The 230,686-nt window shown below is 65.2% G+C and carries 193 protein-coding genes and 6 pseudogenes (1 of these 199 cut by a window edge); 78 read left to right on the top strand and 121 right to left on the bottom strand.

Going from position 1 to position 230,686, the window contains the following annotated elements:
• Positions 1–306: the 5' portion of an isochorismatase family protein gene (locus tag DN412_RS03000; RefSeq protein ID WP_115013153.1), read on the bottom strand. Its footprint begins 258 nt before the window's first position; the window shows 306 of its 564 coding nt (coding positions 1–306); the start codon lies at positions 304–306; the stop codon falls past the left edge of the window.
• A 24-nt stretch (positions 307–330) separates the two neighbouring features.
• On the bottom strand, positions 331–783 hold the full coding sequence (locus tag DN412_RS02995) for a MarR family winged helix-turn-helix transcriptional regulator (protein ID WP_115013152.1): 453 nt from the start codon (positions 781–783) through the stop codon (positions 331–333).
• Between the two features lie 368 nt (positions 784–1,151).
• Here DN412_RS02995 and DN412_RS02990 point away from each other — a divergent pair, with 368 nt between their 5' ends.
• A complete protein-coding gene (locus tag DN412_RS02990; RefSeq protein WP_244222545.1) occupies positions 1,152–1,907 on the top strand; it encodes an IclR family transcriptional regulator in 756 nt (251 codons plus the stop codon).
• A 39-nt stretch (positions 1,908–1,946) separates the two neighbouring features.
• On the opposite strand, the gene DN412_RS02985 is transcribed toward DN412_RS02990, so the two are convergent.
• The 6 genes from DN412_RS02985 to DN412_RS02955 all read right to left on the bottom strand — a co-directional run bounded on the left by DN412_RS02985 (position 1,947) and on the right by DN412_RS02955 (position 7,398).
• On the bottom strand, positions 1,947–2,750 hold the full coding sequence (locus DN412_RS02985; RefSeq protein WP_244222544.1) for an IclR family transcriptional regulator: 804 nt from the start codon (positions 2,748–2,750) through the stop codon (positions 1,947–1,949).
• Positions 2,751–3,095: 345 nt separating this feature from the next.
• Positions 3,096–4,262 carry an acyl-CoA dehydrogenase family protein gene (locus DN412_RS02975; protein WP_115013149.1) on the bottom strand — a complete coding sequence of 389 codons (1,167 nt, stop codon included), beginning with the start codon at positions 4,260–4,262 and terminating at the stop codon, positions 3,096–3,098.
• 24 nt (positions 4,263–4,286) lie between these two features.
• Positions 4,287–4,748 (bottom strand): MaoC family dehydratase, encoded by a 462-nt coding sequence (locus tag DN412_RS02970; RefSeq protein WP_115013148.1) that lies wholly within the window; start codon positions 4,746–4,748, stop codon positions 4,287–4,289.
• A gap of 25 nt (positions 4,749–4,773) precedes the next feature.
• Positions 4,774–5,649, bottom strand: coding sequence for an HpcH/HpaI aldolase/citrate lyase family protein (locus DN412_RS02965; RefSeq protein ID WP_115013147.1), 876 nt, complete (start codon positions 5,647–5,649; stop codon positions 4,774–4,776).
• A 181-nt stretch (positions 5,650–5,830) separates the two neighbouring features.
• Complete coding sequence (locus tag DN412_RS02960) at positions 5,831–6,301, bottom strand: MaoC family dehydratase (RefSeq protein WP_115013146.1); 471 nt, start codon at positions 6,299–6,301, stop codon at positions 5,831–5,833.
• A 161-nt stretch (positions 6,302–6,462) separates the two neighbouring features.
• Positions 6,463–7,398, bottom strand: a complete 936-nt coding sequence (locus tag DN412_RS02955; protein WP_115013145.1) for a LysR family transcriptional regulator — start codon at positions 7,396–7,398, stop codon at positions 6,463–6,465.
• A gap of 386 nt (positions 7,399–7,784) precedes the next feature.
• Here DN412_RS02955 and DN412_RS02950 point away from each other — a divergent pair, with 386 nt between their 5' ends.
• Both DN412_RS02950 and DN412_RS02945 read left to right on the top strand, forming a co-directional pair.
• Positions 7,785–9,197: an MmgE/PrpD family protein gene (locus DN412_RS02950; protein WP_115013144.1), complete on the top strand. Its 1,413-nt coding sequence runs from the start codon at positions 7,785–7,787 to the stop codon at positions 9,195–9,197.
• A gap of 78 nt (positions 9,198–9,275) precedes the next feature.
• On the top strand, positions 9,276–9,977 hold the full coding sequence (locus DN412_RS02945) for a nitroreductase (RefSeq protein ID WP_115013143.1): 702 nt from the start codon (positions 9,276–9,278) through the stop codon (positions 9,975–9,977).
• An 80-nt stretch (positions 9,978–10,057) separates the two neighbouring features.
• Here DN412_RS02945 and DN412_RS02940 read toward each other — a convergent pair whose 3' ends face one another.
• Together DN412_RS02940 and DN412_RS02935 are read right to left on the bottom strand one after the other, a co-directional pair.
• Complete coding sequence (locus DN412_RS02940) at positions 10,058–11,041, bottom strand: Bug family tripartite tricarboxylate transporter substrate binding protein (protein WP_115013142.1); 984 nt, start codon at positions 11,039–11,041, stop codon at positions 10,058–10,060.
• A complete protein-coding gene (locus DN412_RS02935) occupies positions 11,038–12,195 on the bottom strand; it encodes a CaiB/BaiF CoA transferase family protein (protein ID WP_115013141.1) in 1,158 nt (385 codons plus the stop codon). The genes DN412_RS02940 and DN412_RS02935 overlap by 4 nt, the downstream gene beginning before the upstream one ends.
• Positions 12,196–12,643: 448 nt before the next feature.
• Between DN412_RS02935 and DN412_RS02930 the strand changes: the two genes are divergently transcribed.
• Together DN412_RS02930 and DN412_RS02925 are read left to right on the top strand one after the other, a co-directional pair.
• Complete coding sequence (locus tag DN412_RS02930; RefSeq protein WP_115013240.1) at positions 12,644–13,462, top strand: tripartite tricarboxylate transporter substrate binding protein; 819 nt, start codon at positions 12,644–12,646, stop codon at positions 13,460–13,462.
• Between the two features lie 275 nt (positions 13,463–13,737).
• A complete protein-coding gene (locus DN412_RS02925) occupies positions 13,738–14,385 on the top strand; it encodes a TetR/AcrR family transcriptional regulator (RefSeq protein ID WP_115013140.1) in 648 nt (215 codons plus the stop codon).
• A 90-nt stretch (positions 14,386–14,475) separates the two neighbouring features.
• Here the strand turns inward: DN412_RS02925 and DN412_RS02920 are convergent, their stop codons facing one another.
• The 6 genes from DN412_RS02920 to DN412_RS45415 form a co-directional block, all read right to left on the bottom strand.
• The gene (locus tag DN412_RS02920) at positions 14,476–15,441 is read right to left on the bottom strand and encodes a tripartite tricarboxylate transporter substrate binding protein (protein WP_115013139.1); all 966 of its coding nucleotides are present in this window, start codon (positions 15,439–15,441) and stop codon (positions 14,476–14,478) included.
• Positions 15,442–15,538: 97 nt separating this feature from the next.
• A complete protein-coding gene (locus tag DN412_RS02915; RefSeq protein WP_244222543.1) occupies positions 15,539–16,783 on the bottom strand; it encodes a CaiB/BaiF CoA transferase family protein in 1,245 nt (414 codons plus the stop codon).
• A gap of 230 nt (positions 16,784–17,013) precedes the next feature.
• Entirely contained in the window at positions 17,014–18,198 is a 1,185-nt protein-coding gene (locus tag DN412_RS02910) for a CaiB/BaiF CoA transferase family protein (protein ID WP_115013137.1), read from the bottom strand.
• Positions 18,199–18,391: 193 nt separating this feature from the next.
• Positions 18,392–19,222 (bottom strand): enoyl-CoA hydratase/isomerase family protein, encoded by an 831-nt coding sequence (locus tag DN412_RS02905; RefSeq protein WP_115013136.1) that lies wholly within the window; start codon positions 19,220–19,222, stop codon positions 18,392–18,394.
• Between the two features lie 79 nt (positions 19,223–19,301).
• A complete protein-coding gene (locus tag DN412_RS02900) occupies positions 19,302–21,242 on the bottom strand; it encodes an AMP-binding protein (protein WP_115013135.1) in 1,941 nt (646 codons plus the stop codon).
• Positions 21,243–21,537: 295 nt separating this feature from the next.
• Positions 21,538–21,672, bottom strand: coding sequence for a hypothetical protein (locus DN412_RS45415; protein ID WP_279635115.1), 135 nt, complete (start codon positions 21,670–21,672; stop codon positions 21,538–21,540).
• Positions 21,673–21,982: 310 nt separating this feature from the next.
• Between DN412_RS45415 and DN412_RS02895 the strand changes: the two genes are divergently transcribed.
• Both DN412_RS02895 and DN412_RS02890 read left to right on the top strand, forming a co-directional pair.
• Positions 21,983–22,954, top strand: a complete 972-nt coding sequence (locus tag DN412_RS02895) for a Bug family tripartite tricarboxylate transporter substrate binding protein (RefSeq protein WP_208647551.1) — start codon at positions 21,983–21,985, stop codon at positions 22,952–22,954.
• 72 nt (positions 22,955–23,026) lie between these two features.
• The gene (locus tag DN412_RS02890; protein WP_115013134.1) at positions 23,027–24,454 is read left to right on the top strand and encodes an MmgE/PrpD family protein; all 1,428 of its coding nucleotides are present in this window, start codon (positions 23,027–23,029) and stop codon (positions 24,452–24,454) included.
• A 222-nt stretch (positions 24,455–24,676) separates the two neighbouring features.
• Here DN412_RS02890 and DN412_RS42955 read toward each other — a convergent pair whose 3' ends face one another.
• Entirely contained in the window at positions 24,677–24,859 is a 183-nt protein-coding gene (locus DN412_RS42955) for a hypothetical protein (protein ID WP_133303018.1), read from the bottom strand.
• A 151-nt stretch (positions 24,860–25,010) separates the two neighbouring features.
• Here DN412_RS42955 and DN412_RS02885 point away from each other — a divergent pair, with 151 nt between their 5' ends.
• The 3 genes from DN412_RS02885 (at position 25,011) to DN412_RS02875 (ending at position 27,801) form a co-directional block, all read left to right on the top strand.
• Entirely contained in the window at positions 25,011–26,150 is a 1,140-nt protein-coding gene (locus DN412_RS02885; protein ID WP_115013133.1) for a porin, read from the top strand.
• A 275-nt stretch (positions 26,151–26,425) separates the two neighbouring features.
• Positions 26,426–27,271 (top strand): LysR substrate-binding domain-containing protein, encoded by an 846-nt coding sequence (locus DN412_RS02880; protein ID WP_115013132.1) that lies wholly within the window; start codon positions 26,426–26,428, stop codon positions 27,269–27,271.
• An 86-nt stretch (positions 27,272–27,357) separates the two neighbouring features.
• Positions 27,358–27,801 carry a YybH family protein gene (locus DN412_RS02875; RefSeq protein WP_244222541.1) on the top strand — a complete coding sequence of 148 codons (444 nt, stop codon included), beginning with the start codon at positions 27,358–27,360 and terminating at the stop codon, positions 27,799–27,801.
• Positions 27,802–27,910: 109 nt separating this feature from the next.
• On the opposite strand, the gene DN412_RS02870 is transcribed toward DN412_RS02875, so the two are convergent.
• From DN412_RS02870 to DN412_RS02840, 7 genes are all read right to left on the bottom strand, one after another.
• Positions 27,911–28,795: an intradiol ring-cleavage dioxygenase gene (locus DN412_RS02870; protein WP_115013131.1), complete on the bottom strand. Its 885-nt coding sequence runs from the start codon at positions 28,793–28,795 to the stop codon at positions 27,911–27,913.
• A gap of 86 nt (positions 28,796–28,881) precedes the next feature.
• A complete protein-coding gene (locus DN412_RS02865; protein ID WP_115013130.1) occupies positions 28,882–30,636 on the bottom strand; it encodes an FAD-dependent oxidoreductase in 1,755 nt (584 codons plus the stop codon).
• A gap of 310 nt (positions 30,637–30,946) precedes the next feature.
• The gene (locus tag DN412_RS02860; RefSeq protein WP_115013129.1) at positions 30,947–31,735 is read right to left on the bottom strand and encodes an enoyl-CoA hydratase/isomerase family protein; all 789 of its coding nucleotides are present in this window, start codon (positions 31,733–31,735) and stop codon (positions 30,947–30,949) included.
• A gap of 76 nt (positions 31,736–31,811) precedes the next feature.
• A complete protein-coding gene (locus DN412_RS02855; RefSeq protein ID WP_115013128.1) occupies positions 31,812–33,551 on the bottom strand; it encodes a CocE/NonD family hydrolase in 1,740 nt (579 codons plus the stop codon).
• Between the two features lie 308 nt (positions 33,552–33,859).
• On the bottom strand, positions 33,860–34,999 hold the full coding sequence (locus tag DN412_RS02850) for a porin (RefSeq protein ID WP_115013127.1): 1,140 nt from the start codon (positions 34,997–34,999) through the stop codon (positions 33,860–33,862).
• Positions 35,000–35,125: 126 nt separating this feature from the next.
• Complete coding sequence (locus DN412_RS02845) at positions 35,126–36,049, bottom strand: amidohydrolase family protein (RefSeq protein WP_115013126.1); 924 nt, start codon at positions 36,047–36,049, stop codon at positions 35,126–35,128.
• Between the two features lie 75 nt (positions 36,050–36,124).
• On the bottom strand, positions 36,125–37,507 hold the full coding sequence (locus DN412_RS02840) for an MFS transporter (RefSeq protein ID WP_161563960.1): 1,383 nt from the start codon (positions 37,505–37,507) through the stop codon (positions 36,125–36,127).
• Between the two features lie 688 nt (positions 37,508–38,195).
• Here DN412_RS02840 and DN412_RS02835 point away from each other — a divergent pair.
• Together DN412_RS02835 and DN412_RS02830 are read left to right on the top strand one after the other, a co-directional pair.
• Positions 38,196–38,987, top strand: a complete 792-nt coding sequence (locus DN412_RS02835; RefSeq protein WP_161563959.1) for a TetR/AcrR family transcriptional regulator — start codon at positions 38,196–38,198, stop codon at positions 38,985–38,987.
• A gap of 104 nt (positions 38,988–39,091) precedes the next feature.
• A complete protein-coding gene (locus DN412_RS02830) occupies positions 39,092–42,541 on the top strand; it encodes an ATP-binding protein (RefSeq protein WP_115013123.1) in 3,450 nt (1,149 codons plus the stop codon).
• Between the two features lie 48 nt (positions 42,542–42,589).
• On the opposite strand, the gene DN412_RS02825 is transcribed toward DN412_RS02830, so the two are convergent.
• A complete protein-coding gene (locus tag DN412_RS02825; RefSeq protein WP_115013122.1) occupies positions 42,590–43,513 on the bottom strand; it encodes a LysR family transcriptional regulator in 924 nt (307 codons plus the stop codon).
• Between the two features lie 220 nt (positions 43,514–43,733).
• On the opposite strand from DN412_RS02825, the gene DN412_RS02820 reads away from it, so the two are divergent.
• From DN412_RS02820 to DN412_RS02805, 4 genes are all read left to right on the top strand, one after another.
• Positions 43,734–44,588 (top strand): pirin family protein, encoded by an 855-nt coding sequence (locus DN412_RS02820; RefSeq protein WP_115013121.1) that lies wholly within the window; start codon positions 43,734–43,736, stop codon positions 44,586–44,588.
• A gap of 46 nt (positions 44,589–44,634) precedes the next feature.
• Positions 44,635–45,213, top strand: a complete 579-nt coding sequence (locus tag DN412_RS02815; RefSeq protein WP_244222540.1) for an NADPH-dependent FMN reductase — start codon at positions 44,635–44,637, stop codon at positions 45,211–45,213.
• 156 nt (positions 45,214–45,369) lie between these two features.
• Positions 45,370–46,818 carry a DHA2 family efflux MFS transporter permease subunit gene (locus tag DN412_RS02810; RefSeq protein WP_115013120.1) on the top strand — a complete coding sequence of 483 codons (1,449 nt, stop codon included), beginning with the start codon at positions 45,370–45,372 and terminating at the stop codon, positions 46,816–46,818.
• Between the two features lie 285 nt (positions 46,819–47,103).
• Positions 47,104–48,111 carry a LacI family DNA-binding transcriptional regulator gene (locus tag DN412_RS02805; RefSeq protein WP_115013119.1) on the top strand — a complete coding sequence of 336 codons (1,008 nt, stop codon included), beginning with the start codon at positions 47,104–47,106 and terminating at the stop codon, positions 48,109–48,111.
• Positions 48,112–48,296: 185 nt separating this feature from the next.
• Here DN412_RS02805 and DN412_RS02800 read toward each other — a convergent pair whose 3' ends face one another.
• The gene (locus DN412_RS02800) at positions 48,297–49,232 is read right to left on the bottom strand and encodes an ABC transporter substrate-binding protein (protein WP_115013118.1); all 936 of its coding nucleotides are present in this window, start codon (positions 49,230–49,232) and stop codon (positions 48,297–48,299) included.
• 225 nt (positions 49,233–49,457) lie between these two features.
• Here DN412_RS02800 and DN412_RS02795 point away from each other — a divergent pair, with 225 nt between their 5' ends.
• Both DN412_RS02795 and DN412_RS02790 read left to right on the top strand, forming a co-directional pair.
• Complete coding sequence (locus DN412_RS02795) at positions 49,458–50,372, top strand: dioxygenase family protein (protein WP_115013117.1); 915 nt, start codon at positions 49,458–49,460, stop codon at positions 50,370–50,372.
• 20 nt (positions 50,373–50,392) lie between these two features.
• On the top strand, positions 50,393–50,899 hold the full coding sequence (locus DN412_RS02790) for a gamma carbonic anhydrase family protein (protein ID WP_244222539.1): 507 nt from the start codon (positions 50,393–50,395) through the stop codon (positions 50,897–50,899).
• Positions 50,900–50,990: 91 nt separating this feature from the next.
• Here the strand turns inward: DN412_RS02790 and DN412_RS02785 are convergent, their stop codons facing one another.
• From DN412_RS02785 to gudD, 6 genes are all read right to left on the bottom strand, one after another.
• Entirely contained in the window at positions 50,991–52,079 is a 1,089-nt protein-coding gene (locus DN412_RS02785) for a porin (protein WP_115013115.1), read from the bottom strand.
• A gap of 265 nt (positions 52,080–52,344) precedes the next feature.
• On the bottom strand, positions 52,345–53,721 hold the full coding sequence (locus tag DN412_RS02780; protein ID WP_115013114.1) for an MFS transporter: 1,377 nt from the start codon (positions 53,719–53,721) through the stop codon (positions 52,345–52,347).
• A gap of 277 nt (positions 53,722–53,998) precedes the next feature.
• Positions 53,999–54,340: a DoxX family protein gene (locus DN412_RS02775; protein WP_115013113.1), complete on the bottom strand. Its 342-nt coding sequence runs from the start codon at positions 54,338–54,340 to the stop codon at positions 53,999–54,001.
• 31 nt (positions 54,341–54,371) lie between these two features.
• Entirely contained in the window at positions 54,372–55,817 is a 1,446-nt protein-coding gene (locus DN412_RS02770) for an amidohydrolase family protein (protein WP_115013112.1), read from the bottom strand.
• 103 nt (positions 55,818–55,920) lie between these two features.
• Positions 55,921–57,429: an aldehyde dehydrogenase family protein gene (locus DN412_RS02765; RefSeq protein ID WP_244222538.1), complete on the bottom strand. Its 1,509-nt coding sequence runs from the start codon at positions 57,427–57,429 to the stop codon at positions 55,921–55,923.
• Between the two features lie 248 nt (positions 57,430–57,677).
• Positions 57,678–59,036, bottom strand: a complete 1,359-nt coding sequence (gene gudD / locus DN412_RS02760) for a glucarate dehydratase (protein ID WP_115013111.1) — start codon at positions 59,034–59,036, stop codon at positions 57,678–57,680.
• A 368-nt stretch (positions 59,037–59,404) separates the two neighbouring features.
• On the opposite strand from gudD, the gene kdgD reads away from it, so the two are divergent.
• Positions 59,405–60,316 carry a 5-dehydro-4-deoxyglucarate dehydratase gene (gene kdgD / locus DN412_RS02755; RefSeq protein WP_115013110.1) on the top strand — a complete coding sequence of 304 codons (912 nt, stop codon included), beginning with the start codon at positions 59,405–59,407 and terminating at the stop codon, positions 60,314–60,316.
• Positions 60,317–60,382: 66 nt separating this feature from the next.
• Here the strand turns inward: kdgD and DN412_RS02750 are convergent, their stop codons facing one another.
• The 6 genes from DN412_RS02750 to ftrA all read right to left on the bottom strand — a co-directional run bounded on the left by DN412_RS02750 (position 60,383) and on the right by ftrA (position 67,651).
• Positions 60,383–61,780 (bottom strand): efflux transporter outer membrane subunit, encoded by a 1,398-nt coding sequence (locus DN412_RS02750; protein ID WP_115013109.1) that lies wholly within the window; start codon positions 61,778–61,780, stop codon positions 60,383–60,385.
• The gene (locus DN412_RS02745; RefSeq protein ID WP_115013108.1) at positions 61,777–63,066 is read right to left on the bottom strand and encodes an HlyD family secretion protein; all 1,290 of its coding nucleotides are present in this window, start codon (positions 63,064–63,066) and stop codon (positions 61,777–61,779) included. Before DN412_RS02745 ends, DN412_RS02750 begins: the two co-directional genes overlap by 4 nt.
• Positions 63,063–64,727 (bottom strand): MFS transporter, encoded by a 1,665-nt coding sequence (locus DN412_RS02740; protein WP_115013107.1) that lies wholly within the window; start codon positions 64,725–64,727, stop codon positions 63,063–63,065. Before DN412_RS02740 ends, DN412_RS02745 begins: the two co-directional genes overlap by 4 nt.
• Positions 64,728–65,008: 281 nt before the next feature.
• Positions 65,009–65,695: a hypothetical protein gene (locus DN412_RS02735; protein WP_133303017.1), complete on the bottom strand. Its 687-nt coding sequence runs from the start codon at positions 65,693–65,695 to the stop codon at positions 65,009–65,011.
• Between the two features lie 342 nt (positions 65,696–66,037).
• Entirely contained in the window at positions 66,038–66,403 is a 366-nt protein-coding gene (locus tag DN412_RS02730; RefSeq protein ID WP_208647549.1) for a hypothetical protein, read from the bottom strand.
• Between the two features lie 234 nt (positions 66,404–66,637).
• Positions 66,638–67,651: a transcriptional regulator FtrA gene (ftrA, locus tag DN412_RS02725; RefSeq protein WP_115013235.1), complete on the bottom strand. Its 1,014-nt coding sequence runs from the start codon at positions 67,649–67,651 to the stop codon at positions 66,638–66,640.
• A 246-nt stretch (positions 67,652–67,897) separates the two neighbouring features.
• Here ftrA and DN412_RS02720 point away from each other — a divergent pair, with 246 nt between their 5' ends.
• The 7 genes from DN412_RS02720 (at position 67,898) to DN412_RS02690 (ending at position 74,111) form a co-directional block, all read left to right on the top strand.
• A complete protein-coding gene (locus DN412_RS02720) occupies positions 67,898–68,245 on the top strand; it encodes a DUF3088 domain-containing protein (protein WP_115013234.1) in 348 nt (115 codons plus the stop codon).
• A 176-nt stretch (positions 68,246–68,421) separates the two neighbouring features.
• Complete coding sequence (trxB, locus tag DN412_RS02715) at positions 68,422–69,408, top strand: thioredoxin-disulfide reductase (RefSeq protein WP_115013105.1); 987 nt, start codon at positions 68,422–68,424, stop codon at positions 69,406–69,408.
• 5 nt (positions 69,409–69,413) lie between these two features.
• Positions 69,414–70,592, top strand: coding sequence for a cystathionine beta-lyase (metC, locus tag DN412_RS02710; RefSeq protein WP_115013104.1), 1,179 nt, complete (start codon positions 69,414–69,416; stop codon positions 70,590–70,592).
• Positions 70,593–70,638: 46 nt separating this feature from the next.
• A complete protein-coding gene (locus DN412_RS02705; protein ID WP_115013103.1) occupies positions 70,639–71,439 on the top strand; it encodes a transporter substrate-binding domain-containing protein in 801 nt (266 codons plus the stop codon).
• 81 nt (positions 71,440–71,520) lie between these two features.
• Positions 71,521–72,180 carry an amino acid ABC transporter permease gene (locus DN412_RS02700; RefSeq protein ID WP_115013102.1) on the top strand — a complete coding sequence of 220 codons (660 nt, stop codon included), beginning with the start codon at positions 71,521–71,523 and terminating at the stop codon, positions 72,178–72,180.
• A 52-nt stretch (positions 72,181–72,232) separates the two neighbouring features.
• Positions 72,233–72,958, top strand: a complete 726-nt coding sequence (locus tag DN412_RS02695; RefSeq protein WP_115013101.1) for an amino acid ABC transporter ATP-binding protein — start codon at positions 72,233–72,235, stop codon at positions 72,956–72,958.
• A 103-nt stretch (positions 72,959–73,061) separates the two neighbouring features.
• Positions 73,062–74,111, top strand: coding sequence for a D-cysteine desulfhydrase (locus tag DN412_RS02690; RefSeq protein ID WP_115013100.1), 1,050 nt, complete (start codon positions 73,062–73,064; stop codon positions 74,109–74,111).
• A 7-nt stretch (positions 74,112–74,118) separates the two neighbouring features.
• Here the strand turns inward: DN412_RS02690 and DN412_RS02685 are convergent, their stop codons facing one another.
• From DN412_RS02685 to gtdA, 5 genes are all read right to left on the bottom strand, one after another.
• Positions 74,119–75,459 carry an MFS transporter gene (locus DN412_RS02685; RefSeq protein ID WP_115013099.1) on the bottom strand — a complete coding sequence of 447 codons (1,341 nt, stop codon included), beginning with the start codon at positions 75,457–75,459 and terminating at the stop codon, positions 74,119–74,121.
• Positions 75,460–75,568: 109 nt separating this feature from the next.
• Entirely contained in the window at positions 75,569–76,783 is a 1,215-nt protein-coding gene (locus DN412_RS02680) for a 3-hydroxybenzoate 6-monooxygenase (RefSeq protein WP_115013098.1), read from the bottom strand.
• A 27-nt stretch (positions 76,784–76,810) separates the two neighbouring features.
• Complete coding sequence (maiA, locus tag DN412_RS02675) at positions 76,811–77,452, bottom strand: maleylacetoacetate isomerase (RefSeq protein ID WP_115013097.1); 642 nt, start codon at positions 77,450–77,452, stop codon at positions 76,811–76,813.
• Positions 77,453–77,486: 34 nt separating this feature from the next.
• Positions 77,487–78,185 (bottom strand): fumarylacetoacetate hydrolase family protein, encoded by a 699-nt coding sequence (locus DN412_RS02670; protein ID WP_115013096.1) that lies wholly within the window; start codon positions 78,183–78,185, stop codon positions 77,487–77,489.
• A 91-nt stretch (positions 78,186–78,276) separates the two neighbouring features.
• Positions 78,277–79,260 carry a gentisate 1,2-dioxygenase gene (gene gtdA, locus DN412_RS02665; RefSeq protein WP_425267393.1) on the bottom strand — a complete coding sequence of 328 codons (984 nt, stop codon included), beginning with the start codon at positions 79,258–79,260 and terminating at the stop codon, positions 78,277–78,279.
• 207 nt (positions 79,261–79,467) lie between these two features.
• Here gtdA and DN412_RS02660 point away from each other — a divergent pair, with 207 nt between their 5' ends.
• Positions 79,468–80,418: a LysR family transcriptional regulator gene (locus tag DN412_RS02660; protein ID WP_115013094.1), complete on the top strand. Its 951-nt coding sequence runs from the start codon at positions 79,468–79,470 to the stop codon at positions 80,416–80,418.
• A gap of 134 nt (positions 80,419–80,552) precedes the next feature.
• On the opposite strand, the gene DN412_RS02655 is transcribed toward DN412_RS02660, so the two are convergent.
• The gene (locus DN412_RS02655) at positions 80,553–81,719 is read right to left on the bottom strand and encodes an acyl-CoA dehydrogenase family protein (RefSeq protein ID WP_115013233.1); all 1,167 of its coding nucleotides are present in this window, start codon (positions 81,717–81,719) and stop codon (positions 80,553–80,555) included.
• A 274-nt stretch (positions 81,720–81,993) separates the two neighbouring features.
• Here DN412_RS02655 and DN412_RS02650 point away from each other — a divergent pair, with 274 nt between their 5' ends.
• The 4 genes from DN412_RS02650 (at position 81,994) to DN412_RS02635 (ending at position 87,615) form a co-directional block, all read left to right on the top strand.
• Positions 81,994–83,298 carry an acetyl-CoA hydrolase/transferase family protein gene (locus DN412_RS02650; protein ID WP_115013093.1) on the top strand — a complete coding sequence of 435 codons (1,305 nt, stop codon included), beginning with the start codon at positions 81,994–81,996 and terminating at the stop codon, positions 83,296–83,298.
• A gap of 41 nt (positions 83,299–83,339) precedes the next feature.
• Complete coding sequence (locus DN412_RS02645) at positions 83,340–84,548, top strand: acetyl-CoA C-acetyltransferase (RefSeq protein WP_115013092.1); 1,209 nt, start codon at positions 83,340–83,342, stop codon at positions 84,546–84,548.
• Between the two features lie 92 nt (positions 84,549–84,640).
• Positions 84,641–85,939: a CaiB/BaiF CoA transferase family protein gene (locus DN412_RS02640; protein WP_115013091.1), complete on the top strand. Its 1,299-nt coding sequence runs from the start codon at positions 84,641–84,643 to the stop codon at positions 85,937–85,939.
• Positions 85,940–86,082: 143 nt separating this feature from the next.
• Positions 86,083–87,615 carry a class I adenylate-forming enzyme family protein gene (locus DN412_RS02635; RefSeq protein ID WP_115013232.1) on the top strand — a complete coding sequence of 511 codons (1,533 nt, stop codon included), beginning with the start codon at positions 86,083–86,085 and terminating at the stop codon, positions 87,613–87,615.
• A gap of 14 nt (positions 87,616–87,629) precedes the next feature.
• On the opposite strand, the gene DN412_RS02630 is transcribed toward DN412_RS02635, so the two are convergent.
• From DN412_RS02630 to DN412_RS02620, 3 genes are all read right to left on the bottom strand, one after another.
• Positions 87,630–88,532: a LysR family transcriptional regulator gene (locus DN412_RS02630; RefSeq protein ID WP_115013090.1), complete on the bottom strand. Its 903-nt coding sequence runs from the start codon at positions 88,530–88,532 to the stop codon at positions 87,630–87,632.
• Positions 88,533–88,642: 110 nt separating this feature from the next.
• Complete coding sequence (locus DN412_RS02625) at positions 88,643–89,239, bottom strand: AraC family transcriptional regulator (protein WP_115013089.1); 597 nt, start codon at positions 89,237–89,239, stop codon at positions 88,643–88,645.
• A gap of 192 nt (positions 89,240–89,431) precedes the next feature.
• Positions 89,432–90,340, bottom strand: coding sequence for a LysR family transcriptional regulator (locus DN412_RS02620; RefSeq protein ID WP_115013088.1), 909 nt, complete (start codon positions 90,338–90,340; stop codon positions 89,432–89,434).
• 159 nt (positions 90,341–90,499) lie between these two features.
• On the opposite strand from DN412_RS02620, the gene DN412_RS02615 reads away from it, so the two are divergent.
• Both DN412_RS02615 and DN412_RS02610 read left to right on the top strand, forming a co-directional pair.
• Complete coding sequence (locus tag DN412_RS02615; protein ID WP_115013087.1) at positions 90,500–91,681, top strand: M20 aminoacylase family protein; 1,182 nt, start codon at positions 90,500–90,502, stop codon at positions 91,679–91,681.
• A 27-nt stretch (positions 91,682–91,708) separates the two neighbouring features.
• Positions 91,709–92,719, top strand: coding sequence for a Bug family tripartite tricarboxylate transporter substrate binding protein (locus DN412_RS02610; protein WP_115013086.1), 1,011 nt, complete (start codon positions 91,709–91,711; stop codon positions 92,717–92,719).
• A 61-nt stretch (positions 92,720–92,780) separates the two neighbouring features.
• On the opposite strand, the gene DN412_RS02605 is transcribed toward DN412_RS02610, so the two are convergent.
• From DN412_RS02605 to DN412_RS02595, 3 genes are all read right to left on the bottom strand, one after another.
• A complete protein-coding gene (locus DN412_RS02605) occupies positions 92,781–92,978 on the bottom strand; it encodes a hypothetical protein (RefSeq protein WP_115013085.1) in 198 nt (65 codons plus the stop codon).
• Between the two features lie 41 nt (positions 92,979–93,019).
• Complete coding sequence (locus DN412_RS02600) at positions 93,020–95,794, bottom strand: ATP-dependent Clp protease ATP-binding subunit (protein WP_115013084.1); 2,775 nt, start codon at positions 95,792–95,794, stop codon at positions 93,020–93,022.
• 129 nt (positions 95,795–95,923) lie between these two features.
• The gene (locus DN412_RS02595; RefSeq protein ID WP_115013083.1) at positions 95,924–98,197 is read right to left on the bottom strand and encodes an FdhF/YdeP family oxidoreductase; all 2,274 of its coding nucleotides are present in this window, start codon (positions 98,195–98,197) and stop codon (positions 95,924–95,926) included.
• A gap of 564 nt (positions 98,198–98,761) precedes the next feature.
• On the opposite strand from DN412_RS02595, the gene fdnG reads away from it, so the two are divergent.
• From fdnG to fdhE, 4 genes are read left to right on the top strand one after another with little or no spacing between them, the layout of a single operon-like run.
• Positions 98,762–101,851 carry a formate dehydrogenase-N subunit alpha gene (gene fdnG, locus DN412_RS02590; RefSeq protein ID WP_115013082.1) on the top strand — a complete coding sequence of 1,030 codons (3,090 nt, stop codon included), beginning with the start codon at positions 98,762–98,764 and terminating at the stop codon, positions 101,849–101,851.
• Positions 101,848–102,738 (top strand): formate dehydrogenase subunit beta, encoded by an 891-nt coding sequence (fdxH, locus tag DN412_RS02585; RefSeq protein ID WP_115013081.1) that lies wholly within the window; start codon positions 101,848–101,850, stop codon positions 102,736–102,738. Before fdnG ends, fdxH begins: the two co-directional genes overlap by 4 nt.
• Before the next feature lie 13 nt (positions 102,739–102,751).
• Complete coding sequence (locus DN412_RS02580; protein ID WP_115013080.1) at positions 102,752–103,408, top strand: formate dehydrogenase subunit gamma; 657 nt, start codon at positions 102,752–102,754, stop codon at positions 103,406–103,408.
• Complete coding sequence (gene fdhE / locus DN412_RS02575; protein ID WP_115013079.1) at positions 103,405–104,268, top strand: formate dehydrogenase accessory protein FdhE; 864 nt, start codon at positions 103,405–103,407, stop codon at positions 104,266–104,268. The genes DN412_RS02580 and fdhE overlap by 4 nt, the downstream gene beginning before the upstream one ends.
• A 207-nt stretch (positions 104,269–104,475) precedes the next feature.
• On the opposite strand, the gene fba is transcribed toward fdhE, so the two are convergent.
• The 12 genes from fba to DN412_RS02515 all read right to left on the bottom strand — a co-directional run bounded on the left by fba (position 104,476) and on the right by DN412_RS02515 (position 117,159).
• Positions 104,476–105,513, bottom strand: a complete 1,038-nt coding sequence (gene fba / locus DN412_RS02570; RefSeq protein ID WP_115013078.1) for a class II fructose-bisphosphate aldolase — start codon at positions 105,511–105,513, stop codon at positions 104,476–104,478.
• Positions 105,514–105,554: 41 nt separating this feature from the next.
• The gene (locus tag DN412_RS02565; RefSeq protein WP_115013077.1) at positions 105,555–106,796 is read right to left on the bottom strand and encodes a phosphoglycerate kinase; all 1,242 of its coding nucleotides are present in this window, start codon (positions 106,794–106,796) and stop codon (positions 105,555–105,557) included.
• Between the two features lie 9 nt (positions 106,797–106,805).
• A complete protein-coding gene (gap, locus tag DN412_RS02560) occupies positions 106,806–107,816 on the bottom strand; it encodes a type I glyceraldehyde-3-phosphate dehydrogenase (RefSeq protein ID WP_115013076.1) in 1,011 nt (336 codons plus the stop codon).
• Positions 107,817–107,868: 52 nt separating this feature from the next.
• Positions 107,869–108,564 (bottom strand): phosphoglycolate phosphatase, encoded by a 696-nt coding sequence (gene gph / locus DN412_RS02555; RefSeq protein WP_115013075.1) that lies wholly within the window; start codon positions 108,562–108,564, stop codon positions 107,869–107,871.
• Complete coding sequence (tkt, locus tag DN412_RS02550; protein ID WP_115013074.1) at positions 108,564–110,573, bottom strand: transketolase; 2,010 nt, start codon at positions 110,571–110,573, stop codon at positions 108,564–108,566. Before tkt ends, gph begins: the two co-directional genes overlap by 1 nt.
• A gap of 9 nt (positions 110,574–110,582) precedes the next feature.
• Positions 110,583–111,461 (bottom strand): phosphoribulokinase, encoded by an 879-nt coding sequence (locus DN412_RS02545; RefSeq protein ID WP_115013073.1) that lies wholly within the window; start codon positions 111,459–111,461, stop codon positions 110,583–110,585.
• 11 nt (positions 111,462–111,472) lie between these two features.
• Positions 111,473–112,567, bottom strand: coding sequence for a class 1 fructose-bisphosphatase (locus DN412_RS02540; protein ID WP_115013072.1), 1,095 nt, complete (start codon positions 112,565–112,567; stop codon positions 111,473–111,475).
• 54 nt (positions 112,568–112,621) lie between these two features.
• Positions 112,622–113,347 carry a ribulose-phosphate 3-epimerase gene (gene rpe, locus DN412_RS02535; protein WP_115013071.1) on the bottom strand — a complete coding sequence of 242 codons (726 nt, stop codon included), beginning with the start codon at positions 113,345–113,347 and terminating at the stop codon, positions 112,622–112,624.
• Position 113,348: 1 nt separating this feature from the next.
• Entirely contained in the window at positions 113,349–114,113 is a 765-nt protein-coding gene (locus DN412_RS02530) for an HAD family hydrolase (protein ID WP_115013070.1), read from the bottom strand.
• A 3-nt stretch (positions 114,114–114,116) separates the two neighbouring features.
• Entirely contained in the window at positions 114,117–115,070 is a 954-nt protein-coding gene (gene cbbX, locus DN412_RS02525) for a CbbX protein (protein ID WP_115013069.1), read from the bottom strand.
• Between the two features lie 154 nt (positions 115,071–115,224).
• Positions 115,225–115,644, bottom strand: coding sequence for a ribulose bisphosphate carboxylase small subunit (locus DN412_RS02520; protein ID WP_115013068.1), 420 nt, complete (start codon positions 115,642–115,644; stop codon positions 115,225–115,227).
• Positions 115,645–115,698: 54 nt separating this feature from the next.
• Positions 115,699–117,159 carry a form I ribulose bisphosphate carboxylase large subunit gene (locus tag DN412_RS02515; RefSeq protein WP_078200655.1) on the bottom strand — a complete coding sequence of 487 codons (1,461 nt, stop codon included), beginning with the start codon at positions 117,157–117,159 and terminating at the stop codon, positions 115,699–115,701.
• Positions 117,160–117,324: 165 nt separating this feature from the next.
• Here DN412_RS02515 and DN412_RS02510 point away from each other — a divergent pair, with 165 nt between their 5' ends.
• On the top strand, positions 117,325–118,275 hold the full coding sequence (locus DN412_RS02510) for a LysR family transcriptional regulator (protein WP_115013067.1): 951 nt from the start codon (positions 117,325–117,327) through the stop codon (positions 118,273–118,275).
• An 82-nt stretch (positions 118,276–118,357) separates the two neighbouring features.
• Here the strand turns inward: DN412_RS02510 and DN412_RS02505 are convergent, their stop codons facing one another.
• The 4 genes from DN412_RS02505 to DN412_RS02490 form a co-directional block, all read right to left on the bottom strand.
• A complete protein-coding gene (locus DN412_RS02505) occupies positions 118,358–119,068 on the bottom strand; it encodes a glycine-rich domain-containing protein (protein ID WP_244222537.1) in 711 nt (236 codons plus the stop codon).
• Between the two features lie 67 nt (positions 119,069–119,135).
• A complete protein-coding gene (locus DN412_RS02500; RefSeq protein WP_115013065.1) occupies positions 119,136–122,516 on the bottom strand; it encodes a bifunctional diguanylate cyclase/phosphodiesterase in 3,381 nt (1,126 codons plus the stop codon).
• A gap of 273 nt (positions 122,517–122,789) precedes the next feature.
• Positions 122,790–123,944, bottom strand: a complete 1,155-nt coding sequence (locus DN412_RS02495; RefSeq protein WP_115013064.1) for a DSD1 family PLP-dependent enzyme — start codon at positions 123,942–123,944, stop codon at positions 122,790–122,792.
• Entirely contained in the window at positions 123,937–126,969 is a 3,033-nt protein-coding gene (locus DN412_RS02490) for an FAD-binding and (Fe-S)-binding domain-containing protein (protein WP_115013063.1), read from the bottom strand. The genes DN412_RS02495 and DN412_RS02490 overlap by 8 nt, the downstream gene beginning before the upstream one ends.
• Positions 126,970–127,448: 479 nt before the next feature.
• Between DN412_RS02490 and DN412_RS02480 the strand changes: the two genes are divergently transcribed.
• Both DN412_RS02480 and DN412_RS02475 read left to right on the top strand, forming a co-directional pair.
• On the top strand, positions 127,449–128,177 hold the full coding sequence (locus DN412_RS02480; RefSeq protein WP_115013061.1) for a GntR family transcriptional regulator: 729 nt from the start codon (positions 127,449–127,451) through the stop codon (positions 128,175–128,177).
• A 618-nt stretch (positions 128,178–128,795) separates the two neighbouring features.
• The gene (locus DN412_RS02475; RefSeq protein ID WP_115013060.1) at positions 128,796–130,019 is read left to right on the top strand and encodes a polyhydroxyalkanoate depolymerase; all 1,224 of its coding nucleotides are present in this window, start codon (positions 128,796–128,798) and stop codon (positions 130,017–130,019) included.
• Here the strand turns inward: DN412_RS02475 and DN412_RS02470 are convergent.
• From DN412_RS02470 to DN412_RS02455, 4 genes are all read right to left on the bottom strand, one after another.
• Positions 130,001–131,443 carry an aldehyde dehydrogenase family protein gene (locus DN412_RS02470; protein ID WP_115013059.1) on the bottom strand — a complete coding sequence of 481 codons (1,443 nt, stop codon included), beginning with the start codon at positions 131,441–131,443 and terminating at the stop codon, positions 130,001–130,003. The two genes, DN412_RS02475 and DN412_RS02470, sit on opposite strands and share 19 nt — an antisense overlap.
• A gap of 103 nt (positions 131,444–131,546) precedes the next feature.
• Positions 131,547–132,512 carry a PDR/VanB family oxidoreductase gene (locus DN412_RS02465; protein WP_115013058.1) on the bottom strand — a complete coding sequence of 322 codons (966 nt, stop codon included), beginning with the start codon at positions 132,510–132,512 and terminating at the stop codon, positions 131,547–131,549.
• Between the two features lie 35 nt (positions 132,513–132,547).
• A complete protein-coding gene (locus DN412_RS02460; RefSeq protein ID WP_115013057.1) occupies positions 132,548–133,840 on the bottom strand; it encodes a cytochrome P450 in 1,293 nt (430 codons plus the stop codon).
• Between the two features lie 26 nt (positions 133,841–133,866).
• Complete coding sequence (locus DN412_RS02455; protein ID WP_115013056.1) at positions 133,867–134,976, bottom strand: NAD(P)-dependent alcohol dehydrogenase; 1,110 nt, start codon at positions 134,974–134,976, stop codon at positions 133,867–133,869.
• A gap of 239 nt (positions 134,977–135,215) precedes the next feature.
• On the opposite strand from DN412_RS02455, the gene DN412_RS02450 reads away from it, so the two are divergent.
• The gene (locus DN412_RS02450; protein ID WP_115013055.1) at positions 135,216–135,917 is read left to right on the top strand and encodes a TetR/AcrR family transcriptional regulator; all 702 of its coding nucleotides are present in this window, start codon (positions 135,216–135,218) and stop codon (positions 135,915–135,917) included.
• 85 nt (positions 135,918–136,002) lie between these two features.
• On the opposite strand, the pseudogene DN412_RS02445 reads toward DN412_RS02450, so the two are convergent.
• From DN412_RS02445 to DN412_RS02425, 5 genes and pseudogenes are all read right to left on the bottom strand, one after another.
• Positions 136,003–136,942 (bottom strand): annotated as a pseudogene (locus tag DN412_RS02445) (tripartite tricarboxylate transporter substrate binding protein).
• Positions 136,943–136,975: 33 nt separating this feature from the next.
• A complete protein-coding gene (locus DN412_RS02440) occupies positions 136,976–137,866 on the bottom strand; it encodes an amidohydrolase family protein (protein ID WP_115013054.1) in 891 nt (296 codons plus the stop codon).
• On the bottom strand, positions 137,859–139,055 hold the full coding sequence (locus tag DN412_RS02435) for a CaiB/BaiF CoA transferase family protein (protein ID WP_115013053.1): 1,197 nt from the start codon (positions 139,053–139,055) through the stop codon (positions 137,859–137,861). The genes DN412_RS02440 and DN412_RS02435 overlap by 8 nt, the downstream gene beginning before the upstream one ends.
• A gap of 24 nt (positions 139,056–139,079) precedes the next feature.
• Entirely contained in the window at positions 139,080–140,072 is a 993-nt protein-coding gene (locus tag DN412_RS02430) for a tripartite tricarboxylate transporter substrate binding protein (RefSeq protein WP_115013052.1), read from the bottom strand.
• 43 nt (positions 140,073–140,115) lie between these two features.
• Entirely contained in the window at positions 140,116–140,994 is an 879-nt protein-coding gene (locus DN412_RS02425) for an HpcH/HpaI aldolase/citrate lyase family protein (protein WP_115013051.1), read from the bottom strand.
• Between the two features lie 95 nt (positions 140,995–141,089).
• Between DN412_RS02425 and DN412_RS02420 the strand changes: the two genes are divergently transcribed.
• The 4 genes and pseudogenes from DN412_RS02420 to DN412_RS02405 all read left to right on the top strand — a co-directional run bounded on the left by DN412_RS02420 (position 141,090) and on the right by DN412_RS02405 (position 144,707).
• A complete protein-coding gene (locus DN412_RS02420; protein WP_115013050.1) occupies positions 141,090–141,965 on the top strand; it encodes a LysR substrate-binding domain-containing protein in 876 nt (291 codons plus the stop codon).
• 130 nt (positions 141,966–142,095) lie between these two features.
• Positions 142,096–142,623 carry a DUF3455 domain-containing protein gene (locus DN412_RS02415; protein ID WP_244222535.1) on the top strand — a complete coding sequence of 176 codons (528 nt, stop codon included), beginning with the start codon at positions 142,096–142,098 and terminating at the stop codon, positions 142,621–142,623.
• A gap of 205 nt (positions 142,624–142,828) precedes the next feature.
• Positions 142,829–143,824 (top strand): annotated as a pseudogene (locus DN412_RS02410) (TRAP transporter substrate-binding protein).
• Between the two features lie 223 nt (positions 143,825–144,047).
• Positions 144,048–144,707 (top strand): sterol desaturase family protein, encoded by a 660-nt coding sequence (locus DN412_RS02405; protein WP_244222534.1) that lies wholly within the window; start codon positions 144,048–144,050, stop codon positions 144,705–144,707.
• 8 nt (positions 144,708–144,715) lie between these two features.
• Here DN412_RS02405 and DN412_RS02400 read toward each other — a convergent pair whose 3' ends face one another.
• The 8 genes from DN412_RS02400 to DN412_RS02365 form a co-directional block, all read right to left on the bottom strand.
• Positions 144,716–144,979, bottom strand: a complete 264-nt coding sequence (locus DN412_RS02400) for a cupin domain-containing protein (RefSeq protein ID WP_115013048.1) — start codon at positions 144,977–144,979, stop codon at positions 144,716–144,718.
• 310 nt (positions 144,980–145,289) lie between these two features.
• The gene (locus tag DN412_RS02395) at positions 145,290–146,711 is read right to left on the bottom strand and encodes an MFS transporter (RefSeq protein ID WP_115013047.1); all 1,422 of its coding nucleotides are present in this window, start codon (positions 146,709–146,711) and stop codon (positions 145,290–145,292) included.
• Between the two features lie 90 nt (positions 146,712–146,801).
• Complete coding sequence (locus tag DN412_RS02390) at positions 146,802–147,959, bottom strand: FAD-dependent monooxygenase (RefSeq protein WP_115013046.1); 1,158 nt, start codon at positions 147,957–147,959, stop codon at positions 146,802–146,804.
• A 10-nt stretch (positions 147,960–147,969) separates the two neighbouring features.
• A complete protein-coding gene (locus DN412_RS02385; RefSeq protein ID WP_115013045.1) occupies positions 147,970–148,728 on the bottom strand; it encodes a maleate cis-trans isomerase family protein in 759 nt (252 codons plus the stop codon).
• A 35-nt stretch (positions 148,729–148,763) separates the two neighbouring features.
• Positions 148,764–150,476: an AMP-binding protein gene (locus DN412_RS02380; RefSeq protein WP_115013044.1), complete on the bottom strand. Its 1,713-nt coding sequence runs from the start codon at positions 150,474–150,476 to the stop codon at positions 148,764–148,766.
• A gap of 28 nt (positions 150,477–150,504) precedes the next feature.
• Entirely contained in the window at positions 150,505–150,777 is a 273-nt protein-coding gene (locus tag DN412_RS45615) for a hypothetical protein (protein ID WP_115013043.1), read from the bottom strand.
• Entirely contained in the window at positions 150,774–151,430 is a 657-nt protein-coding gene (locus tag DN412_RS02370) for a VOC family protein (RefSeq protein ID WP_115013042.1), read from the bottom strand. Before DN412_RS02370 ends, DN412_RS45615 begins: the two co-directional genes overlap by 4 nt.
• A gap of 33 nt (positions 151,431–151,463) precedes the next feature.
• Complete coding sequence (locus DN412_RS02365) at positions 151,464–152,750, bottom strand: alpha/beta fold hydrolase (protein ID WP_115013041.1); 1,287 nt, start codon at positions 152,748–152,750, stop codon at positions 151,464–151,466.
• A 207-nt stretch (positions 152,751–152,957) separates the two neighbouring features.
• Between DN412_RS02365 and DN412_RS02360 the strand changes: the two genes are divergently transcribed.
• Positions 152,958–153,686 carry a TetR/AcrR family transcriptional regulator gene (locus DN412_RS02360; RefSeq protein WP_115013040.1) on the top strand — a complete coding sequence of 243 codons (729 nt, stop codon included), beginning with the start codon at positions 152,958–152,960 and terminating at the stop codon, positions 153,684–153,686.
• Positions 153,687–153,719: 33 nt separating this feature from the next.
• On the opposite strand, the gene DN412_RS02355 is transcribed toward DN412_RS02360, so the two are convergent.
• Positions 153,720–155,780 carry a sensor histidine kinase gene (locus DN412_RS02355; protein WP_244222533.1) on the bottom strand — a complete coding sequence of 687 codons (2,061 nt, stop codon included), beginning with the start codon at positions 155,778–155,780 and terminating at the stop codon, positions 153,720–153,722.
• Entirely contained in the window at positions 155,777–157,195 is a 1,419-nt protein-coding gene (locus DN412_RS02350; protein ID WP_115013038.1) for a sigma-54-dependent transcriptional regulator, read from the bottom strand. Before DN412_RS02350 ends, DN412_RS02355 begins: the two co-directional genes overlap by 4 nt.
• A 298-nt stretch (positions 157,196–157,493) precedes the next feature.
• Between DN412_RS02350 and DN412_RS02345 the strand changes: the two genes are divergently transcribed.
• The 9 genes from DN412_RS02345 (at position 157,494) to moaA (ending at position 166,390) form a co-directional block, all read left to right on the top strand.
• Complete coding sequence (locus tag DN412_RS02345) at positions 157,494–158,948, top strand: L-lactate MFS transporter (protein ID WP_115013037.1); 1,455 nt, start codon at positions 157,494–157,496, stop codon at positions 158,946–158,948.
• 41 nt (positions 158,949–158,989) lie between these two features.
• Positions 158,990–159,112 (top strand): MFS transporter small subunit, encoded by a 123-nt coding sequence (locus DN412_RS45410; protein WP_272939552.1) that lies wholly within the window; start codon positions 158,990–158,992, stop codon positions 159,110–159,112.
• 302 nt (positions 159,113–159,414) lie between these two features.
• Positions 159,415–160,854 (top strand): cytochrome ubiquinol oxidase subunit I, encoded by a 1,440-nt coding sequence (locus tag DN412_RS02340; protein WP_115013036.1) that lies wholly within the window; start codon positions 159,415–159,417, stop codon positions 160,852–160,854.
• A 13-nt stretch (positions 160,855–160,867) separates the two neighbouring features.
• A complete protein-coding gene (gene cydB / locus DN412_RS02335; RefSeq protein WP_115013035.1) occupies positions 160,868–161,875 on the top strand; it encodes a cytochrome d ubiquinol oxidase subunit II in 1,008 nt (335 codons plus the stop codon).
• Positions 161,875–162,024, top strand: a complete 150-nt coding sequence (locus tag DN412_RS02330) for a DUF2474 family protein (RefSeq protein WP_115013034.1) — start codon at positions 161,875–161,877, stop codon at positions 162,022–162,024. Before cydB ends, DN412_RS02330 begins: the two co-directional genes overlap by 1 nt.
• Before the next feature lie 4 nt (positions 162,025–162,028).
• Positions 162,029–164,122 (top strand): FUSC family protein, encoded by a 2,094-nt coding sequence (locus DN412_RS02325; protein ID WP_115013033.1) that lies wholly within the window; start codon positions 162,029–162,031, stop codon positions 164,120–164,122.
• Positions 164,109–164,321 carry a DUF1656 domain-containing protein gene (locus tag DN412_RS02320; RefSeq protein WP_018313632.1) on the top strand — a complete coding sequence of 71 codons (213 nt, stop codon included), beginning with the start codon at positions 164,109–164,111 and terminating at the stop codon, positions 164,319–164,321. Before DN412_RS02325 ends, DN412_RS02320 begins: the two co-directional genes overlap by 14 nt.
• Positions 164,318–165,142, top strand: a complete 825-nt coding sequence (locus DN412_RS02315) for an HlyD family secretion protein (RefSeq protein WP_115013032.1) — start codon at positions 164,318–164,320, stop codon at positions 165,140–165,142. Before DN412_RS02320 ends, DN412_RS02315 begins: the two co-directional genes overlap by 4 nt.
• A 147-nt stretch (positions 165,143–165,289) precedes the next feature.
• Positions 165,290–166,390, top strand: a complete 1,101-nt coding sequence (moaA, locus tag DN412_RS02310) for a GTP 3',8-cyclase MoaA (RefSeq protein ID WP_115013031.1) — start codon at positions 165,290–165,292, stop codon at positions 166,388–166,390.
• 24 nt (positions 166,391–166,414) lie between these two features.
• Here the strand turns inward: moaA and DN412_RS02305 are convergent, their stop codons facing one another.
• From DN412_RS02305 to DN412_RS02285, 5 genes are all read right to left on the bottom strand, one after another.
• The gene (locus DN412_RS02305; protein ID WP_115013030.1) at positions 166,415–166,681 is read right to left on the bottom strand and encodes a helix-turn-helix domain-containing protein; all 267 of its coding nucleotides are present in this window, start codon (positions 166,679–166,681) and stop codon (positions 166,415–166,417) included.
• A 1-nt stretch (position 166,682) separates the two neighbouring features.
• On the bottom strand, positions 166,683–168,128 hold the full coding sequence (locus DN412_RS02300; RefSeq protein ID WP_115013230.1) for an aminotransferase-like domain-containing protein: 1,446 nt from the start codon (positions 168,126–168,128) through the stop codon (positions 166,683–166,685).
• A 69-nt stretch (positions 168,129–168,197) separates the two neighbouring features.
• Complete coding sequence (locus DN412_RS02295; RefSeq protein WP_115013029.1) at positions 168,198–169,409, bottom strand: molybdopterin molybdotransferase MoeA; 1,212 nt, start codon at positions 169,407–169,409, stop codon at positions 168,198–168,200.
• Positions 169,403–170,248 carry a formate dehydrogenase accessory sulfurtransferase FdhD gene (fdhD, locus tag DN412_RS02290; protein ID WP_115013028.1) on the bottom strand — a complete coding sequence of 282 codons (846 nt, stop codon included), beginning with the start codon at positions 170,246–170,248 and terminating at the stop codon, positions 169,403–169,405. Before fdhD ends, DN412_RS02295 begins: the two co-directional genes overlap by 7 nt.
• A gap of 135 nt (positions 170,249–170,383) precedes the next feature.
• Entirely contained in the window at positions 170,384–172,714 is a 2,331-nt protein-coding gene (locus DN412_RS02285) for an FdhF/YdeP family oxidoreductase (RefSeq protein ID WP_115013027.1), read from the bottom strand.
• A 336-nt stretch (positions 172,715–173,050) separates the two neighbouring features.
• Here DN412_RS02285 and DN412_RS02280 point away from each other — a divergent pair, with 336 nt between their 5' ends.
• Entirely contained in the window at positions 173,051–174,889 is a 1,839-nt protein-coding gene (locus DN412_RS02280) for a two-partner secretion domain-containing protein (protein WP_115013026.1), read from the top strand.
• Here the strand turns inward: DN412_RS02280 and DN412_RS02275 are convergent.
• Complete coding sequence (locus tag DN412_RS02275) at positions 174,865–176,082, bottom strand: acyl-CoA dehydrogenase family protein (RefSeq protein WP_115013025.1); 1,218 nt, start codon at positions 176,080–176,082, stop codon at positions 174,865–174,867. The two genes, DN412_RS02280 and DN412_RS02275, sit on opposite strands and share 25 nt — an antisense overlap.
• Before the next feature lie 85 nt (positions 176,083–176,167).
• On the opposite strand from DN412_RS02275, the gene DN412_RS02270 reads away from it, so the two are divergent.
• Entirely contained in the window at positions 176,168–176,773 is a 606-nt protein-coding gene (locus tag DN412_RS02270; RefSeq protein ID WP_167471061.1) for a uracil-DNA glycosylase family protein, read from the top strand.
• 27 nt (positions 176,774–176,800) lie between these two features.
• On the opposite strand, the gene DN412_RS02265 is transcribed toward DN412_RS02270, so the two are convergent.
• Positions 176,801–177,625 carry an IclR family transcriptional regulator gene (locus DN412_RS02265; protein WP_115013023.1) on the bottom strand — a complete coding sequence of 275 codons (825 nt, stop codon included), beginning with the start codon at positions 177,623–177,625 and terminating at the stop codon, positions 176,801–176,803.
• 130 nt (positions 177,626–177,755) lie between these two features.
• On the opposite strand from DN412_RS02265, the gene DN412_RS02260 reads away from it, so the two are divergent.
• The 3 genes from DN412_RS02260 (at position 177,756) to DN412_RS02250 (ending at position 181,667) form a co-directional block, all read left to right on the top strand.
• Positions 177,756–179,411 carry a GMC family oxidoreductase gene (locus tag DN412_RS02260; protein ID WP_115013022.1) on the top strand — a complete coding sequence of 552 codons (1,656 nt, stop codon included), beginning with the start codon at positions 177,756–177,758 and terminating at the stop codon, positions 179,409–179,411.
• A gap of 127 nt (positions 179,412–179,538) precedes the next feature.
• A complete protein-coding gene (locus DN412_RS02255) occupies positions 179,539–180,867 on the top strand; it encodes an MFS transporter (RefSeq protein ID WP_115013021.1) in 1,329 nt (442 codons plus the stop codon).
• A 77-nt stretch (positions 180,868–180,944) separates the two neighbouring features.
• Positions 180,945–181,667 (top strand): GntR family transcriptional regulator, encoded by a 723-nt coding sequence (locus DN412_RS02250; protein ID WP_115013020.1) that lies wholly within the window; start codon positions 180,945–180,947, stop codon positions 181,665–181,667.
• 13 nt (positions 181,668–181,680) lie between these two features.
• Here the strand turns inward: DN412_RS02250 and DN412_RS02245 are convergent, their stop codons facing one another.
• Complete coding sequence (locus DN412_RS02245) at positions 181,681–182,418, bottom strand: BON domain-containing protein (RefSeq protein ID WP_115013019.1); 738 nt, start codon at positions 182,416–182,418, stop codon at positions 181,681–181,683.
• A gap of 135 nt (positions 182,419–182,553) precedes the next feature.
• The gene (locus tag DN412_RS02240) at positions 182,554–183,222 is read right to left on the bottom strand and encodes an alpha/beta hydrolase (RefSeq protein ID WP_115013018.1); all 669 of its coding nucleotides are present in this window, start codon (positions 183,220–183,222) and stop codon (positions 182,554–182,556) included.
• A gap of 457 nt (positions 183,223–183,679) precedes the next feature.
• Here DN412_RS02240 and DN412_RS02235 point away from each other — a divergent pair, with 457 nt between their 5' ends.
• From DN412_RS02235 to DN412_RS02215, 5 genes are all read left to right on the top strand, one after another.
• Positions 183,680–186,157, top strand: a complete 2,478-nt coding sequence (locus DN412_RS02235) for a DUF3772 domain-containing protein (RefSeq protein ID WP_115013017.1) — start codon at positions 183,680–183,682, stop codon at positions 186,155–186,157.
• Positions 186,158–186,348: 191 nt separating this feature from the next.
• The gene (locus DN412_RS02230; RefSeq protein WP_115013016.1) at positions 186,349–187,482 is read left to right on the top strand and encodes an NAD(P)H-dependent flavin oxidoreductase; all 1,134 of its coding nucleotides are present in this window, start codon (positions 186,349–186,351) and stop codon (positions 187,480–187,482) included.
• 85 nt (positions 187,483–187,567) lie between these two features.
• On the top strand, positions 187,568–187,930 hold the full coding sequence (locus DN412_RS02225) for a mechanosensitive ion channel protein MscS (RefSeq protein WP_115013015.1): 363 nt from the start codon (positions 187,568–187,570) through the stop codon (positions 187,928–187,930).
• Between the two features lie 223 nt (positions 187,931–188,153).
• Positions 188,154–188,336, top strand: coding sequence for a YjfB family protein (locus tag DN412_RS02220; RefSeq protein ID WP_078200724.1), 183 nt, complete (start codon positions 188,154–188,156; stop codon positions 188,334–188,336).
• Positions 188,337–188,689: 353 nt separating this feature from the next.
• A complete protein-coding gene (locus DN412_RS02215) occupies positions 188,690–189,811 on the top strand; it encodes a porin (protein WP_115013014.1) in 1,122 nt (373 codons plus the stop codon).
• Positions 189,812–190,883: 1,072 nt separating this feature from the next.
• On the opposite strand, the gene DN412_RS02210 is transcribed toward DN412_RS02215, so the two are convergent.
• The 3 genes from DN412_RS02210 to DN412_RS02200 form a co-directional block, all read right to left on the bottom strand.
• Positions 190,884–191,729 (bottom strand): ABC transporter permease, encoded by an 846-nt coding sequence (locus DN412_RS02210; protein WP_115013013.1) that lies wholly within the window; start codon positions 191,727–191,729, stop codon positions 190,884–190,886.
• 92 nt (positions 191,730–191,821) lie between these two features.
• The gene (locus DN412_RS02205) at positions 191,822–192,619 is read right to left on the bottom strand and encodes an ABC transporter ATP-binding protein (RefSeq protein ID WP_115013012.1); all 798 of its coding nucleotides are present in this window, start codon (positions 192,617–192,619) and stop codon (positions 191,822–191,824) included.
• Between the two features lie 59 nt (positions 192,620–192,678).
• The gene (locus DN412_RS02200; RefSeq protein WP_244222551.1) at positions 192,679–193,656 is read right to left on the bottom strand and encodes an ABC transporter substrate-binding protein; all 978 of its coding nucleotides are present in this window, start codon (positions 193,654–193,656) and stop codon (positions 192,679–192,681) included.
• A 271-nt stretch (positions 193,657–193,927) separates the two neighbouring features.
• Here DN412_RS02200 and DN412_RS02195 point away from each other — a divergent pair, with 271 nt between their 5' ends.
• Positions 193,928–194,596, top strand: coding sequence for a response regulator (locus DN412_RS02195; RefSeq protein WP_115013010.1), 669 nt, complete (start codon positions 193,928–193,930; stop codon positions 194,594–194,596).
• The gene (locus DN412_RS02190; RefSeq protein ID WP_115013009.1) at positions 194,593–195,975 is read left to right on the top strand and encodes a sensor histidine kinase; all 1,383 of its coding nucleotides are present in this window, start codon (positions 194,593–194,595) and stop codon (positions 195,973–195,975) included. Before DN412_RS02195 ends, DN412_RS02190 begins: the two co-directional genes overlap by 4 nt.
• An 18-nt stretch (positions 195,976–195,993) precedes the next feature.
• Here DN412_RS02190 and DN412_RS02185 read toward each other — a convergent pair whose 3' ends face one another.
• From DN412_RS02185 to DN412_RS02165, 5 genes are all read right to left on the bottom strand, one after another.
• Entirely contained in the window at positions 195,994–196,299 is a 306-nt protein-coding gene (locus DN412_RS02185) for a hypothetical protein (protein WP_115013008.1), read from the bottom strand.
• A gap of 161 nt (positions 196,300–196,460) precedes the next feature.
• Entirely contained in the window at positions 196,461–199,577 is a 3,117-nt protein-coding gene (locus DN412_RS02180; RefSeq protein ID WP_115013007.1) for an efflux RND transporter permease subunit, read from the bottom strand.
• 6 nt (positions 199,578–199,583) lie between these two features.
• Positions 199,584–200,744, bottom strand: coding sequence for an efflux RND transporter periplasmic adaptor subunit (locus DN412_RS02175; RefSeq protein WP_115013006.1), 1,161 nt, complete (start codon positions 200,742–200,744; stop codon positions 199,584–199,586).
• A gap of 2 nt (positions 200,745–200,746) precedes the next feature.
• Positions 200,747–202,195 carry a TolC family protein gene (locus DN412_RS02170; RefSeq protein WP_115013005.1) on the bottom strand — a complete coding sequence of 483 codons (1,449 nt, stop codon included), beginning with the start codon at positions 202,193–202,195 and terminating at the stop codon, positions 200,747–200,749.
• A 217-nt stretch (positions 202,196–202,412) separates the two neighbouring features.
• Complete coding sequence (locus DN412_RS02165) at positions 202,413–202,823, bottom strand: cobalt-zinc-cadmium resistance protein (RefSeq protein WP_115013004.1); 411 nt, start codon at positions 202,821–202,823, stop codon at positions 202,413–202,415.
• A 310-nt stretch (positions 202,824–203,133) separates the two neighbouring features.
• Between DN412_RS02165 and DN412_RS02160 the strand changes: the two genes are divergently transcribed.
• The 4 genes from DN412_RS02160 to DN412_RS02145 all read left to right on the top strand — a co-directional run bounded on the left by DN412_RS02160 (position 203,134) and on the right by DN412_RS02145 (position 204,877).
• The gene (locus tag DN412_RS02160; protein WP_115013003.1) at positions 203,134–203,364 is read left to right on the top strand and encodes an antitoxin of toxin-antitoxin stability system; all 231 of its coding nucleotides are present in this window, start codon (positions 203,134–203,136) and stop codon (positions 203,362–203,364) included.
• Positions 203,357–203,716: a type II toxin-antitoxin system PemK/MazF family toxin gene (locus DN412_RS02155; protein WP_115013229.1), complete on the top strand. Its 360-nt coding sequence runs from the start codon at positions 203,357–203,359 to the stop codon at positions 203,714–203,716. Before DN412_RS02160 ends, DN412_RS02155 begins: the two co-directional genes overlap by 8 nt.
• Before the next feature lie 131 nt (positions 203,717–203,847).
• The gene (locus DN412_RS02150; RefSeq protein WP_161563958.1) at positions 203,848–204,453 is read left to right on the top strand and encodes a nucleotidyltransferase domain-containing protein; all 606 of its coding nucleotides are present in this window, start codon (positions 203,848–203,850) and stop codon (positions 204,451–204,453) included.
• Entirely contained in the window at positions 204,416–204,877 is a 462-nt protein-coding gene (locus DN412_RS02145) for a hypothetical protein (protein WP_115013001.1), read from the top strand. The genes DN412_RS02150 and DN412_RS02145 overlap by 38 nt, the downstream gene beginning before the upstream one ends.
• Before the next feature lie 14 nt (positions 204,878–204,891).
• On the opposite strand, the gene DN412_RS02140 is transcribed toward DN412_RS02145, so the two are convergent.
• The 3 genes from DN412_RS02140 to DN412_RS02130 all read right to left on the bottom strand — a co-directional run bounded on the left by DN412_RS02140 (position 204,892) and on the right by DN412_RS02130 (position 208,429).
• Positions 204,892–206,514, bottom strand: a complete 1,623-nt coding sequence (locus tag DN412_RS02140; RefSeq protein WP_115013000.1) for a rhodanese-related sulfurtransferase — start codon at positions 206,512–206,514, stop codon at positions 204,892–204,894.
• Positions 206,511–207,128 carry a cysteine dioxygenase family protein gene (locus tag DN412_RS02135; protein ID WP_115012999.1) on the bottom strand — a complete coding sequence of 206 codons (618 nt, stop codon included), beginning with the start codon at positions 207,126–207,128 and terminating at the stop codon, positions 206,511–206,513. Before DN412_RS02135 ends, DN412_RS02140 begins: the two co-directional genes overlap by 4 nt.
• A gap of 89 nt (positions 207,129–207,217) precedes the next feature.
• A complete protein-coding gene (locus DN412_RS02130; RefSeq protein ID WP_115012998.1) occupies positions 207,218–208,429 on the bottom strand; it encodes an acyl-CoA dehydrogenase family protein in 1,212 nt (403 codons plus the stop codon).
• Between the two features lie 228 nt (positions 208,430–208,657).
• On the opposite strand from DN412_RS02130, the gene DN412_RS02125 reads away from it, so the two are divergent.
• On the top strand, positions 208,658–209,755 hold the full coding sequence (locus DN412_RS02125; RefSeq protein WP_115012997.1) for an LLM class flavin-dependent oxidoreductase: 1,098 nt from the start codon (positions 208,658–208,660) through the stop codon (positions 209,753–209,755).
• 41 nt (positions 209,756–209,796) lie between these two features.
• A pseudogene (locus DN412_RS02120) lies at positions 209,797–210,138 on the top strand (ABC transporter substrate-binding protein); the annotation flags it as partial.
• Between the two features lie 44 nt (positions 210,139–210,182).
• Here the strand turns inward: DN412_RS02120 and DN412_RS02115 are convergent.
• The gene (locus tag DN412_RS02115) at positions 210,183–211,133 is read right to left on the bottom strand and encodes an RNA-guided endonuclease InsQ/TnpB family protein (RefSeq protein ID WP_425267392.1); all 951 of its coding nucleotides are present in this window, start codon (positions 211,131–211,133) and stop codon (positions 210,183–210,185) included.
• Between the two features lie 77 nt (positions 211,134–211,210).
• Between DN412_RS02115 and DN412_RS02110 the strand changes: the two genes are divergently transcribed.
• Positions 211,211–212,353, top strand: a complete 1,143-nt coding sequence (locus DN412_RS02110; protein WP_115012996.1) for an IS110 family RNA-guided transposase — start codon at positions 211,211–211,213, stop codon at positions 212,351–212,353.
• A 345-nt stretch (positions 212,354–212,698) separates the two neighbouring features.
• Here the strand turns inward: DN412_RS02110 and DN412_RS02105 are convergent.
• Positions 212,699–212,968 (bottom strand): annotated as a pseudogene (locus DN412_RS02105) (helix-turn-helix domain-containing protein); the annotation flags it as partial.
• A 70-nt stretch (positions 212,969–213,038) separates the two neighbouring features.
• Here DN412_RS02105 and tnpA point away from each other — a divergent pair.
• A pseudogene (gene tnpA / locus DN412_RS02100) lies at positions 213,039–213,265 on the top strand (IS200/IS605 family transposase); the annotation flags it as partial.
• Positions 213,266–213,409: 144 nt separating this feature from the next.
• Here the strand turns inward: tnpA and DN412_RS02095 are convergent.
• From DN412_RS02095 to DN412_RS02075, 5 genes are all read right to left on the bottom strand, one after another.
• Complete coding sequence (locus DN412_RS02095) at positions 213,410–215,734, bottom strand: sbcc family protein (RefSeq protein WP_115012995.1); 2,325 nt, start codon at positions 215,732–215,734, stop codon at positions 213,410–213,412.
• Complete coding sequence (locus DN412_RS02090; protein ID WP_115012994.1) at positions 215,722–216,240, bottom strand: hypothetical protein; 519 nt, start codon at positions 216,238–216,240, stop codon at positions 215,722–215,724. Before DN412_RS02090 ends, DN412_RS02095 begins: the two co-directional genes overlap by 13 nt.
• Positions 216,241–216,401: 161 nt before the next feature.
• The gene (locus tag DN412_RS02085) at positions 216,402–217,808 is read right to left on the bottom strand and encodes a metallophosphoesterase family protein (RefSeq protein WP_115012993.1); all 1,407 of its coding nucleotides are present in this window, start codon (positions 217,806–217,808) and stop codon (positions 216,402–216,404) included.
• A 133-nt stretch (positions 217,809–217,941) separates the two neighbouring features.
• Positions 217,942–219,267 (bottom strand): recombination directionality factor, encoded by a 1,326-nt coding sequence (locus tag DN412_RS02080; RefSeq protein ID WP_115012992.1) that lies wholly within the window; start codon positions 219,265–219,267, stop codon positions 217,942–217,944.
• Positions 219,219–219,539: a DUF7696 family protein gene (locus DN412_RS02075; RefSeq protein WP_115013228.1), complete on the bottom strand. Its 321-nt coding sequence runs from the start codon at positions 219,537–219,539 to the stop codon at positions 219,219–219,221. The genes DN412_RS02080 and DN412_RS02075 overlap by 49 nt, the downstream gene beginning before the upstream one ends.
• A gap of 638 nt (positions 219,540–220,177) precedes the next feature.
• Between DN412_RS02075 and DN412_RS02070 the strand changes: the two genes are divergently transcribed.
• Complete coding sequence (locus tag DN412_RS02070; RefSeq protein ID WP_133303014.1) at positions 220,178–220,771, top strand: hypothetical protein; 594 nt, start codon at positions 220,178–220,180, stop codon at positions 220,769–220,771.
• Positions 220,772–221,414: 643 nt separating this feature from the next.
• Positions 221,415–221,822, top strand: a complete 408-nt coding sequence (locus tag DN412_RS02060; protein ID WP_115012989.1) for a bactofilin family protein — start codon at positions 221,415–221,417, stop codon at positions 221,820–221,822.
• 790 nt (positions 221,823–222,612) lie between these two features.
• Here DN412_RS02060 and DN412_RS02055 read toward each other — a convergent pair.
• From DN412_RS02055 to DN412_RS02020, 8 genes are all read right to left on the bottom strand, one after another.
• On the bottom strand, positions 222,613–223,848 hold the full coding sequence (locus DN412_RS02055) for a vWA domain-containing protein (protein ID WP_115012988.1): 1,236 nt from the start codon (positions 223,846–223,848) through the stop codon (positions 222,613–222,615).
• A gap of 7 nt (positions 223,849–223,855) precedes the next feature.
• A complete protein-coding gene (locus DN412_RS02050) occupies positions 223,856–224,773 on the bottom strand; it encodes a hypothetical protein (protein ID WP_115012987.1) in 918 nt (305 codons plus the stop codon).
• Between the two features lie 93 nt (positions 224,774–224,866).
• Positions 224,867–225,892, bottom strand: coding sequence for an ATP-binding protein (locus DN412_RS02045; RefSeq protein ID WP_115012986.1), 1,026 nt, complete (start codon positions 225,890–225,892; stop codon positions 224,867–224,869).
• Between the two features lie 281 nt (positions 225,893–226,173).
• Positions 226,174–227,739 (bottom strand): hypothetical protein, encoded by a 1,566-nt coding sequence (locus DN412_RS02040; protein ID WP_115012985.1) that lies wholly within the window; start codon positions 227,737–227,739, stop codon positions 226,174–226,176.
• A 79-nt stretch (positions 227,740–227,818) separates the two neighbouring features.
• On the bottom strand, positions 227,819–228,013 hold the full coding sequence (locus tag DN412_RS02035; RefSeq protein WP_115012984.1) for a hypothetical protein: 195 nt from the start codon (positions 228,011–228,013) through the stop codon (positions 227,819–227,821).
• A 10-nt stretch (positions 228,014–228,023) separates the two neighbouring features.
• A complete protein-coding gene (locus tag DN412_RS02030; RefSeq protein WP_115012983.1) occupies positions 228,024–228,404 on the bottom strand; it encodes a hypothetical protein in 381 nt (126 codons plus the stop codon).
• A gap of 201 nt (positions 228,405–228,605) precedes the next feature.
• Positions 228,606–228,986: a hypothetical protein gene (locus DN412_RS02025; protein WP_115012982.1), complete on the bottom strand. Its 381-nt coding sequence runs from the start codon at positions 228,984–228,986 to the stop codon at positions 228,606–228,608.
• Between the two features lie 195 nt (positions 228,987–229,181).
• Positions 229,182–229,649, bottom strand: a complete 468-nt coding sequence (locus tag DN412_RS02020; protein ID WP_208647548.1) for an outer membrane lipoprotein — start codon at positions 229,647–229,649, stop codon at positions 229,182–229,184.
• A 387-nt stretch (positions 229,650–230,036) separates the two neighbouring features.
• Here DN412_RS02020 and DN412_RS02015 point away from each other — a divergent pair, with 387 nt between their 5' ends.
• A complete protein-coding gene (locus DN412_RS02015) occupies positions 230,037–230,429 on the top strand; it encodes a hypothetical protein (protein WP_115012981.1) in 393 nt (130 codons plus the stop codon).
• A gap of 142 nt (positions 230,430–230,571) precedes the next feature.
• Here the strand turns inward: DN412_RS02015 and DN412_RS43985 are convergent.
• Positions 230,572–230,686 (bottom strand): annotated as a pseudogene (locus DN412_RS43985) (IS630 family transposase); the annotation flags it as partial.

Genomic DNA, 230,686 nt, shown 5'->3' with positions numbered 1-230,686 from the left:
CGTGAACGCCCCCCAGGTACGCTTGGTGACGAGGTGGTCAGTGGGTTGCGGCCGCAGTTCGGGCACCAGTTGCATGAAATCGGCGGGGTAATCGCCTGTACCGCGCGATTGTTCCGCACGGCCCGGCGCGCCACCAGCCACGTTGACGAGCACGACGGGGAGGCTTCGCTGACGGAATGCATTAACCAGCATGGCCGAGCGCGCCACAATCTCGCGGACCGGGTGCACGGTCGGCAGCGCAACGATGCCTTGCTGCAAATCGATGACGACGAGGGCGGTGTTGGGGTCGAGCGTAGTTAGCGCCATGGCGTTCTCCTGATGGGTTGGACGTTACGGAGCGATCAAGCGCTTGAGAAGCGCCACGCCAGTCGCGAGTTGTTGTTGCTCGGCGGCGGTGAAGCGGCTCTGGATTGCCGGGTAAAGCCAGTCTTCGCGCGCCGCGCGGCTTGCCTTGACTTTCTGGCGGAAGGCCGGTGTGAGCGAAAGGACGGTCTGCCTGCCGTCGTTCGGATCGGGAGCCCCGCTGACGGCACCCGCGGCTTTCAGGACTGCCAGCGTCTCGCCCATGGACTGCGGACGCACGTCAAGGGCGCGAGCGAGCCCGGCGACCGTAGCTGGGCCGTCGCGTTCAAGCAGATGCAGCACCTGGATCTGCGAAGGCGTGAATTCGCCGGCGCGCGCTTCTTCGCGCAGCCTCCGGCGCAGCTTGCCGATCAGGGCGCGCAGGTCTTCGGCCGTGGCGTGCAGCGAAGCGTCACTTGCGGGAGGGTTGCTCTTGTTCATGCGATGCAATATAGAAGGTTACCTTGCAAGGTTACCTTCCTAACTGGCGCGGGTCAAATCAACCGCGAGGCCGGCGATAGTGTTCAGACCGGCATCGGCGATATCTCCCGGACGACCAACGCGCTTGATAGGCTGCAGGGCGAAGCCGTGGGTCGCCGCCTGCGAACACCTGCCGGCCTGGTTCGCGTTCCGGCAATCACCGGGTCGCGAATCGGCATTTGAGCCGCGCGGTTGCCGCCTCTACCATCAGTTCCAGTGGTATGTAAAACGCAGCGCACGCCGGCGCGGACAAGAGATCAGACAAGCACCCTCCCGGAGTGGTGCGCTGAAAGGGTAACCCATTCATGACACCTCCCGCACAGATCACGATGACCCTGGAACGGGGCCTTCATGTGCTTCGTGCCTTCCGTGCCGAGCGTACGCCGCTCACGAACAGCGAGATCGTCAAGCGCACCGGCCTGCCGAAAGCGACGGTGTCGCGCCTGACCACCACCCTGATCGCGCTGGGCTTCCTGCGCCGCGTTGCCGGCAGCACGCAGTTCGAGCTGGCCCCGGCTTCCCTCCACATCGGGGACACCTACCTGGAAACCAACCCGGTCACCGATCGCGCGCATCCCTTTCTGCAGGAACTGGCGGACCAGCTTAATGTGTCGGTCGCCCTTGCCGTGCCCGACCGGCTCGACATGCTATATATCGCACATCGAACCAGTTCGCGCATTGCGACCCTACGCCTCGGCGTGGGCTCGCTGCTGCCGATGGGTTGGACGGCGACTGGCCGCGCATGGCTGTGCGGCTTGCACCCCGATGCCCGGCATGAATACCTGCAAACCCTCAAGCGCGCGGACAGCGCGCGCATCGCCGAACTCGAACGCGGCATCGCTACGGCCTTCCAGGACCTGCAGAGCCTTGGGGTCTGCACTTCCCTGGGCAAGTATCAGCGCAACGCTTACGGGATTGCCCTGCCTGTCACGGTGGGACGTTCGGCCACACTGATGTCGCTGAGCTGCGGCGCGGTTGAGTTGGAGCCGGACATGGCAGCCATCACAGAACGCCTCGCGCCTGTGCTGAAGGCCGCAGCAGCCGACCTCGTCGAACTGCTGCGGGATGTTGATACGCGGATCTGACGGTCAATCCGCGGCGCCTTCCCGGGCGCCACTGCGGTATCAGTGACGCGTGCTCAAGCGCTCCTCCAGGGCATGCGCCGTCGCAGCGAGCCTCGGGCCCAACTCCCGCTCCATTCTGGCGCGATTCATGCCCGCGCTGCGGCCAACGCTGGCCAGCACCACTGACGGATGTCCCGGCACGCTGACAGGTACCGCAACCGAAGCCAGCTCGCGTCCGCAAGGCGACATGCAGAAGCCGTACTGGTGGAGCTGTGACATGCCCTCAGCCATCTGCCTGCGCAGCGAGGGCCAGTCACGGCCGCTCTTGCGCTCGACGTTGCTCTGGAGGTAAAAGCGCTCCCGTTCCGGCAATGCGGCGAGCAGCGCCCAGCCCATCGGGGACGAAGCAATCGGCACGCGGATCCCGGCAGCAAGGTGCGTGTCGAGATAGACGTCCTTGCCAACCTGCGATTCATTGACGATGACATCGAGCCGGTCGCGCGCACCCAGGATGACATGGGTATCGCTGGCGTCGGCAAATTTCCGCATCTCGATGCGGGCGGCGCTTTGCACGCTGTCGCCCGAGACGGCCGCGTAGCCCAGGGTCAATGCGGCCGAGGCAAGCCGGTACTTGCGCCGGCTCTCGTCGTAGCGCACATAGCCGAGTGCTGCCAGGGAATGCAGCATCCGGGACACGGTAGGCGCCGGAATGCCGGTCCCCACGGCAATCTCCTGGTTGCCCATCCACGGATGCTCAGCGCTGAATGCAGCCAGCACGGCCAGGCCGCGGGCCAGCGGCACCACCCGCACGTCACCCTTGTCGGAATCACGGTTCGATTGCATCACGGCTTGAACGGTTGCCATGGCTGTCTCCATTTTTTCCGGCCCGGCCTTCATTGGGCCGAGCCGCTATTCCCGTCACGCCTCAAGCGTAATCAGCTGGCGGCGATGCGCCAAGTTGCGTTCCGCGACGCGGCGATTCGCCAACCGCGATCCGGCACCCCGCGTGCCGGGCGGCTGGCGGCTCGGCGCGCGCCTCAGACCAGGCGCAGGATATCGTCGACCCGGGCGCGCTCGGTGCAGTAGCCATTCACCGGGTGTGCCCTGTCGGCGTAGCCAAAGGAGATGCCGCACACCACCTCCAACTTCCCCAGCCTGCAATGAGGCCGGCTTCAGACGATGCGGCCATCAGGGCAGCACTGCTTGTGGTCAATAAGACTTCGGCAGCCCGAGCTTGCGCTCGGCGATGTTCGACAGGATGAGCTGCGGGGTGACGGGCGCAATGTAGCCGATCCAGGCTTCCCGCATGAATCGCTCCACGTGATACTCCTTCGCGTAGCCGAAGCCGCCATGCGTGAGGATCGAGGTCTGGCAAGCGTTCATGCAGGCCTCGGATGCCAGCAGCTTGGCCGCGTTTGCCTCCGAGCCGCAGGAGATCCCTTTGTCGTAGAGATCGGCAGCGGCGAGCAGCATGTGATTGGCAGCCTCGAGCTCCGCCCAGTTGCGGGCCAGCGGATGCTGGACACCCTGGTTCTTGCCGATCTGACGACCGAAGACGACGCGGTCCTTGGCGTATTGCGTGGCAAGCCTGAGCACCGCGCGGCCGATACCGACCTGCTCGGCGGCGACGAAAACGCGCTCCGCGTTCATGCCGTGGAAGATATACTTCAGCCCCTTGCCTTCTTCACCGATCAGCGAGTCCTTGGAAACCGGCAGATCGTCGATGAACAACTCGTTGGTGTCGACAGCGGCACGGCCAAGCTTGTCGATCTCCCGAATGTCGACATATTTTCGGTCGAGCTTGGTGTAGAACAGGCTCAACCCTTCGCCGTGCTTCTTGACCTCCTCGACCGGCGTGGTGCGCGCGAGAATCAGCATGTGGTCGGCGACCTGCGCGGTCGAAATGAAGACCTTCTTGCCCGAGATCAGGTAGTTGCCATCGGGCTGCTTCTTCGCCACAACCTTGAGCTTGGTGGTATCAAGGCCAGTGTCCGGCTCGGTGACCGCGAAACACGCCTTGTGTTCGCCACGGACAAAGGGCGGCAGCCAGGCCTTCTTCTGTGCATCCGTGCCGAAATGCACGACCGGCTGCAAGCCGAAGATGTTCATGTGGATAGTGGACGCGCCCGCCTGCCCGCCGCACTCGGCCACGGTACGCAGGAAGAGCGCAGCTTCAGTCACGCCAAGGTTCGCGCCGCCGAACTCCTCTGGCATACAGATTCCGAGCCAGCCGCCACTGGCAACGGCCTCGAAGAACTCGTGCGGAAACTCGTGATTCTTGTCCTTGTTCCGCCAGTACTCGAGCGGAAAGTCCACACAGATCTTTTCTGCCGCATCAATAATGGCGAGCTGATCGGCGCTGAGTTGGTAATCCATCGCTTCACTCCTGCAGGTGTCAGATCAGGCCTTGTCGGCAGGGCGCAGCATCATCAGGCCGGTGCGCACGGCAGTGCAGACGATTTCGTCGCGCTGGTTCTTGGCAAGGTGCTTGAAGGTGACGATGCCAGAGTCCGTGCGGCTCTTGGAGATGCGGGTTTCGATGATTTCAGTCTCGACGCGGATGGTGTCGCCGTGGAAGGTGGGCTTGGGAAAAGCAATCTCGCCAAAGCCGAGGTTGCCCAGCGTGGTGCCCAGCGTGGTCTCGTACACCGTGATGCCGGCCACCAGCGCCAGCAGGAACATGCTGTTGACCAGGCGCTGGCCGTAGAACGTATTCTTGCTGTATTCGGCGTCGATGTGCAGCGGTGCGCAGTTGTAGGTCATGGCCGAGAACAGGACGTTGTCGGTCTCGGTTACGGTGCGACGGATGGCGTGTTCGATCACCATGCCGGGCTTGAATTCTTCGAAGTAAAGGCCTGCCATTTGTCTATCTCCTTGGGGGTCGCAATCAGTTGTTGAACGATTGTGCTAGCTCGATGATTTCGCGCGCCGTCTTCACATGGGCGATGTCGATGTGCTCGCCGTCATAAATGCACGAGGCGCGACCCTCTTCCTGGGCCTTTTCCAGCGCGTCGATCATTCCCTGGTAGAACGCCACTTCCTCCTCGGTGGGACTGTAGGTCTTGTTGACGATCTCGACGTTGGAGGGGTGCAGCACCAGCTCGCCGCTCATGCCCAGCTGGCGGTCGTTGGCGGACGAGACCTTGAGCCCTTCCAGGTCATGCACCTGCTGCCATACTCCGCCGATGGGCAGCTTGCCCGCGGCGCGTGCGGCCATGACGATGCGCGACTTCAGGTACAAGGTCTCGCGCCCTTCGAGCGACCACACGGTCTTGAGAGCACGGGCCACGTCGGCGTTTTTGGCCGTGGCGCCGACGATGGCAGGCACGCGCTCGTGCTGGGCGATCTCGTAGGCGTATTGCAGCGAGCGGGCGGTCTCCAGCAGCGGAATCACCCGGGTGTGGCCCACCGGCATGCCGGCGCGGTATTCGGCCTCGGCCAGCATGGACGAGACGGTATGAATGTCCTCGGGGCCGCAGGGCTTGGAGATCACAATGCCCTCGACCACCGGATTGACGATAGCCAGGATGTCTTCGTAGTCGTACAGGTGTGGGCTGCGATTGATGCGCACCCAGATGCGCGGTTTCTGCCCGGCCAGCCAGTCTAGCTTGGACTTGACGATCTCACGCGCCTCGACCTTCTGGGCCGGCGGCACGCTGTCCTCCAAATCCAGGATCAGCGCATCCGCTTTGGCTGCCACCGATTTCTCGATCCAGCCTGGCTTGTTGCCCGGCACGAACATCATGGATCGCATCGGTTTCATGGCACTTATACTCATCCTCGTCTCCTGGTAATCATTACTGCCTTACAACCGTTAGATGAACGGCAAAAAATTTTTGGGAAATCCCGTGACCTTGATGCTAGGTGGGCCAGGTGGTTTTACTCAAGTAGTGACTGGCGAACCACCGATTCGCATTGCGCGAATCGGCGATGCACGGACGGATTCAGCCCGCTGGATGGCGTCTCGGCAACCGTTGCAGGCAGCGAAACTTGGCCACCACCTCGTTGCGCTGGTTATAGGCGCGACGCTCCAGTTCGATCAGGCCGGCGTCGGGGCGCGCGGGGTCGTCGCGCTTGTCCAGCACCTCGCTTTCAACATGGATGGTGTCGCCGATGAAGACGGGACGCGTGAAGCGCACGTCGCTGAAGCCAACGGTGCCTGACACCAGGCCCCGTGCCAGTCCGGCCGCACCGATGCCGCATGCCAGCCCCAGCAGGAGGATGCTGTTGACGGCACGCATGCCATATGGCGCGGCTTCGGCATACGCCTGGTCCACGTGCAATGGCTCCATGCCATAGGTCAGCGTGCTGAACAGGAGGCTATCGGCCTCCGAGATGGTCTTGCGGATGGCATGCCGGCAGGCGCTGCCAATGACAAAATCCTCGAAATAGCGGCCGGTCACGGCGTCGGGCATGGGTGCATTCCCCTGAAAGGTGGGACTTGCATGTGCAATGCCACGACGCAGCGTCCCATTACGCTTCAAGGTAATCAGCAGGCGGCGATGCGCCAAGTTGTGTTCCGCGACGCGACGCTTCGCCAACCGCGATCCGGCATCGGGTGTGCCGGACAGCTGGCTCAGGATGACGCCGGATCAGGCTCCTCGGTCAGCTGGCGGATCAGCGCGCGTGTCGCCGCCGTGATCGCCTTGCCGCGGCGCGTGCCGATCCGCACGCTGCGGGTCGTCCATGGCTCGGGAATCCGCAGCACTGTCGAGCGCGTGCTGGCCTCTAGCGACACCATGCACTCAGGCAGGATGGTCACGCCAAGGCCCGCCTCTACCAGGCTGCGCGCCGCCTCGGGACCATTGATCGTGAACTTGGGATGCACGACCTGGCCGATCTCGCGCGCGGCGCGGTTGACGTCGGACATCAGCGTGGTGTTCGGCTGCATGGCAATGAACGGCTCGCGAATCAGGTCGGCCAAGGCCACCTCGGGCTGCTCGCCAAGCGGGTGGCCATGCGGTACCAGCGCGACCAGGCGGTCGAGGCGATACGGGAGGCTGTCCAGCGGCTCATCGTCGATATCCGGGCTGACGATATACACCGCCATGTCGACATCACCCGCCACCACCGAACGCACCAGGTTGGTATTGGCGTCCTGTTTCAACTCCAGCTCGACCAGCGGGAAGTTGCGGGAGAACTCGCCAATCTCGCGTGCCAGGTACTGGATGATGACGGCACCCGTGGTGCCAACGGTGACGTGGCCACGAACGCCTTCGGAGAATTCGCCGAGTTCCCGGCGCATGTCCTCCAGGTTCTCGAACAGCAGGCGCAGATGGCGCGCCAGGACTTCGCCGGCTGCGCTCGGCGCCACGCCACTGGGATTGCGCTCGAACAGTTGCACACCGGCAATGTCTTCCAGATCCTGGATGCGCTTGGTTGCCGCGGAGGCGGCAATGTTCTCGCGGATGGCGGCCCGCCGGATCTGGCGCTCTTCCACCACGGTCAGGAACAGCCGCAGGGTGAACAGGTCGACCCGCCGGGTCAGGCCATGCACGCTCAGCGTGCTCATGGTGTCTCCTTCAGTGCTGGAACCGGTCTGTCGCCGGGTCTGGCGTCGCGCTCATGCTGCATAGCGTCATTGCGCTACGTGCGCCGCGAATCGCATCGCGAGTATACCGTCATGTCCGGCGGCCCTGCACGGCTGCCATGCAAGGCAGAGACTTCCAGCAGGTCCAGGTCGTGCTCCAGATGACGCTGCCCCTGCCCGGCATCGCCCTGACACCAACCGGCGAATAACCCGCTCACCCCGGGGCGCGGCTTCCGCTCACTGTACGGAACCGGAGTCCGTCTCGGATTGACAGCCCCAATGCTTGCGCGGAATCTGGTCACCATGCCAGTGCATGTCGCCATCGACCGGGCGACGCATCAACGACACTTTTCCCAGGGGACGCACCTGTGACTACCACCCAATCCGATTCCAGTTCGCCGGCCAGCTGCCCACCCCTCGAGCAGGCAGTGGTTCGCCTGATCCAGGACCTGACCTTCGACCAGCTCGATGCGCCGGCGCATGCCGGCGTCAGCCGGCTCATGCGCGACCAGCTCGCGCTGCAGATCGGCACCTCGCAGATGCCCTGGTCGCGCCAGGTGCTGGCATTCGCCACCGCCCAGCAACGCCCCGGACGCAGCCGGGTGGCCGCGAGCACCGCCACCATGAGTGCGGCGGACGCCGCCTTCGTCAACGGCGCTTATGGTCATGGCTTCGAGTACGACGACGCCCACGGCGCCAGCGCCAGCCACCCCGGCAGCTGTGTAATTCCCGCGGCGCTCGCCATCGGCGAGGAACTGGGCTCGACCCTGGAGGAGGTCATCACCGCGATCGTGGCCGGCTACGAGGTCTACACCCGGATCGGCGTGCTGGCGGCGCCGGACCTGCTCAAGCGCGGCTATCACCCGCATGCCGTACTGTCCAGCTTCGGCGCCGCGGCAGTCTCGGCCAAGTTGCGCAGGTTCGATGCGGAAACCACCCTGCACGGGCTCTCCATCGCGCTGAGCCATGCGGCCGGCACCACCGAGTACACCTCCACCGGCGGCTCGGTCAAGCGGGTGCACGCCGGCATCGGGACGCGCAGCGGCATGGTCTCCGCCGACATGGCGCAGGCCGGCATCACCGGGCCGCGCGCCTTCCTGAGCGGCAACAAAGGCTTCTTCCGCACCTTCCTGCAGCGTGGCCCGGGCGATCGGGCCGAGGAGCGGTTCCGCCTCGACCAGCCGTTCGAGATCGGCACGGTCTGGCTCAAGGCGTACTGCGCCTGCTATTGCACCCATGCGTATATCGACGCAATCCGCCCGTTCGCGCCGCGCCGCGCCGACATTTCTGATATCCAGGCCCGCATCCATCCCGCCTTCAACGTCGTCGTCGGCACCGCCAACGCCAATGCGTATGAGCCGAAGAACATCGAGCACGTCCAGTTCAGCCTGCCGACGCAGATAGCATTTGCCGTGCTCGGCATGGGCAATGGCTACAAGGTGCACCGCGACTACCTGGACGGCAAGCTCGACATGGTCCCCGTGAAGGAAGTCGCGCGCGGCATCGGCATTACGGAAGCACCGGAACTCGAGCAGCGCTACCCCGGCAAGTTCGTCGCCGATGTCACGGTCACCTTCCGCGATGGCTCGTCCGAGCATGTCTTCGTGGAGGACCCGATCGGCTCGCTGGCCAACCCCATGTCGGAAGCCGAGCAGGACGCGAAGTTCATGGAGCTGACGGTTGACGTGCTTGGCGAAGACCGGGCGCAGACGCTGCTGGCCACACTCAGGAAGATGGATCCGCGCATCAAGGCCGCGGACCTGATGGCCTTGACGCACTAAGTAATGGCATTAGGCAGGACGCGCGCCGACCCGACCCAGCGTGCCAGGTCGGCCGCTCATGATAGTCAGGAGATAGCAATGCAGCAGCACCCCGTCAGCAGCCCGTCCGGGAGCGACGTCGACACCCTCACAAGACTGATGTCCGAGCGCTTCACGTGCCGCGCATACCTGGACAAACCCGTGCCGGACGCGGTGATCCGAAGCATCGTCAACGTTGCGAAGAAGAGCGCATCCTGGTGCAACGTGCAGCCCTGGCACCTGGTCATCGGCTCGCAGACGACCACGGAACAGTTTCGCAATGCACTGGTCGAGCACGCCGCCGGCTCACCCGAGGTCGATTCGGACCTGCCCTTCCCGGAAGAGTATCGCGGCGTCCACGCCCAACGCAGACAGGAAACGGGTTACCGGCTCTACGAAGCGCTGGGCATCGAGCGCCACGACCGCGAGCGCCGCGCCAGCCAGGGCTTCGAGAATTTCCGGCTGTTCGGGGCGCCGCATGTGGCGATTGTCACGATGGCCGCGGATCTGGGGCCATACGCTGCTGTCGATTGCGGCGGGTTTATCGCATCGTTCCTGCTGGCCGCGCACGCGCACGGTGTTGCCACCACGCCGCAGGGGGCGCTGGCACGGCACGCCAGGTTCGTGCGCTCGCACTTTGGCATCGGCGACGACCGCAAGATGATCTGCGCGATTTCGTTTGGCTACGCGGATCCCATTCATGCGGCGAACAGCTTCAGGACTAGCCGGGCGCCTGACGAAGAGATTTTGCGGCTGCTGTAACTACCGGCGTTTTCGTGATGAAGCAAGCGAGCCGACCCTGGTCGGCTCGTTCTCCTTGTCGGAGACTTATCGGCCGGCTTTCAGCCGGCCTTTGACTTGGCCTCCGTCAGGGCCACCAACTTCTTCCACCGTTCCAGCTCAGCCGGCGCACTGGCGCGAACCGCCGCGGCATCCGCGATATCGACCTCCAAGCCCTGTCCGATGCAGTAAGACTTGAAAGCGGGCGTCGCAGCCGCCGCAGTCATTGCCCTGGACAGCTGCGAGACGATGGCAGGCGGCGTGCCACGTGGAGCCATGACCCAGATCGGCGAGATCAGCTCATAGCCCTTCAGGCCGGCCTCGTCCATCGTCACGACACCCGGAAGCTGGCTCGAACGCTGCAAACTGGTGACTGCCAGCACGCGCAATCGTCCCGCCTTGATCAGAGCCAGCGACGAGGCCACGCCCTCGAAGCCGACGTCGACCTGGCCGCTCGCCGTATCGACCGCGACCTGCGCCGGCCCCTTGTACGGGACGTGGATCATCTCAATGCCGGCCATGCTGCTCATCAGCGCCGCCGCCATGTGCGACGTGGTGCCATTTCCGGAAGACCCGAAGGACACGCTCCCGGGCTTGCGCTTCGCCGCCGCGATGACATCCTGGACCGTGCGGAACCGCGAATTGGCCGCGGTAGTCAGCAGCAGCGCCGACATGCCCAGCCGCGCAACCGGTTCGAAGTCCCTGACCGCATCGTATGGCGTCTTCTCGACCCACTGGTTCGAATAGTGCGCGGCGTACGTGCACAACAGCGTGTAGCCGTCCGGTGCCGCCTTGGCCACGACATCCGTGCCGATGATCCCGCTCGCGCCAAGGCGGTTCTCCACGACAAACGCAGAGCCCATGGCCTTCGTCAGCTCGGCGCTCATATAGCGCGCCACGACATCGCTGCCCGAGCCAGGGCTGACGGGCACGATGATTCGCACCGGGTGGGAGGGATAGGCCTGCGCGAGCACCGATGCCGGGAACGATGCCGGGATGGCCGCTAGCGCCGGCAGCGACTGCAGGAAGGTGCGACGCTTCATCATTGCGATGCTCCGTTTTGGATGCGGCCGGCGGCCGCCAGGTTGTCGAGCTCCTCCCTGGACAGCCATTCGGCTAGTGCCAGGGCGGCATTCTCCGGCGTTGCCGCGGCCGGAGGAACCGGATCGGCGGCGCGCGTACGCGAAAAGCGCGGCGCCGGGCGCGGCTGCATCACGCCATCCACCTCGACAAAGGTGCCGCGCGCCTTCAGGTGCGGATGTTCAAACGCCTCTTCCTGGTCGAGCACGGGCGCAAAGCACACGTCGCTGCCTTCGAGCAGCTCCGTCCACTGCGCACGGGTCCGAGTCTTGAACTGCGCAGCAAACACGCGGCGAGCGGCCGGCCAGTCGGCACGGTCTGCCTGCTTACCCAGCGCGGACGAATCGATCTCCAGTCGTTCGAGCAGCTGCTGGTAGAACTTGGGCTCGATCGGGCCGATCGACACGTATTTACCGTCGGCGCACTCGTAGACATCGTAGAAAGGCGCCCCCGAATCCAGCAGGTTGGTGCCGCGCTCCGATCCGGTCAGGCCCGCCGCGCGCAGCCCGGTATGTACAGTCAGCAGCGACGCCACACCATCGACGATCGCGGCGTCGACCACCTGTCCTTTACCCGAGGAACACGCCTCCAGGATGGCGCTCACGATGCCGAGTGCGGCATAGACCGAGCCGCCGGCATAGTCGCCGACGACATTGAGCGGCACCGTCGGCGGCTGGCCCTCACGCCCGATCGCGTTGAGCAGCCCGGTGATGGCGATGTAATTGATATCGTGCCCCGCGGTCTGGGCCAGCGGGCCATCCTGGCCCCAGCCCGTCAGCCTGCCGTACACCAGCCTGGGATTGCGCGCGAGGCACGCCTCAGGCCCGAGCCCGAGCCGCTCGGTGACCCCCGGGCGGAATCCTTCGATCAGCGCATCTGCCCTGTCGATCAGCGTGCGAACCAGTTCCAGCTCGGCTGGATCCTTCAAGTCGACCTGAATCGACTTTCGGTTGCGCAACACCAGATCAAACTGTAGCGGCCGCGACAGGCCCAGCCCCGAAGGCTCCTTCCGATCGACGCGGATGATCGTCGCGCCGAGGTCTGCAAGCAACATGGCGCAAAAGGGAGCCGGCCCGATGCCCGCCAGCTCCACGATGCGCACTCCAGCAAGTGGTCCCACGATGGTCTCCCGATAACTATGCCCGGTTTCCGCGCGCCACCTGTAATGGGCGCGAGAGCGGTCTATTGCCGGGGGACGATGCACCTGACTCAGGCTCGCCGACGTCCCCCGCGTGTACTTCCGCCACTTACCGATCGTGCGCGCCCTCCCCCCGAAACTCAACTCGCCAGCCCATGCCGTTCCGTGCTTTGAGAAGCGGACCTGCGCCTGCTCTCAAAGCACGGAACGGTACGCCAGCGCCGATTGCCCAGCCCGCCAGCCGCGCCTATCTTCGAGGCATAAGAGAGGAGACATCATGTTCAGCAGAAGGTATTTCCTGAAATCACTGGCGTCACTAGGTGCCATCGCCTGCGCGCCGTCGGTCTTTGCGCAGCAATATCCGTCGCGGCCGATTCGAATTGTCGTGCCGGCCTCCCCAGGCACGGCGGTCGACATTACTGCGCGATTCATGGCCGAGGCACTGGCAAAGAGCCTGAAATCCCCAGTCCTGGTGGACAACCGTGCCGGCGCTGGCGGGCTCATCGGCACGGACGCCGTGGCCAAGGCTCCCGGTGACGGCTACACGCTGCTGTTCGCCAGTGTTCCCCACCTGACCACGCGCTGGTTTACCGACGGGCCGGTCACGTTTGACCCGGTCAAGGACTTCGTGCCGATTGCCAAGGTGAGCAGTTCCGCGCTGGCGATCGTGGTCAAGGCCGACTCGCCTTACAAGACCCTGGGCGACCTGATCGCGGCCATAAAGCGCAAACCGGGCGAGATCACGTATTCGTCCGGGGGGGCGGGCAGCACTTCTCATCTCTGCTCAGTGATGCTGAATGACCTGACGAAGACGCGGGCCAAGCATATCCCTTACAAGGGCAACGGGCCTGCTGTGACGGACGTCATGGCCGGCCAGGTGGACTTCACCTGCCAGGGCGCGCCGAGCGTGGTGCCGATGATCAAGGCGGGCAAGCTGCGCGGCCTCGCCGTCACCAGCGCCGCGCGCTGGGGCGAGATCCCGGACGTCCCGACATCGGCGCAAGCCGGGGTTGCGGGCTACCAGGTCGCGTCGTGGATCGGCGCTCTGGCACCCGTTGCGACGCCGGCCCCCATCGTCGAGCGCCTGTCCGAAGAACTGGTGCGGATCGCCCAATCGCCCGCGTTCAAGGAGTTCTGCGCTCATCAGTCTATGTACGTCGATATCGCCGATCGCCGCCAGTTCCTGGCTGACTTGCCGAAGGAGGATGCGCACTGGAAGCGCATCACGCAACTGTCGAAGGAGTCCTGAGCTCGCCTGGGGATGGGCCGCACGGGTCAGGCCCTTCTTCTGCGCCTCGTGCAGGTCCACCATGAAAATGGACATCCCCGCGCTCTTCTTCACGTTGGCCAGGGGCGTGGTGCAACGGTACACCCGTGCGTCACGCGGGGAGCGACCGTGTTCCAGTCCGGGCGCGCGGACGTACTCCCACAAACGTTAGGTAGATTTTGCGCGCCCGATGAAGTAACTTCCATGGGGAGTATCCTCACCCCCTGCTATGAACCCGGCTCAGGCCCTCATAAATCATGACAAAACGCCAGGCCAACGCCACCGCTGTGGACACCCGCGAGAAGCTGATGCGCCTGGCAGCGCGCGCCTTTGGCACGCAAGGCTATGCCGCCACGACCATGCGCGGGATTGCTGACCAGGCCGGCATCGAAGCGGCCAGCATCTACTATCACTTCTCCTCGAAGGAAGAGCTGCTGGACGCGGTGATGGAACACGGCGCCCAAAGCATCTTTGCGCACACGCAGGCGCGCATCGCGGCGCTCCCACCAGGCGTCGACGCAGAACAGCGCTTCCGCGCCGGCCTGCTCGGCCTCTTCAGCGCGATGATCAAGTACGGCGACTACACCCTGGCGCATGGGCGCCAGCTGGCCGAGTTGCCGGACAAGGTGCGCGAGCGCCATCTCAAGCGACGGGCCCAGCATCAGACGTTCTGGAGCGGCATGCTGGAAGACCTGCGCACCGAAGGACACCTGCGCGATGACATCGACATCGCCCTGTGCCGCGTGTTCGTCCTGAGCACGATTACTTCAGTGCAGACCTGGTTCAACCCGAAGAAGGGTTCGCCCGAAAAGGTGATCGACGAACTCTGCGCGATCCTGTTTGAAGGCGTCCGGCCTAAGCAGGTGCGCAAGCCGGCGCGGCGGGCGCAGGCCGTGGCTTCGTGAGCCAATGCTGCAGCACCTCCCGATGGCGGACCGGGTTCCCCCTCTCCGGCACGCGGGAGAGGGGAGAAAGCCCCCAGCATGCAGGCACAGTCATCCTGCCTTCACCTGAGACAGCGCCACCAGCTTCTTCCAGCGCTCAAGTTCGGCCGGCGCACTGGAGCCGGCTTTGGCAGCGTCCTGGATGTCGACCTCCAGACCCTGGCTGATGCAGAACGCCTTGAAGGCCGGCGCCGCGGCGGCTTTGGTCATGGCGTCGGACAACTGAGTGATGATTGCCTGCGGCGTGCCGCGGCGGGCAAATGCCCAGATCGGGGTGACCAGCTCATAGCCCTTCAGGCCGGCCTCGTCCAGGGTGGGCGCGTCGGGGAAATAGCTCGACCGCTGCTTGCTGGTGACGGCCAGCACCCGCAAGCGCCCCGCCTTCACCAGCGGCAGCGACGTGGCCACGCCGCCGAAGCCGGCATCCAGCTGTCCGCCCGCCACATCGATTGCGACCTGTGCCGGCGCCTTGTATGCAACGTGGTTCATCCGGATCCCGGCCATATTGCTCATTAGCGCCGCCGCCATCTGCGGCGTGGTGCCATTGCCGGGTGAGCCATAGGACAGCCCGTCCGGCTTGCGTTTCGCGGCGGCAATGAGGTCCCGCACCGTATGCAACGGCGAGTTCGCCGCAGTGACCAGCACCATCGCCGAGGTCGCCAGGCGGGCGATCGGCTCGAAGTCGCCGACCGCGTCATACGGCGTCCTCTCCACGAACTGGTTCGAGTAGTGCGCCGCGTAGTTGAACAGGATCGTATAGCCGTCGGCGGGCGCCTTTACTACCAGATCTGTGCCGATGATCCCGCTGGCTCCCATGCGGTTCTCGACGACGAACGACCCGCCCATCGTCTTCGCCAACTCCGCGCTCATGTAGCGCGCCACGACGTCTGTACCGGAGCCCGGGCTCAGAGGCACGATAAAGCGGACCGGGCGGGACGGGTAGGCCTGCGCAAGTGCCGACAGCGGTAGCGTTGCCAGTGCGGGTAGCAACTGCAGGCAAGTACGGCGTGAAATCATTGCGTTATCTCCTGTTGAATCGGGCCGGTGACCGCGGTTTGCACCCCTCTCCCACTTCGCGGGAGAGGGGTGCAAACGATCAGCCGGCGGGGCATGGCTAGACGATCCCCGTTTCGCGCAATGCCTGGATCTCTTTCGGGCTGAGCTTGAGCAGCCTGCCGTAGATCTCCTCGTTGGCACCGCCCAGCGCCATAGCAGGCCGGTCAAACTGCGAAGGCGTCGCCGAGAACCGGATCGGCAGGCCCATGCCGACCGCGTCCACCTGGCCGAACTCGGGATGGGCCAGGTTCATCAGCGCGCCGCTGTCATGCAGCCGCTGGTCGTGCAGCACCTCGTTAGGCTTGCGCACCGGAGCGCAGGGCACACCGCGGTTGTCCAGCAGTTCGCGCACAACCTCGGCCGAGCTGCGCTGCATCGTCCAGCCCGCGATTACCTCGTTGAGTGCCGCGGCATTGCGCATGCGCGGCCCGCGGCCGCTGAAACGGGGGTCCTCGAGCAGTTCGGGCTGGCCGATCGATTCCAGCAGCCCGCGCATCCAGTCCGGCTGGAACGCGACAATCGCCACGTGCCCGTCCAGCGTCGGGTAGACCCCGAACGGCGCGAGTCGGTCGTGGTAATTGCCAGTGCGCGAGGGATAGCCTTCCCGTCCCATGACGTCAAAGTGCTCTTCGGCCACCCACGATGCCAGGCAATCCAGCATCGACACCTGCACGCGCTGGCCCTCGCCGGTGCGGCCCCGGTGAATCAGCGCGGCCAGGATGCCGTTGACGACATACATCGGTGCGACCAGGTCCGCGATCGGCAGGCCGCAGCGCGTCGGCGGGCCATCGGCGTAGCCAGTGACCTCCATCAGGCCGCTGAGCGCCTGGACGATGATGTCCATGCCCTTGAGCCCCGGGAACGCACTCGGCTCGCCCATCGCCTTGACCGACGCATAGACGATGCGCGGATTGCGCTGCTTCACCTGCTCGTAGTCGACGCCGAGCTTGGCGGTGGTGCCCTCGCTGAAGTTCTCGAGCACGACGTCGCATTCCTCGGCCAGCCGCATAAACAGCTCGCGGCCTTGCTCCGATTTCAGGTCCAGCGTGATGCTCTTTTTGTTGCGGGCCCGGTTCAGGACCGTCAGCGATACCTCGCCGTCTTCACGCTGGCCAAAGTGGATGCCGTGGCTACCCACGAACGGCGGGTTGGTCCGTGCGATGTCCCCACCACCGGGCGCTTCCACGCGAATCACCTCCGCGCCCAATCCGCCAAGCAGCAGCGAGCCATACGGCCCGGCAAGCGCCACGGTCAGGTCCAGTACACGGATGCCTTCGAGCGGCCGTGATTGATTTGCTGGCACTCCTGTCTCCTTTCTTGTCGGCCCGCCGTCATGCGGTCGGGCCCTTGTCACTGCCATTACCTTACAACTGTCAGTTACGCGCCGGCGCCGTGCTTTCGCGGCCTGGCCTGGCTCGGGCAGACCCCTTTGCTTTGATTCAATGCTAGTGGAGCAGGCCGGTTACGCTCAAGTAGTCACTGGCGAACCACCAGTTCGCATTGTGCGAACTGCCCGTGGTGCCGGTCGTGCTGTCAGACGATGCCGGCCTTGCGCATGGCTTGCACCTGCGAGCGGTCGTAACCCACCTCTGCCAGCACTTCTTCGGTGTGTTCGCCAACCGTGGGCGGCCGCCGCGCAACATCCGGCGGGGTGCGCGACAGGACTGCCGGCGGCGCCACGATCGGTGCCTTGCGCGGCAATCCGGGGTAGTCGAGCCAGATGTAAGCGCCGGACTCCTGGATCGACGCATCGTCCAGCGCCTCGCGGGGAGAATAGATCGGCGCCGCCGGAATCTTGGCCTTCTCCAGTTCCCGCAGCGCGTCATCGCGGCTGCGGCTGGCGCACCATTTGCCCATCAGGTCGCTCAGGAACTCACCGTGCTCGCCGCGCCGCAAGTCGTCGCTGAAGCGGGGATCGTCCACCAGTTCCGGCGCGCCTATCAGGTTGGCCCAGCGCCGGAACAGCGGCTGCCCGATCACCTGGGCGATGATCCAGCCGTCGGCCACGCGAAAGATATCCGAGGGCCCATAAGAGGGGCTGCGGTTGCCCATCGCCTGCCGGTCGATGGCAAGCGCCGCTTCCTCGATCAACGCCCCGCTGGACAGGTTCAGCGCCGTCTGCAGCAGCGACGCCTCGACGCATTGCCCGCGCCCGCTGTCGCGCCGCTCGTACAGCGCCATCACTGTGCCTAGCGCGCACGACAAGGCGGTCGAGAAATCGACCACCGGCACCATCGCCTTGGTGGGGCTGTCAGGTGTGCCCGACATGTAGACTGCGCCGCTCATCGCCTGCCCCACCCCGTCGAAGCCGACCCGGTGGCCAGCGCCTTCATGCGAGCCGAAGGCCGTCGAAGCGGTCAGGATGATGCGGGGATTGATCGCACTCAGCGTTGCGTAATCCAGCCCCAGGTTCGCGAGCGTTTTCGGCGGCATGTTCGCCACCACCACGTCGGCCCGCTCCACCAGGCGGCGCACCACCTCGCGGCCCTCCTCGCAGTCGATGTTCAGCGTGATCGAACGCTTGTTGCGGTTGCACTGCAGGAACAGCGCCCCCTCCCCTGTGGCAGTGACCGGCACGATGAACCGGTCTTCGCTGCCACCGACCCGGTCGATGCGGATGACGTCGGCACCGTAATCGGCGAGCAGCGCTGCGCAGAACGGGCCGGCAATGAAGCGTCCGAAATCGAGGACGCGGATACCTTCAAGCACCTTGGACATCTTCTTTAGCTTCCATCTCACTGGTTGCCTCGTCTTGTTGAGACGACGGCTGATGGATCGATCCTGACCGCCGGCCCTTCGCCGGTCAATCAAGGCTCCCAAGACGTTCCGTGCATTGAAATTGCCTGGCCGGATCGGCAGGGAAATGCGCCGACAACGAGACCGGATTGCGGCCCGTTGTCGCCCTTCCCGCTCAGGCTGTGGTCGTGCGGGGGAACATGGGCGCCCGCTTCTCGCGGAACGAGGCCACGCCTTCCCTGACCTCGGGTCCGCCGAAGCCAAACATCTCCAGCGCCAGCGAGGCGTCGAAGGTCGGACCGGCCTGGCGCAGCCAGTTGTTCAGCGAATACTTGGTCCAGCGGATCGCCGACGGCGCGCCATTGGCCAGCCGCGTGGCGATCGATACCGCCGTGTCCTGCAGCTCCGCCTCGTCCACGGCGAGCGACACCAGCCCCATCTGCTCCGCCTTCTCGCCGCTCACCGGCTCGCACAGCATCAGGTGGTATTTGGCCTTGGCCATGCCGCACAGCAGCGGCCACACGATCGCGGCGTGGTCGCCAGCAGCGACGCCAAGGCGCGTATGGCCATCCACCAGGAGCGCGGTGCGGGCCGCCACGGAGATATCGGCCAGCAGCGCGGCAACCAGTCCGGCGCCGACCGCAGAGCCGTGGATCGCCGAAACGATCGGCTTGGAGCAGTTGATGATGTTGTAGACCAGGTCTTTCGACTCGCGCCAGACGCGGGCGCGCGCCTCGAAGGAATCGATCATTTCCTCGACCATGTCGAAGTCGCCGCCGGCCGAGAAGGCCTTGCCCGCGCCGCACAGCACCACGGCGCCGACGGTGGGATCGGCGTCGATATCGCGCCAGACGCGGGCGATCTCGTCGTGGCCGCGCGCATCGAGCGCGTTCAGGCGTTCGGGACGGTTCAGCGTGATACGCAGCACGCCTTCACCGGGGCGGTCAAAGGCCAGGCTCGAATAGTCTTCATAAGCCGCGCCCGGCGCGGCATTGCTCTTCGACATGGAACCTCCTGAATAAAAGTGCGGGTGCGTGTGCAGCGAACAAGGAAATACACACGCCCCCGTCAATCAATGCGCGCGCTCAGTGCGCGGCGGCGGCGCGAATCTCTTCGAGGGCCGGCGGGTTGTCCAGCGCCGACAGGTCACCGGCGGGCACGCCGGTGTAGACGCTGCGGATGACGCGCCGCATGATCTTCGAGCTGCGCGTCTTGGGCAGCTGCGCGACCACATGGACCACCGACGGGCGGAACGGGCGCCCCAGCCGGCCGTCGACATGCTTGCCGACGGCTGCCGCCAGCCCCTCGTTCGTCAGCGCCATGGCAGCGGACGGCACCAGGAAGACCACGAGCTTCTGGCCCTTGACCGGGTCTTCCACGCCGATTGCCGCGGCTTCGGCGATCTCGGGCAGCTCCAGCAGCACGTCCTCGATCTCGGCCGGGCCAAGCCGCTTGCCCGCCAGCTTGATGGTGTCGTCGGAACGGCCCATCATGAACCAGGTGCCGTCATCGCGGCGCAGCGCCAGGTCGCCGTGCACCCAGATGCCTGGAATGGTGTTCCAGTAGGTGTCGAGGTAGCGCTCGTCGTCCTGCCAGAACGACTGCGTCATGCCGACAAATGGGCGGCGGATGGCCAGCTCGCCCACGGTATTGGTCAGCGACCTGCCAGCGGCATCGACCACGTCGGCGGCCACCGACGGCGAGCTGGTGTTGAACCCGGCCGGGCTGATCGGCTTGACGATCACGCTGGACAGCAGTGCGCCGGACACCTCGGTGCCGCCTGTGTAGTTGATGACCGGGCTGCGGCCACCGCCGAAGGCCCTCTGGAACCACAGGAAGTGTTCGGGGTCGATAGCCTCCCCGGCCGTGATCAGCAGCCTGACCGTGGACGTATCGCCTTGCGTGGCGACGGCCTCGTTGGCGGCCAGGCCCCGGATCAGCGTCGGCGCCGAGCCGTAGTGCGTGACGCCGTGGCGTTCGACGATGCGCGACATGCGCGACCAGTCCGGGTAATCCGGGGCGCCGTCATAGCAGACCAGCGTGGCGCCGCGCAGCAACGCGCACGACATCACCAGCGTGCCGGCAACCCAGCCCATGTCGGCTGGCCAGCAGAACACATCCTTCGGGCTGACGTTGAAATGCACCGCCGCATCGTGCGCGATCTTCATCGGGAAGCTGCCGTGGGTATGCACTGTGCCCTTGGGCTTGCCGGTAGTGCCCGAGGTATAGATGATCATGAAGGGATCGTCCGGCGACATCCGCTGCGGCGCGGCATCCGGCTGCGCACCTGCCACCTGTTGCCAGTCCACTACCTTGCCGCCGAAGGCAATCGCCTCGCCCGCATGCTTCCAGATCATGGTACCGATGTCCGGCAGGCGCTGCAGCGCTTCTTCGACCAGTATGCGCGTGTCGACCCATTTGCCGCGGCGCGAGAAACCGGTGGTGGCCACCAGCGCGCTGGCCGAGCACGACGACAGGCGCGACACGATCGCGTCGACGCCGAAGCCGCTGAACAGCGGCACCGTCACTGCGCCGATCCAGGCGATCGCCAGCGCGGTCACGGTCGCCTCGACGCCGTTCTCCATCAGCAGGCCGACACGGTCGCCGCGCTTCACGCCAAGGGCCTTCAGGCCCCCGGCGAAAGCGGCCACCTTCCGCGCCAGTTCGGCGTACGTGAGCGTCTCGGTCGCACCGCTCTCCTTCTCGGCCACCACCGCGGCCCGCGACGCCATGACAGGATCATCGGCCCACTGCAGTGCCGACCTGACCCAGTTGAGCTGGCCGCCCGGGAACCACTTCGGGAACGGCTCGCCTCCGGAGGCATCGACGTATCGCTCGTACGGGACGTCCCACACCATGCCGCAGAAATCAATCACCGCCTTCCAGTACTCCTCAGGCTTCTCATTTGAGAAGGCGAGCAGTTCGTCGTAGTCCTTCAGGCCCAGGCGCGTAGCCAGCGCCGACACGTTCGCCGTGGCGATATCGTCTCCCGTAGGGAGCCAGTCATTGTGCAGAGAGTCACTCATCGAAAATCCAGCGTATTGGTTGCACGGTTGCTGCGGCGCGATGTGGTCAAGACAGTTCATGCAGCATCAGGAGGGCCATCGCATAGGTCCAGCGTGCGCGACGCACCGAAGCAAGTCAATCAGCGCAGCGGGGTTGTGCCGTACTTTGGAATGCCGTGGCGCGGTCCGGAGCGCCGCGCCTGTCCGTGTGCATCCGGGAACGGGGGCGCGCCGGCGCGCGCGGGCCCTCCCCACGCCAGGTCCGTGGCCCGGATACCTGCTTCCGGAGTACGGGACGCGGCCCTGGCCCGGCACGCTACGCCTCGCTGCCAACATCGCGCAGCAGCACCATCAACTCCACCGCGGCGGCCTTCAGTTCCGGCACAATGCGCGCCCGGATCGCGTCGACGGATTCATTGCGACTCCGTACGGCTCGCAGAAGGGAACACATCGCCACGACCGATACCCACGAGCACGCGGCGCATAGCGCTGCGCCCCACCTCACGAGCGTTAGGTAGAGTCTGAGGACCGGTTCGGCGGAGTTCCATGGGGGGTTAACCCCTCATATGCGCGCACCGGCCACGCGCCGCGGACGCCACACCACGGCGCCCGTGCCGCCCGGCCTGCCAGGCCCGCTCATTGCACGGAACGCCGGCAAGCCCGGCATTGACCTCGTCTGCCCCGCACTCCGATCATCCGTGGATAGGGGCACTCTGCACGCAGGGCTGCCAACAAAGATATCGAGTCAGGAGACCGCAGCAATGACCCATCCCCTTCACCGCCTGTGCGGCGCGATCATCATGGCGTTGGCCGCAGCCCCGACATTCGCAGCGGACGCCTATCCAGCCAGGCCTGTTCGGATCATCGTGAACTCGGCGCCGGGCGCGCTGCTCGACGTCACGACCCGCGCCGTGGCGCAGCAGATGGCCGAGAACCTCGGCCAACCCGTGGTCGTGGAAAACATGGCGGGGGCTGCCGGGATGCTAGGCATCCGTTATGTGAAGGCCCAGAAGCCGGATGGCTACACCATCCTCGCCACCGCCAACACCCTGGCGCTGGCGCAGGCCACCAAGCTGGAGCCGGGCTATGACCTGGCGCGGGACTTCACCGGCATCGGCATGATGAACAAGGCCCCGCTGATCATGGTGGGATTCTCCGCCCAGCCGGACAAGACCCTGCCACAGTTGATCGCGCATGCCAAAGTCAGCCCGGGCATGCTCTCCTATGCCACCGCAGGCACGGGCACCAGTACCCATATGGCCGCCGCGCTGTTCGTGCACCAGGCTGGCATCAAGATGCTTCACGTGCCCTATAAGGGGAACGCGGGCGCCATGCCGGACGTGCTCGGCGGCCGCGTCAACATGATCTTTGACGGCGCCAACTCGTCGGGCCCATACGTCCAGGACGGCAAGCTGCGCGCGTTCGCGGTTTCGTCACCCAAGCGCCTGCCGGCGTTTCCCGATATTCCGACACTGGCCGAACAAGGCCTGCCCAACTACAGCTTCTATGTCTATATGGGCCTGACGGCGCCGGCCGGTACGCCAACGCCGATCGTCATGCGGCTGGCGAAGGCATTGAAGGCGGCGCAGGCCAGCGAGGTCGTGCGCGAGCGGTTCCGCAAGGACAGCGCCGAAGCCGGCAGCATGTCTCCGGATGAATTCACCGAATTCTTGCGCCAGGATCTGCAGCGCAATATCAAAGTCGTGGCGGACCTGGGCATCCCGAAGGAGTAAGCGGAACGACAAGCCGAGCGCCCCTGCCAGCCCCTGCTGCAGGGGCGCGACACCTGACCTGGAGAGAATGCAATGGCAACAACCATCGTCGAGCAACTGGCCGGCTTTACACAACAAAGCACCTACGACACGCTGCCCCCGGCCGTCGTGGACGAATGCAAGCGCATCGTCCTCGATTCCCTGGGTTGCGCGCTGGCCGCCGTCGACCAGCCCAAGGGCAAGATCGGGATCGACTACGGCGCACTGATGGGCGGCGCCGCGGGCGACGCCACCATCATCGGCACCAACCAGCGGGTGTCGGTCGTCGGCGCGGCCTTTGCCAATGGTGAACTGATCAACGCCCTCGACATGGATGCGGTGGTGCCGCCGGGCCATGTGACGCCCTATGTCCTGCCCGGCGCGCTGGCGGTCGGCGAAGCCATGGGCCGGTCCGGCCAGGACCTGATCACCGCGCTGGCCGTCTCGCACGAGATGTCCTACCGCCTCGGCAAGGCCATGGACTACCTGCGCGACACCAAGGACGGCAAGGTGTCGCCGCCGAAGATCTATGGCTACAGCAGCACCGTCTTCGGCGCGACGGCGGCCATCGTCAAACTCAAGGGCCTGGGCGCCGAGACGACAGCGCATGCGCTGGGGATTGCCGGCAGCATCAGCCCGGTGAATTCGCAGGTTGCCTGGTTCCAGCATGCGCCCAGCTCCACGATCAAGTACCTGCTTGCCGGCGCGCTGACGCAGGCGGCCATGGTCGCCGCCCACATGGCCGAGTTCGGCCACCGCGGCGACCTGCAGATCCTCGATGACCGTGAATACGGTTTCCCGCGTTTTATCGGCACCACGCGTTGGGAACCGGACCGCATCCTCGCAGCACTGGGCACCGACTGGCAGTTCCCCACCGAGCAGGCCTACAAGCCCTACCCGCACTGCCGCATCCTGCATGCCCTGCTGGACAGCCTCAACGAGATTGTCGACCAGAACGAACTGCGGCCGGACGAGATCGACGGCATCAAGGTCTGGGTCGAGGGCTTCGTCGAGCAGCCGGTATGGCTCAACCGAGATATCCGGCATGTGCACGACGCACAGTTCAGCATCGCGCACGGCATCGCGATGGGTGCGCATCGCGTGCCGCCGGGCAAGGCCTGGCAGGATCCGGAACTGGTCTTCGGCGAATCCGTGATGCGCCTGATGGACAAGGTCGACCACGCGGTGCACCCCGACTATGTGGCGCTGCTGACCGGCCACGCGGCCAGCCGGCCGGCGAAGATCGAGGTGTCGGCGCGCGGCCAGACCTTTACCGGCGAGCGGCGCTATCCAAAGGGGAGCCCCTCCCCCGATCCGGCCGGCCATATGAGCACGGATGAGCTGGTGCAGAAGTTCCGCGACAACGCGCGCGATGTCATCCCCGAGGCCAACATCGCTCGCGTCATCGATGCGGTGCGGAACCTGGAGAGCGTGGGGAACATCGCGTCGATCCTGGCTGACGTGCGGCCCGGGAAACGCTAAGGTCCGGCCTCACCTGGCTGCGGGCACCATGCGCAAGGCATGGCGCCCGCGCAGGCCTCGGCGGTTAGCGCGTTCGGGCCGCCGCATCCGCGGTGGCGCGCTGCAGGCCCGGGACAATCGCCCTCAACGACGCCGACACGATGTCAGAGTCGATGCCCACGCCGAACAGGCATCCGCTCCGATCTTGGCCGCATGGGCCGCGGCCTGTTCAAGCCAGTCTGGCTATCGCAGGGCGTCTCGAGCGCCCAGGTCGAAGGTCTGCGCCGCCACGACGCAGGCGCCCGGGATGACATCGGCACCGTAGCCCGCAATTGGCGCGGCGCAGAACGGGCGGGCAATGAGGCGCCCGATACCTGACCACAGGCCCGAGGCGGACCAATCCGCACCGCGTGATCTTCCATGCATCGAAATTTCCCGCCCGCGGCGCGTAGCGGTCTCATTGTTTCGAAGTACGGGACGTTTCGCCCCGCACGATTGACCGCCATCGGAGCGCAATCCAGCATTCCTCGCAGTTGGGGTGATTACCCTTTCTTAAAACCAAAAAAGGAGGAGTCGAATGCCGTCAATCAGCCAAGTCAGGCATCGCAAGAAATGGTTCATCGGAGTTCCTGCCGTACTGGCCGCGGGCCTGGCTCAGGCACAAACCAGCGTCACGCTCTACGGAGTACTCGACACAAACATGGAGTACGTGACCAATATGTCGTCGGTGACTCCAAGCGCGGCCAATGCCTTCGCCGTCGGGCCGGGGCACGACCTGGTGCGGCTCAACTCGGGCGGACTTTCCGGGTCGCGCTGGGGCATGCGGGGTGCGGAAGACCTGGGCAGTGGACTGAAGGCTGTGTTCGTACTGGAGAGCGGCTTTGGCGTCGACGACGGCAAATCGACACAAGGCGGGCGCCTGTTTGGCCGTCAGGCGTTCGTCGGCCTCGATCATGCGCAGGCCGGCAAGGTCACCTTCGGGCGCCAGTACACGAGTCTCTTTGACGGTCTGACGAACTTTTCGCCGATGGCTTATTCACTTCAGTACGAGCCTCTGATCGCCCTGACCGGCGTGAATTTCCGCTCGGACAACGTCGCAAAATACACCGGGCAGTTTGGCGGCCTGGGCGTGCTTGCGCATTGGTCGTTCGGCAACGGCGCGGCCGGGGCGGGTGAAGTCCCAGGACAGTTCCGGCGCGATACCGGCTATGGCGCGGCGCTCAACTACGCGGCCGGCGCGTTCGCGGCAGGGATCGCCTATGACCAGTACAACCCCACCCTGAATGCGACGGGCGGCACCGGGACGTTCAAGAAGGCAGCGGTGGCGGCAAGTTATGCCGTTGGCAATGCCAAGCTCATGGGCGGCTACCGCTGGGGCAGGAACATCAGCGCCACCGACGCCATCTTGCTGCGCGACAACTACTACTGGATTGGCGGCAACTACCAGGCCACTTCCGCGCTCAGTCTGACCCTGGCCTATTACTACGACGACGTGAAGAACCTTGGCGGGGTCAATATCAAGAACCCGTGGCAGGTCACTTTCATGGCGGACTACAGCTTCTCGAAGCGGACCGACGTCTACCTGACAACCGCGTTCTCCAAGAATTCGGGACTGAACTTCGACACTTCGGCGATCAGCTTTGCCAACGGCTATTTCCTGGGGAGCGACAAGACCAATATGTTCGGAGCCGCCATCGGCATCCGTCACAAGTTCTGAGCACACCGCAAGGCCTGCCTTCCAGGGCGTAGGCTACGTGCGCAACAAGGACAATTCCAACCTGGGTCTGTTTGGGTTCGGCGGCACCATCATGTAGCAAGAAGAAGTGAAGAAGTAAAGGGAAACTGGCGCCTGCTCGCGCGTAATAGTGCGACCAGGCGCATTTTTTTGCTCGACATTTCGGGCCACAAACCGTCGCAGGGCTGGAACCTCCAGTGATAATCCTCCACGATTTGCTTATCACTATAAGGAAGGCTTCTTAACGTCGAGATCACATTGACTATGGCCTGACCGACATCGTCAGCGGTCGCTTCGATGCCGGCGTACGGCGCGGCCGGCTGGTGGCAAAAGACATGATCGCAGTGCGGATCGGACCGGACATTCCCATGACCGTGGCCGGTGCACCGTCCTATTTCGCAAGGCATGCGGCACCGAAGCGGCCTCCTGACCTGGTCGCGCACGCCTGTCTCAACCTGCGGCTGCCCACGCATGGCGAGTTTCTGCCCTGGACCTTCATGAAGGCGGGCAAGGAGCATCGCATCAAGGTCGACGGACCGATGGTGTTCAACAGCATCACGCCGATACGCGATGCCGCCGTGGCGGGCGTCGGCCTCGCCTATCTGCCCGAGGCATACGTCACTGAGCAGGTCGCATCGGGGCGGCTCGTCCAGGTGCTGGGCGACTGGCGCAAGACATTCGAGGGCTATCACCTGTACTGCGCCAACCGGCGCCACGCCTCATCAGGGTTCGCGCTGCTGGTCGAGGCGCTGCGGTATAGCAAGCAGCAGGAATCGCCCAACCCACCGGCGAAGGCCGCACACGTCACGATCAGCGCGAACGCGCAGCACCTTGCGGATGCGTTCGGTATCGGTGAAGGCTTAGACAATCGCGCGAAAAAAAGAGCCCCGCGGCGAGCCGTACGGGGCATAAGCTCGCTGAGGCGAGCATGGAGACAACGGCTACCGACTTCTGGCATGCACGCGTTCACTATGCTGTACCTCAGGAAAATTGCCAATCGTACTGCGCGAACTCTCCCGTACTTTGAAACATCTCGGCAAGCTCCCCCGGGGCGCCCACGCCATGGCGTTCCAAGGTACGGAACTCCCTGTCTTTGCGGTTGAGCTGGCGGGCGTCATCGTCGTAGCATTGTCCGCAAAGCCACAAGGAAGGCATGGCCGGGAACGCGCGGGCCGCGCCAGGCAATGACATGGCAACCATGACCGAACACCACGCCACAAGCACCAACGCCGCGCGCGCGCAGGCCGTCCTGCAAGACGTCGAGCGCCGCTGGAACACCGCCGCACTGACATGGAACGCCGACGCGCTGACCGCGCTGTACGCGCCCGAAGCCCTGTTCTTTGGGGGCCGCCCGGGCCACGCGGTGGGCCAGGCGGCGATCCTGGGGTACTTTGCCTCGTACACCGGGACGCTGCGTTCGGCATCGATGTCCCTGGCCGACCAGACCCTGGTCGAGCTTGGCGCGGATACGCTGCTGGCGCAGGGGCATGCAAACTTCCGCTTCGTGCTCGCAGACGGGCGCGAAACCGACGCGGCACTGCGGACGACTTGGGTGCTGGTCAGACGCCTGGGGGTGTGGCAGATTCTGCAGCACCACTTTTCCCCGACACCGGAAGCACCGCCGATCGAATAGCCGGCGCTCCCCTCATCGAGAAGACCCGAACGTCTGCATCAGCGGGTCATATCCCGGTGCGGTATTCAGCGGCCCCACGTGGCCGAAGGCTCCGACCTCGCAGCCCGGTTTACTGGCGCTCCTCTGCCGGATTCAGAACGAAGTCGTAATCAAGCGTAAAGAACGGTGTTGTCACCGTGACACCGTCGGGCGCAACACCAGGCGGGTGCTCGATCCAATCGACAACCAGGGACGAGCGCACACCGAACACTGCATCCGAATCCAGGTATTTATCTCCATTGCGGAACACATGAGTGATCAGCGGCTCGTAACCGGGCGCCTTGATCCAGAAGTGCAGATGCGCTGGCCGCCACGGATGCCGGCCAAGCGCATCAAGCATTCGGCCGACCGGACCATCATGGGGAATCGGGTACGCCTCCGGCAGAATGGAGCGGAAGTGAAAGCGCCCATCTGGCAGCGTGCTCAGGCGGCCACGCGCCTGAAACTCTCCGCCTTGCTCAAGTGGATCGGCATACTGTACGTCGTAGAAGCCGTTCTCGTCGGACTGCCAGACTTCGATCTCCGCATCTGCCAAGGGCTCCCCAAAGAGGCCTCGTACCTGCCCCGAGACAAAGCACGGACGCCCCTTTGCACCGTTGGACATATCATCGCCGTTCTTGTACTCGGGCGCACCTTTGACAAAGAATGGCCCAAGTACCGTGGCTTCGGTACATTCCGCAGGCTTGCGATTGTTCTGCGTCGTCACCAGCATTGAAAGCCCGAGGGTGTCGGACAGGAGCACGAACTCCTGACGTCGTTCGTCGGTAATATGGCCAACGTCGGTGAGGAAGCTGATGGCATGCGCCCACTCCTCCTCGGTAAGCGTTACCTCCCTTGCAAAGGAATGCAAATGCCGGACCAGACTGGTCATCACGGTCAGCAACCTGTCGTCCCTGCACTTTGACATTGCTGCAAGCACCGCGTGCGTAATGGTGTCTTCGTCAATGTTGCGCATCGTCTGCCTTCGATTTCCTTGCTACCGATTACTCAAGGATGCAGCGCAGCGCTGCATCGTCATCCATCACAGTCATACCGACGCCATTATCTAGAAAGCACGCCAAGCATTACCTGGAGCAGATCTGCGACGGGGTCCGCCGGCAAAGCAAAGCTACGCCAGGCGACGTGATGGTCGGGGCGTGTCAACACGCAGCCACTGTCACCGATTTCGCGGGCGCGAGCCCAATCGCCGGTGTGGTCTGCGTACTGCTGGCGCGGGCCAATAATGCGCACGTCTATCTGTACGCCCAGCTTCTTGCCCACCTCGAAGGCAGCCTCCACCCATGCTTCACCTCCCACACCAGTGAGGATGGAAAAACGACCGTGGCCGGTCAGGTCCAGTGTTGAATGCTGCCGACCGCGCGCGTCAAACACCCACGCATGCGGTAGCCGGGCACCCGGGTAGGTTGTCGACTGGTAGTACAGCTCCGGGTCGCGCTCGAAGGCGGGTTCGGTGCTCCCGTCAGTTGCCACCGCGCCTGAACGGTACCGCTGGTTCATCTCCACCCCTTGGGCGTCCAGCTCATATCGCTTGAGCACCAGGGCTTCACGAATTGCCTCACGCTGCTTTTCCGCGGCCTTGGTTGCCTGACTGCGGGCATGCATATTGGACTGCATGACTTCCGCATCCGTCGATTCGGCAATGCCGAGCGCGTTATAGAGCGGCGCAAACTCGGCAATCGACTGGTTTGCGCGCGTGACTATCTGCTTTGCAATCGGGGCGCGCTCCGTCGAATAGCTTTCCAGAAGAGCTTCTCCGGCCTGCCCTTTGATCACTGCCGCAAGTTTCCAGGCAAGATTGAATGCGTCCTGAATCGAAGTATTGGACCCGAGCCCGCCGGACGGCGGGTGCCGGTGGGTGGCATCGCCCATGCAAAACACGCGCCCGTCCTGCATGCGGGTCGCATACATATTGTTCACCGTCCATGTACTGGTGCCCAGCAGTTCGATCTCGAGATCCGGCTTTCCCACCAACTGGCGGGCGATCTCAGTAGCCCTCGCTTGGTCGACGACGGGGGTTGGCTCGTTGATGTCATAACCCCAGACAATCAACCATTCGTGCCAGGGTCTGACCATACGAATCAGTCCCATGCCGATCCCGCCCACTTCGGCGCCCGGCTGCATGATCGGATACAGAACGGCGGGTCGATGCGCGACAAACTCAGACAAATCGGCGCGGAACCAGATATTCATGGACCCTCGCACACCCATCTGTCCTTCGAATGGCAGACCGGCGTTCTTTGCGACCCGCGAGTTCCCCCCATCCGCGCCGACCAGGTACTTTGAACGGACGGTGAATTCCTCTCCGCTCAACTTGTCGAGGCATTGCGTAACCACACCATCGTCGGTCTGCGTATGACTCAGGTATTCTGTACTCATCCGTGCCTGGGTACCGCGAGCGCAAGCCGTCTTGAACAGCAGCGGCTCCATGAACGTCTGCGGAAGATCGTTCATCTTCGCGGGACTCGACAGCCTGCGCTCTGCCCTCGAAAGCGGGTGCGCGCCCCAGCTTGGCACGCGACCGATCTCCTCTCCGACGAGACTCTCACAGAATACCGTTCCGCCCATCAGGTCTTCATCGGTCGCGTGCAGGTAAGCTTCCTGCTCTACGTCCTTGCCAAGATCGCGGAGAACCTCCATCGTGCGCAGGTTTGTGATGTGCGCTCGTGGCGTGTTGGCCAGCCAGCGATAGTTGTTGATGACCATATTCTCGATGCCGTATGTCGAGAGCAGTGCGGCACAGGCGGAGCCAGCCGGGCCCGTTCCAACGATCAGCACATCTGTCTTTACTTCTGGCATACCTCATCTCCTACGATATAAGTGCCGTCGCCATTTCTCATCCTGGGGCGGCTATATACATGCCTCACCGACCATTGCGGGGGGGCGCATTGCTTCTTCCTGGTGACTCGCCGGCCTTGTCAGTGCCCGGCCAACGCCGACCCGCTCCTGATGACTGGTGGGCCCGTGGACTTAAGTTCTTCCGTGAAAAAGAGGCAGCACACAAAAAGGAGCCCACGGTCTCGTGTGCTGCGCCAGACAAAGCGGTAGCGGCAGTTGATCGCTGTGAACGCGATGGGCTGTCACACGTTCCTGCAACCAAAAGCTCCCATTATTTTCCGTGGAAGACCAGATCAGGCGGCACCTGGTCTGCATCGAATGCCTTGGCGGTGCTGGCAAATCCCCGGATCGCATCCTCGGTGTTGTATAAGCCCATGGTCACATCCAGCATCACCGTATCGGCGCCGGCAACACCGCCGCTCGACCAGGCCTTCAGGAGCGTGCGAGTCGCGGCGTAGGAAAGCGTTGGTCCATCCGCCAGCCGGGCAACGAGGTCAGCCGCGACGCGTTCAAGCGAATCAGGTTCTGCCACGTGTGTAGCAATCCCGAGTTCTCCCGCCAGGCTGCCGGGAATGGGTTCGCCCAGCATGGCGAAACGCGATGCCCGGCTACGGCCCACGCGCTCCGCAAGCCGTTGGAGTGCTCCCGCAATCGGCAGCATCGCCGTCGTCACCTCAACGCATTGGAACTGCGCGTCACTTGCCGCGACGATGAAGTCACAGCTCAGCGCAAGTTCAAGGCCGCCACCGAATGCAGCGCCTTGCACGACCGCCACGGTCGGGACGCGCAGCGCCTCGACTGCGCGATAGGACCTGTTGACGTGCGCGACGAAGGTGCGGAACCAGTTCAGGTCCTTTCCGGGCCATTCACGGACCTCGCCGCCCAGGCTGAAGTTCGGCCCTTCGGCGCGAACCACAAGCACCCGGATATCGGCTTCGCTGGCTTCGTGCACGGCTTCCTCGAGGCACTGGGCAAAACGCGTGTCCAGACGGTTGTATGGCGGATTCGCGAGTACGATGTTCCCGACGCTTCCATTGCATTCAAATCGGATGCTCTTCATGACCTGGTCCTTTGGTATGACGTAATGCCAACGCTATTCATTTCTGCGCTAATAAGTTCGATGAACGAAACAGAGCTCAGGAAGCCTGCTTTTCGAGCGGAATCAACGGCAGCAGCAGGTGGGACGGGCGATCCGCGTCCCGGTATATCTTGTGGGTGACCGTGTTGCTGCTGCAGACGTGGTATGGAATGTACTCAACATCCGTCATTGCCCCGGTACCCGTGGGCGCGTCGAGGCTGCAGATCTCGATGCAGATGCGATGCCCGGCCTTGAACTGGTTGGCCGTTGCCAGCACCTGAATCTCATACTTGACGATCTCGCCTGGCGTAACAGGCTTGATCGAGTCCTTCGTCAGCTTGTGGAACGGCTCTCCGGGCGTGGATCGGTCAGGGTCCGTTTCCCGATATGACGCTTTCAGCCATCCACGAGTGAGTTCCCGTTCCGGCAACGTATCTGGTACGGTTCGTTCACCAACGCGTGCAGTGACTACCGATACGTCCGGGCCCACATCCTTCAGCACCACAATCCAGTTCGTGTCGGTCTGATCGATTTCCGCGTAGAGCGTCAGGGAAATCGGGCCGGCAAGCAGAACGTCGTGCGGGAGCGGATCCGTCATGTATCGCAAGCGCTCGACCTTCGAGGTCATCTTGAGCGGCATTTGCGAGAAGACATCGGGCTCTCGCTGCGCATTGCCGACCTCGCGGCCCGGCCGCGGCGCCTCCGCAGTCAGCTTCTCCCAGCTGGAAAGGTAGTACTTGGTCCATTGCGTTTCAGGCAACGGCCAATCGCTGCCGGTACGCCATTCGTTGGCGCCCATGACCCAATATCGGACCGGCGGTTCATCCATGATGGCGGTGTCGATACCCTTGAGCCAGTAGTCGTACCAGCGAATGACCTCGTCGTGGTACTGATGGAATGGTCGCTCCAGGTGCGCTGGCCCGGTGAAGAGCAGCTTTCTTGGCTGTTTGACGTTCTTGAAGTAATTCTGGGCGCCCAGCCAATGCAGCTTGTAGGTGTATGCGTAAGCTCCGGAACCGGTATAAAACGGGATCTTGATCGACTTGAAAGTATCCTCGGCCCGCTCGATCGTTCCCTCCGGCTCCCAGGGGTTCGTCATGATGTGGTACATCACCCATGTCCGCTGCCCCTTCTGCGTCAGGATGTTGTACAGGTTGATATACATCTTGTAGTCGGGATTGGCCATGGCCGCGCGCCAGAGTTCCTCCTGCTCCTCCGGCAGCTTGCCCGGCAGACTGCGCGATTCGTGCACGGTACTGAAGACGTCAAGCAAGTACGGAAAGGTATGAATCACGCCACCGGGATTGAAGTCGCGAAATCCAAACATGCCGCCGTAGGCGCTGCAGGCGTCGTACGGGAAGATGGCCTTGAGCGCGGGGTGCCCCTGCGCCGCGGCACGCCATTGTTCTCCGGCAAAACCTGAGATACCGACCATCCCCACATTGCCATCCGCCCACGGCTGCTGCGTGATCCATTCGATCATGTCGTAATGGTCGGTGTTCTCTTCACCGTAATGTCCTTCGGACTTCGCGGAGCCCCTGGGCTGAGCGATGACATGCACATAGCCATTGGCGATAAAGCGGCGGGTGTCCCCTGCTTCAATCGGCCCGAACCAGAGCGGAGCATGCGCGGGCTGTGGTGGCAGCACATCGGCAATGTCCGGACCCTGAAGATCCTTGTTGTGCAGTGCTGAGGCATACAGCACTGGATACCTGCCATCGCCGTCCGGTCGATAGACGTCGACCGCGAGACGTGTGCCGTCTCGCATGGTTACTGTGACGTCGCGCTCCTCAATCATGTCTCACTCCATCCTGGTTCATATGTTTGCCCGCAACTGACAGCGGAGTCGCTGCCGGACAGCGGCGCCACTTCGTTGCCCGCCGTCGCTTAAACTCACTATATTTCACGACCGTAAAGTTTGCAAGGTAAACTGCGCTCGGGGTCTACCCTCCCCTGGCGGAGCACCTGCGAACCAGCGGCCGCCTATGCCGTTGCCGACTCTGACCTGAACGTCAGAAAGCACCCGGCCGGTCCTCTGAGGACTTAACGGAAGGCAAAAGGAAAAGGCACCGTGAGGTGCCTTTGAACATTGCGGTGGGGAGTCCTTCAGAACTTATGCCGGATACCTACCGCGACGCCGAGCATATTGGTCTTGGTCCCCCCAAGCGGATAGCCGTTGGAGAAGCCAATCGACGCGGTGTCCAGGGCCAGGCCGGCATTCTTGGAGTAAGCCGTAGTCAAATACACGTCTGTCCGCTTGGAAAAATTGTAGTCGGCGATAAACATGAGCTGCCAGGGATTGCCTGGGGGACGCAGCGCGGGCAAGGTCGATGAGTGGAAGGTCTGGTAAAAGTAGTCCGCGGTCAGGCCAAGGGCGGGCGTGACCTGGTAGGCGACGCCGGCCCAGTAGATGTCATCGCGCACCAGCGTCGCCCCGGATGTACTGGACTTGCCCCAGCGGTACCCTGCCTCGATCTTTGCCGGGCCAATGGCATAGCTGACAGCCGCGGCGGCCTTCTTGACCGCGCCGGTGCCAAGGAACGTGGCACCATTGCTGATGCCCGGGTTGACCTGATCATAGGCGAGTGTAGCCCCGAACACGTCGCCCAGATAAGAGATCTGGGCACCATATCCGGAATCGCGGCGGAACTGGCCGGGGGATTCGCCGGAGCCACCGATGCTGGCACCGCTCACGCTGCCAAAGCCCGCGCCGGTGCCGAAGGACCAATGGGCGCCCACCGTAAGGGCTCCGAACGTACCGGTGTACTTCACGGTGTTGTCTTCGCGGAATGCCGGCCCTACCACGGCAATCACCGGCTCATACGTGTTCGCATAAAAAGCAGGCGAGAAGTTGGATAGCGCTTCGTCCAGCGAGGTATATTGACGGCCAAGGGTGAGCTTCCCGTAGGTGACACTCTCCAGGCCGACAAACGCCTGACGGCCGAACAAGCGTCCACCTTGCTGCACTGTGCCGGTGTCCACGCCGATACCGCCTTCCAACACAAACAATGCGCGTAGGCCTCTGCCCAGGTCTTCGACGCCGCGCAGGCCCCAGCGCGAGCCAGACAGGCCGCCACCGTTCACCGCAAACCGGTTGTCCGATCCGCCGCTTGCGTTCTTCATATTGGTGGCGAATTCAATATTGGAATCCACCACGCCATATATCGTAACGCCAGACTGAGCCTGTGCCACACCAACCGCAGTCAGCAGTGCGAACGGCAATGGCAGCTTCCTCAACGTCTTCATTTGCGTCTCCCCAGAACAGATGGCGTTCAAGGCTTTTCGCTCCGCCTTGTTTCCGCCTTGTGGTTGCGCGCCAGCCTTCACCCTGGCGCGCTGCGATCACGGACCCTCCTCCAGGCCCGCTTACAGCTAGCGGCCAAGCAGCCGGGCGGCGTTCTCGCCGTACACCTTTGTCATCTCGATCCCGGGGATCTCGATGCCATCCAATACCGATCCAAAACGCCGGATGGCGCTTGTCGGCGCGAATGGAAAATCCGTTCCAAAGAGGATGCGCTCAGGGTCCGCCACCTGCGCAAGCGAAGCCAGGGCCGGGTTACCAGCGGACAGCGCGGTGTCAAAGTAAAAGGATCTGACTGCCGCGAGCGGGTCACCCACGCGCTCGGCCACCGACGGCATCATGGAAATGGAGAGCGCGAGCCGGGGCACAAGAAAAGGCAACGTCCCTCCCGCGTGCGAGAGAATGAACCGGACGTTCCTGTAGCGGCTGATCGCCCCTGACATGATCAGGCTTGTGGCGGTACGCGTTGTCTCGAAGGGATACTCAAGGACTGACGCCGGAGCGACTGACGGAATGTCGTGCGGCGGCTGATTGGGGTGAATGAAAACAACCGCCCCGCGCCTGTCAAGCTCCTCCAGCAATGGCGTGAAATGGTCGTCGCCAAGGTACTTTCCGTCGTAGTTGGTGAACAGGATAAAACCATCAACCTTCAACTCATCGAGACAGTAGCCAACCTCCTTCAATGCCGCGTCGACGTCTGGAAGCGGCAGGCTCGCAAAGGAGCCGAACCGGCCGTTGAAGCGGGACCGGAGGTCTGCAGCGAGGTCGTTGCATTTCCTCAGCAGCGTGGCCGCGTCTGGAAGGGCCGGCCCGGACGAGATAGACAGGATGCCTTCATCAATCCCGTTCTCATCCATCATTGCGATGGCTGCCTCTTCAGACCAGGTAGGCGCAACACCACCCGGCATCGCCGCATTCAACAAGTCCAGTCCTACGGCGTCCACGTACAGCTTGGGCAGAAAGTGCTGATGCGTGTCGATTTTTCGTTTTGACATTATCTTTGCCTCCAGGGATTAATGGCATTGATCGGTTTGATCAGCATGCAATGCCACCAGGAATCTCGTATGTTTTTATTCGGTCGCAATGGTTGATGCGGGTCCGATATTCTCTGCCAGCATGCTGCCCAATTTCGGTTGTTCAGCGAGGACACGCGCCATGGCAATCATGCTTCCACAAGCCAGCAAGAGCGGTACCGACAAGACGATGCATACCAGCAGATAAGGAAGATTCGAAATGACGATCACGCCGATCAGTGCCGAACCGATAATCGAACCGAGTCTGCCGATCGAGACCGTCCAGCCACCGCCCGCCGCACGAAACGCAGTGGGATAGAAGATTCCCGGTATGGTGTTGACGCAGATCAGCGGGCCTCCGATAGCCAGCCCCGCGAGGAAGACCACGGCCGCATACCAGGGCGCTGTTTCTGACATGCCGAGCGCTACGATCAGCACCGAACCTGCGCCAAACGCGGCTGAGATGACCGCGGCGACGTTAAACCGGCGAACCAGGATGGCGAACAGGATCGCCCCGCCAAGCGCGCCGAACTGGAACATCGAGGACAATTGCGAGGCATCGTGCATCGATAGACCAGCCTGCTTCAAGTGCGTCGGCAGCCAACTTCCGATCAGGAAGAACACCAGGTAGCCCGCGAATTCGGCAAACCACGTGAGGAGAGTTCCGAGTCGATACTCCTTCCCCAGAAGCGCGCGGATTCCAGACCGCTTCCCGCTCGGCGCCGCCAGAAAGAAGCGCATGCCCGAACAATCCACCGACGGGAACATCTTTGCCACGACTCGCCTCACCACTGTGCCGGACTTGTTGCTTGCTACCAGAAAGAGCGGGGACTCAGGAACCTGCCATATCAGCAGGATCACGACGCCAAGGGGCATAACACCACTCAAGAGGAGCATGCCTCTCCAACCCAGTGCACCAATGGCGAAGGAGGTCACAAAGCCAGCAGCAGCGGCGCCGAAGAGAAAGCCGCAATACATTGATGCGAGCATCGCGGAGCGCGAACGGCCTGGACTAAACTCCGCAACGAGAGCCGAGGTCGCAGGCATCGCAGCGCCGATGCCCAGCCCGGTGATGAATCGCCAGGAAATAAGCTGGACGATCGATTGAGACTCGCAGGACGCGATGCCCGCAATGCCAAACCACGCGATCGCCACAATGCTCACTGCCCTGCGTCCAACGCGATCGGCCAGCGTGCCACCAACAATCGAGCCAATCAGCAAGCCAAATAGTCCGAATGCGATCAGCGGCGATAGCGCTGCGCTAGAGAGCTTCCAGCTCTGGCTGATGGCCGGCGCGATGAATCCAATCACAATGGTGTCAAAGCCCTCGATCGCGGTCGCTGCAAAGCAGACCAGAAAGACCGCCCATTGCTTTTTCCCCATCGGCATTCGATCGAGGAATTCACGCATGTCGCGACGAACATCTTCTGTACTTTCCATTGCCTTTCCTTGAAGAGCTGGGGATGGTTGGGGAAACCGACCTGCAGTCAGAGTAGTAATAAATTTACCACTCGTAAAGCTTTGTGTGGGTGGGGCTATCCCTATGGCCTTTTTGCGCACTCGCCGCTGACATGAAAGCCCGACGACCCGCGTCTCGTAAGTGCCATGAAGTCTGTAAGTACTTAACGAAGCCGGACAGCTTTGCGTCAGGAGGTCGGAACGCTGCGCGAGCGGGCGTGGCTGGCGCCTCCTTTGGAAGGAAGCGGCGATGTAGCGGTGTACTCTGGGGCGCGGGAACTGGCCTGCCGCACTCGCGGCCATGCAGGCTCGCATCCAGCCTGGTGTGCCGGAGCCCCGTTCATCGCATCCGTTCCATGCGTGGCGGGGCTGGTGTAGAACCGATCACCGGGCCTGGACGGGGGTTGGCCCGGAGGGGATCATTGTGACGATAGCGATTCGTGCGGCTGGCACCGGTTGTTTCCGCTTGTTGCGGTTGCTGCCTTCCAGCGGTATGCGGGCAGCAACGACGATCCAACCTCAATAACGAGCGCGGTGCGCCGATCTTTATATAATACGTCCGTAAAGCGTACGCGGCCGCGGCCTTCAACCGGCGGCAGCATCGTTTGGGTGTTCGAGTCGAACGCCAGCCACCGGTACGCCGATGGGGAAACTTTACTCAGGAGGACAGATGGCGCGAGATACGGATTCCACGCAGGGCCAGGCCAGGAAGGGCCGGCGACCGCCAGAGCTCCAGCGGGCAGAACAGCAGCGCGCGCAGGACACGCGCTCAGCGATCCTGAATGCAGCACTTTCCGAGTTCGCCGTGAAGGGATTCGAGGCTGCAAGCATCCGCAGAATCGCAGACCGGATCGGATTGCAACATCCGTTGATCACTTACCATTACCGAACCAAAGATATCCTCTGGGAGGCGGTAGCCGAACATGTGTTCGATCGTATCCGCCTGGAGTGGGAGGGATATCTGGCAGATGCCCCACCCGTCAGCGCCGCGGAGCGGGTGAGGCTGTTGTACCGTGCCCTGTTCAAATTTACGGTGGATTTCCCCGAGTTTCATCGCTTCATGCTTCAGGAAATCCTCGAGTACAGTCCGCGGCTTCAATGGCTCGCGGATACGATACTCCGGCCGCTGATCGTCGGGGTGCTGCCGCAAATCCGCGAAGCACAGGGGGAAGGAGTCTTGCCTGACGTAGATCCGGTCATCCTCCACTATCTGATGATCAGCCTGACATCGACACTTTCCACTTTTGGCTCGGAAATGCTGGCGACCAGCAAGCTTTCCGCTTCCGACCCCGCCGTCGTCGACGCCTATTGGAGCACGGTTGAGAAGCTGCTGTTCGGAGGCCAGCCCAGCGCCCTGCGCATGGTCAAGCCAAAGCCGGGTGACACTGAGAAGATACTTTCTCGCCAAACCTCCGAGCCGAACGACAAACGCCCCGTTACCAAGAAGGCAATGCGCAGCTGACCGGGTTCTCGTGGTTCTGGAGGCTGGCGCAAGGCCTGGCTTGCCACGCCGGCCGATCAAGCCTCTAATGATCCAGAACGTGCGAGGACGGTGAGGGGGGCATCATGCGCTGCGCGAATTGTGGCTTCGAGAACCTCGCGCCGGGGAACTTCTGCGAGGCGTGCGGCGCCAGGCTGGTACGAAGGTGCCCCAGTTGCGGCGCAGAGGCCAGCCCCATTGCAAAATTCTGCCGCGCCTGTGGCGGGTCCCTGAACGATTTCACTTCAGGGACGCCTGAAGTGCCTGACGCCAAAGGCCTGGCTCCGGTTCACTACACGCCCCCTCATCTGGCAGCGCGTATCCTGGCTGAGCTGGAGGCGATGGAAGCCAGGGGCGGGACCTTCGGTGAACGCAAGACCATCACTGCGCTGTTCGCCGATATGGCTGGCTCGACGGCGTTGATCCAGGACCTGGATCCCGAGGAGGCGCGTAGCCTGATCGATCCCGTGGTGACACTGATGATGGAGGCCGTGCACCACTATGAAGGCTATGTCGCCAAGTTTCTGGGCGACGGTATCCTGGCACTGTTCGGCGCCCCCATTGCCCACGAGGACCATGCGCTGCGAGCCCTGTACGCGGCGCTGCGCATGCAGGAGGCGATGCGCCGCCACAGTGACCGGGTTCGCCTGGACCGGGGCGTTCCGCTGGAGATCCGGGTCGGCATCCACTCCGGAGAGGTCGTTGTGCGCTCGATCCGCAAGGACGACCTGCACACCGACTACGATCCGGTAGGCCACACTATCCACATTGCGTCAAGGATGGAAGGCATGGCCAGGCCGGCGTCGACCCTGGTGAGTGCGTCGACATACAAGCTGGCAGAGGGGTACTTCGAGTTCAAAGCCCTGGGGACCACACAGGTCAAGGGTGTCCGGGATCCTCTCGAAGTGTATGAGGTACAGGGTCCCGGGGCCTTGCGCACGCGCCTTCAGGTGGCGGCGCACCGCGGACTGGCACGGTTTGTCGGTCGCCAGGATGAGATGCAGACACTGCAGAACGCCCTGGATCTGGCCAAGACGGGACACGGACAAATCGTCGGCGTGCAGGGGGAAGCCGGGGTGGGAAAGTCCCGGCTGTTCCACGAGTTCAAGGCGCGAACACGTCAAGGCTGCCTGTTGCTGGAGACTTTCTCGGTGTCGCACGGCAAGGCCTTCGCCTATCTGCCGTTGATTGAGCTCCTGAAAAGCTATTTCCAGATTGCCTCGGCAGATAGTGACCGCAGTTGCCGCGAAAAGGTCACGGGGCGGCTGCTTACGTTGGAGCGCTCGCTGGAAGACCACCTGCCATACCTGCTCTACCTGTTTGGCATCACTGAGCCCGGTTCGGCACTGTCCGACATGGACACGACGATCCGGCGCAAGCGAACGTTTGATGCGATAGCAAGCCTGCTGATCCGTGAAAGCCTCAATCAGCCACTACAGCTTGTTTTCGAAGACCTTCAATGGTTGGATAGCGAAACCAATGCGTTCCTCAACCACTTCGTCGATTCGGTGCCAGATGCGCGGATCGTCTTGCTGGTCAACTACCGGCCGGAGCATACCCATGACTGGGGCACCAGGCGCGACTACACACAATTGCACCTGGAGCCCCTGGGGCCGGCTGAGGCCCAGGGCCTGCTGACCGCCCTGCTCGGCGATGACCGCAGCCTCGTTTCGCTTAAGCGGCTCATCCTGGAGAAGACCGAAGGCAATCCATTCTTCATGGAAGAAGTCGTCCAGACCCTTTTTGAGGAAGGCACCCTGCTCGGCCAGCCTGGCAGTTACCGCGTCGACGAAGCTCCCGCTCTTTTGCACATCCCGACGACTGTACAGGGGGTGCTCGCCGCCCGCATCGACCGACTCCCCTTCGGGCACAAGGAACTGCTGCAAACACTGGCCGTGGTCGGGAAGGATTTTCCCCTGACGCTGGTTCAGCACATCACCGCACTCGCCGAAGACAAGCTGCGCCCGCTCCTGTCGGACCTGCAAGCGGCGGATTTCATCTACGAGCGCCCCGCCTACCCAGAGATCGAGTATGCATTCAAGCACGCCCTGACCCAGGAAGTCGCTGGCAACTCGCTGCTGACGGAGCGTCGCCGCGCGCTGCACGAACGCACTGCACAAGCCATCGAAACGCTGTTCCAGACTCGCCTGAAGGACTATTGCAGCGAGCTCGCTCACCACTACAGCCACAGCGGCAACATCCCGAAGGCTGTCAACTATCTGCACTGCGCCGGCCAGCAAGCCCTGCAGCGTTCCGCCCTGACGGAAGCGGTCCGCCAGCTCTCGGCAGCCATCGAGCTGCAGAAGCAGTCGCCCGACAGCCCGGAAGGCGCGCGCCAGGAGCTTACGCTGCGGCTGACTCTCGGCCCGGCCCTGGCGGCCGCGCGAGGCCAGGCTTCCCCGGAGGTGGAATCCAACTACAAGCGTGCGCTGGCACTGTGCGAGCTCGAAGGGCAAACCCAATACATCTTCTCCGCGCTATTGGGCCTGTGGACGTTCTATCAGTTGCGCGCACAGTACGAGACCGCGAAATCGCTCGGGAATCGCCTGCTTGGCCTCGCCTCGAAGACCCGCAAGCCTGAGCATTTCGCAGAGGCGCATCGCACTCTGGGCGCCACCGCTTTCCGTCTTGGCATGCTGGACGAAGCTCGCACCCATATGGAGCAAGTGCTGGAACTGCAGCGCCCGGACCAGACACAGTATGACTTTCTGCTGGGTTACGGGCGGGATCCGGCCGTTCACGCCATGGCCGCGCTTGGATGGAACCTGTGGTATCTCGGCAAGCCGGATCTGGCCCTTTCGCATTGCCATAAGGCCGTTGCACTGGCCCGCACGCGCCCTGACGCCTACAACCTTGCCCTCTGCCTGACCTTTGCGGCCGAAGTCCATCAGTGTCGGGGCGAGTTCGAACTGACTCGCGAGTACGCCGAAGCCGCCATCGCAGTCTCGGATGAGCAGGGGCTTCCGTTCTTTCTGGGGTTGGGAGCCGTTCTCCAGGGCTGGGCGCTGGCCCAGGAGGGACGTCATGAGGACGGCATTGCGCGGATGCTCCATGGCCTCCGCGCATGTGAGACGACCGGCGCGGCGCTCGGCAATCCAGGTCTGTTTGCCCAGCTGGCCGATGCGTATGCAAAGGCCGGTCAGATCGTCGCCGGGCTTGACCGGGTGGCCGAGGCGCTGGTGCTGGTCGAAGAAACCGGGGAGCAGGTCGATGAGGCCAGGTTGCACAGGCTCAGGGGCGAATTGCTGCTTCGGCGCGCAGAAGACAAGCCCTCTATGCCAGCGAGCCAGCACGAGGCTGAAGCGTGCTTCCACAAGGCAATTGCGGTGGCCCGTGCGCAGGGTGCCAGATCGCTGGAGCTGCAGGCAACACTGAGCCTGGCGAGGCTGTGGAGCCAGCAAGGCAAGCTGGAGGCAGCGCGCGATACGCTAGCCGATATCCATGGCAGCTTCACCGAGGGCCTCGACCTCGCCGACTGGAAGCAGGCCAAAGCGCTGCTGGAGGATCTCGCCCTGCGAGTCGGACACCAACGCTAACCCGGCTTGAGATCTTACGCTTCGCCCGCCATGGGCAAGGTGACGAGCTTATCGGCTGGCATCGTTCTGCGAGGGGCTTATCATCGCATCGCCCAGTTTTTCCATAAGAAATTCGGCGAAGACTGCCACTGCGGGCGGCACCGGCGGGCGGCTCGTGTACACGAGCTGCAGGCCGAGACCGGTGCTCGCGCGCCGATAGGTCGGCAGCACGCGCACCAGTTTCCCTTGCGCGATGACTGGCTCAACGATTAACTGCGGCAACAACGCAATACCCAGTCCAGAGATACAAGCCTGCGCCAGCACTCGCATGTCGTTGACCGCGAACCGGCTGTTGATCGACACCTCCTGACTTCCGCGTGGACCCTGCAGACGCCACGTGTTGCGCCCCTGGCGACTGGAAATCGTCAGACAGTCGTGTTCGGCCAGTTCACGCAGCGTGCGGGGTGCAGGGCGCCGTGTCAGATAGGCCGGACTCGCCGCGAGGATCATTGCACTCGGCGCCAGCCGACGTACCTTATAGCCGCTACCGGTCTCGATGCCCATGCGCAAGGCCAGATCGATGCGCTCGGCGATCAGATCGGTGGGCGTATCGTCGAGCAGGAAGTCGAGGCTGATGTGTGGATAGCGCGTGTAGAACTCGCCCAGCCATTCCATACCCATGAGTTCGAACAGGCCTGCCATCGCGGCGACGCGAACCGAGCCCGACGGTGCCTGCTCATCTGCATGGAGCCGCCCGATCTCCAGGATCTGGTCCAGCGCCGGCGCATAGCGCTCGAACAGCGCCTGGCCTTCCGTGCTCGGCGCGAGTTTGCGTGTCGAGCGATGCAGCAGTCGCGTGCCGAGTTGCCCTTCGAGTTGATCGATGCGCCGGCTCAGCGTATTCGCCGGCATGCGCAGACGGCGCGCCGCCTCGGAGAAGCTGCCGGCGCGGACCACCTGGACGAACATCGCCAGATCATTCAGATCGAGCATGATATTTCTCCAAAAATGGATGAATCCAATCCGACTTTACCATCTAGTGTGAAACGCTTCTCGTCCCCATACTTAAGGTGTCAGGTCGACGCGTGCACGAGTCAGCCCGGCGCCGCGCTCGCCACATCCTGTTGATCACGTCCGGCGCGCGGCGCGAACCGATACAGACACCTGACCAAGAACCTCATCTATGGCAAGTCAAATAGCTGGAGAGCGTCCCATGCATGCCGTCATCCAAACGCCGCCCACCGCCCTCGCCGGTGTCGGCCGTAACGTCATCTTCCGCACGCGTGGCAACGCGCACGGTCCGGTTGTCCGCATGGTCAGCCCCTCCGACGTCGGCGAGATGATCAAGCCCTTTGTATTTCTCGATCTCATCGATACGCAAGAGGCGATTGGCCAGCAGGGCTTCGGCTGGCATCCGCATTCGGGCATCGCTACGCTGACCCTGGCGATGGAAGGGCAAGGTCGCTTTGCCGAATCCATCGGCCACGAAGGAACAATGGTGGCGGGCGACATCGAATGGCTGAGCGCCGGTCGTGGCGTCTGGCATTCCGGCTTCGCCATGCCCCCGATCAAGGCCTTCCAGCTGTGGGTCGCCTTGCCGCCAGGGCGCGAACTGGCTCCCGCGTTCAGCCAGCATCTTTCGGCAGACGACATCCCGTCGGACGGCCCGGCGCGCGTGCTGCTCGGCCGTAGCGGCGAGGCGGTCAGCCCGATTGATGCACCTGCGGGCGTCAACTATTTCGTTGTGCAACTCAAGGCCGGCCAGCGCTGGACCTGCCAGCCGCCACGGGACTACCGGGTCGGCTGGATCGCAGTGATGGACGGCAGCCTGCGCACGCCCGATCCCGTCGACAAAGGTGAACTGGCCGTATTTGACCAGTCCGATGAGGCGATCGAATTCGAAGCGGTGACCGATGCGCGCTTCGTGCTAGGTACGGCAATCCCGCATCCGCACGATCTCCACCTTGGCTACTACTCGGTGCACACCAGCCCCGCAGCGCTGATCGAGGGCGAGCGCGAGATCGCGCGCATCGGTCGCGAGCTGCGCGCCAAGGGCGTGGTGCGTTGATCCGCCTTTCGCAGACCGATGCTATTGCACTCAACCGGAGCACATCATGACCGTTATTTCCGTCATCATTGGCAGCGTCCGCCAGGGACGCTTCGCCGAGAAACCCGCACGCTGGATGCTCGACCACCTGAAGAAGCGCGAAGGCGTTGAGGCACGCCTGCTTGACCTCAAAGACTATCCGATGCCGTTCTTCGACGCGCCGGTACCGCCCGCGATGCCAGGCCGGCCGGCCTACGAGCACGAGGTCGTGAAGCGCTGGACCCAGGCGATTGCAGCGTCCGACGGCTTCATCATCGTCTCACCCGAGTACAACCACGGAGTGTCGGCGGTGCTAAAGAATGCGATCGACTGGGTCTATCCGGAATGGGGCCGTAAGGCGGTCACCTTTGTCGGCTATGGCAGCGTCGGCGGCGCGCGCGCCATCGAGCAACTACGCCAGATCGCGGTCGAAATGCAGATTGCACCGATCCGCTCGGCGGTCCACGTTCCGGCAGCGGCGCTGTACGCGCATTTTCAGGGCCAGGACATCAGCCCGCACCTGGCCGGACTGGACGCCGTCGCCGAACAAACGATTGACGACCTGCTGTGGTGGACCAGAGCGCTGAAGACCGCGCGGGAAGGCTGACGATGATACCGAAGGTCATTGCCGTGGCGCCATCCTCGGCGATGCCGCCACGCATCCCGGCAACGCTCGCGTGCGGCAAGGCTTTTGCAACCGGCGTCGCCAATCCAGAATCCACTGCGCAGTCTTGCACTGCCAGCATCCGACAGGAGCGGTTCCATGACGCATGGCCTTGACGAACGCAAACGCTGGCTCGCCCTCATTGTCCTCTGCCTGGGCGTGCTGATGATCGTGCTGGACACGACCATCGTGAACGTCGCACTGCCGTCCATCCGGGCGGACCTGGGCTTTACCGAAACCTCGCTCGTGTGGGTGGTCAACGCCTACATGCTGACCTTTGGCGGCTTTCTGCTGCTGGGCGGGCGGCTGGGCGACCTGTTTGGCCATCGGCGCTTGTTCCTGCTGGGTATCACGTTATTCACGCTAGCCTCGGCGGCCTGCGGGCTGGCGAATTCGCAGGGGCTGCTGGTCACGGCGCGCGCCGTTCAGGGGCTGGGCGGTGCAGTGGTGTCGGCCGTGTCGCTGTCGCTCATCATGAACCTGTTCACCTCGCCGGCGGATCGCGCGAAGGCAATGGGTATCTACGGGTTCGTGGGCGGGGGCGGCGGCAGCATTGGCGTGCTGCTGGGCGGGCTGCTGACCAGCGCATTGAGCTGGCACTGGATCTTCCTGGTCAACCTGCCGATCGGCGTGGCGGTGTATGCCGGGTGTGTGGCGCTGCTGCCGGCGGGGAAGCCGCTGGCCGGTCGCGCCAGGCTGGATGTGGCGGGTGCGATCACCGTTACCGCGCCGCTGATGCTGGCGGTGTACGCCATCGTGCACGCCAACGAGGCCGGTTGGACGTCTGCGCAAACGCTTGCCCAGCTGGGTATTGCCATCGCGCTCATGATCGCGTTCCTGATCATCGAATCGCGCGTGTCGCATCCGCTCATGCCGCTCCACATGTTCGCGCTGCGCAACGTGGCCACGGCCAACGTGGTGGGTGTGCTGTGGGCGGCCGCGCTGTTCGCGTGGTTCTTTATCTCGGCGCTTTACATGCAGCGCGTGCTGAACTACAGCGCGATGCAGGTGGGGCTGGCCTTCCTGCCGGCCAACATCATCATGGCGGTGTTCTCGCTGGGGCTGTCGGCCAGGCTGGTGATGCGCTTCGGGATCCGCGCGCCGTTGTCGCTGGGATTGCTGGTGGCGGCAGTCGGGCTGGTGCTGTTTGCGCATGCGCCGGCCGGCGCCAGCTTCGTGGCGGACGTGCTGCCGGGCATGGTACTGCTGGGGCTGGGGGCGGGGCTGGCCTTCAACCCGGTGTTGCTGGCCGCGATGAGCGACGTAGCGCCGGATGAGTCGGGCCTGGCCTCGGGTGTGGTCAACACGTCGTTCATGATGGGCGGCGCGCTGGGCGTGGCCATCCTGGCGAGCCTGGCGGCCGCGCGCACCGATCGCCTTGCCGCCGCGGGTGCCGATGCCGTGATTGCGCTCAATAGCGGCTACCACCTGGCTTTCCTGGTGGGAGCCATTGCGGCGGTAATGGCCTGCGCGCTGGCCGTGGCGTTCGTGCGTACGCGCCCGCACGGTCAGGCACAAGGCGAGGCGTCGTCCGCAGCTTCCATCTGAGGCAGGCCGGAGCCCTCCTTGCCCGCCATGCCTGGCGTCAACCCCGGGTCGCGAACTCCCCTGCGGCCGGTGCTTGTTTGCCATTTCAGGGGAGCTTGATACAATCGGTTGTCTCCGCAGTGCGGGACTTGCCCGGGCATGTGCAAGACGACCAATGCCGTTGCCACGTTCCGTTATGGTCGTTTGTTCACTCACTGAATGGCCCGGCTACATTCAGAACGGAAACAGACCAGGCCTGTCGTGAAGGGAAAAACAGCACCATCTGCCAGCCAGCGGCCGATCACAATGAAACAGGTCGCCGAGCTCGCTGGCGTTCATGTGTCAACGGTTTCTCGCGCGCTGAATCCCGCAACGCGCTCCGTGGTCTTGCCCGAGGCGGTGGCGCGAGTCCTGAAGGCCGCCAACAAGCTTGGATATCGGCTGGATCCCGTGGCGGCAAGTCTGCGCACCGGGCGTTCAAAGCTCATCGGCATTCTGATTCCCCAGATCGCAACAAGCGTTTTCACCCCGATCCTGGCTGGCGCCACGGGACGTCTCGCTGCGCACGGATACTTTGCGATCGTCGGGTACGTCGGCACGGACTGCGAAGCCCAGCTGGAATTTGCCCACGGGCTCATCGCGCGGCGCGTCGACGGGCTCATCCTCGCCACAGTGACGCGCCACGATCCGTTGGTATCGTTCTGTATCGAAAAAGGCGTGCCAACCGTACTGGTCAACCGATCGGAGGACCAGTCGAGATTGTCGGCCGTTGTTTCCGACGAGGTGCTCGGCGCCCAACTGGCGGTCGACCATCTGGTGGAACTGGGTCATGTGAAGATCGGGCATATCGCCGGCCCGCCGGATATTTCGACGGGCTTCCTTCGCCGCAGAGGCTTTATGCAGGCCCTGGCCTCACATGGCTTTGATGGCAATGGAGCACCATGCGAGGTAGCCCCCGCCTATTCACGGGAACACGGCAAGGAAGCGGCATGCCGGTTGCTGAGTGCGCATCAGGACCTGACGGCCATCGTCGCCGCCAATGATTCGCTTGCCCTCGGCGTGTACGACGCACTGCGCGAACTCGGACTGCAATGTCCTCGCGACTTGTCCGTGGTGGGGCATAACGACATGCCACTCGTCGACATGGTCGAACCACCTTTGACGACCATCCGCATCAGTCACCAGGAGATGGGGCGCCAGGTGGCCGATCTTCTCCAGCAGGCAATCAACGTTCGCGAGCAGCCGGTGCATAACGTCGTGCTGCCGCCAAAACTGATCGTCAGGAACTCGACCGCTTCGCCTCGCAAGAGATGAGTTGGGGAGCCTCCCCCCAACTCAGGTGCGATTCCGGAGTTCTGACCGGCCGCCTTTCAACGCGGCTCTCGTAGGGCGTCTGGCTTTCGTCGCGCCCGATCGGAGCCGACAGGCCTGACAAGCCACGAGGATGCTGGCGCATCCTCGCCCGAGTTTTGGCGATATCTCTGGCGATACCCCGACAGCTAGCGTGCCCAGCCAGCTGAATCCTGTGCCCGTCGGAGGTATTGCCGATCCACGCAATCGCCAGGCGGCCGGTTCGTCGGTACGGACGCATGGACGTCACGAATGCGCGAGACCAGCTCAAGCCCTGTGTCCGGAATTTCCATATCGCGCATCAGCCCATGGGACGGATCCACCAGGTCCGCGAGCACGGCGTGTGCGTCGTCGTCGGTCAGTTGGTCGAATTCCGCTCGCAGGATGTCGACGATCGCGCCGTTGTTGCGCGCATCGAAGATCCAGTTCAGCGCCTGCCGGTACGCAAGGATGAAGCCAACCACCTGGTCCTGGTTTGCGGATGCCCACGACTGCATGACCGCGCCCACCGTTCCCAGATAGTCTGAAAACAGGGACTTGCCGCTCACCAGTACATTGCATCCCTGGCGTTGCGCCAGCCGCTCAAAGGGCGTACGAACCAGTGTCCCGTCGTGCTTGCCAGCGACCAGCGCACGATAGCGGTTACCCGTGCCTCCCGCTGCATCGAATGTCACATCCGTCACCGCGATACGGTTGGCCACAAGCACTTCCCGCAGCACAAAAGCAAAGCCGGTGGTCAAGGCGTCGACCGACAGCGTCTTGCCCCGGAACTGAGAGACTTCGGTGATCCCTGCCCGCGACATCAGCGACAGGAAGCCATGATCGCCTCCCATGAAGGCCACCAGGTCCGCGGCGCTACCGTCCGCCGTCTCGCCCTGCCCGCTTCGGTACGCCAGTACGTTATCCACGCTGGTCAACGCGATTTGCGCCGAACCGGCAATCAAGCGGTTGACCATATCGACCGATCCCTTGACGTACTCGAGGCTGACTTCCAGCCCTTGCTTTTCGAAGAATCGCCGCTGCTGGCCAACCCAGACCGGCAGGTTGAAGGCGCCTTCGAAGGCGAGGATAGTGAGATTGTTCATTGTCGTCTCCAGATCGATATACAATCGATTGCATCGTAGACGTCAGACTCCCTGGCCGTCAAGACTGGCGCAACGTGCGGGCCAACTTTGTGCCCGCCAGATCCCTCGCCGCATCTACGATGCGCCCACAAGCGCGGTATCGGCCGCTCTGGTCAACCCAGGACGGAGACTTTGACAAGCGCGAGGTTCGAGACTAGTATGCAAACGTTTGCAATGAGAACTATCATGACGAAATCTGTGCAGCTAGGCAGCATCGTTAGCGATGCTGCGTCAGTAACGGACATCGTGCTTGCCGCGATGAGCAGGACCGAAAGCCCGCGTCTCAAGGAGATACTGAATGCTCTCGTTCAGCACGGGCATGCGTTCTTGAACCAGGTGAAGCTGAGCGACGACGAGTATGAACAGGGGCTGGATTTTCTGAGGAGGATCGGCCTGACGTGTACGGACTCCCACAACGAAGTGGTGCTGCTGGCAGACGTACTTGGCTTCTCCACTCTGGTCAAGGTGTTGAACAACTCGGCGAATGAAGACCGCACGGGCGGCGCGCTGCTCGGACCATTCTTTCGTGGCGGCTCGCCGCGCTATGAACTGGGCGCGTCGATCGTTCAGGACAACGCGGCGGCAACACCGATCTTTCTCAGCGGGCGGGTCCTCAATACGCGCCGGGAGCCGATCCAGAATGCCAAGGTCGACGTGTGGCAGGCATCGCCCATCGGGCTCTATGAGAACCAGGATCCGGACCAGCCGGAAATGAACCTGAGGGGCCATTTCTTTACGGATGCGCACGGAAACTTCCGCTTCCAGAGCCTCAAGCCCGCTGGTTATCCGGTACCCACCCACGGCCCGGTCGGCGACCTGCTCCGCATCCAGCATCGGCACCCGTACCGCCCCGCTCACCTGCATTTCGTCGTGATTGCTGAAGGTCATGCCACGCTCGTCTCGCAGATCTTTGCGGATGATGCCGAGTACCTGGACTCTGACGTGACGTTCGGCGTCACGCGAGACCTGATCGGCAAGTTCGAGCGATATGAAGCAGGGTCCGGCCTCCATTCCGAACAGCAAGCGCCGTACTGCACGCTGCATTGCGAATTCGTGCTGGCGGAAGGTATTCCGACACACCCGGTACCCCCGATCAAGTAACCATGGCACACCTTCCTATCATGCCCGACGTCGACCCCAGTGCCTTTATTGCCCAAGGCACGCAAGTGATCGGGGACGTCACGATCGGCGCCCACGCATCCATCTGGTTCAACTGCGTCCTGCGCGGCGACGTTCAGCGGATATCCGTCGGACGTCGGACCAACATCCAGGACGGTTCGATTCTTCATGGGACGACCAACGGGCTGCCTTGCATTATTGGCGATGACGTCACCGTCGGCCACGGCGCCATCCTGCATGCCTGCACGCTCGAGGACGCGGCCTTTGTCGGATTCGGCGCGCGCGTCCTGGATGGCGCCATCGTCCGGTCTGGCGGCATGCTCGCCGCGGGCGCCGTGCTGTCACCGCGCAAGGTCGTCGGTGCCGGAGAACTATGGGCGGGAAATCCCGCCCGTTTGCTCCGACCGCTTACCGACGACGAGCGCGCGGGCCTGGGTGCAACCGTCGTGCGCTATGTGGAGCTGGCCGAGCGTTACCGGAATAACCAGTTTGCCGTCCTGACGTTCTGACGAAGGTCGTCGGAAACGCTGGAGACGCCATCTGGCTTCCATGCCTTCCCCGCTCTGGCAAGGTCTCCAGAGCGGGGAAGACACCGACGCGTCAGAAGGTGTGTTTCACACCCACCATCGTGCCGAACTGGTTGCCTCCCGGCTTCGGCGCGGCACTGGATGTGTCTCCGCTGCTGACCGACAAGGCGAGATTGCCGCGATTGTCGATAAAGCCGGCCGTGATATACACCGCGGTCCGTTTGGAGAAGGCATAGGTCCCGCGAATCGCCTCGAGCCAGGCCTTGTTGGGACTGTTATTGAAGCGCAGGAAGTACACCTCTCCGGCCAGGTTGAACGCCGGCGTGATGTCGTAGGAAACACCACCGTAGTAAAGCTGGCTATGCGGCGTAGCACTGCCCTCGTTATTGCGAACCGTACCCCCGACACCGAGCTTCACCTGCGACAGCAGCATGTAGCCACCAAAGATCCACCGATCATCCTTCTTGCTGCTGCTGGTCAGGCCGCCGGCGGCACCCGCGCCGCCGCGCATCGACTCATACGCCGTGGATACACCCCACCAGCTGGCGTCATACGCGAGCATCGCTGACCAGTCGCGGCAAGCGGACTTGTCGGCAGGATTCTCGCCGGCGCAGTTGGCCCCGGCGGGCGCGCTGACTGCGTCACGGCCCAGGCTATAGGTACCGCCGATGGTCACGCCACCGAACTTCCCCTTGTAGGCGATCGCGTTGTCCGCGCGCGGATTGGCGCGAAAGCTATCCAACACGTTGCCGCCATACACGTTCGAAGTGAGGATATCGGAGTCGATGGTCGACCAGAACTGCATCGTGAATTGCCGCCCGAAGGTGAGCTGCCCCCAATGCTCGTCGCTAAGGCCGACGAACGCCTGGCGGCCGAACAGACGGCCACCTTGCCCCGAAGTCCCCGAATCGGGAGCGAAGCCAGACTCGAGCACGAACACACTCTTTAGTCCGCCACCGAGATCCTCGGTGCCGCGCAGGCCCCAGCGCGACGGCACGGTGCCAGTCAGATTCGGCATGCGCACGACATCGTGGCCAGCCGCGCCGACGCGATTGACGTACTCCACGCCCGTATCCACCAGGCCGTACAGCGTCACCGACTGCGCGGCGGCGATGACCGGGGCCGCCGCCAGCGCGCCGACTACCCAGTTGCTTTTTTGCATTTGATGTCTCCTCCACCATGCTGCACATTGGCCGCATGGTTCTTGTCCCTTGTTGTGGAGCGCCCATCTCAGCAAACGATTGCATATCAGATGCAATCGTTTGCATAAACTGAGCCAAGATTTTCCAGGCTGCAACACCGTGCCGATCAGGCGCCCGATGTGCGCAGTGACTGGATGCGGATCATTGAACGGCTGCCGGCACGTACGCCGAGAGAAACTCGGTGAATGGCGTAGTAGCAGGCATCATTCAGATCGAGCATCGTATTCAGGCTTCGGATGCCGTCTCACGGGCTGAAGCTGCCTCTCGCGGCAAGTGCGGCACGGATTCCTGCGCGTGGCGGCGACGAAAGATTGCCAGGCAGAAGACGCTCAGTGCAGCCACCGCAACGGGAATCGAAACGGCGACGAACATGACGGTCGGAGCCCAATGGGCCGCAAGCATCGCGCCCCCGACCATCGAACCGACGATCGAGCCGACACGTCCCATGCCCAGTGTCCACGCCACGCCGGTCGCACGCGACGCGGTGGGATAGAAGCCCGCCGACAAGATGCTCGTGCCGGTCATCGCGCCGCCGGTGCCTACGCCGGTGATCAGTAGCGCGACCACGGCTATTGCCGGCACGCTTGTCAGGTGACCGAGCGAAGCGAGGCTGATGGCGGCGCACAGGAATGCACCTGCCACAACGTACTGGGGGTTCATGCGGTCCATCAGGAAGCCCAGCAGCACGGCGCCAAGCGCGTTGCCGGTCAGATAGAGCGCGGTCATCCGCGACGCCTGGCTGAATGAAACACCGGTCTCCTGAACGAGCATCGTCAGCCAGTTGCCCAGAAAGTAGACGACCAGCAATGCCATGAACGCGGTTATCCAGAGCAGTACCGTTCCTCCGCGCAGGCCTTGCCGAAGCAGCTGGGAAACAGGGAAGCCCTTGGCGGCCTCCTCGTCAAGGGCAAGCTGTGCTCCACCCGGATAGCCCGCATCGATACGCTGCACGATCGCACGGGCTTCTTCCTGGCGGCCTTTCGCGACAAGGTAACGCACGGATTCAGGCAAGCCCCGCCACAGGACGAGGGCAAGGAGCATCGGCAGTGCCCCGCCGAGGATCAGCATGGATTGCCAGCCAAAGGCGCTGATCATATGCGGGGCAATCAGGCCACCCAGGACCCCACCCGCCGAGATGCCACAGCCCAGCGGCGCCACAAGCGTCGATCTGAAGCGGTCGGGGCAGTACTCGACGGCCAGCGTATAGGCATTGGGCATCGCGCCCCCGAGTCCCAGCCCGGTGAGGAAGCGAAGAACGATCAGGGTCTCGAGCGAAGCGGCCCACGCCGAGACCAGGCTCAGGACCCCGAACAATATGACGGTAATCGTGAGCACGGTCTTTCTGCCAAAGCGGTCGGCCAGTGGCCCGAACAGAAAGGACCCTACCGCCAGGCCAAAGAAGCCGGCGCCAAAGAGCGGCGCAAGTTGCGCCGGACTTGCGCCAAAGTGCGCCTTCAGCGATGGGCCGATAAATCCGAGGACGACCGTATCGTAGCCGTCAGTGACGAGGACAAGAAAGCACAGTATCAGTGTCCGAATCTGAAACCTCGACATCGGTCGTTCGTTGATCAACGACCTGACGTTTATGGGGTGAGCAAGCATCGTAAATTCCTGTAGCAATGTATGTTTCCAGCAGCTATCCACCTGCAGCTGACGATCCAATCTTAATGCAATCGATTGCAAGCACTAATGAGGGTTTACCACCGAAGAAGAGATAAGCGCCCGCTTTACCGCCTGAACGGCTTTGCGGGCAAGAGCCTGTCAGGCTCAGGAGGATGAACCCATGTAGAAATGCTGCTGGCTCGCAATCGATTGTCGGGATGGCGAGTACGGCACCATGCCGGGGTCGTCCGGCGAAGCGGCTAGAACCGGTATCGCGTCATCCGGGCAATGCCTGTCCGGATGCATAGGTCTGCTGGAGACTGGCCACCAGAAGAAGGAGCAATACGAAGGGATACTGCACTCGCATCCATTCTTTCGATCTGGCAAACGAAACCAGGATACCCAGCGTGACGACCAGAAGAAGCAAAGCCCCCAGCCATTGCGTGCTGGTCATGAGCAGCAGCACCGACCCAACGAATTCGACGACCGAGACCGCCACTCTGAGCCAGTCTGGATAGCCCCATTTGGCAAACTCGGCGCGAATGCCCTGGGGACCTGCGAGGTTGACGATAGCTGCCGAGAGAAAGGCGAAGGCGATGATGAGGTTCACGTATGCCATGGCACTGAATCGTTGAGATGACGGAACCCGGCTAAGCCGACGCACGCGGAGTGGGAAGCGGAGGACACTTTTCTTTCCACGTCATCTCCAGCCTGGACGCCAGTCCTGCTTTCGCAATGATTTCAGCCGCGAGCCGTTCAACGCTGCCAAGAACTTCCTTGCGCTCCCTGAACTTCGTGAACTCCCCTTCACGGAACACGATATCGCCGTTGACCATGACATATTTCGCGTCCGTTCCCTTGCCGGCGCCGAGGAATGCGGACACTGGGCGTTGCAGTGAACCGACGTGAGGACCTCGCATGTCGAAGACCGCGATATCGGCCAGCTTGCCGGGCTCTAGCGAACCCAGTTCACCGGCGACGCCAAGCACGCGCGCACCATTGATGGTTGCCATTTCCAGTGCCCGCTCGAACGGCATGCGGGTCGGATCCAGATGGCGCTGGTGCTGGAAGAGCACGCAGGCCTTTACCTGCTCGAGCATGTCATTGGTGTAGTCGACCATGGCGCCATCGGTGCCGAGCGCCGTCGGCACGCCCATGCGCAGCGCATTGGCCGCCGGGGCAATGCCGCCGCCGCGCATGGCTTCGCTGGTTGGCGTATACACCAGACCGGCACCAACATGCGCCATTTGCTCAAGGTCCAGCTCAGTGCAGTGGATGCCGTGAATCAACATCCACTGTTCATCCAGGACGCCGAGCTGCATGAGATACCGCACATCCGTGCGGCCGGTCTCCCGCAGATGCTTCAGGAATCCCTTCTCCGTGGAGAACGTCCCCGCGGCGATGTGGCTGCTGATGCGAACATTCAGCTTTCGCGCCAGTTCCGTCCCCCGGATGATGAGTGCTTCCGTGCTCATGCCGGACGAAGTCCAATGGGCGTTGGCCTCGATGACCATGCCCATGCGAATCAGCCCATCGTATTTTCCGTCCCAGCGGCGGATGTCCTCTTCGGCAGCAGCAAGCGACTCATCCAGCGAGAGTGGGTGGTCGAGGAACCGGCTGTTACGGCAGCGCAGCTCCTTGCCGAAGAACTGACGGATACCCACTTCGGCCTGGGACTCGACGCTCGCTTTCACGATGGCTTCGTCGCTTACTGAAACCGAGTGGTTGAATGATGTCGTGGTACCGGTTGCGAGCATCTCGGTGGCGCATTGATATCCACTGAGACGCATCGCGTCGTTCGACAGGTGGCGAACCAGGGGGAAGACCAGGTCATTGATCCAGTCTTCGAGCAGCATCCCGTCCGCCATACCCTTGAACATCGAGTACCACGGATGCTGATGCAGATTGATCAGGCCCGGAATCACCAGGCATCCGCTGGCATCGATGATTTCATCGAAACCCTCGGTCGGCGTATCTTCGTACGCGTAGACGCCCGTGATGCGCTTGCCCTCAACTGCAACTGCGCCCCGCTCGAATACGTCGCGCTCCTCGTTGACGGTGGCGACATAGCCGTTCCTGATGAGGATCTTCTTCATTGTGTCTGTTCCTTGATGGCATAACTTGACACCGGCGTCGTCCGTGCTTGTCTCCTGGGACGACACCGGCGTTCCGCACGATCAGCAGCTCGCTTGCAGACGCTTAGTCCTTCGGCGGCCAGGTCGGGATCGGCATCTTTCCCGACGGGAAGCGGACATTCTTCGAGCGCACGAATTCCTTGAGCGTCTCGGTCGCGTTTTCACGACCGAACCCGCTGCCTTTCACGCCGCCGAACGGCGAGCCGAGGAATGCCCTGCGCATGTAGTTATTGACAAAGATCATCCCGGCTTCGAGACGACGCGCGAGCTTCCACGCGCGATCCTCGTCAGTCGTGACAATCGCCGCGGTCAGGCCATAGGCCGTACCATTTGCGATCTCGACGGCTTCATCCTCGGTCTTGAAACGCATCAGGCAAGCGACCGGCCCGAAGATTTCTTCCTGGGCCACCGTCATCATTGGCACGACATCGCCAAGTACCGTGGGCGGCACCCAGTAGCCGTGTTCATATTGGGTGTCGGTCGGCAGTTTGCCTTGCGTCACGAGGCGTGCGCCTTCGCGCAGGGCGATGTCGATATATCCCATCACGCGGTCGCGTTGCTTGCCGTCGACCATCGGACCAATATCCGTCTTCGGATCCAGTCCATTGCCCACCACGAGCTGCTCGGTGGCGCGGGCAAATTTTGCTTCGAACTCAGCGTACCGGGATTCATGGACGAGAATACGTGCGGTTGACGTGCACGCTTCGCCTTGGTTATAGAACATGCCTTCAAGGGCGACGTTCAGGGCAACCTCCATGTCCGCGTCTTCCAGGATAAGGAGGGCATTCTTGCCGCCAAGCTCCATGGTCGCGTACGTGATGTTCTCTGCCGCGCTCTGCAGCACGCGGCGGCCGGTAGCGGTGGCGCCGGTAAAGCTGATGCGTTCCACCTTGTGATGCGACGCCAGCGCGGGGCCGGCCTTGATGCCGGGGGCGACGTTCAGCACGCCGGGGGGAAGAACCTGATTGGCCAGCTCGACCAGTCGCATGACGGTCAGCGGGGCCTGCTCACCCGGCTTGACGACAACGGTATTGCCGGCGGCCAGTGCCGGCGCTGACTTCTTCGCAAAGTGAATCGGCGGCCAGTTGAACGGCAGGATGGCTGCGACCACGCCATACGGCTCAAACAGCACGCGCGCCTCGATCGCGCCCTGGTCAAGGATTTCGCCGTGGAGCGTATCGGCGAGCCCTGCGAAATAGTCGAAACACGCGTGGCAATACGAGACGTCAAAGCGAAGTGCATCGCGCTTCGGCTTGCCGACTTCGCGTGCCTCCAGCTCGGCGAGTTCGTCGGCGTGCTCGCGAATCTTCGCCGCAACCTGGTGCAGCAACTGCGCGCGCTCTCGGGGCGAACGCTGGCGCCAGTCATTTTCATACGCCTGTCGCGAATCTGCGACCACGCGTCCTACCAGCGCTTCGTCTGCCGACACCACGCGTCCCAGCGGTTTCGCGGTCGCGGCTTCCTCGACAACAAAGAATTCCTGGTCACGGTCAGCCTCGACGACTTTGCCGCCAAGAATGGCGCCCCAGTATGGGCGACCCAGGTTCGATCTGTCTTGCGTAGCTTCTGCCATTTAGCCCTCTCGTTACAATCGATTGCAGAAATGAATGTTAGGACAGGTGTATGGGTCACTTGGATCCCACTCCGATTGCGCACTGCGTCAGCAGCGCTGCTGTCCTTCCGGATTCAATTTACTGCAATCGATTGCAGAAGGCAAGGGCAATCCGGGCTGCTACGGTGACCCGGGCACGTGCCCGCGCGACCAGGCGCGTCCCCACGGTGGACGGAGAGGCCGACCCGCCACACCCCAGCCGCGCCACATCACCTGACCATGCAGGGCGCCTTGTTGTTGAACTTCCAGCCCGGGATCAGGCACTGCATGGCCACGGCATCGTCGCGTGCGCCCAGGCCCTGGCGCAGGTACAGCGCGTGCGCGCGCGCCAGTGCATCCATGTCGAGCTCCACGCCCAGCCCCGGCGTCCTGGGCACCTGCACCAGGCCGCCTTCGATCTTCAGCGGGTTGCGGGTCAGGTGTTCGCCGTCCTGCCAGATCCAGTGCGTGTCGATGGCGGTGACGCGCCCCGGCGCGGCGGCTGCCACGTGGGTGAACATCGCCAGCGAGATATCGAAGTGGTTGTTCGAATGCGAACCCCAGGTCAGGCCCCACTCCGCGCACATCTGCGCCACGCGCACCGAGCCCTGCATGGTCCAGAAGTGCGGGTCGGCCAGCGGGATGTCGACGGACTGCAGCCGTAGCGCGTGCCCCAGCTGGCGCCAGTCGGTGGCGATCATATTGGTGGCGGTGGGCAGGCCGGTGGCGGTGCGGAACTCGGCCATGATCTCGCGGCCGGAATAACCATCTTCGGCGCCGCACGGGTCTTCGGCATAGGCCAGCACGCCGCGCTTGTCGCGGCACAGGCGCACCGCCTCTGACAGTGACCAGGCGCCGTTGGGGTCCAGCGTGATGCGCGCCCTGGGGAAGCGCTCGGCCAGCGCCAGGATCGCTTCCATCTCTTCGTCGCCGCGCAGCACGCCGCCTTTGAGCTTGAAGTCGTTGAAGCCGTAGCGGTCGTAGGCGGCTTCGGCCAGACGCACCACCGCCTCGGGCGTCATCGCCGCTTCATTGCGCAGACGGAACCATTCGTTGCCGGCGTCCGGCTCAGTGCGGTAGTCCAGCGTGGTGCGGTGGCGGTCGCCGATATAGAACAGGTAGCCCAGCATCTCCACGGCGTCACGCTGCTGGCCCTCGCCGAGCAGCGCGGCCACGGGGACCCCCAAGTGCTTGCCAAGCAGGTCGAGCAAAGCGGCCTCGAGCGCGGTCACCGCGTGGATCGTGATCCGCAGGTCGAAGGTCTGCAGGCCGCGGCCGGCCGCATCGCGCGTGGCAAATGCCTTGCGCACCTGGTTCAGCACGGCGTGGTAGTTGCCGATCGGCTGCCCCACCACCAGCGGCCTGGCATCGTCGAGCGTCTGGCGGATACCTTCGCCTCCGGGCACCTCGCCTACCCCGGTATTTCCTGCGCTGTCCTTCAGGATCACGATATTGCGCGTGAAGAAGGGTCCATGTGCCCCGGACAGATTCATCAGCATGCTGTCGTGGCCGGCCACCGGAATGACGGTGAGTTCGGTAACGACTGGCGTGGCATGCACCTGGGGGGCGGGAGTTTGGGAATCTTGCATGGGGCTGTCTCAGAACGTGTCGTACGTGTACCGAAAGACCGGCCTGAGCAATGTGCCGACCGGGGTGACGCCCGGACGACATCACGCATCGTCATCGGTCGTCATATAAGAGATGACCGAGTATAGTCAGGGGTCTCAGACTGGGTCAAGCGCCACAAACACCACCCGACGCGTTAGCCCATACCGATGTGTTGCCGATGCCATGCGCGGCTTTGGCCTTGGCTTGCGAGCCGAATGCTTATGTTATACGATGTCTTACAATGAAGTCCGCGCCGCTGCGGCTTCGCCTCGATGGCTGTGCATGGCGTGGCCCAAGCCAGCGTGCAGCCCGTCACATCGACCTCCTTATTGGTTTTCGTTCCAGCGACATGACGCCTCACGACCTCAAGCAAATCATCAGTTCCGGCCTGCTGTCCTTCCCCGTGACGGACTTCGACGCCCAGGGCAACTTCAACCCGGCAAGCTACGCCGCGCGCCTCGAATGGCTCGCGCCCTATGGCGCCAGCGCCCTGTTCGCGGCGGGCGGCACCGGTGAATTCTTCTCACTGGAACCCAGGGAATACAGCGACATCGTCCGCACGGCGGTGGATACCTGCCGCGGCAAGGTGCCCATCATCGCCGGCGCAGGCGGTCCGACCCGCGTGGCCATCGCCTACGCGCAGGAGGCCGAACGCCTGGGCGCGCACGGCGTGCTGTTGCTGCCCCACTACCTGACCGAAGCCAGCCCGGAAGGCATTGCCGCCCACGTGGAAGCCGTGTGCAAGTCCGTGTCGTGCGGCGTGATCGTCTACAACCGCGCGGTCTGCCGCCTCGACGCGATCCAGCTGGCGCGCCTGGCCGATCGCTGCCCGAACCTGGTCGGCTATAAGGACGGACTGGGCAGCATCGAACTGATGGTGTCGATCCGTCGCAAGCTGGGTGACCGCTTTGCCTATCTGGGCGGCCTGCCTACCGCCGAAGTCTACGCCGCAGCGTACAAGGCGCTGGGCGTGCCCGTGTACTCATCGGCCGTCTTCAACTTCATCCCCAGGACCGCGATGGAGTTCTATCGGGCCGTGGCCGGGGACGATCACGAGACCATCGGCCGTCTGCTCGACACCTTCTTCCTGCCCTACCTGCAGATCCGCGACCGCAAACAAGGCTATGCGGTCAGCATCATCAAGGCCGGCGCCAGGCTGGTCGGCCACGATGCGGGCCCGGTGCGCACCCCGCTTACCGACCTCACCGAAGAAGAAGCGGCCATGCTGGCTGCACTGATCGACAAGGTCGGCGCACAGTAAGAGATTGAACTGCCCACGTGTACGTGGGTAGTTCCGCCTTCAAGGAACGCTCCGTGACGATCCGCATCAAGGCTGGCTTTGCCATCCCCCGCCCATCGCCTGGTATAGCAGTACGCTGGCAATGAGCCGGTCAGACCGTGCCTGGATCAGGTTGAGCTCTGCGTTAAAGAGTTGGCGCTGCGCATCCAGTTGATCCAGGTACGGCGCATAGCCGGCCTTGTACCGGTTTGTGGCGTGGCGCAACGCTTCCACCAGCGCGTCGCGCTGCTCGGACAGGCGTTGCACCTGGGTGCCGAGCTGGTCCACCGCGGCAAGGTTGTCGTTGACTTCCCGGAATGCGGTCAGCGCGACGCGGCGATAGGCGAAGGCCGCCTGGTCGCGCTGAGCCGCCGCCGCATCGGCGGCGCCTGCGATGCGGCCGGCCTCGAAGACCGGCGCCAGCACGCTGCCCCCGAGAGACCAGATGGTCACCGGGTTCGCCAGGCCCGTGGCGTAGAGCAAGGCGCCGCTGGCAGTCAGCTGCACCCGTGGCAGAAAGGCCTTGCGGGCAGCGCTCAGGCTGGCGTCCGTGGCGGCCAGGTCGAACTCCGCCTGAGCCAGGTCGGGACGCCGGCGCAGCATGTCAGCGGGCATCATGGCGGGTACCGGCGGTTGCTGTAACGCATTCAATGGGGCGCCGCGCCTGACCGCTGCTGCAGGCGCCTCTCCCACCAGCACGCTCAACGCATTCTCCTGCCGGATCACCGCGAGTTCAGCCTGTGGCACGGCCTGCGCCGTGGATTCGTATTCGGCACGGGCCTGTTCGAATTCAAGCTGCGAGGTATAACCGGTATCGGCGCGGCTGCGCGCCAGCCGAAGCGCCGCCTCACGCGACTCCAGCGTCTGGCGCACCACGTCGAGTTGCGCGTCGAGCGCCCGCAGCGTGATGTACGCACGCGCCGTGGCAGCGGCTACCGACAGCAGCGCAGCATCCCGCGCGGCCTGCGCCGAGAGCGCATTCGCGCGCGCGGCGCCGGCGAGATCGGAGATGCGGGCGAACAGGTCCAGTTCGTAGGCGACCGTCAGCGTAGGCTGCGCCGAGTCGAGCGAGCGCGCCTGCCCGAACGCATTGAGCGAGCGCGCCCGGCTTGCCGGTGCCGAGAAATCCAGCGATGGCCACAGCTGCGCGCGGGCCACGCGCTCGCGCGCGAGCGCTTCCTGCACCCGGGCGGCGGCAATTTCGACGTCCAGGTTATTGGCAAGCGCCTGGGTCACCAGCAGGCTGAGTTGCGGGTCGCCATAGCGCGTCCACCAGTCGCTCTCGATCGGCGCGCTCGGCCCCGGACCGACACGCCAGGCCGGCGGCGCGATCACGGCAGCGGCGGCCGGCGTGGGCGGACGCGGCCCCATGCAGCCAGCGAGGAAAACGGAGGCAAACGCTGCCGCAACCACAGCGGCAACAACAGCGGCAGCGCGGCTGTTCATGGCCGCACCCCAGGCGCCGGCGTGGCCGGGGCAACCTGGCTGGCAGGCGCGGGCGGCGCCGCAACGCGAGCATTGCGCGCCCCGCGCGTATCCACCTCCGCTTCCACCGACATGCCCGGGCGCAGCCGCTCGACCAGTGGCTGGCCGGGATCGATTGAAATCTTTACCGAGATCCGCTGCGCCACCTTGACGAAGTTGCCGGTGGCATTATCCGCCTGGATCACCGCGAACTCGGAGCCCGCCGCCGGCGCAAGCTGTTCCACTCGCCCGGTAAAGCGGGCATGGTCGAGCGCATCGACACGGAAAACCGCCGGCTGCCCCGGCACCATGTGGGCGGTCTGGGCTTCCTTGTAGTTGGCGATCACCCAGAACTGCAGCGGGACCAGGAACATCAGTTGCGTGCCGGCAGTGACATACTGCCCCAGCCGGGCCCCGATCTGGCTCAGGCGGCCGTCCTGCGGTGCCACCACCACGGTGTTGGCCAGGTCGATCTCGGCGAGCCGGAGGGCCGCGCGTGCCGACTCGACCGCCGCCTGCAGTCCCTCGCGTCCGACCCGGACCGATTCCACATCCTGCCTCGCGATCTCGCCCGCCGCCTTGGCCTGCTCGACTGCCGCCTGCGCCTGGCGCAGCGAGGCGCGGGTCTGGTCGCGTTCGCGTAGCGACACCGAGCCCTGCCCGACCAGTTCGTCGACCCGCCCCATATCCGCCTGCGCGCGCTCCAGCTGCGCCCGTGCGTTGTCCAGGTTGGCCCGCTGCGACTGGATTGCGGCTTCGCGCGAGCGCTCCGTCTGGTGCGAATTGCTCAGGGTGGCAACCTGGGTGTCCAGATTGGCGCGGGCCTGCTCCACGCGCTGGCGGTAGATCCTGTCGTCGATGCGCAGCAGCACCTCGCCCGTCCTGACAAACTGGAAGTCACGCACCGGCACGCCGGTCACGTAGCCGCTGACCTGTGGGCTGATGATCGTGGTCTGGCCGCGTACATAGGCGTTATCCGTCCCCTGGACCACGGCCGAAAACGGCGGCAGGCCCCAGGAATAGAGGATGACCAGGACCCCGGCCAGCGCGGCCAGCACGACCACGATGGTGGTGCGTCGACCGCCCTTGGGCGGCGCCCAGCCGGTCGGGGAGACTGGTGCCGCCGACCGCGCGGCGCCCGCGTCACGGTCCGCTTCCGCCTGCTGCCTGATCTCGACCGGATCCTCCAGCCGCTGATGGCTCTGGGTGGGCTTCGCCGGCCGCGCTGCCGCGCCGGCATGGTCATCTTCGCGATTGTCCCCGCTCATTCGCGCTGCTCCGTGGATGTCCCGGCTGGCGGAACCTGCTTGCCGGCTTGTCCCGGCGGCCGGATCTTGCGCAAGTATAGGGTCACCAGCCAGGCCAGCGTCACGGTCGACAGCACGCCGATCAGCAGGAACACATCGTTGTAAGCCAGGATATTGGCTTCGCGGGTCACCTGTTGCGCCAGCAGGGCCACGCCTTCGGCCTGGCGCAGCGTGCCGTCGCCCAACACGCGCTGGTAGGCCGCGCCGAGCGCCTGGATGCGCGCCGCATCGAGCGGATCGGACAGGCTGATCGACTGCACCAGCGCGTGCGAATGGAATTTCTCGCGGTAGATCTGGAAGGTGCCCAGCAGCGCGGTGCCGACCAGGCCGCCGAGCGACTGGGTAATGCTGAACAGCGCGGAAAAGCTGACAAGATGGCTCATGCCGCGCGCGAGCGCACTGGTCATCCCGATCAGCAGCGTCGGCCCCATGAAGTACACCGCTGCAAACGCGATCAGCGACTGCGTGAAATACAGATTAGCGGGCCGCGTGAGATTGGTGGCGCTCGCGTCCAGAAACGCTGCAATGGCGATCAGCACCAGCGATATGCGGATGGGCCGGCCGAGTTCCTGGGGGTTGACCGTGGCGACACTCAGCGCGATCCCCGCTACAGTGGCCATCGAGACCACCGTGTACAGGTAGATCAACTGGTCGTTGTTCATGCCGACTGCCGTCAGCAGGCCCACCGCGCCATAGGGCTGTTCCGACAGCAGGACCCGGACCGACATCGCCACGATGCCGAACCGCAGGATCGCCCAGCTACCCAGCCAGCGCGTGTTGAGCAGCGGGTTGGCGCGGTTGTGCTCAACCCAGAGCGCCGCTGTGATCAGCAGCAGCGCAGCGCATAGCCCATAGCCGATCCACGGCGCCTCGATCCACCAGACGAAGCGGCCCTGGCTCAGGACCGCGCAGAGCAGCGCCATGCCAGGCGCGAACAGCCCGACGGTGAGGAAATCCAGTTTCTCGAAGGCCTGCGTCCGTTCGCTGGGGGGCAGCCGCAGCAGACTGACCGCCGCCAGCGACAGCAACGCCATGCCAAGCTCGAACAGGTACAGCGTGCGCCAGTTGCCGCCCTCGAGCATGCCGGTCGAGAAGGTCCGGGCAAGTGGCGTGGCGAGCTGCGGAACGCCGATGCCCAGCACCACCGCCCTCACCCGGTGCGCGGCAGGCAGCGACTGGATGAAGTAATAGAGGCCGAGCGTACTCAGTCCGCTGGCAGCCAGCCCATTTGCCGCGCGCACCATCAGGGCCGTGCCGAAGGTGTGGGTAAGCAAATGCGCGCCGGTGATCGCCACATAGGACAGCAGGACGACCCGCGTAAAGTTCTCGAGCCCGTATTGCTGGCGGAACTTGATCAGCAGCAGGCTCGCGCACACGTTGGTCATCACGTAGACGGTCGACAGCCACGCCACTTCGTCGCTGTACAGTCCGAACACGCCCTGCAGGTTGGTGGTGTTGGCCACCACCAGCGCATTGCCGAAGCCGCTGGTCAGGCAGATCTGGAAGCCAATGAAGAAATAGGCGATGCGCCGTGCTGCCGGATGCTCGGGCGTGGCCGGAGATCCAGGAATGGTGGGGCGCTCGTGCGGCTTGAATTGATATTCGCTCGAGTCGGTAGCCATGGGCGCGCTCGCGTTCCGAACAGCACTGATTGGTTCGCCCATGCCCGGCGGCGCCCGGCCATTTCCGCCCCCGACGGCCCTCGCGACATGCTGGCGACGACAAAGGCTCATGCTAGCGCATGATCGGCTTGCCGGCCATCGGAAGGATCCCCGCAACCGGGATTTCCGATCAGGTTGAGACGGTCTTCGGCAGGAATTTTTCCTGAGCTGCAAAAGGCAATCCGCTCACCTACTCGTGGCCTTCGCCCGCAGAGGGGCCGCCTTCAGGCGCGCTGCGATGCCTAGTCGGGTGCGCCAAGGACCCCTTGAGCGCCGTTCAATGGAGTGACCTCGGTCGTATCGATCCGTTGGGTTTTACCGTCCTCGACGATGTCGGTGCGCAGCACAAAACCTTCGCTTGGACAGTACCAGTCGGTGACATGCATGACATGGGGCTCCGTGTTGACGGTCTCATCCAGTATCTGCAGCGGCCCGGTCCAGGTACGCCGCTCATAAGTAATCGGCACGCACTGTTTGCGGCCCATCGCGGTCACGACAGTCTGGCGTCGGCCCACCTGACGGCCGCTCACCGACAGGGTCGCGTGCGGCGCATAGAGCTTTCCGATTTCCTCACCGGAATCGCGCGCGTAGATCGTGAACAAAAGACTCGACTCGACGAATTCGCTACCAAGCGTCGCCCCCTCGCGCAGATCCTGGCCGGCATAGTCGAACACACCCTCACCACGGCTTGAGGTAGTGCCATAGAGCCGCCCATAACGTCCGCTTGCATTGACCACTGCATGACCGTCGATCCGCGCAGGCGATGTCGGGGTGGGCGGCGTGATCGTGATCTGATCGTCTTGCTCGGTAATGATGGGGGGCCCCATCAAGGCTGCTAGCGCGCTCTTCGAGTGAATCTTGACGGTGGTGTGGCAGGTCGTGGCGGTCTCGGTCGGCGGCGACTGAATCCCCGTCCGGGACATTGGCATGGCCCCGTCAGACTCCATCTGCACGCGCGCCCCACCAGGAAACCAGACGGTCGCGCATGGACTGCCGCGCAGCGGCGTACCGGACGCTTCAGAAGCACGGGGCGGTGACGGCTCTGCGCAAGCGTGGGTGGCTACGGCGAGCAAGCTGGTCGCAACAGCACATGCCAGCGCAAAAGGTCGACGGGTTCTCATGGCGATTTGCCAGGCAAGCGGCGAGGCCGCATCAAAGTCTGTCGACGAGCTCGCTGGCATACACCGGGCACCAGCCCAAGGCTGCACCGAGGTGCCGAGGCGGTTTCCTCAAGTGTTCAATACGTGTCTTGACCGCCTACGGCAACCGGATCAATTACCCTGGAAGAATGGATTACGGCGATCCCCTACATGGCTGGATGCGTCGAACGGAAAATCGCGATTGAGCGTGCGTGCACCCTCCGTATACGGATCGCGTGCCCCTGTGTTTGCGCCCTGCGTATAGGGATCGCGCGGCGCGTTCACACTAGGTGCCAACTCCTGCTTTGTGGACTGATTCGCGCCCTCGGTGTACGGGTCGAATTTGCCAGTGCGCGCCCCTTGAGAATACGGATCGCGTGCGCCAGTATCTGCGCCTTGCGTGTACGGGTCGCGTGGAGAAGCGACGCCCTGCGCATAAGCTACCCCAACAGCGCCCAGCGTGGCGAAAGTCAGCGGAATGACCAAACTCTTCAACATAGCAGTCCCCAGTTTCTGTCGATGTCTCGGCCCAGAAACAAGACGCAGCCTGGGCCTGGCGGGTAAGTTCGTGAAGCAGCCAACATACCCCTTACATACTAGCCCGATGAGATGCGCTTTCAAGACGCGAAAGTCCTGCAATGCGTACAGGGCAGTTGCCACTCCCGGCCGGGGACATTGATAACAGCTTAAGACATGTGAACGATTCTGGCTTGCTTGCCATTGCCGTCTATGTCAACACCGTGCCTCGGATGCGCTGAACCGTCGCCTGTAGTAACCCGGGCTGGTTCCAAGCCGAATCCGGAAATGATTGCGCATCGTGGCTGCAGCACCAAAGCCGACTTGCACCGCGATTTCATCCACGGATAACTCGGTCTCTTCGAGCAAGGACCTGGCGCGGCTCAGGCGTTCGGTAAGCAGCCACTCCCCTGGCGGCATCCCCATCGTGCTGACAAAGTGCCGCTGAAAGGTTCGGGCACTCATCGCCGTTTGCTTTGCCATCCTGATGATCGACCAGTCCTCGCCCAAGGTTGCGCGCACCGCGTCCACCAACGGTGCCAGCGAAGAGCCGCTACGCTTTGATACCGGCTCGTCGATATACTGGGCCTGCCCGCCTTCGCGATGGGGTGGCATCACCAGCCGGCGTGCGACCTGATTGGCGGCGCGCGGACCAAGGTCCCGGCGGATCAGGTGGAGGCACAAGTCGATTCCCGCGGCACTGCCGGCAGATGTGAGGACATCGCCGGCATCGACGTAGAGCACGTCCGCTTCCACGTGGACGTCCGGATATCGCGCCGCAAGTGCTGCGGCATGGCGCCAGTGTGTCGTCGCGCGCTTGCCGTCGAGCAACCCTGCTGCCGCCAGGACAAAGGCGCCCGTACAGATTGACATGATGCGCGCCCCGCGTTTGTTCGCCTTTTTCAATGCGCGGCAAAGTTCCGGCGGGACGTCCGCTTCGATACCGCGCCACCCCGGAATGATGATGGTCTTTGCTTTGGCCAGGAGTTCGAGGCCACCGTCAGCCTGTACCTGGATGCCACCCGAACCGCGCAACCTCCCCGATTCGGCGGAACAGGTCGTGAAGCGATACCAGCTGTCGCCCATTTCTGGTCTTGGCAGACCAAACACTTCAACGGCGCAGCCATATTCAAAGAGGCTCAGGCCGTCGTACACGACGACGGCAACCAGTCCTGCGTTGGCAGACGATTGTGATCTGGTCTTTGGCATGATATGGACGGAAACAGGCATTGATGCCACCAGCGATTGATTCTGCCCCATCTGCGCCACGTCGCGCAAGACTCGCCCCCCAGTCTGTTCGTGTGCTGCGATCCTGATTGCCGCAGCCACTCCCCTCAAGTTGGCACGATCTTTACGCTAATTGTCGTTCGTGCCACTGGTGGGTTCAGTTTGCACTGCTTATCCTGTGGTCGGTGGTTCGCGCTACGGCAAGCGACGCGCGTGCCCCAGCAATTTCAACCCGCAGAGAGAGTGAAAGTGAAAGACAAACTAATCATGCTTCGCCCCGGCTTCTTCTCAGGCTCGGAAGGTCCGTTCTATTGTGGAGACTCCGTTGCCGTTGAAGGCCTGCTCGGCTTCTTCCCGCAGTTGCGCAATGAAGTTGAGGTCGAATACATCGATGCGCCCCGCCCTCGCATGGCAATTGTCGAACTGATCGGCGAAGCCAACCAGTCCGCCCCCGTCCTGGTGCTCGGCGCCGGGCGCGCGCCGGTCGATGACGGCGTGGAGATTCACGTACACGGCCAGACGCGTTTTATCGATTCGCCCGACCATATCCGTCGATACCTGTCGTCGCAGTACGGTGTGGCGCATCCCGCCTCCTGACATGCGTGAAGAGGCCTTCCATGCAGCCCGGCGCGCCACCGCAACCATTGCGGTCGGCGGGATCGCCTGCCGCAACACTGGCGGTGCCCGTGCGTGGCGGGCCTCGACTTTGAACCTGCCCGGCAATCGCTTCAGGCAAGCGCCTGAAGTCTCTTGAATAAGCCATGGATTCTCCAATGTCTTCGCCCAAGCACGCCAAGCTCCTGATTCTCGGTTCCGGCCCTGCCGGCTATACCGCCGCCGTCTATGCAGCGCGCGCCAACCTGTCGCCGGTGCTTGTCACGGGCCTGGCGCAAGGCGGCCAGCTGATGACCACCACCGATGTCGAGAACTGGCCGGCGGATGCAACGGGCGTGCAGGGCCCGGAGTTGATGCAGCGCTTTCTCGACCACGCGGAGCGCTTCAACACCGAGATCGTGTTCGACCACATCCACACCGCAAAGCTCGACGGGAAGCCGATTCGCCTGACCGGCGAATCCGGCGAGTACACCTGCGACGCGCTGATCATCACGACAGGCGCGTCCGCACAATATCTCGGCCTGCCGTCCGAGGCATCCTTCATGGGCCGCGGCGTGTCCGCTTGCGCGACCTGCGACGGCTTCTTCTACCAGCAGCAGCATGTCGCCGTGGTTGGCGGCGGCAATACGGCGGTCGAAGAAGCACTGTATCTGGCTGGCATCGCGAAAAAGGTCACGGTGATCCACCGCCGCGACAGGTTCCGCGCCGAGCCGATCCTGGTCGACCGCCTGCTCGAGAAAGCGAAGCAGGGTGTTGTCGAGATCAAATGGAACCACGTGCTCGACGAAGTGAAGGGCGACGCGGCCGGCGTGACCGGCCTGCGCATCAGGCATGCGCAAACCGGCGAGACCACCGAACTCGCCCTGCAAGGCGTCTTCATCGCCATCGGCCACAAGCCGAACACCGATCTCTTCAAGGGCCAGCTCGAGATGACCAACGGCTACATCATCACCAACGGCGGCCTCTCGGGCAACGCCACGGGCACGAGTGTGCCGGGGGTGTTCGCGGCAGGCGACGTGCAGGACCACATCTATCGGCAGGCGATCACCAGTGCCGGCACCGGCTGCATGGCCGCGCTCGATGCGCAGCGATACCTGGAAAGTACGCCGGGCCTGCATGTCTCCATGACCGCCAGGCGAGGGTAATCAGGATGTCCCCCGATACCTACCTCTCGCACGGCGTCATCGATCCGGACGATTTCGGCGGCGTCGTCAATCCGCCGGTTTTCCATGCGTCGACCGTGACCTTTCGCGATCTCGACGACATGGAAGCGCGCGGGCGCGCCATGTCTGGCGCAGACACGGATGTCATGTGGTACGGCCGCAAAGGCACGCCCACCACCTTCGCGTTGCAGAACGCCCTGGCGCAGCTCGAAGGCGGGCACCGTTCGTTGTTGGTGTCGTCCGGCCTGGCCGCGTGTACGAGCGCCATCATGGCGTTTGTCAAAGCCGGCGATCACATCCTGGTGAGCGACAGCGTCTATGGCCCGACGCGCCACTACGTCGAAACGGTACTGGCCCGCTGCAATGTGTCTGCGACGTTCTACGACCCCACGCTCGGGTCTGACATCGCGGCCTTGTTCCGTCCGGCGACGACGCTCGTGTTCGCCGAGTCACCGGGTTCGCAGACGTTCGAAATCCAGGACATTCCGGCCATTGCGAAGGCCGCACACCGGCATGGCGCGGTCGTCGTCATCGACAACACGTGGTCCACGCCCTTGTTCTTCAAGCCATTCGAGCACGGCGTGGATGTCTCCGTACATGCGGGGACGAAATACATCGTTGGGCATTCGGACGCTTTGATGGGTGTGATCACGACCAACCGTGAGTCATGGAACACCGTACGCGACTATGTCTTCGCCACTGGCCAGCACGCGGGCCCGGACGACGTTTATCTCGCGCAGCGGGGCTTGCGGACGATGGCCGTGCGCCTTGAGCGGCATCAGCGTAGCGGACTGGCCATTGCCGAATGGCTGGCGGGCCGCCCGGAGGTGGCCCAGGTGTTGCACCCCGGGCTTCCTGGTGCGCCGGGCCATGCACTCTGGCGTCGGGATTTCACGGGGGCTTCAGGATTGTTCAGCGTCGTACTCAAGCCCGGGTATGGGCGTGAGGCGTTCCGTGCCTTCATCAACGACCTGAAGCTGTTCCGCCTGGGCTTTTCCTGGGGCGGATTCGAGAGTCTGGTGATGCCCTTCGATCCCCAGAAGGAGCGCCCCGCAGCCGCCTGGCCGTATGCCGGCCAGGCATTTCGATTGCACGTGGGCCTTGAGGCCAAGGAGGATCTGATCGCCGATCTGGAAGCCGCGTTCCGCCGACTTGTCGGGCAATAGCGTTGCCCTGCAAAAAAAATACCTATTCCTACATTGGAGACAAGGCATGAAATCCCTGAAGTTGCTGTTGCAAAGCGCGTGCATCGCGACCCTCCTGCATGTCACGACACCCGCCGTACACGCTGAGGATCTGCTGGATTCGGTCAAAGACAGCGGCGTCCTGAAAGTCGGCATGGAGGGCACTTACCCACCCTTTGGCTATCGCAATGGCGACGGCCAGCTCGACGGCTTTGACGTGGCCGTAGCCAAAGCCGTGGCCGACAAGATGGGGCTCAAGATCCAGTTCATCACCACCGAGTGGAGTGGCATCATTGCCGGCCTGCAAGCCGGCAAGTTCGACGTCATCGTCAACCAGGTGAGCATCACGCCGGCGCGCCGCCAGGCTCTGGACTTTACCCAGCCATACGTCTATTCCGCGGTCCAGGTACTTCAGCGCAACAATGACAAGCGCGAGTTCAGTTCGCTTGAAGCGCTGAAGGGAAAGTCCGTCGGCGTCACGCTGGGCAGCAACTATGCCGAACTGGCGAAATCCGTGCCGGGTATCCTGGTGCAGACCTATCCGGGTACGTCGGAAAACCTGCGTGACCTGGCGGCCGGGCGCATCGATGCCGCCCTCAATGACCGCCTGATGCTGCCGTACCTGATCAAAAACTCCAGGATGCCGCTACGCACCGGCGCGCTGCTCGCTGGCACGAAGCTTGAGATGGGCATCCCGTTCCGCAAGGGCAATCCCAGGTTTGCCAAAGCCATTGACGATGCACTGAACGCGTTGCAGCAGGATGGCACGTTGCGCAAGCTGTCCATCCAGTGGCTGGGTACCGACGCCAGCATACCCGTCGCCCAGTAATCGCCACCACGCCGGCCGGCTCGTTCCATCGCTGCAGGCATCGGCCTGGCCGGCCACGCGGCCACTTCTACGGATCGAATCATGGAATCTCTTGATCTAGTTGTTCACACATCGCCGTTACTCCTGCACGGAGCGGCGATCACCGTGAAATTTGCCCTGGCGTCGATGGTGTTCGGCCTGCTGGTCGGGATCGTGGTCGCCATTATGGGTATCAGCACCAGTCCAATCCTCGGCGGCATTGCCCGCACCTATGTCAGTGTCATGCGCGGCACGCCGCTGCTGGTGCAGATGTTCGTCGTCTACTATGGCCTGCCAGACCTCGGCATTTCCCTGGACCCCACCAGCGCCGGCATTCTTACCCTCACGGCCAATGCCGGCGCGTACCTGTCGGAAAGCATGCGCGGCGCGATTCTCGGTATCGGCAGAGGGCAATGGAGCGCAGCGCACAGCCTCGGGCTGAGCCATCTGCAGACGCTGCGTTACATCGTCTGCCCGCAGGCCTTGCGGCTTGCCGTGCCAAGCCTCGGCAACACCCTTATCAGCCTGATCAAGGATACGTCGCTGGTGTCAGTCATCACCGTGACCGAGTTGCTCAGATCCTCCCAGGAGATCATCGCCTCAACGTTCCAGCCGCTTCCCTTGTATCTGTCGGTAGCAGCGATCTACTGGCTGTTGAGCACCGGATTGTCATGGGGGCAGCGTCGCCTCGAGGCGCGTCTGACGTTGCCTGTGACACGTTGATTCAACGGGTCGGAAAGCTGAAGAAAGCAATCTGCAAGTAGGAGACAAAACAATGATCGCGCTAGAAGGCGTATCGAAGTGGTACGGTCAGTTCAAGGTGCTTGATGCGTGCAGCACCCAGGTAGAAAAAGGCGAGGTCGTGGTCATTTGCGGCCCTTCCGGATCCGGAAAGTCCACGCTGATCAAGACGGTCAACGGCCTCGAGCCGTTTCAGCAGGGCCGGATCAGTGTGGACGGTGTCATGGTCGGCGATCCGAAGATCAAGCTTTCCCAGTTGCGTGCGCGGGTTGGCATGGTGTTTCAGCATTTTGAGCTGTTCCCGCATCTGTCCATTCTCGACAACCTTTCCCTGGCGCAGGTCAAAGTGTTGAAACGGCGCAAAGAGGAGGCACAGGAGAACGGCATGCGGCTGCTCGAGCGCGTTGGCCTGAAGGCGCATGCGCGGAAATACCCCGGGCAGCTTTCGGGCGGGCAACAACAGCGCGTGGCGATTGCGCGCGCGCTGTCGATGGATCCGATCGCCATGCTGTTCGACGAACCGACGTCGGCGCTCGATCCCGAAATGATCAATGAGGTGCTGGACGTCATGGTCGAACTGGCGCGCGAGGGCATGACCATGATCTGCGTCACCCATGAAATGGGGTTCGCGAAGAAGGTCGCCAGCCGGGTGATTTTCATGGATGGCGGCGCCATCGTCGAAGATGCCGGCAAGGAAGCCTTCTTCGGTGACCCGAAGTCGGCCCGTGCGAAGGAGTTCCTCGCAAAGATCCTGCATTGACCCACACCAGCCGCATGAAGGCGGGGGCGGTCGAGGGCGATCAAGGTCCCCGCTGACAACGCCCGCCGCCTCGTCCTGGTCCACCTCACCCAAAGTCGAAATCATGAAGATCTCGGATCGCCTTGCCTCTTTCTCCCGCCTCGATCTGGTCGGCGCGGTCACGCCCCTGCAAAAGCTTGATCGCCTGTCCGGGATGGTCGGACGCGATATCTACATCAAGCGCGATGACACCACGCCCCTTGCGTTTGGCGGAAACAAACTGCGCAAGCTTGAGTTCCTGGCGGCTGACGCCTTGCGCCAGGGCGCCGATACGCTGGTAACGGCCGGCGCCATACAGTCGAATCATGTCCGGCAGACGGCCGCGCTGGCGGCCCGTCTCGGGCTACGCTGCCGCGCGTTGCTGGAAAACCCGACCGGCACGGCAGACGGCGACTACCTGCACAGCGGCAACCGCCTGCTGCTCGATCTGTTCGACGCACAGGCCGAGCTGGTTACCAGTCTCGACAACGCCGAAGCACAGCTGCAAGCCCTTGCGGAACGGCTGCGTGGCGAGGGGCGCAAGCCTTATGTCATCCCGATCGGCGGGTCCAATCCGCTGGGGGCATTGGGGTATGTACGTGCCGGCCTGGAGCTGGCGCAGCAAGCCAAAGCGATGGGTCTTGCATTCTCGGCGGTCGTGCTGGCCTCGGGTAGTGCCGGAACCCACGGCGGGCTTGCTGTAGCGCTCGCGCACGCGATGCCGGAAACACCGGTCGTCGGCGTTACCGTGTCGCGCAGCGTCGCGGCGCAAACGCCGAAGGTGGCCGGGCTGATCGAAGGGACCGCTGCGCTGCTCGATGTCGAGGTGCCGGCAGGGCTGCAGGTGGAGCTGTGGGACGAGTACTTCGCGCCTCGCTATGGTGAACCCAACCAGGCGGGGCTGGAAGCCATCCGTATCCTGGCTGGTACCGAAGGAGTGTTGCTCGACCCCGTCTATACGGGGAAGGCAATGGCTGGTTTGCTCGATGGTGTCGCGCGCGGGCAATTTGCCGGCGATGGTCCGGTGTTGTTCCTGCATACCGGTGGTGCGCCGGCGTTGTTTGCGTATCGCAATGCCATCGACGTGAGAATACGGACAGCGGCTACCATGATCCCGGCGACACCTGCATTCTGACCGACCGTCAGACGGCCAGGCGCTCCACCGCCGCCTCGCGCCTGGCCATCCCCAACAGGAACATCGACGCCCCTGCGATCAACGCCGGCATGCCAATCAGCGCAAACAATGCCGGCATGCCCAGGCCCATCGACAGCATCGTCGCGCCGCCGACGGATCCCACCACCGAGCCCATGCGGCCAACGCCATTGGCCCAGCTTACGCCAGTGGCACGGCAGTCCGTCGGATAGAAGCTGGCGGACAGCGCGTTCGCGCCCACCTGCGATCCCGAGATGCAAAAGCCCGCAAGGAACACCGCCATGCCCGCGGCCACTGGCTCGGAAGCAAAGCTGCCCACCGCCGCAATACCAAGCGCCGCCAGCGAATAGCTGCACGCCAGCACATAGTGCGGCTTGATCCGATCCATCAGCCAACCCAGCACGATCGCCCCCACGGTGCCGCCGACCTGGAACATCGTCGTCACCAGCGCGGCCGTGCGCAGGGAATGGCCGGTACTGCGCAGCAGTGTCGGCAGCCAGCTGGACAGCAGGTAGATCACCAGCAGGCTCATGAAGAACGCCAGCCAGAACAGCAGCGTGCCGCGCAGCAGTTCGGGCCGGAACAGGTGCCGCACCGGCGAGCTGGCGACACGCTGCTCGCCCACCGCGAAGGTGGCATTGCCCAGGTCTTCATGCGGGGCGATCCTCTGCAGCGTGGCGACGACGCGCTCGCGCGACTTGCCGGTCAGCACCAGATAGCGCACCGATTCCGGCAGCAGCCTCACCAGCGCCACCGCCAGCAGCAGCGGCAGCACGCCGCCCGCGACCAGCACCGAGCGCCAGCCGAAGGCCTCGATCAGTCCGGCGGAAGCCAGGCCGCCGAAGGCAGAGCCCAGCGTGAAGCCGCAGAACATGGTGGTGACCAGGAAGGAGCGGCGCTTGTCCGGGCAGAACTCGGAGGTCAGCGTGATCGCGTTGGGCATGGCGCCGCCCAGGCCCAGGCCGGTCAGGAAGCGCAGCAGCACCAGCGTCCACAGGTCCTGCGACCAGGCCGATGCCAGGCAGGCGGCACCGAAGAACAGTACCGACAACACCAGCACGCCCTTGCGGCCGAAGCGGTCGGCCAGCGGGCCGAACAGGAAGGCGCCGGCCATCAGGCCGCCGAGGCCGGCGCCGAACAGCGGCGCCAGCTGGGCCGGCGTCAGCTGCCATTCGGCGCGGATGGCGGGGGCGATAAAGCCGATCGCGGCGGTATCGAAGCCGTCGACGGCAACGATCAGGAAGCACAGCACGACAATGGTCACCTGGAACGCCGACAGCGGCTGGCGGTCGATGAACGCGGTGACGTTCAGGGGTTGGCTGGCAGGCATGGTGTCTCCTCCTTGATGCCAGGGTTAGGCGCGAGAGAGGGCTGGCAGCTTCGTCGGCCGCCAGCTCGCTATCCGGTTTTTTGCGGGTAAGAATGCCGCGGTCAGCGGCCTACAGCCACGGCGTGGGGCTCAGGCACTTGTCCGCGCGCCAGCCATGCAGCCATTGCAGTGCGTCGTAGAACTGCGCCTGCGTGCGGCCCGTCCACAGGCTGTTGCGCACCAGCCGGTCGACGCCCTTGGCGTGGTAGACGCGGCCCATGTCGCGCGCGGCGTACAGCACGCGCGCGGTGCGCGGGATACGGGCTTGCTCATACAGCCGGAAGGCCGCAGCATAGTCGCCATCCGCCGCCTTCACTGCGGCACCGAGCGTGACCGCGTCTTCCAGCGCCTGGCAGGCGCCCTGCGCCACGTACTGCGTCATCGGGTGCGCGGCATCGCCCAGGATGGTGGCGCGGCCGAAGCTCCAGCGCTCGACCGGGTCGCGGTCGGCGGTGGCCCAGCGCTTCCAGGAGCTGGGACGGTCCAGCATCTGGTGCGGCAGCGGATGGATGCCTTCGAAGTACGACAGCACTTCTGCCTTGCTGCCGTCGCGCACGCCCCAGGTTTCCTGCTCGCGGCTGTGGAAGGTCACCACCAGGTTGTACTGCTGGCCGCCGCGCAGCGGGTAGTGCACCAGGTGGCAGTGCGGACCGGCCCAGACCACGGGCGCATTGACCTGCAGATCCTGCGGCATGTCGGCGACATCGACCACGGCGCGATACACCACATGTCCGGTCACGCGTGGCTCGTCACCGATCAGCGCCTGGCGGATGGCGGACTTGACACCGTCGCAGCCGATCACGGCGTCGCCGCGGTGGTGTTCGCCGTGCTGGTCGATCACGGTCACGCCCTGGTCATCCTGTAGCAGCTGCTCCACGCGTGTGCTGGTGCGGAAGGTGATCAGCGGATGGTCCTGCACCGCCTCCAGGATCGACAGGTGGATATCGGCACGATGGATCACCGCATAGGGGTTGCCGAAGCGCTCGCGATACGCTTGTCCGACATCGACCTCCGCGATCACCTGTGTGTCGATCGCATCGCGCAGGCTGAGGTAGTCGGTAAAGACCGCGCGGCTGCGCGCGGCCTCGCCCACGCCCAGCGCGTCCAGCGCGGCGAAGGCGTTGGCGGCCAGCTGGATGCCGGCGCCGATCTCGCCGATCTGCTCGGCCTGCTCCAGCAGTTCAATGCGGATGCCCTGGCGTGCCAGCGCCAGCGCCGCCGCCAGGCCGCCGATACCGCCGCCGATGATGAGGACCTTGCCGGTCGCGTTTTGAGTCTTGCTCATGCTTGTCTCCTGGCCTGCGCGGCAACGTCAGGCGGTGTAGTCGGGCTGGCGCTTGGGCGCCGCTTGGGCGAAGCACGGATGGGCGCTGGCGTGGGCGTAGACGGCCAGCACGCGTTCGTAGCGGCCGAGGTCGCAGCCCATGCGCAGGGCATTGGCCACTTGCGGCACCAGCGTGACGTCGGCCAGCGTCGGCGCATCGCCAAAGCACCACTTGCCGTGCCCGTGCAGCGCCAGCAAGCGCTCCACGCCGGCCATGCCCTCATCGATCCAGTGCCGGTACCACGCGTCCTTCTGCGCGGGCGTGACTTGCAGCACGTCCTGCAGGTAGCGCAGCACGCGCAGGTTGTTGACCGGGTGGATATCGCAGCCGATCAGCGTGGCCAGCTCCAGCACCCGCGCGCGCTGCACCGGGTCTTGCGGCACCAGGCGCGGCTCGGGGTGGCGCGCGTCCAGGTAGTCGATGATCGCGAACGACTGGCCCAGCGTGAAACTGCCGTCCACCAGCGCGGGCACGGAAGCGGACGGGTTGATGCCGTCGACATATTCCGGCTCGCGGTGCTGGCCGGTACGGATATTGACGCCCAGGTAGTCGTACGGCAGGCCCTTCAGGGCCAGCGCGATGCGCACCCGGTAGGATGTGGAGCTGTTGAAGAAGCTATAGAGCTGCATGATCGGTATTGCCTGTGTGCTGCACTACGCGCGCTCAGACCACGCGCACGGTCAGTTCGCCCAGTCCGTCGACGCCGGTGACCATGGTGTCGCCCGCCTTGACCGCGCCGACGCCTTCGGGCGTGCCGGTGAAGATCACGTCGCCCGGCTCCAGGCGGAAGAACTGCGACAGGCAGGCCACGGTCTCGGCCACCGACCAGATCAGGTGCGACACATCGCTGCGCTGCTTCGTTTCACCGTTGACCGTCAGCCAGAGGCCGGCTTGCTGCGGGTGCCCGATATCACTGGCGCGGCGGATCGGCGCCACCGGGGCCGAGGCGTCGAAGGCCTTGCCGATTTCCCAGGGGCGACCCATCTCGCGCATCTTCATCTGCAGGTCGCGGCGCGTCATGTCGAGTCCGACGGCGTAGCCCCACACGTGGTCGAGCGCCTGTTCGACGGGGATATCCGAGCCGGCCTTGCCGATCACGGCCACCAGCTCAGCCTCGTAGTGGTAGTTCTGCGTCTGCGCCGGGTACGGCAGTTCCAGCGTGGTGCCGGCCGGCACGGGGACGATCGCGTCCGCCGGCTTGCAGAAAAAGAACGGCGGTTCGCGGTCGGGGTCGAAGCCCATCTCGCGGGCGTGGGCGGCATAGTTGCGGCCCACGCAGTAGACGCGGCGAACGGCGAACTGGTCATCGCTGCCGGCAACGGGAATGGCAACGGTGGCTGGGGGCGTGAAGACGTAGGACATGGTGATGGCTTCCAGGAAATTGTCAGGTAAGCAAAGCCCGGCGGTGCGGTGGGCACCGCGCGTGGCGGATCGGATCAGGGTTGGCGTGCGCTCAGGTGCGCGATTCACGCAGCAGATTCAGCGCCGACAACACCGGCCGGTCGGAATAGCTGAACAGCACGGCGTCTTCCAGCGCGCCGAGCTGCACCGGCGCCCAGGACGGCGCCACGAATACATCGCGCGGCTCGAACTGGAACTGCGCATCGCCGATACGCACCGTGCCGCGCCCTTCCACCACGCTGTACACAGTGGCGTCGGTGCTGCGGTAGGTCTTGCCCTGGAAGCCCGCCGGCAGGTACTGCATGAAGGTGGCGATGGTCGGCATCGGCCAGCCGCCGGTGGCCGGGTTGACGTAGCGCAGCTTGACGCCGTCCCAGGGGTCGAGCTCGCCGTTGCGATACAGCTGGTCCAGCGCCTCGCGCGAACGCGCATAGGGATAGCTGAAGACCGGCGAGGTGGGGTCGGTCACGCGGTGCCGCACCGGCACCATGTTGTGGCCGAAGCGCGCAAAGCTGTCGCCTTCGGCGCGGGTCACCGGCTGCTGGGATTCGGGGTAGTTCTCGGCAAACCCGGCGTCGAACTGCTGCACCAGCGGAATATCCAGTCCGTCCAGCCACACCACCGGCTCGCCGCCGTCTTCAACGCTGGGGTTGCCATGGTCATGCCAGGTCCACGACGGCGTGATGATGAAATCGCCGGGGTGCATGGTGGTGCGCTCGCCGTTGACCGCGGTCCAGGCGCCCTTGCCCTCCACGATAAAGCGCAGTGCCGACTGGGTGTGCCGGTGGCTGGGCGCGATCTCGCCCGGCAGGATCAGCTGCAGGCCGGCATAGAGCGTGGAGGTGATGCTGGACTTGCCGGGAATGCCCGGGTTCTCCAGCACCAGCACGCGGCGTACCGCTTCCTCGGCGCTGATGACGCTGCCGGCCTGCATCACCAGCGGGCGCAGCTGCTCGTACTTCCAGATGGCGGGAACGATCTGCGGCTGCGGTTGCGGCGGCACCAGCGCGTGCAGCGACTCCCACAACGGGGTCATGTGGCTGCGGCCGATCTCTTCGTAATAAGCCGCGCGGGCTGCGTCCGTTGCGTGTTGAGGGGCGTGTTCGGACATGCTGTCTCCGTAACTTTTTGACGGTGTCGCGGTGTTTGCACCGCTGATGTTGTCGTTATACGCTCCGTCCCTATAAGATAGGAAATGAAGATTTCATCTTATCGATACGATTTTTCATATAGGTAGACCTCGATGGACTGGACCCAAAGACTGCGGCTGCGCAACCTGCAAATGCTGCTGAGCCTGGCCGAGACCGGGAATATGAGCCAGTCGGCCGCACTGCTGAATACGACCCAGCCCGGGCTGTCCAAGTGGCTGAAAGACCTCGAGGACGATATCGGCCTGCCACTGTTCGAGCGCCAGGCGCGCGGCCTGCGCCCGACGCCCTACGGCGAGTCGCTGATCGAGCACGCACGGCGGATCGAGGCCCAGCTGGATACCGCGCGCGACGACCTGCAGGCCATGCGCGACGGCGGCAGCGGGCTCGTGGTGGTGGGGACGTCGGGCGCGTCGGCGGCGGATACCGTGCCCCTGGCGGCGTTGAATCTGCTGCAGCAGATGCCCCGCGCCAGCGTGCGGCTGGTGGAAACCACCATGGACCGGCTGATGAGCCAGTTGGCACACAGCGAGCTGGATATCGTGGTGGGTCGCTCGGCCCCCGAACTGCAGGACGCGCAGATGCGTACGGAATCGCTCTATATGGAGCCGATCCACTTCGTCGCCCGGCCCCGCCATCCGCTGCTGCAGGGCGCCGGCATCGGCTGGGATGACCTGTATCGCTACCGCTGGGTGGTATGGCCGCGCGGCACGCCAATCCGCAATGCGCTGGAGGGCGCGCTGGCCAGCGCCGAACGTGCGCTGCCGGCGGACTGCGTGGAAAGCAACTCCACGGTGCTGAACCTGACCTTGTTCAATAACAGCGACATGATCGGCCTGGCCTCGCACCGCACCGCGCGCCGGCTCGAAGAGCTAGGCGCGCTGCGCATCGTGCCGTTGCGGCTGGCGGGGTTCGGTTCGGTGTCGATGTACTGGCGTGAGGATGGCGTGTCGCGCGCGGCGGTGGCGGCGATGCTTGATTGCCTGCGGCGCGCTGCAGTGGGCGACGATTATGCAAGGCGTACCGAGACCGGCGCCATGCCTTAGCTGGCTTTGTGCACGATTCCGGGGGCAGGCCCGAGCATGGTGTTGCCCATGGCGAATTGCCCGGCTACGGGGGGATGGTTGATGCTTCAGTTGCCGCGCCTGGCGCATGCGCCAGGCGCGCACTGCAAACTTCCTCAGAACGAGCGCGGCAGGCCCAGCACGTGTTCCGCGACGAACGAGTAGATCAGGTTGGTCGAGATCGGCGCCACCTGGTACAGGCGCGTCTCGCGGAACTTGCGCTCGACGTCGTATTCGCAGGCGAAGCCGAAGCCGCCGTGGAACTGCAGGCAGGCGTTGCCGGCCTCCCAGCTGGCCTTGGCGGCCAGGTACTTGGCCATGTTGGCCTGGGCACCCATGGGCTCGTGCTTGTCGAACAGCTCACAGGCCTTCCAGCGCATCAGGTTGGCCGCTTCCAGCTCGATAAAGGTCTCGGCGATCGGGAACTGCACGCCCTGGTTCTGGCCGATGGGGCGGCCGAAGACTTCGCGTTCCTTGACGTACTTGGTCACACGGTCAATGAACCAGTAGCCGTCGCCGATGCACTCGGCCGCGATCAGCGTGCGCTCGGCGTTCAGGCCATCAAGGATGTACTTGAAGCCCTTGCCTTCTTCGCCGATCAGGTTTTCCTCGGGGATTTCCAGGTCCTCGAAGAACAGTTCATTGGTCTCGTGGTTGACCATATTGGGGATGGGGCGCACCGTCAGGCCCTTTTTCTGCGCCTCATGCAGGTCCACCATGAAGATGGACATCCCCTCGCTCTTCTTCTTCACATCGGCCAGCGGCGTGGTGCGCGCCAGCAGGATCATGAAGTCGCTGTGCTGCACGCGGCTGATCCAGACCTTCTGGCCGTTGATGACGTAGCGGCCGTCCTTCTTGACCGCTGAGGTCTTGATCCTGGTGGTGTCGGTGCCCGTGGTGGGCTCGGTCACGCCCATGGACTGCAGGCGCCATTGCCCGGAGGCAATCTTCGGCAGGTATTTTTCCTTCTGTGCCGTGGACCCGTGCCGCAGCAGCGTGCCCATGTTGTACATCTGGCCGTGGCAGGCGCCCGAGTTGCCGCCGCAGCGGTTGATCTCTTCCATGATCACCGAGGCCTCGGTCAGGCCCAGACCGGAGCCGCCGTATTCCTGCGGGATCAGGGCCGCGAGCCAGCCCGCCTCGGTCAGCGCATTGACGAAGGCCTCGGGATAGGCGCGCTGCTCATCCACCTTGCGGAAGTACTCGTCCGGAAACTCCGCGCAAAGCGAGCGGATGGCATCGCGGATTTCGTGGAAGTTGTTCGATTGGGTCTGTTCGATCATGGCGCTGGTCTGGCGTTCGGTCTGTGGCGGACGGCCGCCTCCTTTGTGATAGCCGCAATAGTCGCGGCGTTCGGCAAGTTGGACAATCAGCCTTTCCGAAAGCGCGCCTTCCACTGGCGTTAAGTCCCGGCGGATTCTGGCCGCCAGCGCCTTTCGCAATCGCCAAAGTCCACCATTGGCATTGTCAAATAGCGCAAACCCCGCGTTGGGGACATGCTCTGGGCGATCCGGCGCATGCGCCGCCTGCTTGCCGACTGACCGTTGCCCCGTGGACATGCACAACCTGGCTTCCCGACTGCAAACCCTGATCCGCCCCGGTGACCACCTCTGGTGGGGCCAGGCCACCGCCGAGCCGCTGACGCTGACGCGCGCGCTGGTGGAGCACCGCCACGCCATCGCCCGGGGAGGACGGCTCAGTGTCTTTGTTGGCATCGGCCAGTCCGACACTTTGCAGCCGGCCCAGGCCGACGTCATCGACTTCTTCGGCTACGCCGCCAGCGGCCCGCACCGGCAGCTGGCCAGGGCCGGCGTGCTGGACATCGTGCCCAGCCACTATTCGCACCTGCCAGGACTGATCCGCCAGGGCACGCTGCGCGCGGACGTGGTGCTGGTGCAAGTGTCGCCCGCCGACGAGCAGGGGCGCCACAGCCTGGGCCTGGTGCATGAGTACATTCCCGCGGCGCTGGACCGCGCCCGCGTCATCATCGCCGAGGTGAACCCGGAGGTGCCGTGGACCCACGGCAGCCGCTACCTCACCGCGGACGAGATCGACCTGCAGGTCGAGGCGCTGCACCCGCCCATCAGCCTGGAGCGCAGTGCGCCCGGCCCGGCCGAACTGGCCATTGCCCGCCACATTGCCGGCTGGGTGGAGGATGGCGCGACCCTGCAGATGGGGATCGGCAACCTCCCTGAGGCCGTGGTGGCGGCGCTGCATGACCGCCGCGACCTGGGGCTGCACAGCGGCGCGGTCGGCGACGGCATTGCGGCGCTGGCCGAGGCCGGTGTGCTGACTAACGCACGCAAGAGCATCGACGCGGGTGTCGGCATTGCCGGCATCCTGTTGGGCGGCGAGCGGCTGCGGCGCTGGGCCCACCGCAATCCGCAACTGCAGTTGCGCGAGACCGCCTATACCCATCACCCCGAGGTGCTCGCCAGCGTCGACAAGCTGACCGCGATCAATTCCGCCATCGAAGTCGACCTCACCGGCCAGGTGAATGCCGAAGTCGCCGCCGGCGTCTATGTCGGCGCCGTCGGCGGCGCGGCGGACTTTTTGCGTGGCGCCGCGCGCAGCCGCGGCGGCCTGCCCATCGTAGCCCTGCCGGCAACCGCCAAGGGCGCGAGCCGCATCGTGGCCCAGTTGTCCGGCCCCGTCAGCACATCGCGCGCGGACGCAGGCCTGATGGTCACCGAGCACGGCGTGGCCGACCTGCGCGGCCAGACGCTGTCGCAACGCGTGCGCCGCATGCTCGACATTGCCGCCCCCGAACACCGCGAGGACCTGGAGCGCCAGGCCCACGCCCTGCTGCGCCAGTGCGGCGCGGCCTTCGTCGCCCTGCCGGGGCACGCGTCGACCGACTGACTTATTTGCTCATCCCAACACAGAGTTCCAAGGAGACTTCCATGCGCAGAGCTGCAATCGTCACCCCCCTTCGCACGCCCGTCGGCACCTTCGGCGGCAGCCTGCGCCCGGTGTCGGTGGAGGAACTGGCCGCCACCGCCGTGCGCGCCGTGGTGGAACGCAGCGGCATCGACCCCGCGCGCATCGACGACGTGGTCTTTGCCCAGTCCTACGCCAACAGCGAAGTGCCCTGCGTGGGCCGCTGGGCCGCGCTGCAGGCGGGCCTGCCGGTCGAGGTGCCGGGCATGCAGCTGGACCGCCGCTGCGGCGGGGGCCTACAGGCCATCGTCACCGCGTCGATGATGGTGCAGAGCGGTGCCGCCGACGTGGTGATCGCGGGCGGCGTCGAGAGCATGAGCAATATCGAGTACTACACCACCGACATGCGCTGGGGCGCGCGCTCGGGCAATGTGCGCTTCTTCGACCGCCTCGACCGCGGCCGTGAACGTTCCCAGCCGGTCGAGCGCTTCGGCAAGATCTCCGGCATGATCGAAACCGCCGAGAACCTGGCACGCGACTACGGCATCAGCCGCGAGGAGGCCGATGCCTTCGCCGCCCGCAGCCACGCACGCGCCGCGGCAGCCTGGGAAGCCGGCACCTTCGATGCCGAGATCGTTCCCGTGCAGGTGCCCCAGCGCAAGGGCGATCCGGTGCGTTTCGCGCGCGACGAGGGTTTCCGCGCCGATACCACGCGCGAGAGCCTGGGCAAGCTGCGCACCCTGATGCCGAACGGCACCGTCACCGCCGGCAACGCCAGCCAGCAGAACGACGCGTCGGCCGCCTGCCTGATCGTGGCCGAGGACAAGCTGGCCGAACTGGGCCTCACTCCGATGGCCTCGCTGGTGGGCTGGGCCGCTGCCGGCTGCGAGCCCTCGCACATGGGCATCGGCCCGGTGCCCGCGGTGAAGAAGCTGCTGGCGCGCCTGAACCTGACGCTGGACCAGATGGACCTGGTCGAGCTGAACGAGGCCTTCGCCTGCCAGGTGCTGGCCGTGCTCAAGGGCTGGGACTGGCACGACCAGGACGCGATCGAGCAGAAGCTCAACGTGAACGGCTCGGGCATCTCGCTGGGCCATCCGATCGGCGCCACCGGCGTGCGCATCCTGGCCACGCTGCTGCACGAACTGCAGCGCCGCGGCGGCCGCTACGGCCTGGAAACCATGTGCATCGGCGGCGGCCAGGGCATCGCCGCAGTCTTTGAACGCTACTGAGCAAGCTTCGGGGCGTAACGCCTGACCCATGCACCCCCGCGCACCGCTGCCCGCCCCAGGACGGGCAGCTTGCCTTGACCGCCTGCCCTGACATGACAGATTCCACCGCTACGCAGACCGCCGGCCTGCCTCCTCCTTCGCCCCGCACCGGCGCCCTGAGCCACCTGCGGGTGCTCGATCTCTCGCGCGTGCTGGCGGGGCCGTGGTCCACCCAGAACCTGGCGGACATGGGCGCCGACGTGATCAAGATCGAAAAGCCCGGCGAAGGCGACGATACCCGCCACTGGGGCCCCCCGTTCCTGGCGGACGAGGCCGGCGCGCCGACCCGGCAAGCTTGCTATTTCACCGCCGCCAACCGCAACAAGCGCTCGGTCACCGTGGACATGGCCACCCCCGAGGGACAGGCGCTGATCCGCGAACTGGCCCGGCAGAGCGACGTGGTGGTGGAGAACTTCAAGACCGGTGGCCTCAAGCGCTACGGGCTGGACTATGACAGCCTGAGTGCGCTCAATCCGCGCCTGATCTATTGCTCGGTCACGGGCTTCGGCCACACCGGTCCTTATGCGGCGCGCCCCGGCTACGACCTGCTGATCCAGGCCATGAGCGGCCTGATGAGCATCACCGGCCACGCCGACGGCGAGCCCGGCGGCGGCCCGATGAAGGTAGGCGTCGCGGTGATCGACCTGTTCACCGGCATGTACGCGACCACCGCCATCCTGAGCGCGCTGGAAGCGCGCCACTTCACCGGGCGCGGCCAGCATATCGATATCGCCTTGCTGGATGTGGCAATGGCGGTGCTGGCCAACCAGGGTGCGGGCTTCCTGAACGCCGGCGACGTCCCCAGGCGCCAGGGGAATATCCACCCGAGCGTGGTGCCTTACCAGGACTTCCCCACGGCCGACGGCAATATGCTGCTGGCGATCGGCAACGACGGGCAGTTCGCGCGCTTCTGCGAAGCCGCGGGCGTGGATTGGGCGCGCGACGAGCGCTATGCGACCAACACCGGCCGCGTGAACAACCGGAAGACGCTGATCGCGATGATGATGGCGCTCACCCGCACCCGTTCCACGTCAGAATGGGTCGCGCTGCTCGAGGCCAATTCCGTGCCTTGCGGCCCCATCAACAATATCGCCCAGGCCTACGCCGACCCGCATGTGCAGCACCGCGGCCTGCGCATCGAACAGGAGCGCTACCCGGGAGCACAGGCGCCCACCGGCGAGTCTGTCAACCAGGTAGTCACCGCCGCCAGCCCGCTGCGCCTGTCGGAGACACCCCCGACGCTGCGCTATGCCCCGCCTGCGCTGGGCCAGCACACCGACGAGGTGCTGGGCGACTACCTGAAACTCAGCCCGCAGCAACTGGAGGCACTGCGCGCCAGGCGCGTGGTGTAGAGAGCCAGACTCTTTCGGCAGACAAGAAATCCGTCTTTGCCGATTACCGATTGCACCGTACACCGGGCACACATACACTGGCGCCATTTGGCTGGCGCCCCGCCCTGCCGAACGGCTTTTTCCAGCACAAGGATTCCCGCGAGATGCCACCGGACCGAGACACCACACCACGGATCAGCGACATCCCACGCCACTGGGCCACCCGGGCGCCCGGCCATGTGGCCGTCTTCGAGGAAGGCCGGACCACCACCTACGCGCAGCTGTGGGCGGGCATCGAGGATGCGCAGCGCTATCTGCAGTCGCAAGGGGTCGGCACCGGCGATCGCGTGCTGGTCACGGCGGAGAACTGCCTGGCGGTGATCACGCTGGTATTCGCCTTGTCGGAACTGGGCGCGTGGCCGGTGGTCGTCAACGCGCGCCTGTCCGAGCGGGAAATCGAGGTGATCCGGGCCCACTGCCAGCCGCGCCTGATGCTGTTCACCCACGCTGTGTCGCCCGATGCCCTGCGGCACGGCGTCCGCTACCGGGCCAGGGAGATTGCCCCGGCCGGTCTGGGCCCGCTGATGGCCGGCGCCGTCGACGAGGCCAGCGAGCGCGAGCCTGAAACGCTGGCGCGTGACATTGCCGCGCTGATCTACACCTCCGGCACCACCGGGCAGCCCAAGGGCGTGATGGTCACCCACCGGGGCCTGCTGCACTTTGCGCGCGTCACGGTAGAGTCCCGCCGCATGCAGGCAGACGACTGCGCCTATGCGGTGATGCCCATGTCGCATATCTTCGGGCTGGGCACGCTGCTGGTCTCGACCCTGCAGGCCGGCGCCAGCCTGTACCTGAGCGCCCGCTTCAATGCCGCCGACGTCACCGCGGCGATCCGGCAGGGTGCGATCACGCTGCTGCAGGGCGTGCCGACGATGTTCAACCGCATCCTCGCCCATGCGCGGGCAACGGGCGCGCCATTGGTGCCGTCGCCGCGGCTGCGCTATCTCTACACCGGCGGCGGGCCGCTTGACCCGACGCTCAAGCACGACGTCGAGGCGATGTTCGGCCAGCCGCTGCACCATGGCTACGGCATGACCGAATACGCGGGATCGCTGTTCGTGACCCGCATGGACCGGCCGCGCACCGATTGCTCGGCGGGCGAGATCGTCGAAGGCGCCGAGCTGCGGGTGGTCGGGCCGGAAGGCAAGCCCGTGCCGCAGGGCGAACCCGGCGAGCTATGGATCAGAGGCCCGGGCGTCATGCGCGGCTACTACCGCGCGCCGGACCTGAGCGCCGAGGCCCTGCGCCCCGGCGGCTGGCTCAATACCGGCGACATCGGCCGGCTGGGCCCCGACGGCGCGCTGTTTATCGTCGGACGCACCAAGGACCTGATCATCCGCTCGGGCTTCAACGTCTATCCGATCGAGGTCGAATCGGTCATCAACACGCATCCGTCCGTGCGCGTGTCCGCCGTCATCGGGCAGCCCACCGCGGACGGCAACGAGGAAGTGATCGCCTTTGTCGAAATCAAGGATGGCGAAAAGTTCGATGCGCCGGCGCTGCACGACTATCTGGTCGATCGCCTGTCGCCGTACAAGCGCCCCGAGCGGATCCTGCGCGTGGCCGCGATCCCGACGACGGCAAGCGGCAAGCTGCTCAAGCACCAGCTCCGGCTGATGCTCGCGGACCAGGCTTAGGCTGATGGGCGCCTTCAGTCCTGGCGCCCGAGGCCGTCCTCGACCAGCAGGTCCACCAGCTTGCGCGCGAACAGCGGCAAGGCGCCGAGGTCGGCCACGCATACCTGCAGCTTGCGCTCGGCCCACTCGTCGTTGAGCTGGACGATGCGCAGCGCCATCGTCTTCGCATGGCGGCTGGCGGTGGTTTCCGGCAACACGCCGACGCCGACATTGGCCTCGATCATCCGGCAGGCGGTCTCGAAGTTGCTGACCTGCACGCGCCAGCGCAGCGTGCGCTGCAGGTCGGCAGCGGCACGCATGAGGAAATTGTGGATTGCGCTTGCCTCCGGCAGGCCGATGAAGTCGTAGTCCAGCGTATCGATGAAATCCACGCTGTTGCGCTCGGCCAGCGGGTGGCTGAGCGCGGTGGCCAGCACCAGGCGGTCGCGCCGGTAGGGCATGACCTCGAGCCCCTTGGTGCGCACGTTGCCGGCGATGATGCCGATGTCCACCATCCCCTCCTGCACCGCGCGCACGATATCCGGGCTCAGCCGCTCGTGCATGTCGATGGTCACGTCCGGATGGCTGACAAGGTAGGTGCGCAGCACCGCGGGCAGGAATTCGCTCATCGCGGTGGTGTTGGCAAAGACGCGCACATGGCCTTTCACGCCCGCCGCATATTCCTGCAGATCGCCGCTCAGCTGCTCCAGCTGGCGCAGCACGCGGCGCGCGTGGGCAAGCAGGGTCTCCCCCGCCCCGGTCACCTTCACGCCCTGGCTGCTGCGGCTCAGCAGCTTGACGCCGACATGCTCCTCGAGGTTCTTGATGCGGGTGCTGGCCGCGGCCAGCGACAGGTGTGAGCGTTGTGCACCGCCGGTCAGGCTTTGGGCCTCCGCAATATGCGTGAACAGTTTCAGGTCGACCAGATCAAAGCGCATGACATCATTCCCCGGGCGTAAGGCGGGGATTATCTCCCAAAGCGCGGCGCCCAGTACACCCGGCGGGTGCGTTTTGCAGGCTGGAACCCCGGCGCACGCCCGCCGCGCTGTCAGGCGACCGAGCGCTGCCGCTGCGCGGGGCGAACCACCGCCAGCCGCCGGGCCGCCTCCAGCGATAAGCCGAAGCGGTCATAGAAAGCGCTATCCAGATCACTGTTGGCGGGCCACCCGACGATGCGCCGGGAGTCGCCAATGCGGGCGTCGCCGGCCATGACCTCGAACAGCAGCCGCATCAGCCGTTGCGTGCGGCACAGGTCGGTCAGCGCCGTGCCCTGCGAAAACAGCATGCGGCGCAGTTGCGCCGCGGACATGCCGAGTCTTTCCGCGATAAAGGCGGCATTCCAGGCGTAATGGGGTTGCAGGAAGACACGCTTGCAAATGCGGTGGTGCAGGCATTCCTGCTGCGCCGCGGGGATCATGCGCTGGATCGAGAGGGTGCACGCCGCCGGCTGCGCACTACTGCCATCGAGGTGCAGCGCAAAGGCTTCAAACGGCTCGATGGTGAGCTGCTGGCCGGGCAGCAGCACGCGCTCGTAGCCGCGTCGCCTGACCACCAGCCTGCCGTTGGCGGCGGAGACCGACAGCGGGAAGGCCAGCAACAGCTGCTGCAGGCTGACGTGCATGTGGGACTGCAGATGGACGTGCATGGTGGCTCGGGAAGCAGACGGGATCAAACTGCATGATCGCCGCTAATCGCTTTGCCCGCCTCTGGCATTTCCGAACGCACCGTTCACAGCCACCGCATGGCCGGCCGTGCGCGATGGCCTGCTGCACTGCCGGGTGCTTACTCCCTCTTCCACAAGCGGGAGAGGGGAGAAAACCGTCTGCATGGCGCCGCCTCAGACCAGCGGAAAGGTCTTCACCAGATGCTGGAGCAAGCTGTCAGCCACCGACGAAAGATGCCGGCCAGTCCGGGTAATGATGTGGATGCGGCTGTTGTTCAGGATGGGATTGGCCAGCGGCAACGACACCAGTTGCCGGAACTGGGGCTCCTTGAGCGGCGTCGAGCGCGCCGTCAGGATGTAGCCCAGCCCCATCGCTGCATATTCCCACAGCACCTTGAACGAATTGGTCACCAGCATCGGCTTCAGGGTGATGTGCTCGTCCAGTTCCGCGGCCTGCACATGCTTGCGCACGCCGAACGAACCGGCCAGGGCCGCGCCCTGGTGCTGCGCCAGGTCCGCCAGCGTCAGCGCGCGGCGCCGGCGCGCCAGCGGGTGGTCCTTGCGCACATGCACGCGGATAGGCGCCAGCCGCGAATAGTGCGAGCACAGGCGCACATCGTCGGGCGGCTCGAAGGCGAAGCCCATATGCGCCAGATCCTCCACGATATGCCGGACGGTCTCGTCGGTGCCAGCCACCTGGATGCTGCAGGTCACGTCGGGATGCTTGCGCAGGAAGCCCTGCAGCACGGACTCAAGCACCAGGTCGACGAAGCCTTCGCCAAAGACCAGTTCGACATGGCCGCGCTGGGCGTTCTTCAGGTTGTTCACCTCGGCCAGGAAGGTCTCGTTCAGGTCCTGCTGGCGCCGGGCAAACAGCGCCAGCAGGCGCCCCGCGTCCGTGGCGACCACGCCTCGTCCGCGGCGCTCCAGCAGGGTCAGTCCGGTGTCCTGCTCCAGCTTGGCCACGGCGCGGCTGACCGCCGACGGGTCCAGGTCAAGCACCTCGGCGGCGCCGCGCACTGATCCCGTCTCGATGATCTGCAGCAGGCACAGCGCCCGCTTGCGGTCCAGCACATCGTCCATGTCTTGCTCTCCCCAGGCCCCGGCACCGCCTCACAAACGGGCGGATGGCCGGATCTTCGCATTGTTGCAATTTATACAACGTTTTGCAGCAATCGTTGTCATGGCTTCGGCAGGGGCATATGTGGAGAATGCTGTGGACAACCACGCTCAGATACCGCCATGACCCAGGCCCTGCCCGCCAACTTGCGGCAAACCATCCAGACCCTGTCGCCGGAGTTCGTTGAGATCCGCCGGAAAATCCATGCGCATCCCGAACTGGCGTTTGAAGAGCGCCAGACCAGCGACCTCGTCGCCGGGCGGCTGGCGGCATGGGGCTATGCAGTGCATCGCGGCCTGGGCACCACCGGTGTCGTGGGCCAGCTCAGGAAAGGACAAGGCGGCAAGGCGCTGGGCATCCGCGCCGACATGGATGCGCTTCCCATCCAGGAAAAGACCGGCCTGGACTATGCCAGCACCATCGCCGGCAAGATGCACGCCTGCGGCCATGACGGGCACACGGCGATCCTGCTGTGTGCCGCCCGGTACCTGGCCGAGTCGGTCGAATTCAACGGCACGCTGAACCTGATCTTCCAGCCGGCCGAGGAGAACGAAGGCGGCGCGCTGCGCATGCTGGAGGACGGCCTGGTCGAGCGGTTTCCCTGCGACGAGATCTATGCGCTGCACAACTCCCCGGGGCTGCCGGTAGGCCAGATCGGGATCATCGCCGGCCCCGCCATGGCCTCGTTCGATCGCGCCACAGTCACGCTGCGCGGCCGCGGCGCCCATGGCGCCATGCCGCACCATGGCATCGACGTGATGCAGGGCGCGGCCAGTATGGTGCTGGGGCTGCAGTCCATCGTCAGCCGCGAGATCGACGCACTCAAGTCTGCCGTCATCACCGTAGGCGCCCTCCAGGCCGGCGCGACCTACAACGTGGTACCCGAAAGTGCAACCATCAAGATCGGCGTGCGCACGCTCGATGCGCAGGTGCGCACCCTGGTCGAAGAACGCATCAAGGAATTCGTCGCGGCCCAGGCCCAGAGCTTCCGGCTGCAATCCGAGATCGTCTATGAACGCAAATACCCGGTGCTGGTCAACCACGACGCGCAGACCGAATTCGCCCGCCAGGCCGCGATCCGGCTGGTGGGCGCGGACAACGTGGTTGAGCGCGCGCCGGTGATGGGCAGCGAGGATTTCGCCTACATGCTGGAGCACCGGCCCGGCGCCTACATCCGCCTCGGCAATGGCCTGGGCGAGGACGGTGGCTGCATGGTCCACAACCCACTGTACGACTTCAACGACAAGGCCCTGCCAGTCGGCGCCGCCTTCTGGGCGCATCTGGCGCAAAGCTATCTGGCCTGAAAAAAAACATTCCCGGAGACTTCCACCATGGCTTCACTGAACCGCCGCCGCTTCCTGCAATATGCTGGCTTTGCCGCCGGCTCCTCCATACTGGCCGGCCTGCCGGCCCTTGCCGCGGACGCCTTTCCCAACAAGACCCTGTCGCTGGTGGTGCCCTACCCCGCCGGCGGCGCCAGCGACGCCTCGGCCCGCATTTTCGGCGAATCCATCAGCAAGAGCGTCAGGCAGCAGGTGGTGGTGGAGAACTACGGCGGCGGTACCGGGCTGATCGGCGCCAACAAGGTGCTGGCCGCGCCGGCCGACGGCTACACCTTCTTCCATGGTTCCATCAACGAGGTCTTCCTGGCGCCGATGCTGAACCCGGCGGCACGCTACAAGCCGCAGGACTTCCTGCTGGCCGCGCCCATCAGCGACGCCAACATCGTGCTGATGGTCCGTAACGGCATCGCCGTGGATAGCCTGGACAAGTTCATCGAGTACGCCAGGCAAAGCAAGGGCAAGCCGCTGACCTACGCCACAGTCGGCATCGACTCCATCTATCACCTGATGGGCGATGCGCTGGGCACGCGGCTGGGCGTGCCGTTCCTGCATGTGCCGTACAAGGGCGGCGCACCGGCGCTGCAGGGCCTGGCCGGTGGCGAGGTGGATTTTGCCATCCTGCCCTACCAGTCCAGCTACGACAGCATGCAGCAGCAGGGCCGGCTGAAGATCCTGACCAGCTTCTCCAGGGCGCTGCCGCCGGCGCTCAAGCAGATTCCGCTGATCTCGCAAAGCCGGCTGGTGCCGGACTTCGAGTACACCATCAGCGGTGGTTACTTCGTCAGGCAAGGCACCCCGGCAGACCGCGTGGCGGTGCTGCGAAAGGCGATCGGCGAAGCCCTGGCCAAGCCCGATATCCGGGCCAGGCTGGAGGCCGAGGGGCGCACGGTCGGACAGCCGATCGACAGCCAGGAACAGGCGAACCGCGTGTACGACCAGTACATGGCGCGCGTCACGAAGCTCATCCATAGCGTAGGCCGCAAGACCAACGCGTCCTGACATGCGCCAGAGCCCCTGGCGCTGCGGCGCAACCGCAGCGCCGGGCTTCCGGTCCGGTCAGTCAGCCGCCCAACTCCTGGAAGGCGTGCCCGTTGGCCTCCAGCCCCTTCAAGGCACCGGCTGGCACCTCGCTCTCGGCGACCGTGCCTTCGAGCTGCCACGCCTTGGCGTCCGCCAGGTCGGGCAGTCCCGCGCCCTTGCGCACATAGAGCCCCAGCGTCGGTTTCTGCAGATTGATGTAGAAGTCGAACTCCTGCATTTGCGTACCTCCCACGATCGGCGTGATTGCGCCTGGCCTGGTCAGGCGCTGGCGTCTCCGGCAGCGACGGTGCTGTCCGCCTTCTTCGACGGAGCACTCCTGGCGGCCGCTTTACCTGCCTTCGGCTTCTTGACGGCTTCCAGCCTCTTGAAGACCACCTCGCCGCTGTCCTTGTCGTAGCCCAGTTCGACGCTGTCGCCCGACTTCAGCTTGTCGCCCAGCATCTCCTTGGCCAGCCGGGTCTCCACCGCCTGGCGGATCTGGCGCCGCAGTTCGCGCGCGCCGAACTCGGGCTGGTAGCCCACCTCGACCAGGTGATCGACCAGCGCATCGTCGAACTTGATGGTGATGTCCTGCGCGGCGGCGGTGCGCACCACCCGGTCGAGCTGGATCTGCACGATCGCGCGGATATTCTCGCGCGAGAGCGCATGGAACACGATGATGTCGTCGATGCGATTGAGGAGCTCGGGCCGGAAGTGTCCTTTCAGCACCTTCATCAGCGCCTCGCGCAAGTCCTTGTCGGTCATGCGCTTGCCCTCGGGCTTCTCGAGGTTCTCCATGATGATGGGCGCGCCCAGGTTGCTGGTGGCGATGATGACGGTGTTGCTGAAATCGACCACGCGGCCCTTGCCGTCGGTCAGGCGGCCGTCGTCGAACACCTGCAGCAGCACGTTGTACACGTCCGGGTGGGCCTTCTCGATCTCGTCGAGCAGGATCACGCTGTAGGGCTTGCGGCGCACCCGCTCGGTCAACTGGCCGCCCTCGTCGTAGCCGACATAGCCCGGTGGCGCGCCGATCAGCCGCGCCACCGCATGGCGCTCCATATACTCGGACATGTCGATGCGGATGATGGCCTGCTCGTCGCCAAACACGGTTTCCGCCAGCGCCTTGGCCAGCTCGGTCTTGCCCACGCCTGTCGGCCCGAGAAACAGGAAGGTCGCGATCGGGCGATGCGCCTGGCCCAGCCCCGCGCGCGACAGGCGCACCGCGTCGCTGACCGCGACCACCGCGTCTTCCTGCCCCACCACGCGCTCGCGCAGCCGCTCTTCCATCTTCAGCAGCTTCTGCCGCTCTTCCTGGGTCAGGTCGGTCACCGGGATGCCGGTCAGACGCGACACCACCTCGGCGATGGCCGCGACCGTCACCTCGAGCGTCTCCGAACCGGTCTTGCGTTGCCAGGCCTCGGTCAGCTCGTCGAGCCGCTTCTGCTTGTCGCCGATGCGGTCCTCGAAGGCCTTGGCTTCGTCAAAGCGCTTGCGCGACGAAGCATAGTCCTGCTCGCGCTTGAGCTGGGCGATCTCCGCCTCCAGCTCCTGGATTCCAGCGGGACGCGAGGTGGAGCCGATGCGCACGCGCGCCGCGGCCTGGTCGATCAGGTCGATGGCCTTGTCCGGCAGGAAGCGCGAGGTAATGTAGCGGTCCGACATTTCTGCGGCGGCAACAAAGGCGTCGTCCGCAAACGTGACCTGGTGGTGGGCCTCCAGCTTGTCGCGCAGGCCGCGCAGGATGACGATGGTCTGCTCGACGGTCGGCTCCGGCACCAGCACCGGCTGGAAGCGCCGCTCCAGCGCCGCGTCTTTCTCGATGTACTTCTGGTATTCATTCAGCGTGGTGGCGCCGATCAGGCTCAGCTCGCCGCGCGCCAGCGCGGGCTTGAGCACGTTGGCGATATCGAGCCCGCCCTCGCCGCCGCCCTGCCCTGCGCCGACGATGGTGTGCAGTTCATCGATAAACAGGATCAGCTCGTCATTCTTGGCTGTCACCTCATCGATCAGCTGCTTGGCGCGCTCTTCAAACTCGCCGCGGTACTTCGCGCCGGCCACCATCGAGTTGATGTTCACCTCCACCAGGCGCTTGCCGCGCAGCACCTCCGGCACGTCGCCGTTGACGATGCGCTGCGCCAGGCCTTCCACGATGGCGGTCTTGCCCACGCCCGGCTCGCCGATCAGCACCGGGTTGTTCTTCTTGCGCCGCGCCAGCACTTCGATCGTGCTCTCGATCTCCTGCGCGCGGCCCAGCACCGGATCGAGCTTGCCCTGGCGCGCGATCGCGGTCAGGTCGCGTCCGAACTTGTCCAGCGTCGGCGTGCCGGTGGGCGTATCGACGCGGCCATCCTCGGCGCCCTTCCCGACCACCTTCACTACCTTCTGGCGCAGCGCCTCCGGGGTGATCCCATACTTCTTGAGCAGCGTCCCGGCAATACTGTCCGGCACCGAGGCCAGTCCGATCAGCAGGTGCTCGGGTCCCACGTAAGAATGCCCCAGATCGCGCGAGGCCTGGAAGGCATACTGGAACGCCTTCTTCAGCCGCGGCGAGATCGTCATCCGGTCAATGGCCGCGTCGGGCTCTGCGGTACCGGTCTGCGCGTGTTCGTCGATATATCCCTGGATGTCCTGCGGCGAGAGCTTGAGCTCCTTGAGCAGCGCCGTGCAGACATCGGTATCGGCCAGCACGTATAGCAGATGCTCGGTGTCGAGTTCATTGCGCCGCAACTCGTGGGCCTTTTCCGCGGCGCGCTGCAGCAGCTCCATGGTCTGCTCGCTGAACGCATCGGTGGGGTCGACGGATTCGCGCGGGACTTCGGCAGAGAATCCCGGGTGCTCGTCGTCATCCATCCCGCCGCCCATTCCCCGGAAGAAGCGGGACAGGCCGCCACCGCCAAGCAAGGAATCGAACGGGTTGAGCATGTCCTGGTGGCGCAACAACTGGCGATAGTCGTAGTCGCAGATCGACATCGTCTTGCGCTCGCCGTCCTGGACCACGGTCACCCGCGCCACGGCGGGACGTGCGTTGCAGATTTCACAAAGGGTCGGCATGATGGACTTTCCTCCACAGGTAGGTCGCATTGCGTCAACGGAGGGCCGTTGCGCGCGGGCAGGGCCGCGCGCAACGGCGCTTGAACCCGGGCATGAGCCGTGCTTACGTGATGGTGGGGTGGCCTGCCATTACGTCACCTCCGAACGCACCACGCGCACGGGCACCGACTTGTAGGACGGCGTGCCGCTGTCCTCGTCGATATAGTCGAGCGGCACCAGCTTGTTTGCCTCCGGATAGTAGGCGGCGACGGAGCCCGGCGCAATTTCATATTCGATCGCTGTGATCTTCTCGAAACGCAGCTGCCGGCCCGCCGCGATGGTCTCGATGTCGACCAGGTCGCCATGCTCCAGTCCCCGCGCGGCCAGGTCGGCCTCATTCATGAACAGCACGTCGCGCCGCCCGAACACGCCGCGATAGCGGTCGTCCATGGCATAGATGGTGGTGTTGTACTGGTCATGGCTGCGGATCGTCACCAGCCGCAGGACATCGTCGGCATGGACCTGCTTGTCTTCGTGCAGCCCCTTGAACACGTAGAACTCGGCCTTGCCCGACGGCGTTTCCCATTTGCGCTCGGTTGGCGGCAAGGGCATGCGGAATCCGCCAGGCACCCGCACGCGCGTGTTGAAATCCTCGAAGCCAGGCACGGTCTTTTCGATCAGGTCGCGGATCCTGTCGTAGTCAGCAACCAGCTCCAGCCATGGCACCTTGCTGTCAGGCAGGGTCGCGGTCGCCATGCCCGCCACGATGGCCGGCTCGGAGCGCAGGAACTCCGACGCCGGCGCGAGCTTGCCGGCCGAGGCATGCACCATCGACATCGAATCCTCCACCGTCACCGATTGCGGCCCGGTCTCCTGCACATCGAGTTCGGTGCGGCCCAGGCAAGGCAGCACAAAGGTCTCTTTGGCCACCAACAGGTGCGTGCGATTGAGCTTGGTCCCGATGTGGACGCTCAGGTCGAGCTTGCCCATGGCGGGGAAGCACTGGTCGGGATCGGGCAAGGCGACCGCGAAGTTCCCCCCAAGGCAGATCAGGGCCTTGGACTTGCCATCGATCATCGCCTGCATCGCGTTGACGGCATCGTGCCCGTGTCCGTTGGGCGGGCTGAAACCGAAGGTATCCTCGATCCGCTGCAGGAAGCCTGCCGACGGCTTCTCGGTGATGCCGACGGTCCGGTTCCCCTGCACATTGGAGTGGCCGCGCAAGGGGCAGATACCGGCGCCGGGCTTGCCGAAGTTGCCGCGCAGCATCAGCAGGTCGCACAGCAGGCGGACATTGGCCGTGCCTTCGTTGTGCTGGGTCACACCCATGCCGTAGGTGACGATGGTGGCATTCGACTTCGCATAGGCCGCCGCGACCAGTTCCAGGTCAGCGCGGCTGAGGCCGCTGGTCTTTTCGATATCCGCCCATTCGGTCGCCTTCAGGTCTTCGGCCAGCGCCTCAAAACCCTCGGTGTGGACCGAGATGAAGTCATGGTCCAGCACATTGCCCTGGCTGGCTTCCAGATCCAGCAGCGCCTTCATCACCCCCTTGATGGCGGCGGCGTCGCCGCCGGCGCGGACCAGGAAGTAGGACGACGCGATCCGGGTAGAACCATAGGTGGCCATCTCCACCATGTTCTGCGGATCCGCAAAGCGCTCGAGCGCCCGTTCGCGCAGCGGGTTGAACACCAGGATCGGCACCTTGCGGCGCGACGCCTCATGCAGTGTCCCCATCATCCGCGGGTGGTTGGTGCCGGGGTTGTGGCCGATCGAGATAATCAGCTCGCAGGCATCGAAATCGTCCAGCGACACCGTGCCCTTGCCGATGCCGATCGAGCGCGGCAAGCCCACGCTGGTGGGCTCGTGGCACATGTTCGAGCAATCGGGGAAGTTGTTCGTGCCATATTCCCGCGCGAACAGCTGGTACAGGTACGCAGCCTCGTTGGAAGCCCTGCCCGAGCTATAGAACTCGACCTGCTCCGGCGACAGCCCGCGCAGGATCTCGCCGATGCGGGCAAACGCCGCCTCCCACTCCACTGCGCGGAACGCATCCGTAGCGCGGTCGTAGACCAGCGGATGTGTCAGCCGGCCGAAGTCCTCCAGCTCATAGTCGGTCCGGCTCAACAGCGACGACACGTTGTTGGCCGCAAAGAACTCGGGCGGCACGCGCTTCGTGGTGGCCTCCCAGGTCACCGCCTTGGCGCCGTTCTCGCAGAACTGGAAGGTCGACCTGTGCTCCTTGTCGGGCCATGCGCACCCCGGGCAATCGAAGCCATCGGGCTGGTTGGTCCGCATCAGCGTGATCGGCGCCCTGACCGTATCCATCTGCGTCCGGATCGCCGTGGCGGTTGCCTTCAGCGCGCCCCAGCCCCCGGCGGGACCATCGTACTGTCGAATGCCGGGCACTTCGCGTCGTTTGGCCATGTTTGCTCCTTGGACCGCTCCAGGCTTTCTGGAAACGGCGATGCGGTTAATCACGCGTGTCAACACTTGCTGCTGGTTTGCTCCCCTCTCCTGCGCGGGAGGGGAGAGCAAGAGGCATGCCCATGACCGATTCCTTTTGCAGTCAGGCACCGCAGGGCCCGGCCTGGGCTGTGGGTCGCGGTAATGGACAAGATGTCCATGCGTAAGCCCGGCCGGCGGGTCAATCTGTCCATCCTGGACCTTCGACAGACGCGCTGAATCTGCTCACCTTCATCAGCAAGCCGTCACTTAATGGATGACTTATAGGTGGGCAAAGAATCGCTGAATTTACCTTAGGGGGGGAGCCGGATATCTTTGGGCGGAAGGTGCTGGTCTTGCCGGTGATTCCCCGCCGGCCCGGGGGACGAGTCAGTTCAAGGTGGCTCTCACTTCAACCGCGGAACGCCATGCGTAAAAGCTTCGGCACACGCGTCAGCAATCCTTATCAGACATTCAAAAAAATAACGGAGACCCCCAACCCTGCTAGCCAGGATGGATGGAAGAAGAAATGACGATGAGACCACGATGACTAAACCCACCAATATCGGACGTCGACAGTTCCTCAAGATTCTTGGCGTTGGGTCCGTTGCCGTTACGGCCTCGGCCTTGGGCATGGGTACAGCCTGGGCACAGGCTCCTGCCGGCGTGCGCCCCTACAAGCTGCTGCGTGCGAAGGAGACGCGCAACAACTGTACCTATTGCTCGGTAGGGTGCGGCCTCCTGATGTATTCGCTGGGTGACGGTGCCAGGAACGCGAAGCCCCGCATCTTCCACATCGAGGGGGATCCCGATCACCCGGTCAGCCATGGATCGCTCTGCCCCAAGGGCGCGGGGCTGCTGGACATCGTCCATTCGAAGAACCGGCTGCAGTATCCGGAATACCGTGCGCCGGGGTCGAAGGAGTGGGTGCGCATCAGCTGGGACGACGCGACGAAGCGCATCGCCCGCCTGCTGAAAGACGACCGCGACAAGAACTTCATCGCGCGCAACGAGAAGGGCCAGCTGGTGAACCGCTGGCTGAGTTCGGGCATGCTCGCCTCGTCGGCGGCCTCCAACGAAACCGGGGTTCTCGACTTCAAGTTCGCCCGCTCGCTCGGCATGCTGGCGCTGGACTGCCAGGCGCGCCTGTGCCACGGGCCAACGGTTTCGGCGCTGGCGCCGTCCTTCGGCCGCGGTGCGATGACAAACCACTGGGTGGACATCAAGAACGCCAATGTCGTCATCGTCATGGGCGGCAACCCGGCCGAGGCGCATCCGGTCGGCTTCAAATGGGTGATCGAGGCCAAGATCAAGAACAAGGCCAAGGTCATCGTCATCGATCCGCGCTTCAACCGCACCGCCGCGGTTGCCGATATCTTCTCGCCGATCCGGGCGGGATCGGACACGGCCTTCATGATGGGCATGGTCAACTGGCTTCTGCAGCACGACAAGATCCAGCATGACTATGTGCGCGCCTACACCAACGCGTCGCTGATCGTGCGCGAGGATTTCGGATTCGACGAAGGACTGTTCTCGGGCTTCAATGCCGAGAAGCTCGTCTATGACAAATCCTCCTGGAACTATGAACTCGACGGGGCGGGGAACGCGAAACGCGATCCCTCGATGCGCCATCCGCGCTGCGTGCTGAGCCTGCTGAAGCAACACGTTTCACGCTACACGCCCGAGAAGGTCGAGGAGATCACCGGCGTCAGGAAGGCCGACTTCCTGCAGATCGCCGAGATCGTCGGCACGTGCTCGGCGAAGGACAAGACGCTGACCTGGCTTTATGCGCTCGGCTGGACGCACCATACCGGCGGCGCGCAGATCATCCGCGGCGCGGCGATGATCCAGCTGCTGCTGGGCAACGTCGGCATGTCCGGCGGCGGCGTGAATGCGCTGCGCGGACATTCCAATATCCAGGGCTATACCGACCTTGGCCTGCTGTCGTTGCGGCTGCCGGGCTATATGGACCTGCCCACCGACAGGCAGCAGACGCTCAAGCAATACCTGGCCGATGCCACGCCCAAAGCCCTGCTGCCGGACCAGGTGAACTACTGGAAGAACCTGCCCAGGTTCTTCGTCTCGCTGCAGAAGAACCTGTTCGGCAAGCATGCCACGGCGGAAAACAACTGGGCCTTTGACCTGCTGCCGAAGTGGGACCACAGCTACGACATGCTGGCGTATTTCGACCTGATGTACGAGGGCAAGGTCAACGGCTATGTCGTCCAGGGGTTCAACCCGCTGGCGGCGATGCCCGACAAGAACAAGTCCTCGGCAGCGCTGTCGAAACTGAAGTTCCTCGTGGTCATCGACCCGCTGGTGACCGAGACCTCGAACTTCTGGCGCAACGAAGGCAAGTTCAACGACGTCAAGACCGAAGAGATCATGACCGAGGTCTTCCGGCTGCCGGCGAGCTGCTTTGCCGAGGAAGACGGCACGGTCGTGAATTCCGGCCGCTGGCTGCAATGGCACTACGCGGGCCAGCAGCCGCCGGGCGAGGCGCGGCATGATCCGGCCATCCTCGGCGGCATCATGATGGAGCTGCGGCGGCTTTACGAAAAGGAAGGCGGCGCCTGCCCCGAGCAAGTGTTGCACATGACCTGGGACGAGGAGACCTATCACGATCCCTACAGCCCCCACCCCGAGGAAATGGCCAAGGAAGCCAATGGCTACGCGTTGGCAGACGTGTTCGACGAGACCGGGAAGAAGATCCTGCGCAAGGGCCAGTTGCTGGATTCATTCGCGCAACTGCGCGACGACGGCACGACCTCAAGCTACTGCTGGATCTTCACCGGTTCCTGGACCGAGGCCGGCAACCAGATGGCCAGGCGCGACAACACCGACACCGGTCTTGGCAACACGCCGGGCTGGGCCTGGTCGTGGCCCGCGAACCGCCGCATCCTGTACAACCGCGCCTCGATGGACGAGATGGGGAACCCCTGGGACCCCAAGCGCCAGATCCTGCACTGGAACGGCGAGAAATGGGTGGGTGCTGACGTGCCCGACTTTCCGCTCAACGCGGCGCCCGGCACGCCCGTCGGACCCTTCATCATGCTGCCCGAAGGCGTGGGGCGCCTGTTCTCGGTCGGCGGCATGACCGACGGCCCCTTTCCCGAGCATTACGAGCCGGTCGAGAGTCCGATCGCGAAAAACCCGCTGCACGAAAAGGTCACCCACAACCCGACCGCCCGCATCTTCCAGAACGATGCGCAGCGCATGGGCAACCGCACCGAGTTCCCCTACGTCGCCACGACCTATTCGATCACGGAACTGTTCCGTCACTGGACCAAGCACTCGCATCTGAACGCCATGCTCCAGCCCGAGCAATTTGTCGAGATCGGCGAGAAGCTGGCCGCGGACAAAGGCATCGCCCATGGCGACACGGTGAAGATCACGACCAAGCGCGGCTACATCACCGCCAAGGCCGTTGTGACCAAGCGCCTGCGCACGCTCCAGGTGGCCGGTCAAACGGTCGAGCAGATCGGCATCCCCTGCCATTGGGGCTTCGAGGGGGCGACCCGCAAGGGCTATCTCGCTAACACGCTTGCCCCGGGCGTCGGCGATGCCAATTCGCAAACGCCGGAATTCAAGGCATTTCTCGTGAACATTGAAAAAGTAGCCGGAGCCCAGGCATGAACTCGCAGAACATCATCCGTCGCTCGGCCTCGTCGGAGCTGACACCGGCCCCTCGGATCCGCGACCATCAGATGGAAGTGGCCAAGCTGATCGACGTGTCGATCTGCATCGGCTGCAAGGCGTGCCAGGTCGCCTGCAACGAATGGAACGACCTGCGCGGCGACGTGCAGGAGAATGTCGGCGTCTATGACAATCCGCGCGATCTGTCGCCCAACACCTGGACCCTGATGCGCTTCACCGAGCATGAGGACCAGGCGGGCAAGCTGGAATGGCTGATCCGCAAGGACGGCTGCATGCATTGCGAGGATCCGGGCTGCCTGAAAGCCTGCCCGGCGCCCGGCGCCATCGTGCAGTATGCGAATGGCATCGTCGACTTCCAGTCCGACCTGTGCATCGGCTGCGGCTATTGCGTCGCGGGCTGCCCCTTCGATGTGCCGCGCATTTCCAAGAAGGACAACAAGGCCTACAAGTGCACGCTGTGCTCGGACCGCGTCTCGGTCGGGCAGGAGCCTGCCTGCGTCAAGACCTGCCCGACCGGCGCCATCGCCTTCGGCTCGAAGGCAGAGATGCAATCCCTCGCCGCCGAGCGCGTGGCCGAGCTGAACGAGCGCGGCTATGCCAAGGCCGGCCTGTATGACCCGGCGGGGGTTGGCGGCACCCACGTGATGTATGTGCTGCAACATGCCGACGACCCGAAGCGTTACGCGGGCTTGCCGAAGGACCCGGGGATCAGCCCGGTGGTCTCGGGCTGGAAGGATGGCCTGAAACCCGTCGCCGCCGTCGTCGGCGCGGCGGCAGTGGTGGGCATGGCGGCGCATTTCATGGCGGTCGGCCCCAACACCACCGAAACAGACGAGCACGACGCCCCGACTGACGGCGCGGCATAAGCGGAGACCGCAAATGGCGACCAACAACGGCATGATCCTGCGCACGAAATTCGCCGAGCGGCTGTGTCACTGGGCAATCGTGATCTGCTTCTTCCTCGCGGCGGTTTCGGGAATCTCGTGGTTCTTCCCGACGGTGAGCTGGCTGAGCGGCTTCCTTGGCACGCCGCAGATGGCGCGGTTGCTCCACCCGTTCCTCGGCATTGCGGTTTTCGCCGGGCTTTGCTACATGTTCGTGCGCTTCGTGGGCTACAACATGCCCGCGCGCACCGACGCAGTCTGGTTCCGCCGCGCCAGGGAGGTGCTCCTGAACCAGCATGGCGGCGAACCGCTGCAGATCGGCAAGTACAACGCCGGCCAGAAGGTGCTGTTCTGGCTCATCATGGCTTCGATACTGGCCCTGCTGCTATCCGGATTGATCATGTGGCGCGCCTATTTCGCCGAGTATTTCCCGATTCCCGTGCTCCGTCTGGCGATCCTGGCCCATTCCGTCGCGGGGATCGGGTTGATCCTGCTGATCGTGGGTCATATTTATCTGGCGATCTGGGTCCGCGGCTCAATCACGGGCATGGTGACCGGCTACGTCTCGCGTGCCTGGGCCAGGCAGCACCATGACCGCTGGTATGGCGAGCTGAAGGCGAAAGAGTCGAAAGCGAAGGGGCACGAGGCATGAGCCAACATCCGAACACGCCGGGAGCCCTGCAATCGGACCAGGCCTCCCGCCATTTCATGCCGGTGATCCAGCCAGACCTTGCGGGTCTTTACAGCCGCCGCGCCGCGCGCCTGCGCGCGCTGGCCGAAGGGCACGATCATGCCGATTACCTGCGTCTGGCCGCCCGCGTGGCGGAAGCGCAGGCGTCGCTCGTGCCCGAGGCCGGTGGGTCCGGCCCGATGGATGCCAGAGCCATCCCGCGTGAGGGGCATTGGGGTTCCCTGCTTGACCGCTTGATTGAGCGGCTTGCGCACGATGTTCCTGCCACGGTCGCCCCGCATCTTGCGGCGCTGCGCGACCTTCCTGCGGATGCCCGCCTTGGCGCCGCCCAGGCGCTGACCGAGGGTCGTTTTGAAGCGGTTCCAGCGGCAATCGCGCCCTTCCTCTGGGCATCGCTATCGCTGCAATGTGCCAGCGCCGCGCGGGCGGCTCCCGTGCCCGACAGCGGCCCGGCCGAGCACGCGTCTTGCCCGGTCTGCGGCACTGCCCCCGTGGCAAGCCTGATCCTGATCGGCGATCGCCAGGGCATGCGCTATCTGCATTGCGCGCTCTGCGAGAGCGAGTGGCACATGGTGCGGGCGAAATGCACCAACTGTGGCGCCGCCTCGGACCTCGACTACCTCAGCTTCGACACCGCCGAAGCCACGGTGCGCGCCGAAAGCTGCGGCGTGTGCCACGGTTATCTGAAAGTCATCTCGCTGGAACGCGACCCGCAAGCCGAGGCCGTCGCCGATGACCTTGCCACCCTGACCCTGGACGATGCTGTGACGGCGGAGGGCTATCAACGCACCGGGTTCAATCCCTTCGCTCTGCCGGGATGAGGCCGCAGGGCTCGCGCGGAAATCGTTTACATGGGTCAGGAGCTCGCCACCACCTCGACGACACGGCGACGAAGCCCGGGACAATGCCGATTCGCCGCTCACCGAAGTCTGGCGCGACCATGCGCGCCGGACTTCAGTGAGCTTCTCGATAGTGCCCCCTGGCCTGAGCATGTCCCGGGCGGGCGATGCGCATCGCCACCTGGTCCACTAGCGGTAGCGCTGGGCCATCTTCTCCATCGCCACCGGCTTGATGCGCGATGCCTGCCCGGCGCAGCCGAAGGCCTCGAAGCGCAGCTTCACCACGCTCCTCGCGCCCTTCTTGGCCGCCAGCAGAGCCTTGCGCGGATCGAACTCGCTGCGGTCTTCGGACAAAAACTTGCGGATCGCCCCGGTCATGGCCAGGCGGATATCGGTGTCGATATTCACCTTGCGCACCCCCATCCTGATGCCGCGCAGGATCTCCTCGACCGGCACGCCGTAGGTCTCCTTGATGTCACCGCCGTATTGCCGGATGATCTCCAGCCATTCCTGCGGCACCGAGCTGGAGCCGTGCATCACCAGGTGGGTGTCGGGGATCTGCTCGTGGATCTCGCGGATGCGGTCCATGGCCAGGATGTCGCCGGTGGGCTTCCGCGAGAACTTGTAGGCGCCGTGGCTGGTGCCGATGGCGATGGCCAGCGCGTCCACGCCGGTGCGGGCGACGAAGTCGCGCGCCTGCGCCGGGTCGGTCAGCATCATGTCGTGCGACAGCGTGCCCTCGGCACCAACGCCGTCCTCTTCGCCGGCCTGGCCGGTTTCAAGCGAGCCCAGGCAGCCCAGTTCGCCCTCCACCGATACGCCGACCGCATGCGCCATCTCGCACACGCGCCGCGTGACGTCGACGTTGTAGCCGTAGTCCGACGGGGTCTTCATGTCTTCGCGCAGCGAGCCGTCCATCATCACGCTGGTGAAGCCGAAGCGGATCGACGCCTGGCAGATCGCCGGGCTGGAGCCGTGGTCCTGGTGCAGCACGATGGGGATGTCCGGATGGGTCTCGGCCGCGGCCAGCACCATATGCCGCAGGTAGGCCTCGCCGGCGTACTTGCGGGCGCCGGCCGAGGCCTGCAGGATGACCGGGCTGTCGGTTTCCTCGGCCGCCTCCATGATGGCGTGGATCTGTTCCAGGTTGTTGACGTTGAAAGCCGGCACGCCGTAGCCGAACTCTCCGGCGTGGTCCAGCAACTGGCGCAAGGATATGAGTGCCATGGTGAAGCTCCTTTACTTGATGCGGATTCGATGAGGCTGGTTCAGGTGGCGGCGCGCTGCGCCAGCACGGCCAGTGCGGGCAGCGTCTTGCCTTCCAGGAACTCCAGGAACGCGCCACCGCCGGTCGAGATGTAGCCCACGCGCTCGGCAATGCCGTACTTGGCGATGGCGGCCAGCGTGTCGCCGCCGCCGGCGATCGAGAAGGCCTTCGAGTCGGCGATGGCCTGCGCCAGCACCCTGGTGCCGTTGCCGAACTGGTCGAACTCGAACACGCCGACCGGACCGTTCCAGACGATCGTGCCGGCGGCCTTGATCTGCTCCGCCAGCATGGCCGCGGTCTTCGGGCCGATGTCGAGGATCAGGTCGTCGTCAGCCACGTCCTTCACGTCCTTGACGATGGCGGCGGCACTAACGCTGAATTCCTTGGCACACACCACGTCGACCGGGATCGGCACCGAGGCGCCGCGGGCGGCCATGATGTCGATGATGGCCCTGGCATCGCCCACGAGGTCGGGCTCGGCCAGCGACTTGCCGATCCTCAGGCCGGCAGCCAGCATGAAGGTGTTGGCAATGCCGCCGCCGACGATCAGGTTGTCGACCTTGTCGGCCAGCGACTTCAGGATGGTCAGCTTGGTCGAGACCTTGGAGCCGGCCACGATCGCCACCAGCGGGCGCGCGGGCTGGCCCAGCGCCTTGCCCAGCGCGTCGATCTCGGCGGCCAGCAGCGGGCCGGCACAGGCGATCGGGGCGTACCTGGCGATGCCGTGGGTGGTGGCTTCGGCGCGGTGGGCAGTGCCGAAGGCGTCGTTGACATAGACATCGCACAGCGCGGCCATCTTCTGCGCCAGTTCGTCGCTGTTCTTCTTCTCGCCGGTGTTCATGCGGCAGTTTTCCAGCAGCACCACCTGCCCCGGCGGCACCTGGAAGCCGCCCTCGGTCCAGCCGGACAAAAGCGGCACCTGGCGGCCCAGCAGTTCCGACAGGCGGCGGCCCACCGGGGCCAGGCTGTGGCGCGGGTCGGGCGCCCCCTCCTGCGGCCGGCCCAGGTGCGAGGTGACCATCACCGCAGCGCCCGCCTGCAGGCAGGCCGCGATGGCAGGCACGGAAGCCCGGATGCGGGTGTCGTCGGTGATATCGCCCGCGGCATTCTGCGGGACGTTGAGGTCGGCGCGGATAAAGACCCGCTTGCCGGCCAGCCCGCCAGCGGCGAGCAGTGCGGCCAGCGTGTGCGGCGCCGCCGCGGATTTCGGTTGCGGGTCCGTAGCATGGGATAGGCTCATCATGGTCACCTGCTAGCGCGCATGGGCCAACGCCACCGCGGTATCGAGCATGCGGTTGGAGAAGCCCCATTCGTTGTCATACCAGGCCGACACCTTGACCAGCGTGCCGTTGACCTTGGTCAGGGTGGCGTCGAAGGTGGACGAGGCCGGGTTGTGGTTGAAGTCCACCGAGACCAGCGGCGCGGTGTTGTAGTCGAGAATGCCGCGCAGTTCGCCTTCGGCGGCCGCCTTCAGGATGCCGTTCACTTCCTCCACGGTGGTGGGGCGCGCGGCCACGAAGGACAGGTCGACCAGCGACACATTGATGGTCGGCACGCGCACGGCAAAGCCGTCCAGCCGGCCGTCCAGCTCCGGCAGCACCAGCCCGACCGCGGCGGCGGCGCCGGTCTTGGTCGGGATCATCGACATGGTGGCCGAGCGCGCCCGGCGCAGGTCCTCGTGGTAGACGTCGGTCAGCACCTGGTCGTTGGTATAGGAATGCACCGTGGTCATCAGGCCGTTCACCACGCCCAGCTTCTCGTGCAGCGGCTTGACCAGCGGCGCCAGGCAGTTGGTGGTGCACGAGGCGTTGGAGATCACCGTGTCGTTCGCCTTCAGCACGCCGTGGTTGACACCGTAGACGATGGTGGCGTCCACGTCCTTGCCGCCGGGGGCGGAGATGATCACCTTCTTCGCGCCGCCCTTCAGGTGGGCCGAGGCCTTTTCCTTGCTGGTGAAAAGCCCCGTGCACTCCATCACCACGTCCACCCCCAGTTCACCCCACGGCAGCTCGGCCGGGTTGCGCTGGGCCAGCACGCGGATCCAGTCGCCGTTGACGCGAAAGGCGTCGCCGTCGACCGAGACCTCGCCCGGGAAGCGGCCGTGTACGGTGTCGTACTGGGTCAGGTGGGCATTGGTGGCGGCATTGCCGAGATCGTTGATGGCGACGATCTCGATATCGTGCCGCTTGCCGCCTTCATAGTGGGCGCGCAGCACATTGCGGCCGATGCGTCCGTAGCCGTTGATGGCAACCTTGATAGTCATGCTGTCTCCTTTACTTGATCTTGGTATCCTTGCCGGTCGCGCCGGCGTAATTTCAGGCGGCTGGCGCCAGCCGCGCCGGCGTCAGCAGCGCCGGCAACGCCTCCAGCGAATCGACCAGCGCGTCGGCGCCCAGCGCCGCGGGCCCGCCGGGGCCGGCGTAGCCATAGCGCACCAGGCAGACCGGGATGCCGGCCGCGCGCGCCGCCGCCACGTCCACCGCGGAATCCCCCACCAACACGCCGTGCGCCGATTCGACTTCGAGCAAACGGCAAGCATGGCGCAGCGGTTCGGGGTCCGGCTTCATCTGTGCGATCGAATCGCCCGCCACCAGCACTTCCAGGTACGCCGCCAGCCCGGTCAGCGCCAGCAGCGGCGCCGCCAGCGCGCGCGGCTTGTTGGTCACACAGGCAAGCCGGTAGCCCTGGCGCCTGAGCATCTCCAGACCCGCCTCCACGCCCGGGAACACCGACCCGAGGCGGCCGTTGGTGTCTGCATAGTGGCGGTGGAACAGCGCCTCGGCATCCATAGCGTCCACCCGTGGCGCGAGCTGCGCGGTCTCCACCACACGCCGCACCAGGTTGGGAACACCACGGCCGATGAAGCCGGCCACGGTGCCGAACGGCAACGCCGGGCTGCCGAGGTCCGCCAGCATGCGGTTGGCGGCCTCGACGATGTCAGGCGCGCTGTCGACCAGCGTGCCGTCCAGGTCGATCAGCACCGCGGTGCATGGCAGGGATACGGTAGCCATCACTTGCCCTCCACCAGTGCGCGCGCGGCGGCCGCGACGTGCGCCGGGGTCAGCCCGAAGTGCTCGTACAGCGCCTCCGCCGGCGCGGATTCGCCGAAGGTGTCGATGCCCAGCGCCAGGCCCTGCTCGCCCACCACGCAGCGCCAGTACCAGGTGGCGCCGGCTTCGACGCTGACGCGCGGCAAGCCCGGTGGCAGCACGCTGTCCCGGTAAGCCGCGTCCTGCGCGTAGAACAGCTCGACGCAGGGCATGGACACCACGCGCGCGGCGATGCCGGCATCGGCCAGGTCCAGCGCCGCGCGCATGGCGATTTCCACCTCGGAGCCGGTGGCGATCAGCACCACGCGTGGCGACGGCACATCGCGCAGCACATAGCCGCCACGCGCGATATCCGCGCGCTGGGCCGCATCGCGTTCGAACGGCATCAACGCCTGCCGTGACAGCACCAGGCAGGTGGGGCCGTGCTCGCGCAGCAGCGCGGCCTGCCACGCATATGCGGTCTCGGCCCCGTCGCACGGGCGCCAGACCCGGTTGTTGGGGATCAGCCGCAGGCTGGCGGCGTGCTCGATCGGCTGGTGCGTCGGGCCATCCTCGCCCAGGCCGATGGAATCATGCGTCAGCACGTGCACCACGCGCAGGCGCATCAGCGCCGCCATGCGGATGGCATTGCGCGAGTAGTCGGAGAAGGTCATGAAGGTCCCGCCGTAGGGGATCAGCCCCCCATGCAGCGCAATGCCGTTCATCACCGCGGCCATGCCGAACTCACGCACGCCGTAGCTGACGTAGTTGCCGTGCCCTTCATGGTTGACCCAGACCGAAGCCTTCACGTTGGTCAGGTTCGAGCCAGTGAGGTCGGCCGAGCCGCCCAGCAATTCGGGCAAGGCGGGCGTCAGCGCCTCCAGGCAGAGCTGCGAAGCCTTGCGCGTGGCGATCTTGCCTTGCAGCGGCGAAGGCGCATCCAGCAACGCCATCAGTTCCGCATCGAAGCCTTGCGGCAAGCGGCCATTGACACGGCGCAGGAACGCCTCGGCCAGCTCGGGATGCGCGGCGCAATAGCCAGCGAAGCGCGCCTCCCATTCGGCCTCGCGCGCGGCGCCCTGCGCGCGCGCGTCCCAGGCGTCGGCCACATCCGCCGGCACTGTGAAGGGCTCGGCTTCCCAGCCCAGCGCCGTGCGCATGGCGGCGATCTCCGGCGCGCCCAGCGGTGCGCCATGCACATCGTGCCCACCGGCCTTGGCCGGCGCGCCCTTGCCGATCACGGTGCGGCAGCAGATCAGCGTAGGCCGCTCGCGCTCGGCTTTGGCCTCGTGCAGCGCAGCGTCGATGGCCTGCACATCGTGCCCGTCGACGGCGATCACATGCCAGCCGTACGCGGCAAAGCGCTTCGGGGTGTCGTCGCCGAACCAGCCGGCGACGTCGCCGTCGATGGAGATGCCGTTGTCGTCGTACAGGCAGATCAGCTTGCCCAGCCCGAGCGTGCCCGCCAGCGAGCAGGCCTCGTGGCTGAGCCCTTCCATCAGGCAGCCATCGCCGAGGAAGACATAGGTGTGGTGGTCGACGATGTCGAAGCCGGGCCGGTTGAAGGTGGCGGCCAGCAGCTTCTCCGCCAGCGCCATGCCGACGGCATTGGCCAGGCCCTGCCCCAGCGGCCCGGTGGTGGTTTCCACGCCCGGCGTCACGCCGAGCTCCGGATGCCCGGGCGTAGCCGCGTGCAGCTGGCGGAACTGGCGCAGTTGCGACATCGGCAGGTCGTAGCCGGTCAGGTGCAGCAGCGCATACTGCAGCATGGAAGCATGGCCGTTGGACAGCACGAAGCGGTCACGGTCGGGCCAGGCCGGGTTGGCCGGGTTGTGGCGCAGGTGGCGCCGCCACAGGGCTTCGGCCATCTCGGCCATGCCCATGGGTGCGCCGGGGTGGCCGGACCTGGCCTGCTCCACTGCGTCGGCGGCCAGGAAGCGCAGTGCGTCGGCGCAGCGCGCCGCGGAATCGATGCGTTCGGGTGCGTTCATCTCGGCTCCTTACAGCGCGGCGCGCTTGCGCCGCTCCATCATGCGTAGCACGAAGGGCGTGAAGATCAGCTGCATGGCCAGTTCCATCTTGCCGCCGGGCACCACGATGGTGTTGGCGCGCGACATGAAGGAGTCGTGGATCATGCTCAGCAGGTACTGGAAGTCGATCCCCTTCGGGTTGGCAAAGCGGATCACCACCATGCTTTCATCGGGCGCGGGGATTTCGCGCGAGATAAAGGGGTTGGACGTATCCACGCACGGCACCCGCTGGAAGTTCACGTGCGTGCGCGAGAACTGCGGGCAGATGTAGTTCACGTAATCCGGCATGCGGCGCAGGATGGTGTCGGTCACGGCCTCGGTCGAGTAGCCGCGCTGCTTCTTGTCGCGCCACAGCTTCTGGATCCATTCCAGGTTGATGACGGGCACCACCCCGATCAGCAGGTTGGGATACTGGGCGACATTGACCTCGCCGGTGACCACGCCGCCGTGCAAACCCTCGTAGAACAGCAGGTCGGTATCGGCCGGCAACGGCTCCCACTGGGTAAAGGTGCCGGGCTGCTGCCCGAACGGCGCCGCCTCCTCCGGGCTGTGCAGATAGTGCCGGTGCATGCCCGTGCCGGATTCCGCATAGGTGCGGAACAGGTTCTCCAGCTCGCCGAACAGGTTGTTCTCCGCGCCGAAGTGGCTGAAGTTCATATTGCCGGTGCGCTCGGCCTCAGCCATCTTGACCTTCATCTCGGCGCGGTCGTAGCGGTGGAAGCTGTCGCCTTCGATCACTACGGACTTCACGCCTTCGCGGCGGAAGATGTTCTCGAAGGTACGGGTCACCGACGTGGTACCGGCGCCCGAGGACCCGGTGATGGCGATAATGGGATAACGTTCTGACATGGCCAGACACCTCAGGCAGACGCGCGGAACAGGCTGCGCTCGTTGAACAGGGGACTCGGAAGGTCGGGATCGGTCTGGTCGGTGTGGTAGCCCTCGATCCGTTCCACTTCATGGCGCGAGCCGAAGATCACGCCGATACGCTGGTGCAGCGCGCCCGGCGCGACCGACATCAGCGTCTGCCGGCCCGTGCTGGCGCGCCCGCCGGCCTGCTCCATCAGGAAGGCGATCGGGTTGGCCTCGTAGAGCAGGCGCAGGCGGCCCGGCTTGGCGGGATCCTTGGTGTCGCGCGGGTACATGAAGACGCCGCCGCGCATCAGGATGCGGTGCGCCTCGGCCACCATCGACGCGATCCAGCGCATATTGAAATCCTTGCCGCGCGGCCCGCTCTTGCCGGCCATGCACTCGGCGATGTAGCGCTGCACCGGCGCTTCCCAGAAGCGGCTGTTCGAGGCGTTGATGGCAAATTCCTGGGTATCGGCCGGCACCCGCAGGTTGGGGTGCGTCAGGAAGAATTCCCCCAGGTTGGGATCGAGCGTGAAACCATTGACGCCGTTGCCGACGGTCAGCACCAGCATGGTGGTGGGGCCGTAGAGCGCATAGCCGGCCGCCACCTGGGCGCTGCCGGGCTGCAGGAAGTCCTGCTCGTTGACGGCACTCGCGCCTTCCGGGGCACGCAGCACCGAGAAGATGCTGCCCACCGAGACGTTGACGTCAATGTTGGACGAGCCGTCGAGCGGATCGAACACCAGCAGGTATTTGCCGCGCGGGTAGTGTTCCGGGATCTGGTAAGGCGCCTCCATCTCCTCCGACGCCATGCCGGCCAGGTATCCGCCCCACTCGTTGACGCGCAGGAAGGTGGTATTGCTCAGCACGTCCAGCTTCTGCTGGATTTCGCCTTGCACGTTGACGGCCCCCTCTTCGCCAGCTTGATTGCTGGCCTTGCCGTGCAAGCCCCCCAGCGCGCCGAAGGCAACCGCGCGCGCAATTTCCTTGCAGGCCATGGCAACGTTGAGTATCAGGCCGTTGAAGCCACCGCTGGCGTCCGGATAGCGGCGGCGTTCCTCGATCAGGAACTGCGTCAGGGTCATCCTTTGAACTTCAGGCATGACAGGTCTCCTCTGGATTGGCTATGTGTTCTTGTGTGGTGCCGGTGCGGGCGGCTACGTGATCGTGGCGGCCTCGCGCAGGCGGCGCAGGATGCTCCAGTAGCCGCCGTCGGCATCCGGCGCGCCGAACACGGCGCTGCCGGCCACGAAGGTGTCGGCGCCCGCACGGGCGATTTCTGCAATGTTGTCGGCCTTGACGCCGCCGTCGATCTCCAGCCAGACCGGCCGCCCGCCGGCGTTCACCTGCCGGTCGATGCGCGCCCGTGCCTCGCGCACCTTGCCCAGCACGCCCGGGATGAAGGCCTGGCCGCCGAAGCCCGGATTCACGCTCATCAGCAGCACCAGGTCGAGCTTGTCCAGCGTATGGTCCAGCCAGCCCAGCGGCGTGGCCGGGTTGAGCACCAGGCCGGCCTTGCAGCCGTGGTCGCGGATCAGGCCGATGGTGCGGTCCACATGGCGGCTCGCCTCCGGATGGAAGCTGATGAGGTTGGCGCCGGCCTTGGCGAACAGCGGGATCAGCGCATCGACCGGCTCCGCCATCAGGTGCACGTCGATGGGGATGGAGACCAGCGGCCGGATCGCCTCGCACACCAGCGGGCCGATGGTCAGGTTGGGCACATAGTGGTTGTCCATCACATCGAAGTGCACCAGGTCTGCACCGCCTGCCTCGACCGCGCACACCTCTTCGCCCAGGCGCGCGAAATCGGCCGACAGGATGGATGGCGCCAGGCGGATGGCGCGCTGGCTGCCATGGCCGGTGTTGGGTTCACTGGCATGCATGTCAGGTCGCCTCGATCAGGGTGCCGCGGTGCCAGGCGCGCAATGCGGCAAGGTCGGCCCAGCGGTGCGCCGCGCCCGGCACGTGCTGGGGCATGGGTTCGCCGGGATCGCCAAGATGCGGCAGCACCAGCAGCGCGCCCTCGAAGGCGTCCTGCGCGCTGAAGGCGGTGGGCGTGACCACGGTGGGGATGCCAGCCGCCCGGGCGGCGCGCAATCCGTTCCCCGAGTCCTCGATGGCCAGGCAATCGCCGGCCTCCAGGCCAAGCCGCTCCAGCACGGCCAGGTAAACATCGGGCGCAGGCTTCTTGATCGCGGTGGTGCCGGCGTCGCAGATGGCGGCAAAGCGCCGGCGCCAGTCCGCGCCAAGGTGCGCCTGCAGCAGCGCGTCGAGGTTGGCCGGCGTGGTGGTGGTGGCAATCGCGAGCGGGATGCCGGCCTCGCCGGCCTCCGCGATCAGGCGGGCTATGCCCGGGCGCAGCGGCAGGCCGCCCGCGCCCACGCGCTCGGCATAGTGGCGGGTCTTGATGGCGTGCACGGCGTCGATGGTTTCCTTCACCTTGCAGCCACGGGCCTCTTCCGGGTCGACCATGCGCCAGTAATGCATCAGGCGCTCCTTGCCGCCGGCCACCTTGAGCAGGCGCGTGTAAAGCGGCGCATCCCAGTGCCAGTCCAGGCCGACCTCGGCGAAGGCGGCATTGAAGGCTTGCAGGTGTGCGCTTTCGGTATCGGCGAGGGTGCCGTCGACATCGAAGATCAGGGCTTGCATGGCTTACTCCTTGGCCGGCGTCTGTGCGGCTGGCGCGGCCTTCGAAAACACACGGCTGGCGAGCAGGTCAGACGCCGTGATGGTGGTCAGGGCACGGTCGTCGACCACCGTGCCGGCATCGTCCAGCAGGCGCGAGGCGTGGCGCAGCCGCGCGCGGTCCAGCGCATTGCGCACGCTGCGGGCATTGGCGAAATGCGGCTGCGCCATGCGCCGGGCCAGGTAGTCGGCAAACACGGCGCGGCTCTGGTCGTCGAAGCGGTACTGCATTTCGGCGAGCATCAGGTCGGCGATCTGGCGCAACTCGTCGAGCTGGTAGTCGGGGAAATCGACATGGTGGGCAACGCGCGAGGACATGCCCGGGTTGGACTCGAAGAAGCGGTCCATGCGGTCCTTGTAACCGGCCAGGATCACCACCAGGTCGTCGCGGTTGTTCTCCATCACCTGCAGCAGGATCTCGATGGCCTCCTGGCCGTAGTCGCGCTCGTTCTCCGGGCGGTAGAGGTAGTAGGCCTCGTCGATGAAGAGCACTCCGCCCATGGCCTTCTTCAGGATCTCCTTGGTCTTGGGCGCGGTATGGCCGATGTACTGCCCGACCAGGTCGTCGCGGGTTACCGCCACCAGGTGGCCGCGCCGCACGTAGCCGAGCTGGTGCAGGATCTGCGCCATGCGCATGGCCACGGTGGTCTTGCCGGTGCCGGGATTGCCGGTGAAGCACATATGCAGGCTGGGCGCACCGGCGCTGAAGCCGCGCGCGGCACGCAGCTTGTCCACCAGCAGCAAGGCGGCGATATCGCGGATGCGCGCTTTCACCGGCTTCAGTCCGATCAGCTCGCGGTCAAGCTGGGCCAGCAGCTCGGTGATGCCCGAGCTGGCCAGCGATTCGGCCAGGGATCCGGGCAACGATGCGGCCTGCGCAGCCGGCGGCTGCAGCGGTGCGGTCGTTTCGGGTGCGGACATGGCAGGCTCCGTGAGGATCGTTCACCTCGATGGATTCGAGGCGCAGCTCCCCCCGGCGCGCAGCCTTGCGGCAGCGCAGCCGTGGGATTGCACAGTCAGGAAATCGCCTGCGCAGCGTCGTGGTAATGCCGCGCGGCGGTTCAGCCGGTGCCGCTCAGTAGCGGCTACCCTCGGGGCGCGCCTGCACGGCGTAGCTCTCGATCGAGTAGCGGATCGTGCGGCCGGGCTCTTCCTGGCGCACCAGGCGGAAGCCGGGCTCGTCGGCAGGACGATTCACGATGAACGACATCACCACCGACTCCACCGTAGGCGTCGAATCGAAGGCCGTGACGCGGATGTAGTGGTTGGGGAAGGTGCTGCGCGCGTTGTTGATCTCCAGCAGGATGCCGGCGGCATCGCGCAGGTCGAACATCGGCAGGCCGAACATCTCCCAGTAGGTATTGCGCGGATGCGGGTCGTCGGTGTACTCGATGCCGACCGCCCAGCCCTGGTTCAGGCAGTATTCAAGCTGGCTGGTGATCTGCGCGTCGGTGAGGTCGGGCAGGAAGGAAAAAGTGCCTTGAGTAATACGCATGATGTCCTCTCGTTCTTTGGGTTCGCTCTACGTGCTTTGGTCGCGTCGCCAGGCTCAGGCCACCGACGCGGTGGGCACGAAGTCCGAGGTGTCGGTCGGCGTGTAGTTGAAGCTGATGTCGCCCCAGGTATCGAGCGCGGCCCGCAGCGGCCCGCACCAGCGCGCGGCATCGCGCAGGATCTCCGGCCCTTCGTTGAGGATGTCGCGCCCTTCATTGCGCGCCAGCACCATCGCTTCCAGCGCCACGCGGTTGGCCGTGGCACCCGCCTGGATCCCTTGCGGGTGGCCGATCGTGCCGCCGCCGAACTGCAGCACCACGTCGTCGCCGAAGAGGTGGATCAGCTGGTGCATCTGGCCGGCGTGGATGCCGCCGGAGGCCACCGGCATCACCTTGCGCAGCGACGCCCAGTCCTGGTCGAAGAACAGCCCGCGGGTCAGGTCGGTATGGGTGTAGGCGTCGCGGCAGACGTTGTAGTAGCCCTGCACGGTCAGCGGATCGCCTTCCAGCTTGCCCACCGCGGTGCCGGTGTGCATGTGGTCCACGCCGGCCAGGCGCAGCCACTTGGCAATCACGCGGAACGACACGCCGTGGTTCTTCTGCCGGGTGTAGGTGCCATGGCCCGCGCGGTGCAGGTGCAGGATCATGTCGTTCTGGCGGCACCAGTTGCTCATCGACTGGATGCAGGTCCAGCCGACGATCAGGTCGATCATGATGATGACCGAGCCCAGCGACTTGGCGAACTCGGCGCGCCGGTACATCTCTTCCATGGTGCCGGCGGTCACGTTGAGGTAGCTGCCCTTGACCTCGCCGGTGGCGGCAGAAGCCTTGTTGACCGCGTCCATCACGAACAGGAAGCGGTCGCGCCAGTGCATGAAGGGCTGCGAGTTGATGTTCTCGTCATCCTTCATGAAGTCCAGCCCGCCCTTCAGGCCCTCGTACACCACGCGGCCATAGTTGCGGCCCGACAGGCCCAGCTTGGGCTTGGTGGTGGCGCCCAGCAGCGGGCGGCCGAACTTGTCCAGGCGCTCGCGCTCGACGATGATGCCGGTGGACGGGCCGGCGAAGGTCTTCACATAGGCCACCGGAAAGCGCATGTCTTCCAGGCGCGCGGCCTTGATCGGCTTGAAGCTGAAGACGTTGCCGATGATCGACGCGGTCAGGTTGGCGATCGAGCCTTCCTCGAACAGCGACAGGTCATAGGCCACGTAGCAGAAGAACTGTTCCGGGTTGTTGGGCACCGGATCGACCCTGTAGGCCTTGGCGCGGTACATGTCGCAGGCGGTCAGGCGGTCGGTCCAGACCACCGTCCAGGTGGCGGTGGACGATTCGCCGGCCACCGCGGCAGCGGCCTCGACCGGATCCACGCCGTCCTGCGGCGTGATGCGGAACAGCGCCAGCAGGTCGGTGTCCTTGGGCTCATAGTCCGCGTCCCAGTACCCCATTTCCTTGTACTTCATGACGCCGGCGTCGTAGCGCTTGCGCGGCTTGGCTTGGACCGATTCAGGTGCGTTCATGCTTGTCTCCTTGCGTGGTTGAGCGTCGTGGCTGCGTTGATGCAAAGATATAAGCCCACCAACATAAGGTAAATTCAGATATTCTTAGCCGCTGTATAAGCAATCCCTTAAGTGCGATCCAGACTGCACATCACGGAAAGCATCCAAGAGCCGCCCCCACTGCCCATGTCCTTCCTGCGCGCCCTCACCCTTCGCCAGTTGCAAATCTTCGTCACGGTGGCCAGGCACGCCAGCTTTGTGCGCGCGGCCGAGGAACTGCACCTGACCCAGCCAGCGGTCTCGATGCAGGTCAAGCAGCTCGAATCCGTGGTCGGCCTGGCGCTGTTCGAGCGCGTCAAGGGGCAGCTCACGCTGACCGAGCCCGGGGACCGCCTGCTGCACCACGCGTCCCGGATCCTCGGCGAGGTCAAGGACGCCGAGGAAGGCCTGCAGGCGGTCAAGGACGTCGAGCAGGGTTCGATCACGATCGGGCTGATCAGCACGTCGAAATACTTCGCGCCCAAGCTGCTCGCAGGCTTTACCGCCCTGCACCCGGGCGTGGACCTGCGCATCGCCGAAGGCAACCGCGAGACGCTGCTGCGGCTGCTGCAGGACAACGCCATCGACCTCGCGCTGATGGGCCGCCCGCCGCGCGAACTGGACGCCGTGTCGGAACCCATCGCCGCGCATCCGCACGTGCTGGTGGCCTCGCCGCGGCACCCTTTGCACGACGCAAAGGGGTTCGACCTGCAGGAGTTGCGTCACGAGACCTTCCTGCTGCGCGAGCCGGGCTCGGGCACCCGCACCGTGGCGGAGTACATGTTCCGGGACCACCTGTTCACGCCGGCCAAGGTGATCACACTGGGCAGCAACGAGACCATCAAGCAGGCCGTGATGGCGGGCATGGGCATCAGCCTGCTGTCGCTGCACACGCTGTCACTGGAGCTGCGCACCGGCGAGATCGCGCTGCTGGACGTGACCGGCACGCCGATCGAGCGCATCTGGCATGTCGCGCATATGTCCAGCAAGCGGCTGTCGCCGGCCAGCGAGAGCTGCCGCGCCTATCTGCTGGAGCACACGGCGGAGTTCCTGGGGAAGGAATACGGCGGGCTGATGCCTGGGCGGCGCGTGGCCTGATTGCGCGCGCGATGCAGAACACCTGTGCATCGCGCCACAATCGAGAGTGCCGACCATCCGGCCGGCCGGAGAGCCAAAGCCTTCAGCAGGCCACGGCTGTGCGTGCGCAGTACGCAGGTTCGGCGGTCTTGGCCATGCGTGCGCAGTAGGCAGGTTCAGCGGCCCTGGCCACGCGTGCGCAGTACGCTGGTTCCTCCGCCTTGGCCATGCGTGCGCAGTACGCTGGTTCCTGCGCCTTGGCCATGCGTGCGCAATACGCTGGTTCCTCCGCCTTCGCCATGCGTGCGCAATACGCGGGTTCCTCCGCCTTGGCCACACGTGCGCAATACGCGGGGTCCTCCGCCTTGGCCATGCGTGCGCAGTACGCGGGTTCGTCGGCTGCTGCCCGGGCACAATATGCGGCAGAGGTCAGCGGGGTGCCGAACTCGCGCGTGCTCAGCGCATCGCTAGCCGCGGCCATTGCCAGCAGGCGGGCCTCATCGTCCGGGCCGTCGATGCCGACGTAGGGGTCGTGGTGAAGGACATAGCCGAAGATGTGCTCGCAATCCCCGGCGTAGCGCCTGGTATCCAGGATGTGGGCATGCCAGAAGGCATCCACCTGCTCGCTGGGCACCGCTGGCGTGTCGGGATACCTGGCCGCCAGTTTGAGGAACTGCCGGTAGCCGCTTTCTGCCTGCTCCAGTGATACCGGTGTCCAGTGCGCATGCTTCTGGTGTAGCAGCTTGGCCTTCATCCTGGAAAAATCGAGGGCGTCGATGGCCTGCCACATGGTTTCAACAATACGGTCCTGCATGATCCAGCTCCCTGTGATTGGACTGCTTGATGTTGGACTGCGTAAGCGCGCGCCGGACCGACGGCGGTCAGGCGCGCATCGGTTGCGGCCCATGCTCGAAAGCGGGGCCGTTTTCCATGAGGCTGGCCAGAAAGGCAGTGATCTGCGCCGGCGGCAGCGGATGGCTGAAGTAGTAGCCTTGCACTTCGTCGCAGCCTTCGTGGCGCAGGAACTCGAGTTGCGCCTCGTTCTCCACGCCTTCGGCGACCACTTCCAGCCCTAGCCGGTGGCCGAGCCCGATCACCGCGCTGGTAATCTGCGTATCGCTGCGGCTTTCCGGGATGTAACGGACGAAACTTCTGTCGATCTTGACCGTATCGATCGGGAAGCGGCTGAGGTAGGCGAGCGAGGAGTAGCCGGTGCCGAAGTCGTCGATCGCCAGTCGCACGCCCGTGCGCTTCAGGTGCGAGAGCCAGCGGGAAGCCTGTTCGGCATCGCGCATGACCATGCTCTCGGTGAGTTCAAGCTCCAGCAGATTGCCCGGCAGGCTCGCTTGCCGCAGTGCGTCGATGATGGTCAGCCTGAGGGACTTGTCGGCGAACTGCCGTGCCGAAAGATTGACCGAAACACGCATCGGCGGCAGTCCCTGGGCGCGCCATGCGGCATTCTGGCGGCACGCTTCGCGCAGGGCCCAGGCGCCGATCTCGACAATGGCGCCGCTCTGCTCCGCGAAGGGAATGAAATCTCCGGGCATGACCAGGCCAAGTTCCGGGTGGCGCCAGCGGATGAGTGCCTCGACCGCCGTGCACGCTCCCGACGCGAGCGCAATGCGCGGCTGGTAGTAGAGAATGAATTCGTTCTGCTCGAGCGCGCGATGCAGGTGCGACTCCATATCGATGCGCCGCTGCAGGGTCGTGCTCATGCCCCGGCAGTAGAACTGATAGCCGTTCTTGCCGAGTTGCTTGGCACCGTACATGGCCAGGTCGGCATGCTTGAGCAGCGTCTGCCAGTCGTTGCCGTCCTCGGGGAAGGAACTGATGCCGATGCTTGCCGTCATGCGCAGTTCCGATTCGTTGACGACGAAGCCTGGCGCGAGCGCAGCCTGGATCCTGGCGATGGTCTGGTCCAGGATCGTCGCGTCGCCCTTGGGGTCCAGCAGCACGACGAATTCATCGCCGCCGAAGCGGGTGATCAGTTCCACGCCGTGCAGAATCTCGCGCAACCGGTCGGCCATCTCGCGCAGCACGGTGTCGCCTGCGTTGTGGCCAATGGTGTCATTCACGACCTTGAATTCGTCCAGGTCGACGAAGATGACATGCAAGGACTGGCCACTGGCGCGGGCGCGGTTCAGTGCCTTCTCGAACTCGGCCTTGAACAAGAGGCGGTTCGGCAGGCCGGTAAGGGCATCGTGATTGGCGATGAAGCGCAGGTTCTCCTCGGCCTGGCGCCTCAGCAGGAAGTGCCCGGTCTGATTGGCAATGCCGCTCGCCATCGCGAGCGCGTGCGTATCGCGGCTGCGCTTGGCACGGGAATAAAGTTCAACCACGCCGAGCGTCACGTGGCCCCTGCTCAGCGGGAAGGCGAACACCGTCCGGATGCCGCCCGCGTCGAGCCACCTGGCTTGCGCGTGCCGGGCCATCGCGTTCCGGTTTGCATACCATTGTGGCGCCTGCAAGACCGCGGCACCGGCCCGCGATGCGGGGCGTTCGGCGAGCCAGGGCTCCAGCGCCCTGACGCGGGCCAGGCAGACCAGCGGCAGCTTCTGTCCCTCGTTGTCGTCGCTCGGCCAGAAGGCACCGGCCTCCCAGTCCATGCCTTCGAGCAGCGTGTGGACAATATCCTCCAGCACCTCGATTTCGCTGGTGGCGGTGGCCAGATGCAGGGCGATCTGGTGTTCCTGCGCCCTGGCCTGCTCGGCGGACTTGCGCTGGCTGATGTCTTGCGCGGTTCCCCGCAGCACGGCGCTGTCCGGCGCCCCATGCGCGTGGCCGATCAGGTGCAACCAGCCCCGGCGTCCGCGCCGCGACCGGTACGGGCACTCGAACTCGAATGGCTGGCGATCCTGCAGGGCTGCCCGCATCCTCTCCCGCAGCATGGCGCGATGGCCGGCGTCGATCGCCTGGAACAACGCTTCCGGCGTCGCTTTGTCGCCGCGCCAGCCTAGCAGGTGCGCCATTTCCCGGGAAAAGTGCGCGATGTCCTTGCCCAGGTCGATGCGCCAGTCACCCAGGCGGGCAATCTGCTGCGCCTCGGCGAGCGCGGCCTGGCTGTCGCGCAGGCTGTGCGTCATCTGGTCAGCCACGGCAACGGCGCGCGCCCGCGAACTCGACAGCGCGTAGGCCAGCCAGCCCAGCAGCACGCTGATGATCAGGCCGGAAATCACCACCAGCGCCGGCAGGTAACGCTGGGGACCACTGATGGCCTTGCCATCGGCCGCAAATGCGATCACCCAGCGCCGTCCGCCGAAATTCCGCACTTCGCTCTTGGCCAGGTCATGCTGACCCGCACCCGGGACCGCCTGGTCGTCCGCCAGAGACGTCGCACCTTGCGCGGCACTGGCGTGGATGGCGCTGCCCCCTGCGCTCTGGTTGCGTCCCCGGGCCGCCAGGCCGGTCACGCTGTCATAGAGCAGGTTGGTGGCGGAGGGGGGAAGCGCCGGCTCCGCGAAGTCTCCGGCGTCATAGACGCGGAAGCGGATCCAGCGCAGATTCTCGTTGCTGACCAGGTCTTTCATCAGGTCGTCCACCCGGATCCCCGCGCCGACCGAGCCGACATAGGCGCGTCGGCGCGCTTCCACGGAGTCCAGGTCCGGCCCCCTGCGGTACACCGGCAGGCGCAGGGCGATGCCCACATGCGGGTTCCTGGCCTCGCTGAAGATCAGCCGGCCGCTGCTGACCGACTGCCCGGTATCGCGCGCGCGTTCGAGCGCGGCCAGGCGGCGTGGCTCGGCGCCCATGTCGATGCCGATCGACGCCAGGTTGATGTCGAGCGGCTCGACATAGGTCAGCACGAAGTGGCCCGGCCGCCGGCCGGGGGGGCGGACGTTGAACGTCACGCCCGCCTCGCGCAGGATCGGATCGCTGCGCTGCCAGGCGACAAAGGCGTCGATCTCGGCCGCCGGCACGTACGGCGCGTAGTTCAGCGTCTGGAAGCCGGGATAGCGCTGCGGCAGGTTCAGCCCGCTGACGAAATCGCGAAACTCTCCGCGCGAGACATGGTCGCTGGCGCCGAACAGCGCCTGCATGGTCACCAGTACATCGGTATAGAGCCGGATCCGGGTATCGATCTGCTGGATGACGTCGCCCGTATCGTTCTCAAAACGCAGGCGGACATCCTTTTCCAGCAGACCGGTGCAGAACGCATAGACGACGGCCGTCGTCAGCACCCCAAGCAGCAAGGTGCCCGCCGTGATGGTGCGCGACCCAAGGCGTCCAAGCGGGCGAAGCAAGCGCGCAAGCGTCGGGCGCAAGATAATTTCCCCGGATATGGGCGGCAGCGGCTGAATGGCGTCGCCAACAGCTGTGCCAGAAAATGCACTTATTAGACGGCGCAAGCTTCAACGGCTGGCCGCTTTATATGTCTTTACAATCTATAGCAAGTGGGGGATGACGGACGCTGATTATCGCGATGCAGACACCCAACTTAAGTGGGGTATCCGTTGGACAGGCAATGAATAGCGGGGGAAAACAGAAAGAGGCATTCCTGGCGCGGCAGGCCCGCGCCAGTCGCAGCAAATCCCGCATCAGCGGCTCAGGCCGCGCGCATCCACCTCCCACAGGCCGACGACACGCCCTTCGCGCAAGCACACGAACTGCGCATGCAGGTTCGCGGTGGGATCGCAGTGCCCGGGCACCAGCAATAGCTTGCTCCCCAGCAACGCCTGGCTGTCTCCGTTCAACACTTCCAGGACACCGTGTTCATCATTCGCCGCGACATAGCGCAGCCAGCCGCTGCGGTCCCTGGACCACAGGCGCGGCAGGCCGGAGTCCACCGCGACCGACTTCAGGCCCACGTCGCAGACCACCACGCCGGGCCGCGCCGTGCTCATGACCGTTGCCGACAGGAACAGGCTGTGCCTGGGCCGGAACTGCCCCAGCCATTCGCTGGCGCCATAGTGGCCGTCCAGGAAGAGATAGGTGCCCGGCTGGACTTCGGTGTAGACCCCGCTCTGGCAGTCAAACTCGGCCGTGCCGGTGCCGCCGCCGGTGATCACCGGGCAGGAAACGCCCCGTGCATCGAGGTGCCGCACATAGCCGTCCACCGCTTCCGCGGCGCGCTGCGCGGCCTGCCGGCGCTGTACCCAGACCGGCAGATGCTGCGCGCCACCGTGATACGCCTGCAGTCCGCCGAACCGCAGCGACGGCGCCTCGCCGATGGCATCGGCCAGCCGGCTCAGCGCTTCGGTGCTGTTGACGCCGCAGCGCCCGTGCCCCACGTCGACCTCCGGCAGCACGGTGATGCGCACGCCGCCGGCTTCGGCCGCGGACGCCATCGCGGCCACCTGCCGCACGTCATCGACGCAGATGCTCAGGTTCACGTGGCGGGCTAATTCCACCGCCATGGCGAGCTTGTCCGCGCCGACAAACTCATTGCTGATGTGGATGTCCGCGATGCCGAAGGCAGCGAACGGATAGGCCTCGCTAAGCTTCTGGCAGCAGATCCCGACTGCACCGGCAGCGATCTGCCGCTGCGCCACGGCGACAGACTTGTGCGCCTTGGCATGCGGGCGCAAGGCGACGCCGCCGGCATCGGCAAGGCCCTGCATCTGCGCGAGGTTGTGGTCGAAGGCATCGAGGTCGACCAGCAAGGCCGGTGAGCCCACGTCTTCCACGCGGTCGCCAATGCTGGCCGGAGCCGGCGGCCGCAGCCGCGTACGGTCGTGCAGGCGCTCAGACATGGCGGCCTCCCTTGAGAGCCATCGCCAGCACCCGGGCCACGTGCAGCGCCTCGGTGTCGGCGCCGTCCAGGATCTGGTGCCGGCAGCTGGTGCCGTCCGCGACCACGATGGCGTCGGACGCGTGTTTGCGTACCGCGGGCAGCAGCGACAACTCGGCCATGGCCTGCGATGCCGCGAAGTGCTCCGCCTCGTAACCAAAGCTGCCGGCCATGCCGCAGCAGGATGACTCCACCGGCGCTACCTTCAGCCCCGGGATCCACCCCAGCACGGTCTGCACCGGCGTGAACGCATCGAATGCCTTCTGGTGGCAGTGCCCGTGCACGACGGCCTCGGAGGCCTGCAGCGGCTGCAATGGCAGGTCCAGCCGGCCCGCGCCCTGCTCCCGCACCAGGAATTCCTCGAACAGGAACGACAGGCTGGCAAGCCGCCTGGCCTCCTCGCCATAGCCATAGCTGAGGAACTCGTCGCGCAGCGACAGCAGGCAAGACGGCTCCAGGCCGACCACCGGCACGCCGCGCTCGACGAAGGGGCGGAACGCGTCCAGCATGCGCCTGGCCTCTTGCTTCGCCTGGTCGACCAGGCCTGCCGCCAGGAAGGTACGGCCACAGCACAGCGGCCGTTCGCCTTCACGGACGTTGAAGTGCACCGTATAGCCGGCGGCTTCCAGCACGGCCTGCGCGGCGCGCGCGTTGTCGGGCTCCATGTAGTTGCTGAAGGTATCGACGAAAAGCAGGACCTCCCGGCCGCCGGTCTTGCCTGCTGCGTTGCGGCGTCCCGCCAGGAACGGCTTGCCGAAGCGCGGCAGCGACCGCTGCGGGGCAAACCCCAGCGCCCGCCTGATCCAGCCCGAGACCCCGGGAATGCTGTCGGCCAGCGCCAGCAGGCCCGACACGCGGCTGGCGAGCGGCGCATAGCGCGGCATGAACGCGACCATGCGCTCGCGCAGGCTGATGCCGTGCCGCGTGGTCCAGGCATGGCGGGCCTCGATCTTGAACTTCGCCATATCGACGCCGGTCGGGCAGTCGCGCCTGCAGCCCTTGCACGAGACGCACAGGTCCAGCGCTTCCTTCACTTCCGGGCTGGCCAGCCCATCTGGGCCGAGCTGGCCGGACACCGCCAGCCGCAGCGTGTTGGCGCGGCCCCGCGTCACGTGCTGCTCGTCCTTGGTGACGCGATAGCTCGGGCACATGGTGCCGGCGTCGAACTTGCGGCAGTGGCCGTTGTTGTTGCACATCTCCACGGCCGATGCGAGGCCATGCGTGGCGGTATCGGTGCCGGTGCCGGGCGCGGTCTCAGCGCCGGTCATCGGGTCGCGCCGCACATTCCACGCCGACCAGTCCAGCGCGGGCGTCAGCGGCAGCGCCGCATAGCCGGGGGCAAAGCGGAAGTTCGCGCGCGCGTCCATCTTCGGCGGCCGCACGATCTTGTCTGGGTTGAAGCGGTTGTCAGGGTCGAACAGCGCCTTGATCTCGCTGAATGCCGCGTTGATGCGCGGGCCGTACTGCCAGGCCACCCATTCCCCGCGGCACAGGCCGTCGCCGTGTTCGCCGGAGTAGGCACCCTTGTACTCGCGCACCAGCTCGGCCGCCTCCTCCGCGATCTCGCGCATGCGCACCGCACCGTCGCGCCGCATGTCCAGGATCGGGCGCACGTGCAGCGTGCCGACGCTGGCGTGGGCGTACCAGGTGCCCTCGGTTTCGTGCTTGTGGAAGACCTCGGTCAGCCGGCGGGTGTATTCGGCCAGATGCTCCAGCGGCACCGCGCAGTCCTCGATGAACGACACCGGCTTGCCATCGCCCTTCATGCTCATCATGATGTTCAGGCCGGCCTTGCGCACGTCCCACAGGGCCTTCTGCGCCTTCTCTTCGGCCATTTTCACCACCGAACCGGGCAGGCCCAGGTCACCCATCAGCTCGGCAAGCCGGTCGAGCTGCGCCAGCAGCGCCTGCCGGTCCTCGCCGGCAAACTCCACCAGGAGGATGGCCTGCGGATCGCCGGCCAGCGCGCGCTCGACCACGGGACGGAATGCCGGGTTCTCCATCGACAGGTCGATCATGGTCCGGTCGACCAGCTCCACCGCCACCGGACGCAGCTTCACGATGTGCTGCGTCATGTCCATCGCCTGGTAGAACGTGGGGAAGTTGACCACGCCCAGCACCTTGTGCGCCGGCAGCGGCGACAGCTTCAGCGTGACCTGTCGGCTGTAGGCCAGCGTACCTTCCGAACCGACCAGGATGTGCGACAGGTTGGCATGGCCATCATCTGTATAGGCAAGCGGGTTCTGGCAGTCGAACAGGTCGATGTTGTAGCCGGCCACGCGGCGCAGCACCCTGGGCATGCGCTCCGCAATCTCATCGCGCTCGCGCCGGGCGATGCGCTCCAGTCCGCGCAGGATGCCTTGCGCGCGCCCGGCCGCCACCGGCTGCGCCAGCGAGCCGAAGTGGCATTCGCTGCCGTCGGCCAGCACCGCGTCGATGGCCAGCACGTTATGCACCATGTTGCCGTAGGCAATCGAGCGCGAGCCGCACGAGTTGTTGCCGGCCATGCCGCCGATGGTGCATTGCGCGCCGGTGGAAACGTCGACCGGAAACCACAGCCCATGCGGCTTGAGCCAGGCATTGAGGTGTTCGAGCACGATGCCCGGCTCCACCGTCACCGTGCGCGCCGCGGCGTCGAAGGCGACCACGTTGTTGAGCCACTTGCTGTTGTCGATGACCAGGGCTTCGCCCACGGTCTGGCCGCACTGGCTGGTGCCCGCGCCGCGCGCCAGCACCGGCACGCGCTGGTCGCGGGCGATGTCGAGCGCGCGCAGCAGGTCGGCCTGGTCGCGCGGGACCACCACGCCGATCGGCATGATCTGGTAGATCGACGCATCGGTGGCATAGCGGCCACGGCCGGCGCGGTCGAACAGCACGTCACCCCGCAGCTCCTTGCGCAGGAGCGCGGAGAGCGGCGAGGTAGCGCGATGCCGGGCGGGCACCAGGTGGATCGGCTTGACCAGCAAGGAAGACGAGGAAGTGTTCATGGCATTCGGCAAACGAAGGCGAGAATTCGCGGGCGACTGACCGCCCTGCCACGCACCGGCGCAGCGATGGCATCTTCTTGTGACGCTCCGACGAGAGTGGAAGGCCGGCGGCGCATCCTCCGGCGCCGGCCTCTGCTTGTTGCCGCTCAGGCGGCGGCTTTGAGCATGGGCGTGTCCGCGTGCGAGGCCAGGTGGTCCATGGCCGCCGCCACCCCGCTGCCGGCAACCGGGACGCCCGCCAGCTTCAGTCCCATCTCGCAACCGGCGAGGGGTGGCGGCCAGCGGGGTGGAAGTCGAGGTGAATCATGGGAGCAACGCCTCCTTGTTTGAATATTGAATTTTGAATTCAATAGAATATAGCAGACAGAAAACGTGACTCCAAGCCGGAATTTGGCCTGAAATCCGGGTGTATACCCGGACTTTTGAGGGGAGAATGAACCTGCAGTAGAATCCGTCGCTACACGGATAGAGGACATTGAATGCAAAATTCACTGAAGGGAGAGATGGTTGCCAGCCCCGCCCCGTCGCTGCCGCGCCTGGCTCGCCCGCGCCTGCATGACACGGTGGTCGAGCACCTGCGGCAATTCATCGTCGAAGGCGTCCTCACTCCTGGCACCAAGCTCAATGAGCGTGAGCTTTGCGAGACGCTGGGCATCTCCCGGACGCCCCTGCGCGAGGCATTCAAGGTGCTTGCGGCAGAGGGCCTGATCGATCTCTCCCCCAACCGCGGCGCAAGCATCTCCCAGATGAGCGAGTCCGAGGTCCGGGAGAACTTTGAGCTGATGAGCGGGCTGGAAGCGTTCTCAGGCGAACTGGCCTGCGAGCGCATCACCCCCGCCGAGCTGGCGGAGATCAAGGCGCTGCACTACGCGATGCTGGTCTGCCGCACGCAGAACGATCTGCCTGGCTACTACAGCCGCAACCAGGAGATACACGACCGCATCAACGAGGCCGCGCGCAATTCGGCGTTGCGCCAGGCCTATCAGTCGATCAACCGGCGCCTGCAGGCGATGCGTTTTCGTTCCAACCAGCAAAGCGAGAAGTGGGATCAGGCCATCGACGATCACGAAGACATGATCAAGGCACTGGAAGCCCGGGACGGCAAGAAGCTGGCAGCCGTTTTGAAGCGGCACTTGCTGGAGAAGCGTGACGCGGTCTTGCCGCTGGTGTCTGGGGATGGGATGGCTGGCCAGAGACTGAGGGGCTGAGCGTAACTTGCAAAGATTTACAAATCGCACCGCAGACAGCCCGACTGCGCTTGGCTTGCTGTCGCCAGAAGGTCACCTCCCCCAGCAGATCTCCCCAAAATTCGCATCGAAAGCCCTATCCCTGCCTCCTTCGTTGCACAGAAACCATGCAAAGCGTTGCAATAGGGTTAGATCGCATGTGTTACCAAATGTAAATCGTGTAACATGATTGCACGTTGTTCCGCTGGCATTGCGATGCAATGTTGGTGGCTTTGAGTGGTAGGGGGCGTCATGCAGCATTCCAGCCGATCCGCGTGCGACCTGGGTCGCGCGCATCTGTCAGGCCGCAACGGCAAATCCGGCGCTTCCCGCAGTCAGTCAATCCGACATCGAAGACACCTGAGCCGCGCGCAGCACTGCTCGGTGCACCAGCGCCACCGCCCCACTGACGCACCCGCGGCACAAACCTGTCGCCCGCCTACCCACCTTGCGCGATGTCGGCCATGCGGCTGTCGCGCGCGCCATCAGCGCTGAAGCCCTCATCGCGCAGCACCGGAAAGCACACTGGTTTCTGCCCGGCCTGCCGGTTCCTGCGCGACGAAAACACACCACAACCCTATTCAAGAGGCGGGAATCGCAATGGCACTCTATGCGCTGCGGGAACTCACGCTGCAATCCCTTGGACCGCTCGAGGCGATGATCGAGGCAGGTTCGCGTGCAGTCGATTTCTGGGGCGAGTCGGTCGCCTGGCTTCCGGGGATCCGCGAGGCCGACGCCGTACTGGAATTGTTCACGCGGCTGACCAAGGCCTACGGAAAGCCTCGCTTTGAGATCGACGACGTCATCGTAGGCGGGCAACGGGTGGCCGTCACCGAAACGGCGCTGATCGAGGAGCCCTTCTGCCGGCTGGTGCATTTCAGGAAGGACATGCCCAGTCCTGGTCCCCGGGTGTTGCTCGTGGCTCCGCTCTCGGGCCACTTTGCCACCCTGCTGCGCCCAACGGTCGAGGCATTGCTGCCCGGGCATGATGTCTACATCACCGACTGGGCCGATGCGCGTCTTGTCCCGCTTGACGCCGGGCACTTCGATCTTGGCTGCTATGTCGATTACCTGAAGAAGTTCCTGCGCTACCTCGGCGCCGGCACGCATATCGTGGCGGTTTGTCAGCCGGGGGTCCCGGTGCTTTGCGCGGTCGCCCAGATGGCCGAAGACAACGAGCAGCTGCAGCCCCGCTCCATGACCCTCATCGCCGCGCCGATCGACACCCGCGTCAGCCCGACGGCAGTCAACCAGTTTGCCCAACAGCACTCGCTGGCATGGTTCGAGGCGAACCTCATCGAACACGTCCCCACCGGCTACCCGGGAAAAGGCCGCCAGGTTTATCCGGGCTTCCTCCAGCTTGCCGGCTTCGTCTCGATGAACGTCGCACGCCATGCCGGTGCGCACCTCGACTTCTACCGTCACCTGGTCGATGGCAGGCAGAGCGAGGCTGCCAGGCATCGCAAGTTCTACGACGAGTACAACGCCGTGCTCGACGTGCCGGCCGAGTACTACCTGGAAACCATCCATAAGGTTTTCCTGGAGCATCACCTGTGCCGCGGCTGCATGGAAGTCGGCCAGCGCCGCATCTATCCCGAGGCCATTACGAACGTTGCATTGCTGACCATCGAGGGCGGCGAGGACGACATCACCGGGCGCGGCCAGACCCAGGCGGCTCACGCGCTCTGCGCAGGCCTTGCCGCCGACCGGAAAGAACACCTGGTCGTTGACGGCGTGGGTCACTACGGCACCTTCGCCGGCCAGGGATTCCGGCAATCCATCCTGCCTGCCATCACGCAGTTCATTCAACGGTGCGCTGGCTGAGTGCTGTGCGGTCGCTTCAGCGACACCGTTCTGGGCACCGTATATTCCAGCAACCCATCGACGCCGTTCTCGATACCGACGCCGGATTGCTTGTGGCCGGCCATGGGCTTGTCGGGCCCGATGGTGTGAATCTGGTTGACCCAGACGGTACCGGTGTTGAGCTGCAACGCAACTTGCATGGCGGCCTCCGCGTCGCGCCCCCAGACCGAACCGCCCAGTCCGTATTCGCTGTCATTCGCGCGCGCAATGGCGTCGTCCACATCACGAAACCTGAGCAAGGGCAGGATTGGGCCGAATGGTTCCTCGCGGACCACGCGCGCGGTATCGGGCGGGTTGTCCACGAGCGTGACAGGGAAAAAATAGCCGTGTCCTTGCGCCACATCGCCGCCGGCAAGGATGCGATGGCCAGCCGTGCGCGTGTCCTCCAGCAGATCCTTGAGTCGCTCGAACTGGCGGCGGTTCTGCACCGGCCCAAGCTGCACGCCGTCCGTGTCGCCCGGCCCGACGCGCGTCTCCTGCGCGAGCCTGACCAGTTCACCCGCCAGGCGGTCGTAGACATCCTCATGGATATAGAGCCGCTTGATTGCCAGACAGAACTGGGCACTGTTGGCAAATGCGCCCCAGAAGATCGCAGGCGCGATGGCCTCGACATCGGCATCGGGCAGGACAATGGCGGCGTCATTGCCACCCAGCTCCAGCGTCAGCCGTTTCAGGTTGACCGCGGCGCTGGCCATCACTGCACGGCCGGTCACGGTCGAGCCCGTAAAGCTGAGCTTGTCGATGCCCGGGTGGGCCGACATCAACGGTCCGAGGGCATCGGTGCCACTGATGACATTCAGCACGCCAGCCGGCAGCACGTCGCGCAGCAGTTCGCCCAGCTTCAACGTCGTCAGCGGCGTGAACGGCGATGGCTTGAGCACCATCGTATTGCCGGTCAGCAGGGCCGGCGCCACCTTCCACATAGCCAGTGCCAGCGGGAAATTCCAGGGCACGATGCCGCCAACGACGCCCAGCGGCACGCGCAGGACACGAACCTGTTCGGTGGCAGATTCACTGACCGTCTCCACGGGGAGTTCGAGCCTGGCCATCTCGGCGCACCAGTACGCCGCCCTTTGCACTTCCTGCCGCGCCTGGGCAAGGGGCTTGCCCTGCTCCCGCATCAGCAATTGCGCCAGCTCTTCCAGGTTGGCGGTGATGGTCTCACCGATCCTGACGACATATTGCTGCCGCGCCTGCAGTGGCAAGGCGGCCCATGCTGGCGCGGCACGCCGCGCGCTGGCAACGGCCTCGTCCAGTTGCCCAGGCGAGGCATCGGGCGCTTCGGCAACGACGCGCTCCGTTGCGGGATTGAGTACATCAAAGCAGGCCAGCGTGGGCGCGGCTTTGCCATCGATGGTCATGCTGAATCCAGCGGTGTCACCCATGATGATTCGGACCTCATTTAACCAAACGGATTTCGGATGGCCACACCGGGGACGCGCGGCTGCCCGAAGCGGGGCCTGCGTCGCCGGATGGCGGATTGGCGATTCAAAGATCGAGGACAAGCAACGAGGATTTCGCGCGCGAGCAGCAAGGCGTGAACTGGTTGCCGCAGGCGTGCTCCTCATCGGTAAGAAAGACGTCCCGATGATCGGGTTCGCCCTCCAGCAGACGCGTCACGCAGGTTCCACACGTCCCCTCCTCGCACGACGTGTAGATGTCGATACCGGCCGCAAGCAGCACTGAAGTGACCGATCGGTCTGCGGGAATATGGAAGACCTGGCCGGTGCTTGCGATCCTGACGTCGAAAGCGCCGTCACGCGAGGTGTCCACGGGCTTTGCATTGAAGTACTCATATCGCACACGCTGCTTCGGGATACCTGCTTGCTCGGCCGCGCGGCATACCCATTCGATAAAGCCGGAGGGACCGCACACATAGATCTCGTCATCGCCTCCCACTTGCGCAAACAGTCTCCCGGGATCCAGCTTCTGCGAATCGCCTTGATCGTCGTAGTGGAAAGCGACTTGCTGCCTGTAAGGGGATCGCTCGATACGGCTGCGGAACGCTGCCTTGTCCTGGCTGCGCGCACAGTAATGCAGGGTGAAGCCGGTTCCCGACGCATGCAAGACCTCGGCCATGCATAGCATCGGCGTGACCCCGATCCCGCCTGCGATCAGGATGCCTGGGGCGCCTTCCCTGAGCGGAAAATGGTTCCGGGGGGCGCTGACTTCGACGACGGCGCCCGCCTCGAAGCGCTCGTGGATGGCGACCGAACCGCCGCGCGAGGCTGGGTCGCGAAGCACGCCGATCAGGTAACGGTGGCGTTCCGACGGCGCATTGCAAAGCGAATACTGCCGCACGACACCGGGAGCGACATGGACATCGATGTGGGCGCCGGCCTCGAACGGCGGCAGCTCGCCCCCATTCGGGTCGCGCAACTCCAGGCTGATGATGTCGTCGGTCTCGCGGTTGCGTTGCGCAATGCGTAGGAAGAGTGTGTCTTGGGATGTCATGGCACGATGCCTTGCTGCAGACTGCGATGGAATGGCTACTGCATGACGCAGCGAATGGGAAGATGCTTGGGTCCGCCGACAAAGCAGGAAGCAATCATTTCCATCTCGCCCGCCGGCTCCACGCGCTGCAGCCGTGGAATCAGTTCCTCGAACAGGATGCGCATCTCCATCTTCGCCAGGTGCTGGCCCAGGCAGACATGGGCGCCGAAGCCGAATGCCAGGTGGCGGTTTGGCTTGCGATCGATATTGAAGTCAAAGGGCTGGTCGAAGACTTCTTCATCACGATTCGCCGATCCATAGCACAGCATCAGCCAGTCGCCCTTGCGAATCTTGCGTCCGCGGATTTCAGTGTCTGCCGTCGCGGTCCGCATGAAGTGCCGCACCGGCGATGCGACGCGCACCGCTTCGTCAATGAACTGAGGGATCAGCGACGGATCTGCCTGGAGCCGCGGCAGCAGTTCGGGAAACTGGCTCAGCGCCCACATCGCTACCGCGGAAGAGGACGACGTGGTGTCGTGTCCTGCCGTGGCAATGATGACGTAATAACCCAGCCGGCTGATCTCGCTGATCGGCTCGCCGTTGACGACGGCGTTGGCGAGCAGCGTTGCCACGTCATTGCGCGGATTGGCGCGCCGGTCGGCGGTGACTTTCTCGAAGTAGTCCCGGAAGTCCGCCACCACCGCCATCAGGCTCTTTGCCAGGGCGCCGTCATTCGCGCTTTCTTCCTGCCTGGCCCGCTTGAGTTCAGGATCCTCGCCACCAAACAGTTCCTGGGTCAGCAGCAGCATCCGCGACTCATCCTCCGGCGGCACGCCGAGGATGTCCATGACGACGTGCAACGGGTAATGCAGGGCAATGTCCTTGGCGAAATCAATGGTGTTGCCATCGCTTTGCTGAAGCTTGCCGACGACCTGCCGCGCCAGTCCCCGAATACGCTCATCCAGCTTAAGAATGCTGTTAGGCATGAACCACGACTGCGTCAGCGCACGCAGGCCCTTGTGCTCGTCACCATCCACGTGAACCAGCGCCTTGACGATGTGCGGACACCCCGTGGTCGCGATCACATGGTCGATCGCCGCCTTGGGCCGGCAGACGACGGAGTAGTCCCCGTTGCGGAAGAGATTGTTGTCGCGAGAGATCGCGGTCACGTCGGCATGCCTGGTCACGACCCAGAACGGATCGAAACCGTCATTGACGGCGCGCCCCAGCGGATTGTTCGCGCGCGCCCATGCATAGGCCGCGTGCAGCCGGGCGGGATCGGCATAGGCCCTGGGATCGACCAGGACTTTGGCCACGTCGCCGGGAAGATCAAGATCGGTGTGGTTCATGGTATCGATAATGGTGAAGTTGGGATTCAGGGGAGCAGCACGGGCTTGACACACAGCCCCTGCTTTTGCTCCGCGACTGCACGGTTGATTTCGGCAAGGGGATAGGTCTTGACCAGCCTGTCAAAGGGGAAGCGCCCCGCCAGGTACAGCGACATCAGCTGCGGGATGAAGACATCGGGATCGCTGTCGCCTTCGATGATCCCGCGATAGGTGAAGCCGCCGCGCATGGCCTCGCGCAGGGTGCCCGGGAGGCCCAGGTTCGTTGCATGGGTGGGCGGCACGCCGACAAAGCCGAAGGTGCCGCGCGGAGCGAGGAGCTTCGGCACCGCTTCAATGACCGCGGGGATGCCGCTGGTATCCAGCGCAAAGTCCACCCCATGGGGCGCAATGGCGCGGACCGCGGCAGCCAGGTCGGCACTCTGGCCTGGATCGATCGCATGCGTGGCGCCAAGCGACAAGGCCAGGTCGCGCCGGTTGGCGTTGGGCTCGACCACGATGATCGTCCCGCATTTCTGCAGCACGGCGCCCATCACGGCACTGAGCCCGACCGCGCCGCCGCCCAGCACCACGAGCGATGCGTTTTCGTGGCACGCCATCGAGCGCATGATCGCGCCCGCGCCGGTCTGGATGCCACACCCAAGTGTGCCGGCAATCTCGAGCGGCACGCCATCCGGCACCTTCACCACGTTGCGTTCAGTCGTGAGCGCATGCGTGGCGAAAGAGGACTGGCCGAAGAAATTTCCGGAGATCTCCCCATTGCCATCTCGCATCGATTTCGAGCCATCGCCGCGCTGGCCGACGAAATTCAGTGCTGCCATCGCATGGCAATAGGCCGGCGCATCGCGATCGCACTGCGGACAATGGCCGCAGGATGCGAACGTAATGGCCACGTTGTCCCCAGGCTTCACCTTGGTCACGCCGGCACCGACCCTCTCGACAACCCCGGCACCTTCGTGCCCGAACACGGCAGGCATGGTGATGGGGAGCAAGCCTTCGGCAGCGACCAGATCGGTATGGCAAAGCCCGGCGCCGACAATCCTGACGAGGATTTCCCCTGCCCCCGGAGGGTCTAGCTCGACCTCTTCCAGGACAAACGGCGCGCCCGGCGCCCGTGTCACGGCAGCAGTGATTTTCATGGTGTCTCCGTGTTGTCCTATTGGCCGGACGGCCAGGCACGTCCGCCGTCTTCCATAGAATCAGAACTCTGGTTCTATTATTGGAAGGCAGCGATCCGGCTTCAATGCGGGCTTTCCCCTACGGAAGAAATCGGTGTGGGCGCGACGAGGCGCGAAGCGCTCAGGGATGTGGCGCCCGGGTGAGGTTGTTCCTGTGCTGCATAATGCTGACCTGTCCCAGAATCAGGATTGCCGTTTCCATGGCTGCCACCCTAAAGCGCCAAGAAGATCACAAGAGGCGCGCCGCGCACGCCGCAGCGCAGACTGCGGAAGCGGCGGAGCCGGCGCTGCGCCCCCCTCGCCAGCTACGCAGCGAGGAAACACTTGCCAAGATGATCCAGGCCGGACGGGACCTGATCGAGCAGCACGCGAATTTCGATCTCGTCCTGATCGGCGATGTCATCCGCACCGCAGGCACCTCTACCGGAGCCTTTTATGGCCGCTTCAAGGACAAGGACGGCTTCATTGCGTCTGTCCTGGACGCCGCCTTTGCGGAAATGCGGGCCGAGGCGGACAAAGCGATCCGGGACAACGAGGCCTGGGCGCAAGGCACGGCCTCGGAACTCGCTGCACGCGTCGTCAGCTACTACGTCGACATGAGCCGCCAGAACCAGGGCATGTTCAAAGCCGTGCTGCGCCACTTTGCCGCACGCGACCCGGATGCCAACCCGATGCGCTGGCTGGACCGACACGTCCAGAGCCTGGTCGTGCCGGTCCTCGCGCACAAGATGCAGCCCCAAACCCTGGGCGACTCCGAGTCAGAAGTCCGGATCGCCATGCAGATGGTCGTGGGCACCATTACCCTTACCCTGCTGACCGACCCGGGGCCTTTACATTTTGACGGGGATCTGATCGAAACCAAGCTGACGGCGATGCTGCAGCGGTTCTTGCGCTTGCCCTGATTGGCGTTCCGCCAGAGGCCGTTCCTATGCGTGGCGGCATCGCAGCCGCTCCTGACGTTCACCCCCCTCAATGGCAGAGACGGCGTTATTCAACGCGGACGCCACGTGCCTTGACCAGGGCGTGCCAGCGCGCCGACTCGGCCTGCAGGAAGCTCCTGAATGCTTGCGGCTTGCTGCAGCCTGGCGCGCACTCCCGGATCCGCCACGGCCTTCTGTACGGCGCTGGAAATGGCCTGCACGCGATCCGGTGCGGTGCCCTTGGGCAGGAACACGCCGTTCCACTCAAGCACTTCATAGTCGGGCATGCCGCTCTCGGCCAGGGTCGGCGTATTGGGCAATGCTTTCATGCGCGTCTTGGACGTCACCGCCAGCGCGCGCAGCTTGCCCCCGGTCACGTATTGCAGCGTCGACGCAGTATTGCCGAAATAGGCCGCGACCTGCCCGCCCATCACGTCGGTCAGCGCCGGCGCGCCGCCTTTGTACGGAACATGCAGCAATTCGATCCTGGCCTGCTCATTGAACATCTCCGCAGCCAGATGCGAGCCGGTGCCAGCGCCGGCGGAGGCATAGGTCAGCTTGCCGGGCGATTTCCTGGCCGAGGCGATGAAGTCGGCAACAGTCTTGTAGGGCGCGTTTGCCGCGACCACCAGGATCTGCGGTGCCGTGGCCACCAGCGAGATCGGAATGAAATCGCTGCCCGGGTCGAACGGCAGCTTGCGCAGCGCGCCGTTGACCGCGAATGCCGAGGCGTCGTACAGCACCGTATAGCCATCCGGGGCAGCCTTGGCCACGGCGTCGGCGCCGATGACGCCGCCGGCGCCCGGCTTGTTGTCGATGACGACGGTCTGGCCGAGGATCTCTCCCATTTTCTGGGCTACGACACGCGCCGTGTTATCGGCGCCGCCACCCGCCGAATACGGCACCACCATGCGGATCGGCTTGTCAGGGAACGCGAAGGCACCGAGCGGCACCGCCGCAGCCAGAATCGCCAGGCCTTTGCCAAGACGCTGCAGGGTCAATTTCATGTTGTCTCCGATTTTGTATTTGGCTCGGGCCGGCTATGCGGTCCCGAATCCGTACAGCAAGGCAGGGTTGTCCACCAGGATGCGGCGCCGCAGCGCCTCGGTGCCGGTCCAGCGGGCCAGCAGGTCATACAGCAAGGCATCGTCCGGCTTGGAACTGGTCTCCGTGCTGTGGGGCCAGTCACTGCCCCACACCAGCCGTTCCGGCGCGGTGCGCACCCATGCCATCGCAACCGGGTCGATGTCCGCATAGCGTCCGGCGGCGCCGACGACGGAATCCAGATATGCGCCGGACAGCTTCAGCCACGCGTTGCCGCGCGCCAGCAGGTCTGCTACGCGTGAAAACGCAGGGTGCGCTGTGCCGCCAGGCAGCGGCAGGCGGGCCAGGTGGTCGAACACCAGCGGCGTGCGCAGGCGTGCCAGCAAGTCGCGGTAGGTAACAATCTGGTCTGCGGTCCAGTGCAATTGCAGATGCCACCCCAACTCGGCAACACGATCGGCGAGTACTTCCACCATCTCGAAGCTCACCGCTGCGTGGGCTTCGGTGTAGAGCGAGAACCGGATGCCCCGGATCCCACCCGCATGCAGGGCGTGCAGGGTCTCGTCTGTCACATCCGGGCCCACCACGGCAACGCCGCGCGCATTGGCAATACCCAGCTTCAGGATCGCATCGAGCGTGGCGCTGTTGTCCGTGCCGTAGCAGCGAGGCTGCACGATCACCGCGCGGCTAGTACCCAGCAGGCCTTGCACGCCACGGTAGTCTTCCACGGTGGCGTTTGCCACCACTGGCGCAATCGCCGCGAAGCGCGCGTCGTAGATATGCAGGTGCGCATCGCAGGCGTTGGCGAGCACTGCGCTGTGTGGCGCGCCGCTTGCCGAACTGTTCGGCACCGGCGGGGCCGGACCGCCGTAGCGGGGGTCAGCCATGCGGTGCCAGCCTGTCCGCTGCTGCGCGGACCCTGTCCCCGTGCTGATCGAGCGCGGGAGCGGCGAACGGTTCCGGACCGGGCGTGCGTCCGAACTTCACGGCGCGCGTGAAGCCGCGATAACGGCCAACCACGGGGTGCTCGAACGTTGCCACCATCCCTTCCGCGGCGACCTGGGGGAAATCGAACATGTCCTCCACCGAGCGGGCGGCCGCGCACGGCACTTCCTCGCCGAACAGCGCCTCCCATTCCAGCGCCGAACGCTCCTGCAGCGCCGCGTGCAGGCGGGGCACGATTTCCCCATGATGTTCGGCGCGCTTGCGCACGCTGTCGTAGCGATCGGTCGACAGCAGATCGGCCAGGCCCGTCTTCTCGCACAGCGCCCGCCAGAAATGCGGGGTATTGGCTGATATATAGAGGTAGCCGTCCCGGGTCGGATGAATGCCGGTAATCCCGCCGGAGCGCATGTCGCGCCCGACCTCCCTGGGCTCCGATTCGGCCCAGACCATCCGGGCCGACTGCATGGTCAGCGCCGCGCGCAGCAGCGACACGCCCACATACTGCCCTGTCCCGCTCTTCTCCCGCTCGTAGAGCGCCGAAGCCACCGCACCCGCGACCAGCGCCGAGGCATAGTAGTCAACCACGGAGCCGTATAGAATCTCCGGCGGCCCGCCGTGCTTGCCCTGCAGCGTGCACATGCCGGTCATGGTCTGCAGCACCTGGTCGTAACCGGCCTTGTCCTTCAGCGGGCCGGTCTCGCCGTAGCCGGTGACGGCGCAGTAGATCAGCCGCGGGTTGACCTCGCTGAGCTGCTCGTAGCCAATGCCGAGCCGGCCCGGCACGCTCGGGCGGAAGTTGTGCACCAGCACATCCGCATTGCGCACCAGCGCCAGCAGCCGCTCCAGATCGGCCGGGTTCTTCAGGTCGAGCACGACGCCCAGCTTGCTTCGGTTGACGCCCAGGAAGGCCCGGCTCTCGGTCTCCAGCGTCGAGGGATACTTGCGCAGGTTGTCGCCCACGGGGGGCTCGACCTTGATGACGTCAGCGCCCTGGTCGGCGAGCAGCGAGCAGCCGTAGGGCCCCGCGATATAGGCGCTCAGGTCAAGCACGCGCACGCCGCTCAGTGGACCTGGCTGTCCCGCCCGGTCTGAGCCGAAGACATCTTCCCCGGCAGTGATGTTGATTTCCATATAGCCTCCGAATCAGCCAGCCGTTCAATCCGCGACAATGTTCTGCTGCCTGGCCAGCGCCTTCCACCGGACCACATCGGCAGCGATCGTCTCGGCGAACTGTTGAGGGGTGACGGGCTTCGCCTCTGCCCCTTCCCTGAGGATGGCCGCCTTGACGGCAGGCCTGGCAAGCGCCTGGTTCACCGCCGCATTCAGCCGCGCGACAACCGCCGGCGGCGTGCCTGCCGGCGCCAGCAGGCCCCACCAGAGTTCAAACTCGTAGCCGGGGACCGCGCTCGCCATCGGCACCAGATCGGGCGCAACCGGGCTTGGCTTCAGACTGGTGATACCCACGGCCCGCACCTTGCCGGCGCGGACCATCGGCAGCAGCGAGGGGCCGCTAGAGATCAGCACCTGTGTCTGGTTGCCGATCAGGTCGGTGATGGCGGGGCCCATGCCACGGTAGGGCACGTGGGTGATGGCCAGCTTGCCGGCCTTGGCCTTGAGCAGCTCGGTGCCGAACTGGTTGACGCTGCCGGGGCCGGAAGACGCGTAGTTGAACTTGCCCGGATTGGCGCGGATCGCGCTGATCAGTTCTTGCGGCGTGCTGGCAGGAAAGTCGTTGCTGACCGCCACGATGAACGGCCCCTTGGCAAGCATCGCCACCGGCACAAAGCTCTTGACCGCGTCGTACGGCAGCTTGCTCTGCACCGCCGCATTGGTCGTCATGCTCGACGAGACCGCGACCAGGGTATAGCCGTCCGGCGCTGCCTTGGCGACCATGCCGGTTCCCGTATTGCCGCTCGCGCCGGGGCGGTTGTCGATGATCACCGTCTGCTTCAGCTCCTCGCCGATCTCCTTCGCCACGATACGGGCGAAGATGTCATTCGAGCCGCCAGGCGGATACGGCACGACGATCGTGACGGGCTTGGACGGATAGGGGCTCTCGGCGGCTGCATCGGCCGCTGCCGCCAGCGCGCCGAACGCGGCGATCAGCCCGAAGCATGCTGCGGCCCGACGCGGCTGTAAGGTCGTCATGATCTGTCTCCTGTCTGGTTTTATATGGGTCTGTGATGCGGGGTCAGGCCGCGATCAGTCCAAGCTGCCTGGCAATCTCGACCGTGGCCTGTGCACGCCGGACGAAGGGAGCATCGATCATCTTCCCATCCACGACGTAGGCGCCCACGCCGTCGGCCTGCGCCTGGGCGGCAGCCGCCACGACCCGCAGCGCGTGCGCGATCTCGTCGTCGGACGGCCGATAGACATCGTTGGCCAGCGCGATCTGGCTCGGGTGGATGCAGCTCTTGCCCAGGAAGCCCATCTGCCTGGACATCTCCGCCTCGGCACGGAAGCCCTCGGCATCGCGAATGTTGGCGAACACGGTGTCATAGGCATAGACGTTGGCTTCGGCGGCCGCCATGCGCACGGCGAACATGGCCGATGCGATGGCTGCCGTGTTGCGCCGATAAATGCCGGCTGGCTCGAACAGATCGCCCAGCCCAAGCTGCAGGCCTGCCACGCGCGGATGTGCGCCGGCCAGTTCGGCGGCGCAACGCAGCGCCCTTGGCGATTCAATGTTCAGCAGCAAGCGGACCTTCGCATCCTCTCCGGTAAAACCGTTGGCCCGCTCCGCCTGTTCGATTGCCGCCGCCGCGCGGCGGACGTCGTCGACGCTCTCCGGCTTTGGCAGGTTGACCAGGTGCACGCCGGGCACCACCACCGCGGCCAGGTCGGCCTCGAAATGCCCGGTGTCGAGGCCGTTGACCCGAACGATCAACGTCTTTGCAGTCGAGCGGGCCTCAGCGGAACGCAGCCATCGGGACAGCAGGTCACGGGCCTCGGCCTTCCTGTCCTCGGCGACCGCATCCTCCAGGTCAAAGGACAACGCATCCGCGTCGCTCGCGAGCGCCTTGGCGAAAAACTCCGGCCGCGAACCGGGGACGAACAGCTTGCTTCTCATGGCCAACACCGTATCTCCGTGGGATGCAATGCAGTGTGGCGCAGTCACAAGAGAAGATAAACTATGCTTTTCTACATTCGTACAATAGAAATTCTATGGAGACCAGCTACCTCAAGGCGTTCAGCCTGGTCGTGGAAACCGGCACGCTCGCCGAAGCCGCGAGGCGGCTCAACGTGACGCCGGCGGCGGTTTCCCAACAGATCCAGGTGCTGGAGCGGGAACTTGGAACGGCCTTGCTGGCACGCGCCGGCCGAACGGTAGCGCCCACCGAGTCCGGGCGCCGCCTTGCTGCGCGCTGTGTCTCGCTGCTCACGGAAGTCGACGCGCTGAGGGGGTGGGTGAATCAGGCGGACGAGATACGCGAGTTCCGCATCGGCACCATCAATACGGCACTCCACAGTCTCCTGCCTGACGCCCTTGCGCGTTTTGCGGCCAGGCATCCGGGCGTGTCTGTCCACATCCGGTCTGCCATGTCGAGCGAGCTCTACGACGCGGTCAAGCAGGCGGAGCTTGATGCCGCCGTCTGCCTGCACCCGCCCTTCTCCATCCCGAAAGCCTTTGCCTGGGAACTGCTGCGCAAGGAGCCGCTGGTCGTGCTTGCCGCGCAGCGGGACCGGGAAGCGGATCCGCTCGAGCTGCTGCGCACCAGTCCACTGATCCGCTACGACCGCAGCCTCGGCGGCGGGAAGCAGGCCGACGATTACCTGCGCAAGGCCGGCATCACACCAACACAGGAGCGCTTCGAGCTGAGCTCCCTCCTCGCAATCGCGATGATGGTGGATCGTGGCCTGGGGGTGTCGCTGGTCCCGGACATCGCATCGCCGCTGACTGCCGGCCTGCGTATTGCGAAGCTCCATCTGCCGTCAGAACCGGAGCCACGCCGGTTCGGCCTGCTGTGGCGAAGGACGTCGCACAGCGCCAGCCTGATCAGAGACTTCCTTGAGCAGGCTCGCCTCGCGGCTCGAGCGTAGCGGCTCGTCGGACCGAATCGCTCGGGGAGAAAATCCAAGACCTGGCTCCGTCCCGGTGAGATCTTGCCCCGGAACTGGCAAGGTGGTAAGGGAAGTACTATCCTCCCATGGGTTCAGGCAAGGAGGCCAAATGTCGCAACGCTCCCGGCATTTTCGCAAAGCGAATCTCACTGTTCTCTGCGTGGCAGGCTTGCTCGCGTCGTGTGCCACACCGAGGCTATTGGCTCCGCCCGAACTCCAGCCCACCGACGCGCGCGGCACGATAACGGTACTGCACGCATCCGGCGTGCAGATTTATCAGTGCAAGCGCGCGAACGACGGCCGGCTGTTATGGACCTTTTCGGCCCCGGAAGCAACCCTGAAGGACGACACCGGACAACTCGTCGTCAAGCACTACGCAGGACCAACCTGGGAAGCGCCCGATGGCAGCAAGGTGACCGGCAAGGTATTGCGGCAAACGCCCAATGCGCAAGTGCCGGACAGCATTCCACTCTTGCTGTTGCAGGCAACGAGCGCTGGCGGACCCGGCGTGCTTGCGCGGACGCGTTATGTGCAACGACTGAATACGCAAGGCGGACAGGCCCTCCCTCAGATCTGCACGCAGGAGGGACAGGAGAATCGTATGCCGTATCGGTCGGACTATGTGTTCCTGGAATAGCCAAGGTTACGCTGGCAGGCCAGAAGGCACGCTATGCAACACCGGAGTGTAGCGACCCGCCTGCCCGCCATGGGGATGCCTATAATGCACGCCAGCCGGCACCGCCCGCGATGGTGGAACCCGGCCCGCCGAAACCTCCCCACCCTTCCCCCCTGCCATGCGCCTTCTTCGCCATCGTCTTGCCCTGGCCACGCTATCGTTTGCGATGACCGCCGGCCTTGTCGTCGCCACCCCTGCCCTGCTCGCGCCCGCCGCCCATGCGCAGCCCGCGCCGGTGGTCTGGCAGATGGCCACCGAATACCCGGCGACGTCGATGCCGGGCGAGGGACTGACCTCGTTTGCGCAGGAGGTTGCCGCCCGCACGCAGGGCGCGATGGCCCCGCAGCCGACCTTCGATGCCAGCGCGGGCTTCAGGTCCGCGCAGATGCCGGCCGCGATCCGCGACGGCAAGCTGCAAGCCGGCGACGCGTTCGGCGGCGCGCTGGGCGAGGTCGATCCGATTTTCCTGCTGTCGTCGCTGCCATTTGTGGCGACCTCCGTCGACAAGGCGCGCCGGCTGGCCGACCTGGCCCGAGCGGACTACGCGCGCGCCTTCGAGAAGCAGGGCCAGCATCTGCTCTACATCACGCCCTGGCCGCCCACGGGCCTGTGGTCGCGCAATCCCGTGGGCACGCTCGACGATCTGCGCGCGCTGTCGGTGCGCGCCTATGATGAGACCTCCGCGGAGGTCATGCGCGCGGCAGGGGCGAAGGCGCGGAACCTGTCGTTTGCCGACGCCATGCCGCACCTGAAGGACGGCTCGGTGAACGCTGTACTGTCATCGGGCGATGGCGGAGCCGGCCGCAAGCTGTGGGATTACCTGCCCAACTTCACGGCCATTGGCTATGCCATGCCATTGTCGTTCACGACCGTCAACGCCGCCACATGGCAGGCCCTGACGCCGGCCCGGCGAGATGCCGTGACCGCCGCGGCCAGGGCGACCGAAGACAAGCAGTGGGTGCGGCTGAACACGCGGCTGGCTGAGAACACCGCCCGCATGCGCGCCAACGGCGTAGCGATCTAGGACCATCCGGCGCCAGCCGTGCAGCAGGCGCTGCGCGATGCGGGCCTGAGCGCAGTGGCAAGCTGGCAACCGCGCGTGGGCGAGCGCGGGGCGGCACTGCTGAAGACCTACCTCAGCGCGGAAGCCGGGCTGCGCTAACCACCTCCCGGCCGACATTTTTCCGCCCAGTTTCGGCAATTGTCATGCTCGCTTGCGCGCGGGGGAAGGCACTGGCTGGCGCAATTGCGCGAATCTCGCCGGCTCCCACTCCCGAGCGGCCAGGAGCATGGCGACGCCACGACGCTGTGCCAGAGGTCTTCATTCCGGCCGCCAGTTCTGTTCTCGCTTTGTACGAGAAGTCTCGCGTGTGCGCACATGGCCCGTGCGCGTGCTGCTGGTCAACGCTGTGCAGCTTGGCGTTGTATTGCTTGCAGGTGTGAGCTGGGAGAAATGGCTGTCTTCGTATTCGGTGCTCCGGCTCTCGCAGCAGGTCTCGCCCATCGTCGGGGGGCTACTCGCCTATTTTGTCGCGACCTTCTTCTTCTACTGGTGGCACCGCTGGCGCCACGAGTCTGACCTGCTCTGGCGCCTGTTCCATCAGATTCATCATAGTCCTCAACGACTGGAGGTGATCACATCGTTCTACAAGCATCCGGCTGAAATGGTGCTCAACTCGCTGATCGGCAGCCTGCTGGTCTACACGTTGCTCGGCTTGTCGCCTGAGGCCGGCGGTGTCTACACGCTATGCACCGCGCTTGGCGAATTCTTCTATCACACCAATGTCAGGACGCCGCGCTGGGTCGGCCTTGTCTTCCAGCGCCCGGAAATGCATCGCATCCACCATCGCCTGGGGTATCACCGGAACAACTACGGCGACATCACCTGGTGGGACATGCTCTTCGGCACCTATGAGAATCCGGCCGAGTGGCAGCACAGTTGCGGCTTCGATGATGCTCGCGAGGAGCGGTTACTGGAAATGCTGGCCTGGCGCGATGTTCATGTTGATCGACGACCGGATCCGCAAAGGCGCGCGCAAGATTAGGTTGAACGTCATTTTCTACCGACGAGATACTCCACCCCTTCCGGGCCATATCGCTCAGAGTGACGGACATTTGGAGCCAGATGGAACACTTCACCCATTCTGTAAAGCCGCTCGTCGTTGCCAATGCGGATATGGATTTCCCCAGCCAGGACCAGGGCCTTGGCTTCGAACGGATGGGTGTGCTCTTCCAGTGCGCCGGCTTCGCGAGTCACCGTGACGAGCTCGTTAAAGCCCTCCCTGGCCAGGGCTCTGGCAAATGCATCGCGTTCCATGGTAGTCCCCGCCTATCAGCGTTTCACGCCACATTGCTTGCCATTCGGCCCGCCCGTGCCCGCTTGGGCGAATGCGACACACTGTTGGCCATCGCGAGCCAAATGCGTTCATCCAGTTTAGGCCATCAAGGCATCTCCCGCATCTGAGGCCGGGGGCCCGGCACGGCCCCGTTTTCGCATGCCCCTGTCACTGCACGGAACGCTTGCGCGATGTCCATTGATCGCGTGGCACGCGGCCGCCACGATCGAAGTGGTAGGTCAGCGTAGGCGAAACCTGGGAAACGTCATGTTCATGTTCTTGCCCACCGCCTTATTTGCGGAATTGGGTAGCGGCTTCGATCCGGGTGAGGTCCGTGCGGATTTCAGCTTCCGGGGCATTGCGTGCAAGCTGGACGCGCCCCGTCCGGTAGATGCTGACCGCCGCGACCATTGCCGGAACTGCCAGGAGAAGATAGAGCGCCGCGTTGCTCCAGCCCGCCGACAACAGCCATGCGCCACCGAGCGAGCCCGCGATGGCCCCGACCCGTCCGATGCCGAGCGCCCATGCCACGCCTGTGGCACGGCTCGAAGTCGGATAGAACGCCGACGCCAGCACATTGGCGCAGACCTGCGATCCGCTGACGCAAAAACCGGTGACGAAGATGGCCGCCGCCATTGCCGTCGGCGCGCTCACTGAAGCCAGGCATGCCACGGCAATCGCCCCTAGTGTGTAGGCACCGGCCACCACGGCGTAGGGGTTGAACCTGTCCAGCAGCACGCCCAGCACGATGGCACCCGCCACACCACCGCCCTGCAGCAAGCCTGCAAGCATCGACGCCTCCTTCAACGTGAGGCCGCTGCGCTGTACCAGAATCGGCAGCCAGTTGATCATCAGGTACAGCAACAGCAGGCTGCAAAAGAACGCCAGCCAGAGCCACAGCGTCCCCTGCCGGTAGCGCGACGCAAACAGCTGGCTGACCGGGGAACTGGGGCCGTCCGGCTCGTCGGTGACGTACCTCGCGTCAGCAGAAGCCGTACCAGCATCGACGCGCGACAGGATGGCCGCGATCCGCGCCTGCATGCCTTCGCGCGTGGCGAGGTAGCGTACCGATTCCGGCAACGCCAACGCCAATACCGGGACCAGCGCCAACGGTAGCGCACCGCCCAGTGCCAGCACACCGCGCCAGCCGACATGTTCGATCAGGTACGCAGTCACCACGCCTCCAAGCGCGGAACCGAGGGAGAATCCGCAGAACATCACCGTCAGCAACATGCCACGGCGCCGCGACGGGCTGAACTCGGCAGTCAGCGTGATGGCATTGGGCATGGCGCCGCCCAACCCAAGCCCGGTCAGAAATCGCAGCGCGATCAGCCAGCCGATGCCAGGTGCCGCGGCCGAAGCCACGCATGCGGCGCCGAACCATGCCACCGACATGATCAGCACACGGCGCCGGCCAATGCGGTCGGCCAAGGGACCACAGAAAAAGGCGCCGGTCATCAGCCCGAGCAACCCGGCTGAGAATAGCGGCCCCAACGCCACCATCGACAGGGACCATTCGCTGCGGATATGGGGGGCAAGGAAACCGATGATGGCAATATCGAAGCCGTCCAGTGCGACGATCGCAAAGCACAGAGCGATGATGCGCAACTGCAAACGGGATAAGCGTGCCGCGTCAATGAACTCGCGTACGTTGACGGCGTCGCGCGCAGGCGCGCCGGCCGCCGCGCCATGGGGGGCGATTGGGGCAGTCATGTTGTCTCCTGGGATGGTCAGCGCACAGTCGCTATGCTGCGGCTTGTGCGGTACAGCGGTGCTTTGCGAGAACTTCGCCTCGGGGTACGGCTATGCCGCCGCGGGTGCGTCGACGGGATGGTGATAGCCACCCGCCTCCACGCGGGCGATAAACCCGGGGTCGCGCTGGCGCAGGTCTTCATGCGTGACCCTGCCGGTGCGCAGCATGTAGTCATAGGCAAACGCTACCGGATCGAGGTGCATCTTGCTGTCGACTGACTCGTACCAGTCGAGGCTGCGGCGGGCCGCGTCCTGGAACCTGGCTGACGCGCCGCGCCGGCTGTTCTCGAACGCCTGGAACGCGACCTGCACGTCATCGCGATGCGCGCAAACCGCATCGCAGAGCGCAATCGCGTCCTGCATCGCCATGCGGGTGCCGGAGCCCAGCGAGAAATGCACGCTGCGCAGCGCGTCGCCCAGCAATACCACCTTGCCATGCGACCAGTGTTCGTTGCGTACCACGCTCGCCTGAAACCAGTTGGAGCGATTCCCCAGCAGTGAGTGACCACCTAGGTCTTCCGCGAAGACCCGTTCGCAGTATGCGCGACTCTCCTCTTCAGTGGCTGTATCCAGTCCCGCGCGATGCCAGGTCTCGGGGTCCACTTCCACAAGGAAGGTCGACAATGTATCGCTGTACTGATATGCGTGCGCCATGAATACCCCGTGCCCGGTCTCCCGGAAGATCAGGGAGACGGGGTGAAACAGTTGATGAGTACCGTACCAGGCAAACTTGTTGCGGCGCACATCGAAGCTCGGCTGAAAGTGCTCCGCCAACCGGGTCCGCACCTCGCTGTTGACGCCGTCCGCCGCCACGATGATGTCGGCGTCCGGCAACTCGGCCGGGTCGCACACGCGGCTGCCGTAGTGAACTTCGACGCCGGCATCGGCGCACGCTTGCTGCAGCACGCGCAAGAGGTCGATGCGCGAGGTGCGCGAAAAGTGGTTGTTATGCAGCGGCATCCGCACCCCTTTGTGGGTGACCTCCATATAGTCGCAACGCTGGTGATGCGCGGTGAATTTCCGGAAGAACGCCGGATCCGCGTCCTCCAGGAAGGACAGGGCGATGTCCGAAAACACAACGCCCCAGCCGTAGGTGGCGCCCGCCTCGTAGCGCTCGTGCACGACGATATGATCTTCAGGATGGCGCTGTTTGAGCAACAGCGAGAAGAACAGGCCGGCCGGCCCGCCTCCGATAACGACGACATTCATGGTAAGCCTCTTACTTGCTGGCCGGCGCAAGGAGCGCGCCGGCGTTGGGGGCGACCGGTGCCAGGTCGAGGTGCTCCAGCATCTGGCGGACCGTGCAAACGGCCGTCGATGTGACCGGGAGGCCGAGGGCGTCCTGCGCCGCCTGGATCGCGGGCAGCGATGGCATCTGCACGCAGGCCGACAGCACCACGACGTCGACATTGGCCGTGTTCAGGCGCTTGACGTCCTCCAGCAACTCCATGGGATTGCGACGCCCGACTTCCAGGTTGTCAGGAATCTCGAATGACAGCGCGTCCAGCACTTCGATGCCTTCGTGCTCGATGTACTTGACCACCGCCTCGGTCAGCGGCTTCATGTACGGCGCCATCAGGGCAATCCGGCTCGCGCCCATCGACCTCAGGCCCGCGACCAGTGCACCGGCCGATGTCATCACGGGCGCGTCACAGTGGTTCTCGCGTGCCACGCGCAGCAGGTCCTGCTCCACCTGACGGTGGTAGCCGGGACCCATGGCCATGATGGCAACCAGGCAGGCCGTGCTCATCACGTCGACGCGCGCGTCGGCCAGTTCGGCGGCACAGCGCAGTCCCTCGCGGTTCATGGCCTCCAGTTCTTCGCGCACTACGCGATGCATGCGCATGCGGCTTGCATGGAAGGTGAAACGCTCCGGCAGGACCTGCTCCCGCGTGCGCAGCATCGCCGGGATCTCGGTCTCCATCGTGGTGTTGGAACTGGGCACGATTTGCCCGATACGGTAGGTACGACTGTTCATGCTGGTTTGCCTTGGTGGAATGGGTTGCCGAGAGATCATGCGGACATCCTCCCCGGTACATCTGTCCCGGCTATGCTCGCCTCCACTTCGAGCCGGCGTACCACCATCGCCCGCAGCGCAGCCTTGTCGACCTTGCCGACCCGGGTCACCGGAAACTCCTCGACCACTTCGATGCGCTCGGGGCATTTGAACTTTGCGAGTCCCTGGGCGACCAGGAATGCCGCAAGATCCGCGACGTCCGGCGCCGCATGCCCGGCGCGCAGGATCAGGTAAATGCAGCCCTTCTCGCCGTATAGCGGGTCAGGCATTGCCACCAGCTTGGCGTCCGCCACCGCCGGATGGCGACTGACATAGGCCTCCACTTCTTCCGATCCGATCTTCTCGCCGCCGCGATTCACGTTGTCGCGCAGGCGGCCTTCAAAGGCGAAGCAACGGTAGCCATCGATCACATGCTCGGTCATGAGGTCACCGGAGCGCACGAAGCCATCACGGGTCAGCGATTGCGCCGTGGCCTCCGGCGCCTTGTAGTAGCCGCGCAGGCTCGACGGGCCGCGGAAACAGAGTTCGCCCGGCGTTCCCTGCGGCGCCGGCTCATCCGTGCCCGGGACCAGCAGGCGAATCTCGTCATCCGGGCAGCCGGAGAAGCCTTGCGTGCCATGACGGATCCCCGCGGGCAAGCGTGCGCCGGCGCCCAGGAGCAGTCCTTCGGTCGTGCCGAACAGGTTGAAGCAAGGCACCCCGAGGTGCGCTTCCAGGGCGTCGGCACGCGTCATCGTCCCGAACAGTTCCAGCGATGAAAGATCGTGCCGCGCGGTATCCTGGTAAGCGATCATCTGCGGTGCAACCGGTCCGATGGACATGCCATGCGTGACGCGATGCAACGCGATCAGTTGCAGCATGCGCGCGATATCCACGCGTGGCATCAATACCGATGTCATGCCACCGGCCACGGCGGGAACCAGTACGTAGAGCTGGCCAGCGTTATGCATCAACGGCAATGACCAGATCAGCCGGCTGTCCTCGGTCTGGCCGAGCTGGCGCATGCAGGCGAGCGCATGGCCGATGTACTCGGCATGGAAGCGCGGAATGATCTTCGGCACGCCGGTGGTGCCCCCGGACAACTGGAAGCTCAGCACATCCTCGCTGCCAATCGCTACCCGGGCCAGCACGTCCACCGCCTGCTCATAGGATATGCCGTCGATCAGGCCGTCCAGGTCGTGCTCTTGGTGCGAGTCTCGTGCGGGCATCGGGCTGCCGCGCGCGACGATCAGGTGCCGCAGCGACGGATAACGCTGCGCCATGCCCCGCGCAAGGCCGGCAAGGTCGAAGGCACTGAAGTCGCCCTGCACGAAATAGGCGCGCGGCTCCGACTGCGCGGACAACTGCCCGATCTCGACTTCACGGTATTGCGGCACGGCACACACCGGCACCACGCCCGCCTTGTAGCAGCCCATCAACGCAATGACGGTATCGATCGTGGTCCCCATCTGGAAGATCGCGCGATCCCCGGGCCTGAGACCGAGCTGATGCAGCGCGGCGCCCAGGCGCTCGCTGCGGTGGTCTAGTTCGGCGAAGGTGATCGAGCGCTCGTCGCTGATAAAGGCCAGGCGATCCCCGTCGCGCCGCGCGGTCTTGCGCAGCGCCCCGCCGAGGGTGTCGTCCACCCACGCGCCGGTGTCGAAGTACCTTGCTGCGTCCGCCGGCGGGCAATATGCCACGCCTTCGATCGGAAACTGAATGCCGGTCATGTTTGCCTCCCGCTTTGTATCCTGCTTATCAGGCCGTCTCATGACCGCGCGGCACGATGCGCACGGTATCGCGGCCGAACGATTCGATCCTGCCATCCAGGCCGCCGGTGAACAGACCGTACCAGACAGCGGGCTTCAGCCCCAGTGCGCGACGCCCGAACTCAATCGGCTCACTGGCGGCGATCACGGTATAGTCGCCGAGGTCGCTGACATGGCAAGCCGGCAAGCGGCGTGCGGCTTCCGTCAGCGAGGCGAACTCGGGCACATTCAGCACGAAGAGTCGCAGGGAAAACTGGCTCATGCGTGACACTCCTGCCCCAGGTCCAGGCGGCGGCTCAGGATCTCTGCCTTGCGCAGCCAGATATCGTCAATCGAGGTCACGCGTGCCTGACTGGCGCGGGCCTCGTCCTCCAGTTCGATCGCGGCGGCCAGCGTCGCATCGGCGTCACGCGCGTCCAGCGCTGCAAGGGGGCGAAGCTTGCGCGTGATCTCGATGAAGTAGCCATTGGGGTCGCGAAAGTAGATCGACTCGATCACCTCGTGCGCGGTCTCGGTGGACACCTCCACGCCACGCGCTTCCAGGCGCGCCTTCCATGCCAGCAGTTCTTCCTGCGTATCGACCAGCCACGCCGTGTGGGTGGCATCGGAGACGTGGTCGTCCGGGAACGGGGGACGGGTGTCGCGGCCGGCGAATCCGTCCGGCTCCTCACTGCCAAGGTAGTAGAAGAAGGCGATGGTGCTGCCCTTGCCACTGTCGAAGAAGAAGTGCAGGAAATCCGGATGTGTCGCCGGGCCCCAGCCGCGCGCCGAGATCGTGTGAATGAGTGGCAGGCCCAGGATGTCGCGGTAGAACGCGACGGTTTCCTTCAGGCGCCAGGTCGGCCTGGCGGTATGGTCGACGCCGTGCAGGCACAGCGGCGCGCCGGCCTCTGGTGAAGCGGTACTTGCAAACATCGTTGCGTCTCCGGATCGGATTGGTGGGTTGCGTTACTGAGGAAAGGTCTCGCGCAGCCATGTCTGCAGCAAGCGGCCCGCCGCGTAGCGGCCAGGCTCGTCGCCCTTGACCAGTGCGCGGCCGTGATGGTCGCCGCGAACGCGGTGGTGCTGCTTGTCAGTGCTGGCAATGCTGTGGAAGATGTCCGCGATGACGCCTGGGAAGCAGGCCTGGTCGGCCGTATATTCGATCAACAGCGCAGGCTGGTGAATAGCCGGGGCAGTCCGGTACAGCGCCGCATTCGACGAAAGCCCCGACCACGTCGACAACCAGCTCTCGGGCGAGCAGACACGTGCGAAGCCGACTGAACCGTAGTTGGAAGCGAACGGATCCGCGCCCCAGAGCGACCCGTACTTGCGGTCGGACGGATCGAGCGACAGGTCGAAGCAGCGCAGGTCTGCATCGGTGCGCCACACGGTGAAGAGCTGCGTGTGGGCGGCGCGGCGGCGGATGGCATCGCTGACGGTCCCGGGATTGCGCTTCACTTCGGCGCGGGCGTCCATGCGCTCGGCAATCATGGTCCTGGCCACGTTGTCGAGGCGCTGTACCCGCGCGGCCTGCGCAGCGCGATACCGCACGACAAAGCCGACGTGATAAGCGGAGGACTGAGGGGCCGGCGCAAAGCCATTGGCAGCCGCGAACGCGTCAAGCGCCGGATCGACGGAAAGGGGGTCGCATTCATCGGTCACAGCCGGGTCGATGCAACCTTGCAGCAGCACGCCCTGCCCCGGGTGCGGGGCGACAAAGACGACGCCGTCCACCGCTGGCAGCGTCGCAGACAAGAGACTGGTGGCACGGCCGCCGGGCGTCCGGGCAATGCGCGCCTCGGGGGCTGCGTTGGATTGCTGGACATACAAGGCGTACAACCCGCTACCTCCTGAGTTGCCCAACAGCACGATGCGGCGAAAGCCCGCTTCACGCAGGTAGCGCACGCCTGCCGCGACGTCGTAAAGCGCGAACTCGTGCTCCAGGCGCTGGTCGTTGCCGACCGAACGCGGAGACTGCGACCAGGCCGCGTACCCCGCCTCCACGATGTCGGGAATCAGGTAGTGGCAAGCCATGAATTCACGCGGATGCATGATGCAGACCACCGTATCCGGCTGGCCCGCGGCGTAGAGCGAGCCACCCGTGGCGGCGCCATCTTCCGTGCGCAGCACGACGTTGCGGGTCACCGTGCCAGGCGGCACGTCGCGCGGGTTCCAGTCGGTATTGAGGAAGCCGGCAATCGGGCCGCTTGCCGCGGGCGATGCGTTGGGGGGCGCCTTGAAGCTTGTCATCATCTCACTCCGTTTTTTACAGCATAGTCCATTTTTTGACGTTGGCGTAGATTTTTTTGCGAACGCGTTGAACACAGAAATAAATGCTCTATAGACCATTTATGAGGGGAATTCAGGGCGAACTACGCGCCGTTGGGATGGCGCGTTCGCGCCTTTTTGTTTATCGTGATGGCTTGTCGACGCCTGCGTCGAAAAACTGAATGGCAGTCCATGGCAAAGACACAGACCAAGAGCGACGCATTGCGGGACTCGATCCTGGAAGTTGCGACCCGCCTCTTCATCGAGCGTGGCTTCGATGGCACCGGACTCAACGACATTGCCGATGCAGTGGGACTGAGCCGCCCCGCGCTGTACTACTACTTCAAGAGCAAGGAAGCCATCCTCGAGGAATTGACCACGGCGGTCACGCGCACCGCTGCGCAACTGGCGACCGAGGCCATCCCTGAAACGATGCGCACGCCTTCGGGCATTCTGCGCCACCTGGTGCTGCGCCATGCCACGCTGATCCTGTCGCACCCCTTGCAGTTCCGCGTGGTGGAGCGCAACGAAAACAACCTGCCGCTAAAGCAGCGCAAGATGGCGGAGCAGTCGCGCCGCGCGGTGCTCGAGCAGTTCCGGCAAGCGATCGAGTTTGGCATCGATCATGGAACATTTCGCGTGGTGGACGCGAAAGTCGCGGCGTTTTCGATCATCGGCATGTGCAACTGGACGGCGTGGTGGTTCAATCCCGCCGGACAGGTTTCCATGGATGATGTCGCAAGACAGATCGCGGACATGGCCCTGCGTTCAGTGGAGTTGCCCGCCAGCCGCGCATTGGAAAAGCCCGGTCCGGTCGCCATCCTGCAATTGCTTCGGGACGACCTCACGCTGCTGGAGCGCAGCCTGGAGATGCCGGCTGCGGCTACGGCCGAGCCTGGCCCAACGTCCGGCGGCGGCTGATCGCTGGACGGGCGCGTTCTGGCCCATGGCACATCATGCCCCTGCGCCGCCCGCCGTCGGCTGCGCCGGCGTTCCATCCTCGCGCAGCCAGACAATGAACTCGGCCCCCTGCCCCACCACGCTCTCCACGGTAATCCGCCCACCATACCGCTCCACCAGGGCATAGCTGATGGACAAACCCAAGCCGGTCCCCATCTGCTTCCTGGTTGTGAAAAACAGATTGAACAGGTTGGGCAGGTCCTCTTCCCGGATGCCGTGGCCGGTGTCGCGCACATACAGCGTCACACCCTGCCCCTCCCAGTCCCGCGTGCCCAGCGTGAGCGTGCCGCCCTCGGGCATGGCGTGGATGGCATTGGTCAGCAGGTTGACCACCACCTGCTGCAGCTCGCTGCGGCTGATGCGCACGTGCCGAGTGGCCTGGCAGTCCAGTTCGACCCGGATCGCCGCTCCCTTCAGCATATGGCGGACGAGGTCGACGCAGCCCGCCGCGACTTCGCTCACGTCCAGGCGCTCGACATGGCCGGCATAAGCCTCGGGCCGGACAAACTGCAGCAGCCGGTTGGTCAGTTGCTGGATGCGCCGCACCTGTTCGTCGATCAGCCGCAGTTCGTGGCGCACCGGCTCCGCGGCCGGGCCCAGGATCTCGCGCGCGACGTCCAGGTTGCCCTGGATCACGGCGATCGGGTTGTTGACTTCATGCGCCACGCCCGCCGTGAGCTGGCCTGCGACGGCAAGCTTTTCCGACGTGATCAGCTGCTCCCGGGCTTCGCGCAGCACGGCGTTCGACGCTTCCAGTTCGTGGGTGCGCTCGGCCACCTTGCGGTCGAGCGAGTCCGCCAGGTCTCTGAGTTCGGCATTGCGCTGCTGCAGGTCCGACAGCAGCTGGTCGAACTGGGCGGCAAGCTGGCCCAGTTCGTCCTCGCTGCCGACCGGGCCTACGCGCGCGTCCGCATTGCCGGTCTTGAGCGCGTGCATGGTGCCGACCATGCGCGTCATCGGCGCAAACACGCGCCTGGCCCATAGCAGCGAGAACAACGCGCCCGCCACGGCCAGCAGTACGAACAGACTTACCAGCACGCCCAGCGCCAGGTCCCTGGCCTGGCTGACCGGCCTGGCCAGGTAGCCCACGTACAGCATGCCGATGCGCTGGCCGCGGCTGTCCGTGATCGGCTCATAGGCGCTCATATACTTGTCGTTGACGACAAAGGCCAGGTCCAGCCATTTCTCGCCGCGCAGCAACACCTTGTCGCGCACTTCGCGCGAGACCCGCGTGCCCAGCGCGCGCTCGCCATGAAACAGGCGCACGTTAGTGGCAATGCGTGTGTCGTCCAGGAACAGCGTCGCCGTGCCCTGGCTGCCGCGAGGCAGCGATTCCGGCTGGTAGACCAGCGCGTTGATCGTGTCGATAAAGCCCAGGTTGTTGTTCAGCAGCGTGCCGCCGTGCAGGATGGCCACCAGCTTGCCGGCTTCGTCGAATACCGGCGCCGCGGCGTGCATCACCATGCCGCGGGTTTCCTCGGTCCTCTCGGTGGGTGCCGCGTTGACGGTCGGACGCAACGCCACCTGCGCGCGCCGGGCAAGTTCGGCGGAGACAGCGGCCAGTTGCGCGGCGGACCACGCGTCCGTGGCGGCATCCGCACGCCCTGCGGCGGCGCTGGCCACCACTCGCCACGCGGCAAGGTCCGCTCCTGCGGACGCTGAGGCCGGCGCGGCGGCAAGCAGCCGCCCTTGCGGATCCAGCAGCTGCAGGAAATCGAGCCCGTGCGTGCGCCGTGCGTCGGCGAGGATGGCGGGCATGGCGTTGGCGCGCCGAAGCCCCTCCGCCAGCGCATGCGACCTGGCCTCCTGCAGGACCCGGTCCTGCACGCCGCCGACCATATGCCCGAAGTACTCGTGGGCGACCAGCAGGTCGCTGTTGACCTTGTAGGCCAGCAGCGCCTGGAACACGCGATCGCCCCAGAGCGTCATCAGCAGCAGCAGCGCCACCAGCGCCACCAGCAGCGGCGCGATCACGATGGAAACAAGCTTGGCGCGCAGCGAAGCGCGATAGCGGCGCAGCAGCGTGGCCGGGCCGGCCGCGTGAGCGGGATTCAAGGACGCAGGCCCCACTGCAGGCACTTCCGGTCCAGCGTGCGGCGCGAGATCCCCAGCCGGCGCGCTGCTTCCACGCGATTGCCGCCCGCCGCGGCCAGCACCTGCAGGATGTGCCGCCGCTCGACCGATTCCAGCAGCGTGGCCTCGTCGGCCGGCGTGGCCGCGTCGTCCTGGACCACCTGGTCGTGGACCGCTTCCGGCTGGCCGGCCTGCGCCGGATCGCCCGCTTGCGCCAGCAGCTCGGCCGGGTACTCGCCCAGGATCAATGCCCGCTCCACCAGGTTGCGCAGCTCGCGCGCATTGCCCGGCCAGTCATAGGCCTTGAGCAGGCGCGCCAGCGATGGCGACAGCGGCACCACCGGCAGGCCGAGCTGGGCGGACAGCTGCTCCGAGAAATGCTCGGCCAGCGGCACGATGTCTTCTGGTCTTGTGCGCAGCGGGGGGATCGCGACCGACACGACATCGAGCCGGTAGTACAGGTCCTGGCGGAAGCGCCCCGCCGCCACCTCATTGGCCAGGTTGCGGTTGCACGCGGCGACGATGCGCACGTCCACGACGATCTCGCGCTCGGTGCCGAGCGGCCGGATGCGCCGGTCCTCGATCACCCGCAGCAGCTTGGCCTGCATCGCCAGCGGCAGCTCCGAGATCTCGTCCAGGAACAGCGTGCCGCCGTCGGCATAGAGAAACAAGCCATGGCGCGCCCCGGCCGCGCCGGTGAAGGCACCCTTGGCGTGGCCGAACAACTCGCTTTCGATGATCTCGGGCGCCATCGCGCCGCAGTTCAGCGGCACGAACTGGCCCTGCCGTCCGCTCAGGCGGTGCAGCTCGCGCGCCACCACTTCCTTGCCGGTGCCGGACTCGCCCGTCACCAGCACCGTCGACGGCATCGGCGCCACGCGCGCCACCAGCGCCATCACCTTCTTCATGGCGTCGGACTCGCCGATGAAGTGCTTGTGGATGGTGTACTTGTCCAGCTCGCGGCGCAGGAGGTAGTTCTCGCGCGTGAGGCGGGTGCGGTCGAAGCAGCGCCGGATGGCGTTGAGCATCTGGTCGACGCGGAACGGCTTGACGATAAAGTCCGCCGCGCCGGAGCGCAGCGCGGCGATGGCGGTCTCCATGTCGGCGAAGGCGGTCATCAGGATCACATCGGCGGGGTTGCCCGCCGCGCGCAGGGCCTTGAGCCATTCCACTCCGCTGGCGCCTGGCAGCGCCACGTCCAGCAGGATCAGGTCGAAATGGCGTTGCTCCAGCAGCGCCGCGCCGGCTTCGGCGCTGTCGGCGGTCACCACGCTGTCGACCTTGCGTTCCAGCGCGCGGGACAGGAACGAACGCATGCCGGCCTCGTCGTCCACCACCAGGATCGCGCGGCGCTGCCAGTTGTCGGCTTCGGCCGGGTTGCTTTGTCGTTCGCTCATCACTTTGGTTGTTGCGGGGGCAAGCAGAGAGTCTAGCGACAGTCGGCTCAGCGGCAGTATTGGGAGTTAAACCGAGCCGACCACCGAAGCGCTGCCGCGCGTGGACATATTGGCCCGGGCAAGGGGCCGCCGTCCGGACATTTTGTCCAGGGCTGTGCCCCGATGCGCCGGCCGCGCGGCGCAATCCGTTGACGGCAAAGGGATGGCGCCCTGGGCACAGCTCTTGCTGAACGAGACGCTCCAGCCCATCGCACCACGCGCAAGAAGAGGCTGCCACTTCCAGGTAGGAGACAACTTCATGTCATATCCCGCGCCAGCGCAAACGCCCTCGCAATCGTCGCAACAGCGGTCGCAACAGCGGTCCCAGCAGGCGTCCCCGTCCCGGCCGGCGTCGCGCCCGTCGCCCTTCTCCAAGGAAGCCATCATCGCCCGCCCGGGCTTCAACCGCTGGATGGTGCCGCCCGCGGCGCTGGCGGTGCACCTGTGCATCGGCCAGGCCTATGCGTTCTCGGTCTTCAACGAGCCGCTGACCCGCATCCTCGGCGTCACGCAGTCCGCGCCGGGCGACTGGCAACTGACCACGCTGGGCTGGGTGTTCTCGCTGGCGATCTTCTTCCTTGGCATCTCGGCCGCCTTTGCCGGCAAGTGGCTGGAGAAGGTCGGGCCGCGCCGCACCATGTTCACGGCGGCGTGCTGCTTCGGCGGCGGCTTCCTGGTGTCGGCGCTGGGCATCTGGCTGCACCAGATCTGGCTGCTGTACCTGGGCTACGGCGTGCTGGGCGGGATCGGGCTGGGGCTGGGCTATGTGTCGCCGGTCTCCACGCTGATCCGGTGGTTCCCCGACCGCCGCGGCATGGCTACCGGCATGGCGATCATGGGCTTCGGCGGCGGCGCCATGATCGGCGCGCCGCTGTCGGTCGCGCTGATGAACACCTTCAAGAACGCCACCAGCGCGGGCGTGGCGCAAACCTTCCTGGTCATGGGCGTGGTCTACTTCATCTCGATGTCGATCGGCGCGCTGGCCATCCGCATCCCTGCCCCGGGCTGGGCGCCCCCGGGCTACGCTCCCACCACCAAAGCCAGCAAGATGGTCACGCACGCCCACGTGCATATCGACCAGGCACTCAAGACCCCGCAGTTCTACCTGCTCTGGCTGATCCTGTTCCTGAACATCACCGCCGGCATCGGCGTGCTGGGCCAGGCCGCGGTGATGATCCAGGAAACCTTCAAGGGCACCATCACGGCCGCGGCGGCCGCCGGCTTCGTGGGGCTGCTCAGCATCGGCAACATGACGGGGCGCTTCCTGTGGAGCTCCGCGAGCGACTACTTCGGCCGCAAGGTGACCTATGCCATCTTCTTCGCCTTCGGTGCCGCGCTGTACATGGCCGTGCCGGCCGTCGGCGCGTCCGGCAACGTGGCCTTGTTCGTGGCCTGCTACTTCCTGATCCTCACCATGTATGGCGGCGGCTTCAGCACCATTCCCGCCTATCTGGCCGACATGTTCGGCACGGCCTACGTCGGCGGCATCCACGGCCGCCTGCTGACCGCGTGGGCTGCCGCAGGCATTGCCGGGCCGGCGCTGGTCAACTACATCCGCGAGCACAAGCTGGCCATGGGCGTGCCCAGGTCGGAGGTCTATGTCGACACCCTGCACATCATGGCAGCTCTGCTCGTCGTGGGCTTCGTCTGCAACCTGCTGATCCGGCCTGTGCATGAGCGCCACCACCTGCGCGAAGTGGCCAGCGCGGCCTGAGCGCGTTCCTCTTCCGATACCAATACACAGGAGACACCACCGTGCAAGACGACCGAACTTTCGGCAAGACGCTGCTGCTGCTCGCGTTCTGGGCCTATGTGCTGATCCCGCTGGGCGCGGGCATCTGGTCGACCCTCGGGAAGGCCATGAAGCTGTTCACCTGAGCGCCCGCGCTGGTCGTCCGCTGCATCACGACCCGTCACTGCAGCGGACGCCGGCACGGTCCCTGCAGCGGGTGCCGGATCGTCGATGCGGCGGGGTCCATCCATGACTGTGATCCTGCGCGAACGCGCTATCTGTATCTGCCTTGCAGCGACGCGCAAGCGCGTCATTCGGCTCTGCAAACTGAGCTTTAGCGGTTCCCCAAGAACTGTATCCCTCTCGGACAAGCTGTAGTCCCTACGCTTGTCCGTAGTGTCGCGCGACACGCCGTCGTGCCGGCGGCAACCCCACGGAGAGCACATCGATGCACGGACTCACAGCCCTGGAACTCGCTCGAATCCAGTTCGGATTCACCGTTTCCTTTCACATCTTATTTCCCGCCATCACGATCGGGCTGGCATGTTTCCTGGCGTTCCTGGAAGCACGCTGGCTCTACACCCAGGACACGGTGTACAAGACCCTGTACCAGTTCTGGATCAAGATCTTCGCCTTGAACTTCGGCATGGGGGTCGTTTCCGGCCTGGTCATGGCCTATGAGTTCGGCACCAACTGGTCTGGCTTCTCCCAGTTTGCCGGGGGCGTCACCGGACCGCTGCTGACCTACGAGGTGCTGACCGCCTTCTTCCTGGAAGCAGGCTTCCTTGGCGTGATGCTGTTCGGCTGGAACCGCGTGGGGCCGGGGCTGCATTTCTTCGCCACGGTGATGGTGGCGCTCGGCACCATGATTTCCTCCACGTGGATCCTGGCGTCCAACAGCTGGATGCATACGCCCGCCGGCTACGTCATCGTTGCCGGCAAGGTGGTGCCGACCGACTGGCTCGAGGTGATCTTCAACCCGTCGTTCCCTTACCGCCTGGCGCACATGGTCATCGCGGCGCTGCTGTCGACCGCACTGTTCGTGGCGGCGGCCTCGGCCTGGCAGTTGCTGCATGACCGCGCCGTGCCCGCCGCCCGCAAGATGCTGTCGATGGCGCTGTGGATGGTGCTGATCGCGGCGCCCATCCAGGCGGTGGTGGGTGACGCCCACGGTCTGAACACGCTGGAGCACCAGCCCGCCAAGATCGCGGCGATGGAAGGGCACTGGAACACCGCCGGCAAGGATGACAAGGGCGGCTTCCCGCTGATCGTTTTCGGCATCCCCGACATGGAGCGCGAGGAAACCCGCTACGCCATCGAGATCCCGCGCCTGGGCAGCCTGATCCTGACGCACAGCCTTGACGGCCAGATCCGCGGCCTGAAGGACTTCCCCAAGGAAGACCGCCCCAATGCCACGGTGCTGTTCTTCACCTTCCGCGCCATGGTTGGCCTGGGCGTGGCGATGATCCTGTTCGGCCTGCTGGGATGGGTACTGCGCCGCAACGGTGTGCTGTACCGGTCCAGGGCTTTCCTGCGCCTTGCCGTGCTGATGGGCCCCGCCGGCCTGATCGCGCTGCTGGCCGGCTGGATGACCACCGAGATCGGCCGCCAGCCGTGGGTGGTCTATGGACTGCTGCGTACCCATGATGCCGTTTCCGCGCATGCGGCTGGCCCGGTGGCGCTGTCGCTGGCCCTGTTCGTGGTGATCTATTTCGTCTGCTTCGGCGTGGGCATCCGCTACATGCTCAAGCTGGCCAGCGCCGGCCCCGCCCCCGACGCGCACCCGCACGATGCGCCGTCCTACGGCCCCGGCAGCGTCGTTCCCGCCGCCATCGCCGCGGCTTCCGCACCCCACGCGATGGCCCGGCACGGCCGCCGCGAACCCTGAACAGGAGATCGACATGGGTATCAACCTTCCCGTTATCTGGGCCGCCCTGATCTTCTTCGGCGTGATGATGTACGTCATCATGGACGGATTCGATCTTGGCATCGGCATTCTCTTCCCCTTCGTCGGCGACCGTCATGACCGCGACGTCATGATGAACACGGTGGCGCCGGTCTGGGATGGCAACGAAACCTGGCTGGTGCTGGGCGGCGCGGCGCTGCTGTGCGCCTTCCCGCTGGCCTACTCGGTGCTGCTCACTGCCTTCTACCTGCCGCTGATGTTCATGCTGATGGGGCTGATCTTCCGCGGCGTGGCCTTCGAGTTCCGCTTCAAGGCCAGCGACCGCAGCCGCCCTTACTGGGACGCCGCCTTCACGTGGGGCTCGGTGGTCGCCGCCTTCTTCCAGGGCGTGACGCTGGGCGCTTATATCGACGGCATCGCCATCGAAGGCACCACCTTCACCGGCGGCGCGCTCGACTGGCTGGCGCCGTTCCCGGTCTTCTGCGGGGTGGGCGTGGTGATCACCTACGCCTTCCTCGGGGTCACCTGGCTCATCATGAAGACCGAAGGCCGGCTGCAATGGACCATGCTGCGCGTGACCAACGTGCTGACCGGCGTGATGCTGGCGATGGTCGCCGCGGTCAGCGTGTGGACGCCGCTGACCCATCCGGAAATCGCGCAACGCTGGTTCGCGCTGCCCAACCTGTTCTTCTTCCTGCCGGTGCCGCTGCTGGTGCTGTTCTCGGCCTTCGGCATCTACCGGTCCCTGCGCAAGCACCCGAACGTGTCGCCGTTCCTGTACGCGCTGCTGATGATCTTCATGGGCTATACCGGGCTGGCCATCAGCATCTGGCCCAACATCATCCCGCCGTCGATCTCGATCTTCGATGCGTCGTCGTCCCCGCAAAGCCAGGGCTTCGCGCTGGTCGGCACGCTGTTCATCGTGCCGATCATCCTGGCCTACACCGCGTGGTCGTATTACGTGTTCCGCGGCAAGGTCAAGCGCGGGGAGGGCTACCACTGATGGCCAGGATCCTGCACTCCGAGGCCACTGCACGGCTGGCGACCCGCCTTGGCTGGCTGCTGGCCCTGTGGCTGGCGGGCGTCGGCACGGTCTTCGTCTGCGCCAGCCTGATGAAGCTGCTGATGCGCGCAGCCGGGCTTGCCAACTGAAGCCATGCCCTCCTCCAGCCCCCTCTCCCGCCCTGTGCTGCCCGCGCGCACCGCCAGCGTGTCCGACACGCTGGCCGCAGCCTGGCCGGGACGCGCCGACTTTGCCCCGTGGCTGCATTCGCTGAAGGTGTTCGGCGCGGCGATGCTGGCGCTCTACGTGGCGCTGGCCCTCGGGCTGCCGCGGCCCTACTGGGCCATGGCCACCGTCTACCTGGTGTCCAGCCCGCTGGCCGGCGCCACCCATGCCAAGGGCACCTACCGCGTCTTCGGCACATTGCTGGGCGCCGTGTGCGCGGTGGCACTGGTGCCCTGGCTGGTCGACGAGCCCGTGCTGCTGATGGCGGCGATCGCGTGCTGGACCGGCACCCTGCTCTACCTGTCCTTGCTGGAACCGGCGCCGCGCAACTACATCTGCCTGCTGGCCGCCTATACGCTGCCGATCGTCGCGCTGCCGACGGTCACCAACCCGGCCACCGTCTTCGACGTGGCACTTACCCGCATCGAGGAAATCGTCATCGGCATCATCTGCGCCAGCGTGGTCAGCGCGGTGGTCTTCCCCTCGCGCACCACGCCGGCGCTGGCCGCGCGCGCATCGGCGTGGCTGGAGCACGCCTCGCGCTGGATCAACGACGTGCTGGCCGCCGGTGCCAGCGCGGGCCAGCGCCACGACAGCTTCAGCCTGCTGGCCGCCGATATCCTGGCGATGGAAACCCAGCTGGCTCAACTGACCTATGAATCCGGCGGCGCTCTGACCCTGCGGCGCGCACGCGCCCTGCACCAGCGCATGACGGCCCTGCTGCCGCTGGTGCTCGCGCTTGCCGATGCCGCCAGCGCCTTGCGCCGGCATCCGGCGGGCATGCCTGACACCGTCGCGCAGCGCCTGCGCGCCACGCTGGCCTGGATCGGCGGCGATGCCGGCGCGTCCCGGCCCCCGCCTTCCTGGTACCCGGCAGGCGCCACGCCGGCCGCACCCGCGGACTGGCATGAAAGGCTGGTCGCCGCCACCTGCAACTACCTGGATGCACTGGCCGATCTCTGGCAAGACTGCCGCCTGCTGCAGGCCAGCCTGCGCCAGGGCGGGAGCGAGCCCACCGCGCTGCGGTACCGCGTGGAACCCGCCGGGCAGGCCCGGCACCATGATCACGCGCAGCTGTTGTTCCGCGGCGCCACCGCCGGCTCGGCCACCTTCGTCGCGGGCCTGCTGTGGATGGTGTCGGGCTGGGTCGACGGCGCCGGCCCGGTCGGCCTGGCCGCGCTCGCCAGCTGCTTTATCGCCACCACCGCGGAGCCGCGGCTGATGGCCGGCCGGGTGATCGCGTGGAGCATCGGCTGTGCGCTGCTGTCCTGGTACTACCAGTTCGTGGTGCTGCAGCTGGCCCATGACTTTGGCTCGCTTGCGGCCCTGCTGTTCGGCCCCTACCTGGTCATCGGCGCCATGACGACGCAGCCGCGCAATGCGCTGTTCGGCGTGTTGCTGGCGGTCACTGCGGCATCGTTCCCGGGCCCGCAGCACCTGACCGGCGCCAGTTTCGCCGGCATCTTCAACAGCAGCCTGGCAAGCCTGGCGGCGCTGGTGTTCGCGGCCTTGTGGGCGGTCCTGATGCAGCCCTTCGGCCAGCAGCTGGTGGCCTACCGGCTGGCCAGGGCCAACTGGAACGAGATCGCGCTGGCGGCGCACCCGCGCGCGCCGGTCAACAGCGCACGGCTGCGCGGCCGCATGCTGGACCGGCTGCTGCGCCAGTGGCCGCCGTTGACCCGCCGCAACAATGCCAGCGGCAGGCAGGCCGGCAGCGCCGTCGCCGACTTCCTGGTCGAATCCGCCGCGCTCGCGCTGCGGCGCGCCCCGGCCGGCGTGCCCGCGCCGCGCCGCCGTGCCTTGGAGCGCGTGCTGGCAAGCGTGGCGCGCCACTACCGCCAGTGCGCGCGCGCCGGCCATGCCATGACGCCCGCGCCCGCGCTGGCCACACAGATCGACGCGGCCTTCGCGGCGCTGGCCGCGACAGCGCATGGCAGCCCACGCACCGCACTGGCGGCACTGGCCACCTTGCGGCTGGCCCTGTATCCGCATACCGACGGAGCGCCCCATGCACGCCACTGAGTTCGACCTGTACGGCGTCTTCGTGCCGGCCACCGTGGTGTGGATGCTGGCCGCGTTCGCGGTGACCGCCGGCGTGCGCGCCGTGCTCGCCCGGATCGGCTTCTACCGCATCGTGTGGCACCGGTCCCTGTTCAATTTCTCGCTCTATATCCTTGTACTGGGCGCGATCGTCGCGCTCGTCTGGCAGGCCCCATCATGATTCGCAAGCTTTCGCTGTTCGGCCCCGTTGCGGTGACCTTCGCGGCCGTGGTCGCCGCGGCGCTGACCGCCTGGCATTTGTGGCAGTACTACACCGAGGCACCCTGGACCCGCGACGGCCATGTCCGCGCGGAAGTGATCCAGGTCGCGCCGGATGTCTCCGGCCTGGTCACGGCCGTGCTCGTCGGCGACAACGGCCGGGTCCAACGCGGCCAGGTCGTGTTCGTGGTGGACCAGGACCGCTTCAGCCTAGCCCTGAAGCAGGCGCAGGCCGAGGCCGCGTCGGCGCGCGCCGCGCTGGCACTGGGCCGGCGCCAGGCGGCGAACGCGGCCGGCGTGGCTGCGGCGCAGGCGCGCGTCGACGAAGCCGACGCCGCGGTGGACGTGGCCAGGCTGAACCTGGCCCGCTGCCGCGTGACCAGTCCGGTCGACGGCCATGTCAGCGACCGCCTGCCGCGCGCCGGCGACTTTGCCACCCGCGGCAAACCGGCCTTGTCGGTCGTGGCCAGCGGCTCGCAATACGTGGAGGGCTATTTCGAGGAAACCAAGCTGCCCGCGATCCGCGTCGGCAGCGCCGCCGAAGTGCACATCATGGGCCAGCGCACCCCCTTGCGCGGACATGTGCAGAGCATTGCGCCCGGCATCGAGGACCAGGACCGCGCCATCGGGCCAAACATGCTGCCCAGCGTCAACCCGACCTTCAACTGGGTGCGCCTGGCGCAGCGCATACCGGTGCGCATCGCGCTGGACCAGGTGCCGGCCGGGGTACACCTGATCGCCGGGCAGACCGCCACGGTCCGCATCCGGGCGCCGCGCGAATGAGGCTCCCAACGCAGCCACACCGATTCCGCCCGAACTGTTCTGCTTCCGCTCCTGCCGATTTGTGCGCCTGCCGGGCGGCCATCGGTCCCTACCATGGACGGCATGGCATGCGCCATGCCCTACCCCATTGCCCCAGGGAGATTCGCCATGCAAGCAGCGCTTGTGCAAGATGTGCCCGCCGCCCCCAGTTTTGACGCACCCGAGCCGGACCACGCATCACCCGCCTGCCGGGACCAGCTGGGCCGGCCGCTGCGCGACCTGCGCCTCTCGGTGATCGACCAGTGCAACTTCCGCTGCACTTACTGCATGCCCAAGGAGCGTTTCGGGCGTGACTATCCGTTTCTGTCCCCCGAGCAACGCCTGTCCGATGCCGAACTGCTGCGCATCGTGCGCGCCTTTGTCAGCCTGGGCGTGGAGAAGGTGCGCCTGACCGGCGGCGAGCCGCTGCTGCGCAAGGGCATCGAGTCGCTGGTCGAGCGCATTGCGGCCATGCATACCCTGGACGGGCGGCAGGTGGAAGTGGCCATGACCACCAACGGCAGCCTGCTGGCCCGCAAGGCGCGCTCGCTGCGCGACGCGGGCCTGGGCCGGGTCACGGTCAGCCTCGACAGCCTGGACGACGGCATCTTCCGCGCCATGAACGATGTGGATTTCCCGGTCGGCCGCGTGCTGGAGGGCATCGACGCAGCCTGCGCCGCGGGCCTGGCACCGGTCAAGGTCAACTGCGTGGTCGAGCGCGGCACCAACGACGCGCAGGTGCTGCCGCTGGTGGAACACTTCCGCGGCAGCGGCGCGGCGCTGCGCTTTATCGAATATATGGATGTGGAGGGCCCGAGCAGCTGGTCGCAGTCGCGCGTCGTCCCCTCCGGCGAGATCCGCGGCATGGTCGAACGCGCGCATGCGCTGCTGCCAGTCGCCAGGCGCGACGGCGAGACCGCCAGCAACTACCTGCTGGCCGACGGCAGCCTGAAGCTGGGCTTTATCTCCAGCGTCTCGCACCCCTTCTGCGGCGATTGCACCCGCGCGCGCGTTTCGGTCGACGGCCGGCTCCACCTGTGCCTGTTCGCCACCAGCTCCGTCGACCTGCGCCAGCACCTGGCCGCCGCCCGCCCGGATGAAGCCGTGGCGGATGCGGTCCGGCAAGCGTGGCAGGCCCGCGGCGACCGCTACTCAGAGCTGCGCGCGGACCGGCTGGCCAGCGGCAAGCGGCAGTACCCGACGGTGCGCATGTCGCTGGTCGGCGGCTGAGCCGCGGGCGCAGCTCCCGGTCACTCAGTCAGGATTCGGGAAAACCTGCGCGGCAAGCTCCGCGCCGGCTGGGGTCAGGCTCGCGTGTCCGCGGCCTTCCTCGTCGATCGACACGTCGGCCAGTCCGGCGGCCTGCAGTTGCGTCAACACGCGCCGCAGCACGCTCATCGGCAGTTGTGCCCGCTTGGCGATCTTGGCGAGCGACCATGGGCTGGCGCCTCCCTCGCGCCCAGCCTGCCACAGGACTTCGAGCGCCGCGACGATGGCGGGGTCGATTTCAGCGTCTTGCATGCTAATGCTCTTCCTCGCCGGGTTCCCGGCTGCGCGCCAGCAAATGCTGCGCGATCTTGCCCAGCGTCTGCACGGCAGACTCGATGCCTGGCGACCATTCCCCGCTGTAGTTCAGCCGGATGCAATGGCGGTAAGTGGCCCCGGGCGCAAACATATGCCCCGGCGCCACGGTGATGCGGTGCTCCAGCGCGGCGTGGTACATCTCCATCGCATCGATGCCCTCAGGCAGCTGCACCCACAGCACATAGCCCCCCGCCGGCCTCGACGTGGTGGTGCCGTCCGGGAAGAACCGGCGCACCGCGGCGGCCATGATGCTGGCCTGCTGCGCATAGGCCTTGCGCACCCGCCGCAGGTGGAAGTCGTAGCCGTCGTTCTTCAGGAACTCGGCGATCGCCAGTTGCGGAATGGCGGGCGTGGTCAGCGTATTGAGGAACTTGAGCCGTTCCACCGCCTCGCGGTAGCGGCCCGGCAGCGCCCAGCCGATCCGGTAGGCATTGGTCAGCGTCTTCGAGAAGGAGGAGCAATGCAGCACGATGCCTGCCTTGTCGAATGCCTTCAATGAACTGGGATGGGCCTCGCCGTAATAGAGCTCGCCGTAGACGTCGTTCTCGATGACGGGGATGTCCTTCTCGGTCAGCATGGCCACCAGCGCGCGCTTCTTCTCATCGGGCATCTGGAAGCCGAGCGGATTCTGGAAGTTGGGCATCACCATGCAGGCGGCCACGCCCTTTTCGTCGATCAGCCGCGCCAGCGCGCCGATGTCGATGCCTTCCGCCGGATCGGTCGCCACCTCGATGGCGCGCATGCCCAGCCGTTCGATGGCATGGAGCATGGCGTAGTAGGTCGGCGACTCCACCGCGATGGTATCGCCCGGTTTGGCCACCGCCTGCAGGCACAGGTTGATGGCCTCGGTCGCGCCGATGGTGACGATCACCTCGTTCGGATCGATGGCGTAGCCGTTCTCGAGGTAGCGGCGCGAGATTTGCCGGATCAGCTCGGGGCTGCCAGGCGGCAGGTCGTCCAGCATGGTCCACTTGGCATAGCGGCGCGCAATATTGTTGGCGTACTGGTTGATGCGCTGCCACGGGAACAGCGAAGGGTCCGGATAGGGCGAACCGAGCGGCACGGCGTCATCGGACCGGATCGAGCGCAGCGTGGAAAGCACCAGCGCGCTGACATCCACCGCCGAGGGCTTGGCACTGGGCCTGGACGGGCGCAGCTCGAACACCGGCTCGCCCGGCCGCGCGCGCACGAAGTAGCCAGACTGCGGCCGGCTTTCGATGATGCCGCGGCTTTCCAGCATGACGTAGGCCCGGATCACCGTGGTAATGCTCATGCGATGGTGCTGGCTGGTCTGCCGCACCGAGGGAATCCGCTCGCCGGGCAGTAGCACCCCCTGTTGCACCAATGCCTCGATATCCGCAGCCAGCTTTTCATATAGTTTCACGCTGCGCTCCCCTTGCCATGTCACTTGCGCCCCGTCGGTGCCTGAATCGGCCCGCACGCCGGGCCGCCGTCAGCTGAGCCAACGATGAAGATCATAGTACGGCAGGGGCACATTTTGGAGCTGTCCGGCACATTGGGGTTCCACCCGCACAAAGCCGCAGGCCTGGCCGAGCGCCGACACCGAGGCCGCGCCCTGCTGTGCATTGACCTGCACGAAGCTCTCGCGGCCGCCGAGGTTGCCGATCTCGCCCACGCGCCAGAAGGCGTCGCCAGGATGCGGGCGCGTGCCCGCCAGTGCGGCCCTGACCCGGCCTACAGGCGGGAACAGCTCCGCGCGCCCCTGCAGGCGGCGCAGCAGCGGCGTCACCAGCAACGCGAAGGTGGCATAGGCGGCCGCCGGATTGCCGGGCAGGCACACCACGGGCTTGCCGCGCAGGCGCCCCACCGTGACCGGCTTGCCGGGCTTCATGTTGACGCCACGGCAAAGCAGCTCGCCGCCCGCCGAAGCCAGCGCCGCCGCGACCAGGTCGCGCTGGCCGACCGAGGCCCCGCCGGTGACCAGCACCAGGTCGGCGTCGGCCGCCAGTTCCCGCAGCATGTCATGCAGGGCGCGCTCGTCGTCCTGCACGTGGCGGTGGCAACTGACCACGGCGCCCATCGACTGCACCAGCGACTCGAGCATCGGACCATTGACGTCATGCACCTGGTACATGTCGCGCGGCTCTTCGTGCACCGCCACCTCGTCGCCCGAAGTCAGGATGGCCACCTCCACCAGCCGGCAGACCGTGGCCTCCGTGAGTCCCTGCGAGGCCAGGGCGGCAATATGCCCCGCGTGCAGCACGGTTCCGGCCGACAGCAGCAGGTCGCCCCGGCGGGCATCCTCGCCCTTGCGCCGGATATGCTGGCCCGCCACGGGTGCCCGCGCGCAGGAGACGCCCCGATAGCTCTCCTCGGCATCCTCCAGCGCGACCACGGCATCGGCGCCGGGCGGGATCACGCCGCCGGTGTAGATTCGGATGGCATGGCCGGGCAGCAGCGGCTGCGGCCGCGTGCCGGCGTAGACGACCTGCTGCAGCGGCAGGCAGGCGCCATCGCGACAGTCTTCGCAGCGCACCGCGTAGCCGTCCATGGCGCTGCGGTCCGCCGCGGGCGTATCGATGACCGCATCCACGTCGCTGGCCAGCACGCGGCCGGTCAGCAGGCCCAGCCACACGGTTTCAGTCTGCCGCACGGGCTCCGCGCACATCGCGAAGACGGCCTGCGCCTCGTCAAAGTTCAGCATGTTGCGCCTCCGCGAGTGGCTTCCAATGCGGCGCCGGTGTAGTCGACATAGCCATCCTGGCGGCAGAAGCTGAGCAGGCGCAGACCGGCCTGCTCAGCGATACGGATCGCCAGCGAGGTCGGCGCCGAGATCGTCGCCAGCATCTGGATATTCATGCGCGCCACCTTGCGCACCAGTTCATAGCTGGCGCGGCTGGACAGCAGCACGAAGCCCTCGTCCATCGCCACGCGCTGCATCGCCAGGTGGCCGATCAGCTTGTCCAGGCCGTTGTGGCGGCCCACATCCTCGAACACATGCAGGATCTCGCCGCCCGCGTCGCACCAGGCCGCGGCGTGGACGCCCCCGGTGGCCTGCATCAGCCGCTGGTGCGACGGCAGCGCCGCGACGGCACGCTCGATCATCTCGCGCGACGGCGTCAGCCGGGTGGCCGGCTCGGGCATGCGCTCGGGCTGGAGGTCGAGCAGCTCGATGCTCTCGATACCGCAGACGCCGCAGCCGGTGCGCCCCGCCAGCGCACGCCGGCGGGCCCGCATGGTGGCAAAGGCGTGCTCGCTGATCTCCATCTGCACCTCGGCGCCGTGCGCGTGGACGCGCACTTCCAGGTCGTGGATCTCCGCGTTGCGGCTGACGATGCCCTCGGTCAGCGAGAAGCCGACCGCGAACGCCTCCAGGTCCAGCGGCGTGGCCATCATCACGGCGTGCGAGATGCCGTTGTACACCAGCGCCACCGGCAGTTCTTCCGCCACATTGTCCGTGGCCGGCTGCACCACGCAGTTTTTGTGCCGCACGATGCTGCGTGCTTCATAGCCTGTGTGTTCAACCAGTTCGGTGCATTCCATGGGGGTCTCTCGAAAAAATAGATACAGCGCCCGCTTGCATGCTGTCGGCTTGCACCCCTCTCCCGCTTGCGGGAGAGGGGTGCGTTCATCAGTGACAGCGGCTTGCGTTCGCCGCAGCGGTGCACGCGTGCAGGATCAGCGTGCCACCGCTGCCGGCTGGAGACGGGACGGCGTCAGCAACACCGGCACCGACTTCGACGTGGGCGTGCCGCAGCCATCGCCAGTGCTTTCCAGCGGGACCAGCGGATTGGTCTCGGGGTAGTACGCCCCCAGGCAGCCTTGCGGGATGTCGTATTCGACCAGCACAAAGTCCTCGACATGGCGCTGCACGCCGTCGTCCCAGACACTGGTGATGTCCACGTGCTGGCCCGCCTTCAGGCCAAGCCGCGCTAGGTCGGCGGGGCTGATGAAGACCACCCGGCGCAGGCCGAACACGCCACGGTAGCGGTCATCCAGGCCGTAGATCGTGGTGTTGTACTGGTCGTGCGAGCGCGTCGTCATCATCACCATGAGCTTGTCGCCATACTTCTGGCGGGCACGGCTGATGGGGGTGTCCTTGTCGATGCGGTTGACCAGGAACTGCGCCTTGCCCGACGGCGTATGCCAGACGCGGTTGCATGCCGCGGGCGTCAGGTGGAACCCGCCCGGCACCGCCACGCGCTCGTTGTAGCGCTCGAAGCCGTCGATCACCTGCTCGATGGCATCGCGGATGCGGGCATAGTCCTGCGCATACCAGAGCCAGTCGATCTTTTCCGAGCCGAGCGTGGCCGCCGCCATACGCGCAACGATGGCAATCTCCGACAACAGGTGCGGCGACGCCGGCGCGTTCATGCCGAACGAGATATGGACCATGCAGACCGAGTCCTCGACGGTCACGCCCTGCGCCACGCCATCTTGCTGGTCGATCTCGGTGCGGCCCAGCGTGGGCAGGATCAGCGACGCCTTGCCGTGCACCAGGTGGCTGCGGTTGAGCTTGGTGGCAATGTTCACGGTCAGGTCGCACTGGCGCAGCGCTTCGAAGGTGCGCGGCGTATCCGGCGTGGCGGTGGAGAAGTTGCCACCCAGGCCCACAAAGACCTTGACCTTGCCCTCGAGCATGCCCGAGATGGTGTGGACCACGTCATACCCATGCTGGCGCGGCGGCTCGAAGCCGAAGGCGGCCTGCAGGCGGTCCAGGAATTCCTGCTCAGGCTTCTCTTCGATACCCACCGTGCGGTCGCCCTGCACGTTGGAATGCCCGCGCACCGGCAGCAGCCCGGCACCCGGGCGGCCAATGTTTCCGCGCATCATCATCAGGTTGGACAGGATCTGCACCGTCGGCACGGAATGCTTGTGCTGCGTCAGCCCCATGCCCCAGCAGGCGATCACGCGCTTGCCCCGCGCATAGACCTGGGTCAGCGCATCGATATCCTCCTGCGACACGCCCGACTCGGCAATGATGTCGGCCCAGCTTTCCGCGCGCAGGTCTTCGACAAAATCGCCGAAGCCGATGGTGTGCTCGCGCACGAAATCCACGTCGATCAGGCGCTCGCGGCCGTGCCGGATGGCCTCGTCGTCCAGTTCGACCAGGCGCTTGGCCATGCCCTTGATCAGCGCAAAGTCGCCGCCCAGCTTGGGCTGCACGAACATCGAAGCGATCTTGGTGCTGGAGCCGGTCAGCATCTCCACCGGGTGCTGCGGGCTGGTGAAGCGCTCCACCCCGCGTTCGCGCAGTGGGTTGATCGACACAATGGTCGCGCCACGCCGCGCGCACTCGCGCAGCTCGCCGAGCATGCGCGGATGGTTGGTGGCCGCGTTGTGGCCAAACAGCAGGATGGTGTCGGCATGCTCGAAGTCATCCAGCACCACCGTGGCCTTGCCCACGCCGATGGTCGGCGGCAGACCCCGGCTGGTGGCTTCGTGGCACATGTTCGAGCAGTCGGGGAAGTTGTTGGTGCCGTAGGCGCGCACGAACAGCTGATAGAGGAACGCGGCCTCGTTGCTGGCGCGGCCCGACGTATAGAACGCAGCCTGGTTCGGGTCCGGCAGCGCGCGCAGGTGGCGCCCGATCAACGCAAAGGCCTCATCCCAGGCAATCGCACGATACTTGTCGGTCTGCGGGTCGTAGACCATGGGGTGCGTCAGCCGCCCGTGTTGCTCCAGCTCATAGTCCGTCTGCGCCATCAGCGACGTCACCGTGTGCTGCGCAAAGAACTCCGGCGTCACGCGCATGCTGGTGGACTCGGCCGCCACGGCCTTGACGCCGTTCTCGCAGAATTCAAAGGTGGAGGCGTGCTGCCGGTCCGGCCAGGCACAGCCGGGGCAGTCGAAGCCATCGGCCTGGTTCTGCTTGAACAGCATCTTGTACTTGCCACCGGCAACCTTCTCCTTGATCAGGTTGATGGCAACGTACTTCAACGCACCCCAGCCGGCGGCGGGGTGGGTGTAGGGGGCGATGTGGCCTTTTTCAGGGGTCGGGGAGCTCATTGGCGTGGTGTCCTGTAACGACGGGGGCGCTGTCCGGCCTGCCCCTGTACTGCCGGAGCCAGGAAGCCGGATCGTTGCGGTGACACCAGATTAGATTTCCCGGGGGTTTCCGGGTGTGTACAAACGGGGGCGCGTGGGGGGAGCACAGTCTTGCGATGGCGTGTCGGCCAGTATCAGCCACGCCGTCCACCCCTCATTGCTGAAAATTCACCCCCATTCTAGGATGCGTCTGATTCCATCACGGTATTCGGATCGGTAGCCTTTGGCTGGCACACACGCATGCCGGCCACGTGCCTGCAGTCTTGCTTCGCTTGCCGGCCTACCCGATCCGAAGACATGAACAAGAACATCCATCGCCTGGTTTTCAATGCCGCGCGCGGCATGCTGGTCGCGGTGCAGGATAGCGCAACGGGACATGGCAAGGGTCGGCAAGGTAATGCCGGGCGCGGCGGCCAGGGCACGGCATTCGTGCCGGTGCAGTGGCTCACGGTGCTGGCGGCTTCGATGATGGGCTTGCCCGTGCTGGAGGACCGGTCCGCACACGCGCAGACCCTGCCGATCCACGTGGACAAGACCGTGCCGGGACAACGCCACGTGGTAGGGGTAGCCGCCAATGGCGTGCCCGTGGTCAACATTGCGTCGCCAAACCGGGATGGCGGGACCAGTGTCAACAATTTCACGCAGTACAACGTCGGGCCTGCCGGCGTGGTGCTGAACAACAGCGGGGCCAGCAGCCAGTCCCGGATCGCGGGCTGGGTCCAGGGAAACATGATGCTGGGGAACCAGCACGCCAGCAACATCGTGGTCCAGGTGACCCAGCCGAACCCTTCCCAATTGCTCGGCGCACAGGAAATTGCGGGCAACCGCGCCAACCTGATCATGGTCAACCCCGCGGGGGTGTATTGCTCGGGTTGCGGCACCATCAACGCGGACCGCTTCACGCTCTCCACCGGGCGCCCGGTATTTGGTGCCGACGGAAATCTCACGGGCTTCGACGTGCGCGAGGGCAACATCAGCATCGGCGGCCAGGGCTTGTCCAGCCCGCAGGCGCAAGTCGACCTGCTGGCCCGCTCGATCAACGTTAATGCCGAACTGTGGGCCAGGCACCTGACTGCGGTCACGGGCACCAACCAGGTCGACTACCAGACCCTCAATGCCGCGCCGCAGGCAGGCACGGGCCCCGCCCCGCAGTTCGCCCTGGATGCGTCGGGGCTGGGGTCGATGTTCAGCGGCGCGGTCCGCCTGATCGGCACAGAACAAGGGGTAGGCTTCAACCTCGGTGGCGGCATCACCGCCCGCGCGGGCGACATCGTGGTGGAGAACAATGGTGACGTCCGCGTGCTGGCTGGCGGTCGTCTGCAAGCGGATGGGAGCGCGTCGGTAGCCGGGACCAACATCGACAACGCCGATGCCGCAACGCTGGACAACACCCGTGGCGAGGTGACCTCGGGCGATACCGCGCAATTGAACGTGGGCGCCTCCTTCAATGCCGATGGCCTGCTGGCTGCCAATGCGTCGCTCGACATCCAGGGCACAAGCCTCACCGGCGACGGCACCGTCCAGTCCCAGGGCAAACTCAGCGCCAGGCTGACCAGTGATTTCCACAACACCGGGAAGCTCAGCGCCGGCAAGAACGTCACCTTCGACACCAGCGGCGACGTGACCAACGACGGCGTCATCACCGCTGGCGAGGGGCTGGCGGTAAGCGCGCGCAACGTGACCAACTCAGGCGAGCTGTTCGGCCAGGTGTCGAACACCATCCACGCCGACCAGGCGATCGCCAATAGCGGCCTGATCGATGGCGGCGCCGTGCGCGTCGAGGCCGGCACCACGGTGACCAACCTCGGCCGCATCTACGGCGACACCCTCGCCATCGGCGCCGGCCTGACGATTCTCAACGAGATCAACCCGGCCACCGGCAACGGTGCCGTGATCGCCTCGCGCAGCGGCGACGTCGACCTCGGCGCCCCGGAGATCGTCAACCGCGAACACAGCCTGATCTACTCGGCGCAGGACCTGAACGCGGGCGGCGCGCTCGACACCAGCGGCAAGGCCGCCGGACAGGCCAGCACGCTCACCAATGCCTCGGCCACCATCGACGTGGCTCGGGACGCCAACCTTAACGTCGCGATGGCATCCGATGGTCTCGCTCAGGCAGCCCCGGTACTGTCGTGATGGTCAGCCATGATGGGAACCAGCGTATCGCGCTTGATCTTCTTCGCCAGCGACCACTTGTGGACTTCCGTCGGGCCGTCGTAGATGCGGAACGCGCGCACTTCGCGGAAGATCTGTTCGACGATGGTATCGCGCGACACGCCCATGCCACCCATGATCTGCACGCAGCGGTCGGCCACGCGGAACAAGGCGTCCGATACCGCCACCTTGGCCATCGAACTCTCCGCGGTGCCCAGCGAGCCACCGTCGAGCACGCCCGCGCACCAGTCGATCATCAGCGCGGCCTGCTGCAGGTCGATCAGGTTCTCGGCCAGCATGAAGCCCACGCCTTCGTGGTCGATCAGCAGCTTGCCGAAGGCCTTGCGCGTGGTGGCGTAGGCGCGCGCGATCTCATCGGCTCGCGCGACACCGCCGAACCAGCGCATGCAGTGCGACAACCGCGCCGGCGACAGGCGGACCTGCGCATAGCGGAAGCCCTCGTTGACCTCGCCCAGCACCTGGTCCTGCGGCACGCGCAGGTCGTCGATCAGCACCTGCGCATGGCCGCCCGGCATGGAGCTGTCGATGGTATCGAGCAGGCGCTCGATGCGGATCGCCGGATGCGGCAGGTCGACCAGGAACATGGTGGCCTGCGCGCGCTCGCCGTCGCCGGTGCGCGCCATCAGGATGCCCACCTGCGCGCCCTCCGCGCCGGTGATGAACTTCTTGCGTCCGCGGATCACCCAGTCATTGCCGTCCCTGACCGCCGTGGTCTGCAACATCGAGGGATCGGAACCGGCACCGCCCTCTTCTGCAGGCTCGGTCATGAAAAACGCCGAGCGAGCCTCGCCGCTGACCAGGGGCTCCAGGAAGCGTTGCTTCTGCGCCGCCGTGGCCACCTTGCCGAGCAGGAACATATTGCCCTCGTCCGGCGCCATGGTGTTGACGGCGACCGGCCCGAGCGGCGACAAGCCGGAGCGCTTGAGCACGGCCGCGGTCTCAAGCTGGGTCAGGTGAGAGCCATCGGGCAGGATATGTGGCGTCATGACGCCGGCAGCGCGCGCCTTGTCGCGCAGTTCGGCGACCAGGCCGACGGTAGGACCGTGGGCTTCGCAACGCGGATCGCGCTCATAGGGCACCACGATCTCGCGGACAAAGCGCTCGACGCGATCGGCGATGACGCGGCTTCTTTCTGTTGGGCAGGCGGTGAACATGGGATGGAGCGTGGCAGTGGCGTGGGAGGATTTGATTGTAGGATGACACCAGTGCATGCGTACAGCCAATTGCTGTGGCCAGAACATGAACAAACCCCGACATCCCACCCTTGATACCTTGCTGACCGAAGTACGCGCTTGCCGCGTCTGCGCCCCACACTTGCCCCTCGGCCCGCGCCCGATCGTGCGCGTCGGGGCCGGCGCGCGCATCCTGATCGTCGGCCAGGCGCCGGGGACCCGCGTGCACGAAACCGGCATCCCCTGGAACGATGCAAGCGGCGATCGCCTACGGCAATGGCTTGGGGTCGACGCCGCCACCTTCGTCGATACCTCGCAGTTCGCCATCATCCCGATGGGGTTCTGCTATCCCGGACGCGGCAAGAGTGGCGACAACCCGCCGCGCCCCGAATGCGCGCCGCTGTGGCTCGACCGCCTGCTGGTGGAACTGCCGTCGATTGAATTGACCTTACTGGTCGGCCAGTACGCGCAGCGCCATTTCCTGGGGGCGCGCCGCAAGCCGACGCTGACTGAGACCGTCAGGGCATGGAAAGACTACGCGCCCGACTTCATCCCGTTGCCGCACCCGTCCCCGCGCAACCAGCCGTGGTTCAAGCAGCATCCGTGGTTTGAGGGCGAGGTGTTGCCGATGCTGCGTGATCGGGTTGGGGTGCTGTTGCGGCACGGCGGATAAGCGATTGCGGACGTCGCGCGTCCACCCTCACTGCGCGCACAGCACCGCCGCCATCTCCCTCGCCGCCCCCTGCAGCGTCGGCACCGCCTGCAACAGCGCCTCCAGCGATGCCCGCGCCGTCGGCGCATGGCAGGCAATCGCCGCCACCACCCGCCCCGGCCCCGCGCCGTCCGGCTCGCGCACCGGCACCGCCACCGCGCACATGCCGCGCACAAATTCCTCATGATCCACGCCGATGCCGCGCGCGCCCAGCCGGTCCAGCTCGGCATTGAGCGCAGGCGCATCGGAAAGCGTGCGCGGCGTGTGCGGGGCGAGGTCCAGGCGCCTGAGCATCTGCTGGCGTTCCAGCCGGTTCATCGCTGACAGGAACAGCTTGCCGCTGGCGGTGCAATGCAGCGGCACGTGGATGCCAGGCGAGAGCTGCAGGCGCAGTGGTTCATGCGTCTCCACGCGTTCCACGTAGAGCACGCGGTCGCCGTCGAGCGCGGTGAGGTTGCAGGTCTCGCCCAGGCTCGCCACCAGCCGGGCGAGGATGGCGCGGCACTCGCGCAGCAGCGGCGGGCTGCGCAGCGTCTGCAGCGCCAGCGCCGCCGCGCCGGGGCCTGGCACATAGCCGCGTTCGGCCGGCATCCGGACCACGAAGCCGGAACGCTCCATGGCCGCCAGCAGGCGCATCAGGGTCGCCTTGGGCACGTGCAGGCGCTGCGAGAGCTGGGACAGCGTTTGCGGATGCTGCGCCCTGGCCAGGCTAGACAGCACCATCAGCACGCGCAGGCTGCGTGCATCTTCCTCCACCGCCCCGTCTTCTGCTGCAGTGCGATTCTGAAACGGGAATTGCACGTTCTGTTTCACAACCGGCGTCTCCTCGCGATTGGGCTTTCCATTCCAGCTTAGAAAAATAGAATCCGGAACAGAACGTTTCAGATTATAGACAAAAGCCGGGTGGTTATGCGCCTGCCGGCCAGAACAGGAGACAGCGACGATGTCGCAAACCGTTGACTACATCGTGGTGGGCGCCGGCTCGGCCGGGTGCGTGCTGGCCAACCGGCTCAGCGAAGACGGCCGGTATTCGGTCTGCCTGCTGGAGGCCGGCCCGCCCGACCGCTACCCGTGGATCCATATCCCGATCGGCTATGGCAAGACCATGTTCCACAAGCAAGTGAACTGGGGCTTCTACACCGATCCCGATCCGAATATGCTGAACCGCCGCATCTACTGGCCGCGCGGCCGCACGCTGGGCGGCAGCAGCGCCATCAACGGCCTGATCTACGTGCGCGGCCAGCGCGAGGACTACGACCACTGGGAGGCGCTGGGCAATCCGGGCTGGGGCTGGGACCACTGCCTGCCCTACTTCCGCAAGCTCGAGAACAACGACCTCGGCGCGGGCCCGACACGCGGCACCGATGGCCCGCTCAATGCCACCTCGATCGACCGGCAGCATCCGCTGGTCGATGCCTTCATCGGCGCCGGCCAGGCGCTGGGCCTGCCGCGCAAGACGGACTTCAACGGCGGCGACCAGGAGGGCGTGGGCTACTACCAGCTCACCACCCGCAAGGGCTGGCGCTGCTCCACCGCGGTGGCCTACCTGCGACCGGCGCGCGGGCGCGCGAACCTGCGCGTGGAGACCGACGCGCACACCACCGGCGTCCTGTTCGAAGGCAAGCGGGCCGTGGGCGTGCGCTACACCCAGCATGGCCAGCCTTATATCCTGCGGGCGCGGCGCGAGGTAATCCTGTGCGCCGGCGCGCTGCAGTCGCCGCAGTTGCTGCAGTTGTCGGGCATCGGCCCGGCGCCCCTGCTGCAGGACCTGGGCGTCCCGGTGGTGCATGCCCTGCCCGGCGTCGGAGAGAACCTGCAGGACCATCTGCAGATCCGGCTGATCTATGAGGTGGCAAAGCCGATCACCACCAACGACCAGCTGCGCACGCTGACCGGCAAGGCGCGCATGGGCCTGGAATGGCTGCTGATGCGCAGGGGGCCGCTGGCGATCGGCATCAACCAGGGTGCGATGTTCTGCCGCGCGTTGCCGCAGGAAAGCGCCACGCCGGACACGCAGTTCCATTTCTCGACCCTGTCGGCGGACATGGCCGGCGGCATGGTGCATCCGTTCTCTGGCTGCACCTATTCGGTATGCCAGCTGCGCCCCGAGTCGCGCGGCACGGTGCGGATCCGCTCGACCGACCCGTATGAGCCGCCGTCGATGCAGCCCAACTACCTGTCGGCCGAACTGGACCGGCGCTGCACGGTCGCGGCGGTGCGCTACGCCCGCCGCGTGGCGCAGACCGAACCGATGCGCGGCCTGATGAAGCGCGAGTTCCGGCCCGGCGACGACGTGCGCAGCGACGACGAGATCCTGCACTTCTGCCGCGAGTACGGCGCCACCATCTTCCATCCGTCGGGCACCGCAAAAATGGGCCCCGCCGCCGATCCGCTGGCGGTGGTCGACGCGCGCCTGCGCGTGCACGGGGTCGGCGGCCTGCGCGTGGTGGACTGTTCGGTGATGCCCACGCTGGTTTCGGGCAACACCAACGTGCCGGTGGTGATGATGGCCGAGCGCGCGGCAGACTTCATCCGCGAAGACGCACGGCGGGAAATCCACCCCGTCGATGTCGCGCCACCGATGGCGGACGCCGCCTGAGCGGCTTTCTCCGATCATCGTTGCCCCCAGGCCGGGCATCCATAACACCAAGGCCAAACCCTGCAGTGCATCCCGCGTCCATAACTATCCTTTCAAAGGACGCCGCTTATCACCAGAGGAGACAAACATGACAAGCCCCAACGAACAGGCGATCCGCAAGGTCGCGCTGGCGTCCGTGATCGGCGCCACCATCGAGTGGTATGACTTCTTCCTGTACGGCGTGGTCGCCGGCCTGGTCTTCAACAAGCTCTATTTCCCCGGCAATGACCCGCTGGTGGCCACCATGCTGGCCTATTCCACCTTTGCGGTGGGCTTTGTCACGCGGCCGCTGGGCGGCGTGATCTTCGGGCACTTTGGCGACAAGGTCGGCCGCAAGAGCATGCTGGTGATCACGCTGATGATCATGGGCGTCTCCACCTTCCTGATCGGCTTGGTGCCGACCTATGACAGCATCGGCCTGCTGGCGCCAATCCTGTTGCTGCTGCTGCGCGTGCTGCAGGGCATCGGCCTGGGCGGCGAATGGGGCGGCGCGGTGCTGATGGCGTATGAATACGCGCCGCCGGGCAAGAAAGGCTTCTATGCGTCGCTGCCCCAGATCGGGCTGGCGATCGGCCTATGCCTGGCCTCCGGCGTGGTGGCGCTGCTGTCGCTGACCCTGACCGATGCGCAGTTCCTGGCCTGGGGCTGGCGGGTTGCCTTTCTGATCTCGGCGGGGATGGTGTTCGTGGGCATGTATATCCGGCTCAACGTCAAGGAAACGCCGGAATTCGCCGTGATCAAGCAGCGCAATGCGGAGACTCAGATTCCCTTTTTCGACATGATGCGGCGCTACCCGGGCAATATCCTCAAGGGCATGGGCGCGCGCTATATCGACGGGGTCTTCTTCAATATCTTCGGCGTGTTCTCGATCACTTACCTGACCCAGACCATTCATATCAGCCGCACCGAGGCGCTGGTCGGGGTGATGGCGGCAGCCATTGCGATGTGCTTCTTCATCCCGTTCTTCGGCCACCTGTCCGACCGCATCGGGCGCACGCGCGTGTATTTCTGGGGCTCGCTGATCACGGCCCTGTCCGCCTTCCCGGCATTCTGGCTGATGCTGAACAGCGGCGGCAACACCATGCTGCTGTGGCTGTCCATCGTGGTGCCATTCGGCATCCTCTACGCCGCGGTCTATGGCCCTGAAGCGGCGCTGTTCTGCGAACTGTTCGATGCCAAGGTGCGCTACACGGGGATCTCGTTCGTCTACCAGTTCTCGGGGATCTTCGCGTCGGGCATCACCCCGATCATCGCCACGGCGCTGCTGAAGTCCGGCGGCGGCAAACCCTGGCAGATCTGCGCCTACGTGGCGTTTGCGGGACTGGTGTCGGCGTTGTCGGTGGCGCTGATCGGGCGGCGCCCGGGCGCCGGGGCGCTGCGCGACAGCGGCGTGCCTCTGCGCGGCCCGGCGAGCTGAGTTCAAAGGGAGCGGGCGGCGGCGCGGCAAGCCGGCAATGTCTTAGAATGGCGCAACGCTAATGACAGGGACATTGCATGCAAACTCCGGACGGCACCGGCGCCGCCGCCGCCCCGCTCCTGCCCAAGGTGGTGCGCCAGCGGCTGCACGACACCGTGGTCGACCACCTGCGCAACTTCATCGTCGAGGGGGTGCTGGCCCCGGGCATGAAGCTGAACGAGCGCGAGCTGTGCGAAACGCTGGGGATCTCGCGCACGCCGCTGCGCGAGGCGCTGAAGGTACTGGCCGCCGAAGGGCTGATCGAGATCTCGCCCAACCGCGGCGCCAGCGTGTCGCGGATGAGCGAGGCCGAGGCCTGGGAGACATTCGAGCTGATGAGCGGCCTGGAGGCGTTCGCCGGCGAGCTGGCGTGCGAGCGCATCACGCCGCAGGAACTGGCGGAGATCAAGGCGCTGCATTACGCCATGCTGGCCTGCCGCGCGAGCGGCGACCTGCCCGGCTACTACAGCCGCAACCAGGAAATCCACGACCGCATTGCCGCGGCGGCGCGCAACCAGACGCTGCAGCATACCTACCTGACGCTGAACCGGCGGCTCAAGGCGATGCGCTTCCGCTCCAATTTCCAGACCGACAAATGGGACCGCGCCGTGCACGATCATGAAGAGATGATCCGGGCGCTGGAAGCCCGCGACGGCAAGCGGCTGGCGTCCATCCTGCGCCAGCACCTGCTGGAAAAGCGCGCCGCCGTGATGCAGCTCCACCCGGATCCGGTCGACGCGCCCGCCATTCCCAACGCCTGAGGCCGGGCGGCCCTCAGCGGCGCGTGGCCAGCAGCCGGTAGCCCCGGCTGCAATGCTCCTGCGCCGCGGCGCGGGCCTCGTCCGGGTCATCGAACAGGCCGGCCTGGGTGATCAGGGGCACCAGCACGGCTTCGCCGGCTTTCGCTCCCAGGAAACGCCCGTCGCGCGACTGGACGATATACAGCACATCAGAGGCGACCACGCCGACCGGCTGCCACCGGCCAGCGGACTGGCCGATGCGCCGCTCGCCGGGCGCCGCACCACCCTCTGCACCGAATGCCCGCTGTCGTCCCCCCTCACCGGCTGCGCTGCGCGCCACGTGCAGGTTGTTGCGGACCGCATTCACGCCCAGCACGTCCTCGGCCATCTCTTCGATGCGGTACTTGATGCCGCGGTCGCTGACGGTGCCGCTCAGGGTGACGATCCCCGAGACCACTTCGACGCTTACGTCCGAGACATCGTCGCCGGCGTGTGCCAGCCGTTCGCAAAGATCGTCGCGGATGCGCGTGTCGGTGCGCTGGTAGTTCCTGGGCAGCCGGCGCGACGCCGGCCGCGCCGGGACCTGTCCGGGGCGGTAGCTGTCCTCCGGTGCCTCGCCGCCTTCCATGCCATAGCGCGCCTGCCCGTAGCCGAATGCCGAGCCGCCCGGGTTGCCGCTGCGCCAGTGGTGCGCATGGCGGGCATCGCCAGGCTCGCCATAGCCCCGGTTGCGCCACGTTTCCCGGATTTCGGACGGTGGATAGTCTTTCATGGATTGCCTCCGATCTGAGGTCTGTGTCTGGTATCGGTAGCATCATCCATGCCTCGCGCCGGACCCGCTCCAGTCCTGGGCGAGTTGCCGGGGCAGCGCGCGCTGACCGCGCAATCGCGGGGAAGATCGAAGTTTTTACACAGTCGCGCCGGGCTCGGGACGATCCAGGTATCCGTCCACGATGCGCACCAACAGCGGCAGCTTGCCGGTGAAGAAGTGATCCGCGCCAGGCACCACGACGACCGGCAGCGCCTGCGGCCGCGCCCAGTCGAACAATGCACCCAGTTCCGCGCGCTCGTCGCGCTCGCCATGGACCACCAGGCAATCGGCGGGCACGGCCGGCGTGTCATAGCTGCGATGGGCCTTCACCGTGCCGTATGGCGTGCCGGCCAGCACCAGGTGCCGGATCGGCACGGATTGCGCGGCCAGCGTGGCGGCCACATTGGCCATCACGAAGGCGCCAAAGGAGAACCCGGCCAGCGCCAGCGGCAGTCCGGGATGCGCCGCGCGCAGGTGGGCGACCACAGCCAGCATGTCCCGCGCCTCGCCGCTGCCCTGGTCGTGCTCCCCAGCGGAACCCTCGACCCCGCGGAAATTGGGCCGCACGGTCAGGTAGCCGCGCGCCACCAGCGCCTTGGCCAGCTGGTGCGGCACCTTGTGCGTGGCCGCGCCGCCCAGCAGCGGATGCGGATGCGCCACCACGGCGACGCCGCGCGTCGCGCCGGCGGGCCGGTCGACCAGCATTTCAATGGGCCCGGCCTCGCCGCCGAGTTCGATTTTTTCCGTGCCTGACGGAACAGCCATGCCGACTCCTGATGATGACAATGGGCCGCGCACGGCCCGAAGTCCGTGATGTTAATGCGATTGCGGCGAGCGTGTCGGCAGTGAAGGCAACGCCAGGCAGGTCCGCGCACGGATGCGTATCAATTTGTCACCGTGTGCAGCATCCGCCCCTGCATCCGGCTGCGTGGCGCATGCGCTTTCCTATAATTTCGCGAATCGCTGCGAGGCCGGCTCCGGCTGGCCCTGCCGCCATCGGTCAGCACGCCTTGCCGATGCGCCCTGGGCGCGTTGTGCCCTGACCGGACAATTCGCTGAAGGGATCGCCAGCGAGCAGCCATCCCTTCCCATGTTCATCGCCGGTATCCCGGCCGTTCCCGCATCCGATCGCAGCCGCGCCCCCTGCGTGCCGGCACGATCCCCGCTTCCGCTTGCCGATGCCGGGCCGCCGCGAGCCGTCACTATCCGACGAGATTCCGCCATGAGCAAGTTTTCCCGGCTGGCGCTGGGCGCGGCGCTCGCTGCGCTATGCCACCTGATGCCAGCCACATTGCCGGCCGCTGTCGCGGCCCCGGCATCCGAGGCAACCTCCGCCACGGAGGCCCAGCAGACGACGCCCCAGGCGCCTGCCATCACGCATGCCGAGGCCGCCGCAGAACTCAAGCGCCTGCAGACCGAGCAGGACCGCATCAAGCAGCAAGCCTCGGACCCCGACGGCAGCACCAGGCTGGACGAACTCGACCACACCCTGCACAAGCTCGATACCGACGTCGGCAACCTGTCCTCGGCGCTGACGCCGCAACGTGCGCAGCTGCAGGCGCAGCTCGATGTGCTGGGGCCGCCGCCGGCGGATGGCACCACCAGGGAAGCCCCGGCGGTGGTGCGGCAACGCGCCGAGCTGAATGCGCGCCGCACGCAGCTCGATGCGCAGATCAAGCAGGCCGCCGAGAGCAAGGAGAACATCGCCAACCTGAGCGACCAGCTCGGGCGGCTGCAACGCAGCCAGATGAAGGACCAGCTGGCGCTGCGCTCGGACAGCATCCTGAACCCGCAGTTCTGGAAGCCGATGGTCAGCCCGACCCCGGAGGACCGGGCGCGCATGGACACCTTCCTCGACCAGGTCGTGCCGATGGTGCAACTGGCCTGGCAGCCGTCGCAGCGCGCCGCCACCATCGCCCTGCTGCTGCTCGCGCTCGGGGTCTGGCTGCTGGGCAAGCGCCTGGCCGAGCGGGCGCTGGCCTGGTTCTGCCTGAACACGCTGCCCGAGACCCGCCTGCGGCGCAGCGCGCTGGCGCTGGCCACCACGGTCGCCACCGTGGCCACCACGGGGCTGGCGGTGCAGATCGTCTACAACGCCTTCACGCGCAACTATGAACTGCCGCCCGACCTGATGACGCTGTATGGCCAGCTGCTCAAGCTGACCCTGACCAGCGCCCTGATCGCGGGCCTTGGGCGCGCACTGCTGTGCACCCGCCATCCCTCGTGGCGCCTGCCGGCGCTGGCCGACCCGGTGGCGCTGGCGATGAAGCCGTTCCCAGCGGTGCTGGCCGGCCTGTTGCTGCTGGCCGGCACGCTGGAACAACTGAACCGCATTGCCGATACCAGCGTGCAGGTCACGCTGCTGGGGCGCGGGCTGGTCTCGCTGGTGGTGGTGCTGACCATCGGCGCCGCGCTGCTGCGCGCCAACCGCGTGCGCAGCGTGCTGGCCGCCGCGGGCGAACGGCCGGAGGCGCGCGCCACGCTGGCCGGCATGATCCACGCCGGCGTGAGCCTGATCGTGATCGTATCGCTGGTGGCGCTGCTGGCCGGCTATATCAGCTTTGCGCGCTTCCTGACCTATGAGCTGGTCTGGTTCGACATCGTGCTGTGCAGCCTGTATCTGCTGACCCAGGTGACGCGCGACGTTTTCGAAAGCGTGCTCTCGACCCAGCACGCCAGCGGGCAAGTGATCAAGCAGCTGTTCGGCGTCGACGATTCGCGCCTGGAGCAGGCCGCCACCATCCTGTCGGGCATCGGCGCCAGCCTGCTGTTGTTGCTGGCCGTGCTGGCACTGCTGACCGGCGGCTTCGGCACCACCCCGGCGGACCTGATCAGCAGCCTGGTGACCGTGCTCGGCGGCGAAAAGCTGCGCAGCCTGAACATCATGCCCGATCGCATCCTGAATGCGCTGATCGCGCTGGGCGTGGGCATCTGGCTGCTGCGCACGGTGCGGCGCTGGCTGGACGGGGAGCTGCTGCCCAAGCTGTGCGTGGAGCCAGGGCTGCGCGCCTCGCTGATCACGCTGTTCAGCAATGTCGGCTACGTGCTGCTGGTGCTGCTGACGCTGTCGCTGCTGGGCGTGCGCTGGGACAACCTGGCGTGGATCGTCAGCGCGCTGTCGGTGGGCATCGGCTTCGGCCTGCAGGAGATCGTGAAGAACTTCGTCTCCGGGCTGATCTTGCTGACCGAGCGGCCGGTCAAGGTGGGCGACATGGTCAGCATCGCCGGCGTGGAGGGCGATATCCGCCGCATCAACGTGCGCGCCACCGAGATCCAGCTGGGCGACCGTTCCACCGTGATCGTGCCCAACTCGCAGCTGATCTCGCAGAACCTGCGCAACGTGACCATGAGCAACAGCACCCAGGGGGTGGCGTCACTGCAACTCACCTTCCCGCTGAACACCGACCCCGAACAGCTGCGCGACCTGCTGCTTGACGTCTACCGCGAGAACGAGAGCATCCTCGACGTGCCCGCGCCTTCGGTCATGTTCAGCCAGCTCGCGCCCAACGGCATCACGCTGTCGGTGACCGGCTATGTCGGCAGCCCGCGCATCGCCGCCACCACGCGCAGCGACCTGCTGTTCGAGATCCTCAGGCGGCTGCGCGCCGCGGGCATCTCGCTGTCGGTGCCGCAATCGCTGCGACTGGAGAACATGCCGCCGTTCGGCCAAGAGCCGGAGCGCGCGCTGGCGGCTGGCTGACGGGTCACGGCTGTCGTGGGGTTCCGTGTCGCGGTTCTGCGCGATGCCTGCACCGCGCTCCGGTGGAGGCATCACCGCCGCACCCTTGACTTTCACGATGCCGGCAGTAAGACTGCCCGACGGCTGAGCGCGCCTCGCCGCATCCATTCCCTTGATCGCCCCGCCTGGGGCCCCAACCCAGGAGCGCCAGAATGAACACCTCGATCCCATCCACTGACCGCGCTGCGCTGCTGCGCAAGCTCGGCATCCGCGCGGCCATCATCCAGGCGCCCATGGCCGGCGTCAGCACGCCCGCGCTGGCCGCCGCGGTGACCAATGCCGGCGGGCTGGGCTCGCTCGGCGTCGGGGCGATGGATGCCGAAGGCGCCCGCAAAGCCATCCGCGAAACCCGCGCGCTGACCAGCGGCCCGTTCAACATCAACTTGTTCTGCCACGCCCCGGCGGTATCCGACGCAGCGCGCGAGCAGGCCTGGCTGGACTATCTTGCTCCCCGCTTTGCCGAGTTCGGCGCCACGCCACCCGCGACGCTGCGCGAGATCTACCGCAGCTACGTCGCCGATGACGCCATGCACCAGATGCTGCTGGAGGAGCGCCCGGCCGTGGTCAGCTTCCATTTCGGCCTGCCCGACGCGGGCAAGATCCGCGCGCTGAAGGACGCCGGCATCGTGCTGCTGGCGACTGCCACCTCGCTGGACGAGGCCCGTGCGATCGAGGCCGCGGGCATCGACGCCATCGTCGCGCAGGGCATCGAGGCCGGCGGCCACCGTGGCGTATTCGATCCGCAAGCCTTCGATGAAGGGCTTGGCACCCTCGCGCTGGTGCGCGTGCTGGCCAGCAAGACTGCGCTGCCTGTGATCGCGGCCGGCGGCATCATGGATGGCGCCGGTATCGCCGCCGCCCTGGCGCTGGGCGCGCAAGCTGCACAGCTAGGCACCGCCTTCATCGCCTGCCCCGAGACCAGCGCGGACGGCCCGTTTCGCGATGCGTTGGCGCAGGCGCAAATGCGCCCCACCACATTCACGGAGGCGATCTCCGGCCGCAATGCGCGCGGCTTTGTGAACCGCTTCACCGAGCTGGGCGCTGCGCCCGGCGCGCCGGCCGCGCCGGACTATCCGATCGCCTACGATGCCGGCAAGGCCCTGCATGCCGCCGCCAAGGCCAGGGGCAGCGCTGAATTCGCCGCGCAATGGGCAGGCCAGGCCGTGCCGCTGGCCCGCGCGCTGCCTGCCGGTGAACTCTTTGCCACGCTGGAAGCCGAACTGGCCGACAGCCTGGGCGGACTTGGCGCGCTGGCCGCCGGCTTAAAGCAGCCGTTACAACCCTAACAAGTCGGTGGCCGCCACGAAACACCTGAAGGGGCAGTTTGCGTCCATAGTGGATATACACAAGCTGCATCAGAAGGAGTCCGATATGCGCCCCACCACCCGAATCGTCTCAGCGGTTGCCCTGTGCGCGGCGCTGACGGCTGCCGGCCCGGCGTCGGCGCGCGACCGCGATTACCACCGCGGCGGCTCGAATGCCGGAGCGATGCTGGCTGTCGGCGCCCTGGTCGGACTGGCTGTCGGCGCGGCCCTGGCCTCGGCGCCGGTCGCCTACGCCCCGGCACCTGTCGCGTATGCCCCGGCACCCGTCGCGTACGCCCCGGCACCGGTCTCGTACGCCCCGCCCGCAGCGCCTCCGGGCTATTGCTATCGCGACTACGACCGCGCCTACGTGCCTTGCGGCCCGCAGCCTACCGGCTATTACCCGCAGCAGGCGTACTACGGCAATTGAAGCGGACGCGCTGCTGAACGCGCTCAGCCAATGACAAACGCCCCATGCCAAGCATGGGGCGTTTGCTTTGAAGCGGTTGAAAATCAGCCGCGCCCTTTCCGGCAGCGGCTCAAGATTCCCGGATTCCCGCCGACATGGATGATGCAGGAAGGTCCGCGCAGCAGGCTTTCGTCGCGGCCTTGCTGCCATGACCTCTTCTCAACCTTGACCAGGAAAACCCTCCATGGAAATTTCTAGTATCGGCGCAGCAGGCAACCCGGGGACCGACCCGGTGTCGCTGCTGATGTTGCGCAAGTCGCTGGACATGCAGGCGCAGGGCGTTGCTTCCCTGCTGCAGGCGATGCCGCAGGTCAGCGCCGCCAGCAATCCGCCCCATCTCGGCCAGAACCTCGACATCAAGGTCTGATACCCCGGGGCTGCTCCTCCCGCCGCCGGCGGCGAGGAGCCTCAGCCTGGCATGGCGTGCGGACAACCGCCGGTCTTCGCCCCGAGTGCTTTCACACCTCGCCTCCGGGCTCCCGATTCATCCGCAGTTTCGTCCCCGGACACAGTAGCGGTCTCCGGACACTCTCCCCAGGGCCGATTGCCTCGCCCGTCTCGGTATTTCCCCTGAGTCAGATCCGCCACAGCAGGAAAGCTGGATGAAGGCTTCACCGGCCTACGATTCGCTGGTCTGTCCGGCCCCGGGGCGATTCCGTCCAGGACCAGCCGGCAACAAAGAGCCAACCAGAACGAATTCATGCCCCTGAGGAGAGTCACTTGAAGACCAAATTCACCGCGCTCGCGCTTGCTGCCGGCGCCATCTGCAGCGGCCAGGCCCACGCCCAGTCGGTCACGCTGTATGGCCTGATCGACACCACGCTGAGCACCATCAGCAATGCCGACGCCCAGGGCCACCGCCTGACCGGCTTCCACCAGCCCGCATGGTTCAGCGGCAACCGCTGGGGCCTGACTGGCTCCGAAGACCTGGGTGGCGGCACCAAGGCCATCTTCAAGCTGGAAAGTGAATTCACAAGCTTTGACGGCGCCATGGACACCCCGGGCGTGCTGTTCAACCGTGATGCCTGGGTCGGCGTGCAAAACGAGACCTTCGGCAAGCTGACCTTCGGCCGCCAGGATGCGCTGGCGCGCGACCCGATCGCGTCCGGCATCTACGCCGACCCGTATGGCCCAGCCGTGATCAGCACCGAAGAAGGCGGCTATACCAACAACAACAATTTCAAGCAGCTGGTCTTCTACGCGGGCAGCGCAACCGGCACGCGCATGAACAACGGCGTGGTGTGGAAAAAAATCTTCAGCAACGGCCTGACCGCCGGCGCGGCTTACCAGTTCGGCGAAGTACCGGGCAATCCGTCGCGGGGCACCACGGAAAGCGTGACGCTCGGCTACAACGGCACCAACTTCCACGCTTCCGGCTTCTACACCCAGGCCAAGCTCGGCGATCACTGGCACCGTTCCTATTCTGTCGGCGGCAACTACGTCTGGGGCATCGTGCGCGCCAATGCCGGCTACTTCCACTACACCGCCGACCAGGGGGCACTGGGCATGCGCCGCGACGACGCCTACACGGTATCGTTCAAGGTGGCACCGGCTGGCGCGTTTGACTACGAGCTGGGCTACCAGATGATGAAGGCAGGCAATGCCGCGCTGAATGCCGGCGGCTTCACCCTGAACGCCTTCTCTGACACGACGGCATCGACCGTCACCGACAGCGGCCGCAAGAACACCATCTACGGTTCGATCTTCTACCACTTCTCCAAGCGCACCGAAGTCTATCTGGCAGCGGACTACATGTTCCTGCAGAAGGGCTATCACGCGGCGCAGTCCAACGGCTTCTCGCACCAGAGCGAGTTCGCGGTGGGTATGCGTACGCGCTTCTGATTTATCGGGATGGCGGCGCTGCGCGCCGCCTCATGCTCAGGTCTTTCCTTGTTCCCGGCCACGAGCCGGGTTTTTTTGTTCTTCGCTGGATATTGGGGGGGCTTGGCGGGTGTGGCTGTTTTGCCGGCGTGGCCGGCGGGGCTTCCTGCTCGTTGGCTTGCGGATGTAGGTCGGGTTTCCTGTTGTCGTAGGATTAACCGCCTGGTTCCGCCCTGCTGGGCGGGTCACTTTTTGTCCGAGCGACAAAAAGTAACCAAAAAACGCGTCGCCTCTGGCGGCTGGCCATCCATTCCGCGGTGTGGGTGGTTCGGGCGGTGGTGATTTCCGTTCGATGTGGTCGGTGGTTCGAGCCTGCTACGCACCCTGTAAGGTGCCTACGTCGACGGACTATTGGACGAACCCGACTTTAGGCTATTGGCAGCCTGCTAACCAGGTCATCGGTAGGACGCCTTCGGCTGCGCTGCGCGCACTCAGTATCGTAGGTCGAAGGCACTGGCACGGAGTGCGTCGCTGCGCTCGCACGGGGCTGTCGTATTGCCGGGCCAAAAGCGCAAATCGGGACGTGGTCGTCCGCCTGCCACGTTAGGGCCGGCGCGAAGCGCAGCCGAAGGCGTCCCACCGACGCGGTACTTAGCAGGCTGCCAACGGCCTAAAGTCGGGTTCGTCCAATAGTCCGTCGATGTGGGCACAGACAGGGTGCGTAGCAGGCCCGAACCACCGACCACATCGAACGGAAATCACCACCGCTCGAACCACCATCGCCGTGGAATGGATGGCCAGCCGCCTGAGGCGACGCGCTTTTTGGTTACTTTTTGTCGCTCGGACAAAAAGTGACCCGCCCAGCAGGGCGGAACCAGACGGTCAAACCTACGACAACATCGAACCCGACCTACATACCCAACCCAACGAGAAGAAAAACCAATCCCCCCCGAACCAAAGAAAAACCCCACGCTGCAACCAGACAGACGTGGGACAAAGGAGACAAAGGAGACGAAGGAGACGAAGGAGACGAAGGAGAATCCGTAACCGGCGATAGACCGATAGCCCCGCTACAACCAGCCCGCCGCAGGCATCACCCCAAACTGCTCGGCTTCCACTTGAGCAGCCGGTTCTCCAGCCGCGTCAGGAGATAGTCCGCCGCCAGCGCCACCACCGCCAGCACGATCATCGCCGCGAACACGCCGCTGGCGTTGAATGCACCCTGTGCCGTAGCAATCAGCAGGCCGATGCCCTGCTTGGAGCCAAGGAACTCGCCCACCACCGCGCCCACCAGTGCAAAGCCGAAGCTGACGTGCAGGCTGGCCAGGATCCAGCTCAGCGCGGAAGGCACGACCACCGCGAACGTCAGCTGGCGTTTTGACGCCCCGAGGATCTGCGCATTGGCGATCAGGTAGCGGTCGGCCTCGCGCACGCCCTGGAAGGCATTGCCGAAGACAACGAAAAACACCATCACCACCGCCAACGCTACCTTCGACGCCATCCCCAGGCCAAGCGCGATCACAAAGATCGAGCCCAGCACCACGCGGGGGATCGAATTGGCAATCTGGATGTAGATGCTGAAGACGTCGGCGAGCAACTTGTTGCGCCCCAGCACGATGCCGCACAGCACGCCGGCAATCGAGCCGATCAGGAAGCCCAGCCCGGTCTCTTCAAGCGTGACCGCCACCTGGGCCAGCAGCGGGCCTTGTGACGTGCCATTGACGAACCAGTCGTAGATCTGCTCGGCGATCAGCGACGGCATGGAGAAGAAGAAGGGATCGATCCAGTGCAGCCTTCCGGCCAGTTCCCAGCCGCCCAGCACAATCACCAGCAGCAGCACGCGCAGGCTGACAATCAGCCAGTAGCGGCGCTGTGCCTTGGTCCTGGCCTGAATTTCAAAGGCCTCGTCCTGCGCGGCAAAAGCGATGTCTGCTTCCATGGTCATTCTCATTGCGTCATTTCACGGCATGCGTGGTAGTCCGCTGCATCACTGAACCTGGCCGGTGCCTGCCATTTCAATGATCCCGTGGACTAGTCGATGTGGACTTCTTCGCGCAGGTCGGCCCAGATTTCGCGCGACAACTCCACGAAGCGCTTGTCATAGCGGACCTCGGAGGTCACGCGCGGGCGCGGCAGGTCGATGTCGTAGACCCGCTTGAGCGTGGCCGGGCGCGCGGTCAGGACGAGGACACGGTCGGCCATGGCAATCGCCTCCTCAAGATCGTGCGTGACAAACACCACTGAGCCCGCGGTCTGGGACCAGAGTTGCAGCAGCTCGTCCTGCATCAGCGTGCGGGTCTGCATGTCGAGCGCGCTGAACGGCTCATCCATCAGCAGGATCTGCGGATTGTTGATAAACGTCTGCGCCAGCGCCACGCGCTTGCGCATGCCGCCCGAAAGCTGGTGCGGGTAGTGGTCGCCAAACTTGCCCAGGCCCACCTTGCGGATCCACTGCTCGGCCAGGCCATAGGCTACGTCGCGTGAGCTGCCGCGGAACAGCGGCCCCGCCGCAACGTTATGCATCACGGTACGCCAGGGAAACACCGCATCGGCCTGGAACACAAAGCCGATGCGCGGATCGATGCCGTTGACACGCTGCCCCATCAGCCGCACCTCGCCCGCGCTTGGGGTCAGCAAGCCGGTGATCAGGCTGAGCGTGGTCGACTTGCCGCAACCGGTCGGCCCGACGATGGCAACGAATTCTCCATTGCCAACCGTCATCGAGAAATCGCGCAGGGCGACTGTGGCCCTGCCATCCGGCGAGATGAAGCGGCAGGAGACATGGTCGAACTCGATCGCCGGCGTGTCCTGCAATACTGGGTGAGTCATAAAGATTCCTCGGGGCCGGCCCAGGCAGGGGCATGCCGGCCCGCTGTCATGGCGACGGCCTACTTTGCCTGGTCGACAAACGCATTGGTGTAGGTCCGGGCAAGCTCGATGTGCTTGCCCTTGACCGTCGGATCGAAGGAAGCGAGCACCTTCAGCACGGTTTCCGGGCCGCCCGCAGGCATCTTGCCGTCGGACGTGAACATGGGCAGCGACGCGCCCAGCGCCTTGACATAAAGCTCGCGGTTGTTGCCGTAGTAGTCCTTGGGCATCTTTTGCGCAATCTCATCGGGCGTATGGGTCTTCATGTAGCGCAGCGTCTTGACAAAGGCCCGCGCGAGCTTTTGCACCTGGTCCTTGTGGCTGTCCACCCAGGCGCGCTGCATATACAGGCTGGAGGCCGGATACAGTCCGCCCAGTGCCTGCGTGGTGCCTTCCGCCGTGCGCATGTCGACCAGCACCTGCGCTTCGCCGGTCTTGAGCAGCTGGGAGATGGTCGGCTCGGTGGTCATGCCGGCGTCGATGCGGCCCTGGCGAATGGCGGCGATAAAGGTGTTGTCCGCCCCGACCGGCAGGACCGTGAACTGGCTGGACGACACCCCGGCCCGGAACGCCAGGTACTGGGTCAGGAAGTTGGTCGACGAACCCAGCCCGGTCACGCCCAGCGTCTTGCCCTTGACATCGGCCATGCTCTTGATCTGGGCGGCGGCCTTGGTGGCCACCATCTCGGCCTCGCCGGGCACCTGGCCGAACACCACGACGGCCTCGACCTCCTTGCCCTTGCTCTGCAGGTCAATGGTGTGATCGTAGAAGCCGACCACGCCCTGCACGGCGCCTGCGAGCAGTTCGTTCTCCGCGTCGACCCCCGCCGGTTGCGACTGGATTTCGACATCCAGCCCTTCTTCCCTGAAGTAGCCCAGCTGCTCGGTCAGCCTGGCCGGCAGATAGATGATCTTGGTTGCTCCGCCCACCATGATCGTGATCTTGCCGCCGCCATCGGCCGCAAGTGCAGCGCCCGGCACTGCGAGCACTGCCAGCATGGCGCCAGCCAGCGAGACCTTCCGGAATGGATTCATGCCTGTCTCCGTCTTTTCTGTTTTTGATGTGGGTTAGCCGCACCGCGAAGCACAGCGATTGATTCTAGGCACCGAAATCCTTCACCCAGCTTTCCCCGGGCCTAGGTGAAATCCCGGTGCACCCAAACGGCCCAACCGGCGTTAAAAAGACGGGCCGGGGCCCGACCATGCCGCAACCCGACTGATTCCCGCCCGAACTCCCGCCAAATCCCTGCCCCAGACACCAGAGCTGTTCATGAAGGTACTGCTGATCGAAGACAACGCCTCGCTCATTCACTGGCTCGCCAGGCTGCTGAAAGAGGAACGCTTCATGGTGGATACCGCGCTGGATGGCGAGTACGCAGACCAGTTGCTGATGACGCAGCACTACGATGTGGTGCTGCTGGACCTGCAGATCCCCCGGCTGAGCGGCAAGAACCTGCTGCGCCGGCTGCGCACGCGCCGCAACAATCTTCCGGTGCTGGTGGTGACCGCCAGCGGCTCGGTTGACGAGAAGGTGGAGTGCCTCGGGCTCGGCGCCGATGACTACCTGGTCAAGCCCTTCGAGGTCCGCGAACTCGTAGCCCGGATCAAGGCCCTGGCGCGCCGCAACACCGGCGAGAAACAGTCCGAGCTGACTTGCGGCGACCTTACCTACAACAGCGATACCCGCCAGTTCTATGTACAGGGGCAGTTGCTGTCCTTGCGCCTCAAGGAACACGCCACGCTTGAGATCCTGATGATGCGGCAGGGCAAGACCGTCTCGAAGACGGCGCTGATGGAGGGCATCTACGCGCTCGAGGAAGACGCCAGCGAAGACGCCGTCGAAATTTATATCCATCGCCTGCGCAAGAAGCTCGAGGGCTGCCAGGCAACCATCATGACGCTGCGCGGCCTGGGGTATCTGCTGCAGCAAAAGCAATGATCCACAGCCTGCGCGCGCGCCTGCTGCTCTGGCTGCTGGTCCCGCTGACCGGCTTCGTCCTGATCAGCGGCTACGCCTCATATGTAAGCGCCGTCGACACGGCCAATCGCGTGCAAGACCGCGCCCTGCAGGCATCGGCCGATGTGATCGCCGGCCAGATCGGCTGGGCCGACGGCCGGCTCGTGGTGCAGGTACCGCCGGCGGCGCTTTCTCTGTTCGACTCGCCCTACGGTGACCATGTTTTCTACCGCGTGGCAGATGACAGCGGACGGATCCTGGCCGGCAACCCTCGTTTCGAGCAAACCCCGCTGGCCGGAGCCGCCAGCCCCGTGTTCTACGGCTCCAGCTTTGAGGGCCTGCCGGTGCGCGTGATACAGATCTCGCGCCTGATGTTCAACAGCGGACAGGCAACCAAGATCACGGTGACCGTGGGCCAGACGCTGAAGGGCAACCAGGAACTGGTGCGCAGCCTGCGCCTGCCGGCATTGACGCGTGAGATCGTCTTGCTGCTGCTGGCGGTGCTACTGGTGCTATGCGGCCTGACGGTGGAGCTGCGCCCCCTGGTCCGCACCCGCGACGAGGTAGCGGGACGCGATCCGATGGACCTGCAGCCCATCAAGCCCGGCGACCTGCCGCTGGAACTGCGCCCCATCGTCGAGGCGATCAACCAATGCATCCAGCGGCTCAACGAATACGTGCAGCAGCAAAGGCGCTTCATCGCGGACGCGGCCCACCAGTTGCGCACGCCGCTGGCCGTGCTGGCCACCCAGTTGCAGTACGCCGCCCAGTCGCAGGACGACAGCAAGTTGCGCGAGATCGTGGGCTCGATGGAAAGCAGCACGCAGACCATGATCGACCTTGCCAACAAGTTGCTGCTGCTCTCGCAAGCCGAGGCGCAGGGCGCCAGCGGCACGGCGGCTGGCCAGCCGGCCGTTGACCTGGCGCCGGTCGTCACCTCCGTGCTCGAAGACCTGGTGGTGCTGGCGCAGCGCAAGCAGATCGACCTTGGCGCGGAACTGGCCGGCAACAATATCAGCGTGCGGATCAACGAATGGATGCTGGTCGCGGTGATTTCCAACCTGGTCGACAATGCCATCCGCTATACCCCGGACGGCGGGCAGGTGACAGTGTCGCTGTCAACGGCGGACCGCCAGGCCATCCTCGCGGTCAGCGACAACGGGCCCGGCATTGCCCCGGAGACCCGCCCCAAGGTGTTCGACCGCTTCTACCGCTGCGCGCACCCGCACCAGCCAGGAAGCGGGCTGGGCCTGGCCATCGTCAAGGAAATCGTGCTGGCGGCTCAGGGCAGCATCAGGCTGTCACCGGGCATCGGCGGCAAGGGGGTCACGCTGACCGTCGCCTTGCCCCTGGCAAACTGAGACCCGTGCGATCCTTCGTCACCGGGTCAGTGCAAAACAGGCGATGGCCGGGGCGGTGTAAGGCGTCGGATACGGCGCGCGGGGCCCAGACAACAGACGCAGGCGCTGCGTCGCCAGCACTTCCGCTTCGACGCGTTCGCTGGTGCTGAGTGCCGTCTCCGGTACCAGGGGCGCTTGCGGCGGCTGATTCACCGCGCATTGCACGGTCTTGCCATCGCGCAGCTGAACATTGACGGTATATGCGTAGTCCTGCGCGGCAGCCGCGACCGATATCAATGCGACAGCCGAGACACAAGACAGCGCGCGCAGAACAGGGCGCTTCATGACTTCTGACTCCCTCGGCGGTGTCGGACCCCGACACAGACCATCTTAGGCGCTTTGCCCGCCGGCAAGGGGTGCAGCAAAAAAAGGGCGCCTCGCGCATCGCGCCAGGCGCCCTTCTCATGAACGCCGCCAGGCAACAACCGCCCGGCGGCACAAGACCATCAAACCGGCACGTCCCTGGTCGGATCCGGCTTGCGGTCATCGAACCAGCGATACAGCGTCGGCACCATCACCAGCGTCAGCAGCGTCGACGTGATCAGCCCGCCGATCACCACCACCGCCAGCGGACGCTGCACCTCCGAGCCCGGCCCCGTCGAGAACAGGAACGGCACCAGGCCCAGCATGGCGATGGTCGCGGTCATCATCACCGGGCGGAAACGCTGGGTCGCGCCCTGCACCACCGCCTCATCGAGCGACAAGCCCGAGTCGCGCAGCGTGCGGATATACGACACCAGCACCACCCCGTTCAGCACCGCCATGCCCCACAGCGCAATAAAGCCCACCGAGGCCGGCACCGACAGGTATTCGCCGGTGACGAACAGTCCGATGATGCCGCCGATGGAGGCAAACGGCAGCACCGTGATGATCAGCGTGGCGAAGCGCAGCGAGTTGAACAGCAGGAACAGCAGGAAGAAGATCGCGGCGATGGTGACCGGCACGATGATCTTCAGGTGGCCCATGGCGCGTTCCATGTTCTGGAACTGGCCGCCCCACTCCAGGTAATAGCCTTCGGGCAGCTTCACCTTGGCGCCGGTGGCCTGCTGCAACTCGGCCACGAAGCCGCCGAGGTCGCGGTCCTTCACGTTGATCATCACCACCACGCGGCGCTTGGCCATTTCGCGGCTGATCTGGGCCGGGCCGTCGTTGACCTCGATCTTCGCCACGCTCTGCAACGGCACCTGGGTGCCGTTGGGCGTGTTCACCAGCAGCTGTCGGATGGCCTGCACGTTGTTGCGGAACTCCTCGGGCAGCCGCACGGCCGCGGCAAAGCGGCGCTCGCCTTCGAAGATGTCCGTGGCGCGCTTGCCGCCGATGGCGATCTCGATCACGTCATGGATGTCGGAAACGTTCAGCCCGTAGCGCGCAATCGCCTGCCGGTCGATCTCGATCGACAGGTATTGCTGCCCCGACACGCGCTCGATGCGGATGTCCTGCGAGCCCTGGATGCCGCCGGCCACGCGGGCGATCTCGCCCGCCAGTTCGCGCAGCTTGTCCAGGTCGTCGCCGAACACCTTCACCGCCACGTCCGAACGCACGCCGCTGACCATCTCGTCGACACGGTCCGAGATCGGCTGCGCCATCACGATCTGCACGCCGGGAATGGCCTTGAGCTTCTCGCGGATGGCATTGGCGATATCGTCCTGGGTCCAGCCGTCGGGCCACTCGTCGCGGTCCTTCAGGCTGGCAATCGGAGTCGACTCGTTCTGGCCCTGCGGGTCGGCCGGGCTTTCGCCGCGGCCCACGCCGGACACCACCGACTTCACGCCCGGCACGCTCAGCACCAGCTTGTTGGCTTCCTTCTCCAGCTTGACCGACTCTTCCAGCGAAATGTTGGGCACGCGGTCGATCGCGGGCACGATCGAGCCTTCCTTCATCTCCGGGATGAACGAGGTGCCCAGCAGCGGCACGATCGCCAGCGTGGCGACGAACGCCGCCACCGCGCAGATCACCGTCTTGCGGCTGTTGCCCAGCGCCCAGTGCAGCATGCGCAGGTAGTGGCGCTTCATGAAGGCGATCACGCGCGTGTCGTGCTCGGCGCCGCCCTTGAGCAGGTACGACGACAGCACCGGCGACAGCGTCAGCGACAGGAACAGCGAGATCGCCAGCGCGATCGAGATGGTGAACGCCAGCGGCGCAAACATCTTGCCTTCCATCCCCGACAACGTCATCAGCGGCAGGAACACCAGGATGATGATGCCCACGCCCACGATCACCGGCGTGGCCACTTCCTGCACGGCCTTGACCAGGATCTCGGTCTTGGTCAGGCCCGGCTCCTTGTGGCCGAGCCGCTCGAACGCGTTCTCGACCACCACCACCGAGCCGTCGACCATCAGGCCGATGGCAATGGCCAGCCCCCCCAGCGACATCAGGTTGGCCGACAGGCCCACCTCGTTCATCACCATGAAGGTCAGCAAGGGCGTCAAGACCAGCGTGGCCAGCACGATCACCGAAGAACGCACGTCGCCCAGGAACAGGAACAGCACGATCACCACCAGCACCACGCCTTCCAGCAGCACCTTGGTCACGGTCCACAGCGCGGAGTCGACCAGTTCGCTGCGGTCGTAGTACGGCACGATCTGCAGCTTGCCCGGCAGCATGCCGCGCTCGTTGATCTCGGCCACGCGCGCCTTCACGCGGCTGACCACTTCCTTGGCATTGCCGCCGCGCATCATCATGACGATGCCGCCGACCGCCTCGGTCTGGCCGTTCTTGACCAGCGCGCCCTGGCGCACCTCATGTCCGATGGTGACGTTGGCCATGTCGCGCAGGTACACCGGCGTGCCGTTGATCTCCTTGAGCACGATGCTGCCCAGGTCATCCACGCCCCGGGCCAGGCCCACGCCGCGGATCAGGTACTGCTCGGCATAGTGCGGCAGCACGCCGCCGCCGGAGTTGGCGTTATTGCGCGCCAGCGCCTGGTAGACCTGCTGGATCGAGATCTGGTAGTGGCGCATGCGCTCCGGGTTGACCAGCGCCTGGTACTGGCGCACATAGCCGCCCTGCGAGTTGATCTCGGCCACACCCGGGATCGAGCGCAGCAGCGGCCGCACCACCCAGTCCTGGGCGATGCGGCGCTCGGCCAGCTCTTCCTGCGTCAGTTCGCGGTTGCCGTCGTCGGCGCGGTCCAGGGTGTACTGGTAGACCTCGCCCAGGCCGGTGGAAACCGGGCCCAGCACCGGCGACACGCCTTCCGGCATGCGCCCGCCCACTTCGATCAGGCGCTCCATCACCAGCTGGCGCGCAAAATACACGTCAGTGGCGTCGGTGAATACCAGCGTGATCAGCGACAGGCCCGCCTTGTTCAGCGAGCGCATCTCTTCCAGGCCGGGCAGGCCGGTCATGGCCATTTCCACCGGCACGGTGACAAAGCGCTCCACCTCCTCGGGCGAACGGCCCGCGGCTTCGGTGGCGATCTGCACCTGCACATTGGTCACATCGGGGAAAGCATCCACCGACAGCTTGGTGGCAGCGCGCAGGCCGAAGAAGAACAACACCACGGCAATCACGCATACCACCAACCTCTGCTTGATGGCGGCTTCGACTAGGGATTTCATCATGGCCGCTTACCCTTGCTCGAGGCGCTTGCGCTCGTTGTCGAGATGGAAGGCGCCATCGACCACGATGCGGTCGCCGGCCTTGACACCGTTCTGCACCACGCGCATGCCATCGCTCTCGGCACCCAGCCTGACCTTGGTCAGGCGGTACTTGTTGCCGGGCGTCTCGACATAGACCAGCTCGTCATTGCCGTCACGCACCACCGAGGCCGCCGGAATCACCAACTGGTCCACCGGCTTGGCGGCGATCAGCATGCTCGCCAGCATGGCGGGCTTGAGCCGGCCTTCGCGGTTGTCCAGTTCAGTACGGACCAGCACCGTGCGCGACTGCGGGTTGACCGTGCGGCCGACGTAGATCAGCTTGCCGGTGATGCTCTTGCTGCCCGCACCGTTGCCCAGCGACGGCACCTCGATGTCCACGCTCTGCCCTTCGGCCACCTGGGCGGCCTGCTGTTCGGGCACTTCGGCGACCACCCATACGCGCGACAGATCGGCCACGGTGTAGAGCGCATCGGCCGGCTGCACCACCTGGCCCTGCGCCACGTTGCGCTCGACCACGGTGCCGCTGATGCTGGAGAACACCGGCGAATGCGAGTTGATGCTGCCGTTCTTCGCCAGCTCGGCGATCGATGCCTGCGACATGCCCAGCACGCGCAGCTGGTCGCGGTAGGCGCGCATCTCGGCCGAGGCGATCGCCAGTTCGCTCTCGCGGCGCTGCAGTTCGCCGCGGCCGATCACGTCGGCCGCAAACAGCTGGCGCGCGCGCTCGGCATTGCGGGCCTGCAGCTCGGTCTGGGCCTCGCTCTTCAGGAAGGCCATCTGCGCCGCGCCCAGCTCGCTGCTGTGCAGGCGCGCCAGCACCTGGCCGGCCTTCACTTCCTGGCCCAGGGTGGCATAGAGGTCGGTCACGCGGCCGGTCACGCTGGCGCCGATGCGGGCTACGCGATGCTCGTCGAAGTCGACGCGGCCGGCCACGCGCAGCATCTCGCTGAACGGGGAGGTGGCCACCGGCGCCACCTTCAGCCCCTTCTGCAGGTTGCCCTCGGGCTGGATCACGCCGGGCGGCAGCTTGGGCGCTTCGGCAACGGGTTCAGGTTGGTCGGAACAGGCCGCCAGGCTGAACGTCAGGACGGCAGCGGCCGTCAGCGAAAGCAGGAAATTGGGACGCATGGTTATTTCTGTTCGATGTTGGAAGTCGGCTGCAGGCCCGGCGCTGCGGTGGCGCCCGGGGCGGTCGACATAAGCTTTTCGATCTGGATGGCGGCCAGCTGCAGGTCGTACTGGGCGGCGATCAGCTCATTGCGCGCGCCGCGCAGCACGCGCTGGGCATCGAGGTAGTCCAGGATGCCGCGCTCGCCGAAGCGGTAAGCGGACTCGGCCACGCCCAGCGCCGACTCGGCCTCGCGCACGATGCCGGACTCAAGCGCGGTCACCTGGGCCTGGTTGATCTCGTACTGGCGGTAGGCGGATTCCAGCTCCTGCGTCAGCTCGAACTCGCGCGCTTCCAGGGCGCTGCGCGCCTGCGTGGCCTGGGCCGTGGCTTCGCCCACCGGGCCGCTGCGGCGGTCCCACAGCGGAATGGTCAGGATCAGGCCGATCTGCGACACGTTGTTGTCAGGCTGGCGGTCGGTGGCGGCGCGCACCGCCACTTCCGGCCAGCGCAGCGATTTCTGGTAGTCCACGCCAAGCTGTGCGCGCTCCAGTTCCATGCGGCGCTGGACCAGCTCGGCATTGCCGGCGGTCATGGTGTCGCGCAGCACCGGTAGCGGCGGCACGTCGGGCGACTGGCCCAGCGCGCCGGCCAGCGAATACTGGCCCGGCATCGCGCCGCCCACCTGCTGGCGCAGCGCGGCCTTGACCTGGTTGACGCGCAATTCTGCGGTCTGCTGGCTCTTCTGCGAGGCCAGCAGTTCGGTCTCGGCCTTGATCAGCTCATAGCGCGGCGCCTCGCCCACCTCGACGCGCAGGCGTGCGCGCGAGTGGATCTGGCGCATCATCGCCAGGTCTTCCTCGGCGGCATGCAGCTCGCTCTCGCGGCGCAGCACGTCGAAGTAGGCGGTCTTCACGCGGGCTGCGAGGTCGGCCCGGAAGCCCCGCCGCACCGCCTGCGACGACTCCAGCCCGCGGGTGGCCATGGCCTCGCGCAGGCCGCGCTGGTGCGGGTAGTCCAGCTTCTGCACGACCGCGTAGCTGGGCGCATTGCCGCTGCTCACGCCCGGCTGCTTGCCGGACAGGCGGCCATACATCACCTCCACCTGCGGATTGGGATAGGCACGCGCGCTGCTGATGGCGGCGCTGGCCGCATCGACATTAGCCTCGGCGGCAGCCACGCCCTTGTTGGTGGACTGGGCCAGGTCGAGCAAGTGGGGCAGCGAGTATGCGGGCCCCGCCGGGGCGTCTGCCGATGAGGCGGATGCAGGCTTGGGCACTGCCGCGGCCGCAAGAATGGCGGCGCCCGGCATAGGCGCGGCAGCAGGTTTGGACAAGAGTGCGCGGGCGGCGGACGTGGCACCGTCCGTTGCCTTCGCGGACGTCCCGCCTTGTGCACCGGCCTGGGCCGGGGCCGCGGCAAGCGCCATCAGCGAAAGCGACGCGATCAGGGTCAGCTTGGTTGTTGTCATGAGTCGGGAAAGCAAGCGATACGGCTGCCTCTCGCCATGCTGCCGCCCGCCCCGGGTGACGCCGTCACGGGGACGCATTCACGGCAGGGGCGCACAACGGCAGCGGCTTACCCGCGCGGTCAGGCAGCAGGCAGGCTGGCGATATCAGGCAAGGAGACGCGGCCCACGGCACGGCGGCTGCATGCGGCAGCGCGTGCGTTGCGGGCGCAGGAAACGATCAGGCGCGGGAAATGGGCGGCCGGAAGAAGGCCGAAGGCGGGGGGGCGGTGCGGCCAGGCGGGTGCTGGGCCACGTCGCCGGTGGGCAGCAACAGCTTCACTGGCGGCAGGGCGATCAGCGCGCTGGATTCTTCGATCTCGTCGAGCAGGTCGAGCGGATCGAGCAGGTCGGCCGACCAGATATTGCAGTACCCGGGCGGCGGGTCGTCACAGGCATCGTCGTCGTGCAAGCCATCGTCGCCAGGCACGACGATCCGGCCGAGATCATCGACGGACTGGGCCGCCACCATCTCCACCAGATCCGCGCCCACATGGGGCTGCCCTGACCAGGCCGTCCGCACGTCCGCCGCTGCTCCGAAGGAGAGCAGTGACAAGCACATGGCAGTCAGCAGCAGGAACAACAATCGCATTGGGTCGGGGCTTTGACGGCATCGCCGGCGGGTCCACGGTCGGGACTGCCGGTGGGATGCTGCAGGACAGCATTGTAACGGAACGATTACGATTGACAGGGAATCGTAACGTTCGTTCCCTTGCTGTAGCGCGAGCGGGTGCCCGCCAAGGGCTTTCAGACTCGTCCGCTACCTGCCAATTCCCTACCCCGCTAAGCTCGAGTCACGGTACCGAAGCCGGCACACCTGCCTCTGTGCCGTGATCTTGTAATACAAAAACGCGTGACAAATGAACGCTATACTTCCGTATTGCCCAAGTACGGAGCCATTCATGCAGGGAACGACCTTGTCCTTCCGCGCGGGCGAAGACCTGGCCGAGCAGACGCGTGCCCTGGCGAAGGCAGCGGGCCAGAAAACCTCCGACTACATCCGCGATGCCGTGCGCGAGAAAAACGAGCGGGAGATGGCCTCCCGTATCGCCATGCTTTCCCACAAGCTCTCGGCGAAGCACCTGGCCGCTAACGAAGAGATGGATGCATCGACCGGGGACGGCCTTGACTGATCTGAAGCGCGGGCAGATCTGGGAGATCGATCTCAATCCCCAGACCCATCGGGAAGAGCCGGCCAAGCGCAACCGGCCAGCACTGGTCATCCAGACGGACTTGCTCAACGACGCCGGCCACCCGACCACGATCATCGTGCCGGGCACATCGCAAATCGAGCGCGAGGATTGTTTCCCGTTGCGGGTTGCGCTGGGGAAGCTGCCCGGCCTGGCCTATGAGACGGACTTGTTGATCGACCAGGTCCGTGCGGTATCCAATCGCCGGTTTATGTGCGGTGGGCCGGTGGCCACGCTGGCGGCGAATCATTTGAGAAGAGTGGAAGAGGCATTGCGCCTTCTCCTCAGGCTTTGACGTCCCTGCAGCGCTTGTCTCCCATCCTCCAGATTCACTGCATATTATGTAGTGACAGTGCATGACATGCAGCGTTGCTGCATAATATGCAGTGTCACTGCACATCATGCAGCAATGGATGGGAGGCTGCCATGCACAACGTACTTCTGGGCGAACTCTTCGGGGGCGAAAAACGCCTGGCGTTACTTCGCGCGCTTTACCTCACCCCCGGCAAGCAATATGCGCCAAGTGAACTGGCCCGCATGGCCGGTTCCAACACTGGCAATGTGACGCACTGGCTCAAGCGCTGGACGGACGTCGGGCTGGCTGTCAGGTCGCAGGACGGCCGAAACGTCCGGTATCGCGCCTCTGATTCGCCCTTGCTCGCAGGCCTGACTGACATCGTGCGGCGCAGCGATGCGATGCTGGAGGATGTGAAAAGTGCGCTGCCCGAGGAGGTAGAGATTGCTGTCGTATTTGGCTCAGTTGCCCGCGGCGAAGAAAGGGCGATCTCAGACCTGGACGTGCTGGTACTGGGTGAGGATCTCAGCGCCATCCGTATCAATGCGGCGCTGAAATCGGTGGGACGCGAGCATGGCCGCGAAATCCATGCGTCGGTGTTTTCCAGATCGGAGTTCGAGCAAATGCTGGCGGACGGGAACAGCTTCGCGCTCGGTGTGGCGAACCAGCCGGTGATCGCCTTGAAAGGAGACTTTGCCTATGGCAGCGCGCAAGCCGGTACAACTGGCGCTCGATGAGCCGCAGGTCGTTCGACTGGAGCGGATGCAAAACAAGGTAATGGTGCAGGAACTGCTGCGCGCAGCGGTGCAGAAATTCCAGGACACAACGGTCCAGGGCATTTCAGACCCGACGAAGTTCGAAGCCGCTTACGAGGCGATCCTGTTTGCGGCGCTGGCCGTCTTTGCCGCGCAAGGCTACCGCATTACCGCGGCGCACGGGCACCACCGTGTCGCGCTGGAAGGCCTGGTGGGATCCCTGGGTGGCAGCCAGCTCCTGCTAGATGAACTCGACGGCCTGCTGTCGATCCGCAATGAGAAGTACACCGGGTTCGTCACCGTCAGAGCACCCGACATGCGCCTGGCATTGGATCACGCCAGGCGTATCCTCGATGACACATCCCACTGGCTGCAAGAGCACTACCCTGGCATGCTCAAGACATAGCGCGCCACCGCGCCCTACACCACCCTGAACCCATGCGTCCCATCGCGCTCCAGCTGCGCGATCAACCCGAACTCCCAGTCCAGGTAGCCCTGCATCGCCTCGCGCGGATTGTCCGTGCCTTCATACGGCCGGCGGTAGCGGTCGGTGCGTTCCGAGGCCAGGTGCGTTTCCCCGCTTTCCAGCGGCAGTCCCGCGGCAATCCAAGACTGCGTGCCGCCTTCCAGCACGAACACGTCCGCATCGGTCAGGCGCCTTAGGTCGGCGGCGGCAAAGCGCGCCAGCAGGCTCGAACCGCAGGTGAGCACGTAGCGCTTGGGCTGCGCAATGCGAGGCAGCGCATCGGCCAGTTGGGCGCGAATGACAAAGTACGCGCCGGGGATATGGCGCTTGACGTAGTTGGCGCTGGTGGTGAAATCAAGGACAGCGGTGCTGCCATCGCCTGCGTCAAGCCACGCGGCCAGCTCAGCCGCGGTGACCGTCGATACGGGCGCGGACGCAGGCACCGGTGCGGCAACGGCGCCGGTTTCGCTGCGATCGGCGGCAGACACCGGTTCCACCACCCAGACGTCCCAGCCCATCTGCGCCAGCCATGAGCCGGTCATGCTGGCACGCACGTCATCATCATCAGACAGCACGATGCGCGCGCCGCGCACCGGGGCGGAGTGATCAGTTTCCTGCACCAGCTGGCCCCCCGGCGCATTGACGAAGCCCGGCAGGTGGCCATCGGCGAATTCCTCGGGCGTACGTACATCGAAGCGGTACACGGTGCGGCCGGGTTGTTGCAGCGTATCAAGCTGCGCCAGCGCAATGCGGCGTACGCCGGCGCGGTCGGCGATCGCGCGCGCGCCGCTGCGGGCGCTGTCGCGATTGGCGTCGCTGACCGTGGTGGGCGCGCGGCGGCTGGCGCCGTGCTCAAGTTGCTGGCCGGCCAGGGTCCAGCCGATGGTGCCGTTGCGCAGCGCCGCCACCGGATTCGGGATGCCTGCGTTGACCAGCGACTGCGTGCCGATGATGCTGCGCGTGCGCCCGGCGCAATTGACGATCACACGCGTGTGCGGATCCGGCGCCAGTTCGCGCACGCGCAGCACCAGTTCTGCACCCGGCACGCTGGTGGCAGTGGGGATGCTCATGGTCTGGTACTCGTCGAAGCGGCGCGCGTCGACGACCACCACATCGGCCTTGCTGTCGATCAGTGCCTGCACTTCCTCGGCCGCCAGCGACGGCGTGTGGCGCCTGGCTTCCACCACCTCGCCGAACGACTTGCTCGGCACGTTGACGTCGCGGAACACCTTGCCGCCGCTATCGATCCATGCGCGCAGCCCGCCTTCCAGCAGATGCACGCGCGTATAACGCAGCTCGCGCAGCACGGCCGCGGCACGCGGCGCCAGGTCAGTGCCGGCGTATTCGCCGTAGACGACGATCAGCGTGTCGCGGCGCGGAATGCGCGCCCACGCTTCAATCTCAAGCTTCGACATCGGGAAATTGGCGGCCCACAGCGGGTGCTCCTGCGCGAAGGGGTCTTCCTCGCGCACGTCGATCAGCGCGATCTCGTCGCGGTTGAGCAGAGCCTTGCGCACATCCTCAGGCGAATACGTCGGAAAAACCGGTGTGGCTTGGGTAGCAGTAATCGTGGTCATGACTGGGCAACTTCGCGGGAACGGTCCCACAGGTTGGGCAGGGTCTGGTTGGAGTAGCCGGAGATAAAGGGCTTGCGCGTGCCGTCGTCGGCATAGACCGAACGGCGCACCGCGCCGATATTGGCGCCATACACGTGGATGCTGACCGAGACCCGGTCGTCATGCACGTTGTTGACACGGTGGATGTCGCCGACCGTGGGCGAAACGGCCTCGACCTGCCCCGGCAGCAAGCGCACGGCGTCACCATGCGGCACGGGCCGGCCGGCGGCGTCGAGCGCGAACGGCTGCGAGTCTTCCGCGCCGCGCAGCATGCCGATCAGGCCCCATACGGTGTGGTCGTGGATGGGCGTGCGCTGGCCCGGCCCCCAGACAAAGCTGACGACCGAGAAGCGTTCGGCGGAATCGCAATGCAGCAGGTGCTGCTGGTAGTACTCGGGGTGCGGCTGGGCCCAGGCATCGGGCAGCCAGTCGTCGCCCGCGACCAGCTTCGCCAGCAGCGCCCCGCCTTCGCGCAGGATGCGCGGCTCGTCCGGGTGCTGGTCCAGCAGCGCGGCCAGGCCGGTGATGAAATCGCGCAGCGGCGCGAGCGGGTTGGGGGTGGGGGTACTGCCCATGGGAATGACTCCGGAGTGTCTCGTTCTGGTTTGCCGCCCTCTGCGCAGCGGTGCTGCTGCAAACATAGCACGGCCAGGCGGACCCGCGCTTACAGGCCAAGCTGCGCACGCCCCGCGGCTACCAGGATGGAATCGTTCTGCGGCGTATGGATGCGGCTGCACAGCACGTCGCGATAGTGGCGCTCCAGCGGGTTGTTGCGGCTCAGCCCGTGATTGCCTGACAGCTGCAGCGCCAACTCCGCCGCGTGGATGGCGTTGCCGGTCACGGTGTACTTGAGCAGTCCGCTGTCGGCCGGCGTGGGCGCCTCGCCCGCGTCGGTGCGCGCGGCGGCATCGTCCAGCAGCACCTGGTTGGTCCGCAGCAGCGCGGCAATCTCGCCGATGGCTTCCTGCACGCGCGGCAGCGTGGCCAGCGGCGCGCCCAGGCTGCCGGGCGCGCGCTCGCGCACGAAATCACCGATCCATGCGGCAGCGGCGCGCGCCACCGCGTCATAGAGGCTGCCCAGCAGCACGATCATCCAGGCCTGCTGGTCGGCATTGGCGTCGGTGTCGGCCTGGCTGGCACCGGCAGACGCCCATGCAGAAGGCGGGCGGATATCGACCGCGTGGTCCGGCGGAATCCAGACGTTGTCGAGCACGGTCTCGTGGCTGCCTGAAGCGCGCAGCCCAAGGTGGTTCCAGTTTTCAACGATGCGCACACCGGCAATGCCTGCCGCCGGTCCAGGCACAAGGAACACGCCCACGTGCGGCTGTGATTCGTCGGTGCGTGCCCACACCGCCAGCCAGCGCAGCGCCGGGATGCCGGTGCTGTACAGCTTGCGCCCGCTGAGGCGCCAGCCGTCGGCCACGCGCGTGGCCACCGTCGCCGGCAGGCCGCCGCGCGCGGGCGAGCCCAGTTCCGGCTCCACCCGCAGCGCGTTGATCAGCGCACCGTCTTGCACCGCGCTGGCAAAGACCTGGTCGCGCACGGTCTGCGGCCAGTGCGAATCGGCGCGCGCAATCGCACGATGCTGCAGGTAGGTCATGGTCAGCACCAGCGCGGTCGCGGCGTCGCCGCCCGCGACCGCCGCCACGATGCGGCGCGCCTGCGCCAGGCCCGCCCCGCCGCCGCCCTGCGCGCGCGGCACTACCTCTGCAACCAGACCATTGGCATGAAGCTGCGCAAAATTGTCGTGCGCAAAGCTGGCAGCGGCATCGTGCGCGCCGGCACTGCCGGCAAAGCGCGCGGACAGCCCGGCCAGCACATCGCCAAGACGCGCATCGCTGCTGGGCAGCCGGCGCAGGGTAGACGTTAAAGACATGGAAGAAGACTCCGGGGAAGGATGACGACGAGGCGCGATGCTGCGCGCGGCTCGCACCGAATGCCGCCTAGCGTAGCGCCGGCACCGCATTACGAAAACGACGCTTATTGAATATGGACCGTCGTTTTTATTCGTTAGTGAGCGCGCGCGGCTGTCGTACTTTCTGCCTCAGCCCAACACCATCCGGGCGGCCACGCTGCCGCCCTCACCGACCGCAGGAGAGCGCACATGAGCGTCGATTTCATCGGCATGATCCAGAGCCAGAAGCAGTCCGAGATCCATCCGCCGTCAGGCCCGGTGATCGATCGCGAGTACGTGCGCGCCTTTGCCCAGGCCCATGAGCAGGCCGGCTTCGACCGCATCCTGGTACCGCACCATTCCACCGGCCCGTCTGCCACGCTGACGATTGCCTACGCCGCCAGCGTGACTGAGCGCATCCACTTCATGCTGGCGCACCGCCCCGGCTTTACCGCGCCTACGCTGGCCGCACGCCAGATCGCCACGCTCGACCAGTTCAGCGGCGGCCGCCTCGGCGTGCACTTCATCTCCGGCGGCTCGGATAGCGAGCAGCAGCGTGACGGCGACTTCCTCGACCATGACCAGCGCTATGCACGCACCGACGAGTACCTGCACATCCTGCGCCGCATCTGGACCGAGGCCGTGCCGTTCGACCACGAAGGACAGTTCTACCGCTTTGCGCAGGGCTTCTCTGAGGTCAAGCCCGCGCAGCAGCCGCGTGTGCCGATCTACTTCGGCGGCGCGTCGGAAGCGGCGCTGGCCGTCGCCGGCAAGCATGCCGACGTCTATGCGCTGTGGGGCGAGTCGCTCGACCAGGTGCGCGAGCTGACCGGCCGCGTGCGCGCCGAAGCCGCGAAGCACGGGCGCACGGTGCGCTTCTCGGTGTCGTTCCGCCCGGTGCTGGCCGAGACCGAGGAAAAAGCCTGGGCCCGCGCCGACAGCATCCTGGAACGCACCCGCGCCCTGCGCGTGCAGGCCGGCTACAGCCGTGGCGGCCCGCAGCAGAGCGAAGGCGCGCGGCGCCTGCTGGCCGCCGCCGGCAAAGGCGACCGGGTCGACCAGCGCCTGTGGACCGCGATCGCACGCGAGACCGGCGGGCGCTCCAACTCCACCGGCCTGGTCGGCACGCCGGAGCACGTGGCGCAGGCCCTGCTGGCCTACTACGAACTGGGCGTCACCACCTTCCTGATCCGGGGCTTCGATCCGCTGGAAGACGCCATCGACTACGGCCGCGAGCTGATCCCGCGCGTGCGCGAACTGGTGGCGCAGCACGACGCCGCACAGCGGGCGGAGCGCAAGGCCGCCTGACCGCCTCACCACACAACACAATGAAAACGGGGAGTCTCACCATGAGCCAGAACAACAAAAAGACTGCCGACCCGCGCCGCCGCGGCGTGCTGCGGCTTGCCGGCGCCGCGGCCATCGCCGCGGCGTCGCTGATCCTGGGCCGCCAGGCCTGGTCGGCGCCACGCAAGCTGACCTTCGCCTGGAACCAGAATTCCTTCTGCCTGACGCCGATCGTGGTGGCGCAGGAAAAGGGCTTCTTCGAGAAGAACGGCCTGCAGGTCGACCTGATCAACTACAGCGGCTCGACCGACCAGTTGCTCGAATCGATCGCCACCGGCAAGGCCGATGCCGCGGTCGGCATGATCCACCGCTGGCTCAAGCCGCTGGAAGCCGGCTTCGACTTGACATCCTCCCCCGCCTGAAGACAAGGGACTCCTACGGCGCTCAATCAGGCATCGAGCCCGATTGAGTCGCTTCGGTGGGTTCCTGCTGCTGGCGGCACGACTGCACCGCTCACTTCACAGGCTAACCGGGCGTGCCCCGCCCTTAGAATGTTGATCGCGCCGACCAGATCAGCGTTTTCCTCGAAGCCGCATTCCATGCATCGGAACTCGGCTTGAGTCTGCCGGTTGTCCGCCGACACATGTCCGCAGCACGGACACGTCCGGCTCGTGTTCCGTGGCGGCACGGCGATGAGATAGCCACCGTTCCACGCCAGCTTGTAATCCAGTTGGCGGCGGAACTCGAACCAGCCTTGATCGAGGATGGATTTGTTCAGGCCGGACTTGGCCCGAACACGCTTTCCCGGTTGCTCGGCGCTACCCTTTGCGGACTTGGACATGTTCCGCACCTGCAAGTCCTCGATGCACACCATCGCGTGGTTTTGGCTGATCGCGGCCGAGGTCTTGTGCAGGAAGTCGCGGCGGGCATTGCCGATGCGGGAATGTATACGCTGGACGCGGGCTTTCGCCTTCTTCCAGTTGTTGCTGAATTTCACCTTGCGGCTCATCGCCTGCTGCGCACGGCGCAAGGCGGCTTCATGCCGCCTGAAGCTGTTGAGCGGGGCGTAGGCCGTGCCGTCCGACAGCGTGGCGAAACGCACCACGCCCATGTCGATACCGACCGCGCCGCCGTTGGGCAACGACTGCTTGACCTCGCGTTCGGTCTGGATCGACACGAACCACTTGCCGCCGCAGGCCGATACGGTGACTTGCTTCACCTCGCCGAGCACGTCCCGGCTGTCGCGGTAGCGCAGCCAGCCGAGTTTGGGCAGGAAAATGCGGCTGTTTCCTTGATCGAGCTTGATCTGTCTCTGGTCGGGGTATCGGAAGCTGTCGTGCTGGCCTTTCTTCTTGAAGCGCGGAAAGTCGGCCCGCTTGGCGAAGAAATTGGCATAGATACTATGAAGGGCCGCGAAGGTAAGCCCCTGGAGTAAAACGAAGATTCGCAGTCTCGTTTCTCGAAAGGAGCACGCAAATGAACATGCCTGACACAGCCCTTCAGGGGCAGAATACGACGATCACTGGCTGGCTGTACATGGCTTTCGAACTGGGCGAGAAGAGCTGGAAGCTGTCGCTGGGCGACGGCATGCGCGGACCGAGCCGGCATACGCTGGTGGCTGGCGACCTGAATGCAGTCCTGCAAGTGATCGCCAAGGCCAAAGCACGCTGCGGCCTGGCGCCGCAAGCCCCAGTGCGCAGTTGCTACGAAGCCGGCCGCGATGGCTTCTGGCTGCACCGATGGCTCACGGAGCAAGGTATCCAAAACCTGGTAGTTGACTCGTCCAGTATTGAAGTCAACCGCCGCGCCCGACGCGCCAAGACCGATCGGCTCGACGGCGACAAGCTGCTCTCGATGTTGATGCGTTACCACGCCGGCGAGCGGCGCCTGTGGACAGTCGCGCGGGTGCCAACACCAGAGCAGGAAGATGAGCGGCGTTTGCACCGCGAGCTCGGGCGACTCAGGCAGGAACGCACGGCCCACAGCAACCGGATTCGTTCGCTGCTGGTACTGCACAACCTGCGGATCGCCCACATCGGGGACCGATCCTGGAAGCGCTGGTGGGGCGATTATGGCTCACAACTGCCTCCCGGCTTGCGTGCCGAGATCGAGCGTGAAGTCACGCGATTGGCGCTGGTGGTAACGCAGATTAAGACCATCGAAACCCAGCAGCACCAGGCGGTGAAGGCCGGTACGCAGCCAGCCATCGCGCTGCTCGCGCACCTCCGCGGGATCGGCGCGGGCAGTGCCTGGCTCCTGATCAAGGAACTGTTTGGCTGGCGTCGTTTTCATAACCGGCGCGAAGTCGCAGGTTGCCTGGGACTGGCACCGACGCCCTACAGCAGTGGCGAAAGTCAGGTCGAGCAAGGCATCAGCAAGGCAGGCAACAAACGATCCCGTTGGCTAATGCTAATGATCGAACTGGCGTGGAGCTGGTTACGCTACCAGCCAACGAGTCAGCTCACGCAATGGTTCAATGCGCGCTTCGCGCCAGGCAGCAAGCGCATGCGGCGCGTCGGTATTGTCGCACTTGCCCGCCGATTGGCGATTGCCCTGTGGCGCTATCTCGAGTATGGCGAGATTCCTGCCGGGGCAAGCCTCAAACTAGTGGTGACGTGATGCCGATCTTAGCGCGAACAGCGAAGCGGTAACGAAAGCAGGTCAGCGCGCCCGTAAGTGAGCCGGGCTGCCCCCCGCGGGTAGCCGTCCATATAGATGGGGCGCGCAGGTAACAGGGGTAGTCCCAGCGCTTTGCGCATGTAGTATGTTGGTGCCGGCCATTGCGCCCGGCACGGATAGAAGGTAGTCCGGGCAGCAGCCCGACAATGAGGACCCCGACCTCGATTTCGCAACCGCATCAGTTTCGCGAACGAAAAGGAATGGCTTGCAAGGAGAGAGTTATCGCGCTATGCATCCCTATGCTGAAATTCAATACTGTAGGGGGTTGACACCCTCGCCCTCATAGAAGGCTCGCTCCAGGTCCTTGAGCGCATGTTGCAGTGGGTGAACCGGGGAGTCCTTGAGCCAAGGTGTCTCCGTTCCGTTACGCCACTCGGTCAGGCGCTTCGCCATTGCGACGTACCCGATGAACTTGCCGCCCGCTTCGTAGTTTTCCTTCTGCAACGCCAGCGCCTTGTTGTAGACGAACCGGCACGATCCTGCATAGCGGCGCATATCGCGCTGCTGTTCGCCGGTTGGCATCAGTTCAAACTTGAACGCCTGGAGTCGTTGCATCGGGCCATTATAAACTTGGCCCATGAGAGAGAACCAAGACATCCTGGGCAGACATTGTGTCTTTCTGATGCATGTGCATTTGGTCGTGAACTACCCGCCCAAGGTCTCGGTGTCGTCGCTAGTGAACAGCCTCAGGGTATATCCGGCCGCATGGTCCGGCAAGAAAACTACCCCAGCATCCGCAAGAAGCTGTGGGGCGGTGCACTCTGGTCGCCGTCCTACTTTGCCGGAAGCTGTGGCGGTGCTCCTATCGAGATCGTACGGCAGTACATCGAGCAGCAGAAAACGCCTCACTAATCGCAGCAAAGGACGCCTACGGCGTCCACGCTATCCTTCCCCGCCATGAAGGGCGAGCTTTGACGCGCACTCCGATCAAGAAAAGAAAAAATGCCCGCGTCCCTTTCGGGGCGACGGGCATGACATAAAGGGGTTGGTGCTGAACTACTGGGCTGCCAAGGCGACCACGTCAATGACCGCATCGGCTTCGTCGACCAGGTCCGGCGTGTGGGAAATGAAGAATTCCCGCTCGTACCCGCCCTGGCGCAGCACTTCGCGCTTCATTCGCATGAAGGCACGCTTGCGCTCGGGGTCCAACGGGCCATCGGCTTCGTCGGTGAACAGCGTCTGGAAGGCCTGCCCGGTGTCCTGCGCCCGGTAGAGCGCAATCCCACGGGTCAGGCACTCGTTGATCCAGATCTTCTGTCCGCCTGACATCACCGAGAAGTCCTTCGTGGAATCGTTCTCCCCGTCGTTGACGGCGATCTCGAACCCTTCACGCTTCTCGCCATTGGCCAGCGTCGTCTGCGTCTGAATCGCGATGGTGAATCGCGGTCCGTAGCAAGCAAGCAGCAGGTCGTTGACGATGCGCGTGAGAGCCGGGCCCGCGTCATCGATGGACAACGCGATGACGCCGTCGTTGCCCAATCCCTTGGCGAGCAGCTTCCACTGCGCGATCTCGTCAGAGAGCCGATCGGCCTTGCCCTGAACCACGGGCAAGCCGGCAACCATGGCTGTCACCCGTTCGAGTTCCGTCGACAAGGTGGCCTGCTGGCGAATCAGCACTTCAATCCGCCCATCAAGAGCCACCACCGCTTCCCGGCTCTGGCGGATCCGCAGGTCCAGCGCGACCAGCATGCCGGTCACGTCTTCGGTGGCCAGCCCGGACAGCTCGCGCTGCACGGTTGACAACTGCGCGTCAGCGTCCGCCACTTCCCGCGCGAAGATTGCCGCGGCAGCAGCCTCCTCCTCACCAAGTGCCGTCAGGTCCCGCTCGGCCTGCGCCAGGCCCTCACGGGCGACGTCGAGCATCGGCTTGCGGGCGGCCAGCGCGGTCAGGCGCTGCAACTCCTGCTGGTCACGTGTCAACTCCGCCTGCAGGGAAGACAAAGCAGCACGCTGGCCGGGCAGGGCAGCCAGCGCGTCGGCCAGCGGCTTCATCGCCAACTGCTTGGCCTGGTAGCTGGCCCGCAAATCCCGCACCGTAATGACCTGTTCGGCCAACTTGCCTTGGGCTTCGCGCGCCTGCGCCAGCAACGGGCAGGTATTGTGCATCGGATCGGCCCGGCATGGCACCGTGTCGATCACATCGGCCTGGGCCTTCAGCGAGCCAGCGAACTGCGCTGCCGACTTGCCGCGGGCTTCCAGCCCCTGCAACTCGATGGAAAGCGCGGCATGCTGCGTCCGTTGCGCTTCCAACTGGCTCACTGCCTGCTGCAACGCGCCCAACTCATCCTGCTTCCGGCCAATGGCCATCTGCAAGGCATCGCGCTGCTCGGCGGCCGCGAGGATCGCCGGCCCTTCGGCCAGGGTCAGCTTGTGGCTGGCCACCTGCTGCTCAACTTCCCGGCGCCGCGTTGCGGTACGGGTGGCTGTTGCACGGTGGTCGGACTCCAGTTGCCGCCGGCGCGCCTCCACTTCGGTTTCCCGTTGCCTGAGTTCGCGCAGACGCGCTTCGGTCGCCGCACTCGCGCTTTGCCTGGCGGCCAGCGTCGCGCGCTCCTGAAGGAGCTTCGCGCCGTTGGCCGTTTCCGCATCGCGCTCGCGCCGCGAGGTGGTCAGCGCCTCGTCGGTCTGGCCGATCTCCCGGGCCAGCTGCCCTGCCCTCTCACGCTGGGTAGACAGCCCTACCAGCTCGCGCTGCAGGGTGTCCAGACTGCGCCCCAGCACCTTTGCCACGTCGCCGGCCTTCGCCGACAGGTCGCGCAGGTGCTCGATCCCAAGCAGCTCAGCCAGGAGCCGCTTAATCTCGCTGGCCTGGTAGCTGGCGATCGGGCGCCGGTTCTGGGCAGAGAACACACTGGTAAAGAACGCTTCAGGCGATCCCAACACGGCCTCGATGCAGCGGTTGTAGGTATCGGCCTTGCCATCCGACAGCGTACCGTCGGGCAGCTGCAGCGGTATCCAGTCGCCGTTGGCGCCCTTCTCGAACAAGTAGTACTCGGCCTTGCGGCTCTTGCCCGGGTTGCGGAACGCGAACGCCGAACGGAACTGCTTGCCGGCGTGCTCCCATTCCAGATCCTTCTCGCCACGGGTGCCGCAGAGGTGATCCCAGTAGGAGAACGCATCCGCGGACATTTTCGAGGCGTGGCTTGGCATGATCGGATACGGATGGAGGTTATCCATCAGTGTCGTCTTGCCGGCGCCGTTGGGGCCCACCAGAGCGATCAGGCCGGGTGGCAGGCTTGTCAGGTCCAGCGTCACGCTGTCACGGCGCATGCCATCGCGCACGCCATGAAAGCCCGAAAGGGTCAGTTTCAGTGGCCGCATTCGGACACCTCCAGGCCAGTCATCGAGGCCAGGTAGTCACCCGGCAGCTCTATCACCTCGCCGTCATAGAACGGCAGGTCAGGGGCCGCTGCTGGTGCGTCCCGCTCCGGCAACCCGGCCAGCGCACGCTCCAGGGAGCGCACGGCGGCGGCGAACTGCTGGCGGGCCAGCGCGATGACATCCGGCCACGCGGTGCAGCCGCACAGCGCCTTGAGTTCCAGCGCGCTCCACTGGCTGGCATAGCCGTAGGAAAACGACCAGAGCAGGTTCTGCATTTCCAGCGAGGGGGTGACCTCGTACCAATGCTGGCCATCGGCGGCATGAACCGCGAGGACCAGCAGGTGGTCGCGCTGGGCAATCACCGTACCGCGCCCTGCCCCGAACGGCTGGAACAGGGTGCTGCGGGTGAAGCCGTGCGCGTCCGCCAACCGCGCGGCCAGTGTGGACGTGGGTAGAGCGGTTTCAAAGGTTTGGGCCCAGTCCGGGCCAGCAGGATAAAGCATCATGATGCACTCCAAAGTAGACGGAGTGCATTCCCGGACGGGAAGCACCCGCCAGGGTTCGAAAGGGATGAAACAGCAGTCGATGCGTCCGAAGAACGCGGGTGAAACCTTGTTTCGACAGCCCCGGAGGGATCTCGGAACATGGCTCTGGCCAGGTTCAAGAGTTAGGCGGTAGCTTCCGCAAACAAGTCGTCGGTGAGCCAGTCCATCGCCGGCGGCGGCGAACTCGGCTTCACGAAGACAGCTACTGGAACCTCAGTCGGGGCCGACATAGGCGCCGCGACGGGTGCAAGGGGAGGTACGACCACGGGTGGCTCGACCATGCTGTCCAGCTGTTGCAGCACCAGGTCCGCGATGGCCTGCGGATCGGCGTACTCCAGCATCGACAGACGATCCAGCAGCGGGTTGGTGTCGACCTGCGTCAACTCGCCCCACCGCGTGATCTTGTCCGCCAGGCTGGCGGCACGGCTGATGCCCTCCGCGCGGCTGCGAACTGCGGGCAAGACCCGGCCTTCCAACTTCACCTCAGTCGCCGTGGCGAACAAGGCGCCGATGGCGTCGCGATCGACCACCTGACGGTGCTCTTCGTCCAGCACCCAGCGGATGCGCACGAACTTGTCTGACGCGCTGGCGGCAACACGGCCCAGCGCGTCCATGTCGGGCGGGCCGTCGAAGTCGATACACAAGGTCTCGCGGGCCGGCGTGACGACGGGCGTCGCCTGTGCCACGCCTGGCGCCACGCGCCATTGCAGGTAGGTCTTGTCGCCAATCTCGCCGTAGTGGAAGCGCCCGATTGAACCCGGATACGCTACCAGCCGTCCCTCTCGGTCCCATTGCTGGGCACGGTGGATATGGCCGAGCATGAAACCGTCGCATTCCGCGTCGAACAGCGCCCCGATGGTGAATTCGTGATCGAATCCGGCCATCGGCACACCATGCTCGGTTTGGCAGCCGTTGACGGTGCCATGCGAAATGCCGATCGTGCGAATGCCGCGCGCGCGCAGCGTCCGATTCACGGTGCCGGCGGCGCGCAGGTAGGCGGCCAGATGGTCACCGACTGCGGTCGCAGCCTCCGTTGCCCCCACTGCGGCGGCGAGCATGGCCTTGTTGACTGTGGGCACGCAGGTGAAGATCACCTCCGGGGATCCATCGGCCAGCAGCGCCTCGATTTCCACCGGCGTGAACAGCGCGCCGGCCGAGGCGGTGAACTCGCCGTCGCGCAGCGCCACCTGGTGGATGCGGTCAGCGATGTAGACCGGGTAACGGCTGCCAACGAGGCGGAACAGATCCAGCGTGCCAGGCGGCTCGTGGGAAAACGTGCCTTGCAGCATCACCACCGGCATGTGCTCGGAAAGCTGGCGGATGCGCTCGGCCAGCACGCGCAGCGCCGGTGTGTGAGCGTCCAGCCGATGGTCGGTCGAGTCACCCGAGACGACACCGACCAGACTGCCAGCCGCAATGGCGTGCTCGACAGCAAAGCCGAAGCAGCGATCGGCCTCGACCAGATGGCCGGTCGAATAGTGCAAATCAGAAAAATGAGCCAGCAGCAGGCTCTCACTCGCGTTGAGCATGACGTGATTCTCCAAAGGGATGTGCGCCGGCTACGGCGCGCAGAAGGGAAAGACGTGGCCCGGAGGGGCCACAGGTGAAAGGAATTGAGGGAACGTGAACGGCGCATTGCGCACCGCTCCCCTGGCTACGCCGTCAGGCCGAAGGCGTGGCCTCGCGCAAGCGGGCACGCACCTGCTCGCGGAAGGCCATCGGGTTGGCCAGCGCGGTTTGCATCTCGCCGATCATGCTGTCGACGTCCTTGGGCCGTTTGGTCCAGCCCTGGCCGTACTCGAGCCGAGCAAAGGTCAGGAAGTCCATCTTGCCCTGCCCCGTCGCCATGCCAAGGCGAGCGGCCAGGTCGGCGAGCCTGCTTTCACGGTCGTCGGGATCGCCTTCGGTTGGCATTGGTGCAGCGACCGAAGCCGGCGCAACCATGGGTGCCGGTTCCGGCGCCAACGGCATCGCGTCCGAGATTTCGGCGATCGGCAACACCGGCGGCGCAGGCGTTGCGGAGGGTGGGCCTTCGAACAAGGCAACCGCATGGCTTGCCGCTTCCAGTGCCGGGGCCATCTGGTCCGCGCCGTCGAGCAGCGCGCCCATGTCTATCTCCGCATCCAGCATCGTGAGCATCTGTTCCTGCCGCATGGGCAGGCCATCGTCACCGATGCGGGTAATGTCGACCGCCTTCTTGGAGATCCAGAACTGCAGGCCGGCCAGGCGGCCGCCCCGCGCCAATGCCACCGTTTGCATTGCGGCATACGCCTTCTGCAACACGTAGATGGAATTGGTCGGCAGCTCGATCAGGCCGAGACCCTTGATATCGGGGATCGCAAAGATGAAGTTTGCGTTCAGGTTGCACTTGCGCTCCTGGTACTGCGGGCACTGGTGCGGGTCGCACACGCCGTCGGGAATGGCGTCGTCCTGGCGCAGGATGATGGTGCGTCCGCCGAAGAGGCGCTTGGCGCGTTGGGCACGCTGGTCGACTTCCGGTGCCGCGTACATCTTGCAGTAACGCTTGCCGTCGGTGCCATACTCGGAGAAATACTGCAGACCACGCGCCCCCCACACCTTCAGTTGATTGGGCATGTTCCGCAGCCAGTCGTCGAAGGCAAAGATCACCGGGAAGCGCCACAGCTTCAAGCCATCCCCTCGGTCTTCACCGTACTTCTGGAGGATCTCCTCGGCGGTGGCCGAGTTGGTGAAGTCCGAAGCCCGGCAGGTGAACCAGCCGGTGTTTTTGGGCACCAGCGCATTACGCAGCTTGGTCTTGCGCTCGATCTCCTCGCCGATGGCCTCGAACGACTCGCCGCGGGCGAGCCAAGCATCGTGGATCTTGACCGCCTGCTCGTTTTCCTTGGCCTTCTTCGTGAGCACCTTGATGCCCGGGCGAATCTTGCCAATGATGGGTGGCCGTGCGGGCCGCTCCTCGATCAGACTGCGAGGTTGGTTAAAGTCGGTGTAGCCAATGGCTCGTTGCATGATGCGTTGCTCCTACGTTCAAGAAATTGAACGACGGCGACGCGGATGGACGCAGCATGCTCCCGAAGGCGCAGGGCTGTGTCGGCCCCGCGCTGGGTCGTTATTTGGGAAAGGAACGCCGCTTGGGCGGGCTCCGCTAGACCGGCCACATGGGCGGCCTCACACAGACTGCGCCACGCACTGGGCTGGCCGACATAGTCGGGCCGCCGGCGGGCGAGCATGGCCGCAATGGCGGCACGAATTTCGGAGTTCTGGTCGATGGCAGACAGCATGCTCAGCTCCTGTGTCGAGGGTTCCTACAAACAAAAAAAGCCCGCTCCGTCGATGCGGAAGCGAGCTTGTTCGCAGGAAAACCTGTTGCCACGCCCCTTCCGGGGGCGTGGCAAACAGGGAGCGGTGCGCACAATGCGCAGGCTCTATGTGAGGACGTAAAGTCGTCCTCGTGCAGCAGGGTCACGCTGCACTTCAACCCATTTAGAACACGAGGTTCACCGCAGGATCACGGATCAGCCGACGACGGCCGTTCTGCCCAGGAGGGGCCAAAAGAGAGAGACGCCACATGGTCCCGAGCTCGAACGGTGTCCACAGCGCATGCCGAAGCAGCACTGATGCAGGACGCGTATTACGGATGATGGATGGGGAGCAAACGGCGAAGTTGCTCATCACAATGGAATGTCCACACCGGTAGCCAACCGGTCGGCGCATGCACCAGGGCACGACTTGAGAAATGCAGTGGACTCGCTGTGGAGTCGGATCGATGCGTCGGAGACGCGAGGTGTGATTGGATTATGCATCGACGCTGCCACCTCAATACCCCAGAAAGCTTGCGAATTTCATATAGCTTTTGCGGAACGCATCCGGGCGATCGTGGCTCACAATTTGCGGCGAGAGAGTAAACGCCGAAATGGATATGGCCACGCCCGACTATGATGGGAGCGTCCCGAGTCCGGACGACAACAACAACGATGGCGCAGCACGCCGTAACGCCGCTGGCTTGCGCCCTATCCTGCGCCTTGGCAGCGATGGCCGTCTCGCGAAGATCGTGCCTGAGACGGACTCACGCGCCGTCGTCATCTACTGTTCCACCTTCGTTCGGGATTTCGTCGCGCGGGACTTTAATTTTTGCGCGGCCAAGTTCACCGTCGCGCGTGGCGGCAAGCTCCGCGCGCTAGATTCCGTGTTTCGCGAAGCAGAAGATGGCTTCGCCAAAGCCTTGGGTTGGCTGGAACACCGGCCCAGCCTCGATCTCCCGCTGATAACCGACCGGCAGGACATCGAGATCAAGCACCCCCTCGCAGGTCGACTGGTGCGACTGCTGAACCAGCACGACCGGATATTCACGTCCTCGCTGTTCGCCATGGCGGCGGGCTCGATCTCGTCAGCCGACCGCAGCAACGCGATCGAGCATGCTTCGCGCCGCCTATCGCTGATCCATGCGATTTGCATGCCGGACAACGATCAGTTTGCTGAAGACGGCTCTCGCCTGAACGCGCCCGGCCGATAGGCCGCATCCCATAACGCTCTGAAGGACGACACTATGGATTTGCTAGAGATCCAACAGCTGCACGCGCAGTACATCCGCCAGCCCCTGACGATTGATATGCCGGCCAGCGTGGGCCTGGGCGTTCCGCTGTCCCTGCCATCACCGAGCCAGGCGGGCACGCCCGCTCGCACGCAATGGAAGGCGCTCGTAGGCAGAGGCCGCAGCCTTCTGCTGGTGTTGGGGGGACTTGGCGTGGCGGCGACCGTCGGCATGAGCTCTGCATCCTGGATGCACCGCAGCGCGACGGCCAAAAGCCAACAGGATGTTTCGGTTGCCACCACCGGCCAGACGACCGCTGCCACGCCGGCATCGGCCGCTACGCCAGGAGCGGCCACCCCGGTCACGCAGTCACAGGCCCCATCCAGTGCGCCGACTGCCAACCTGACTGCGGATTCCCTGGCTCCAAGGATTGCCGAGCGGCCGGATGAGCCACGCTCAGTTCAGCCGCAACCGGCCACGGCGCAACCGCCCGCTCGCCGCCCGGCAGCCCTCTCGACGCCCCCAATCGGTGTCAAGGGGACACCGAGCGCCCCGGACCGCAGCCCCGCGCAAAAGCCAGCAGCCCAGCACGCTGGCGACATCAAGCTTTTCTGAAAGGAGTGACATGGACCAGCCGATTTCAATCAGCGTGCTCAACTATGGCATCTGCATCCATGGGGACGTCGTCGCGGACCACGGCATCTCCTGCGGCGGCTTGATCGAAGGAAATATGACCGTGACCCGCGGGCTCCTACATGTAGCCGCCGGCGCCGTCGTGCGTGGACGGGCTGAAGGTGAGCACGTGCTCGTCGAAGGCACCGTGGAGGGCGGAGTCGCCGCCCGTGAATCGCTCGTGATCAACGGGCGGGTGAAGGGCGACATTGCCTACGCGGGGTCGATCCGCCTTGGCCTGAACGCAGTTCTGGAGGGTAAGGTCACCCGTGCCGCGCTGCCGGAGCCAGCAGCGCTGTCGTCCGAGCCTAGTGTCCCCAAATCGCCCACGCAACCTGACGACAGGCTGGAGACTGCCTGACGGGATCTCTCCAGATGGCTGTCAGTCCAACCGGTTGGACGGCCATTCCGGAAAACACGGCGGAAAAATGTCAGCTTTCCCTGGCAAGTCCCATTGCCGGACGGCCGTGGTCCCGTGTTCGCAGTTTTCGCCATCGATGTTTTACCAACCGGAGCGACGTTCAATGTGGGGGTCTTCCGGAGCCCAGATCAGTCGCCCTCCCTGCCCTGCCAATCCTATCGGTACGATCCTCCGCAAGTCCGTCTGGCTGAGTAGTCCAATCGGGCAGATCCAAGGCCCACGTTTCCTTGTTCGCGAAACCATGGCGACGAATAGCTGGCGATCATGGATTAAACACTCAAATGTGCGGGCTCCACGGGGACGATGGCTGATTTCATAACGCCAACCATGAGTCAGCGTAAAGCGAATGTCCTCGCTCTCGAAGACCATGGAGCGCGGCATTGGGCTAGGTACGTCCCAACCGGACAGCTGCTCCAACCACTCGTCATACGACAGCGCCGTCTGACGAGCCTTGAAGGCCTGACACCATTGCTCGTATAGCGCCGCTGCGCGATAGCGCGATATTGCCCCCCACTTCTGTATCTCATTGCTGTTCTGTATCAACTGCTAACCCCCTGCTTTTTCCGAATTCATCGCGCTCTTCGTCGCTTGTTGCTCCCCTGCCGAAGTGCTATTTGTTAGTGGGCACTCTCGATGTACTGTCTATTTCGGCTGACTGACGTGCAATCTTGAGCATGCCTATGAACAACTTCCGGCGTTAAAAACCCCGGGGGCAAGCCCGGGGGTTGGTTCAAACGATGACCTCCACCGCCTCGCCAAACGGCGGCGGGGCAATCCGATGGAGCGGCGTAGTTGAGGCCCACAGCGTGGGATACGCCGGCGGTACAGCCGGGAATTTCCCGTCCATATCGGTCAGGTAGACAAGGAAGGCAGGGTGAACCCCCTGCTCCTCCAGCCAGGCAAACGGCGCCACGAAGCTCGTGCCTCCGCCACCCCGCACCGGGCCCAGCTCAATGCCCTGGCCACGTTCGAAGCACTGCACCTGCGCCACGCGCGTGTCGCAATCCAGCACGAAAAGCCTCCGCGGCTGCAGCGTGGTGAAGACCGCTTCGATCTCCGCTCCGAACTGCCGCTGCGTCTCGTCGAACACCGATCCGCTGGAGTCGCGCACCAAGACCGCATCGCCCACAGACTGGTCATGCAGTGCCGGGAGGTACAGGCCCATGTGGGTGTACCGCCGGTTCGGCATGGCCCAGCTATAGTCGTTGCGGGTCTGTTCGGACGCGAAGCGGTGCAGCACGGATCGCCAGTCCACCGACGGCCGCGTGGCGCAATCCACCATCGCGCTCAGGTCGCCTGGTAGCTTTCCACGCATGGCGGCCGCCTTCGCTGCCTGCATGACGCCCACCTTCCAGTCGTTGGCCAGCGCCTGCTGCTGGGCCTGTGGTTGCTGACGCACCTCGCCGGGCGTGAAGTCCGGGGAGGCCTGCGGCGCGCCGTTGCCGGCATGGCCCTGCGCCCCGCCTTCATCAGCCATGGCAGACGGCTCCTTCCCGCTGGTTTGGCCGTTGCCCGCCTGCTGCTGTGGCGACCGCTGCGACTGAGCCTGGGGCTGCTGCTTCTGCTGGTCCGACGCCTCCTGGCGCAACATGGCATAGATCTCCTCGGCAGACTTGCCGAGGAAGCGACCGTCAATCAGCGCCCCGGCCGGCAACTGCAAGCCGGCATTGAGCACCAACGGATTGATCGCATAGTCACAAGCCCTGTTCCAGCGGTCCGGGTCGCGGACGCCTCGGCGCCAGCAATGACCGTTTGCCGGATGCAGGACTTCATGGGCCAGACAGCCACGGAGTTCAAGATCGCTCAGGGTAGCGGCGAACGCCGGGTTGTAGCCCAGCGACACGCCATCCACCCAGAACGTCTTGCACGACGGATCCTCGACCAGCTGCAACCGCATCAGCAACGCCCCGAAGAACGGCTGCGACAGGATGAGCTGGGAACGCTGCTTCGAGATTCGATCGCGCATGACAGCCTCACGCGATAAGCAAGTCGAACATCGGCGAGGTCGGCACCGCCGCCACCTGTGACGCCGGCGGACCACCCATGAAGGCGGCCATCTGTGCTTCGATCTCCATCGCCTTATCGGCCACCTGCTTTCGCAGATCGCTTGAATTGCGCAGGTCCAGCCCACTGTAGGCGGTTAGATGCTGTCGCGTTTCGTCCAGGATGTGCGTGAGCGCCGGATCCCCGGAGAAGTTCAGCTTGGGCAGCAGCGCGCTCAACTCGCGCACCTTGTCGGCCACGTCCAGTCGCACGTTCGTCGCCCCGTACAGGCGGTTTGCGAAGTGCTGCACAGCCTCGAAGAGCCGGCCGACCAGGTCGTCGTTGGCAGTCTTCACCGCACCGAGGACGCGCGAGTCGATATCGGCCTTGAGCCCGTCCAGCACGTTGTCCGGCAGCGCAATGTCAAACTGGCTCGCGTCTGGAAACGGCAGCACGGCGAGACGCATGCCGAACTTCTTGGCCAGCTCCGCCTGCGTCGGATAGTCCGCATCGTCGAAGAGACCATTCAGCGCGTTCCGAGCCTCCTCCTTCAGGCGCGGGTAGTCGGAAATAAACACGGTCGTCGCCGCAGTGAACTCGTCCTGGAACTGGCGCTGACGGTCCGCGACCTCCATGTAAATGTCAGTCGGCAGAAGGCGCACGCCCAGCTGGTCGTAGTCCAGGCTGTGCGCATCGAAGTAAGCGCGAGCACGATTGGCGATCGCACACACTTCCTTGTAGGACGTGGCCCCTTCGGTCAGCAGCTTCTTGTTGAAACGGCCGATGTCTTTCGTGTCATGGTTGGCTTCGACTTCTTCGGTGGCCCGGGTGTCGAACTTGCGTGCCCGCCACACCGAAGTGTTGAAGGTGGCGAGCATCACGCGCTTGGTAAGGTTTTGGATGTTCATGATGAGTCCTAAAAATGGGATGGATATGGCAGAAAAACGGAAACGGCGAGCCAGGTGGCTCGCCGTTATGGGTTGAAGAGAAAAGGGATTGGATCAGTTGCCGAGCAGCAGGTCACCGAGCTTGCCACCCTGCGCGTTGATCCAGGCAGGGGTTGAACAGATACGCGCGTCACGTCGGGCGGCGTCGGTGGCGAGCATCACAGCGAATTCGCCGAGATGCGCATCGAACAGGCGATTGGCATACACCATCACCCGATCGAAGTTGTTCTCGTTGGAGACCGCCGCCAGCGCCGAGCTGATGGCGTACTGCGAGGCCACGTTGTCCGGGATCCGAGCGGATTCCGGCGCAGCCAGCACCGAGTCCACGCTGGGAAGTTCACGATAGATCTGGCGGAACGACTGGAACTCGAGCGCAGCACCTTCACCTACCGCGCCGGCGGAAGCAATGATTTCCATGCCTTTCGGCACCACCGGCATCTGCCGCGCCACATGCCCCCAGCCGCGCGGCGAGGGCAAGTTTTCCGTCTCCTTGCTCCGCTCCGACGAGATCAGCAAGTCAGGGCGGAAGCGCAGAAAGGCGATCAGCTCGGGCGACACGCTCTTCGCGACCGCCCAACGTGTCCAATGCTCGATGCTCGTCTGCAGCTCCACGATGGTGCTGAAGCGGGATTTCAACGGGTCAAGGATATTGGACACCGCCGCGTTGTCGATACGGCGGTTGGTCGCCGCCACAAAGGTGACGTGCTCCGGCAGGACGTGTTCACCGATGCGGCGTGCGAGCAGCAGCTGCATCTTGGCGGCCTGGACGGCCGGCGAGGCCTGCCCGAGGTCGTCGATGAACCAGACCAGCGGACGCTTGCTGTTGAGCGCCGTGGCCAGGTCCCCGAACGGCAGGAAACGGGCACCGGCTCCATCAGCCGCCGGAAATGGCAGCCCCTTGGAATCGGTCGGATCCTCCACCACAGGGTGCGAGATCAGCAGGTCGTAGCCGGCAGCCTGGGCGGCATCGGCAACGATATCGCTCTTGCCGATACCAGGCGCCCCGGTGATGAGGACTGGCAGGCATGCGGGGATGAAGGCCGCGAGCAGGGATTGCAGTTGAAACGGATTCACTTTCACGGGATTTCCTGAATGGGAGTCCCACAAAGTCACCGGCCCCACAGGGAAGGTATCCCTGTGGGGAGTTCAATGAATGCGCCAGCGGTGCTGGCAGGGGTCGATGCGTCCAAGGACGCGGGTAAAACGCTGTTTGGACTGATCGATACCAGTGCGAACAACGCTCTATAGAAGAGCCTACAGGCAATGACGTGCTTACAGCACGCCGAAACACGACGAATTTGGTGTCTCTTTCGGGAGAAGAAGTCCCCCGGCACGTAGCCGGGGGGGAATGCATGGATGGGTCAGGCAGCCATGGCCAGCGCCGGAGACGCCGTGGCCAGTCGCGACCGGGCATAGGCCAGCGTCCCATCGTTGGCCTGCAAGCGCCGGATGGTGCGCGTGGCGGGCTGCTCGATGTAGTAGACCCGCGCGCTGCCACGTGGGAAGTGACGGATCTGGCTGAAGCCCTCACGGATGCACAGATCGACGTACTCGCGACCATTCATGAGCAGGCCGTCGAGCTTCCAGCGCGACTCTTCGGCACGCTTGCGCGCCCACTCCGCATCTGCTGCCTGTAGGCGCTCCGATCGCGCGGTCAGTGCCTGAGCCTCCCACCGCCACTGCTCGGATTCGGAGAAGCCGCACATCTCGAAGATGCGCCGGCGCCGGGTGGCGGCCGGCACGCCGGTGAGCACCACGCCGCACTCTTCGCGCAGAGCACGCTTGGACGACGTGTTGCGGTCGTTCGGCGTGTCGAGCGTTTGCAGCAGTGTCGCGATGTCGCGTTGCAGGACGGCCAGGGCAAATCGGTTGGGCCACGAGAAGCTGCCATGATCGCGCTCCATGGCGGCCAGGGCCATCTCGCGGTGTAGACCGCGTTCGCTCAGACCGCCTTTGGCACGCTCGGCCTGTGCCCGTGCGATTCGCTCAGTGTGTCGCTTCGCGCCGACCAGGGCATGCAGACGCGCTGCCAACGGCGAGACGGGATTGGCATCCTCTCCCGTCGACGGCCGGCCAGCCGGGAGGGCCAACGGCGGAATCACCCGTGCGGCAAAGAGTGCGTCTTCGACCGCGGCATACGTGCAGTCGTCTGGCAAGGGCTTCACCAGTGCGATGAGAAGCGCGGCATTGAGGGCCGTGATGGCCAGCTTGTCATGGCGCATCACCGCGCACAGGGCCTGCAGCTTGTGGGCTGATAGCGCGCCGCGCAGCGCCGGTACCGCAATGAGCGTCGGCAGCCAGTGCAGATCGTGGTGACCGGCGTCAGCGGCATCGCCGTCCTTTCGATACGCGTTGAGGATACAGTCACGCACCGGCTCGCCGCGCTGCAGCGCGTAGGCAACATGCACCTCGTGGCGGGCGTTCGTGCCAGCCCCGGGCACATACGCTGGCCCGTTAGTGCTCCAGCCAAAGCGCCGGTGGAACTCCGCATTCACGAAGTCGTAGGCATTGAACGGCTCTGCCACGGCAAACAGATCGAGGTTGGGTGACTCGAGGTTCACGACCTGGTCCGGATCGACAGCCTCGCTGGTGAACACCGCCAGACGACCGGCTGCATACACGGCCTGCCACGAGCTACGGCTCATCTCATGGGGGCGCAGCACCTTGCCGCCCGGACGGACGATGAAGCGCTCTACCTCATCCATGATGGATGTGAGGATCGCCTTGGTGTCGCCGGCGGGCCGCACCGCGAACTGCCCCGACGGCAGCCGCACCACGGGAATCGCGCCGCGCTCGACATGGCGCACGGCAAGGTCTTCGGCACGCAGGCCAGGTTTCGGGGCGGATTCAAGGTTCAGGAACGCCAGCACGCCGGCAAGCGTCGTGCGGGTTTCGACCCGCTCCGGGCCGGTGGTAATAACGTACATGGATTGCTCCGGGAGCGAACGGAGCACACCCATCGGGGCGTTGCCCCGTCTGGGTGGAAAGAAAATGGCGGCGCGAGATTCAGCTCGCGTTGGCAGTTAGGCCGTTGCCGGCGCATCCGCGGCGGCTTCGGATGCCGGCTGCCCGGGCCTGCTCGACGAGAGCCTGGAAACTACCGGGCAAGGTCACGAGGCCCGTGGCATGATCGTACTGGGCCTTACCGGTGGTCTCCTCGCCCGAAGTGGACGTGAAGGTGACTTTAATGAGGGTCGTCATGGGTACCCGCTCAGCCACGCCGGCCCGCCACCACGCGCAGCGTAGCAACGAGCGAGGCGTAGCCCTCGGGCGAGCCGATCGACTGCAGGCAGACCGCATTGTCGCGTCCACCGGTATGGTCATCGCGCCCGCGGCACGTGCGAAAGCTCAGGCGTGCCGCGTTCTGCTGCGGCGCGTGGGCAATCTGCACATACAGCGTGTCGGTATGCAGGGCATACAGATCGGTCGCATTGCGACGCTGGCGGCGTTCGCGCACGGTGAAGTCACGCTGGCGCAGGCCGATATCGCTCGCCAAGCGGCGCATGACGCGGGAAGCATCACGTTTGAGGGTCGCACAGGCCGCGGTATTGCCGGGCTGGTGGGGATCGGTAAAGGATTTGGGGATTTTCATGGTCAGTCTCGAGAATGCACGGACAGCCATCCCCCGCGGGACGGTGGCCCGCAAAGGGTGAAGGTCTGGGCAAGCCCGACGGGGGATCGATGCGTCAGAGACGCGATCAAACAGTGTTGCCGAATCGCTCACCGATTGAGCAAGCACTCTCGCGCGGGGTGCGCAGCGCCCGGAGGCGCCACCCATTCCGGAATAGTTGGATCAGTCGAGGTCCAGCGCACGGTTGATGACGCGCGCCGTCTGCCACGCCTGGTCGCGGTTGAACATCTTGGCCTTGACTAGCTTGCGCAGTGTCGTGCTGCCGGTGGGGCCTTCCACGGTGGTCTCGATGTGATCGACATGGACGCGCCAGCCCTCCGAGCAGCCGCGTTCGACTGAGACGGCGAAGCGATGGCGGGCGTGCTCTGCCGGCCAGGCCGCGTCGGGCAACAGGCCATATTGCGCTTCGTTGGCATCGGCGAGGAAGTTTGCCGGGACGATCCACTCGGGTTCGAGTTCGATCGCGCGCAGCGTGCGTGCCAGCAGGTTGGTGACCTGGTCGACGGTCTTACCTTCGGTCTGGATCGGAGTAATAGCTTGCATGTTCGGCTCCAAAGAACGGGACGCCGCTCACGAGGGCGGTGCCCCGTGGGTGCAAAAGAAGATCCTGGCGGTGCCAGGCATGGATTTCGATGCGTCAGGGACGCCGTCAAAAAGCGAAAGCCCCAAGCGCGAACGCTCGGGCAAGCCCTCTCGGGGCTTGCATGGGATTGGAGCGCCGGTGAGCCGGCCCTCAGATCAACGCGTCAGGCGATAGCCGCTGCCCGAGGACACGAGATACAGCCGCTCGCCGGTGACGAACTGCTGATCCGCGCCTTGTGCCACGACGAGCTGGCGGCCAATGTCCGTACGGACAATGACCTCGACGCCGTCTCGCTGCGACAGATGCGTGGCAGCGACTTGGCCGATGACACCCGCTGCCGTACCCGAGAGTGCGCCGGCGATGTATTGGCCATTGCCGTTGCCGATCACGCGGGCGCCAAGCACGGCACCGACGACCGTGCTGACGATGGCCGGCACGCCGGGGCCAGCCGACAGCATGCTGTCGCCGGCAATGACGACATTGCGCACACGCAGCACCGTCACCTGCTCGGCGGAACCGGCGCGCATGGCGTCAGAGCCGCGATAGACATTCGGCGAGGCTTGCGCAGCGCAGCCGGTGATCAGGCTGACAATGGCGACGAACAGGAAGATACGTTGGAACATGATGGCCGCACGTGAAAATGGGCCAACATGCCCACGGGCAGGAAGGCCCGTAGGGGGAAGGGAAAAGCTGTGCCAGCAGAAATGCCGGCGAGGTCGATGCGTCTGGGACGCGAGAAGTGCCCTGATGGTAACAGCCAGGATGCGGGCGGTGCAATTGCGCCGACGAAAAAAAGGTTCATCGCCGATTTCCGGGGAAGACCGATGATCCGACGGCCGAGTTCGGCCATGAGCGGTCAGTCAGTATCCGCCACCAGGCGATTGCCAAGGCGTTTGGTCGACAACATTGCGTGGATCATGGAGAATCGGTGACCCCGAACGAAGTTGGTGAACGTTTTTCGCCCGAAACGGCTCTCATCAATCATGCGATGCACAGGCAGAAGGCTGGCGATGATTGGCGTACTCCTGTTGGCTGGCGCCGCTTTGGCTCAGACATCGCCGGCAAACAAGCCCATCGAGTCAACACATCGGGCGGGGCCGAATGGCCTTGAAGGTTGGATAGAGAGCTACCCGTTTGAGGACGGTCAGAGCTACCCCACCACCCTCGTTATCGCCCAGGGGCGGTATGTTATCCGTCGAATCAAAGGCGATCCATTTGTGTGGCGGTGGATGTTCTGGGAAAACGGAAAACAGGTTGCCTATCAGACTGGATCATTGCACTTCAATTTGTGGTGCGTACTGGTCGACATCCCAAGCGGTCGAGAACTGGCGCATCACGATTGCTATCGCGAACTCGCCGACGATGCCCCAGCGTGGGTGAAATCCCTGCAGGACGCACGGTAATCTGTGCGGGGCACACAGTGCGTTGCAACTGCCGTAGTCCGTAGCACATCGGACTGGCGACAATCGGCCAATTGCAGACGATGGGCCAGGCTGTGACGCGGACACCTGAACGACGGCTCTGCACCCTACACCGGCCTTTTACTCAGCAGTCGGAAATATAGGCGACAGATGGAGCGTCGAAGAATGAACGGACAAGACGCGGCTTATTCTGGACGTCGGCGAGTTGCTCCTCGATCCGCTCGCGTAGCCTCTCGCCC

This window comes from Cupriavidus lacunae (assembly GCF_003353055.1).
GTDB classification, from domain to species: Bacteria; Pseudomonadota; Gammaproteobacteria; order Burkholderiales; family Burkholderiaceae; genus Cupriavidus; species Cupriavidus lacunae.
This window is presented reverse-complemented; position numbering and strand designations above follow the sequence as displayed.

Bases quoted from the DNA above. Each gene is read 5' to 3' on its own strand.
- DN412_RS02995 (WP_115013152.1), bottom strand. From the start codon at position 783: ATGAACAAGAGCAACCCTCCCGCAAGTGACGCTTCGCTGCACGCCACG.
- DN412_RS02990 (WP_244222545.1), top strand. From the start codon at position 1,152: ATGACCCTGGAACGGGGCCTTCATGTGCTTCGTGCCTTCCGTGCCGAG.
- DN412_RS02985 (WP_244222544.1), bottom strand. From the start codon at position 2,750: ATGGCAACCGTTCAAGCCGTGATGCAATCGAACCGTGATTCCGACAAG.
- DN412_RS02975 (WP_115013149.1), bottom strand. From the start codon at position 4,262: ATGGATTACCAACTCAGCGCCGATCAGCTCGCCATTATTGATGCGGCA.
- DN412_RS02970 (WP_115013148.1), bottom strand. From the start codon at position 4,748: ATGGCAGGCCTTTACTTCGAAGAATTCAAGCCCGGCATGGTGATCGAA.
- DN412_RS02965 (WP_115013147.1), bottom strand. From the start codon at position 5,649: ATGAAACCGATGCGATCCATGATGTTCGTGCCGGGCAACAAGCCAGGC.
- DN412_RS02960 (WP_115013146.1), bottom strand. From the start codon at position 6,301: ATGCCCGACGCCGTGACCGGCCGCTATTTCGAGGATTTTGTCATTGGC.
- DN412_RS02955 (WP_115013145.1), bottom strand. From the start codon at position 7,398: ATGAGCACGCTGAGCGTGCATGGCCTGACCCGGCGGGTCGACCTGTTC.
- DN412_RS02945 (WP_115013143.1), top strand. From the start codon at position 9,276: ATGCAGCAGCACCCCGTCAGCAGCCCGTCCGGGAGCGACGTCGACACC.
- DN412_RS02940 (WP_115013142.1), bottom strand. From the start codon at position 11,041: ATGATGAAGCGTCGCACCTTCCTGCAGTCGCTGCCGGCGCTAGCGGCC.
- DN412_RS02930 (WP_115013240.1), top strand. From the start codon at position 12,644: ATGGCCGAGGCACTGGCAAAGAGCCTGAAATCCCCAGTCCTGGTGGAC.
- DN412_RS02925 (WP_115013140.1), top strand. From the start codon at position 13,738: ATGACAAAACGCCAGGCCAACGCCACCGCTGTGGACACCCGCGAGAAG.
- DN412_RS02920 (WP_115013139.1), bottom strand. From the start codon at position 15,441: ATGATTTCACGCCGTACTTGCCTGCAGTTGCTACCCGCACTGGCAACG.
- DN412_RS02910 (WP_115013137.1), bottom strand. From the start codon at position 18,198: ATGTCCAAGGTGCTTGAAGGTATCCGCGTCCTCGATTTCGGACGCTTC.
- DN412_RS02905 (WP_115013136.1), bottom strand. From the start codon at position 19,222: ATGTCGAAGAGCAATGCCGCGCCGGGCGCGGCTTATGAAGACTATTCG.
- DN412_RS02900 (WP_115013135.1), bottom strand. From the start codon at position 21,242: ATGAGTGACTCTCTGCACAATGACTGGCTCCCTACGGGAGACGATATC.
- DN412_RS45415 (WP_279635115.1), bottom strand. From the start codon at position 21,672: ATGTGTTCCCTTCTGCGAGCCGTACGGAGTCGCAATGAATCCGTCGAC.
- DN412_RS02895 (WP_208647551.1), top strand. From the start codon at position 21,983: ATGACCCATCCCCTTCACCGCCTGTGCGGCGCGATCATCATGGCGTTG.
- DN412_RS02890 (WP_115013134.1), top strand. From the start codon at position 23,027: ATGGCAACAACCATCGTCGAGCAACTGGCCGGCTTTACACAACAAAGC.
- DN412_RS42955 (WP_133303018.1), bottom strand. From the start codon at position 24,859: ATGCATGGAAGATCACGCGGTGCGGATTGGTCCGCCTCGGGCCTGTGG.
- DN412_RS02885 (WP_115013133.1), top strand. From the start codon at position 25,011: ATGCCGTCAATCAGCCAAGTCAGGCATCGCAAGAAATGGTTCATCGGA.
- DN412_RS02875 (WP_244222541.1), top strand. From the start codon at position 27,358: ATGGCAACCATGACCGAACACCACGCCACAAGCACCAACGCCGCGCGC.
- DN412_RS02870 (WP_115013131.1), bottom strand. From the start codon at position 28,795: ATGCGCAACATTGACGAAGACACCATTACGCACGCGGTGCTTGCAGCA.
- DN412_RS02865 (WP_115013130.1), bottom strand. From the start codon at position 30,636: ATGCCAGAAGTAAAGACAGATGTGCTGATCGTTGGAACGGGCCCGGCT.
- DN412_RS02860 (WP_115013129.1), bottom strand. From the start codon at position 31,735: ATGAAGAGCATCCGATTTGAATGCAATGGAAGCGTCGGGAACATCGTA.
- DN412_RS02855 (WP_115013128.1), bottom strand. From the start codon at position 33,551: ATGATTGAGGAGCGCGACGTCACAGTAACCATGCGAGACGGCACACGT.
- DN412_RS02850 (WP_115013127.1), bottom strand. From the start codon at position 34,999: ATGAAGACGTTGAGGAAGCTGCCATTGCCGTTCGCACTGCTGACTGCG.
- DN412_RS02845 (WP_115013126.1), bottom strand. From the start codon at position 36,049: ATGTCAAAACGAAAAATCGACACGCATCAGCACTTTCTGCCCAAGCTG.
- DN412_RS02840 (WP_161563960.1), bottom strand. From the start codon at position 37,507: ATGGAAAGTACAGAAGATGTTCGTCGCGACATGCGTGAATTCCTCGAT.
- DN412_RS02835 (WP_161563959.1), top strand. From the start codon at position 38,196: ATGGCGCGAGATACGGATTCCACGCAGGGCCAGGCCAGGAAGGGCCGG.
- DN412_RS02830 (WP_115013123.1), top strand. From the start codon at position 39,092: ATGCGCTGCGCGAATTGTGGCTTCGAGAACCTCGCGCCGGGGAACTTC.
- DN412_RS02825 (WP_115013122.1), bottom strand. From the start codon at position 43,513: ATGCTCGATCTGAATGATCTGGCGATGTTCGTCCAGGTGGTCCGCGCC.
- DN412_RS02820 (WP_115013121.1), top strand. From the start codon at position 43,734: ATGCATGCCGTCATCCAAACGCCGCCCACCGCCCTCGCCGGTGTCGGC.
- DN412_RS02815 (WP_244222540.1), top strand. From the start codon at position 44,635: ATGACCGTTATTTCCGTCATCATTGGCAGCGTCCGCCAGGGACGCTTC.
- DN412_RS02810 (WP_115013120.1), top strand. From the start codon at position 45,370: ATGACGCATGGCCTTGACGAACGCAAACGCTGGCTCGCCCTCATTGTC.
- DN412_RS02805 (WP_115013119.1), top strand. From the start codon at position 47,104: ATGAAACAGGTCGCCGAGCTCGCTGGCGTTCATGTGTCAACGGTTTCT.
- DN412_RS02800 (WP_115013118.1), bottom strand. From the start codon at position 49,232: ATGAACAATCTCACTATCCTCGCCTTCGAAGGCGCCTTCAACCTGCCG.
- DN412_RS02795 (WP_115013117.1), top strand. From the start codon at position 49,458: ATGACGAAATCTGTGCAGCTAGGCAGCATCGTTAGCGATGCTGCGTCA.
- DN412_RS02790 (WP_244222539.1), top strand. From the start codon at position 50,393: ATGCCCGACGTCGACCCCAGTGCCTTTATTGCCCAAGGCACGCAAGTG.
- DN412_RS02785 (WP_115013115.1), bottom strand. From the start codon at position 52,079: ATGCAAAAAAGCAACTGGGTAGTCGGCGCGCTGGCGGCGGCCCCGGTC.
- DN412_RS02780 (WP_115013114.1), bottom strand. From the start codon at position 53,721: ATGCTTGCTCACCCCATAAACGTCAGGTCGTTGATCAACGAACGACCG.
- DN412_RS02775 (WP_115013113.1), bottom strand. From the start codon at position 54,340: ATGGCATACGTGAACCTCATCATCGCCTTCGCCTTTCTCTCGGCAGCT.
- DN412_RS02770 (WP_115013112.1), bottom strand. From the start codon at position 55,817: ATGAAGAAGATCCTCATCAGGAACGGCTATGTCGCCACCGTCAACGAG.
- DN412_RS02765 (WP_244222538.1), bottom strand. From the start codon at position 57,429: ATGGCAGAAGCTACGCAAGACAGATCGAACCTGGGTCGCCCATACTGG.
- gudD (WP_115013111.1), bottom strand. From the start codon at position 59,036: ATGCAAGATTCCCAAACTCCCGCCCCCCAGGTGCATGCCACGCCAGTC.
- kdgD (WP_115013110.1), top strand. From the start codon at position 59,405: ATGACGCCTCACGACCTCAAGCAAATCATCAGTTCCGGCCTGCTGTCC.
- DN412_RS02750 (WP_115013109.1), bottom strand. From the start codon at position 61,780: ATGAACAGCCGCGCTGCCGCTGTTGTTGCCGCTGTGGTTGCGGCAGCG.
- DN412_RS02745 (WP_115013108.1), bottom strand. From the start codon at position 63,066: ATGAGCGGGGACAATCGCGAAGATGACCATGCCGGCGCGGCAGCGCGG.
- DN412_RS02740 (WP_115013107.1), bottom strand. From the start codon at position 64,727: ATGGCTACCGACTCGAGCGAATATCAATTCAAGCCGCACGAGCGCCCC.
- DN412_RS02735 (WP_133303017.1), bottom strand. From the start codon at position 65,695: ATGCCAATGTCCCGGACGGGGATTCAGTCGCCGCCGACCGAGACCGCC.
- DN412_RS02730 (WP_208647549.1), bottom strand. From the start codon at position 66,403: ATGTTGAAGAGTTTGGTCATTCCGCTGACTTTCGCCACGCTGGGCGCT.
- ftrA (WP_115013235.1), bottom strand. From the start codon at position 67,651: ATGCCTGTTTCCGTCCATATCATGCCAAAGACCAGATCACAATCGTCT.
- trxB (WP_115013105.1), top strand. From the start codon at position 68,422: ATGTCTTCGCCCAAGCACGCCAAGCTCCTGATTCTCGGTTCCGGCCCT.
- metC (WP_115013104.1), top strand. From the start codon at position 69,414: ATGTCCCCCGATACCTACCTCTCGCACGGCGTCATCGATCCGGACGAT.
- DN412_RS02705 (WP_115013103.1), top strand. From the start codon at position 70,639: ATGAAATCCCTGAAGTTGCTGTTGCAAAGCGCGTGCATCGCGACCCTC.
- DN412_RS02700 (WP_115013102.1), top strand. From the start codon at position 71,521: ATGGAATCTCTTGATCTAGTTGTTCACACATCGCCGTTACTCCTGCAC.
- DN412_RS02695 (WP_115013101.1), top strand. From the start codon at position 72,233: ATGATCGCGCTAGAAGGCGTATCGAAGTGGTACGGTCAGTTCAAGGTG.
- DN412_RS02690 (WP_115013100.1), top strand. From the start codon at position 73,062: ATGAAGATCTCGGATCGCCTTGCCTCTTTCTCCCGCCTCGATCTGGTC.
- DN412_RS02685 (WP_115013099.1), bottom strand. From the start codon at position 75,459: ATGCCTGCCAGCCAACCCCTGAACGTCACCGCGTTCATCGACCGCCAG.
- DN412_RS02680 (WP_115013098.1), bottom strand. From the start codon at position 76,783: ATGAGCAAGACTCAAAACGCGACCGGCAAGGTCCTCATCATCGGCGGC.
- maiA (WP_115013097.1), bottom strand. From the start codon at position 77,452: ATGCAGCTCTATAGCTTCTTCAACAGCTCCACATCCTACCGGGTGCGC.
- DN412_RS02670 (WP_115013096.1), bottom strand. From the start codon at position 78,185: ATGTCCTACGTCTTCACGCCCCCAGCCACCGTTGCCATTCCCGTTGCC.
- gtdA (WP_425267393.1), bottom strand. From the start codon at position 79,260: ATGACCCCGTTGTGGGAGTCGCTGCACGCGCTGGTGCCGCCGCAACCG.
- DN412_RS02660 (WP_115013094.1), top strand. From the start codon at position 79,468: ATGGACTGGACCCAAAGACTGCGGCTGCGCAACCTGCAAATGCTGCTG.
- DN412_RS02655 (WP_115013233.1), bottom strand. From the start codon at position 81,719: ATGATCGAACAGACCCAATCGAACAACTTCCACGAAATCCGCGATGCC.
- DN412_RS02650 (WP_115013093.1), top strand. From the start codon at position 81,994: ATGCACAACCTGGCTTCCCGACTGCAAACCCTGATCCGCCCCGGTGAC.
- DN412_RS02645 (WP_115013092.1), top strand. From the start codon at position 83,340: ATGCGCAGAGCTGCAATCGTCACCCCCCTTCGCACGCCCGTCGGCACC.
- DN412_RS02640 (WP_115013091.1), top strand. From the start codon at position 84,641: ATGACAGATTCCACCGCTACGCAGACCGCCGGCCTGCCTCCTCCTTCG.
- DN412_RS02635 (WP_115013232.1), top strand. From the start codon at position 86,083: ATGCCACCGGACCGAGACACCACACCACGGATCAGCGACATCCCACGC.
- DN412_RS02630 (WP_115013090.1), bottom strand. From the start codon at position 88,532: ATGCGCTTTGATCTGGTCGACCTGAAACTGTTCACGCATATTGCGGAG.
- DN412_RS02625 (WP_115013089.1), bottom strand. From the start codon at position 89,239: ATGCACGTCCATCTGCAGTCCCACATGCACGTCAGCCTGCAGCAGCTG.
- DN412_RS02620 (WP_115013088.1), bottom strand. From the start codon at position 90,340: ATGGACGATGTGCTGGACCGCAAGCGGGCGCTGTGCCTGCTGCAGATC.
- DN412_RS02615 (WP_115013087.1), top strand. From the start codon at position 90,500: ATGACCCAGGCCCTGCCCGCCAACTTGCGGCAAACCATCCAGACCCTG.
- DN412_RS02610 (WP_115013086.1), top strand. From the start codon at position 91,709: ATGGCTTCACTGAACCGCCGCCGCTTCCTGCAATATGCTGGCTTTGCC.
- DN412_RS02605 (WP_115013085.1), bottom strand. From the start codon at position 92,978: ATGCAGGAGTTCGACTTCTACATCAATCTGCAGAAACCGACGCTGGGG.
- DN412_RS02600 (WP_115013084.1), bottom strand. From the start codon at position 95,794: ATGCCGACCCTTTGTGAAATCTGCAACGCACGTCCCGCCGTGGCGCGG.
- DN412_RS02595 (WP_115013083.1), bottom strand. From the start codon at position 98,197: ATGGCCAAACGACGCGAAGTGCCCGGCATTCGACAGTACGATGGTCCC.
- fdnG (WP_115013082.1), top strand. From the start codon at position 98,762: ATGACTAAACCCACCAATATCGGACGTCGACAGTTCCTCAAGATTCTT.
- fdxH (WP_115013081.1), top strand. From the start codon at position 101,848: ATGAACTCGCAGAACATCATCCGTCGCTCGGCCTCGTCGGAGCTGACA.
- DN412_RS02580 (WP_115013080.1), top strand. From the start codon at position 102,752: ATGGCGACCAACAACGGCATGATCCTGCGCACGAAATTCGCCGAGCGG.
- fdhE (WP_115013079.1), top strand. From the start codon at position 103,405: ATGAGCCAACATCCGAACACGCCGGGAGCCCTGCAATCGGACCAGGCC.
- fba (WP_115013078.1), bottom strand. From the start codon at position 105,513: ATGGCACTCATATCCTTGCGCCAGTTGCTGGACCACGCCGGAGAGTTC.
- DN412_RS02565 (WP_115013077.1), bottom strand. From the start codon at position 106,796: ATGATGAGCCTATCCCATGCTACGGACCCGCAACCGAAATCCGCGGCG.
- gap (WP_115013076.1), bottom strand. From the start codon at position 107,816: ATGACTATCAAGGTTGCCATCAACGGCTACGGACGCATCGGCCGCAAT.
- gph (WP_115013075.1), bottom strand. From the start codon at position 108,564: ATGGCTACCGTATCCCTGCCATGCACCGCGGTGCTGATCGACCTGGAC.
- tkt (WP_115013074.1), bottom strand. From the start codon at position 110,573: ATGAACGCACCCGAACGCATCGATTCCGCGGCGCGCTGCGCCGACGCA.
- DN412_RS02545 (WP_115013073.1), bottom strand. From the start codon at position 111,461: ATGTCAGAACGTTATCCCATTATCGCCATCACCGGGTCCTCGGGCGCC.
- DN412_RS02540 (WP_115013072.1), bottom strand. From the start codon at position 112,567: ATGCCTGAAGTTCAAAGGATGACCCTGACGCAGTTCCTGATCGAGGAA.
- rpe (WP_115013071.1), bottom strand. From the start codon at position 113,347: ATGCATGCCAGTGAACCCAACACCGGCCATGGCAGCCAGCGCGCCATC.
- DN412_RS02530 (WP_115013070.1), bottom strand. From the start codon at position 114,113: ATGCAAGCCCTGATCTTCGATGTCGACGGCACCCTCGCCGATACCGAA.
- cbbX (WP_115013069.1), bottom strand. From the start codon at position 115,070: ATGTCCGCACCCGAAACGACCGCACCGCTGCAGCCGCCGGCTGCGCAG.
- DN412_RS02520 (WP_115013068.1), bottom strand. From the start codon at position 115,644: ATGCGTATTACTCAAGGCACTTTTTCCTTCCTGCCCGACCTCACCGAC.
- DN412_RS02515 (WP_078200655.1), bottom strand. From the start codon at position 117,159: ATGAACGCACCTGAATCGGTCCAAGCCAAGCCGCGCAAGCGCTACGAC.
- DN412_RS02510 (WP_115013067.1), top strand. From the start codon at position 117,325: ATGTCCTTCCTGCGCGCCCTCACCCTTCGCCAGTTGCAAATCTTCGTC.
- DN412_RS02505 (WP_244222537.1), bottom strand. From the start codon at position 119,068: ATGCAGGACCGTATTGTTGAAACCATGTGGCAGGCCATCGACGCCCTC.
- DN412_RS02495 (WP_115013064.1), bottom strand. From the start codon at position 123,944: ATGTCTGAGCGCCTGCACGACCGTACGCGGCTGCGGCCGCCGGCTCCG.
- DN412_RS02490 (WP_115013063.1), bottom strand. From the start codon at position 126,969: ATGAACACTTCCTCGTCTTCCTTGCTGGTCAAGCCGATCCACCTGGTG.
- DN412_RS02480 (WP_115013061.1), top strand. From the start codon at position 127,449: ATGCAAAATTCACTGAAGGGAGAGATGGTTGCCAGCCCCGCCCCGTCG.
- DN412_RS02475 (WP_115013060.1), top strand. From the start codon at position 128,796: ATGGCACTCTATGCGCTGCGGGAACTCACGCTGCAATCCCTTGGACCG.
- DN412_RS02470 (WP_115013059.1), bottom strand. From the start codon at position 131,443: ATGGGTGACACCGCTGGATTCAGCATGACCATCGATGGCAAAGCCGCG.
- DN412_RS02465 (WP_115013058.1), bottom strand. From the start codon at position 132,512: ATGACATCCCAAGACACACTCTTCCTACGCATTGCGCAACGCAACCGC.
- DN412_RS02460 (WP_115013057.1), bottom strand. From the start codon at position 133,840: ATGAACCACACCGATCTTGATCTTCCCGGCGACGTGGCCAAAGTCCTG.
- DN412_RS02455 (WP_115013056.1), bottom strand. From the start codon at position 134,976: ATGAAAATCACTGCTGCCGTGACACGGGCGCCGGGCGCGCCGTTTGTC.
- DN412_RS02450 (WP_115013055.1), top strand. From the start codon at position 135,216: ATGGCTGCCACCCTAAAGCGCCAAGAAGATCACAAGAGGCGCGCCGCG.
- DN412_RS02440 (WP_115013054.1), bottom strand. From the start codon at position 137,866: ATGGCTGACCCCCGCTACGGCGGTCCGGCCCCGCCGGTGCCGAACAGT.
- DN412_RS02435 (WP_115013053.1), bottom strand. From the start codon at position 139,055: ATGGAAATCAACATCACTGCCGGGGAAGATGTCTTCGGCTCAGACCGG.
- DN412_RS02430 (WP_115013052.1), bottom strand. From the start codon at position 140,072: ATGACGACCTTACAGCCGCGTCGGGCCGCAGCATGCTTCGGGCTGATC.
- DN412_RS02425 (WP_115013051.1), bottom strand. From the start codon at position 140,994: ATGAGAAGCAAGCTGTTCGTCCCCGGTTCGCGGCCGGAGTTTTTCGCC.
- DN412_RS02420 (WP_115013050.1), top strand. From the start codon at position 141,090: ATGGAGACCAGCTACCTCAAGGCGTTCAGCCTGGTCGTGGAAACCGGC.
- DN412_RS02415 (WP_244222535.1), top strand. From the start codon at position 142,096: ATGTCGCAACGCTCCCGGCATTTTCGCAAAGCGAATCTCACTGTTCTC.
- DN412_RS02400 (WP_115013048.1), bottom strand. From the start codon at position 144,979: ATGGAACGCGATGCATTTGCCAGAGCCCTGGCCAGGGAGGGCTTTAAC.
- DN412_RS02395 (WP_115013047.1), bottom strand. From the start codon at position 146,711: ATGACTGCCCCAATCGCCCCCCATGGCGCGGCGGCCGGCGCGCCTGCG.
- DN412_RS02390 (WP_115013046.1), bottom strand. From the start codon at position 147,959: ATGAATGTCGTCGTTATCGGAGGCGGGCCGGCCGGCCTGTTCTTCTCG.
- DN412_RS02385 (WP_115013045.1), bottom strand. From the start codon at position 148,728: ATGAACAGTCGTACCTACCGTATCGGGCAAATCGTGCCCAGTTCCAAC.
- DN412_RS02380 (WP_115013044.1), bottom strand. From the start codon at position 150,476: ATGACCGGCATTCAGTTTCCGATCGAAGGCGTGGCATATTGCCCGCCG.
- DN412_RS45615 (WP_115013043.1), bottom strand. From the start codon at position 150,777: ATGAGCCAGTTTTCCCTGCGACTCTTCGTGCTGAATGTGCCCGAGTTC.
- DN412_RS02370 (WP_115013042.1), bottom strand. From the start codon at position 151,430: ATGTTTGCAAGTACCGCTTCACCAGAGGCCGGCGCGCCGCTGTGCCTG.
- DN412_RS02365 (WP_115013041.1), bottom strand. From the start codon at position 152,750: ATGATGACAAGCTTCAAGGCGCCCCCCAACGCATCGCCCGCGGCAAGC.
- DN412_RS02360 (WP_115013040.1), top strand. From the start codon at position 152,958: ATGGCAAAGACACAGACCAAGAGCGACGCATTGCGGGACTCGATCCTG.
- DN412_RS02350 (WP_115013038.1), bottom strand. From the start codon at position 157,195: ATGAGCGAACGACAAAGCAACCCGGCCGAAGCCGACAACTGGCAGCGC.
- DN412_RS02345 (WP_115013037.1), top strand. From the start codon at position 157,494: ATGTCATATCCCGCGCCAGCGCAAACGCCCTCGCAATCGTCGCAACAG.
- DN412_RS02340 (WP_115013036.1), top strand. From the start codon at position 159,415: ATGCACGGACTCACAGCCCTGGAACTCGCTCGAATCCAGTTCGGATTC.
- cydB (WP_115013035.1), top strand. From the start codon at position 160,868: ATGGGTATCAACCTTCCCGTTATCTGGGCCGCCCTGATCTTCTTCGGC.
- DN412_RS02330 (WP_115013034.1), top strand. From the start codon at position 161,875: ATGGCCAGGATCCTGCACTCCGAGGCCACTGCACGGCTGGCGACCCGC.
- DN412_RS02325 (WP_115013033.1), top strand. From the start codon at position 162,029: ATGCCCTCCTCCAGCCCCCTCTCCCGCCCTGTGCTGCCCGCGCGCACC.
- DN412_RS02320 (WP_018313632.1), top strand. From the start codon at position 164,109: ATGCACGCCACTGAGTTCGACCTGTACGGCGTCTTCGTGCCGGCCACC.
- DN412_RS02315 (WP_115013032.1), top strand. From the start codon at position 164,318: ATGATTCGCAAGCTTTCGCTGTTCGGCCCCGTTGCGGTGACCTTCGCG.
- moaA (WP_115013031.1), top strand. From the start codon at position 165,290: ATGCAAGCAGCGCTTGTGCAAGATGTGCCCGCCGCCCCCAGTTTTGAC.
- DN412_RS02305 (WP_115013030.1), bottom strand. From the start codon at position 166,681: ATGCAAGACGCTGAAATCGACCCCGCCATCGTCGCGGCGCTCGAAGTC.
- DN412_RS02295 (WP_115013029.1), bottom strand. From the start codon at position 169,409: ATGCTGAACTTTGACGAGGCGCAGGCCGTCTTCGCGATGTGCGCGGAG.
- fdhD (WP_115013028.1), bottom strand. From the start codon at position 170,248: ATGGAATGCACCGAACTGGTTGAACACACAGGCTATGAAGCACGCAGC.
- DN412_RS02285 (WP_115013027.1), bottom strand. From the start codon at position 172,714: ATGAGCTCCCCGACCCCTGAAAAAGGCCACATCGCCCCCTACACCCAC.
- DN412_RS02280 (WP_115013026.1), top strand. From the start codon at position 173,051: ATGAACAAGAACATCCATCGCCTGGTTTTCAATGCCGCGCGCGGCATG.
- DN412_RS02275 (WP_115013025.1), bottom strand. From the start codon at position 176,082: ATGTTCACCGCCTGCCCAACAGAAAGAAGCCGCGTCATCGCCGATCGC.
- DN412_RS02270 (WP_167471061.1), top strand. From the start codon at position 176,168: ATGAACAAACCCCGACATCCCACCCTTGATACCTTGCTGACCGAAGTA.
- DN412_RS02260 (WP_115013022.1), top strand. From the start codon at position 177,756: ATGTCGCAAACCGTTGACTACATCGTGGTGGGCGCCGGCTCGGCCGGG.
- DN412_RS02255 (WP_115013021.1), top strand. From the start codon at position 179,539: ATGACAAGCCCCAACGAACAGGCGATCCGCAAGGTCGCGCTGGCGTCC.
- DN412_RS02250 (WP_115013020.1), top strand. From the start codon at position 180,945: ATGCAAACTCCGGACGGCACCGGCGCCGCCGCCGCCCCGCTCCTGCCC.
- DN412_RS02245 (WP_115013019.1), bottom strand. From the start codon at position 182,418: ATGAAAGACTATCCACCGTCCGAAATCCGGGAAACGTGGCGCAACCGG.
- DN412_RS02240 (WP_115013018.1), bottom strand. From the start codon at position 183,222: ATGGCTGTTCCGTCAGGCACGGAAAAAATCGAACTCGGCGGCGAGGCC.
- DN412_RS02235 (WP_115013017.1), top strand. From the start codon at position 183,680: ATGAGCAAGTTTTCCCGGCTGGCGCTGGGCGCGGCGCTCGCTGCGCTA.
- DN412_RS02230 (WP_115013016.1), top strand. From the start codon at position 186,349: ATGAACACCTCGATCCCATCCACTGACCGCGCTGCGCTGCTGCGCAAG.
- DN412_RS02225 (WP_115013015.1), top strand. From the start codon at position 187,568: ATGCGCCCCACCACCCGAATCGTCTCAGCGGTTGCCCTGTGCGCGGCG.
- DN412_RS02220 (WP_078200724.1), top strand. From the start codon at position 188,154: ATGGAAATTTCTAGTATCGGCGCAGCAGGCAACCCGGGGACCGACCCG.
- DN412_RS02210 (WP_115013013.1), bottom strand. From the start codon at position 191,729: ATGGAAGCAGACATCGCTTTTGCCGCGCAGGACGAGGCCTTTGAAATT.
- DN412_RS02205 (WP_115013012.1), bottom strand. From the start codon at position 192,619: ATGACTCACCCAGTATTGCAGGACACGCCGGCGATCGAGTTCGACCAT.
- DN412_RS02200 (WP_244222551.1), bottom strand. From the start codon at position 193,656: ATGCTGGCAGTGCTCGCAGTGCCGGGCGCTGCACTTGCGGCCGATGGC.
- DN412_RS02195 (WP_115013010.1), top strand. From the start codon at position 193,928: ATGAAGGTACTGCTGATCGAAGACAACGCCTCGCTCATTCACTGGCTC.
- DN412_RS02190 (WP_115013009.1), top strand. From the start codon at position 194,593: ATGATCCACAGCCTGCGCGCGCGCCTGCTGCTCTGGCTGCTGGTCCCG.
- DN412_RS02185 (WP_115013008.1), bottom strand. From the start codon at position 196,299: ATGAAGCGCCCTGTTCTGCGCGCGCTGTCTTGTGTCTCGGCTGTCGCA.
- DN412_RS02180 (WP_115013007.1), bottom strand. From the start codon at position 199,577: ATGATGAAATCCCTAGTCGAAGCCGCCATCAAGCAGAGGTTGGTGGTA.
- DN412_RS02175 (WP_115013006.1), bottom strand. From the start codon at position 200,744: ATGCGTCCCAATTTCCTGCTTTCGCTGACGGCCGCTGCCGTCCTGACG.
- DN412_RS02170 (WP_115013005.1), bottom strand. From the start codon at position 202,195: ATGACAACAACCAAGCTGACCCTGATCGCGTCGCTTTCGCTGATGGCG.
- DN412_RS02165 (WP_115013004.1), bottom strand. From the start codon at position 202,823: ATGCGATTGTTGTTCCTGCTGCTGACTGCCATGTGCTTGTCACTGCTC.
- DN412_RS02160 (WP_115013003.1), top strand. From the start codon at position 203,134: ATGCAGGGAACGACCTTGTCCTTCCGCGCGGGCGAAGACCTGGCCGAG.
- DN412_RS02150 (WP_161563958.1), top strand. From the start codon at position 203,848: ATGCACAACGTACTTCTGGGCGAACTCTTCGGGGGCGAAAAACGCCTG.
- DN412_RS02145 (WP_115013001.1), top strand. From the start codon at position 204,416: ATGGCAGCGCGCAAGCCGGTACAACTGGCGCTCGATGAGCCGCAGGTC.
- DN412_RS02140 (WP_115013000.1), bottom strand. From the start codon at position 206,514: ATGACCACGATTACTGCTACCCAAGCCACACCGGTTTTTCCGACGTAT.
- DN412_RS02135 (WP_115012999.1), bottom strand. From the start codon at position 207,128: ATGGGCAGTACCCCCACCCCCAACCCGCTCGCGCCGCTGCGCGATTTC.
- DN412_RS02130 (WP_115012998.1), bottom strand. From the start codon at position 208,429: ATGTCTTTAACGTCTACCCTGCGCCGGCTGCCCAGCAGCGATGCGCGT.
- DN412_RS02125 (WP_115012997.1), top strand. From the start codon at position 208,658: ATGAGCGTCGATTTCATCGGCATGATCCAGAGCCAGAAGCAGTCCGAG.
- DN412_RS02110 (WP_115012996.1), top strand. From the start codon at position 211,211: ATGAACATGCCTGACACAGCCCTTCAGGGGCAGAATACGACGATCACT.
- DN412_RS02095 (WP_115012995.1), bottom strand. From the start codon at position 215,734: ATGCGGCCACTGAAACTGACCCTTTCGGGCTTTCATGGCGTGCGCGAT.
- DN412_RS02090 (WP_115012994.1), bottom strand. From the start codon at position 216,240: ATGATGCTTTATCCTGCTGGCCCGGACTGGGCCCAAACCTTTGAAACC.
- DN412_RS02085 (WP_115012993.1), bottom strand. From the start codon at position 217,808: ATGCTCAACGCGAGTGAGAGCCTGCTGCTGGCTCATTTTTCTGATTTG.
- DN412_RS02080 (WP_115012992.1), bottom strand. From the start codon at position 219,267: ATGCAACGAGCCATTGGCTACACCGACTTTAACCAACCTCGCAGTCTG.
- DN412_RS02075 (WP_115013228.1), bottom strand. From the start codon at position 219,539: ATGCTGTCTGCCATCGACCAGAACTCCGAAATTCGTGCCGCCATTGCG.
- DN412_RS02070 (WP_133303014.1), top strand. From the start codon at position 220,178: ATGGCCACGCCCGACTATGATGGGAGCGTCCCGAGTCCGGACGACAAC.
- DN412_RS02060 (WP_115012989.1), top strand. From the start codon at position 221,415: ATGGACCAGCCGATTTCAATCAGCGTGCTCAACTATGGCATCTGCATC.
- DN412_RS02055 (WP_115012988.1), bottom strand. From the start codon at position 223,848: ATGCGCGATCGAATCTCGAAGCAGCGTTCCCAGCTCATCCTGTCGCAG.
- DN412_RS02050 (WP_115012987.1), bottom strand. From the start codon at position 224,773: ATGAACATCCAAAACCTTACCAAGCGCGTGATGCTCGCCACCTTCAAC.
- DN412_RS02040 (WP_115012985.1), bottom strand. From the start codon at position 227,739: ATGTACGTTATTACCACCGGCCCGGAGCGGGTCGAAACCCGCACGACG.
- DN412_RS02035 (WP_115012984.1), bottom strand. From the start codon at position 228,013: ATGACGACCCTCATTAAAGTCACCTTCACGTCCACTTCGGGCGAGGAG.
- DN412_RS02030 (WP_115012983.1), bottom strand. From the start codon at position 228,404: ATGAAAATCCCCAAATCCTTTACCGATCCCCACCAGCCCGGCAATACC.
- DN412_RS02025 (WP_115012982.1), bottom strand. From the start codon at position 228,986: ATGCAAGCTATTACTCCGATCCAGACCGAAGGTAAGACCGTCGACCAG.
- DN412_RS02020 (WP_208647548.1), bottom strand. From the start codon at position 229,649: ATGTTCCAACGTATCTTCCTGTTCGTCGCCATTGTCAGCCTGATCACC.
- DN412_RS02015 (WP_115012981.1), top strand. From the start codon at position 230,037: ATGATTGGCGTACTCCTGTTGGCTGGCGCCGCTTTGGCTCAGACATCG.